Source organism: Agrobacterium sp. 719_389 (assembly GCF_900188475.1).
In the GTDB taxonomy this organism is placed as follows: domain Bacteria; phylum Pseudomonadota; class Alphaproteobacteria; order Rhizobiales; family Rhizobiaceae; genus Agrobacterium; species Agrobacterium radiobacter.
In genome coordinates this window covers 1-226,084 of record NZ_FYEM01000009.1, presented here as the reverse complement: position 1 = coordinate 226,084, position 226,084 = coordinate 1, and the positions used below count along the sequence as shown (strand labels likewise).

The following is a 226,084-nucleotide window of genomic DNA, read 5'->3' as shown; positions in this document are numbered from 1 at the left end:
GCCCGGCGTCTGGAAGAATGGGACGCGATCCGCGACGAGATCGGCGATGCGCTGGGCGGCGAGGGGAGTGACCGCTGGCTGACGATCGTGTTCACGACGGATGAGGAATGGGCGATCTGATTTCATCCGAGACGCCGCCGCCACGAAACGTCTGAAGGCGTCGCTTCCGAGGGAAGCAACGCGCTTAAACCACTCTCAGCGTCCGGCATCGATGATCATGCCGCCGTCGGGCGTCAGACTGTACCCCGTAATGAACTGTGCATCTTTGCTGGCAAGGAACAGCACCACGGGCGCGATGTCGTTCTCGGGGGAGCCGTGCCGGGCAAGGGCATTGGTCGGGGCTGGAATATTGGCTGCCGCCGCACCCCAGGTATCGGCAACCGGCAGGACGTTGTTGACGGTAATCTTGTCAGCACCCCATTCACGGGCTGCAACCCGCGTCAGGGCACGTATGGCCTCCTTTGCCATGTTGTACGGCGCATATGGCACCAGACCCGTGACGCCGGCCATCGATCCGAAGTTGATGATACGGCCTTCACCGCTCGCTTTCAGATGAGGATAGGCGGCCTGCATCATCCGCAGGTAGGCGATCGGGCCCGTATCGAAATTGCGCTGTAGCTGTTCAACCGATAAGTCGATAACCGACGATTGCACCACTGAGGGGTCAAAGGCGTTGTTCACGAGGATGTCAATGCCGCCCCAGGCCGCGACAACCGTGTCGATTGAAGGCTTGATCGCATCGGCATCGCTGACGTCAATCGCAATACCCAAAGCGGTCCCGCCTGCGGCTTCTATATCGGCCACGACGGCATCGACATTCGCGGGCGTTAGCGACAGCACCGCGACTTTTGCCCCTTCTGCTGCGAGGAGTTTGGCGGTGGCGCGGCCAATTCCCCGGCCAGCCCCGGTGACCATCGCAACCTTGCCTTCTAGTCTTTTCATGGGTGTTTCCTTTTTCAGATTTACCGGTGCGCCGCCGCTTCAAGAGCATAAGGCGAGGGAGTATCGCGAACGTGGTTCTGCGTCGCGAAGGATGTGGCCATCAGGATGAGGCCAATGGCGGCGGGCATTGCACCCTTGATGCTGCGGACGCCGAGATGCGCCATTCCCGACAGGATCAAGTGATAGAAAATGCCTGCATAAGCGAGATCGCTGAGCGGCAGGGAGAGACGGGTCAGGATCACAAGGGGCGCGAGTATCTTCACGACGATCATGAAAGGCACCAGATGGGCCGCATGATAGCCGAGATCGGCCTGGGCTTTTTCGACGAAGCCCCTCTTGGTCAGGTAAAGGGCCGCCGAAGACAGATATAGCGCCGACAAGAGAACGGTGCTGATCCAGTAAATGTAGGTCATGGTCATGGAATATCCCTCTCGCCGGGCGTCCCGGCGAAATTGAGCATTGATCTTGCGCTTTTCGGATGACGCGTTGCATCGGCTACGAAGAGCTTGTAGAGAATTTGTAGGCTATAATAAATTTTCGCAAGTAGGATGAATTCATGACACTAGGTATGGAAATTCGTACTAATGACTGAAGCGGGCTTTACGATGCAGGATGAGATGCGTCGCGCCTTTTCGATGCTCTCGGGGAAATGGAAGCTGGAAATCATGTGGCTGCTTCATCAGCGGGTCCACCGCTTTGGCGAATTGCGAAAAGCGATCCCTGGAATTACCCAGCACATGTTGTCGGCGCAGCTTCGCGAGTTGGAGGCGGATGGTCTCGTCTCGCGCACCGTCTTTGCTGAGGTACCGCCGCGCGTCGAATATGAGATGACAGAAAAGGCGAGGGGTCTGGGTCCGACGATGAAGGCATTGGCCGCCTGGTGGGAAGAGCATGGCAAGACCATTCCAGCAAAACCGAACCCGCGCGGCCGTAAGCCCAACAGCGGGGCTGCAGGAGTGTGAGACTTTACGTCTTTCTATGGGAGTAATGAGGTCCGCTTCTGGCGCGGCGCGGAATATCGGCCGCCGTTAAACTGTTACGGCCCTTGACGCCTAAATATGTCGTCTCTATTTTATATCTTACGTGCACGTAAAAGTAATAAAATAGTCATCAGGTTGTCTGACAATGAGGTGGCGTGCGACATGTTTTGCCGCTATAGAAGCTCGACAAAGCTGTTACGCTTTGCGAAGACAGGCAAGAGTGAATGTCCTGCTGCAGACGGGATTTTCATCGGTCGCGGACTATGCGGCGGACGGCGGAAAACGAATATAACAACAGCCGGATGGGACCGGCGATATGAGAGGACAAGATGACGGAAGCGATGGAACTGCCCGAACGCGAAGCGATGGAATTCGACGTTGTGATTGTCGGTGCGGGTCCTGCGGGTCTTGCCGCCGCGATCCGCCTGAAGCAGGTGGAGCCGGAGCTTTCGGTTGTCGTTCTGGAAAAGGGCGCTGAAGTCGGCGCGCATATCCTCTCGGGCGCGGTGGTCGATCCCATCGGCATCGACCGTCTTCTGCCCGGCTGGCGCGAAGAGGAGGGGCATCCCTTCAAGACCGAGGTCAAGGACGACCAGTTCATGTTCTTAGGCCCGGCAGGTTCCATCCGCCTGCCGAATTTCATGATGCCGCCGCTCATGAACAATCACGGCAATTATATCGTCTCGCTTGGGCTGGTCTGTCGATGGCTGGCGGAAAAGGCGGAGGCTCTCGGCGTCGAGATCTATCCCGGCTTTGCCGCCACGGAAGTGCTCTATAATGAGGAAGGCGCCGTCATAGGTGTCGCCACCGGCGACATGGGCATCGAGAAGAATGGCGAGCCGGGTCCGAACTTCACCCGCGGCATGGAACTGCACGGCAAATATGTGCTTGTTGGAGAGGGCGTGCGTGGCTCGCTCGCCAAGCAGCTGATTTCCAGATTCGACCTCTCGAAAGATCGCGAGCCGCAGAAATTCGGCATCGGCATCAAGGAGCTCTGGCAGGTCAAGCCGGAACACCACAAACAGGGCCTCGTGCAGCATTCCTTCGGCTGGCCGCTCGGTTTCAAGACCGGCGGCGGCTCGTTCCTTTATCATCTGGAAGATAACCTCGTCGCCGTCGGCTTCGTGGTCCATCTCAATTACAAGAACCCCTATCTCTATCCTTTCGAGGAATTCCAGCGCTTCAAGACGCATCCGGCGATCCGCGATACTTTCGAGGGCGGCAAGCGCATCTCCTATGGCGCGCGCGCCATCACCGAAGGCGGTTATCAGTCGGTGCCGAAGCTCACCTTCCCGGGCGGCGCGCTGATCGGCTGTTCGGCCGGTTTCGTCAACGTGCCGCGCATCAAGGGCAGCCATAACGCGGTACTCTCGGGCATGCTGGCGGCGGAAAAGATCGCTGCGGCGATTGCCGCCGGCCGCGCCCATGACGAGGTGGCCGAGATCGAGGCCGAATGGCGCGAAGGCGATATCGGCAAGGACCTGAAGCGGGTTCGCAACGTCAAGCCGCTGTGGTCGAAATTCGGCACGCTCATCGGTGTCGGCCTTGGCGGTCTCGATATGTGGACCAACCAGCTGTTCGGTTTCTCCTTCTTCGGCACGCTGAAGCACGGCAAGACGGATGCGCAGAGCCTGGAACCGGCCTCAAAGCACAAGCCGATCGCCTATCCGAAGCCTGATGGCGTCCTGACCTTCGACCGCCTGTCCTCGGTGTTCCTCTCCTCCACCAACCATGAAGAGGACCAGCCGGTGCATCTTCAGGTGAAGGACATGGAGCTGCAGAAGCGCTCCGAACACGATGTCTTTGCCGGTCCTTCGACGCGTTATTGTCCGGCCGGTGTTTACGAGTGGGTGGAGAAGGACGGCGAAGAGGTTTACGTCATCAACGCGCAGAACTGCGTGCACTGCAAGACCTGCGACATCAAGGACCCCAACCAGAACATCAACTGGGTGCCGCCGCAGGGTGGCGAAGGGCCGGTTTACGCCAATATGTGATGATGTGGGGTATCCCGCTTCGTTATTCTCGGGCTTGGCCCGTTGTTGTCGGGTTTTTAATTTTTGCGGGCCGTACTCAGGTTGAAGTGGTGGCATATTCGCTCAACGTCATCCTCTGCCTTGTGCCGAGGATGGCGTGGAGTTTGTTCTGACCGATCGCGACTATTTTTGATCGCAGACTATGCGCTCTAAAATGACGGCCTAAACAGCCTTTTCCCCGTCAGTATTTGTGGATTGCTCTTCGATTTCTTACATATAGGATGTTGGGGTGTTGTAACGTCATCCGGCTCGTGGATCGCGGGGCGATAATGGGGTAACGCCTTGAATGTGCATATGGTCCCGGTTCGGCTCAACAGCTGTTTCGTTTGCGCCGTCGCCCGGCGACAGGGAGTGAGAGAATGTCCGGCTTTGAAAGGCTGAATACCGTACGGAAAACAGGGCTTGTTGTCGGCGTGGCAGCGCTTTCGACGATTGCGGTTTCTTTCAGCAGTGGCCCGCTTGCGGCGGCAAGCTGCCGCAGTGATGCCATGGCCGGGATTGACTGGCGCGAATGCAACAAGCGCATGCTGATGCTGGGCGGCAGCAATCTGGATTCGGCGATGCTGTACGGCTCCGATTTCACCTATACCGACCTGCGCGGCTCTTCGCTGAAGGGCGCCAATCTTGAAAAGGCCAAGCTCATCCGCACGGCCCTTGGCGAGGCGAACCTTCAGGGCGCCAACCTGACCAAGGTGGAAGCCTATCGCAGCGATTTTTCCGCCGCCGACGCCACCAATGCCAAATTCGTCAATGCCGAAATGCAGCGAACCAAATTCGAGAAGACCAAGCTCGACGGCACGGATTTCACCAAGGCTGAACTCGGGCGCGCCGATTTCGAGGGCGCGTCGCTGAACGGCTCGAAATTCTCGCTGACAAACCTGTCGCGCGCCCGTTTCGGCGGCGCGAAGCTTGGCGGCCCGGTGGATTTCACCAGCGCCTTCCTGCTTCTGACCCGGATCGAAGGGGTCGATCTTTCCACCGCCACCGGGCTCGACCAGAAACAGATCGATATTGCCTGCGGTGACGCCAAGACCAAATTGCCGAACGGCCTCACCGCGCCGGCCTCCTGGCCGTGCCCGGAGGACCCGGACGACGATTGACGGGAATGGCCGCGCGGTTTTGCGCATGGCCCAAACACCTCCGCAAGCGGAGAGAAGCGCCCGCGATGCGGACGCCTCGTTGATGATCAGAAGCCCGAAAGCACGATCTTGCCCTTGGCCTTGTTGCTTTCGATCAGCGCGTGCGCCTTGATGAGATTTGCGGCATTGATGGTGCCGAAAACCTCCGTCAGCGTTGTCTTGATCTTGCCGGCATCAACAAGCTCGGCCACGTGGTTGAGCAGCCTGTGCTGCTCGATCATGTCAGGCGTCTCAAAAACCGCGCGGGCGAACATCATTTCCCAATGGATCGATACGCATTTGCGCTTGAAGGCCATGACATCGAAACCGCCGGCCGGATCGTCGATCAGCGCGAAACGGCCCTGTGGCGCGATGGTCGCCACGCTGTCGGCCGCATGAATGTCGCTATGGGTGGTGGAGAAGACGAAGCCCGGCGCACCGAGCCCGAGCGCCTCCACCTGCGGAGCGATCGGCTTGCTGTGATCGATGACGTGATGCGCGCCGAGTTCCTTCACCCAGGCAATCGTTTCCGGCCGCGAAGCGGTGGCGATGACGGTGAGGTCGGTCAGCGCCCGCAGAAGCTGGACGGCGATGGAGCCGACGCCACCCGCGCCGCCGATGACCAGAACGGCGTTGGCCGCGCCCGGAACCGGTTCCTTCACCCGCAACCGGTCGAACAGCGTCTCATAAGCGGTGATTGCGGTCAGCGGCAGGGCGGCCGCTTCCTCGAAATTCAGTGATTTGGGCTTTATGCCGACAATGCGTTCATCGACCAGGTGAAATTCACTGTTGGAGCCGGGCCGGTTGATGACGCCGGCGTAAAATACCTCGTCGCCGGGCTTGAAAAGCGAGACCTTGTCGCCGACGGCCTTCACCACGCCGGCAGCATCGAAGCCGAGCACGCGCGGTTCGCCGTTTTCCGGCGTCTGGTTGCGGCGCACCTTGGTGTCGACGGGGTTTACCGAAACGGCCTTCACTTCCACCAGAATGTCGTGCCCTTTCGCTTCCGGCTGGGGAAGGTCGATATCGACGAGGGCGTCTTTCGCAGTGATGGGCTGGCTGGTCCTGTAACCGATGGCGCGCATGAACAGTCTCCTTTGCTTGTTTGCGTGCCTCTTACTTGATACATATGAACGCTGATCGCAAGAATGCACATTTTGTGATGATACATACAAAAAGGATACTGTGATGTCGCGACCGCGCGCCAAACTCACCGGCAACTTTCCCGGCTGCCCGGTGGAATCGACCCTGAGTTTTCTCGACGGCAAATGGAAGGGCGTGATTCTTTATCACCTCATCAATGAGGGCACGCTGCGCTTCAACGAGCTGCGCCGCCATATTCCCAGCGTCACCCAGCGCATGCTGACAAAGCAGCTGCGGGAACTGGAGGAAGCGGGCTTGATCTCGCGCACCGTCTTCCCGGTGGTGCCGCCGCGGGTGGATTATGCGCTGACGCCGCTTGGCGAGACGATGCGGCCGGTCATCTCAGCGCTGAAAAGCTGGGGGGATGCCCATGTCGTGTGCAAGAACGGCGCGAAATACACCCAGCTTCCGCAGGCTGCGGAGAAGGCGGCCTGAGAGAAATCACGGGTAAAAGCACGCCCCGTGCAGGCCATTTTTCATGGTGCGATGCAACACGGATTTGCCCCGATTGATGCATAATGCTGCAAACTCGATTCGCAGCAGGGACATCAAAGCACATGAGCATGGGTTGGATGGAGGCCGGATTTCTCGGCCTTTTGCAAGGACTTACGGAATTTCTTCCGATTTCTTCAAGCGCGCATCTGAGGATTGCCGGGGAGTTCCTGCCCTCCGGCGCAGATCCCGGTGCCGCCTTCACCGCAATTACCCAGATCGGCACGGAAATGGCGGTGCTGGTCTATTTCTGGTCCGATATCATGCGGATTGCAGCCGCCTGGCTGCGTCAGAACCTGCGCCTTGGCGAATATAACAAGGCCGACGCCCGGCTTGGCTGGCTGATCATCGTCGGTTCGGTGCCGATCGTGTTTCTGGGCCTGTTCTTCAAGGATGCGATCGAGCATTCGCTGCGCAACCTTTATATCACCGCCGTGATGCTGATCGTCTTCGGCATCGTTCTCGGCCTTGCCGACAGGATCGGGGAGAAGCGTTACAAGCTCAACCAGCTGATCTGGCGCGATGGCATCCTCTTCGGTTTCGCACAGGCCATGGCGCTCATCCCCGGTGTCTCTCGCTCGGGCGGCACCATCAGCGCCGGCCTGCTCCTGGGTTACACCCGCGAGGCGGCCGCGCGTTATTCCTTCCTGCTCGCCGTTCCCGCCGTCTTCGGCTCCGGCTTCTACCAGCTCTTCAAGAGCATCGGTGAGGACAATCCGGTCGGCTGGGGGCAGACCGGGCTTGCCACCCTCATCGCCTTCGTGGTGGGTTACGCCGTGATCGTGGTCTTCCTCAAGCTGGTCTCGACCAAGAGCTATATGCCTTTCGTCTGGTACCGCGTGGTCATCGGCTTCATCCTGCTCGCCCTCTTGGGAACGGGCGTCATCAACGCCGGTGGCTGAGGGCAGGGCTTCTCGCTTTTCCCGGCACAAATGAAAAGGCCCGCTCTTTCGAGCGGGCCTTTTGTCTTTAGAGCAATGTGCCGCTGAGGATCGCCAGCGCCACCGAGAAGTAGATGACGAGGCCGGTGACATCCACCAGCGTGGCGACGAAGGGGGCAGAGGCGCTGGCGGGGTCGAGCCGCAGGCGCTGCAGGATGAAGGGCAGCATGGAACCGGCCAGCGAACCGAAGGTGACGATGCCGACAAGCGCCGCAAAGACGGTGGCGCCGACCAGCAGCCAGTGTTCGCCATAATCATAAAAGCCAGCCTGCTGCCAGACCGTCAGGCGCAGGAAGCCGATGGCGCCCAGAATGCAGCCGAGCGTCAGGCCTGTCGGGATTTCGCGCAGCAGCACGCGCCACCAGTCCGAAAGCTTCAGTTCGCCGAGCGCCAGCGCCCGGATGATGAGCGAAGTGGCCTGCGAACCGGAGTTGCCGCCCGACGACATGATGAGCGGAATGAACAGCGTCAGCACCACGGCCTTTTCCAGCTCGCCCTCGAAATGCTGCATGGCGCTGGCCGTCAGCATTTCACCGAGGAACAGGGCTGCGAGCCAGCCGGCGCGCTTGCGGATCATGTACGGAAAACCGATCGTCATATAGGGCTTTCCGAGCGCTTCCATACCACCGAATTTGTGGGCGTCTTCCGTGGTGTCTGCGATCATGGTGTCGATCACGTCGTCAACGGTGACGATGCCGAGGATATGCGAATGGTCATCGACGACAGGAAGCGCCAGAAGGTCGTGCTTGCGGATCAGCCGGGCGACATCCTCCTGCGACATCAGGGGGCTTGCATAGGCAATGCCCTCCTTGGAGGCGACAGAGAGGATGGAAGCGCCCGGTTCGCCGGTCAGCAGCCGACGCAGCGTCACGACCGTGGAAAGCGTCCCGTCCTGCGCCAGCACATAGATGGCATAGACCGTTTCACGCGACCGCTCGACGACGCGGATGTGCGAAAGGGTCTGTTCCACCGTCCAGCTGTCGGGCACGCTGACGAATTCCGTGGTCATGATGGAGCCGGCGGTGCGCGGCGGATAACCCATCAGATGTTTGATGGAGAGCGCGGTGGTGCGGTCCAGCCGGGAAAACAGCTTGGCGCGCGGCTCTTCTTCCATTTCCGCCATGACGTCGGCCACGCGGTCGTCAGACATGAGGTTGACGAAGCGGGCGGCCTGTTCGAGCGGAATGCCGGCAATGATGGCGGCCGCGTCATGCAGCTCCGGCCGGTCGAGAATGGCGACGGCCTTTGCCTGCGGCATGGCAAGCAGGGCGGCTACGGCTGCGTCGGTATCAAGCGTGTTGAGGTGCTCGACACGTTCTGCGATGGTGGTGGAACCGGCATTTCCGCTGCGGAGAAGACGTGCGGCCTTGCTGGCTCTCTGGGAGAGAGTGTGGAAGTTCATGATTGCTCACCTTTCCGTCGATTCGCCGATTACGGCGAACGCGGTGGTGAGCCGACAGAGGTCGGATCAGTTCCCGTTCGCCGCTTTCGGCAAAGGCAATCGACTACTACTGTCGCTAGACATCTAATGATGCTCCGTTGAAATCCGCACAGTTCCGGTCACGGCCCGTGCGTAACGCCGTGTTGCGCCTGAAACGAAAAAGAGTCAAGCGGGCCGATTGTGAAATTTCCGCAAGATTCCGAGCCGATGCCGGAAGGTATATTCAAGCGGCTGAAAAACCGGCTTTCATCCGGCTTTCGCGCGCCGCTCGACGGCGACGGAAACGAGGAAAACGCCAAGCCCGAGAAGGGAAAGAACCGCACCGACATAACCCGTCGAGGCGTAACCGAAACCCATGGCGATGACGAGGCCGCCAAGCCAGGCGCCAAGTGCGTTGGCGATGTTGAAGGCGGAATGGTTGGAGGCGGCGGCCAGCGTCTGCGCATCCTGCGCCACATCCATCAGCCGGGTCTGCACGGCCGGGCAGGCGGCGAAACCGCAGCCGATCAGGAACACGCAGAGGCACAGCATGAACGGATTGTCCGCCGTCATGCCGAACACGGTCATGACCAGCACGTTGAAGGCCAGCATGCCGCCAATCGTGCCATTGAGCGAGATATCGGCGAGCCGCGAGCCGACGACATTGCCGACATTCATGCCGATGCCGAACAGCGCCAGCACCATGGAAACGGTGGAAACCGGCATCATCGCCACATCGGTGGTGGTCTTGGCTATATAACTGAACACAGAGAACATGCCGCCGAAACCGACGGCGGCGATGGCAAGCGTCAGCCACACCTGCACGCGTCGGAAAGCGCCGAGTTCGCGCCACACGCTGGCGCCTTCTTCCACCCTGTCACGCGGCTGGAACAGCCAGAGAAGGGCGACCGTTAGCAGCCCGATGCCGCCGACCAGCATGAAGGCCGCTCGCCAGGAAAGCAGCTGGCCGAAGAAGGTGGCAAGCGGGGTGCCGAGCAGGGTGGCGATGGTGAGGCCGAGCATGACGCGGCCAACGGCGCGGGCGCGCTTGTGGATGGGCGCCATGGAGGCCGCCACCAGCGCCGCAACGCCGAAATAGGCGCCATGCGGCAAGCCGGTGATGAAGCGCAGGACGGTGAAGCTCAGGAAATCCGGGGCAAGGGCGCTCAGGATATTGCCGATCGCAAAAAGTCCCATCAGGCCGAGAAGCAGGGTACGACGCGTCATGCGCGCGGCAAGCACCGCAATGATCGGCGCGCCGATGACGACGCCGAGCGCATAGGCGGTGATCACGTAACCCGCCTGCGGAACGGTGACGCCATAGGTGGTGGCGACGTCAGGCAAAAGGCCCATGATCGCGAATTCACCGGTGCCGATGCCGAAGCCGCCGGCGGCAAGCGCCAGTTCGATAAGTGCTATGGCAAGCGGGGAGAGGGCCACGGCCGGCGCTGCCGTGTAAACGGTTTCATTCTCCGCGCCAGGGCGGGCTTCGGAAATATTCGACTGGCTCATCGTGACCTGAAAAACGGGAAGGGCCCACAGAAAAAAGGGCAAGACCGTATGGGAGCGGTCTGCCCTGACTGGAGATGCGCGGTCATGAAAATGACCTTAAGTGATCCCTAACATGAAATGATGCGTTGCGGTAGAGCGATTCTCGGCAAAAGAGCATCTTCACGCGATGGTGTTCGGAACTCTATATGACGATGGGCATTTACGCGCGGCTGCATTACTGGATCGGGTTGGAAACATGAAGCTCATTGCAATTTTCAATCGCGACGGCGGCACTTTTCGCACCACTGACATGGAGGCCTATTGCGACCATGCCCGCGACGTTTTCACCCGCGCCGGCCACGCGATCGATTGCCGTCTGGTCTCCGGGAAAGATATCGTCGAGGAAATGGAACGCGCCGCCGATGAGCCCGGCATTGAAGGCATCATCGCCGGCGGCGGCGACGGCACGATTTCCGCCGCAGCCGCCATCGCCTGGAAACACGGGATTGCGCTCGGCATCGTTCCGGCCGGCACCATGAACCTCTTCGCCCGCTCGCTGAAGCTGCCGCTCGATATTCGCCAGGCGCTGGAAACACTGGCGAATGGCGAGATTGCCAGTGTCGACATCGCCAGCGTCAATGGCCGCCTCTTCGTCCACCAGTTTTCCGCAGGCCTGCATTCGCGCATGGTGCGCTACCGCAACAATCTCGCTTTCGCCTCCCGTCTCGGCAAGATCAAGGCGAGCATCCGCGCCGCCATCAACGTCATCCTCAACCCGCCGGTGTTCGAGGTGCAATATACCGTCAATGGCAGGACGCAGCATCGCAAGGTCTCGGCGATTTCCGTCTCCAACAACGAGTTCGGCCAAAGCTCACTGATGGTGGCGGATAGTGTCTCGGGCGGCCATCTCGGCTTTTATCTTGCCGATCCGCTGCGTCCCTCCGGCGTTGCGAAACTCGCTTTCGATATTCTGCGCGGCAAGCTGAAGGAAAACGCCGCCGTCACCGCCATGACCGTGACGGAAGTGGAACTGCATTTCCCGAAGAAGCGCCATGACCTGCGCTGCGTCATCGATGGCGAGTTGCTGCCGATGGAACGGGATGTGGCGCTGAAAGTTCATGCGGGCGAGTTGAAGGTGCTGGTGGGGCGGGTGTTTTTTGCATAGCGCAACTGACTGCGAATTGGCGGTTGCCGCTTGTTTCTTCTCCCCGAGGAGGAGAAGTCCGCGGCAGCGGGATCAGGGGGCGAGCGTCGAGATATTCGGAGAGCTATCCCCCGCATCCAACCCTTCGGGCCACCTTCTCCCCGGCGGGGAGAAGAAACAAGGGGCGATGTCGCGCCCTCAATACCCCTAAAAAACGCCAGCCTTGCCAAATCGAAGCCGCCCGGCCATGTTCGGCGGGCGCGGTGGCGTGAGCGCCGTTGCCTTTATGGGAGTGCGATCTGTCATGAATGAAATCTCCAAGCCGCTGTCCAACCTCGCCGCCATCGATGCCGCCCATCACCTTCATCCCTTCTCCGATATGGGCAAGCTGAATGCCAGCGGAACCCGCATCATCGAGCGCGCGGAAGGGGTCTTCATCTATGACAGCACCGGCAAGAAATATCTCGACGCCTTTGCCGGCCTCTGGTGCGTGAATATCGGATATGGCCGCCGCGAGATCGCCGATGTCGTGCAGCGACAGATGAATGAGCTGCCCTATTACAACGCGTTTTTTGGCACCACCACGCCGCCGGCGACACTTCTGGCGCAGAAGATTGCGTCGCGCGCCGGTCCTGACATGAACCATGTGTTCTTCACCAATTCCGGTTCGGAGGCCACCGATACCTGGTTCCGCATGGCGCGGGTTTACTGGAAGGCGCTCGGCCATCCGACGAAGACCAAGGTGATTGCAAGGCGCAACGGCTATCACGGCTCGACGGTGGCCGGAGCCTCGCTCGGCGGCATGAAATGGATGCACGAGCAGGGCAACCTGCCGATCGAGGGTATCGCCCATATCGGCCAGCCCTATTGGTATGCCGAGGGTGGTGATCTTTCACCGGCCGAATTCGGCCTGAAGGTGGCCCGAGAACTGGACGCGAAGATCGACGAACTCGGCGAAGAGAATGTCGCCGCTTTTGTCGCCGAACCCATTCAGGGTGCGGGCGGCGTCATCGTGCCGCCGGAGACCTATTGGCCGGAAATCGCACGCATCTGCAAGGCGCGCAACATTCTCCTCGTATCCGACGAGGTGATCTGCGGTTTCGGCCGTCTCGGCTCCTGGTTCGGTTACCAGCATTTCGGCGTGAAGCCGGATTTTGCGCCCGTCGCCAAGGGCCTGTCATCGGGCTATCTGCCGATCGGCGGCGTTATCGTTTCCGACCGGGTGGCGGCGGTGATGCTGTCAGAAGTTGGCGATTTCAACCATGGCTTCACCTATTCCGGCCACCCCGTCTGCGCCGCTGCCGCGCTTGAAAATCTTCGCATCATCGAGGCTGAGGGGTTGGTGGAGCGGGTGCGCGACGATATCGGCCCGTATTTTTCGCAAGGCTGGAAAAGCCTTGAGGACCACGAACTGGTCGGCGAGGCTGTCAATGTCGGCCTGATGGGCGGCCTGCAGATAACGTCCGACAAGGCGACCCGCAGGCGTTTTGCCAAGCCCGACGACATCGGCACTGCGGTGCGCAACCATTGCCTGGCAAACGGCCTCGTCATGCGCGCCACGGGCGACCGCATGCTGGCCTCGCCGGCGCTGACGATCAGCCGTTCGGAAGTGGATGAGATCATCGAGACGCTGCGCAAGGGGCTCGACCACCTGCGTGATACGACAAGGGAGGACTAAAATGGCAGGACAGGAACATCATTACGCCGTTCAGGTGAAATGGACGGGCAATCGCGGCAAGGGCACGTCCGGCTACCGCGACTATGAACGCGACTATACGATTTCCACCTCGGGAAAAGCCGATATAGCCGGCTCCTCCGACCCCGCCTTCCGTGGCGATGCCTCGCGCTGGAACCCGGAAGACCTGCTGGTCGCCTCGCTCTCGGCCTGCCACAAGCTCTGGTACCTGCATTTCTGCTCCGTCAACGGCATCATCGTGGAAGACTATGTCGACAATGCCGAGGGCACGCTTGTCATGGAAAAGGACGGCGCCGGACAATTCAGCGAAGTGGTGCTGAAACCGCTCATCACCATCTCCAAGGGTGATCCTGCCCGGGCTGATGAGCTGCACCACGATGCCCACGACAAATGCTTCATCGCCCGATCGGTGAATTTTCCGGTGCGGGTGGAGGGGACGGTGAAGGTGGTTTGAAAGGTTCAGGCCAAGCGCAGCCCGAGATGATCGGCCATAGGCTGAAAGTCTCGGTCGTTGTGCAGCAGTTCGTATCCGTTTTCGATACAATAGGTGCCGATGATAAGATCGGCGGTTTTACGCACTGTTTTCCCGACGCTACGAAGTTTTCTATAATTGGCGGCGGCTTTAACGGTAAGTTCGGGTGTCAGCATCGATACGAACCCGAAGCGCCCTAGCCGACTATGTATCGTCGCCGCCAGTTTGTCATTCCGCTCTCCCTGCAGGATTTCGAGGAGAATAATATCGCCGATAATCACGTCGGTAAGATCGCTGATATCGCTGAGCGTTGTGACTTGAGGCGTGGATTTATTCTGAAACCAGTCGATCCAGACAGATGTATCGACAACAATCATTCTGCGGCGTCTCGCGACTTGATATCGTCCGCGCTCCAGCTATTGCGCACATCTTCCAGATCGCCACTCCAGCCGATGCCTCTCAGTTCTTGCAACGCTTTGCGTCGCCCGAGATTCTCCACAAGGTCGCGCAACGCCTTTTCCACCGTGGCCTTTTTGGTGGAAAGACCGGTGATTTCCATTGCCTCGGCGATCAAGGCGTCATCAAGTTCAATGTTGGTGCGCATGGAAAAACCCTTGGTGTATCGATTTTCGAAACAATACACCAAGGGGGCTTTGAGCGATATCTATTTTTACTGGAACGCCGTCTCGTAAAAGCTTCTGAGCTTGCGCGAATGCAGCGTTTCCGTCGGCATAGCCGCAAGCTTCTGTACGGCGCGGATGCCGATCTGCAGATGCTGGGCGACCTGCGTGCGGTAGAACTCCGTGGCCATGCCCGGCAGCTTCAATTCGCCATGCAGCGGCTTGTCGGAGACGCAGAGCAGGGTGCCATAGGGCACGCGGAAGCGGAAACCGTTGGCGGCGATGGTGGCCGATTCCATGTCGAGCGCGATGGCGCGCGATTGCGACAGGCGCTTGACGGGGCCGGCCTGGTCGCGAAGTTCCCAGTTGCGGTTGTCGATGGTGGCGACCGTGCCGGTGCGCATGATGCGCTTCAGCTCGAAGCCCTCGTAACCGGTGACTTCCGCAACCGCCCCTTCCAGCGCCAGCTGCACTTCGGCCAGCGCCGGGATCGGCACCCAGACCGGCAGGTCGTCGTCAAGAACGTGGTCCTCGCGCACATAGGCATGGGCCAGAACATAATCGCCCAGTCGCTGGCTGTTGCGCAGGCCGGCGCAATGGCCGACCATCAGCCAGGCATGCGGGCGCAGCACGGCGATATGGTCGGTGATCGTCTTGGCGTTGGAGGGGCCGACGCCGATATTGACGAGCGTGATGCCGGCATGGCCTTTTTTCTTCAGGTGATAGGCGGGCATCTGCGGCAGGCGGCCAAGAACGGCGTCCGTTTCCGGCCTGTCGGAGCCGGCGGGGGTGATGATGTTGCCCGGCTCCACGAAGGCCGTGTAGCCTTCGCCTCCATTCTTCATCATCTGCCGCGCCCACGCGGCGAATTCATCGATATAGAACTGGTAGTTGGTGAACAGCACGAAGTTCTGGAAATGGCTGGCGCTGGTCGCCGTATAGTGGCTGAGGCGCGCCAGCGAATAATCGATGCGCTGCGCCGTGAAGGGTGCGAGCGGCGCGGGTTCGCCGGGCACCTGATCATATTCGCCATTGGCGATGAGGTCGTCAGTATTGTTGAGGTCGGGCGTATCGAAAAGATCGCGCAACGGCACGTCGGAGAGCGAGGAGGCCGCCGCCGCTTCGACATAAGCGCCTTCGCCAAATGCGAAATGCAGCGGAATGGGCGTGGCCGATTCAGCAACCGTCACCGGAACGCCGTGGTTCTTCATCAGAAGCCCCAGCTGCTCTTTCAGGTAATGGCGGAACAGCTCCGGCCGGGTGATCGTCGTCGTATAGACGCCGGGAGCGGTGACATGGCCGTAGGAGAGACGCGAATCGACATGGCCGAAGGTTGCTGTCTCAAGACTGACCTGCGGATAGCAGGCGCGGTAACGGCCGGTGATCGGCGCGCCCTTGGCAAGCTCGGTGAAGGAGTTGATGAGGAACGCCGTATTGCGTTCATAAAGCGCGGTCAAAGCCGCCACAGCTTCTTTCGGGTCCGTGAATGTCTGCGGCGCGAAAGGCTCGGGGCTGATGAAGGTGAAGGGCGGAATCGTTCGTTTTGCTATTGTCATGGCTCATTATAAGAGGCCAAATTCGACAGGCAAGCGACAGAAATACGAAGAAACTGAAAAGAAACGGAAAAAGCGGCTGGAGCAATGTCGGGGCGGCGGAAACTCAGCCGAGCGCGCCGCGCTGCAGGCTCATCAGGAGCACGAAACCGGCGCCCTTGGAGGCGGGGCGGGGATCGGCCTTGTAAACCGCAAGTCCGGCCACCGGACCGAGAAAGATCGAAGCCATCAGCACCAGTCTCAGTGCGGAAAACAGGCCGTTGGAAAAACTGGTCGTCATCGGCCGGTCCTCAAAGTACGACGGGGCAATTGGCGGCGGGCGCCGGGTTGTGCTGGCAGGCAATTGCCGCACCGGCATTCACCCGCTGGAAACTGCGGTTCGGATTAACGACGAGCGAGGCGAAGGACATGGCGAAGATCGCCATGAGAAACGCGAAGATTGCCAGTCGGCTGATCAGCTTTGCCATGTCCATTCCCCTTTATTGGAGTTAATGGACAGAGTTTTGCCACACTCGGACTGAACGGACCCTGAGACCCCGGTTCATATGGTGTTCAGGGATGTTAACGGCTGGTGACATGGTGGGTCGGCGCGGCAATGGCGCTGGGCACCTCGCGGCCCCCCCCGCTTTTCGATCAGGACAGAGGGGCTTGCGCGCGTGCCGCAAGATCGGTCAGCAGGATTTCGAATGCCTGAGGCTGGGTCACATCGACAACCGGCACATGGTGTTCCCGCGCGGATGCCAGCATGTCGGTGTTTTCCCGCAACGAACGCTCGATGAAAGCGTCCATGATCCGCCGCTTGTCGGCCGTTGCATCTTCATAGCGCGCGAGGGAACGCATTCTCTCGAGAAGAAAATCATTGCCGGCATGGAGAAAGACACCGGCGACCGTGCTGCCGAGCAGGGGCGATATCAATTCCGGCCGCAGGGCCGCGCCCTCGAAGATTGCGGGCGTGCCGGTGCCTGACCTGCTGTCGATCATCGTGCGGATCAATGGCCAGATGTTCTGATGATGTATCTTCAGAAACCAGTGGATCGTTTCCGCTGATAGCTGCGAGTAATATTCCTCCACCGGTGCCGGAATGCCCGGCCATGGCCTTCCCGGATGGCGGGCGAGACTGTCGGTCGATATCGCCTCGCAGCGCAGTCTTTCGCTCAGCAGGCCGGCAAGGGTGCTTTTGCCGACATGGGAGGTGCCCGCGATCAGGATTGTCGAAAGGGTGGGGCGCATGCGTCGCTCTCGTTGGTGTTGGGCGCAACGATACCTCAACGGATATATGGCTTCCATGCGGCGTCTGTCCGCAGTTTCGGCGCGACCCCTTGGGCAGCGCACCGCGCCGTCAGGCGCGAGACCGCAGGCGGGAGGACAGAAAGCCCACCCGCCGCCTTGTCGATTATAGCCGCGTCCAGGTCTGCGATTTGCACAGAACTTTCAGAACGCAGCCCTTCATGCTCAGCGAGTTGCCGGAAACGGTGCCGGAGCCGCTATAGGTCTTGTCATTGGCGGGATCGGTGATTTCGCCCGAATAATTGTTGCCCTTGCCGGCAAGTTTGCCGATCTGTTTTCCGGCGTGTTTGCCGGTCTTCAGCGTCACGCAGAAGGCGCCGCCGCAGGGGCCGATCACGGCGGTTTCGCCGCTGGCCGTCTTCCAGTTACCTTCGATCGCCTCGCCCGCAAAGGCAAGGTTGCCGCTCAGCATGAGGGCGGCGGCAATCGTCATCATAAGCTTCATAAAATTCCTCCCGAAATTCGCGCAGGCTTTCCTCGGCCGGACCGGCCCGAAGAGGCGATGCGCAGATCAAACCCATTTGGCATGCGAATGCGCCATTGCTGGCCCAAAGCCGCCCTGCGGCGCAACGATTGCTCCTCACACCGCGCTATCCTCTGCCCGTTTCATCCTCATGACAGGCAGCGCGGATAATATTTTACGTTAACGTAAAAGGAAATAGAAATTTGCGGCTGCGGGCTGACATTTTCGGCGGTGGGAGGAACGGAAAAGCGGAAATTCGAAAATCGCTGTTTTGATCGTGGTGAAGGAAGGGTTTAAATCCAATTCTAAAGTTTTCGTAAAATTCGCCGCAAAGTCCTTAATTTCCGCGGCTCGCGATATTTAACAAAAACCCAATTTTACCAATCGTTTGCAGTTTGTTTGCCGGCCATTAATCATGCCTTTTAAGCGACCGTTGAAAGCCCCGTGGCATAGTGAACTCATCAAAAGCGCAGGGAAAACCTGCCGGACGAAAGGACAAAAAAGCCGCAAAAGACGGCGGGTCCGGACGGGTAGCCTCGACAAGAAGGCGAATGGTGAAACAGGTAGAAAGACAGGGATTAAAACAATGGCACGCTTTGACATCAGCGATATCGAAATGGCTGCCGGTGGCGAAACCCGCGCCGACACTCTTTGCAATCTCGGCCTGGTCTATGCGACCGGCCGGGGCTGCAAGGTGGACCTGATCGCAGCGCATAAATGGCTCAACATCGCCGCGATCCGCGGATCGGAAAGAGCCGCTTCACTGCGCGCTGATCTCGCCCGCAACATGACGAAATCGGAACTCGCCGAAGCGCTGCGCGCCGCCCGCGACTGGATGACGATGCACTGATTTACCCAAGCCACTATTGAGATTTCCGGTCCGGTTCCCTCCAGTCCCGACGACCGGTCAAAACGAAAGTAAACCCGAAGGGGAACGCGGCGAGGGCTTTGAAAAGGGCTTTTGCGCTGACACATCAAACCGCGACCGGCAGGAACAAGGCCGGCGCGGTTTTCTTATGTCTGGTGAGCTCTCGTTGCCGGAAAATGATTCCTGGGCAGGGGGTTGCGGGAGGATGTTGAATCGATGCGCGCAATGTGCGGACTTTCCAACCCTCATTCCTGTGACGAGCACAGGAATGAGGGTTGGTTGGGAGCTTACCCGATCGCCTTGAGAACCTTCGGCAGCGCCTGTTCGAAAAGATCAAGCTTGTCATCCGGCCCCACGCTCACGCGGATGCAGCGGTTGAGCGGTGCAACGCCCGGCATGCGGATGAATACGCCATGCTCCATCAGCCCATCGACGATGGCGCGGGCGTAAGCGCCGTCACGGTGGCAATCGATGGTGACGAAATTGGTGGCGGAGGGGAGCGGTGAAAGGCCGTTCTCGCGCGCAATCATGGAAATCCGTTCGCGGGCCTCGGAGATTTTTCCAACGACTTCATGCAGATAGGCCTGATCCTTCAGCGCTGCCAAGGCGCCTGCGATCGAAATGCGCGCCATGCCGAAATGGTTGCGGATCTTGTCGAAGGCTTCGACATTGCCGAGCGTGCCGATGGCGTAACCCACGCGCGCGCCGGCGAGCCCATAGGCTTTCGAGAAGGTGCGCATGCGCAGGATGTTCGGCTGGCCGATCAGCGCGTCGATGGCCGGAACGGCGCTTGCGGGCGCGGTCTCGCAATAGGCTTCATCCAGAATGAGCAGGCAGGTTTCCGGCAATGCGCGGGCAAAGGCAACGACTTCGCTCGCTTCCCACCAGCTTCCCATCGGATTATCAGGATTGGCGAAATAGACGAGCGGCGCATTTTCCCTGTTAACGAGGTCGAGAAGGCCGTCGAGGTCTTCGTGATCGTCAACATAAGGCGTGGTGACGAGTCTCCCGCCAAAACCGTTCACATGGTAATTGAAAGTGGGATAGCCGCCAAACGAGGTGACGACAGGCGTGCTCGGCTCGACGATCAGCCTGGCGATCTCGCCCAGCAATCCATCAACCCCGCTGCCGATGGCAATATTGCCGCGCGCAACGCCGTGGTGGATGGCAAGCGCTTCCTTCAGCTCGAAATTTTCCGGATCGCTATACATCCAGGTTTCCGCTGCCGCATCGCGCATGGCCAGCAGTACGGAAGGGGCGGGGCCGAAGCCGCTTTCGTTTGCGCCGATTCGCGCCTCCACCTTCAAGCCGCGGTTCCGCTCGATGGCCTCGGGGCCGACGAAGGGAACGGTGGAGGGAAGCGAGACGGCAAGTGGTGTAAGGCGTGAAAAAGCGGACATTGGCTTCAGAGTTCCGGTACCTGTGTTTAAAACCCGGCTCACAATAGGTGCAAAAAAACCGGACGCAAGGCGCGGCCGGTTGTGGCATGGCTGTTTTGGAACAGAATTTTCCATCGCTGAGAAGAGATGGAAAAAACCATAGGCCTATCGCGACAAGGTCAGACGCTGGTCTCGAAGCTCAGGCGCCGCACATGGTGCAGGAATTCCGCATCGATCAGCATGTTGAAGCCGATCGTGACCTTTTCTTCCTCGCGGCGGATCAGCGTGCAGCCGATCTCGTCGCGGATGCCAAGAATTTCCAGATAGAAATTGGCCGGCATTTCCAGATCGGGGCTGACATCCAGCTCGGCGCCGTAGAGGGAAATGGTCCGCACCAGGCAACGCATGGTGTCCTTGGCGCTGAGATGATGCCCGATGAAGGTGATCTTGCCGGGCCGGTCGATCTGAAATTTCTCGTACATCTCGTCCTGGGGGACGTTCTGACTGATATCCATATGTAAAGCCATGACAACCTCCCGGATTGCCTCTTTCGTGCCGATTTTAACGCCGCTTCCTTGCCAGGGCATGAAGGAAATGCGCGCAATTATCTCTAGTCTGTGTCGATCTCGACCAATCCCCTCGGGAAGCCGATGTTTCCACTATGGAAATGCGTTCGGTCCCATCAGGTTGCAGTCGTGCCGCAGCCTGTGCTGATAATGCGTCATGCTTGCACCGGGCTGGCGTTGCTGCGCGGTTGACTGGGGCCGTACTTGGCGTTACGCCTGATCCGGTAATATGGCTTCGCGAGGGTCGGCGGGATCGGCGCTTCGTGGTTGTTCTGGGAGTGAGCTGTGACGGGAAGGCTGGTAATCGTCGGGGCGGGGCAGGCCGCTTTCGCGCTGGCGTCGAAGCTGCGGGCGCTGAAGGATGAGCGCCCCATCACCATCATCGGTTCCGAGGACGCCTATCCTTACCAGCGGCCGCCGCTCTCCAAAAAATATCTTCTCGGCGAGATGAGTTTCGACCGGCTGATGTTTCGCCCGGAGGAATGGTACGCCGAAAACAATGTCGATATCCGGCTTTCCACCTGGGCGGAGGAGATAGACCGCGCTGAAAAAGCCGTGCGCATGCAGGACGGCAGCACGCTTTCTTATGACAGGCTGGTGCTGGCAACCGGGGCCGCACCCCGCCAGCTGCCCGCCAGCATCGGTGGTGATCTCGAAGGCGTCCTGACTGTTCGCGACAAGCGCGACGCCGACCGGCTGATGGAGGAGATGAAGCCCGGCCGCAGGCTGCTGGTGATCGGCGGCGGTTATATCGGCCTTGAAGCGGCCGCCGTCGCCCGCAAGCTCGGCCTCGAGGTGACCTTGATCGAGATGGCTGACCGCATTCTGCAGCGCGTGGCGGCGAAAGAAACCGCCGATATCATGCGCGGCATCCATCAGGCCCATGGCGTCTCCATCCGCGAAAAGACCGGCCTTGTGCGCCTTGTCGGCATGGAAGGCCGGGTGGCCGCTGCCGAGCTCTCCGACGGCTCGATGCTGGATGTCGATTTCGTCATCGTCGGCATCGGCGTGACGCCGAATGACCGCCTTGCCCGCGAATCGGGCCTCGATGTCGGCAATGGCATCGTGGTGGACGACCATACCCGCACATCCGACAGCGCCATTCATGCGGTGGGCGATTGCGCGCTGCTGCCGTGGCGAGGCCAGCATGTGCGTCTCGAATCGGTACAGAATGCAGTCGATCAGGCCGAGGCGGTCGCTGCCGTGCTCACCGGGGCTGAAACCGCCTATGATCCGAAACCGTGGTTCTGGTCGGATCAATATGACGCCAAGCTGCAGATCGCCGGTTTCAACCTGGGTTACGACGAGACGGTGCTCCGGCCCGGCGCGCGCGAAGGCAGCTGGTCCGTCTGGTATTTCCGCGATGGACGATTCGTGGCTGTCGATGCCGTCAACGATGCCAAGGCCTATGTCGCGGGCAAGAAACTGCTCGATACCGGTGCTGAGCCGGATCGCGCCATCCTGGCGGACTTCTCCGCCGATCTGAAATTACTGCTTTCCTGAGGATATCATGCCTGCTCCCGAAAACCGTTTCAAAACCGCCATCCATGCCGGAAAGCCGCAGATTGGCCTCTGGCTCGATATGGGCGAGGCCATCACGGCGGAAATCGCCGGTACGGCGGGGTTCGACTGGCTGGTGATCGACGGCGAGCATGGGCCGAACGATCTGCGCAGCATCATCGACCAGCTGCGCGCGCTTGCCACATCACCTGCCGAACCGGTGGTGCGCGTGCCGGTCGGCGAAAGCTGGATGATCAAGCAGCTTCTGGATGCGGGTGCGCGCACACTTCTCGTGCCGATGGTTGATTCGGCCGCCCAGGCCACGGATTTGGTCAGCGCCATGCATTATCCGCCGCGCGGCATTCGCGGCATGGGCGCTGCCGTTGCCCGCGCTTCCGCCTTCAACACAATAACCGATTATGCCGACAGCGCCTCTGACAGCGTCTGCCTGCTGGTGCAGGCCGAAACCCGCGCGGCAATCAACGATCTCGATAATATTCTGGCGGTGGAGGGTGTGGACGGCGTCTTCATCGGCCCGGCGGATCTAGCAGCGGATATGGGGTATCTCGGCCGGATAGACGAGCCGGAAGTGCAGGCGGTGATCGAGGCGGCCATCGTCAAGATCGTCAAGGCGGGCAAGGCCGCCGGCATTCTCACCTTTAATGAAACCTACAATCGCCGTTATCTCGAACTCGGCGCGTCCTTCGTCGCCGTCGGGGCGGATGTCACGGAATTTGCCAATACCCTGCGTGCGCTGTCGGCCCGTTACAAGGGCGGGGCAGCGCCTGCGCCATCCCGGTCTGGCTATTAATTCAGTCGTCGTTGCTGGCGTTCAGCTTTTCCGGCGGAATACCTTCTTCGCCGGAGGCGAGATAACCGCTATTGATAAGGGCGGCGCGAATGATGCGCTGGATGGCCTCATCCCTGTCTATGCCGTGATCCCTCGCAAAATCCGACAAAGCCGTTTCAAGATCGTCGCTGAACCGCATATCCGCCCCCATTCATCCATTTCAAACCCATACGGAAAGGCAAGGCAGGGTTGACCCGCCTTGCCTGAATTTTAGTTCCATGTAGCGATCAGCGCCAGCGATAAAGGCTGCTGTTCGACGAGTTCTGCTGTGTGCTTGTGCCGACGGCATAACCGATGGCAAAACCGAGTGCGCCAACGATCGTCAGCAGGGAGGTTGCCGTGCCGGGATTTTCCTTGACCGCTTCCACGACATTCTGGCCCTGGGCGCGCACATTACTCGCGGCCTTGCGGACGCGTCCGCGCGCCTCATCCAGAAATTCCGATGCATCCTCGCTTACTCCTTCCGCGCGGGCGGAAACGGATTTGGAGAGGGATGCGATCTGCGAGCGCAACTCCGAAATCTGGTTTTCGATCGTGTCTTCGACAACATTCAGTTTGGTCTGAGCCATTAGAACACCTCTTTTGTTACCGAAGCGAGAACGTACGGTCGGTCAAGAAGTTCCCGAAAGGCCTGCAAAGTTTCGCGGGGCCGATGTCCAGCCAACAGGTTTTTGTGCTTCTTGGCGAAAAAGCCTTGCAATCATTTTTTTTACGCAATAATCAGGCCGCACCGGAGAGGTGGCCGAGTGGTCGAAGGCGCTCCCCTGCTAAGGGAGTATACGTCAAAAGCGTATCGTGGGTTCGAATCCCATCCTCTCCGCCACTTCGGCACAGACCGGAAACGTCACCCCTACATATCCACCAGCTCCAAGTCATAGCCGACCCGCGCTTCGTGCATCGGTGCGCGACAGCCATGTCGACCCCGCACCATGAAGCCGCAGAGGTCCGCGCCCTCCATGTTTCGATTATGGAAGAAACGAGCGAATCAAGAGGCTTGGCGGTGTCGGCTTCAATTATCGTGCGGGCAGTATCGTAACCGGTGCTGGGCAAGCGCGTCGAATCGTTGCGCGAGGAATCGGCGGCAAACGGCATGGTTTTCTATCGTTTCTCCATGAGCGCCGTCGCGGCATGTCAGGTGCAGGGGTGTGACGAAGCAGAAGTTTCCATCATCCTTGCCGGGAGAGGCAAGGTTTGGCCGAAAAGGCCGGTAGTTTAGAAAGACCTTGTTAACCTCGCTAACTAACGGATTTTCAAGCAATTTCTTAACGCGAGGTAAAGCTGCCTGCCGGCCGGCTGCGCACTGTGTGTTGTTTCCGCAACAAACCGAAATGAAGCATATACGTAAATGCTATTTATCGGATGTTGGCGATTGCAAGCGGCGAAACCTTTTGTATTTTCACCACCAGAAGCGAGGCGGTGGATCGTTTGGCTTCTAAGAACACGGGAATGGGGCAGGGAATGCTGTCCTTCAGCGAAAGTACCCAGACCCACTTAAAAACTTTGACTGGAGGTCAACCATGAACATCAAGAGCCTTCTCATCGGCTCCGCTGCGGCTCTCGCAGCAGTATCCGGCGCTCACGCTGCCGACGCTATCGTCGCTGCTGAGCCTGAGCCCCTGGAATACGTTCGCGTTTGCGACGCTTTCGGAACCGGCTTCTTCTACATCCCCGGCACCGAAACTTGCCTGAAGTTCGACGGTTACATCCGTTTCCAGACCGACTTCGGCCGTAACAAGTCCGGTACGTCTGACTGGAACTCGTTCACGCGCGCCCAGTTCAACATCGACACCCGCACCGACACCGAGCTTGGCGCTCTGCGCGGTTACATCGGCTTCCGTGGCGACGCCAACAACGACTCGAGCCGCGGCGTCAACGTCGACCAGGCTTTCATCGAACTCGGCGGCCTGAAGGTCGGTTATTACTACAACTGGTGGGATGACGGTCTCTCTGGCGAAACCGATATCCTCTCTTCGAACAACACCCGCCTGAACGCTATCCGTTACACCTACGATGCCGGCTCCTTCTACGTTGGCGTTGCAGTTGAAGAACTGGAGCGCGTTGTTGCTGGTAACGGCGTAACGATCGATGGCGGTAACAACCTCTCTAACAACCTCGGTGTTTCGCAGCTGAACTGGACCGTAATCAACGGTCAGCGCGACAACAACGTTGGCATCAGTGCAATCGTTGGCGCCAAGTTTGGTGGCGTGAACCTCAACGTTCTCGGCGGTTACGACACCGACGCTGAAAACGGCGCTATCCGCGGTATCCTGACGGCTGATATCGGCCCGGGCACCTTTGGTCTCTCCGGCGTATGGGCTTCTGGCGCAAACGCTTACTACGAAGAGTCTGAGTGGGCAGTTGCTGCTGAATACGCCATCAAGGCAACCGACAAGCTGACCATCACCCCCGGCGCTCAGTACTTCGGTACTCTGGACATCGGTACGGATGGTGACTTCACCGGCGACCGCGACGCATGGCGCGCTGGCGTTACCGTGGACTACAAGATCACCCAGGGTCTCTCCACGAAGATCGCTGTTAACTACCAGGACGTCGATGGCACCGAAGGTGTTAACGGCGGTGGCGACAGCTGGACTGGTTTCGTTCGCCTTCAGCGCACGTTCTAATCTGATCTGACATCGTCAGTGATGGAAGCCCCGGCAGAAATGCCGGGGTTTTTCGTTTGAAGAAATCTGTAGCAGCGCGTGGATCGATGCTTCGATCGGCTTTTGCGAAGGTAGCTGTCGCGCTCTTTGTGATTCGCTATCAGGGGAACTTCAAACTGTAAGCTGCAAGAGCTGTTCCTCTCTCGCTTGGATAAAGAGTTGATTCTCGGACGCTGCAATCGTCTTTTGGACAATTTCTCATGGCCCGGTTGTGTCAGGATTTTGGAGGAAGGATTGGCTTCCGGCTGTTGGGGTGGACTTTTCGCTCGTTAAGCACTTGAAAATAATTGCTTATTAACGTTTTTTTAAGAAGTGAGGGGCGGTCGGTTAGAATTGTAGCTATTTCGCAACAATGGAAAACTAAGGACACCTTACTGTCTTCCTTCTGTCATGATTACGATTGCCTGAGCGACCGGTTTTGGCTCTAATCATCTCCATAAGCGGCACGCATTTCTGAAGTGCTTTCCCACCCGCTGCTTAGAAGATTAAGCGTTTGACTGGAGGTCAACCATGAACATCAAGAGCCTTCTCATCGGCTCCGCTGCGGCTCTCGCAGCAGTATCCGGCGCTCACGCTGCCGACGCTATCGTCGCTGCTGAGCCTGAGCCCCTGGAATACGTTCGCGTTTGCGACGCTTTCGGAACCGGCTTCTTCTACATCCCCGGCACCGAAACTTGCCTGAAGTTCGACGGTTACATCCGTTTCCAGACCGACTTCGGCCGTAACAAGTCCGGTACGTCTGACTGGAACTCGTTCACGCGCGCCCAGTTCAACATCGACACCCGCACCGACACCGAGCTTGGCGCTCTGCGCGGCTACATCGGTCTGCGCGGTCAGGCTGACAACGACAGCGACCGTGGCGTCAACGTCGACCAGGCTTTCATCGAACTCGGCGGCCTGAAGGTCGGTTACATGTACACCTGGTGGGATGACGATCTCTCCGGCGAAACCGATATCCTGTCTTCGAACACCACTCGTGGCAACGCTCTGCGTTACACCTACGACGCTGGTTCGTTCTACGCAGGTATCAGCGTTGAAGAGCTCGACTCCGTACGTGACGGCACGTCCAACCTCGGCGTTGCCAAGGGTGGCGTCTTCGAAGGCCCGAACAACGTCGGCGTCAGCGGTATCATCGGCGCCAAGTTCGGTGCGATCTCTGCAAACCTGCTCGGTTCTTACGACACGGACCAGGAAAACGGCGCAATCCGCGCTATCCTGTATGCTGACATCGGTCCCGGCACCTTCGGTCTCTCTGGCGTTTGGGCTTCTGGCGCAAACTACTACTACGAAGAGTCCGAGTGGGCAGTTGCTGCTGAATACGCAATCAAGGCAACTGACAAGCTGACCATTACGCCTGCTGCTCAGTACCTCGGCACGATCGACATCGCTCCGGACGGCGACTTCACCGGCGACAACGATGCATGGCGCGCTGGCCTGACGGTTGATTACAAGATCACCCAGGGTCTGGATGCCAAGGTTACCGCCAACTACCAGGACGTCGATGGACCGACTGGCGACAGCTGGACTGGCTTCGTCCGCCTTCAGCGCACGTTCTAATCTGATCTGACATTGTCAGTGATGGAAACCCCGGCAGAAATGCCGGGGTTTTTCGTTTGATGGCTTCCGGCGCTGAGAGGCGTTATTCAAACACGGAAAACAAAAAAGCACCGGACGAACCGATGCTTGAATGTTTTAGAACGATCAGCGATTGGCGGAGACTGCTGCCTTATCCCGCACGCCCATGGCGCAGGTCATCAACGATATCGGCCTGTTGCCCCAGCCGTGTCTTGTAGACCTGATAATTCTCCATCACCCGCTGCACGTAGTTGCGCGTTTCGGGGAAGGGGATGCGTTCGATCCAGTCGACCACCTCGTCGATCGGCTTGCCGCGCGGGTCGCCATATCGGGAGATCCATTCCGGCACGCGCTTCGGTCCGGCATTATAGGCGATGAAGGTGAGGATGTAGGATCCACCGAAACTGTCGATCTGCTCACCGAGATAATGCGCGCCGAGCGTGGCGTTATAGCCCGCATCGCTGGTCAGCATCGCCTGCGTGTAGGGCAGGCCATGGCGGCCGGCCACGCCCTTGGCGGTTCCCGGCAGCAGCTGCAGCAGGCCGCGGGCATTGGCGGCGGAGACGGCGGCGGGATTGAACGCGCTTTCCTGCCGGGCGATGGCATAGGCGAGCGCCTTGCCGGAGCCGGCAATATTGGCGCTGGCGGGAATGACGCCGAGCGGATAGGCGAGCGCCGCCGCATCGATGCCGCGGCTGAAGGCCGTCTTGCCGATCTGCAGCGAAACCTGATGATTGCCGTTGCCCTCCGCCCTTGCCGCCAGAATGGCAAGCTCACCGGGACTGTCGAGCTGTTCGGCAAGCGACCGGTAAAGGCTGTCGGCGCGCCAGCCGTAACCGGCGGCTTCCAGCCGGTCGATGGCGCGCACGGCTTCGCGGCCGGCGAAACGTTCCCGGTCGCTGCTGCTGGGGCTCGGATAGGTGACGTTTAATGTTTTGGCGCCGATTCGCGCTGCGGCGAGCTGCCCGTAAAACGTGCCGGGATGAGCGGCTGCCTTGGTGAAGAAGTCGCGGGCATCGCCCGGCCCGCCGGCTTCCGCCGCCCGACCTAGCCAATAATAGGCGCGCGACGCCGAGAGCGGCCGGTTGGAGGTCTGAAGCAGCGTGTTGAAGTGACGCGAAGCCGTCGCCGGGTCGTGCAGCGCTCTTAACGCATACCAGCCGGCATGGAACTCCGCATCGGCGGTATCGACCGCCGAGGTGGCAGAATGATTGGCGACAATGCGATAGGCCTCGGCGAAATCACCGAGATCGGCGACGCCGCGAGCGATGATACGGCGCTCATTCCACCATTCGCCGGGATTGACAAGCTTGGCCGCTTCCTTCGGCGCCTGTCGCAGAAGGGCCGCTGCTTCGGGGTATTTCTGCTGGTTGCGCAGGTTTTCCACCCGCGCGAAGAGATAAGCAGGGTCGCTACGCCAGGAGGCGTCGACCTTGCCGAGGAGCGCGGTTGCGGTTGCGGAGCGCTGCAGCACGGCCGCCCAGGCGTTGTAAAGCGACTGCGCCTTGCCGAGATCCCCAAAACGCTTCGCCTGGCTGATGCGACTGCGATACATCAGATAGTCCATGCGCGCCTTGTGATCGGCGGGCGTCAGATAGGTGGGAAACTCGTCAAGCACACGGTCTTCCATGTCCTTGTCCATGCCTTCGCTGACCCAGAGCTGGCGAATGAGACTTTGGGATTCGGCAGCTTTACCGGAGGAGGCGAGCGCCTTGGCGAACACCACGGTGCCTTCGGCGGTTTCCGGGCGGCTATTGCCGAAGGCGGCAAGCACCTGGGGCGTGGGCGGATCTTCGCGGTAAAGCGCCTTTTCGGAATTGGCGCGCAGCGTCGCTGCACCCGGCCAGCCGGAGAGCTCGCGCTGGGCGGCGGCGATTTCGGCGGAAGCGACGTCCTTCTGGCCGGAAACGGCAATAGCCCAGGTGAGGATATGGCGGTCAAGGCTGCCGGTCGGCATGGTGTTGCGCAGCGCAATCGCGCGGGCCGCATCACGGCTCGAAAGCGCGTCGAGACCCGCCTTCAACTGGCTTGTGTCATCGGGGCGGTTGAGGCGCGGTATGGCGCCGGTGATCTCGGGCGAGGCCGGCATGAAGGCCGGAACAGCAGGTGCATTCGGCTTGACATAGGGAAGCGGCGCCGCACCTTCCGGCAGCGGCCCGGCCAGTGCGTTCCAAACGGTTGCGGCAAGGCCCGCCGCCATCAATCCCCAGACTGTCTTTTTCATGCCGCTCTTCATCGTGTAACGGATTTGTCGACTTTCTTGTAATATCGCTTCATTGCAGCGGGATTGCCGAAAACGGTCTGATGCCCCGCACCGGAATCTTGGGATTTCAGCCTTAATGAAATCTTAATTCCCGCCCCGCAATTCAATCAACTTTTATTCACCGGCCCGCGAGCGACGTCTCTTTTCGGCGCCGGCCTTTTGCGCTTGCCGATCACGGTCGGGAGACTGTCACACTTCCGACAATTTCGGACAAAATACGCTGCCTTTGCGCTTGTCGGCGCCAAGGGCTGGCTCTAATGTGTGCCGGTTTTAACCATCGAATGCGGCCGAAGCATGAACCGGCTCGGCGCCAGGAGCTTTGCATGTTCAAGGGATCAATTCCCGCCCTCATTACCCCGTTCACGGACAATGGCGCCGTGGACGAACAGGCATTTGCCGCCCATGTGGAATGGCAGATCGCCGAAGGCAGCAGCGGACTTGTGCCTGTCGGCACGACGGGGGAATCTCCAACCCTCTCCCACGACGAACACAAACGTGTCGTCGAGCTGTGCATCGAGGTAGCGGCGAAACGGGTTCCGGTCATTGCGGGCGCTGGCTCCAACAATACGGATGAGGCGATCGAGCTTGCGCTGCACGCGCAGGAGGCCGGCGCGGATGCGCTGCTGGTGGTGACGCCCTATTACAACAAACCGACCCAGAAGGGCCTGTTCGCCCATTTTTCCGCCGTGGCAGAAGCGGTGAAGCTGCCGATCGTCATCTACAATATCCCGCCGCGCTCGGTGGTGGATATGTCGCCGGAAACCATGGGCGCACTGGTCAAGGCGCATAAGAACATCGTCGGTGTGAAGGATGCGACGGGCAAGATCGATCGCGTTTCCGAACAGCGTATTTCCTGCGGCAAGGATTTCATCCAGCTTTCGGGTGAAGATGGTACGGCGCTCGGTTTCAACGCCCATGGCGGCGTCGGCTGCATTTCGGTGTCCGCCAATGTCGCGCCGCGTCTCTGTTCGGAATTCCAGGCGGCGATGCTCGCGGGTGATTACGCCAAGGCGCTGGAATATCAGGATCGCCTGATGCCGCTGCACAAGGCCATCTTCATGGAGCCTGGCGTCTGCGGCACCAAATATGCGCTGTCGAAGACGCGCGGTGGCAACCGCCGGGTCCGTTCGCCCTTGATGAGCACGCTGGAACCGGCGACGGAAGCGGCCATCGATGCGGCGCTGAAGCACGCCGGCCTGATGAACTGAGACAGGCCCGAAAGCGTTTAAGGCGCGCCATGAACCGCTTCGCAACAGAAGCCGTTCGGCGCGCCTTTTCTTTTCGCGGCGACAACATTAAATAGGGGTTCGAAAACCGCTCTCGGCGGTAAGCCGAAGGCGCAATAAGAAAAACAAGGGATTGAAATATCATGGCCCCCAAAGGCAGCCAGCGCGTGGTGAACAAGATCGTTGCGGAAAACCGCAAGGCTCGTTTCAACTACGAAATCATCGACACCTATGAGGCAGGGCTCGTGCTGACCGGCACCGAGGTCAAGTCGCTGCGCGAAGGCAAGGCGAATATCGCCGAATCCTACGCCTCGGACGAGGGCGATGAAATCTGGCTCATCAATTCCCACCTGCCGGAATATCTGCAGGCCAACCGCTTCAACCACGAGCCGCGCCGCCGCCGCAAGCTGCTCCTGAGCAAGCGCGAGATCAACCGCCTGCGCGCCGGCATCAACCGTGAAGGCATGACGCTGGTACCCTTGAAGATCTATTTCAACGAAAAGGGCCGCGCGAAGCTGGAGCTGGCGCTCGCCAAGGGCAAGAAGTTGCACGACAAGCGCGAGACGGAGAAGGAACGCGACTGGAACCGGCAGAAGTCGCGCTTGTTGAAAGGTGGGGCGGCCTAAAGCCCACCTCCCTCATTCTTGTGCTTGTCACAGGAATCCAGCCAGCCCAAGTCCTTGGGCTGAAAGGACTCTCCCCACCAAGTAGACGCGTGTCGACTGGATTCCTGTGACAAGCACAGGAATGAGGAGAGGGAGGTGCCTGATGCCCCTCAAGCAGCCCGATATGTCCGCTCCACATGCGCCGTCGTTGCCGAGACGCTGAACCGGCTGACGAGCGCCGCCAGATTGGCGCTGACATCGCTCAGATTGTGCGTGGCCGCATTGGTTTCTTCCACCATGGCCGCATTCTTCTGGGTCAGATTATCCATGCTGTTGATAGCGGCGCTGATTTCCTGAATGCCGACGGACTGCTCCTGCGCCGCTTTGGTCAGAGACGTGATATGTTCCTGAATATGATCCACCTTGTTGCCGATCGTATTCAAGGATTCGCCCGTCTTGTTGACCAGCGAAACGCCCTGCATCACGTCCGCGGAGGATTTGGAGATCAGGGTCTTGATTTCCTTGGCGGCGTTGGCTGAACGCTGCGCCAGTTCGCGTACTTCCTGAGCAACGACGGCGAAACCCTTGCCCGCTTCGCCGGCGCGCGCGGCTTCCACGCCGGCATTCAGCGCCAGAAGATTGGTCTGGAACGAAATCTCGTCGATGACGGAGATGATCTGGGTGATCTTCTGCGATGAGTCCTCGATAGCCTCCATCGCCTTCACCGCTTCCGTCACCACATCGCGCGAGCGCGCGGCCTCAACGGCCGAGCTTTCGACGATGGCCTTGGCCTCTTCGGAACGCTGCGCCGACAATTTGGAAATGGTGGTGATTTCCTCAACAGCGGCGGCGGTTTCCTCAAGGGCCGCGGCCTGCTGCTCCGTCCGGCGGGCCATCTCGTCGGTCGCTGACGTCAGTTCGCGCGTATTGCCGGAAATCTTGTTCGCTTCCTCGACGATCTGCGCAAATGCGCCGGAGAGATTGCCGACAGCGGCGTTGAAATTGGCGATCAGTCCCTGGAATTGCGGTGCGGTCTTTTCACCGATGCTGGAGGTGAGGTCGCCATTGGCCAGCCTGTCGAGGGCGCTGTTGAGCAGTGCGAGAACATGCTCCTGCTCCTTCTTCATCTGCGCCTGTTCGGCCTCCACCTTGTGCCGCTCGGCGGCAAGCACGTCGAGATACACGGAGATCGAATAATCCATGTCGAGAAGCGCGGCCTTGATGGTGGCGGACAGGGCGTCCTTCACCTTCCGGGCCTTCTTTTCCATGAAGAGGCCCTTCAACTCGGACTCGACCAAGGCCTTCACGATGCCATCGAGCATCAGCGCATAACCACCGATGTACCACCGGGGCTCCAGCCCGAGCCTCGCATGGGTGCGGCCGATAGCGGTCACGGCATCGGTATAATCCGCATTGAATGTGCCGGAGGCGATCCTTGCCCAGTGTTTGAGCTGCATGGCCTTGGCGTGCTGTACATGCGCGTCGTTCGCGAAGAACTTCGCGGTCTCCGGCACCGAGCGGACCTTCGCATAAAAACGATCGAGAGAAGCATCGAGAGAGCCGGTGATGACGCCCTTCATGTCTGAAAGATTTTGCCGTTCACCGTGGCCAAGCCCCAGAAAATTCAGTCTCTCATCGAGTTGTCGGTCGGTTTTTTCTTGGCCATGCATGTCTAATCATCCTGATCTGACGCCCAAATCACGTCTCTGGCGCCGTTGCGTGATTTAGACACGTCTAAAATTAACCAAGATATAATTTCGACTGGCCCAATTTGATGTTTGTTAATTCCAAGAGGAATTTTGTCCTGCTGGAGACGCTTGAAACAAAAACGCGCCCGTCTTTTGGACGGACGCGTTTTGCAATATCAGCGGCACAAAAACCGAATCAGACGGTCTCTGGACCTTCAGCGTGACGAACGGGGCGCTCATTCGGGTCGCGCCCGATTTCGGCCTTCAGCGTCATCAGATCGATGAAGTGATCGGCCTGGCGGCGCAGATCGTCAGCGATCATGGCGGGCTGGGTGGCCATGGTGGAAACCACGGAAACCTTGCGGCCCTTGCGCTGCAGCGCATCCACCAGCGTGGTGAAATCGCCGTCGCCGGAAAACAGCACCAGGTGATCGACGGTCTCGGACTGCTCCATGGCGTCGACTGCCAGTTCGATGTCCATATTGCCCTTGATCTTGCGGCGGCCGAGTGCGTCGGTGAATTCCTTGGCGGGCTTGGTCACGACCTTGTAGCCGTTATAATCCAGCCAGTCGATCAGCGGGCGGATCGAGGAATATTCCTGATCTTCGATAAGCGCGGTGTAATAATAGGCGCGCAGCAGATAGCCACGCTTCTGAAACGCCTTCAGAAGCTTGCGATAGTCAATATCGAACCCCAGGCTTTTCGATGCTGCATAAAGATTGGCTCCGTCTATGAAGAGCGCAATTTTCTCCCGTGGATCGAACATTCCATCCCATTCCTTTTTTTGGAAAGGCCATTATCTGGCTTTTATTTCCGGTCGCTAACGCAAAAAATCATGTCGTATCAACGAATTTTGCGCATCGCCGTTGCGTTTTAAGTAAGCTACCTTCCCCCGTATTCCAAGACAATTCTTCTAGACATTTTGTTCATCAGACGCCAAACATGGCGGATAAGTTGCCAAAAGACGCCAAATACAGGAAAAACTTGAATTCCGCGGCCAATGGCTGTATCGGAAGCTGGAAAGCTTCGTCACGAGAAATATTGAGTGTTTTTCGCAAGGCGCGAGGCGCAGATTCAATAGGTTAGGGCACAGCCGGTGCATCGCTAATATCGCACCGCGCTCTGATCCACGACATTACGACCCACAAAGGACAGGCAATGGCCCGCGTCACAGTAGAAGATTGCATTGATAAAGTAGACAACCGTTTCGAGCTGGTGCTTCTCGCCAGCCACCGTGCGCGCCAGATTTCGCAGGGCTCTTCCATCACGGTTGACCGCGATAACGACAAGAACCCTGTCGTTGCGCTGCGCGAAATCGCTGATGAGACGCTGTCGCCCGACGATCTCAAGGAAGACCTCATCCATTCGCTGCAGAAGCATGTGGAAGTGGACGAGCCCGAGCCCGATCCGGTCACGCTCGCCGCCTCCGCTATTGCCGATGGCGAAGACGACGACCAGCCGGAAACCGTCACTTTCGACCAGATGTCGGAAGAAGAACTGCTGGCCGGTATCGAAGGCCTTGTGCCGCCGGAAAAAAATGACGATTATTGATCTGACTTTATGACGCCTTTGGCAGACGGTGGTTACCGTCTGTCAATAGTTGCCGTCATAATCTGATCCCTATTGATGCAGCATTGTGCGCCGACCCCAAGGTTGGCGCGCTTTCTTTTTGTGGAATATCGCATGATGCGGCAATACGAACTCGTCGAGCGGGTTCAAAAATACAAACCGGATGCGAATGAGGCCCTGCTGAACAAGGCCTATGTTTACGCCATGCAGAAACACGGCCAGCAGAAGCGGGCCAATGGCGACCCCTATATCTCCCATCCGCTGGAAGTTGCCGCGATCCTCACAGAAATGCATCTCGACGAATCGACCATCGCGGTGGCGCTGCTGCACGATACGATCGAGGACACCACCGCCACCCGCGCGGAAATCGACGAGCTGTTCGGCGAAGATATCGGCCGGCTTGTGGAAGGCCTCACCAAGCTCAAGAAGCTCGATCTCGTCACCCGCAAGGCGAAACAGGCGGAAAATCTGCGCAAGCTGCTGCTTGCCATTTCCGACGACGTGCGCGTCCTTCTGGTCAAGCTCGCCGACCGCCTGCACAATATGCGCACCATGGAATATATGCCGGCTGACAAGCGCAGCCGCATTTCCGAAGAGACCATGGAAATCTATGCGCCGCTCGCCGGCCGCATGGGTATGCAGGACATGCGCGACGAGCTGGAGGACCTGTCCTTCCGTTATCTCAACCCGGAAGCCTATGAGACGGTGACCAACCGCCTGCAGGAACTGGAAACGCGCAATGAAGGCCTGATCAAGAAGATCGAGGACGAATTGCGCGAGCTTCTCGTGGCGAACGGCCTGATCGGGGCCAACGTAAAAGGGCGGCAGAAAAAGCCCCATTCGGTTTTCCGCAAGATGCAGGCGAAGTCGCTTTCCTTCGAGCAGCTTTCGGATGTTTACGGTTTCCGCATTCTGGTAGACGATATTCCGGCCTGCTACCGGGCGCTGGGCATCGTGCACACCCGCTGGCGCGTGGTGCCGGGGCGCTTCAAGGATTACATTTCCACGCCGAAGCAGAACGACTATCGCTCCATTCACACCACCATCGTCGGACCCTCGCGCCAGCGTATCGAGCTGCAGATCCGCACCAAGCGCATGCACGAGATCGCCGAATTCGGCATTGCCGCCCATGCGCTCTATAAGGACGGGGAAAACGGGGAGGGCGACCTGCTCTCTCGGGAAAGCAACGCCTATTCCTGGCTGCGTCACACCATCGAATCGCTGGCCGAGGGCGACAGCCCGGAAGAATTCCTCGAACATACCAAACTGGAACTGTTCCAGGATCAGGTGTTCTGCTTCACGCCCAAAGGCAAGCTGATTGCGCTGCCGCGCGGTGCGACCCCCATCGATTTCGCCTATGCGGTGCACACCAATATCGGCGACACGACGGTTGGCGCCAAGATCAACGGGCGGATCATGCCGCTCGTGACCCGGCTCAACAATGGCGACGAGGTGGAGATCATCCGCTCGGGCGTGCAGGTGCCGCCAGCGGCATGGGAAGAGGTGGTGGTGACGGGCAAGGCCCGCTCGGCCATTCGTCGCGCCACCCGCATGGCGATCCGCAAGCAATATTCCGGTCTCGGTTATCGTATTCTGGAACGCACCTTCGAGCGCGCCGGCAAGGCCTTCTCGCGCGAAGCGCTGAAGCCCGTGCTGCATCGTCTGGCGCAGAAGGATGTGGAAGACGCGATCGCTGCCGTCGGGCGCGGCGAGGTTTCCTCGCTCGATGTGCTGCGAGCGGTCTATCCGGATTATCAGGATGAGCGCGTTACGGTGAAGATGACCGGCGACGACGGCTGGTTCAACATGCGCAGCGCCTCCGGCATGGTCTTCAAGATCCCCGGAAAGTCGCGCTCCGTTCTGGAAGATGACGGCGCGGCCGAAATGCTGGATGGACCCGACCCGCTGCCCATCCGCGGCCTTTCCGGCAATGTCGACGTGCATTTCGGAGCGGCGGGCGCCGTTCCGGGTGACCGCATCGTCGGCATCATGGAAAAAGGCAAGGGCATCACCATCTATCCCATTCAGGCGCCGGCGCTGCAGCGTTTCGACGATGAGCCGGAGCGCTGGATCGATGTCCGCTGGGATCTCGATGAGGCGAACAAGTCGCGCTTCATGGCGCGGGTGATGATCAATGCGCTGAACGAGCCGGGCACGCTCGCCTCCGTGGCGCAATCGATCGCTACGCTTGATGTCAATATCCGAGGGCTCAACATGGTCCGCATCGGCACGGATTTTTCCGAGCTGGCGCTGGATGTCGAAGTCTGGGATCTCAGGCAGTTGAACCAGCTTCTGTCGCAGCTCAAGGATCTCGACTGCGTCTCGACCGTGACGCGTGCCTTCGATTGAGGCATTTTTGATCCTTTTAAGATACCGGAAGGCCGTTGTTATGCACTCAACGCATGGCAGCGGCCTTTTCCTGTCTCTGGTCGTGAAGGTGGTTTGCGACTATTTTCTCCTCAGAAATTGAAGAGAAGGAAACGCGGCGTGCCGGTGGATAAACACCGATGAGAAACGCCAGTTCCAAACCGAAAGGACCGAAAATCATGTTTACTCCGCTTCGCAAGATCGCCCGCGCCGTCCGTGGCAAGACCACCCAGGAACGCGAATTTGAATATCTCAGCGGTTCGGTATCGAATGTCGATCTCGAATTCCGCCAGCGCGAAATCGACCGCGGCCTGTTCCGCCGGTAATGCGCTCAGCGCATGGCAGCCAACCGCCATGCGTATGGGATAAGCAGGTGCAGCCGTTATCGGCCAGCGCCTTCCTCCATGTCGCAAAACTATGTGAATGCGCGCTTCAAGCGGGCGTCCACCGCTGTCCGGTCTAAATGATAGGACACGCTGCCTTTGCAATGAAGTTGACGGCGAGAGGGTGCGTATTTCCTCGACGTCATCCTTGGGCTTGTCCCAAGGATCTAATCACGTTGAATTAAATCAGTCGGTTGCAGATCCTCGGGACAAGCCCGAGGATGACGTCGGAGTGTCCGGCAAGGTTCGTATTCATCTGGTGACGCTGCGCAGACGCGCGTCGGCTGGATTCCGGCTCAGGGCCGGAATGACGGAAGCAGAGAATACGCCTGCAAAAGAAATCCTCCCGTCGTCTACGATGCTCTTGGCTCCGCCGGGGTGATGAAATAGACTGCCTCCATGCCGTTTCGCCGCCGTGAACCCGTTGGTTTTTCAGAGAAGATTCGTGACCTGTTCTGGCCGCGCACGGGTTTTTCCCGTTCGCTGCGCTATATGAAGCTGCGCCTGCTCAGGCTTTCCGCCTCTCCGCATTCCGTTGCCGCCGGTGTCGCCATCGGTGTGGGCGTGGCGTGGACGCCGTTTCTCGGCGTTCACATCATCATCGCCATGGCGCTCGGTTTCCTCTTGCGCGTCAATCTCGTGGCGGCGGCGCTCGGCACCACCTTCGCCAATCCGCTGACATTTCCGTTCATCTGGGCATCCACCTGGGAGCTGGGACACTTCATTCTCGGCCGTCAGAGCGCGGAAAGTGCCGCGCATGTGGATTTCGTGGCGCTGTTCAGCCATCTTGAATTCCGGCAGATATGGACGCCGGTGCTGGAGCCCATGACCATCGGCGCGCTTCTTCCGGCCGGCATCAGCGCAATCATCGCCTATATCGCCGTTTATGGCCTCATCAGCGGTTTCCAGCGCCGCAAGATGGAAAATCTCGCGCATCGCGCCGCCAACAAGAATGCTTCTCTGGAGATGCTGAAATGATCATTGGATTGGGTAGCGACCTGATCGACATCCGCCGCGTTGAAAAGTCGATCGAACGTTTCGGCGAGCGCTTCACCCATCGCTGTTTCACCGATATCGAGCGCGCCAAATCCGATGGCCGCAAGAACCGCGCCGCTTCCTACGCCAAACGTTTTGCCGCCAAGGAAGCCTGTTCCAAGGCGCTGGGGACCGGCCTTGCGAATGGCGTCTTCTGGAAGGACATGGGTGTCATCAATCTGCCGGGCGGCAAGCCGACCATGAGGCTGACCAATGGGGCGGGGGAGAGGCTGGCGGCCATGCTGCCCGCCGGCCACCGCGCCAATATTCACCTGACGATCACGGACGATTTTCCCTATGCTCAGGCATTTGTGATCATAGAAGCCCTTCCCGTGATCGATTGAGGCCCCGGCCTTGCCGCATTGGCGCTCTATTTGCGGGCGTGTGACAGAAGCGCTTCCCTTCGGGCAGGAAAGGTTCTAGAGAAGTCGCAGAAATATGAAAGCCTTGCCGGCAGTGTGAAACCGCTCCACCGCCGCAGGCTCGACAAACAACGGCCCGGAAGCCTTCGTGAAGCCGAAGAAGCCGGGAAACAATCAGGCAGGTCTTTAAGTGTCGGAAAAAGCTGAAAAGAAGCAGAACGCCCTCTGGGAGAACGTCAAGGTCATCATTCAGGCGCTGCTGCTGGCCATGGTCATCCGCACCGTGCTGTTTCAGCCCTTCACGATCCCGTCAGGCTCGATGATGCCGACGCTTCTGGTTGGCGACTATCTTTTCGTCAACAAGTTCTCCTACGGCTATTCGAAATATTCGCTGCCCTTTTCGCCGAACCTGTTTTCGGGCCGCATTCTCGAATTCAGCAAGCCGAAGCGCGGCGATGTCGTAGTCTTCCGCCTGCCGCCCAATCCTGAAGTCGATTACATCAAGCGCCTCGTCGGCCTGCCGGGTGATCGCATCCAGGTGACGAACGGCGTGCTGTTCATCAACGGTCAGCCGGTTCCCAAGCAGCCCGACGGCACCTTCACATCAGATTATCGCGCCGATCCAGGCGCCAATGTGCCTGTCTTCCGCGAAACGCTTGATAATGGCGTCACCTACGACACGCTCGACCAGTCGCCTGATTCGCGTGGCGACAACACCCGCGAATTCGTGGTGCCGGAAGGCCATTATTTCATGATGGGCGACAACAGAGACAATTCGCTCGATAGCCGTTTCGATGTCGGTTTCGTACCGGAAGAAAACCTGATCGGCCGCGCCAGCGTCATCTTCTTCTCGTTGGGCAATGACACGCCGTTCAGCCGCATTTGGGAATGGCCGGCCAACATGCGTTGGGACCGCCTCTTCAAGGTTGTGGAATGAGCAAGACCAAGCCGCTTTCGGCGGACGAGATTTCCCGTCTGGAAGCGTTGATCGGATATGAGTTCAAGGAAAAGGCCCGGCTGGACCGGGCCTTGACCCATGCCAGCGCCCGCTCGGCGGCGGCCGGCAATTACGAGCGGCTGGAATTTCTAGGCGACCGTGTTCTCGGCCTCTGCGTCGCCGAATTGCTGTTCTCCACCTTCCGCAACGCCACCGAAGGCGAGCTTTCGGTCCGTCTGAACCAGCTCGTCAGCGCCGAATCCTGCGCCGCGATCGGCGACGAGATGGGCCTGCATAATTTCATCCGCACCGGCTCGGATGTGAAGAAGCTGACCGGCAAGGCGATGCTGAACGTGCGCGCCGATGTGGTCGAAAGCCTGATCGCCACCATCTATCTGGATGGCGGGCTGGAAGCATCGCGCAAATTCATTCTGAAATACTGGCAGGGCCGCGCAACCAGCGTGGATGCCGGTCGGCGCGACGCCAAGACCGAATTGCAGGAATGGGCGCATGCCAGATTTGCGACCACGCCCTCTTACCGGGTTGACGATCGCTCCGGACCGGATCACGATCCCCGCTTTACGGTGACTGTCGAAATTCCCGGCGTGAAGCCGGAAACCGGCGTCGAGCGCTCCAAGCGCGCGGCCGAACAGGTGGCGGCTACTAGATTGCTGGAACGCGAAGGCGTCTGGCAGAAGGGCTCCACCCAGAACTGAGCGCCCGCCATAGGGTGCTAAATCGAGCGCATGGCGGACCGAGAAGGCCGCATGTTGAATACCTCTGACCTTGATGGATATCATGACCGATCACGAAAACCCCGCCATTGCAGGCGAAGACAACAACCTTCCGACCCGTTCCGGCTTCGTCGCCCTCATCGGCCCGACCAATGCCGGCAAGTCGACGCTGGTCAACAGGCTGGTGGGCGCCAAGGTCTCGATCGTCAGCCACAAGGTGCAGACGACGCGTGCGGTGATGCGCGGCATCGCCATCCACAAGAATGCGCAGATCGTTTTCATGGACACGCCCGGCATCTTCAAGCCGCGCCGCAGGCTCGACCGCGCCATGGTCACTTCCGCTTGGGGCGGCGCGAAGGATGCCGATCTCATCCTGCTGCTGATCGACAGCGAGCGTGGTCTTAAAGGTGATGCGGAGGCCATTCTCGAAGGCCTGAAGGACGTTCCGCAGAAGAAGATCCTCTGCCTCAACAAGATCGACCAGGTGAAGCGCGAAGATCTTCTGAAGCTTGCCGCCGCCGCCAATGAGACGGTGGCGTTTGACCGCACCTTCATGATTTCGGCCACCAACGGTTCGGGCTGCGAAGACCTGATGGATTATCTGGTGGAGGCTCTGCCGGAAGGTCCGTGGTATTACCCGGAAGACCAGATTTCCGATCTGCCGATGCGCCAGCTCGCCGCCGAAATCACCCGCGAAAAACTGTTCCTGCGCCTGCATCAGGAACTTCCCTACGCCTCGCATGTCGAGACGGAGAAGTGGGAAGAGCGCAAGGACGGCTCGGTACGCATCGAGCAGGTGATCTATGTCGAGCGCGACAGCCAGAAGAAGATTGCGCTCGGCAAGAACGGCGATGCGATCAAGGCGATCTCCACCGCCTCGCGCAAGGAACTGTCTGAAATCCTCGAGCAGCCGGTGCATCTCTTCCTGTTCGTCAAGGTGCGCGAGAACTGGGGCGACGACCCCGAGCGTTTCCGCGAGATGGGCCTGGAATTCCCCCGAAACTAAGGCTTCCCGGCATCCTCACTCATCCCTGCGCCTGTCACAGGGATTCAGCCAGCCCAAGTCTTTGGGCTGGACGGGTTCTCTCGCCGCGCAGACGCGAGTCGGCTGGATTCCTGTGACAGGCACAGGGATGAGAGCGCTGGGGGATGGAACGACGCACAAAATAGCGAACTGAATATCTTCACCCACCATCGGGAACCGAATACGTTCGGGCGGGTTGTTCCAAAACAATTGGGCGCAACCTTTTTTCGATGACGGATATTCATGTCGCCAAAAAAACCGAACGGAATTTCCACCACCCCGTGCCAGCAATGTCCCCTGCGTGACCTGCCGCATTTCCGCGACTTTTCCTCCTCCGAGCTGGACTTCGTCTCTCGTTTCAAGACAGGGGAACTCGCGGTGGAGGGCGGCTCCGTCATCCTGATGGAAGGCTCGCACAGCGCCCATCTTTACACCGTTCTGCAGGGCTGGGCTTTCCGTTACAAGACGCTGGAAGACGGCAGGCGGCAGATATTGAACTATGTCATGCCGGGCGATCTCGTCGGCCTGCAGGGCACGGTGATGGGGGAGATGCAGCATTCGGTGGAGGCCCTGTCGCCGGTCACCCTATGCGTCTTCGAGCGCTCGCGCCTCAACAATCTCTTCACCGACCATCCGACGCTTGCCTATGACCTGACCTGGATCGCCGCGAGCGAGGAACGCATGCTCGATAGCCACCTCCTCAGCATCGGCCGGCGCACCGCGCTGGAACGTGCGGCCTATCTCATCGCGTTTCTTTATCGCAAGGCGAAAGCGGTCAATCTCATCCCCGGCGAAACACCGATCCCGGTCACCCAGCAACACGTTGCCGACACGCTCGGCCTGTCCATCGTTCACACCAACAAGACCTTGAGAAAGCTGGTCGATCGCGGCCTCATCCGCTGGACGGACAAGGGTTGTCTGGTGCTTGACGATACCGGGTTGAGCAACATTGCGGGTTGGGAAAGCGACGAAAAGCGGCAAAGACCCTTCATCTGATCTTCTTTCGATATGTCTTTTTTAAATGACGGTGGAGCCGTAATTTGCGACTCCTGTCGTGATATCTCATTGGAGAATCGTGACGGAAACCGCAGCTTCTAGCCTTGCGGCGATATTTTAGGAAGAAGAAAACATATGGTGCCACAACGGGTTATCATCGTTGAGGATGAATATCTGGTGGCGCTTGATGTCGAAGCGGTTCTCCAGTCCATGGGGGTGGAAGCTGTCGTCATCGCCACGACGCTGGCGCAGGCGAGGCAGGCCGTCGAAGAGGAAGGCGCCGATTGCGTGCTTCTCGATGTCAGCCTTACCGACGGCAAGAGCTATGATTTTGCGCGCGGTCTGCGCGATGGGGGAATTCCCTTTGGTTTCGTCAGCGGCTATGGCGACACGACGGGTTTTCCGGATGATCTCATGCATGCGCCATTGCTCGGCAAGCCCTTCGGCGAAAACGAAATTATCGATTTCGTCCTCAACCTCGTCGGCACGGACGACGATGCGGTAAAAGAATAACGTTTCGCCGCCAGATCGGGTATGATCGGCCTTGAATCGAAATTCGGACGCGTTTCATGCAGTGGCAGGAAGAGGCAATCATTCTCGGCGTAAAACGCCATGGCGAGACGAGTGTCATCGCCGAGGTGATGACCCCTTCGCGTGGCCGCCATCTGGGGCTGGTCCGTTCCGGCCGTTCCCGCAGCATGCAGCCGGTGCTTCAGGCCGGAAACCGGGTTGATGTCATCTGGCGGGCGCGCCTTCATGATCATCTCGGTGAATTCCGCATCGAGCCGCTGCAATTGCGCGCCGCGCAGCTGATGGAAACGGCGACAGCGGTTTATGGTGTACAGGCCATGGGCGCTCTTCTCAGGCTTCTGCCGGAGCGCGATCCGCACCCGCATCTCTATCAGGCGCTCGATATCATTCTCGACAACCTCCATAATCCGGTCGATGCCGGGGAATTGTTCGTGCGCTTCGAACTGGCGGTGCTGAACGAACTCGGTTTCGGGCTTGATCTTACCGAATGTGCGGCGACAGGGCTGCGCACCGACCTCATCTATGTATCGCCCAAAACCGGCAGGGCGGTTTGCCGCGCGGCAGGTGCGCCCTATGCGGAGCGCATGCTGTCGCTTCCGGCTTTCTTGAGTGAAGGCCAGTCGAAGGCCGCCGATCCTGACAGCCTTGCGGCGGCTTTCCGCCTCACCGCCCATTTCCTCAACCGGCATGTCTACGATCCTCGTGGCCTCAACGAAAACGCCGCCCGCGACGGTTTCGTGCAGGCGGCGCTGAAGGCGCTTGAGGGCAGGGCGAATGAAGGCGGGGCGATGCCGCCCGCGCTCGATAAGGCTGTCTGACTAGGCCATTGCAGGCCGCGGGGCCGGCCGCTCCTGGATGGGCCAATGCACGATGGCCGCAAAAATCCCCATGCCGACGCCCAGCCACCAGACGAGATCATAGGAACCGAGCCTGTCATAAAGGAAGCCGCCGAGCCAGACGCCGAGGAACGAGCCGATCTGGTGCGACAGGAACACGACGCCGCCGAGCATGCCGAGATGGCGTGTGCCGAACATGATCGCCACCAGCGCATTGGTGGGCGGCACGGTGGAAAGCCAGAGAACGCCCATGACGGCCGCAAAAATGATGACCGAAAGCGGCGATTGCGGCAGAAGCAGGAAGGCGGTGACGGCGACGGAGCGGGCGATATAGATATAGGCCAGCAGATAGGGTTTCGAATAACGCTGGGCAATGACGCCGGCGGCAAGCGACCCGATGATGTTGAAGAAGCCGATCAGCGCCATGGCGATGACGGCATAGCGCGGTTCGATGCCGATGTCCCCGAGATAGGCCGGGAAATGCGCGGTGATAAAGGCCACCTGAAAACCGCAGACAAAAAAGCCGGTGGTCAAAAGCAGGTAGCTTTTATGGCCGAGCGCCTCCTTCAGCGCTTCGCCCGCCGTCTGCTGGAACTGCGCCTGCGACTGGCTGCCGGAGGAGGAGTTGCCGCGCATGAAAAAGGCCAGCAGCGGCACGAGCATCATCATCGCGGCAAGCCAGACGAGGCTGTCCGACCAGCCATAGGTGGAAATCAGCCCCTGGCTGATCGGCGCAAACAGGAACATGCCGGCCGAACCCGCCGCCGTGCCGATACCGAAGGCGAGCGAACGCTGCTGCGGCGTGACATGGCGCGCAAAGGCCGAAAGGATGACGCTGAAGGAACCGGCGGCAATGCCGAGCCCGACAAGCACGCCGCCGCCGAAATGCAGCCAGAAGGGCGAGGTGCCGAAGGACATGCAGATGAGGCCGGCGGCATAAAGAAAGCCGGAGAGCACGAGCACGCGGCCCGTGCCGAATTTATCGGCGATGGCGCCGAAGAAGGGCTGGCCGAGACCCCAGAAGAGGTTCTGCAGCGCCATGGCGAGACCGAAGGTGGAACGGTCCCAGCCGGTATCGGCAAGCATCGGCAGCTGGAAAAAGCCCATGGCCGAACGCGGTCCGAAGGTCATGACGGCAATCAGTGACCCGGCGGCGATAATCACCCAGGGCATGGTCTGGCGCGTGGCTTGCAGCATGAATATTCCCCCATCGCGGCGCCTCGCCCCAAAAAAGGACGTGGCTTGCCGCGGATTCCGCTATGATGGGACGAATATTATCTTTTGTCAGCCGCTCCCACTAGCGACTTTTCTTGACGGCCACTATTCATGCGATTGATGGAATGCGGACGAAGAGACGACGATGAAACAGAATATCTACGACGATCCCGGGTTTTTCGAGCGCTACAGCGCCATGCCGCGCTCCGTGGAGGGGCTGCGCCAGGCCGGCGAGTGGCATGAATTGCGCGCCATGCTTCCGCCCCTGCAAGACAGGACCCTTCTTGATCTCGGTTGTGGTTTCGGCTGGCATTGCCGTTATGCCGCAGAACAGGGCGCGCGCCATGTTGTCGGCGTTGACCTCTCGGAAAACATGCTGCGTCGCGCCGCCGAGATAAACGGTGGGCCCGGCATCGAATACCGCCGCGCCGCCATCGAAGACATCGATTTTCCGCGGGAAAGTTTCGATGTGGCGCTGAGTTCTCTCGCCCTGCATTACGTTCGCGATCTCGACGTGGCATTCGCGAAGATTTTTGCCGCGCTGAAATCCGGCGGCGACTTCATCTTTTCCATCGAACATCCCGTTTTCACGGCGCTGGAAAAACAGGACTGGTTTTATGGCGAGGATGGCGAAATCCTGCATTGGCCGCTTGATAACTACCAAAGCGAGGGCGTGCGCCATTCCAACTGGATGGCGGACGACGTGGTCAAATATCACCGCACGGTGTCATCCATCCTGAACGCGCTCATGGCTGCCGGCTTTACGATCACGCGGCTGGCGGAGCCGCGGCCGGACCCCGCCCTGCTGGCGGAACGGCCGGAAATGAAACACGAAGACCGCCGCCCTATTTTCCTGATCGTCGGCGCGCGTAAGCCGTGACATAGCTCGTGCGTTGTATCGTCGGCGCGCACGAAGATTGAGATCGGTGCGTCAGGCTCGAAGCTTGCCGTTGTCCATAGTGCTCCGTCCTCTCCTCGTTTCCGTGCTTGTCACAGAGATCGAGCCAGCCCAAGTCCTTGGGCTGAAAAGGCACCTCTCGCCGCGCTAACGCGCGTCGGCCGGATTCCTGTGTCAAGCACAGGAATGAGGGAAGCGAGGGTTTGAAGGCAGGTTAAAACGCTGCCTGATGCACAGGGGATTCCGTTTGAACCGGCGCGGCTTAGCGCCGCTTGATCGACCAGCCTTCCGGCCGCTCCTCGACCACCTTTGCCACATCGCCGACGGACAGCTTGCCCTGGCTGCGCGGCGTCACGTTCCAGCCGAACAGCGGGCCGGGCACGCGCCGGTCGCCAGACATGCGGATGCGGCCCATGGCTTTCATGGGGGAGGGTACATCGCGCGAGCCGGTGGTCTGATCCTGCGTGGTCATGATGCAGCGGGCGCAGGGTTTGACGAGATCGAAGCGAATGCCGCCGATCTCGATGGCCGCCCAGCGGTCCTCAGCCCATGGCTCGTCCGTGTCAAGCACGATATTGGGCCGGAACCTCTCCATGCCGACAGCGTCCTCGCCATTGGCGCGCATATTGTCGTTCAGCGCGGCAAGCGAGGCCGTGGTGGTGACGAGGATCTGGTAGCCGTCCGCAAAGGTGACGGGCGTTTCGTTGCCCGTCCATTCGAGGCTCGCAATACGTTTCGACGCATCATCGAAAAAGGCGAGCTTCACCTCGCGCCCGAGCCATGCCGAGAGCGCGCCATTGGTCTCGTCATCGGCGATATTGGCGCTGACGATCGATTTCCACACCGCCACATCCATGCGCTGCCCGGATGGCCGTGCGAAAATCTCATCTTCCCTGTCGCGCGCCAGCACCATGCCGCCATCCTCATGCCGGGCCAGAACCGTGGCGATGGCAGGCAATTCGCGCTGGGTGATGAAATGGCCCGAGGGATCGGTGAGCATGGCGCGGCGGTCACCCGGCAGGCCTTCGGCCGAAACGGCGCTTTCGGAGAGGGGAATGCCGCGCCCGCTTTTCAGCGGATAGATGTTGAGTTCGGTCACACGCATCTCAGGTTTCCTCAGATCTCGTCGAGAAACAGGTCCAGCACCTGTCTCAGCCGCTCATCGCGGGCTTTGGCCATCTGCCGGCCTGTTTCGGTGCGAAAACCGTCGGCCAGCTTGAACAGCTTGGTTTCGAAATGGTCGATGGCAAAGGCGCGGTCGTCAAGCGGCCGGTTCTTTGCGAGCGGGTCTACCGGATCATAAAGTGCTGAGCCCATACGCCCGGCAATATAAAAGCAGCGCGCCGCCCCCACCATGCCGATGGCATCCAGCCGGTCGGCATCCTGAAGGATTTTTGCCTCCAGCGTCCGTGGCTCGATATTGGCGGAGAAACTGTGGGTGGTAATGGCGTGGGCGGCGGCGTCGACATCCGCCTGTTTCCAGCCGAGCCCCATCAGAATGCTGGATGCCTTTTCCGCTGCAAGCCGCGAGGCCTGCGCGCGCAGCGGCGAGTTTTTCTCCACCGCCACGCAATCATGCAGCAGCACGCTGGCGGCCAGCACGGTGCCATCGCCGCCTTCGCCCGCATGGATGCGCATGGCGTTGCGGAAGACGCGGTGAATATGGGCAAGATCATGCGAACCGTCGCCGCTGTCTGCGGCGTGCGGTATCAGCTCCTGCGCAAGCGCCGCATAGGGCGCGAAAGCCTCGGCCGCGATCATGCCTGCGGCTTCCGGGTGAGGATTTTCTGGTAGAACAGGCCGATGCCGATCAGCACCGCGCCGAGCCCGATGAAGGACAGCGCCCTCAGCACGCCTTCGAGATTGCTCATGTCGATCAGGAACGCCTTGGCAACAGAGATCAGCACGAAGGCGGCCGATGCGAGACGCAGGCTGCGGGCATTAAAGCGCGAGCCAAGCACGAGCAGCAGCACGCCGATCAGCAGCCAGACCACCGAATAGCTGTAGGTCTCGCCCTGCAGGAAACCCTTCCAGTCGGCAATATTTTCGCCCTGCCAGAAGCGGCGCACCGAAAGCGTTGCCCAGGCAAAACCGAGTGCGGCGCCGGCCACCGCCAGCATGCTGACATAGGGCGGCGGACGTTTTCCGCGCGCATAATAGGCAAGGCCGCCATAGGCGAGCGCCGGCAGGAGGTAACCGATCAGCAGCAGGTTGAGGAACGGGATGCGACCGGTATTTTCGCCGGTGAAATAGGGGTTGAGCGTGAAGAAATGCATCGTCAGCACGTTGATGACCGCAATCACGCCGGCAATCATCGAGCCGTAGCGGAAGATGGGGCTGGGGCTCTTCAGATCGAGCGTCATCAACACGCCCGAGAAGCCGATGGTGAGCAGCGTATAGATCGACTGTTCGCCAAGCGTCGGCACGCTGTTATCCAGCGTGCCGCCATTCATCGCGTGGCGGACGAGGATGGCGACGGCGAGAAGTCCCATGACGCTGGCAATAGCCTGCAGGAAGTTCTTCGCCCTGACCCCCGGCCAGTCACGCAGCAGCCATGCCGAGGCGACGGCCAGCAGTGCGGGAATGCCGTAACCCGGAAGAAGCGCGTTGAAGACCGGCGTAAGCCCAAGATTTTGCGGCCCGACGATGGTGGGTTCCCAGGCGATGCGGCCGAGAACGGCAACGCTTGCCACGGCCATCACCCAGGGCAGAACTTCCCAGTTGCGGTAACGGCTGCCCAGCACATAGATGAAGCCGATGACCGAAAGCAGAACGGTTGTCACCAGCCCCTCCGTCAGCGTGTGCAGGCTGAGCGCGAAGGCGGCGAAGGAGCCGAGCACGAGGATGTTGAGCGGCTTGCGATAGGCCTCGTTGTTCTGCCGGTGCAGCCATTCGGCACCTGCAATCAGCACGAAGCCGAGGCCGAGGCCATAGGCGGCGTGCAGCCAGTCGCGGCCGAGATTGCCGTATTCGACAAAGCTTGCGGTGGCGAGCCAGACCGGGAATAACGCGGCGATACCGGCCCAGAGCTGGGCGAAATCCCCATCGTCAGCACCCTTGCGCTTCAGGAAGGAGAAGGCGGACAGCACGAAGACGGCCCCGAGGCCGAGCGCCATGGCGATTTCCGCCGTGTAGCCAACCGAAACGGGCGGAAGCGATACGGCCGTATTGTTGATGACGCCGATGAAGTCGAGACCCTGACGGGACATCAGCGATACCGCAGCCTGCGCGCCAAGTGCTGCGATAATAGCGGGCCACACCGCATAGTGGCGGGCGGCGCCAAGGGCGGCAAGGGCGGCGATAAGCGCTGAAACGATCAGCGCCGGATGAGTATCGACGCCGCCATCGGCAAAAAGGAAGCCGATTGCCGGCAGGATCACGGCCATCGAGACGGTGAGATTGAGGGCGAGCGACGGGCGTAACAGAAGCCGCATGGCGCGGACAGCGCGGCGCTCGGGCGCTGCGGTTTCGGCAGTTTCGGCAGGCGGCGTGTCGAATGCCTTGCCGGGCCAGAGGAATATTGTTCCCGCCAGCATGACGAGCAGGGCAAGTGTTGGCGGTTCGGCGCTGATCGTCTCGGAAAAGCCGATATAGCCGAGCGCCCAGAGGCCGAGCCCGGCATTGGCGAGAGAGGGAACGACGGTCCAGCCCTGCCTGCGCGCTGCCGCCGCCGTTGCCAGCCAGGAGACGGTGAGGAACACGAAGAGCGCCCAGATATTCGGCGTTTCGGTGGAAATCAGTGCCGGCGTCAGCATCGAACCGAGAAGGCCGAGACCGGCCAGCGCTTGCCCGTGCAGCAGCGAAAGCCCGATGGTGGCGAAGGCGACGAGGCCAAGCAGGCCAAAAGCCGTGCCGGGGCCGATATAGTCGTAAATGCCATAGGCCGCATAAACCACGCCGAACAGCGTCAACGCGCCGGCCGCCGTCAGCACGCCCGGTATCATGGCGTTGGAATAGGTGGTGGCGATGCCCGGCACCGCCTTGCGGCGGATCGCTTCGCCGGCAAGCCCGAGGAAGAGGCCGAAAATGGCGGCGAGCGAAAGCCGCACAGCCGGGCTGAGCAGCCCCGATTCGATCGAATATTTGACGAGGAAAATACCGCCGAGCGCGAGCGCCAGCCCGCCGGCCCAGACCGCCCAGCGCGCGCCGAGCAGGCTTTCGAAGCTTTCCTTCGTCGCCGGAGCGGATGCCGCCTCGCTGACAGGAGCGGAAGGTGCTTCCTCGCGGACGGCGTCTTCCGCCTGCGCCATGGCGGCGGCTTCCTGGGGTTCGGAGGCGTATTCAGCCTGGAAGGCTGCGTCTTCCGCAGGCGTCCTGCTTGGCTCTTCCGCCTCGAAATCCGGTTTTACCGTGGATTCCGCGCTCTCCGTTTGCGCCGCCGCAGGAGGCGTCACGCCCGCAGCCATCAGCCGCTTGAGGCTGTGAACCTCCCGTTCGAGCGACTTGATTCGGCTTGAGTTGCGGATGCTCGCGACCAGCGTGTAGATGAAGGCCGCGACGAGGGCGAGGATAAACAGCGGGATTTCCAAACGGACTCTCCAATTACGAAGCTGTTTTTAAAGCCCTTTTGGTGAATTTATGCAAGGCCCGGTTGATGACGGATGCGGCTGGCGAGGGAGTAAGCCGCTTGTTTCTTCTCCTCGCCGGGGAGAAGTCCGCGGCAGCAGGATGAGGGGGCAAGCTCTCAGTTTATCGCTGACGTCGCCCCCTCATCCGACCCTTCGGGCCACCTTCTCCCCGACGGGGAGAAGAAATTGGCGGCACCGGCTCGGCTCATGCGTATCGCTCGAAAATCAGGAAACATCCGCCAGCCAGTGCCGTGCCGCTTCGATATCGGCAAGCCCTAGCTCATGCCCGTCCTCAACCGTTTCCATTTGCGCCCTTGCTCCGCTCGCCGCCAGTCTGCCCTGCAATTCGTGCGCCCTGTCGAGATATTTGTCGCGCTCTCCCGCAACAAGCAGGAAATTGCGGCCGGAAAGATCGGTCTGCGGCCATGTTTCGAGAACCGGCATCGGGCGATAGAGAAGGGCGTCGCCCGCAAGTTCGGGATAGAGCGCCGCAAAGGCCGCGTAGAAGTTCGCGCCATTGGAATGGCCGATAAACCGCAGTTTCGAGCGATCAAGACCATAAGCGCGGATTGCCCCCTCCACGAAGGCGGCAAAGGCTTCTGTTTCCGTGACGATATCCTGCTGGTCGAAGCTGAAATCGGGGAAACGGCGGAACCAGCGGGCGATCTCTTCTTCCGTGCTGCGGCCGCGCACGCCGAGAAGGGTGGCGCCCGGTGCTGCCCGGTGCGCCAGCGGCATCAGGCTCGTTTCGCTGCCGCCGGAACCGTGCAGCAGGATGATGGTGCTGCCATCCGGCTCCTCGGGCGTGTAGAAACGGTGCACGAAGGGCAGGTCGCGATAGATGATTCGTTCTTCGCCCGGCATTGCAAATTGCGGCAGGGCGACACGCACATCCGCCTCGTCCTTCATGAAGAGCGGCGGGATAAACAGTTTTTCCCCGAGCGATTCCAACGGTTCGTCCACTGTCATGCCCGGCCCGTCGGTCGCCATTTCGATCAGCACGCCGCCCGGTTCGCGGACATAGAGCGAGTGGAAATATTTGCGGTCATGGGCATTGGTGGTGCTGGAATTCAGCGATTTCAGCCCGGTTAGAACCGCGTTCAGCTCATCCATATCCTTCGCGCGGAAGGCGATGTGATCAACGGTGCCGGTGCCCGGCGCGCTGGACCAGAAGCCGGTGGCGTCGCGCACATCGATAATGTCGCCGCTGTCGGAAACGAGGCGGCGGATCGCGCCCGCCTGGCTTTCCTGCCGGTAACCGAAATGTTTCTCCAGAAACGCCACGGTTTCTTCCGGCACTTCGCTCAGCACCGTCGCGCCATAGATTCGGCGAATGGCGTCCTCGGCGGAAATATCGTCCGTCACATGCGGCGTGGCATCGGCAAAGGCGTGGGTGCCGACCAGCTTGACGATCAGGCCGTCAGGATCTTTCAGCCGGATCACCGGCGCGCCGAATTCGTCAGTCGGGCCTTCCGCGCGGATGCCGAATCTCAGCGCCCGCGTCAGCCAGAAGCCGATTGCAGCGGGATCGATCGCCACGGAAATTTCCAGCGTCTGGCCATAACCGACACGGCCCTGGCCGCCATCTTCCCAGACGAGAAATGTCAGGAGGGAGCCGGGCGAGGCGATGTCATCGCCATAAAGCAGGTGAAGCTGCATGGCGTCTTCGAAACCGGCCGTGCGCTTGGCCAGCCTCAAACCCAGAAAGCCGGCGTAAAAATCCACATTCGCCTGCACCTTCCGGGTAATCATGGTGATGTGGTGTATTCCCAGTGCAGAATTCATCTTGCCGTCCCGCCGTTTCGCCTGCTGTTCGTGGCCCTATTTGTCGCACGCTGCCCCTGATCCGCAACCCCGGCAAATGAGAACGCTGTGTTCTCTGCGTGAACGATATTGCTTTCGCTTCGTTGCATGCGCGATGGGCAGATTGCCGGCTTTTTGCCTGCCTTGTGACTGATTATGCATATAAAATAAGCATACAAAATAACGGCTATTTTGTATGCAATTTTATCTTGCCTTGAGAGTTGGAATTGGGTCTTATGCAACCAATCCAACAAAACCATCAGGGGGAACAGATGATTTTAACGCGCAGGTTGTTGACCAGAGCTCTGGCCATTACCGCCATCGGTGTAACCGCCGGATTTTCATTGCCGGCGGTAGAGGTACGGGCCGAAACGCCGGTGAAATTCACGCTCGACTGGAAGTTCGAAGGCCCCGCCGCCGGTTTCCTCCTGGCGCTCGACAAGGGTTACTTCAAGGCCGAAGGCCTCGATGTCACCATCGACAGCGGCAACGGCTCGGTGGAAGCCATTCCCCGCGTGGCGACGGGCGCCTATCAGATGGGTTTCGGTGACATCAACTCGGTAATGAAGTTCCTTGACGAGGATCCGAGCCAGAAGATCAAAGCCGTTTATATGGTCTATGAGCGCCCGACTTTCGCCGTGGTCGGCCGCAAGTCGCTGGGTGTCACCGGTGATCCGAAGTCGCTGGAAGGCAAGAAGCTCGGCGCGCCGCCGCCGGATGGCGCTTTCGCGCAATGGCCGGCCTTCAAGCAGGTCGCAGGTCTCGATGACAGCAAGATCAAGATCGAATCGATCGGGTTTCCGGTGCGTGAACCGATGCTTGCCAAGGGCGATGTCGACGCCGTTTTCGGCTTTGCCTTTTCGGTGATCCTCAATCTCAAGAAACAGGGCATCGCCGATGACGATATCTCGACTATCCTGATGGCCGAGCACGGCTTGAATCTTTATGGCAATGCGGTGCTGGTAAACACTGATTTCGCAGAGAAAAACCCGGATGCCGTGAAGGGCTTCCTGAAAGCGCTGGCCAGGGGCTTCGCCGATTCCGTCAAGAACCCCGAAGAGGGCGTGGCGGCCGTGCTCAAGCGCAACGAGACGCTCGACAGCGCCATCGAACTTGAACGCCTCAACATGGCCAACAGCATGAATATCAAGACGCCCTATGTGGTGGAAAACGGAATGGGCGGCGTTGATCCGGCCCGGCTTTCCGCCTCCGTCGAGACGCTGAAAGTTTCCCTCGGCCTGAAGGGCAACGTCAAGGCGGAGCAGGTATTCGACGCGACCTACCTGCCGGCCAAGGAAGAGCGCATGCTTCCGTAATGGGCGGAGTGAGCGGGTGCGGCATGCTTCTTCTCCCCGGTGGGGAGAAGAAACAAGCTGCAACGCTGCAGGGTTCAACCGCCCGATCAGCAACTTAAAACGGGGACAGCAATGTCACATCTCGTGGAAATAGACAGTGTCGACATGCGTTACGGCGGCTCTGCCGGCACGCTGGCCGTATCCGGCTTGAACCTGACGGTCGACAAGGGTGAATTCGCCGCAGTGGTCGGTCCCTCCGGCTGCGGCAAGTCGACCCTGATGAAGCTGGTGACCGGGCTGCATATTCCGCAGAAGGGCAATGTCATCGTTGCCGGGCGGCAGGTCACGGAGCCGGTTTCCATTGTCGGCATGGCGTTTCAGAACCCGACGATGCTGCCCTGGCGCACGACGCTCGAGAATATCCTGCTGCCGCTGGAAATCGTCGAGAAACATCGCCGACGCCTGCGCGCCCATAAGGCGGAATATGTCGCGAAAGCCGAACGGTTGCTGGAAATCGTCGGCCTGAAGGGCTTCGGTTCGAAGTATCCGTGGCAGCTTTCCGGCGGCATGCAGCAGCGCGCCAATCTTTGCCGGGCCTTGATCCACGAACCGGAACTGCTAATGCTGGACGAGCCTTTCGGCGCGCTCGATGCCTTCACCCGCGAGGAATTGTGGTGCGTCATCCGCGACCTGCACGCCGCACAGCGTGTCACCATCATCCTCGTGACCCATGATTTGCGAGAGGCGGCATTTCTGGCCGACAAGATTTTCGTGATGAGTGCAAGGCCGGGCCGGGTGCTCGCGGAACACCGCGTGCCGTTTGCCCGCCCGCGCCAGCTCGATATCATGTATGACAAGGGTTTCAACGACATGGTGCAGGAACTGCATGGCGAGATCGCCCAGGCGAGGGTGGCGGCATGAGCGCGATTGTGGACCGCACCGTAACGGCCGAGCCGCGCAAGCCGTTGATCGCCCGCGTCAACTGGGTGAAAGCCGCTCCCTGGCTTTATACGCTGGCGCTTTTCGTGCTGTGGGAACTGCTCGTCCATGCGCTGAAAATGCCGCCCACCATTTTGCCGTCACCCGTAAGGGTTGGACAGGCCATCATGCAATATTGGTCGCCGATCTGGAAAAATTCGTTGCAGACGCTTTATACGACGACACTGGGTTTTGCCATTGCTGTGGCCGCCGGTCTCGCCATCGGTCTGTTCATCGGCTGGTCGAAAACCATCTATGCCGGGCTTTATCCGCTGATGATCGGCTTTAACGCCATCCCGAAAGTGGCACTGGTGCCAATTCTCGTCATCTGGTTCGGCATCGGCACGGTTCCTGCCGTGTTGACCGCCTTCCTGATCTCTTTCTTCCCCATCGTCGTCAACGTCGCGACCGGGCTTGCCACCATAGAGCCGGAAACGGAGGATGTGCTGCGGGCGCTTGGCGCAAAGAAGATGGACATCATGCTGAAGGTCGGCATTCCGCGCTCCATGCCCTATTTTTTCGGCTCGCTGAAAATCGCCATCACGCTCGCCTTCGTCGGTTCGGTCGTGTCGGAAACCGTCGCTTCCAATTACGGCCTCGGCAACATGATGAGCTCGGCGCAGAGCCAGTTCAATGTGCCGCTCGTCTTTGCGGGCCTGCTGATGCTCGCGGTGGAAGGCATCGTCATGTATGCGATCATGGCCTGGCTTGAAAAGCGCATGACCGGCTGGGCGCATCGCTCCACCATGGGGCAATAAGGAATGCAGCACGGGCATGAAGAATATGCCCGTGCCGGAATGTCATGCGAAGTTAATGCGCCGCCATTTCTTCCACAATATCGCCGCCGTCCATCAGGAACGGGTAGTAGGTCGGCCAATTGGTCACCTCGTCCAGCAGCGCCTTGCGATCAGCTCCCCAGTAGAGATGGTAATGGCCCGCCTTGACCGGGGCGATGGAGTGATCGCTGAACTGGATGAATTGCGGTGCAGCCTCATCGCCGCCGGTTTTCTTGAAGATGTAGCGGACGCCGCGATTGCCCTTCTTGTAGGTCAGGATTTCATGGCCGTCGCTGACATAGGTGCCTTCAGCGGGCTTGCCGTCCTTATAAAACGCCACACTGTCGCTCTTGATGACGATGCGGTTCACATCGGTCTTGTAACCGATGTCGTAATAGGCGCGGTATTCGGCAGCGGTCTTGTCGCCGTGGGCCGCTTTTTCGGCCATGACGGGGTCCAGCGAGCCGTTCAGCAGGTAAGGATAGACCGACTGCCAGTCGCCTTCCCAGTCGGAAAGCGCGCGTGGTTTCACCTGCGCATCCTCGAAATAACCCTTGTAGATCTGCTTTTCCGCCTCGGTCATCTGGTGGTCGTGATCGTGTCCATGGTCGTGGCTATGGGCTGCGGATTTGTCGCCGCCGGCAGCCATTGCCGTGGTCGCCGCCAGCAGCATGGAACCAAGTGCGACAGCGCCGGTGACGCGGGTAAGTATCTTCTGCATTGTTTCGGCCCTCTCATATCCATAAAAGTAAGTTACGTAATAACATTACGTAACGAGCTATAGAGGCCACGTCAGCGGGATGCAAGTGTGTGCTCCAACGCAACGCAACGAAAAAGCGCGATGGCTCGTGCAGCCACCGCGCTTGAAAGAGGGGGAGTCGTGAGGTCTCAGGCAGGCTGCGCGTTTACTTCCGTCTTGCGCTCGTCGAAGGCGAGTTTCATGGCCTTCGTCACCTCGCGGGTCGTCGCGAAATAATTGTCGCTGCGCACCCAGTAGCGCAATTTGACGGTGGCGCTGTCGGCGCTGACCGAATCGACGAAGGTGATGGGGGCGGGGTCCAGCAAAACCCGGCTCTCAGAGCGCACGACTTTCATCAGCATGTCCTGTGCGGCCGTGAGATCCTCGTCAGTCTTGACCGTCAGGCTCAGTTCGTGACGGCGCGAGGGGAAGCGGCTGTAATTGGTGATCGGCACGTTCCAGAGGGTGGAGTTGGGCGCAAGACGATAGAGCCCGTCGCTGGTCTTGAGTTCGGTGGCAAAAAGCCCGATCTCGATCACCGTACCGTTGACCGTGCTGGTCTCGATATATTCGCCGACGCGGAAGGGCCGCAGCACCAGAAGCATGATACCGGCGGCAATGTTCTGCAGCGTGCCCTGCAGCGCCAGACCAATGGCCAGACCGGCGGCGCCGAGGGCTGCGAGAATGGAGGCGGTCTGCACGCCGAACTGGCCAAGCACCATGACCAGCACGAGAATGAGAACCACATAGCGGATGGCGCCTGCGAAGAAGCCGGCGAGCGTCGCATCGAAGCCACGAATGCGCGATAGGCCCTGAAAGGCCCAGCGCTGCAGGAAGGTGGCGGCCAGCCAGCCGATGATCAGCAGCAGAAGCGCACCAACGACCGAGAAGGAATATTGCACCGCAAGCGCGCTCGCCTGCTGCAACGCCGCCTGCGATGCGACGATGATATCCGTTGCCTGTTGTTCCATGAATTATCCTGTGATTTTCATTGCTCTTCAGGGTTGGTAACGACTGGACGCCATGAGGGTTCCGCCAAAATGGCGCTCAGGCGCCGAGCGGCAGCACGAAGGGCACGTTACCATCCGTATCCGCGCCCCTGCCGATTTTTTTGATCGCCGCCGCCAGCCTGCCGCCGCGTCCGAGCAGGCGGTCGCCGATGGCAATGATGCGGGCATTCGGCGTGGAATAGGGTGAGACGGCGCGCAGGCGCAGCGCAAGCTCCATCTCATCCTGGTCAGGATAAACGCTGAGCGCTGTAATGACGGCGGCGGCGGGCGAGCGCGAAACGCCCATCCAGCAATGGATGAGCAGCGGCGCGGACTGGTCCCATTCGCGGGCGAAATCGATCAGCTTCAGCACATGCGCATCATCAGGCGCGATGAGATCGGCGGTGCCCTTGAATGTGATGTCGTTCATGGCAAGCGTCAGGTGCCGTTCTGCGGCAATGACGGCGGGGCGATGAAAGGCCTGCTCTTTGGCGATCAGTGTCACCATTTCGCGGGCCTTGTGCTTCACGGCCATCTCCGCGATCTGCGACAGCGGCGATACGACAATGGCCGTCATGTCGCGCTCCCCGTCCTGACCGCACGCAGCGCCTCGATCGCTTCGAAACGTTCGATGAACAGCTTTTGCGCTTCGGTTGAGGGCAGGGGCGTAATGTCGAACATATCGCGGGTGATGCCGCGTGGCAGGCCGAAGAATTTCTGCGCCTCGGCGATGGAAAAACCGGCAAGCTCCGTCGCCTCGAAAAAGGCGGCGACCGTATCGGCCTTCTTGATGCGGTCCTTCAAGTCGCGCGACGCATGCGGCGGCAGGCCGAAACGCAGATGCACGGCGGCTTCCAGCCGTTTTTCCACGGTCTTGTAACCACCGCCGACCACGGATTTGAACGGCGAGATCATGTCGCCGATGACATATTCCGGCGCGTCATGCAGAAGCGCCATCTGCATGTCATCAGGCGTCGCGCTTGTGCACATGCGGCAGAAGATGGTCTCGACGATGAGGCAATGCTGGGCGACGGAAAAGGCGTGGTCGCCGCGCGTCTGGCCGTTCCAGCGGGCTACACGGGCAAGGCCGTGGGCGATATCGACGATTTCCACATCGAGCGGCGACGGGTCGAGCAGATCGAGCCGCCGGCCGGACAGCATGCGTTGCCAGGCACGCGGGCTTTCTGCGGGCGCCACTCTTAATCCTCCGCCCGAGCCGCGGGATCGGCCGCCGGGAAGGAAAGGCCGCTCCAGGCCGGCAGGGCCACGGTCACGGGAACAGTCTCGGCAAGAAGCGGCGTGCCCGACGCAAGCGCATCGGCAATGCGGTCGATTCGCACGATGGCAAGCGCCCTGTTGCCGCAAACGGTTCCAAGCGTGCCGACCGGTTTTCCATCGGCGGTAATCTCCGTCCCGCTGGCGGGCAACGCGCCTCCGGCCGAAACGGTAACGACGCGACGTCTTGCCGTGCCGCGGTGCTTCATGCGCGAGACGACTTCCTGGCCGACGAAGCAGCCCTTCCTGAAGGAAACGCCGTCATTCACATCCATCAGAACATCATGGGGAAAAGCATCCTGCAGCGCATAATCCTGGCCGGATTCGGCAATGCCATGGTCAACGCGCAGCGCGTCATAAGCCGCAACATCGTCCGACGCCGATGCGCCGGGAATACGCAAAAGATCAACACCCGCCTTGGCGAAACGGCCGTCCTTGATGCCTGCCGCCGGGGCGTTCCCGTTCCAGAAAACGCTCACGCCTTCGACCGTCTCGACTTTGAGGTCGACCGGTGCGCGCAGCTTGTACATGGTCAGGCGACGCAGCAGCGCGTCCTGTTCGGCGGCGTCCGTTTCGATCAGATAGTCCCCGCCGTCGCGCCAGATCAGGAAATCGAACAGGATCTTGCCCTGCGGCGTCAGAAGTGCTGCGGCCCGGGCCTCGCCTGCCGGCAGATTTTCGACATCTGCGGTGATGAGGTTGTTCAGAAACTCCTCGGCGCCGGTGCCGGAAACCCGGATCAGGCGGCGGTCGGCAAGAAAGGCGGAAGGCATGGCGTCACCGTTCGGTTCGTCGAGACTATGCGGATAGCAGGCAGGATGCAGATGCATTTGCCGGAATGCTCATTCCGCACAGTTAGGATTTTTGCCCGAGAACGGCAAGCGCTGCGATGCGATCAATCGCCGGCGGTGAAGAACTTCCACTTGCCGTCAGGCGAAATGCCGACGCGATAAAAGCTGTAATTGCCAAATTCCTGCATGTCCGCCAGATCGCCCGCCGTGATGATTCGCAGAAGCTCCACCTTTTCCGGCGCAGTCAGCGTATTCAGCGGTTTTCCGGCAAAATAGGGGAAAACATAGGCTTCGTCAGGCGTGCCGGCATCGATATGGGCATAACCGGTCGACAGGAGATCGATGATGATCGCCAGCACTTCCAGCCCGTCCGGATCGCCGGAATAGCTTTTTAGCGCTGCAATCGGGTCTTCGCTGTCACTGCCGTCGATGCGGAACTGGTTCTGCCCGGCGGCGATGAAGGGCCGCAGCTTTTCGATATCGCCTGACGCGGCGGCGTCGATGATCTGCTGGCGCAGCTTGCGCACGGGTTCCGGCGCCTTGGAAATGTCGTGCTCGATCACAACAGACATTTCAGGGGTGTTATCGGCGGGCTTGGAGGATTGCTGGTTTGCCTGGCCGGCGGAACGGTCCACCAAGGGGTCGGGCAGGGGAATGCCTTCCGAATCGCCTTCGATCTCGTCCGGCTCCGCAGGCTGGGCCTGCTGCGGCTCACCGCCATTCTCGGTCTTCGGCTCGCTTTCGGTGTTCTGCGCCGGCTTCAGCTCGGAAAGGGCAAAGGCGCGGCTCGGCACGCCAATCGGACCGGCGGTCAGGGCAAGCAGGATGGACAGCAGGGCGGAAGAGCGCAAAAGGCCCTTGCTCAGGCAAGACATGATAGACCCCGGCTTTACTGTATTACCCGCTGCGGCGAAAATTCGCCCTGAAGCATGCGCTGGCGCAGCGATTCCAGCATTGCTTCAGCGCCGGCCTCGCCATGGATACGGATGGTTTCGCGCATGGCCAGAGCGATGGCGGCATCGGCGATGATCTCCGGCTCGATGCCGTCGGCCATGCCGTCAGCCCATGCCTCGTTCTGGTGTTCCAGAGCGACCTGCATCTTTTCATGCACGATCATATCGTCGATTTCGTTACGGCTTGTCTGCATTTTTCATCCTCGACAGGGCGGGCAAGTCCTTACCACCCTGTTAACAACACTAGCAGCCTTTTATCAAAACGGCACGGCCTGCGGCGAAAAGAGGTTAACAATCCTCTAATTTCCGAACCGGGACGCGATTTCCTGCGCGAGTGTTGCCCCTTCGTTACGGTAGTTCTCTTCTGCCATGATGGCGGCGCGTGTGCAACTGGTGTGGATGGCCGCAAAGGAGCGGTATCCACGGTTGAATGCAGCCGTCATGCGCTGACGTCGTTCAGGTTCGTTGGCCGTGTCCGCAGCCAGAAGATCGCTCATTGACCTGCGCCATTCCTCCGGTCCGGAAGAGGGGCACAGGGTTCTCAGATATTGCACCGCGCCCAGTATTTCCGACAGCCGTGCCAGCTTGTCGTCATAAGGAGCGGGCTTGGGCGGTGTCGCTTCCGCCGGACGTGCCTCGGAAGCCGGTTTTGAAGGCTGCGCAAAAGCGATTCCTTCTTGCCCTGATGTGGCAAGCATTGTCAGAAAAAGAGACAGGAAGATGGTTGGCCGTATCAAAATTCTATTCTGCCCCACACATACTCGTGAACTGTTGGCTCGTGACCATCCGGCGGGCGGATCAGTCCTAGATAATAGCGATTCTGGCTGACTGGCAATCATGCAAGCACGCGCTCGGCGCATTCGACGACGCTTTCGGGCGCCGGCAGAAGGCGGATTTCCGCCAATGTGTACCACCCGGCATCTGCCGCATCGTCACCCACAGTCACGATGGGATCGGCATCCGTCTCCACGGTGAAGACGGAGAGGAAATAATGGCTTGTCAGCACCCCCTCGGCGTCGCGGGAAGGAAGATCGTATGTCGCGAAAAGCTGCGGCCTGCGCGCCACGATGCCGGTTTCCTCGTGCAATTCGCGCAGCGCCGTTTCGGCCGGCGTTTCGCCGTCTTCGCCGCGACCGCCCGGAAAGGCGAACATGTCCTTCGAGGGCGGGTTGATGCGGCGCACGAGAAGCAGCCGGTCTCCGTTCCTGACAATGGCGGAGGAGGCGGCACGGGGCTTGATACGAAGGGTCATGAACGGTTTCGCTTGTTTCGGCCGTCTGCGGCCTGTCTATACTGGTATCGTGGCTCGGAAAAATCGATTCCGGTTTCCGAAGCGGGCGTTATAGTCCGGAACTGGCGCGATTGTGCATGCTAAAGACGGTGGAATGAAGGTCTATCTTATCTATGTCCTGGCGGCTCTTGCCGAAATCGCTGGCTGTTTTTCCTTCTGGGCCTGGCTGAAACTGAGCAAGACGGGATGGATATTGCTGCCCGGCATGCTGGCGCTGGCCGCTTTCGCCTGGCTTCTGACGCTGGTTCCGACGGAGGCGGCGGGCAGGGCTTATGCCGCCTATGGCGGGATTTATATCGCTGCTTCGCTTTTCTGGCTCTGGGGCGTGGAAGGGCATGCGCCGGACAGGTGGGATATTGCCGGCGGCGCGGTCTGCCTTGCCGGCGCCGCCATCATCCTGTTCGGACCAAGGGGGTGAGGGAAAAAACATGTGTGGACGTTTCGTGCTGAAGGCGACGCCCGAGGAGATCGCCGACTATCTCGATCTCATCGGCCTTGAGGATTTTCCCGCCCGTTTCAACATCGCGCCCACGCAGCCCATATTGATCGTGATGGAGGGGGAGCGGCAGGAGCGCGGCAGCAACCTGCCCAATCGCCGCGCCGTGCTGGTGCGCTGGGGTTTCATGCCGGGCTGGGTGAAGGACCCGAAGGATTTTCCGCTGCTCATCAACGCCCGTTCGGAAACCGCCATCGGCAAGGCCTCCTTCCGCGCCGCCATGCGCCATCGCCGCGTGCTTGTACCTGCGACGGGCTTTTACGAATGGCGACGCCCGCCGAAGGAGGAGGGGGGCAAACCGCAGCCCTATTTCATCCGTCCGAAAAGCGGCGGCATTGTCGCTTTCGCCGGCCTCATGGAAACCTGGTCCTCTGCCGATGGTTCGGAGGTCGATACCGGCGCGATCCTCACCACCGCCGCCAATGCCGCGATCGGCCGTATTCACGACCGCATGCCTGTTGTCATTGCGCCCGAGGATTTCAGCCGCTGGCTGGATTGCAAGACCCAGGAACCGCGCGACGTCGCCGATCTGATGCGGCCGGTTCAGGATGATTTCTTCGAGATGATCCCGGTATCGGACAAGGTCAACAAGGTCGCCAATGTCGGTGCCGATCTCATCGAACCGGTGCCGGAAAGCGCGCCGCTGGCGAAGATCAAACCGGCGAAGGATGACGGGCAGATGTCATTGTTCTGAAGAATGGTCTGCGCATTTGCGCATAATAGTTTGAGCTGGAAGTCGCCGCATATTTCTTCTCCCCGCCGGGGAGAAGATGGCCCGAAGGGTCAGATGGGGGGCTAAGGAACAGACATGCGGAGAGCTTGCCCCCTCATCCCGCTGCCGCGACCTTCTCCCCGGCGGGGAGAAGAAACAAGCGGCACGCGCTCGATCCCACAGAAGACTATCTTGTTCAGAAAACTCAGCCGTTCAGCCCGATCTTCTGCAGGCCTTCCTGGATCATGATGTCGGAATAGACGCGGTTGCGGCCATTAGCCTTGGCGAGATAAAGGAGCTGGTCCGCCGCATTCAGCTGGTTGTCGAAGGGTTCGCCCTTTTCGATCTCCACGACTCCGAGCGAAATCGTCAGGGCGAGGCTGCTGCCGCTCAGCTGCCGGCCATTCTTTTCTACCTGTCCGCGCAGCTCTTCGCAGAACTGATAGGCGGCCTGCGCATCCAGCCCGCGCAGGAACACGGCAAACTCCTCGCCGCCGAGGCGGGCGGGAATATGACGGTGTTCGCCGCACATGTCGTGCAACAGATCGGCCAGCTTTTTCAACGCCCTGTCGCCGGCATCGTGCCCCAGCGTGTCGTTGATCTTCTTGAAATGGTCGATGTCGAGAATGGCGACTGCGCCGATCTCGTCATTGCCGTTGATGACATCCATCAGCGCCCGCGTGCGCTCGAAGAAGGAGCGGCGATTGGGCAGGCCGGTGAGGTGGTCACGTTCGGCCAGTTCACGCAGGCGTTTGAGCTGCTTCAACGTCTCGATATTGTTATCGATGCGACACTGCAATTCCTCCGGCACGAAGGGGCGGTAGACGAAATCCGAGGCGCCTGCCTTGAGGAAGCTTGCCGAAAGTAGCCGGTCGGTGGAGGACGATATGCCGATCACCCGCAAATCTTCGGATGAGCGGCTGTCGCGGATCCGGCGCGTCAGCTCATAACCGTCCATGTCGGGCATATGGTAGTCGGTGATGACAAGCTGGATCGCCGGGTCCTGCGACAGTATTTCCAGCGCCTGCTTGCCCGAATGGGCCTCGCTTACCCTGAAATTCTGCCGTTCCAGAATTTCCACGAGACCGGAGCGGGCCGTACGCACATCATCGACCACCAGAACGGAAAAAAGCTTGTTGCTCAAAATCCGCTGGACCGTTCTGACCACCGCATCGACGGTGCGATGGCCGTCCTTGACGATGTAGTCGATGATCTTCTTTTCGGCGTAGCGCTTGCGCGCCTCGTCATCCACCGTTGCGGTGAAAACGATCGCCGGCACCTTGTGCTCGGATAAAAGCGCGAGAATCTCGCCCTTCGGCGCATCGGGCAGATTGAGGCCCGTCAGCGCCAGCGTGAAACTATGGGCCTGCATGAGGGCGTCGGCTGCGGCCATGCTGTCGCAATGAACAACCTCGGCTTCCGTCTCTTCCGAAAGCCGCGTCTTCAGCAGCATGGAAAGAGCAACGGAATCTTCAATCAGAAGGATTTTATCCTGCATGGCCGTCCCAAGCCCCCCTGGCCTGTCTTCACAATCTTTCCCCAACGCCGAATATTCGTCATCCGCATTTCAGCGAATTCGAAAATTAGCTTATTCATTGTTGTGGAAAAAATGCGGAATAGAAAAGTTCTTTTGTATTCACTAATCTATACGTCGCTGTTCGTATAGCCTTCTTGTGGAAGGCGAGCTTTTTACTACACTTTCGTTGCGGCTTCGTTACAGAAGGCGGCCAGTTATCGTAAATAACTGACGAACCGCAGTTTCGCGGAGCGCCGTATACAAAAACGGCGCCCGGAAAAGGCGCCGCATGCTTGTTGATCTTCCGTCCGCAACTCTCCGTTTTCCGGGCAGTCCGCAAAAACCGGGAAAATCAAAAAATCGAATATTTTCAGGCGGTTTTGGCAGCGGGCTTGCGCTTCAGCATCAGGGCTGCGGCCGCAACGGCCTTCAGTCCGAGCGGGCGGTAGTGGCTGTTGAGGTCGGGCTTCGCCTGTGGCTGCGCCTTCGTCTCGTTCGTCATTTCTCTCTCTCCACAATTCACGCCAATCGCCGTTGCGATGCGTGTGAGCCACTTCTTTCGCGGCTAATCTTGACGGATTCGAGGCGAAAAAAACGAAGCCGGCTTTTCAAGCTGCGACATTTTGCGTCACATCCTGCGCCGGCTTGCAGTGAGAAAAATAAACCTGCGGTTTTAAATGCCGCGATCGAGGCCGTTGCCGCCGTTCGCGTCGTCATGCGCGTCTTCCTCAATGGTCAGCGTGCCGTAGCGGCGGTGCCAGAGGCGGGCGCTGATGGGAATGAAGACGAGATAGGCGGCGACGGTCAGAACCAGAACTTCCCAGGTGAAGCTCATCAGCATCGCCACATAGAGAACGACGACGAGGATCATCGGCAGCACCAGATCGCGGCGGATGCGGCTGGTGCCCGATTTTCCCGACCAGACCGGCAGGCGGCTGATGAGGAGATAACCGATCAGGACCGTATAGGCGGCGGCGACATAGGCAAAGGGCTTGTCCGGCTCGACGCCGAGGAAGCCGAGATAGACAGGCAGAAGCACCAGCATGGCGCCCATCGGGGCCGGCACGCCCACGAAAAATTCATTCTGCCAAGGCGCCTTTACCGGCCGCTCGATCATGACGTTGAAACGCGCCAGACGCAGGCCGGCGGCGATGACATAGATGAGGGCGGCGATCCAGCCGATGGAACGCGCCTGATCGAGAAGGTAGGCGTAGACCACGAGGGCAGGGGCGACACCAAAATTGACGATATCGGCCAGCGAATCCATCTGTTCGCCGAATTTCGACGTCGCTTTCATCATGCGGGCAATACGCCCGTCTATGCCGTCGAGAAAGGCTGCCAGCAACACCATGCCGACGGCCAGCTCGAAGCGGCCTTCAATGGCGAGACGCACGCCGCTGAGGCCCGCACAGATGGCCAGAACGGTGATGAGGTTGGGAACGACGAGGCGGAAGGGAATTTCCCTCAGCCGGGGTCCACGGCCGCTGTCGCTGCGGCCCTCGGGTTTGCCGTTCTGTTGCGGCTCGGCGATCGGCGTTTCCATGCGCATGCCCTTCCTGTTTCCATCAGCCGCGGCGGCTGACGACCGGACCCTTGGCCGAGCCGAATTCGGCAAGCACGGTTTCACCGGCAATCGCCGTCTGGCCGACCGATACACGCGGCTCGAAACCTGCGGGAAGGAAGATATCGAGACGCGAACCGAAACGGATAAGACCGAAACGCTCACCGGCATCAACCGGTTCATTCGGCTTTACCCAGCAGACGATGCGGCGTGCAACCATGCCGGCGATCTGCACCACGCCGACCTTGCCATGCGCGGTCTCGATGACGAGGCCGTTACGCTCATTGTCTTCGGAAGCCTTGTCCACTTCGGCGTTCAGGAAGAGGCCGGGACGGTAGGCGACATTGACGATGCGGCCGCGCACCGGCGAACGGTTCACATGGCAGTTGAACACGTTCATGAACACCGAGATGCGCACCAGCGGCTCCTTGCCGAGTTCCAGCTCCAGCGGCGGAACGACGCTCTGCACGGCGGAAACCTTGCCGTCGGCGGGGCTGATGATGAGGTCGTCATCCTGCGGCGTGACGCGCTCGGGGTCGCGGAAGAAATAGGCGCACCAGGCCGTCAGCACGAGGCCGACCCAGAACAGCGGTTCGGCGATCCAGCCGAGCACCAGCGATGCGACGAAGAAGGCCGCCACGAAGACATAACCTTCCTTGTGGATCGGTACGATGGTGTTGCGAATGGTGTCGAACAGATTCATGAGATTCCTTGCTCCGGTTTTCGTCTGTCACGTCTTCATGTGGTCGTGATACGACACGCTCCACACGGCAATGCGACAAATTTTGCCTAGCTGGTTACAGCCAAACGCCCCGCGCGGCAATGGTGGGGTGCGTCCGTCGGCCCAGTTACCCCGGGGTATAGCCATCAATGGGCGGGTTCGCCGCGGTCGATGACACCCAGATCGTCGGTTTCGCGAACATGGCGCAGCATTTCCTCCGCCCGGATCGCCTCGCGCTGGCGGCTCCACATCGAGGCATAGAGACCGTTCTGCGCCATCAGCGAGCTGTGCGTGCCGCGCTCGGCGATCATTCCTTCCTTCAGCACGATGATCTCATCCGCGCCGATGACGGTGGAAAGCCGGTGGGCGATAACCAGCGTCGTGCGGTTCTTCGAGACGATGTCGAGCGCACTCTGGATTTCCTGTTCGGTGTGGGTGTCGAGCGCCGAAGTCGCCTCATCGAGAATGAGGATCGGCGGCGCTTTGAGGATCGTGCGGGCAATCGCCACACGCTGCTTTTCACCACCGGAAAGCTTCAGGCCGCGTTCGCCGACCATGGTCGCGTAACCCTCCGGCAGCTTGCCGATGAAGGCGCTGATCTGCGCCGCATCCGCCGCTGCCGTTATTTCCTCGTCGGTGGCGGAGGGGCGGCCATAACGGATGTTGTAGGCAAGCGTGTCGTTGAACAGCACCGTATCCTGCGGCACCATGCCGATCACCGAGCGCAGGCTTTTTTGCGTCACGTCGCGAATGTCCTGCCCGTCGACGGTGACTGTGCCTTCCTGAATATCGTAGAACCGATAAAGCAGCCGCGAGATCGTCGATTTTCCCGCACCCGAAGGCCCGACGATCGCCACCGTCTTGCCCGCCGGCACGTCGAAGGAAACGCCCTTCAGGATCGGCCTTTCGGGGTCATAGGCGAAATGCACATCGCGGAAGGAGATAGCGCCCGGGCCGGCCGCGAGCGGTTTTGCATCCGGCCTGTCGGTGACTTCCGCCTCCACTTCCAGAAGGTCGAACATCTGTTCGATATCGGTCAGGCCCTGGCGGATTTCGCGGTAGACGAAACCGATGAAGTTGAGCGGCACGGAAAGCTGCAGCAGAAGCGCGTTGACGAAGACGAAATCGCCGATGGTCTGTTCGCCGCGCTGCACGGCAAGCGCCGACATCACCATCATGACGGTCGAACCAAGGCCGAAAATCACGCCCTGACCGAAGTTCAGCCAGCCGAGCGACGTCCAGATCGAGATCGCCGATTTCTCGTAGCGCTCCATGGCGACATCGAAACGCCGCGCCTCCATCTCCTCATTGCCGAAATATTTGACCGTCTCGAAATTCAGAAGCGAGTCGATCGCCTTGGTATTGGCGTCGGTGTCGCTGTCATTCATGGCGCGGCGAATGCCGATACGCCAGTTGCTGGCCCTGACGGTGAACCAGATATAGGCCCAGACGGTGATGACCGTGACCAGCACGTAGGAAAAGCCGTAGGAGGCCCAGAAGATGATCGCCGTCAGCAGGAATTCGATGAAGGTCGGCGCGGTGTTGAGAATGGTGAAACGGACAATGGTTTCGATGCCCTTGGTGCCACGCTCGATAACCCGCGAAAGCCCGCCGGTCTTGCGCTCCAGATGGAAACGCAGCGAAAGCCGGTGCATGTGCACGAAGGTTCTGTAGGCGAGCTGACGCACCGCATGCTGGCCGACGCTGGCAAAGAGGGAATCGCGCAGCTGATTGAGCCCGACCTGGATCAGCCGCGTCAGATTATAGGCGATGACAAGTGCGACGGCGCCGAGCAGGAAGGCCGGGACCAGTCCCGCCATATCGAGCTTGCCATTCAGCGCATCCGTCGCCCATTTGAAGAAATAGGGAACGGCGATCAGCACCAGCTTGGCGACAACGAGGAATATCGTCGCCCAGACCACCCGCATCTTCAGGTCCCAACGTCCCTCCGGCCACATATAGGGCCATAGATTGATCAGCGTCTGGGTCGGATTGCTGGAATCCGCCGAAATGGTTTTTTTGTTCGTGGCCATCATTCTCTCCGGTCACTGCCGGAAGCCGACAGCAGGACGGCGGCTCTGGTCAAGCCGCCGCGCGTGTCACAGATAGGGTCGTCACGGGTTCACCGCAACGTTTCAAATGCTCAGGAGCCGCTCTTCAGCCGCTTGCGGTGAAGTTCTTCCGCATTCGGAAGGGCTTCCTTCGGCACGCCGAAAATCTGGCCGGGCTCGATCAGGTCGGGGTTTTTGATCTGGTCCTCATTGGCGAGATAGATCGTCGTGTAACGCACGCCCTGACCGTAAACGCGGCGCGAAATCTGCCAGAGCGTATCGCCGCGGCGGATGATGACGCTGTTCTGGCTTTCGGCCAGCGGCGCCTGCTCGAAGGTCTGTGGGCCTGCAGGGGCCGGAGGCGCCGGTGCGGTGATGTGCAGTTCGGAGAGCCGGCTTGCCAGCGAGGCGATGCCCTTGCCGATTGCCGCCACGTCGTTCGGCCATGCCTCGACCGATGTCAGCAACTGACGTGCCTTGGCGGTGATATCGCCCGCAAAGGCGGTGAAGGCCGGTTCGGTCGCGGCCGCTGTACGGAATTCCGAAAGCGACTTGAGGCCGATGACGACGGCGGAGCGGCCGGCAATGGCCTGATCGAGCGCCGGCGTCGCCTGATCCTTGTAGAGATTGGAGAGAATGCCGAACGCCTTGGCGACATCGGTGCGCAGCTTTTCGAAAGCGGCGCGGTCACTTGCCGTGCTCTGGTTTTCAGCCGCTGTCGCGCTTGTTGTCGACGAGGACGAAGTGGACGGCGCCTGCATGGCGACGGTTGCCTGATCGGTCTGCGGCCGCTCGAAGGGAACGCGCACGCGCACTTTCGCGGAGCCGTCGGCATTCAGTTCCTCGACGGTGATGATATGGCTGCCGACGGCGAGATCAACATCGCCTTCGATGACAAAATGACCGGAGGCTTCCGTGGTGGTCTTGCCGATTTCCGTGTCGTCGACCAGCGCGCGCACCGTCGAACCGGCGGGTGCGGAACCCGCGACGAAAATCTTCGATCCTTCGAACTCGACGGCGGTGACCTGAACGCTCGACGTCAGCGGAGCCGTACCGGCGAGCGGCGCGGAGGCGGTGTTGGCGCTGGTTTCAGGTGTTGCGGCAGGCTGTTGCGATGGCGCGGCTTGCGGTTGAAGCGCCGGAGGCGCTGCCTCCGGCATGGCCAGCACGCGGCTCGCCTTGCCGGGTTTGGCAACCATGGCCAAAAGTTCGCCCGCCTTGCCATCAGGCACGGAAACGGTCGCCACTTCCTCGGACTGCGTCGCCTTGCCGTTCGCGTCGGTTGAACGCAGCACGAGCTCGTGATCGCCCGGGGGAAGGGGATTGTCGAAAACGGCGGCGAAATCGCCGGTGCCGTCAATGGTCGTCTGGGCGATCACCTTGCCGTTGCTGAGGATTTCGAGCTTTGCGCCGGGCTGCGCCTTGCCTGCGATCACGGCCGAACCATCGGGCTCTACGCGCAGCACGTCGAAAGTCGGCGCGGCGGAAGAAGACTGTGCCGCATCGGCGGGCGCTGCGGCCGGCTTTGCCGGTTCGGGCGCACCATCGTCGGTGCCGGCGAAGACGCCCGCCAGACGACGCACCTGCGCCGCCGCCGCCGCAGCATTGTCAGGCAGGCCGCGCAGGAACGCCGTGGTGCGTTCGGCGGCGGTGCGGGCCGTGGTGATGAGCCGCGACGTCGTTTCATCGAGCGACTCGGGAATTTCGATATTCGTCAGTTCCTTGAGCGAGGTCTCGACCTTCTTGCGCGCCGCCGCGAAATCGGCGTCGGAGGGAACCTTGCTATCGGCGAAAAGAGTGGTCAGATCCTTGATCGACTGGGTGGCGGACGCCGCCAGACGTCCCACCTTATCGGCGATGTTGGCCGTCTCCTCAGCCGCATCGGAGAGGATGTCGCCCGCCTTGTCACTGCCCATTTCAACGCTGTTCTTCACCGCGTTGCCGGCCTCGTTGATGGCGTCGCCGATCGGTTTGCCGTCATTGGAAATCCGCGGCAGGACGAAAAAGATCATGAGCAGGGACGCAATGCCCAGCACGATCAGCGCCAGCAAACCGGCTTTATTGTTTTTCATCCTGGAATCTCCGGGTATTTCAAGCTTTTCACACGAGTTGAGATTGCTAGCGTCTTACCTTGCGCCAGACAAGCGGCGAGTGGCCAAAAGGCCATATTTGCAAGGGATTTCCCAAATTTTCTTGACGTGCCGCATCGCACATAGTTCCTTCCCTTCATGACGGACAAAAATACACCGATTCGATCCATCTGCGTTTATTGCGGCTCCCAGCCCGGACGTGATCCCGCCCATATGGAAGCAGGCCGCGCGCTTGGGAAATCCATTGCCGAAAACGGCATTCGCCTCGTTTATGGCGGCGGCACCAAGGGCATCATGGGCGCGGTTGCCAGCGGCGTTCTTTCCAATGGCGGCGAAGTAACCGGCATCATACCGGAATTTCTGGTCGATATGGAGGCAACGCGCCATTCTCTCGGACAATTGAACGAGCTTGTCATCACCAAGGACATGCATGAGCGCAAACATATGATGTTCGAGCGCTCGGATGCCTTCGTGACGCTGCCGGGCGGTGTCGGTACGCTCGAGGAGATCGTCGAGATCATGACCTGGGCGCAGCTTGGCCGTCACGCCAAGCCGATGGTCTTCGCCAATATCAACGGTTTCTGGAACCCGATGCTGGAACTGGTGCAGCACATGCGCGACCAGGGCTTCATCCACCGCGCCCACCTTCTCAACCCGCTCGTTATCGACGAGGTGAAGGATATCGTGCCCGCCATCATCGACCGGGCGCTGGCGCAGCAGAACCCGGAAGGCGATCCCTCGGTGATTTCCCGCCTCTAGGCGTGACGATTGTTAACGGCCCCTTGGGGGTTCGTTACAATTTTAAATGTATATTAATACAGATTTAACGGCGGCATCGGTCCGCCCGCTCTTTCCATGGCCCCGCGAATGATCTTGTGCCAGCCTCAATAGGGCGTTGGTTGTCGCGGAATTCGTTTTCGCCGCCATGAGGGTGGGTGTCATCAGGAAATGATTGCTTTTGTGGTGCGGCTCAAAAGCCGGGCGCATTTCATTATCAGGAGAAGTCCCGGAGAGGGCAGTGAGGCGATCCTCGGCTCCGCCGCCCGTCGCAGGGGCGATGCGCGCATGAGGCTCGGCATCCTGATTGCCGCCTTTGTCGTCATCTATGGCGTTGTCGCCGCGCGTCTCGTCCAATATGGACTTGCCGAACCGGTGGCGACCGCATGGATCAACACCGGCGTCAATGCCGTCGCTTCCCGGCCGGATATTGTCGATCGCAACGGCATGCTTCTGGCGACCGATCTCAATATGGTCTCGCTTTATGCGGATCCGCGCAGGATCGTCGATCCGGACGAGGTGGTGGAAAAGCTCGCAACCGTCATTCCCAACATCGACTGGCGTGAAACGCACCGCAGATTGCGTTCGGATACCGGCTTCCAGTGGCTGAGACGCCAGCTGACGCCCCGGCAGCAGGCGGATATTCTCAATCTCGGCATACCGGGCATCGGTTTCCGGCCGGAAAAACGAAGGTTTTATCCGGGTGGCCCCACCGCCTCGCATATTATCGGCCATGTCAATGTCGACAATCAGGGGCTCGCCGGCATGGAGCGTTACCTCGACCAGCAGGGGCTGGCCGATCTGCGCGCCGTCGGTCTTGCCAGCGGGGCGCCGCTGGAGCCGGTGCGGCTCTCCATCGATCTCAGGGTACAGAACATCGTCCGCGAAGTGGTCGTGAAGGCGAAAAGCGCCTATCAGGCCGAAGCGGCGGGTTCAGTGATCCTCGATGTGGAGACGGGCGAAGTGCTGGCCATGGCCTCCGTGCCGGATTACGATCCGAACGAACCTTCCCGCACCCTTGCCGATGGCAGCATCGACAGGGAGTATGAAAAGGGCTGGTTCAACCGCATGAGCAACGCCACCTTCGAGATGGGCTCCACCTTCAAGAGCTTCACGCTGGCCATGGGGCTGGATGCGGGGGCGATCACGCTGGGTTCGGTGGTCGATGCGTCGCGGCCGATCCGCATGGGCGGCTTCACCATCAAGGATTTCAAGGGCCGGAACCGGCCGCTCTCCATTCCGGAGGTGTTTCAATATTCATCGAATATCGGCACGGCGGCGGTGGCCGACAAGGTCGGCGTCGAAGGACATCAGCAGTTCCTGACGAAACTCGGGCTCCTTACCAGAATGGACACGGAAATGCCTGGTGTGGCCACGCCCACCCAGCCGAGAACATGGAAGAAGATCAATTCCGTCACCATCTCCTTCGGCCATGGCGTCGCCACCACCCCGTTGCAGACGGCGGTGGCCGCTGCCGCGCTGATTAATGGCGGAAACCTGATTTCGCCGACCTTCCTGCCGCGTTCGAAAGAGGCTGCGGTATCGCTGGCGAGCACCGTCATCAAAGACAAGACCAGTGCGGATATGCGTTACCTGTTCAACTGGAACGGCATCAAGGGCTCCGGCCGTGGCGCGCAGGTGGAGGGATTTCATGTGGGCGGCAAGACCGGGACCGCCGACAAGGTGATCAACGGCCGTTACGCCAAGGATATCAATTTCAACGCCTTCGTGGCCGGTTTTCCCATGCACAAGCCGAAATATGTCGTGCTGACGATGATCGACGCCCCAAGAACCGGCGTGAATGGCGGGCGTACGGCGGCCTCGACAGCAGCCCCGATGACGCGTGAAATCATAGCCCAGACGGCAGGCCTTCTCGGCGTCAAACCGCGTTTCGGCTATGATGCGGACCCGCAATTGCTGGTGGATTACTGACTTCTACTTCCCTTATTCCTGTGACAGGGAACAGGAACAGGAACAGGAATGAGGAAAGATGGAAATCCCGGCGTCGTGGGTCCTAACGCTTGAGCCGCAGCAGGCTTGAGCCTGTATAGATCGCCAGTGCGACCCAGATCATCGCAAAGGCCGCCATCCGCACCATGTCGAAGGGTTCCTTGAAGACGAAGATGGCGATGAGGAAGATCATCGTCGGTGCGATATATTGCATGATGCCGATGGTCGATAGCCGCAGCAGTTTTGCGCCATTACCATAGAGGATGAGCGGAACGGCGGTGATGAGCCCGCTTGCCGCCAGAAGCCATGTATCGGCGGAGTTGCCGCCCATGAAATGCGCCTGTCCGCTGAAGGCAAGCCAGATCATGACCAGCACGGCGGGGATGGATAAAAGCATGACTTCCAGCAGGAAACCCTGTGTCGCGCCAATCGGCAATGTCTTGCGGAAAAAGGCGTAAAAACCCCAGGACACCGTGAGTGCGATGGACACCCACGGCAGGCTGCCCGCATGCCAGGTGAGGATGGCCACTGCCAGCGCCACAAGACCGATGGCGGCGATCTGCGCCGGATAGAGTTTTTCCTTCAGAAGCACTGCCCCGAGGAAGATGCTGAACAGCGGGTTGATGAAATAACCCAAAGCCGCATCGAGCGCGCGGCCGGCACCGATCGCCCAGATATAGACACCCCAGTTGATGCTGATCAGAGCGGCCGTAAGGCTCGCCATGGCTAGCATTTTCGGGTTTTTCAGCGCCGCCCGGATTTCCGTCGTCCGCCCGATTGCGATGAGGACGGCAGCGGCGATCGGCACCGACCAGACGACGCGGTGAACGATGACCTCGATCGGCGAAATGTGCGCAACCGCCTTCATGTAGAAGGGAAGGAACCCCCACAGCAGATAGGCGGAAAGCGCGAAAGCAAAACCGCGCGCGCTATCGCCGCCCTCTTGGGCCGGGAGCGTTTTATCGAGTGCCATGGGAGTACCGCCAATTATTAGGGATTGCCCTTCATACCGGATCGGCGTGGCGCGAGCCAATTCATTTCCGTGAAGCGTCCATGAGAAAAACTGCATGAATAAAAGGCGGTTTGCCCTTGAAACGGGCTGCGGTCGTAACCGGCCGGATGATTGCCGCTGGAAAACCAGCGTGAATCATTCTCTCATTCGGCCGGTCCAAGGCTCTGAAAGGAATGGCTATTTTCCAGAGAAACGGTCGTTGGCGCGGATCAGCTGATCAAGAATGCCCGGTTCGCTCATTGCATGTCCCGCCGCCTCGATGATGTGGAAATCCGCCTTCGGCCAGGCCTTGGCCAGCTGCCAGGCATATTTCAGCGGGCAGGGCATGTCATAACGCCCATGGACGATGACGCCGGGGATGTCCCTGAGTTTGCCGGCATCACGCAGCAATTGCCCTTCCTCCAGCCAGCCGCCATTGACGAAGAAATGGTTTTCGATGCGCGCGAAAGCGATGGCGTATTTATCCTCGCCGAAATCCTCGACACGGTCGGCGTCAGTGACGAGCGCGATGGTCGCCCCTTCCCATTGGCTCCATGCCTTGGCGCATTCGAGCTTCTTCGCCTCGTCGGTCCCCGTGAGATAGCGGTTATAGGCCTGCATCATCTCGCCGCGCTCGGCTTCGGGAATAGGCGCGATGAAATTTTCCCAGCGGTCGGGATACATTTCGGAAACGCCGAACTGGTAGTACCAGTCCAGTTCCGGTCTGGTGACGGTGTAGATGCCGCGCAGAACCAGTTCGCTGACGCGCTCGGGATGGGTTTCGGCATAAGCGAGCGCCAGCGTCGAGCCCCAGGAGCCGCCGAAAACCAGCCATTTCTCGAAACCGCAGAGCGCGCGCAGCCTTTCGATATCGGCAACCAGATGCCATGTGGTGTTGGCTTCAAGCTCCGCATGCGGCGTGGAGCGGCCGCAGCCGCGCTGATCGAACAGGATGACGTCGTAAAGTGCCGGATCAAAAACCCGTCGATGCGTCGGGTTCACCCCGCCGCCCGGGCCGCCATGCAGGAAAACCGCCGGTTTTGCACCGCGTGTGCCCACCCTTTCCCAATAGATCGTGTGGCCGTCGCCGACATCAAGCATGCCGGTCTCGAAAGGTTCGATCTCGGGGTAAAAACCGCGCAATTCTTCGGTCATGTCTTAGTTTCCTTCGGGTGGCCATTTGGCCGTGTCGTGATCCGGATGCTGATAGGAGGTGATTTCCGCCTCGTCGACGCCCTGTTCCACGGCCGGCTTGCCGAAGAGCTGCTCGATCCACGGCATGCGCTTGTGGAAATTGACCTGCACCTGCGGTTCGATGCGCTCCGGCTCGTCAAAAGCGCCGATGGCGATCTCCACGCCGCCGTGATAATGATAGGTCAGCGGCGTGCCGCATTTGTTGCAGAAACCGCGATGAATTTTTGCCGAGGAGCGGAAGAGGGCAGGCTGGCCGCGCGTCCAGGTCAGATGCGCCTGATCGGCGCTGACCAGCGCGCCGAAGAAATTGCCGAAATGTTTCTGGCACATGCGGCAATGGCAGATGGAAGCCCGGCCGAGCTTGCCCGCATGGAAACGCACGGCGCCGCACTGGCAACCGCCGGAAAATCCCGCTTCGCTCATTATCTGTTCTCCGGTGGCCAGTTTTCGGTGTCGTGGTCGGGGTGCTGATAGGAAACGAGATCGGCGAGATAGTCCACCTGCGTCAGGTCGTCCTCGGTGGCAACGGCGGGCAGCGTGTGAAGGCTGTCGACAAAATCGATCTTGCGTTCCACGCCCCACTGAATGGTGGGTGGCAGCGCGGCGGGATCGTCGAAGGCCCCGGCTGCCACCGCCACACCGTCAGGCGCTTCATAGGTGAGCGGGGTTCCGCATTCGGGGCAGAAACCGCGCTTGACGACACTGGAGGACTGGAAGCGTTTCGGCTCTCCCCGGGTCCATTCAAATTCCACGCCGCGCACCGAAACCAGCGGCGCGTAATAGGCCCCGAAAGCCTTCTGGCACATGCGGCAATGGCAGATGGAACTGTCTTTCAGCTCTCCGATGGCGCGAAAACGGATCGCGCCGCACTGGCATCCGCCGGTATATGTCGTCATGGTCGGTCCTCCTTCACCGTTCGGATAATGTGGAGACAGACATTGTCGATGTCTCTGAGGATATCCTCGTTCCAGAAACGGAGGACTGTCCAGCCGAGTTCCTCAAACGTCCGTGTTCTCTGCTGGTCGTAGGCTGCCGCAGCGGCTTCCGCATGTTGAAACCCATCCAATTCGACGATGATCTTATGCGAGGGGCAAGCGAAATCAACGATATATCCGGAGACTGGCAGCTGGCGTCTGAAAGACATGCGGTCAAGGCGGTGAGCGCGGACGGCGTTCCAGAACTTTAGTTCTGCGTCGGTCATGGCCTTTCGCATCTGCCGGGCATGTGACCGATGTTGAGGATTAACCTTGGCGTGGGGCACGGGATGCTCGCGGCTTGATGGGGTGCCGCGAGATTGGAGTATGGCGTGGGTGAAAGCAAGGGCGTGTCGTGGGGCTCGCCCCCCTCTGCCCTGCCGGGCATCTCCCCCTCAAGGGGGGAGATCGATCTGTGGCTCGGCCTTGCCCAACTCGACGCTTAAGAGTGAAGTTGAAGTCGTGCTTCTAGCTGATCTCCCCCCTTGAGGGGGAGATGCCCGGCAGGGCAGAGGGGGGTAAACCGCAAGCCGCAGCAGCAAATTACCGCTTCAACTCCCACGTCGTCGTCCGCTCCCCGGTCTCCTTGTCCTTGCCATCCTTCAGCTGAATGCCCTTCTCGGAAAGCTCGTCACGCAAACGGTCCGCTTCCGCAAAGTTCTTCGCCTTCAGCATTTCCAGCCGCAGCTCAACCAGAGCATTGACGGCGGCAACGATGGCCTCGTCCATTTCCGCCTTCTGCGGTAACACGCCGAGCAGGGCGGCACTTGCCGCAAAGGCGGGCAACCTGGATGGATCGGTATTGGCGGCGTGGGCCAGCGCATGCAGCGCCTGCACGGCGGCAACGGTATTGAGATCGTCGGCAAGCGCTTCGAGCACGGTGTCGTCCGGCGCGGCATCGGAGGCTTCCGCCGCCGGCCACTTGGCGAGCAGGCGTTCGGCCTCTTCCAGACGCTTCACCGAAAAATCGATCGGCTCGCGATAATGCGTCATCAGCATGGCAAGGCGCAGAACCTCGCCCGGCCATTTCCGGCCGCCGAATTTCTCCGTGTGCAGCAATTCGTAGATTGTCACGAAGTTGCCCTCGGACTTCGACATCTTGCGGCCTTCCACCTGCACGAAGCCGTTATGCATCCACACATTGGCCATGACATGCGTGCCGTTGGCGCAGCGTGATTGCGCAATTTCGTTCTCGTGGTGCGGGAAGATGAGGTCGAGCCCGCCGCCGTGAATATCGAAGACTTCACCGAGGTAGCGACCGGCCATGGCCGAGCATTCGATGTGCCAGCCCGGACGGCCACGACCCCAGGGGCTTTCCCAGCCCGGTTCATTATCCGAGGACAGTTTCCACAGCACGAAATCGCCGGGGGTCTTCTTGTGAGCTTCCACCGCCACGCGCGCGCCGGCCTGCTGCTCGTCCAGCGGCCGCTTGGAAAGCTGGCCGTAATCCGCCATCGAGCGGGTGTCGAACAGCACCTCGCCGCCTGCCGTATAGGCATGGCCGCGGGCGATCAGCTTCTCGATGAGGTCGATCATTTCCGCAATGTAGTCGGTGGCGCGCGGCTCGACGGTCGGCGGAAGGCAGCCGAGCGTGGCCACATCCTCATGGAACTGGTCGGCGGTCTTTTTTGTCACCGCATGGATGGCGTCGTTCAGCGGCAGATGCGGATAATCCCGCAGCGCCCGCGCGTTGATCTTGTCATCGAGATCGGTGATGTTGCGGGCATAGGTCACATGGTCTTCGCCAAAGACGTGGCGCAGCAGCCGGTAGAGAACATCGAACACGATGACCGGGCGCGCATTACCGATATGGGCAAAATCATAAACGGTCGGGCCGCAGACATACATGCGCACATTGTCAGCGTCGATCGGCGCAAATTCCGCTTTTTCGCGTGTGAGTGTATTGTGAAATTTCAGGCGCAAGGACATGCGGCAGTTCCCTAAAGGCAGAATATTATCCTGGCCGGAACGTTTATCTTTCTTGACCTTGCGGGAGACGAAAACGATCTGGCCGGTGGCGAACCAGCAAAAAAAATCTCAGCAGCAGGTGCAGATCATCGTTCTCATATCTTGCTTTATGGCGCGGCGGTGCGGCCCGGTCAAGAGCAACCGTGGTGACCAAATCGTCGCTCCGAGCGGAAAATATTCACTCTGGCTGGCGGTAGTCCACGAATTTTCCCTCGCGCACGAGGAAGAGTTTGCCTGTTTCGGTCAGGTCGGGCGAGGCGAGCGGAAGAATGGCCGCAGCCACCTCCGATGGATGCGGCACGGTGGCCGGATCCTCGCCGGGCATGGCCTGGGCGCGCATGGCGGTGCGGGTGGCGCCGGGATTGATGCTGTTGACGCGAAGGGCGCTCTTTTGCGTCTCCGCCGCCCAGGTGCGAGCCAGCGCTTCGACTGCCGCCTTGGAGGTGGAATAGACACCCCAGAAGGGGCGACAGCTATGGGCGGCGCCCGAGGACAGGATGAGTGCGCGGCCGGCATCCGACTTCAGAAGCAGCGGCTCGACCGAGCGGATCAGCCGCCAGGTGGCGGTGACGTTGATGTTCATGACCCTTTCGAAGACTTTCGCCTCGATATGGCCGACCGGCGAGATGACGCCGAGAACGCCTGCATTGGCGACGAGAATATCCAGTTTTCCCCAGCGCTCGAAAATATTCGCGCCCAGCGCATCGATGGCTTTCATGTCGGAGAGATCGAAGGGAACGAGCGTCGCCGTGCCGCCGACGGCCTTGATGGCGTCGTCCAGCTCCTCAAGGCCGCCCACCGTGCGGGCGCAGGCGATGACATGCGCGCCGGCCTTGGCAAGTTCCAGAGCCGTGAAATAGCCGATGCCGCGCGACGCGCCGGTAACGAGAGCGATGCGGCCCTTGAGATTGATGGTCATGGTCTCCCCCGAATTGAATTGCGCTTCCTTCTACGAACCGCCGCTGGCCTTTCGCAAGCGATCATATCGTCGCATGCGCTTGCCTGAACAAAAGGCAAGAAAAAAGCGGCCCCGGAAGCCGGCGGCCGCTTCTGATCTGGAAAATCAGCCGTTGCTGGCCAGCATGGAAATCTTGCTGCCCATGGCCTCGCCGTTCTGGTCGAGAAGGCGGGTGGGATAGTCGCCGGTGAAATAATGGTCCGTGAACTGCGGACGCGCCGGGTTGCGGTTTTCACCGCCAACGGCGCGATAAAGCCCGTCGATCGACAGGAAGGCGAGCGAATCGGCGCCAATGAACTTCGCCATCGCTTCGACATCGGCATATTGGTTGGCAAGCAGCTTGTCGGCGTCAGGCGTGTCGATGCCGTAGAAATCCGGATGGAAGATCATTGGGCTGGCGACGCGGATATGCACTTCCTTGGCGCCGGCCTCGCGGATCATCTGCACGATCTTTACCGAAGTCGTGCCGCGCACGATGGAATCGTCCACCAGCACGACGCGCTTGCCTTCGATCATCGCCCGGTTGGCGGAATGCTTAAGCTTGACGCCGAAAGCGCGGATCTGCTGGGTCGGCTCGATGAAGGTGCGGCCGACATAATGGTTGCGGATGATGCCGTATTCGAAGGGAATACCGCTTTCCTGCGCAAAGCCGAGGGCTGCCGGCGTGCCGCCATCGGGAACCGGAACCACGACATCGGCTTCCAGCGGCGCTTCCTTGGCAAGGTTCATGCCCATGTTCTTGCGCGTCGTATAGACGTTGCGGCCGCCGACGACGGAATCGGGACGGGCGAAATAGACATATTCGAACAGGCAGAGGCGCTCCGGCTGCGGCTTCGACGGCTTGCGCGCATCGATGGTGATCGAACCGTCAGGCTGGATTTCGCAGATGATGACTTCGCCGTTTTCAACATCGCGGACGAATTTCGCACCGATGATATCGAGAGCGCAGGTTTCCGAGCAGAAGATCGGCTTACCATCAAGCTCGCCCATGACCAGCGGGCGGATGCCGATCGGGTCACGCGCGGCAATCAGCTTGGTGCGCGTCATCGCCAGCATCGAATAACCGCCTTCCATCTGCCTGATAGCGTCGATGAAGCGATCAGCGGTGGAAGAGTGGCGCGAGCGGGCGATGAGGTGAAGGACGACTTCGGTATCGGAGGTAGACTGACAGATGGCGCCGGTGGCGATGATCTGGCGGCGCAGCGTCAGGCCGTTGGTGAAATTGCCGTTATGGGCAATGGAAATACCGCCTTCTTCCAGCTCGGCAAACAGCGGCTGCACGTTGCGCATCGCTACTTCACCCGTCGTGGAATAGCGGGTGTGGCCAATCGCGATGGAGCCGGGCAGGCGGGCAAGGGTTGCCGGATCGGTATAATGATCGCCGACGAGACCCATATGGCGTTCCTGATGGAAGCGCTTACCGTCGAAGGAAACGATACCGGCTGCTTCCTGGCCGCGATGCTGAAGCGCATGCAGGCCGAGAGCGGTCAGCGCCGAGGCATCGGCATGGCCGAGAATGCCGAACACGCCGCATTCTTCATGCAGCGTGTCGCCGTCGATCTCTTCCTTGAAAGTGGCCCCAGGGAACGGGGAATGCGAAAGCGGCTCAATCATCCGGCTTGCCCTTGCTCTCTACCGAGAAAAAAAGAAAGACCTCTCCGGTGAGTATTTCCCCCGGTCGGTCCGTCTGTGTCGTGCTTGATATTTAGCACAAATAGCGCGCCTTGCATGCATTGCAAGGCGCGACACTGTGTCAATTATTCGTTGCCGGCGGATTTGTTGCCGGCACATCTTCCGCAGGCGCCTGCGTGGTCGTCGGTTCCTGCGGCTTTCCGAGGATGCGGGCGCGGATCTGCGGCTCGATATCGTCAGGCAGCACCGCCTCCAGCTTGCCCACCAGCCCGTCGAGGAAAGGCTTGGACTTCGCCTGCGTCACCCATTCCGGCTGCGTCTTCACATCCACCAGCCAGTTCCAGAAGGCGACCGCGACGACCAAAAGCAGAATGCCGCGTGCTGCGCCGAACAGGAAACCAAGCGTGCGATCCAGCGCGCCGATGCGGCTGTCGATGATGAAATCGGCAATGCGCGAGGTGATGAAGGAAATCACGATCAGCGAAACGAGGAAGACCACACCAGCCGAACCGGCAATGGCGATCTTGTCGTCATCGGTATAGTTGCGCGCATAGGGCAGCAGGACCGGATAAAGATAATAGGCGGCGGCGACCGAACCGGCCCAGCTCGCGATCGACAGAATCTCGCGGGAAAAACCGCGTACCATCGCAAGAATGGCGGAGAAAAGAACAACGGCGATGACGATGCCGTCGAAAATTGTAATGGGCATATACCAACTCCGGAGGTGCGACGCCTTGTCAGACGCTGCCTTGCCAATTTTGCGATCCTCTTACACCACTGTTTCCCTTGGCGAAAGGATCAATATTCGTCGTCCTCAACCTGTTTGAACCGGTTGCCGGAGCCGGCGATGCGGGCCACGAGGTCCGGAAGGCTTTCGATTTCCGTCCAGCGCCCTTTGCCGCCTTTCGGCAATTCAGCCGAAGCAGAAGGCAGAAGTGCGGCGGAAAAGCCGAGTTTTTCAGCTTCTTTCAATCGCTGGCCCGTATGCGAGACCGGCCGCACCGCGCCCGACAGGCTGATTTCGCCGAAATAGACGCAATCGGCGGGCAGGGCAAGACCGGCAAGCGAGGAAACGAGCGCAGAGGCAATCGCCATATCGGCGGCCGGTTCGGAAATGCGGTAACCGCCGGCGACATTCAGATAGACGTCGTGCTGGCCGAGCTTCACGCCGCAATGGGCCTCCAGCACGGCAAGGATCATGGCGAGCCGCGAACTGTCCCAGCCGACCACGGCGCGGCGCGGCGTGCCGAGCGAGGTGGCGGCGACCAGCGCCTGTACTTCGACCAGGATCGGGCGTGTGCCCTCCATCCCGGCGAAGACGGCTGCGCCGGGCGATTTTTCGTTGCGCTCGCCCAGAAACAGTTCGGAAGGGTTGGAAACCTCGCGCAATCCCTTGTCCGACATTTCGAACACGCCGATCTCATCCGTCGGTCCGAAGCGATTCTTGACGGTGCGCAGGATGCGGTAGTGGTGGCCGCGGTCGCCTTCGAAATAAAGCACGGCATCGACCATGTGCTCCACCACGCGTGGACCGGCAATCTGGCCTTCCTTGGTGACATGGCCGACCAGCACCATGGTCGCTCCCGTCTGCTTGGCAAACCGGATCATCGCCTGCACGCCGGTGCGCACCTGCGTCACCGTGCCGGGGGCGGAATCGGCCGTGTCGCTCCAGAGCGTCTGGATGGAATCGATGATGATGAGATCGGGACGTTTGCCCTCGGAAACCGTCGCCAGAATATCCTCGACATTGGTTTCGGCGGCCAGCAGCACATCCGTCTCGGCCGCACCCAGCCGCTGGGCGCGCAGGCGCACCTGCGCCACAGCTTCTTCGCCCGAGACATAGACGATGCGATGCCCGCGACGCGAAAGGGCGGCGGCCGCCTGCATGAGCAGGGTCGATTTGCCGATGCCGGGATCGCCGCCGATCAACACCGCCGAACCGCGCACGAAACCGCCGCCGGTCGCACGGTCGAGTTCGCTGATGCCGGTCGGAATGCGCGGCGCTTCCTCGATCTCGCCGGAAAGCGAGGTGAGGGTCACAGGCCGACCCTTCTTGGGTGTCTTGCCCGGCCCGGAGCCGATGCCGCCCATCGGGTCTTCCTCGACGATGGTGTTCCATTCGCCGCAGCCTTCGCATTTTCCCGCCCAGCGGGTATGAACCGTGCCGCAGTTCTGGCACACGAATTGGGTCTTGGCTTTGGCCATCTTGTGTCAGTTTTCTTCTTGTTTGAAATGGTCGGCGGAGATGTCTTGATGGTCGTGAAGCACGGGCATGACGGTAAGCTCGCTATCGCTGACACGAAAGAAAATCACGCGCTCCCGGTACGCAATACTGCGAATCCCAACGCCGTATCCGCTTCTTGCAACGCCAGTCAACCAAGTGCCGCCGTCGATTCGATTTTATTGTAGATATCAAGAACGAGGCGATCCGCAGCAAGGGGATTTTCAGTCTCGATATAGGCATGATCATCAACGAGATCGCGCCTCGCCCTGGTGGTCCATACAGGGATCCGAATCTTAATGATCGATCCCCGTTTTTTGTTGCGCAGCAACGCGTTTGATATCGCTCAGAAAGTCGTCCTGGGAGGCATAACGGTGAACCCGTCCGGCTTCTGCATCATCAATGCCCTCCTGAATCAGCAATTTAAGGGCGGCTCTCTTGCCTTCGTCACTACTCAGAAATTGCAGGCTCGCATGAATAACGGCGTCCGCATCGCTGTAGATGCCCGCGGCCACCTGTTCTTCGATGAACTTCTCGTCCTGCTCGCTCAAATGGATTTCGGGCATTTCGATCTCCTTTTGTTCTCTTCTAGCACAGGTCGCCGCCGCTTTCCAAGGGCTAAAGGCGCGGCTCAGTCGTCGGCCATCAGATATTGCCGCTCGTAACGCAGGCCAAGCCCCGTCAGCATCTCGTATCCGATGGTGCCGGCCGCCCGTGCGGTCTCGTCTACCGGCACATTGGGGCCGAAAAGCTCGATGTAATCGCCGGCGCGGATGGCATTGGCCGGAACATCCGTCACATCGAAAATGGTGAGGTCCATGGTCACGCGGCCAGCTACCGGCACCTTGTGGCCGTTGACCACGCCATAGGCGCCGCCATGGCCCATTTCGCGCAGCGGAATGCCGGAGCCGGAAAGCGAACGCTGATATCCATCCGCATAACCGACGGATGCGATGGCGAGGCGGCTTGCCCGTTTCAGCAAGAAGGTGCCGCCATAACTCACGGTCTGGCCTTCGCCCGCTTCGCGAATCTGGATGATCCGCGCTTCGGCGATGGCGACGGGCCGCATCGGGTTTGCCATGCCGTTGACCGCTTCGCCGCCATAAAGGGCGATGCCGGGGCGGGTGAGGTCGAAATGATAGTCGGGACCGAGGAAGATACCGGCGGAAGCCGAGAGACTTGATTCAATACCTTCGAAGGCGTCGCTAACCCTGCGGAATGATTCGAGCTGGACTTTGTTCATCGGCGAGGAGGGGGTGTCGCCACAGGCGAGGTGCGACAGCACCAGAACCGGGTCGAAACTCGCCGGCCTTGTCACGTCGTCGGCCAGAAACAAGGCGTCGTCGAGCGGCAGTCCGAGACGGTTGAAGCCGGTATCCACATGCAGTGCGCAGGGGTGGTCACCACGCTCGGCAACCGTCGCCATCCAGAAGGAAAGTTGCTCCTCGGAGGCCAGAACCGGCACCAGGTCATTGTCGAAGACCTGGCGTTCCTGACCCTGCCATATGCCCGATAGTACGAAGATACGTGCCTCCGGGGCATAGGAACGCAGGGTCGCACCCTCGGCCACAGTCGCCACGAAGAAATCGCGGGCGCCGGCGTGGTAAAGCGTTGCGCCGCAATCCTCGATGCCGAGACCATAGGCATCGGCCTTGACGACAGCCGCCGTCCGCGCCTTGCCGGAACGCTTTTTCATGTCCCGCCAATTATCGGCGAGAGCGCCGAGATCGACGGTCAGCCTCAGCGGCGCGTGCTCGAAAGCATCGGTTTCGTTTTCGGGAAAGCTATCTTCGAAGTCGTCTGTCATGCCATGCGTCCGGTTGATCTTGAACCGGTTGGGACCCTAGCACTTTTGTTCAAGACGGTAAGGACGGAATGCTCTAAACTTCGCTCATGCACAATGTTTCGCAGGAACAGGCCCTCGATTTCATGCCCGTCGCCACGACGGAAACCACGCGTTTCTGGCGTGACCGGCGTTTTGGCGGCATGGAGTGCCTGAGCGCGACTTTTCTCACCCACGAATATTCGCCGCACGCGCATGACACGTTTTCCATAGGCGCGATCGAAAGCGGCTCGCAGATTTCCACCATCCAGGGCACCACCGAACAGACGGGGCCGGGGCATCTTTATCTCATCAATCCGGATGAGATTCACGATGGCGCACCGGGCGGCGGTGGTTATCGTTACCGGATGATCTATCCCGATACGGAACTGCTGCGCGACATCATCGAAGATGTGACGGGCAGGGTTTTCCACGGCACACCATCCTTCCCAAGATTCCTGCCGCGCGATCCGCAGATGGCGGCCGCCTTTCAGATGGCGCACCGGCGGCTGGAGGAGAAATCCGGCGCTCTTGAGGCGGATGAGGGCATGTTCTCTGTTCTGGCGGCCTTGTTCGGCAAGCACGGCAGCGCCATCCTTCTGCCGGTCGAGACCCGCGAGAAAACGGCGGTTTACACCGCCCGCGACTATCTTTCCGACAATTACGAGACCGATATCGGCCTTGAGGAACTCGCCTCCATCGCAGGCCTCAGCCGCGCCCATCTCATCCGCGCATTCCGGAAAGAGTTTCACATCACCCCGCATGCCTATCTGACGGATGTGCGCATCCGCAGGGCGCGTCGGCTTTTGCGCGCTGGTGAGATGCCGGCCGAGGTTGCGGCGCTGTGCGGTTTTGCCGATCAGGCGCATTTCACCCGGCATTTCAAGGCCCGCACCGGCGTCACGCCGGGGCAGTTTCGGGTCGCTTGAGTTTAAAGTGTTTCCAGGAAAAGCGGAGCCCGGTTTTCCGTTCGGAAATGCGACAAAACAAAAAGCGGAGTTTCAGCAGAAAACTGCATAACGTCACTTTCGTTCAAGACCGCAGGATGTCGCAAGCGTAATCCCTCTCTTTCGAAAGGGAGAATGCGATGTCCATATCGGGAAGAAGCGGCGAGTTCGGCGCGGGATTGAGGGCGGCTGCCCCATTGCTGGTCGCCATGGTGCCGATCGGCGTGGTGTTCGGTGCGGTCGCTATCGGCAAGGGCTTGTCGCCGCTCGAAGCTTCGCTGATGTCGCTGCTGGTCTTTGCCGGCGGCTCGCAATTCGTTGCGATGGATTTATGGACCCATCCGGCAAGCTGGAGCGCACTTGGTTTTGCGGCGCTGCTGGTCAATCTGCGCCATGTGCTGATGAGCGCTTCCATCGCCGGCAAGCTGGATGATTTCAGGGGCTGGCGGAAATATGCGGCAATGCTGGTGCTGACGGATGAATCCTGGGCGCTGTCGGAGTTCCGCGTCATTGCTGGCCGATTGACGGCGGGTTTCTTCACTGGAGCTGCATTGTCAATCTATCTCGTCTGGAACCTCGCAACCCTTGCCGGCGCGCTGCTGGGTTCGGTCATGGGGGACATGTCGGCCATCGGTCTGGATTTCGCCTTTCCGGCTGTCTTCATCGTGCTGCTCATGGGTTTCTGGAAGGGCAGGGAAACCGGCTTTGTGCTTCTGGCAAGTGCCTCCGCGGCCTGTCTCACCCATGCGTTCGTTCCTGGTGCCTGGTATATCGCCGCCGGCGCGCTGGCGGGACTTGCCGTTGCCGCCTTCGGTCATGAGGAAGCGGCGGAGCAGCCGGCATGACGCTCGATCCGAACACGTTGCTGACAATACTCGCCATGATGGCGGCAACCGTCGCCACGCGTCTTGGCGGCCTGCTGCTGGTCAGCCATTTTACCCTGACGCCGCGTCTTAAAAAGGCGCTCGGCGTGGTGCCTCCCGCCGTCCTGATGGCCGTGGTCACCCCGACGGCGCTTGCGAGCGGGCTGGCGGAAACCATTGCCTGCGCGCTAACCGCCATCGCGGCGCTGCGCCTCAGCCTCCTGCCAGCCGCCGCGCTTGGTGTTGCGGCCGTGGCGCTGCTGCGCGGAATCGGATTGTGAGACAATGCCGTCAACCCGTTGAAAATATTCCTCCCTCGGGAACGGAGCGCGCGGGATGGTGCGCAAACCTGCTCCACGCGGAATATTGAATGTGAACGGACGACCATAGCCCAGGCTTGAGCGAAGGCTTCCAAGCCGTTATCCAATGCCTGCCGTATCTTTCATGCAGCGCCGGGCGGGAGAGAGTGATGACGGGCAATCGTGAAGTTGCATTCGGACCGCTTTCCCGGATCTATTCCGAGGACCTGAAGACGTCATGGCCGTCTATCACTTTCTTGCTGCTGACGATCCTGCTCGGGTCTGTTCTCGCAACCGCCGGGCCCTATGTGTTTTCCCGTTTGATCGACGATCTGCCGGACGCGCCGCTGCAATGGATGCTCGGTTTTTCGCTCTATGCGGGCCTGACGGCGCTGGCGACGGGTATCCAGCGCTCCACGCAATATATGTCGGTGATCCATTCGGAGCGGCTGGAATATGTCGCGACAACGCGCTTCTTCGAGCGCATCGTCCATAAACATCCGTCGTTCTTCAACGATCACAATCCGGCGGAAATTCAGGCCGCGCAGACACGGGGCGCTTCGGCCGCCTCGGCGATCATGCAGATTGGCCTTATTTATTTCGTGCCGGGCATCGCCACGTTCCTGTTCAGCACCCTGTTGCTGGGAACGGTCCTCAGTGCGGATCTGGTCGCCATCGTCATTGTATATGGCGCGGCCTTCATCGCGCTTACGCCCGCCTCGAACCGCCTGACCACGCCGTTTCTGGAAAAGGCCATCGAAGCCGGGCAGGAGAATGCCGGTTTTGTCGGAAACGCCATCGGCATGATCGAGCCTTTGCGGCATACCGGCAGCACGGCATGGATGAAGCGTCGTTTTGCGGATAATGCGGGCTCGATCTATCATAACTGGCGGCTTTATTCCCTGCGCCGGATCGGCTTCGTCTTCACCATCTCGCTCGCACTCGCCATGCAGATGGTCATCGGCTTTTATCTGCTGTTGCCGCGTTACGAGGCGGGAGCCCTGTCGATAGGCGATATCGTTCTCTTCAACACCCTTCTGCTTCAGCTCAACATGCCTTTTGAACTGATCGGGCAATCGATCAGCGAGGCGGTCCGTTCCTTCGCCCATTTCGCGCCCTATGCCCGCATGTGGAATGCGCCGGAAGAGGAGGAACCGCCCGATGCCAACCCGCTGCGGCTATCGGGCAAAGCGATAGAATTCGACGATGTGGGTTTTCGCTACGAAAACGGTCGCGGCGTCGAAGGCGTTTCTTTCACCGCAGCGCCGGGGCGTCTGACCTTCATCACCGGCGAGACCGGTTCCGGCAAATCGACACTCTTCCGGCTCCTGCAGAAAACCATCGCGCCGCAATCGGGTCGCATCAGCGTCGATGGCACCGATCTGACTACAATCGGCCGCGACGACTGGTTTGCCGTTGCCGGCATCGTTCCGCAGGAGGTGCAGTTGCTGAATGACACGCTGCGCAGCAATGTCGTGCTCGGGCGGGTGCTGGATGAGGAAAAACTGCGCCGCTCGGCCGAGCGCGCCGCCATTCTTGACCGGATAGAGGCGATGCCGGAGGGTTTCGACACAATTGTCGGTGAAAGGGGCCTTAAGCTTTCCGGCGGCGAGCGCCAGCGGGTTGCGATTGCCCGTGCGCTTTATGGCGAACCATCCATCCTGTTGCTCGATGAGGCAAGCTCGGCTCTGGACGAGGAGACGGAGCGGGAAATCATGGACCAGTTAAGACGGGTCGACAGCGATATCACCATCATCGCCATTACCCACCGCCAGAGCAGCATCCGCGCCGGAGATCAGGTCATCGCCTTGCCGAGCGGGGCAATCAATGAATCGGACTCTGAGGCGTCAGTCCCAAGCCATTGAAAAGATTCCGCCCCATCCTGAAACAGGACGGGGCGGGGTTTTATCGATGGCCGGCGTGGCTACGCCTCAATGTTCTTCGTACTGGCTGAAGCTCGGATCGGCCAGATCCGTAAAGCGGGTGAACTCGGACTGGAAGGCGAGCTTCACCGTGCCGGTCGGTCCGTGACGCTGCTTGGCGATGATGACGTCGGCCGTGCCTTTCACCTTGTCGAACAGGGCTTCCCATTCAGTATATTTGGGATCGGAAATATCGCGCGGCTCCATGTTCTTGACGTAATATTCCTCGCGGAACACGAACAGCACCACGTCGGCGTCCTGCTCGATGGAGCCGGATTCACGAAGGTCGGAAAGCTGCGGGCGCTTGTCTTCGCGGCTTTCCACCGCACGGGAGAGCTGTGACAGCGCTATGATCGGAACATTGAGTTCTTTGCCCAGCGCCTTGAGGCCCGTGGTGATCTGGGTGATTTCCTGCACGCGGTTTTCGCCGCTCTTGCCGGAGCCGGTCATCAGCTGAACGTAGTCGACCACGAGAACATCGAGGCCGCGCTGGCGCTTCAGGCGGCGGGCGCGGGCGGAAAGCTGGGCGATCGAGATGCCACCGGTCTGGTCGATGTAAAGCGGCACCTTCTGCATCATCTGGGAGCAGGCGACGAGCTTTTCGAAATCGGCCTCGGTAATGTCACCGCGGCGGATTTTCGAGGAGGACACTTCGGTCTGCTCGGAAATGATACGGGTCGCCAGCTGTTCGGACGACATTTCGAGCGAGTAGAAACCGACGACGCCGCCGTTCTTGGCCTTGTACGACCCGTCCGGCTGCACTTCCTGCTCGTAAGATGCGGCGATATTGTAGGCGATGTTGGTCGCAAGCGAGGTCTTGCCCATACCCGGACGACCCGCAAGCACGATAAGGTCGGAACGCTGCAACCCGCCCATGCGGGCGTCGAGCGAATGAATGCCGGTGGAAATGCCCGAGAGATTGCCGTCGCGCTCGAAGGCCGCCCCCGCCATATCGATCGCCAGCGCCACGGCATCGTTGAACGACTGGAACCCGCCATCGTAACGGCCGGTTTCCGCCAGTTCGAACAGGCGGCGTTCGGTATCTTCGATCTGCGCCTGCGGCGGCATGTCGAGCGGGGCGTCGTAGGCGATGTTGACGACATCCTCGCCGATCTGGATCAGCGCACGGCGCAGCGCCAGATCATAGATCGCCCGGCCGTAATCTTCCGCGTTGATGATCGATACGGCTTCCGCCGCCAGACGTGCGAGGTACTGCGCCACGGTCAGATCGCCGATCTTGTCGTCGGCGGGCAGGAAGGTCTTGATCGTCACCGGATTGGCGGTCTTGCCCATGCGGATGATATCGCCCGCCACCTCGAAGATCTTTCGGTGCAGCGGCTCGTAAAGATGCACCGGCTTCAGGAAGTCCGACACGCGGTAATAGGCGTCGTTATTGACGAGGATGGCGCCGAGCAGCGCCTGTTCAGCCTCGATGTTGTTCGGCGCCTCGCGGTAATGCGGTTCCGCCGGCTGCGCGGGGGTGATCTTTCTCACAGCGTCGTTCATGGTTTGCGCGATCTCCCTTTGCCTTTGTCCTTAAACCTCGGGTTTGGCTTTCTGGGGCATGGCAGTCAATGATATTGTTGCAACACTCTATGGCAGGCTGACGTCCGCTCTACGAAGCTTGATCACATCTTCAGTTGTCCCCAGCAATCCACAGGCGGGTGGGGGACAAGGCGCCGGGTTCTTCCGGCAAGGTGATTCGCTGCCATGAGTTTATCGCATGGCAGACCCGGCGTGAAAGAAACTTGAAAATCGTCAGTCTAACGAATAAATAGGCAGAAAATAAGTAGTGTGCTAATTATAAGGCTTGCTGACATGTCTCGCGAGACCGACAAGGAACAGCTTCTCGATGAAGTCTCCGCTTTCACCCGGAAACTGCGCGCGTTTTTCGACGCGCGGGTGGGGGAGAGCGGGCTGACGCTTGCGCGGGCGCGAGCGCTTTTTGCGCTCTCGCGGCGTGGGCCGCTGACGCAGACCGAGCTTGCCGAGGAAATGGAAATCGAAACGCCGACGCTGGTGCGGGTGCTCGATGGCATGGAGAAACAGAACCTCATCGAGCGCCGTTCCGACGAAAACGACCGTCGCGCCAAACGCATACACATGACGCTGGAGGGCGAGAAGACCTCCGAAACGGTGCAGGCGATGGCAAAGTCGCTGCGCTCCGAGATTGCCGCCGACATTTCCTCGCAGGAACTGGCAATGGCGCTTGATGTCATGCGCCGGCTTTCCGCCAACCTGCAAAATCTTGCGGCCGGGAGGGTGCAATCGTGAGCACCCTCGTACCGCAAACCGCTGACAAGGCCGCGTCCCAGGATACCGAAGGAACCGCCAAATCCGCTGACCTTCCGGAAGAGGCCGTGACGCCGATGAGCGCTTCGGCTACGGGCGAAACCGTGCAGGAGCCTGCCGCTGCCGCCGCGCCGCAGCCGGTTGAGCGGCCGCTCTGGCTGCGGCTGTGCTTCATTTTTGCGGGCCTCTCCTTCTTCATCACGCAAGGCCTGGGCATGAACCTCGTCATGGCCAATATCTACCAGCTGCAGGGCGAGTTTTCCGCCACGGTGGCTGAGGTCGCGTGGCTTTCCGCCGCCTATATGGCGCCTTACGCCACGTTTTCCATCGCGCTGTTCAAGGTCCGGGCGCAATATGGCCTGCGACCCTTTGCCGAAGTCTCGATTATCGTGTTTGTCGTTGCTTCCTGCCTCAACCTGTTCGTGACCGACCTGCATTCGGCAATCGTCATCCGTTTTGTCAGCGGCATGGCCGCCGCGCCGATCTCGTCGCTCGGCTTTCTCTATATTCTGGAGGCCTTCCCGCCTGCGCGGAAATTCTCGCTCGGTTTCAGCATAGCGCTGACCGGCACGTTGCTGTCGGCGCCGCTCGCGCGCATCGTCTCGCCATCCCTCTTGGAAATCGACGGTTGGAATGCGCTCTATTCCATGGAAGTGGGATTCGCGCTGATCGCTTTCGCCATGATCTATGTGCTGAAAGTCACGCCGCCGCCGCGCGCGAAAGTCATCGAGCGCATGGATATTCTGAGCTATCTTCTGTTTGCGGGCGGTCTCGGTTGCCTTGCGGTCATGCTGACCCTCGGCCGGTTCTACTGGTGGTTCGAGACATGGTGGCTGGGCGTCCTTCTGGCGACGTCGATCGCACTTCTGACGCTGATGGCCTTCATCGAATTGCCACGCAAGAATCCGCTGCTCGACCTGCGCTGGATTTTCTCGAAAACCAACCTGCACATCATTGCGGTCCTGCTTGTCTACCGTGCGGTTTCCTCCGAGCAATCCTCAACGGCGGTCAGCTTTTACCAGCAGCTTGGCCTGTTGAACGAACAGACGACGACGCTTTATGCGCTGGTGCTTTTGGCGACCGTTCTCGGTGGTGCGGCCTGCGCCTGGCTGATGCTGACGAAATACGTCGATACCGCCCATGTGATTGCGCTGGCGCTGATCGCCGCCGGTTCGTTCATGGATAGCCAGTCCAACAACCTGACACGGCCGGGTGAGATGTATCTCAGCCAGATGATGATCGCCTTTGGTGCAGCCATGTTCCTGCCACCCGTCATGGCCAAGGGTTTCGCCGCAGCCCTTGCCCGGGGTGCGCCCTATCTGGTGAATTTCATTACCATCTTCCTGTTCACGCAGATCACGGGTTCGATGCTGATGACCGGCCTGCTCGGCAGTTTCGTAACGCTGCGGGAGAAGTTCCACTCCAATATTCTGGTGGAAAATATCCTGCTCACCAATCCCGTGGTCGCCCAGCGTGTCTCACAGCTTTCCGGCGCCTACAGCCACGTCATCACCGATCCGGCATTGCTGAAGGCAGAGGGGCTGTCGCTGCTTGGCCAGCAGGTCAGCAGGGAAGCCTATGTGCTTGCTTATAATGACACGTTCCTGCTGATTTCAGTCGTTTCCGCGCTGGCGCTGGCCGCGCTTTTGATCCACCTTGCATGGCTGCGCATCCGTCCTTTCCTTTTCCGGGAAGACATCGATGCCGCACCGGCACCACAGTCTTGAACATTCCAAGAGTGACAAAATGCTGAAGAAGTTTTTTACCCCCGTTTCCATTCTCGTGCTGCTCGGCGGTCTCGCCGGCGTGGCGCTGGTGCTTTACGCCTGGCGGCTGCCGCCGTTCCTTTCCACCGTCGAAATGACCGACAACGCCTTCGTGCGGGGTTATGTCACGACGATGAGCCCGCAGGTGAGCGGTTATGTCGTGGACGTGCCGGTGAAGGATTATCAGGAGGTCAGCCAGGGCGCGCTGCTCGCGAAGATCGATGACCGCATCTACCGCCAGAAGCAGGCGCAGGCGGAAGCAACGCTCGATACCCACAAGGCCGCACTCGACAATTCCCGCCAGCAGGAAAATGCCGCCAACGCCAATATCCGCTCCAGTGAAGCGGCGGTCGACAGCGCCGAGGCGTCGCTCAAACAGGCTCAGCTCGCCTCCGACCGACAGGATAATCTGATCAAGAGCGGCGTCGGAACCTCCAGCCTGCAGGAGGAAGCCCATGCCGCGCTTGAAAAGGCGCGGGCCTCGCTCTCGCAGGCCAAGGCGGCGCTTGAGGTTTCCCGGCAGGATCTGCAGACCATCATCGTCAACCGCAGCTCGCTGCAGGCGGCCGTCGCCAATGCAGAGGCCGCCGTCGAGCTCGCCCGGATCGATCTCGCCAATACCGAAATCCACGCTCCCGTGGATGGCAGGCTCGGCGAAGTCGGCGTGCGCACCGGCCAATATGTCACCGCCGGAACACAATTGATGGCCGTCGTGCCGCACGATGTCTGGGTCATCGCCAATTTCAAGGAAACCCAGCTTGCCGGCATGCAGGTGGGCCAGCCCGTAACGATCTCCGTGGATGCCCTGCATCGCCGCAAGCTGACCGGCCATGTGGAACGGTTTTCGCCCGCGACGGGTTCGGAATTCGCCGTCATCAAGCCTGACAATGCGACGGGTAATTTCGTGAAGATCGCCCAGCGCCTCGGCGTACGGATCGCGATCGATGCTGATCAGCCGCTGGCGGCGGAGCTTTCGCCGGGCATGTCGGTGGTGGTGCATGTGGATAAGAGCAAAGCGCCTGAGGGGGCGGAGACGGCGGCGAAGTAGTTGGGCGGTGGAGTTTGCCGAGAGGCACCCCCTCTGTCCTGCCGGACATCTCCCCCTCAAGGGGGGAGATCGACTCGCGGGCGGGTTTCGTCCATCTCAACGTTTGCGAATGAAGTGGCGGTAGCGCTTCCTGCCGATCTCCCCCCTTGAGGGGGAGATGCCCGGCAGGGCAGAGGGGGGTATTCCTCCGCGAATTCAACCCAACAAAAAACCCCGGATGTCGCCATCCGGGGTTTTCTTATGGCCGCAAGGCCAAAATATTATTCGTCGTCGCCGTCGCGATCAGCTTCCGGATCGAAGAAGTCTTCCGGACGCAGTGCGTCTTCGTCAACGCCGTAGATGGCGTCAGCGGAGGTGAGGCTTTCGCCCTTGGCCTGACGCTCTGCTTCTTCAGCCGAACGGGCAACGTTCAGCTCAACCTGCAGCTCGACTTCTGCATGCAGGTGCAGGGTGACGTTGTGCAGACCGATGGTCTTGATCGGCGTGTTCAGTTCAACCTGGTTGCGGCCGATGTTGAAGCCTTCGGCAGCCAGGATTTCAACGACGTCGCGAGCAGCGACAGAGCCGTAGAGCTGGCCGGTTTCGCCAGCCGAACGGACGACGATGAAGGACTTGCCTTCAAGTGCTTCGGCAACCTTCTGGGCTTCCGACTTGCGCTCGAGGTTACGGGCTTCGAGCGTTGCGCGCTCGGTTTCGAAACGTGCCTTGTTGGTGGCGTTGGCGCGCAGCGCCTTGCCCTGCGGCAGCAGGAAGTTACGGGCGTAGCCGTCGCGAACCTTGACGGTTTCGCCCATCTGGCCGAGCTTGTTGATGCGTTCGAGAAGAATGACGTCCATCTTCTTGATCCTTTCTATGGTTTGGTTTCGTTCGAATTGTCGGTTTTCCGCGCCGGTGTAAGAGAGATCGTGCTGCGCACGTCGCTCAGGCCGAACACGAGAATGATGAACAGCGGAAAGACAAAGACCGCCGAGAGATATGCGAGAATGAGAACCGGCAGCCGCCAGTCCTTGCCGCGGGCGCGCTTGTGCAACGAGGCGTAACCCGCCATCAGGAAGCCCGCACCGAAGGTGCCGCAGATAACTGCGCCGACCATGGCCGCAACGCCGCCGAGGAAGATGGCGACGATGCCGGCGAGGAAGATGAAGATGGCGTTGCGGTGCATGCGCAGCGCCGAAGCGATGTCCTCGCGCGGGCGCAGACCCTTGCCGAAAGTGCCGACCACTCGCGTCGCGAAATAATAGGCGGCAAACAGCAGGATGACCCAGAGACCGCCCTGAACGATCGGCAGCATCAGCACCAACAGGGTCTTTGTCTGCGCCAGCGCCTCGACATTGGGCTCGAACAGGGGTTCGCGGCTCTGAACCGAGGTCATCATCACATCGACCATGCGCGCGACGAGATCGGGACCGTAACCGATCATCCAGCCGAGAATGACGACGGCGACGGAAACCAGAATGCACAGATGCAGGACGATGCCGGAAAGCGGATACCAGGCAAGCAGATCATCCGGGCCGCCGAGTTCGGAGGCCGGGCGCGCCAGATTGGCGAGATGCGAAAGCCAGCCGGCCGGGATCAGCGTGAAGATTGCGATGGTCAGCGCAAAAAGCGGCGACATGACCAGCGCGCCGATGAGCGCCGTGGTGATGATCGCGATAATGGCGGCGCGGTTGCCCCAGCCCATGCCGGCGATGAAGATCGGCATGGCGGAACCGGCATAAAGCAGGAAGGACAGAGACGACTGCGCCGTTGCGCCAAGCGTCAGAAACGCGGCGCATATGCCGGCGAGAACGCCGGAGATCAGCACTGTCTGGTTCAACTTCTGCACTTCGCTGTCCTGCTGAAACTTAAGCAGTTAGAGGATCGCTCCTGAGAGCCTCATCCCCAACATGGGTTTTTTAGAGTATCGATCCGCGCCCAACGCGGAAGGACTATAATTTTCGACCCGCTGATCAAGAATCAGCTGATCGAGAAAAGCGAGGCCGCGATAAACCGCAGCCTCGCTTCAATTCATTACGCTACAACGTAGGGCAGCAGGCCGAGGAAGCGGGCGCGCTTGATCGCCTGGGCGAGTTCGCGCTGCTTCTTCTGGGAAACGGCCGTGATGCGGGACGGAACGATCTTGCCGCGCTCGGAAATGTAGCGCTGCAGGAGACGAACGTCCTTGTAGTCGATCTTCGGAGCGTTGGCGCCGGAGAAGGGGCACGTCTTGCGACGGCGGTGGAACGGGCGGCGTGCCTGGGAAGAGGATGCGTCAGCCATTGGTCAAAACTCCTTATGCACGGTCTTCGCGCGGACGGCGCGGACGGTCTTCACGGGGACCACGATCTTCACGCGGGCCACGGTCCGGACGGTCGCCATCGCGGCGCGGACGGTCGTCACGGTCGCGCTTCTGCATCATCGCGGACGGGCCTTCTTCGTGGGCTTCGACGGCGATGGTCATGTAGCGAAGAACGTCTTCGTTGATGCGCATCTGGCGCTCGACTTCATGGATGGCGGCCGCCGGAGCGTCGATGTCCATGAGAGCGTAGTGAGCCTTGCGGTTCTTCTTGATGCGGTAGGTGAGGGACTTCAGACCCCAGTTCTCGATGCGTCCGACTTTACCGCCGAACGATTCGATAACGCCCTTGTACTGCTCGACAAGTGCGTCGACCTGCTGGGCAGAAATATCCTGCCGGGCAAGGAAGATGTGTTCGTAAAGAGCCATTTAAGCTTTGCCTTTCTTGCGTTTCGTCCTTCACCCGGCAACGGCGCTAAGCCTCAACGACTGCTCCTGAAAAGGCTTGAAGGCCTTAAAGCAAGAAAAGCGTTGTTCGAGACGGTCGAGAGCGGAGACACGGGAGGCCGGAAAAACCTTATGGTTCCTGCTGTTCCGTTGCCGGAACCAGCCCTCCGTTCAGCCACCAGCCAATTGGACCGGGTGTTGTGAACAGCGCGCTTATACGGATTTTTCGCATTTTGGCAATGGGTTTGTCAGTGAAGCGCGTTTTTCTTCAAAACGACGAACCATTTATGCGTGGTATCGGCGATATGGCCGCTTTCGGTGAGCGGTATCGTTTTCTTCGTGACCGAGTCGAGAACGTTGAAACCAATGACGTCGATTTCTCCCGGTCGTCTGGCGACGACAATATCGGTATGCGACTTGTAAGTCCCGACTTTGTCATAGTAACCCTGGGCCTGCTGGAAGCTCACTTTTTCGTAAGTATAGCCGACGATATCGCCCACATCCGGTGTCGCGCCGGGCTCTTTAAGACGATACCCGTGATAAAGGGTGTTTGTCGCATTTTGCTGGCGCGCCTTTATGAAATGGCGGATCCACACGGAATGCGCTTGCGCGAAGGGGAACTCTTTCTTGCTGAACTGCGCGGCATGGAAGACATATGAAATTCCGACGGCAGACCAGAAATACTCGTCATTCATGATCTCGTCTTCAGTCGGTGCTCCGCCGCCTACAGCATTGTAGTTCTTGATGACGTGTTTCGCAAATACGGGGTCGTCATCCTTGTGCTGGATGTTCTTGGCGCCAGTAGAAAGGTTCCATGTGGACTTGCCCCAATGGTTCCACTCATTGCCAGCTACGTTGAGAATATCTGCGACCGTCTTCGCCATACAATTCTCCCAAATTATAATATGTTTTTGTCGTTGAAAAATATCTCTTTAATTCTAAATTATCATCTGAAGTTCACCGGCGTATATGAAAATATACGCCGGTGAAAACAATAATACAGAATTTAATCAGTATTGAAAGACGGTTTGTTTGATTTTTGTTTGACGATAGTTCAGATCGCCATCGGATATTGCCGATGGATCGCGGCAATACCCGTCAGCACCTCTTCCGACAGCGCCACATCCGCCGCTGCAATATCCACCTTCAATTGCTCCATCGTCGTCGCGCCGATGATTGCCGAGGCCATGAAGGGGCGTGTCAGGCAGAAGGCGATGGCGAGCTGGGCCGGGTCGATCCCATGCTCGGCGGCAAGCTCCAGATAGGCCTTGACCGGCGCTTCCTGCAGCGGCTGCAACCGGCCGCCGAGATCCCTGTTGATGGAAGCGCGTGATCCCGCCGGGCGCGCGCCGTTCTGGTATTTGCCGGTCAGCAGACCAGCCGCCAGCGGTGAATAGGCGAGCAGGCCGACATCTTCGTGATGGGCGACTTCCGCCATGTCGAGATCGAAGCTGCGGTACAGCAGGTTATATTCGTTCTGAATGGTGGCGACGCGCGGCAGGCCCTTTGCTTCCGCGATGTCGATGTATTTCTGCGTACCCCAGGCGCTTTCGTTGGAGAGGCCAATGGCGCGGATCTTGCCGGCCTTCACCAGTTCGCCGAGCGTCTCCAGCTTTTCGGTGATTTCGGCAAGCGTGCGCTGCTTGTCCTGACCGGAGGCGTCGAAGCCCCATGCGCCACGGAAATGGTAGGTGCCGCGATTCGGCCAGTGAACCTGGTAGAGGTCGATATAGTCGGTCTTCAGCCGCTTGAGGCTGGTATCCACCGCCTCGCGGATGGCGGCGGCGTCGATATCGCGACCGCCGCGAATGTAATCGCGCCCGGAGCCGGCGACTTTAGTGGCGAGCACGACCTGATCGCGCCTGCCGGTCTTTTCGAACCAGCTGCCGATATACTCCTCGGTCCGGCCCTGTGTTTCGGCGGAAACGGGGGTGGTGGGATAAAGCTCGGCCGTATCGAAGAAATTGACGCCGTTTTCGATGGCGTAGTCCATCTGCTGATGGGCTTCTGCTTCGGTGTTCTGCGTGCCCCACGTCATGGTGCCGAGGCAGATTTCGGACACGGAGATACCCGTGCGTCCCAGTAGATTCTGTTTCATGGAGAGGTCCCGGTGCTTTGGCGAGTTTTGGAAGGTGGGGTGAAAGTAATGGGGATTTGCCGCAGTGCAAGAAAAAATATGATGAAAAGAAAGGGGAAAACAGGTCGGCAAAACCCCTGGCAAAGGCCTGCCATAGGGCTTCAAGCCTTGACTTCGCTGGCGGGAATGTGAATGGAAGTCCGAAAGAATAAAGGCAAGGCCAGACAAGAAGGACGACATCCCATGGGTATTGCATTCACATTTCCCGGTCAGGGAAGCCAGGCCGTCGGCATGGGCAAGGAGCTGGCGGACACCTATCCGGAAGCACGCGCCGTGTTTCAGGAGGTCGATGAGGCGCTCGACCAGAAGCTCTCCGACATCATGTGGAATGGCCCGGAAGAGACGCTGACGCTGACGGCCAATGCCCAGCCGGCGCTGATGGCCGTGTCCATGGCGGTCATGCGCATTCTCGAAGCGCGCGGCTTCAAACTGTCCGATACGGTTTCTTATGTAGCCGGCCATTCGCTCGGCGAATATTCGGCGCTCTGTGCGGCCGGCACCTTCTCGATTGCCGATACCGCCCGTCTTCTGCGCATCCGCGGCAATGCCATGCAGGCCGCCGTGCCGGTCGGCGAGGGTGCGATGGCTGCGATCATCGGGCTGGAGCACGACGCGGTGTCCGCCATCTGCGAGGAAGCCGGAATCCTCGGCGTCTGCCAGATCGCCAATGACAATGGCGGCGGCCAGCTGGTTATCTCAGGCGGTAAGGCTGCCGTGGAAAAGGCGGCGGCGATCGCGTCCGAAAAAGGCGCAAAGCGCGCCATCATGCTGCCGGTCTCGGCCCCCTTCCACTCCGCGCTGATGGCTCCGGCGGCGGAAGCCATGCGCGAGGCGCTGGCCAAGGTCGAAAAACACAACCCGGTCGTGCCCGTTGTCGCCAATGTGCGCGCCGCACCCGTTTCCGACGCCAGTGAGATCGCGGCTTTGCTGGTCGAGCAGGTGACCGGACAGGTGCGCTGGCGCGAGACGGTTGAGTGGTTCGCCGCCAACAATGTCACGCAGCTGTACGAGATCGGTTCCGGCAAGGTGCTGACGGGCCTTGCCCGCCGCATCGACAAGACGGTGAACGGCGTTGCCGTCAACGGCGCGGCCGATATCGACCAGCTTCTTGCTACTCTTATCGGCTGAGAACGGGCTGCGCCCCGCAACGGCTTTTATTTTACGACAATTCCGGATGCAAAACCGCTAAAAGGCTTTGCGGAATTGCTCTAAAGAAGGAACGGAACATGTTAGATCTGACAGGCCGCAAGGCTCTCGTAACCGGCGCGACCGGCGGCATCGGCGAAGAAATCGCCCGCCTTCTCCACAGCCAGGGCGCAACCGTCGGCCTGCACGGCACCCGCGTTGAAAAGCTTGAAGCGCTGGCGGCGGAACTTGGCGACCGCGTCAAGATTTTCCCGGCCAACCTTGCCGACCGCGCCGAGGTAAAGGCGCTCGGCGAAAAGGCCGAAGCTGAGCTCGAAGGCGTGGATATTCTCGTCAACAATGCCGGCATCACCAAGGACGGCCTGTTCGTGCGCATGAGCGACGAGGACTGGGACAACGTTATCGAGGTGAACCTGACGGCGATGTTCCGCCTGACGCGTGAGCTGACACATCCGATGATGCGCCGCCGTTTCGGCCGCATCATCAACATCACCTCCATCGTCGGCGTCACCGGCAATCCCGGCCAGGCCAACTACTGCGCCTCCAAGGCCGGCATGATCGGTTTTTCGAAGTCGCTGGCGCAGGAAATCGCGACCCGCAACGTCACCGTCAACTGCGTGGCGCCGGGCTTCATCGAAAGCGCCATGACCGGCAAGCTCAACGACAAGCAGAAAGACGCCATCATGGGCGCCATTCCCATGAAGCGCATGGGAACCGGTGCGGAAGTCGCTTCGGCCGTTCTTTACCTGGCTTCCAATGAGGCAGGTTACATGACCGGCCAGACCCTGCATGTCAACGGCGGCATGGCGATGATCTGACGGCGCATGAGGCCGTCATGAAAAGGATTGCGGCGCTGTTTAAGCACCTTCTTGGGTAGCTGGCGCCGCAAGGCCCCGCCGACTGGTTTTCGGCGAAATAGCCTGTCACACGCTGTGCTTAGCGCGTTTTCAGGCTTTTCGACCGATTGAAACCATGTTAAGCGGGCCAAGACTGTGAACAGTCGTCCCGGAGAGACAGGAAGCCGTTGCGATTTTGCGTGACGATGTCTAGCTTGGACCGGGTTGAACGGGTTTGCCAGCAGTGCCGGATTTGAACGGCGCATGAGGGCTTCTAACAGGGCAGGGTGCCGTAAGGCATTCCCTTCAAAATAAAGGTCGAGGAAACCGACATGAGCGATATCGCAGAACGCGTAAAGAAAATTGTAATTGATCATCTTGGCGTTGACGCCGACAAGGTTGTTGAAGGCGCCAGCTTCATTGACGATCTGGGCGCTGATTCGCTCGATACCGTTGAACTGGTCATGGCTTTCGAAGAAGAATTCGGCGTCGAAATTCCCGACGACGCAGCTGACTCGATCCTGACCGTCGGCGACGCCGTAAAGTTCATCGAGAAGGCCCAGGCCTGATCGACCTTCATGGGGAGGTGCAATATCCTCCCGTCCTTGGCCCGGCTCGTCCGGGCCAATGTTTTATAGGCGGACGGTACATGCCCCCGGGCGGGGCGTGTTCCGGGCGATGCATGAGATCACGGGCCGGAAACAGCGCCCGCAGCCATCATGCGGACATTTGAAATACTGCAACATCGAATGGACATCCCTGATGTCCGGCGTTGCATGAAGACCGATGATTTGGATAAGGGCGGAGCGTTGGCGATGAGGCGTGTCGTTATCACCGGTACCGGCATGGTATCTCCTCTTGGATGTGGGACGGAAGTGACCTGGGAGCGGCTTTTGGCCGGCCAGAACGGCGCCCGTCTCGTGACTGAATTCGAAGTCGAAGACTTGCCCGCAAAGATCGCCTGCCGCATTCCCGTCGGCGATGGTTCCAACGGCACCTTCAATGCCGATGACTGGATGGAACCCAAGGAACAGCGCAAGATCGATCCTTTCATCCTGTACGGCATGGCTGCCGCCGACATGGCGCTTGCCGACGCGGACTGGCACCCGGAAACGGACGAGGACCAGATCGCCACCGGCGTCATGATCGGCTCCGGCATCGGCGGCCTGGAAGGTATTGTCGAGGCGGGCTATACCCTGCGAGACAAGGGTCCGCGGCGCATTTCTCCATTCTTCATTCCCGGCCGTCTGATCAACCTCGTATCCGGCCAGGTTTCCATTCGCCACAAGCTGCGCGGACCGAACCATGCGGTGGTCACGGCCTGCTCGACCGGCGCGCACGCCATTGGCGATGCCGCCCGTCTGATCGCGTTCGGTGACGCCGATGTCATGGTTGCCGGTGGCGCTGAATCGCCGGTCTGCCGCATCGCGCTTGCCGGCTTCGCCGCCTGCAAGGCGCTTTCGACCCAGCATAATGACGATCCGCAGAAGGCCTCTCGCCCCTATGACCGTGACCGCGATGGTTTCGTCATGGGTGAAGGTGCGGGCATCGTCGTTCTGGAAGAGCTGGAGCACGCCAAGGCGCGCGGCGCGAAGATTTATGCCGAAGTCGTCGGTTACGGCCTTTCCGGTGATGCCTATCACATCACCGCTCCGTCCGAGGATGGTGAAGGCGCCTATCGCTGCATGTCGATGGCGCTGAAGCGCGCCGGCCTGACGCCGGATGATATCGATTACATCAACGCCCATGGTACTTCCACCATGGCGGATACGATCGAGCTTGGCGCGGTCGAGCGCCTGGTCGGCGAATCGGCCGCGAAGATTTCGATGTCTTCCACCAAGTCGGCCACCGGCCATCTTCTTGGTGCGGCGGGCGCTATCGAGGCGATCTTCGCCACGCTTGCGATCCGCGACAACATCGTTCCGCCGACGCTCAACCTCGACAATCCCGATGTCGAGACGAAGATCGACCTGGTGCCGCACAAGGCGCGCAAGCGGCAGGTCAACGTGGCGCTTTCGAACTCCTTCGGTTTCGGCGGCACCAACGCTTCCCTCGTGCTGCGTCGTTACGAGGCATAATCGCGGCGGCGGCTCTGCCGCCGCGCTGGCGCCCTCCCACCGGGTGCTGACAAAGGCCGTTCTTTCCTTTGAAGAACGCATTGCGGCTTGCGAAAGCCATTCCGGTTTTCGCGCCGATATTGTAGTCGTTTATGGGAGGCGTTTGCCGGTTCGGGGTGATTTCCGGCCGCAGGCTGCTTCCTCCATCGGCTTTGTCCGAAACGATGTTCGTGAAGCGGAAAGATATGCTTCACGATATCTCCATGTGGTGCAGGAAGACATTCCGAACCTGTTTTTGCCGCATTACCTGCGCAAAAAGCGCTGACAACGCCGAACTGAAAAGGACCGACGGTGAGCGACACGAACCAGAACAGCCAGGGACCATACGGACAGAACGGCGCGGGCGAAGGCAATCGCGGCCCGATCATTCCGAAATCCCCGACGGAAGCCTTGCGGCCGGAAAAAGTACCCGCGCCGCCCAAGCGCTCCCGCAAGGCCCATGGCCAGCTTGTAATCTTTCTGAATTTTCTGATGACGCTTGCAGTCGCTGTCTGTGTCCTGGCCATTGCCGCTTTCTATTACATGATCAATGCGTTCCAGGAGCCCGGTCCGCTTCAGACGAACACCCATTTCACCGTGCGTAATGGTGCCGGCATCATCGAGATCGCCAATAATCTCGAGCGTAACGACGTCGTCTCCAACGCCCGTGTCTTCCGCCTGATGACCGGCAGCTACCTGCAAAAGGACCAGACGCTGAAGGCTGGCGAATACGAGATCAAGGCCGGCGCTTCGATGAAGGACATCATGATGTTGCTGGAGTCCGGCAAGTCGATCCTTTATTCCGTGTCGCTGCCGGAAGGCCTGACCGTGAAGCAGATGTTCGCGCGCCTTGGAGCAGACGAAGTGCTGGACGGCGAATTGCCCTCGGCCCTGCCGCCGGAAGGCAGCCTGCGCCCCGATACCTATCGCTTTACCCGAGGCACCAAGCGCGAAGAAATCATCAACCAGATGAGTGCGGCGCAGGACAAGCTGATCGACATGATCTGGGAACGGCGCGATCCCGACCTGCCGATCAAGACCATCGAGGAATTTGTGACGCTTGCCTCGATCGTCGAGAAGGAAACCGGCAAGGATGACGAGCGCGCTCATGTCGCTTCCGTTTTCTACAACCGTCTGAAGAAGGGCATGCGCCTGCAATCCGACCCGACGATCATCTACGGTCTGTTCGGCGGCGATGGCAAACCGTCCGATCGCCCGATCTACCAGTCCGACCTGCAGAAACAGACGCCGTTCAACACCTATGTCATCAAGGGCCTGCCGCCGTCTCCGATCGCCAATCCGGGCCGGGCGGCGCTTGAGGCCGTTGCCAATCCCTGGCGCACGGATGACCTTTATTTCGTTGCCGATGGCACCGGCGGCCACGTCTTTGCCAAGACGCTGGAAGAGCATAACGCCAATGTGCGCCGCTGGCGCAAGATCGAGGCTGAGAAGGCTGCTTCCGGCGCCAATCCCGATGTTGTCGTGGATGGCCAGCCGGGCGGGGCCGAGGCGGAAAAACCCGCCAACAACTGATAATCTCGACCGGGCCCTGTGATCCACAGGGCCCGGTTTTGTAAGGCATGACGGGGGGGATTCCAGATATGACATTGCAATCGATGACCGGCTTTGCGCGCAGCGAAGGAACCTCCGGCCGTTACCGCTGGGCGTGGGAATTGCGGTCCGTGAACGGCAAGGGGCTCGATGTGCGCCTGCGTCTGCCGACCGGTCTTGAAGCGCTGGAAACCGCCTTGCGGGAAGTCGCGGGCGAGCATCTTTCCCGCGGCAATATTCAGGCTGGCCTGACGCTCGCCATTGCGGAAAACCGGCTTGAGGCCGTGATCAACCGCGATGCGCTCGCGGCGGTTCTGGCGCTTAAGAAGGAGCTTGGTAATGTCGTTGAAGACAAGCCGCTGAGCTTCGATACGTTGCTTACACTGCGAGGTCTCGTCGATTTTCGCGAGGCGGAAGACGATGCGGAAGCGCAGGCCGCACGTAATAGCGATGTGCTGGCCGGTTTTGCGATTGCCGTCGAGAAGCTGAAGGACATGCGTGAGCGGGAAGGGGCGTCGCTGTTCGCCATCCTGTCCGGCCATATCGACCGCATAGAGCAGCTTGTGGACATCATCGAGAATGATCCGTCCCGTCAGCCGGAACAGATCGCGGCAAGACTTGCCCAGCAGATCGCGCTTATCGGCGATGGCCTGCACGGGCTCGACCGCGACCGTCTGCATGCCGAGGCGGCGCTGATTGCCACCAAGGCGGATCTGCGCGAAGAGATCGACCGGTTGCACGCCCATGTCCAGGCTTCCCGGGAACTGCTGACCAATGGCGGCCCTGTGGGGCGCAAGCTCGATTTTCTTGCACAGGAATTTAACCGCGAGTCGAATACAATCTGTTCCAAATCGAATGCGAGTGCGGTAACCGCAGCAGGCATAGAGCTGAAAGTGGTGATCGACCAGTTTCGCGAACAGGTCCAAAATCTGGAGTAGACCCCATGGTCCCGGTGAATAATTCTCCCGTCACGATTGCCCGCCGAGGGTTGATGCTGGTGATTTCTTCGCCATCGGGCGCGGGTAAATCCACGATTGCCCGCAACCTGCTCGACAAGGACAAGAATATCGGCCTGTCCGTTAGCGTCACGACCCGCCCGCGCCGCCAGAGCGAGATTGACGGCATCCACTACCATTTCATTTCCAAGCGCGATTTCGAGCGTCTGCGGGACAGCGACGCGCTGCTGGAATGGGCCGAAGTTCACGGCAATTTCTACGGCACGCCGCGCGGGCCGGTGGAAGATGCCATGGCTGCCGGTCGCGACATGCTGTTCGACATCGACTGGCAGGGCGCCGAACAGCTGCAGGACAAGATGAAGGCGGACGTCGTCTCGATCTTCATCCTGCCGCCGACCATGACCGAACTTCAATCGCGCCTGCACCGCCGCGCCGAAGACACCGAAGAGGTGATCAAGACCCGGCTCCTCAATTCCCGTGCCGAAATCGAGCACTGGCGCGATTATGACTATGTGATCCTCAATGACGACCTGCAGGCCGCCTTCGAGGCCGTCGAAGCAATCGTGAAGGCCGAACGCGTCCGCCGCGACCGCCGCCACGGCATGTTCGATTTCGTGCGGGCGTTGCTTGAGGAAGAGCCGGAACTCTGATCTACGCGATAAATCCGCGCGCAAGCCATTGGCGGGACAGTCGCTCATCATCGGCGTCTTCAGCCCAGCCATGACCAGTGTCAACCATCTCCAGAACGACCTCCGCTCCGGCTGACGCTAATTGGCTGGCCAAATGTGGCGCATCGGAGGGGTGACGCCGGTCGTCGCGGGCGCCGGCCAGTAGCAGTGCCGGATATCCTGCAAGGCTCGGAAGAGGCTGGTCCTTTCTTGGAGATAACGGGCGGAGCAGGATGGCGGCTTTCGACAGACGCCTATCCTGGCATACCGTTTCAGCCGCCATGATCGCGCCGTTCGAATATCCAACGAGAATGGGCTTTTGCCCCGTTTGCAGAGCCACAAAGGTGAGGAACCCGCAAAGCTTGGCAGCCTGATGTCTCAGATCATCGATATCGAGTTGTCTGTCGGGTTTCCTGCGAAAAAATGCGAAGCCATTCTCCCAGGAAACAGCGCCCCTCAGCGCGTATAAGACACCCTTGGGAAAGACGGTGCGGCCAAACGAAATGAGGTCATCTTCCGTTCGTCCCGATCCATGCAGCAGGACAATTGTGCAGTCGGGCGTTCCGGCGGGAATGTCGAGCTTGTAGTGAAAACCGGCACTCTCCATGCACTTGTTCCTCTATTCGCAGATGTCCACGATTCCGTGCCCTAACGTTTGGAGCGGCGCATTAGATGGCGAATTTACAGGCAGTTCGCCAACGCCACGAATTCTTCCACCGACAGCGTTTCTGCTCGCCGCGTGGGGTCGATACCGGCTTTTTCCAGCAGCGTTTCGCCGCCGAGGCTTTTCACGCTCTGGCGCAGCATCTTGCGGCGCTGGCCGAAGGCGGCTTCGGTGACTTTTTCAAGCTTGGCAACATCGCAGGGCAATGGCTTGTCCTTCGGCAGCAGGTGCACGACGGTGGAGGTCACTTTTGGCGGCGGGCTGAAGGCCTGTGGCGGGACGTCGAAGGCCATCTCCGCGACCGTGCGCCAGCCGGCGAGAACGCCCAGACGCCCGTAATGATTGTCGCCTTCTTCAGCCACGATGCGCTGGCCGACTTCCTTCTGGAACATCAGCGTCATGGAAAGCCAGAAGGGTGGCCATTGTTTCGGCAAAAGCCAGTTGACCAGCAATTGCGTGCCGACATTGTAGGGCAGGTTGGCGATGATGCGCACCGGTTCGCCGAAGGGAACCAAAGCCTCGAAATCGGTCTGGAGGGCGTCGCCCTCGATGACCTCGAGCCGTCCGGGATAGTGCGCCTCGATTTCCGCCAGCGCCGGCAGGCAGCGGCTGTCGCGTTCGACGGCGATGACCTTTTTCGCCCCGAGCGAGAGAATGGCGCGGGTGAGGCCGCCGGGACCGGGACCGACCTCGATCACCGTCACGCCGTCGAGCGGCCCTGCCGTTCTGGCAATCTTCTGGGTGAGGTTGAGGTCGAACAGGAAGTTCTGACCGAGCGATTTCTTCGCGTCGAGCCCGTGGCGCTGGATGACATCGCGCAGTGGCGGCAGTCCGTCGATGGCCGCCATTATGCGCCAACCCGGCTGCGGGCGGAAATCTCCGCCGCCATCTTCAGCGCCGCGACAAGGCTCGCCTCATTGGCAATGCCCTGGCCTGCAATGCCGAAGGCGGTGCCATGGTCCGGCGAGGTGCGGATGAAGGGCAGCCCAAGCGTGACATTGACGGAATCGTCAAAGCCGAGCGCCTTGGCCGGGATCAGCGCCTGATCGTGATACATGCACACCGCCACGTCATAACGCTTGCGGGCGGCATCGTGGAACATGGTGTCGGCGGGCAGGGGACCGAAGGCATCGATCCCGTCCTTCCGCAACCGCATGGTCGCCGGATGAACGATATCGCGATCCTCGGTGCCGAGTGCGCCATCTTCGCCCGCATGTGGGTTGAGGCCGGCAACCGCCAGACGTGGCGCCTCGATGCCGAATTTCTGTCTGAGATCGGCATCGATGATCCGGCAGGTCGTGACGATCAGCTCTTCCGTCAAGGCGGCCGGCACGTCTTTTACGGGGATGTGGATCGTTACCGGGACGACACGGACCTTGGGTCCGGCAATCATCATGACAGGCGTCACCTGTTCGCCGGTCTGGCGCAAGGCGAGATCGGCCAGAAATTCCGTATGACCGGGGAAGCCGAAGCCCGCCTCGTAAAGCACCGATTTCGCGATCGGATTGGTGACGACGGCTGCAGCCTTGCCCTCGGCCGTCAGGGAAACGGCGGTCTCGATGGCCTTGATTGTCGCGTGCGCCGCTCCGACATGCGGCTGGCCGGCCTGCACTTCGAAGCCGACAGGAAGCGGGAGGATGGGGAAAGCGCGTTCGAACAGGCCGACGGCATTCTCCACATCGCAGGTCTCGATATTGACCGGAATGCCGATCAGCGCTGCGCGGCTCGCCACCACATCGGGGTCGCCGATGAAGATGAAGGGCGGCACGCCGCTCTCCCGGCGCTTTGCCCAGGCGGTGATGGCGATGTCGGGGCCGATACCGGCTGGATCTCCCTGTGTCAGGGCAAGCGGCAGGGATGCATATGTCACGGAAAGACCCGGCTGTTGTATCAACATCAGGTGTTGACGATCTGCGCCTTCTTGCGCAGCTCATCCATATATTTCTTTTCGTTCGGGTTTTCGCCTTCCTTGGCCTTCATCAGGTCTTCGGACTTGAACACCATTTCCGCCGCATAGTCGTCGGAAACCTGACGCTGCTTGCAGATGGCCAGATATTCGACGCCCTTTTCGGTCACGCGCGTTCCGGTGGTGCCGCCTTCCTTGGTCTTTTCCACCAAAGCCTTCCAGTCTTCCGGCAGTTCAGGCGCCAGAATGCGGCCGAGGTCCTTGATCGCCACGTCGCGCATGGTCGCGGCGAAGCTCATGGCCTGGTCGCAGCCGGGGTAACGCTTGCGCGAGGCTTCAGCCTCAGCCTTGCGCTTGCCGGTGATGGCGTTGCGTTTCGATTCCGGGATAACGAAGATGACCTGCTGCAGGAAATATTCCGTTGTGACGGGCTTATCGCCGCGTTCCTTCAGGCGGGTCACGAGATCCTGCGTCGACATCTTGCCGCGGGCGCCGTAACGGGCGTTGACAAGACGCGGCCAGCTCATCTGAACGGCGATGAAGGACTTGAAATGGTCGGCGCCGACACCCGCCTGCGACAGCACCTTCGTCAGTTGCTGCGGGGACATCTTGTTGTTGCCGGCAAAGCGTGCGAAGGCCGCATCGACATCCTCGGTGCTGACCGACATTTTCACGCGGCCGATTTCCTCGCGCTTCAGGGCCTCATCGACAAGCTGCTCGCGCGCTTTTTCATTGAGGTTACCGGATTGGCGCTGCAGCTTCAGGAAGGCGACGCGCTTGGCGATATCGTCATTGGTGATGGGTGTCTTGTTGACGACAATCTTGACGGTGTTGTCGGCGAAGGCCTGGCCGGCATAGGGCACAATGGCCATGGGAACGGCGAATATCGCAAAGGCGAAAGCCGCGCCACGCAAAGCCGTCTTTCCGAAATTCATCATATCCTTCTCCCTTTCGTCGGGCAGGGTCCTGTTGCCCCGTCCCGCCAATCTGTTCTGCCTGATGAGGGGATTATTGCACTCTCCCGCTTTTCAGACCTGCACCTGTGCATCCGCACCGCGAATTTGCCACGTATATATCATCGCGATCCGCAAGACGGCAATGTGTCGGTTTGTTGAAAGAAAACCCGATAGGTTCCATGCGCGGCCGACATTGGCGTGTTGTTGCGGCGAAACCGTGGCTTTACTGGCCAAATGGTAAAAAGGCAGGCCACGATGCTGCGTAACCTGCCTCTAAACTCAGTAGTTGTTTGGCTTCCAGCCGATATCCATATCGTTCCAGTCATCGTTTGCTGAACCGATGCTGATATCGCCAAGCGTCCGGAAGGCCAGACGGGCATTGATTGACCAGTCATTGGCGGCCTGGCGGCTTGAATTGATATTGCCTTCGTCGGAATAGCTGACCGTCAAGATCGTGCATTCATCCTGATAGGCAATGCCGATGCGGCGCTCGGCGGCAAACTTCCCGTTCAGATCGTAATTGATCGAACCGAACAGCGACCAGTTGTCATCCATGCGCAGCGAACCGGAAGCCTGGATGATATCGCGGTCTTTATCATAGCCGTATTTCGGCTGCGCCTTGACCTGCGTATAGCTGAGCTTGCCGGTGAGGCGGCGGTCCGAATAGCTGATGCCGGTTTCCGACCGGTTGATGTCGAGATCGTCCTTGTCGAGACGCAGGCTGGAAGACAGAGAAAGACCGATCGGCGCATCGAATGCGGCCATGGCGACGTAATCCGAACGGTCGGATTCGAGGCCGGAATTGGCGCCTGCATTGACGAGATCGTAGGAGGCGAATGAATTGTCGCCCGCCAGATGGAAAGACTGGCCAGCAATGGCGCGAACGCCGTAGCCGTTGTCGAAGGTGCCGTTATAGCGGAAGCCGATGTTGGCGCGCGTGCCGCCTTCGATCCGGTCGAAGCCGGAGAATTTGTCGCGTTCGAACAGATTGGTCGCGTCGAATACGAACGCCTGTGCGTCCTCGTTCGGAAGGCGGCCGGCATATTGTTCGTTCGGGCGCACGAAAATCTGTGCAATGGGCTCAATCACGTGGCTGCTGTTGAGCGCCGTGAACAGCCAGGGATAACGCACTTCCAGGCCGCCGGTGACCATGCCGCGGAAAGCCGCACCGTCATTCATCATGCCCTCATAGGCATAGGAGGTGCCGCCCGAAGTGAAGGCCGCGGGAGACATGTCCGTCCAGAGCGCGTCACCGCGTGCAGCGAGAATCGGCGTGATCTGCAGGCCGCTGTCCGTCGTGAAGGTACGCTTCCACTCGGCTTCGGTGGAAAGGCGCGTATAGTCGCCCTCAAGCCCGCTGAAGCGCGGATAACCGCCAAGCGCGTAGGCATCCTGCTTCAGGCGCGTGATGCTCGTCAGGTTGGTGGTCAGCGAAAGCTCGCCGCCATAGACCGGATCCGGCACGAAGTAACGATAGTCGACAACAGGATGGACGATGGCCTGCTTGCGTTCCTTGGATTCGGTATTGTCCGTATCCTGAACGTTGAAATAATAACCGCGGGCTTCGAAGGTGTTACGCTCACCCGTACCGTTCAGATAAATCTGGTTGGTCTGGACGTCGTTTTTATAACCCTTCAGCCCATAGGTGCGCGAAAAGTTATTGTCGGTCTGCACCATGGCGTCCCAGCCGAACGCCCAGCGCGGATTGATTGAGAAATCACCCTTGCTCGCGATCATGCCACGATTGTCGTTGAGGGCGTCGCTTGTGCCAGCCGTGAAGGTATCGGACTTCTGCTGGCTGATGCCGGCGATCGTGACCGTATGCATGCCGGTTTCGAAGCGCTGGCGCAGCTCCGCCTGCAGCAGCAGACCCTGTGTGGTATAATAGGTCGGCGTGACGGTCACGTCCGAGGTGTCGGACAGAACGTGGAAATAGGGGACGCCGATGCCGAAACCGAGATTGTCGGTAATGCTCATCTGCGGGAACAGGAAGCCCGATTTGCGCTTTACCGTATTGTCCGGAACCGTGAGGAAAGGCAGATAGGCGATCGAATGGCCGAAAAGCTGCAGCCGGGCCTTTTCCAGCCGGATCGTATGGGTCTTGCCGTCCTGAACGACGCGTTCCGCCTTGACCTGCCACAGAGGCGCCTTTTCGGGCCGCTCGGCGCAGGGCAGACACGCGGTGTAGACGCCGTTGTTGAGGACCATCAGGTCACCTTCGAGACGCTCGGCGCTTTCACCCGCGATACGGGTATTGTCCGTGGTCTCGACGCGCAGGGCATTAACGAAGCCCTGACCGAAATCGTCGGTGACGTCCATCTCGTCGGCATAGATCTTGTTGCCGCCCGGCTCGATCAGCTCGATGTTGCCATGGGCAATCACGCGGCCGGTCTGCTGGTTATATTCCACTTGCTGGGCCACCATGCGGTAGCCCGAATATTTCATGCGAACGACGCCCTTCGCGATGACGCGCTGGGAATCGCGATTATAGGTCAGTTCATTTGCTGTAAGCAGGAGTTTCGAATCGTCTTGGCTTGCCGACGCAAGCAAACCATCCTGGCCGAAAGCGACCGGGCTGGATGCCAAATACGCGCACACAGCGGCACCTGTCAGAAGGGCCGTCCAAAGCCGCCTGATATTCCCGCGGTCATATACCGCCACTTAGCCGTCCTCCTGATGAAGCAGAATGGTTGCCCCCAAAGCCAACGCCACGATGACTGGAACCCAGACCGCGACGGTGGGAGGGACAACACCACCACTCCCGAATGCCCTTACGAGCACGGTTACTACATAAAGCACGAAGCCGGAAACGATTCCACCCAGAATCACGGAGCGCGACTGGGCGAAGCGGCTGAACTTTAATGAAACGGTCGCGGCGATCAAGGTCATCGCAACCAGAAGCAGGGGCGTCGATAGCAGGAAATGATACTGCGTCTCAAGCGCCTTTGAAGATAGTCCAAAGGACTTTGCAACTTCGATCTTGTGAGAAAGGTCAAAGAAAGCAACGGTTTCCGTCTGCGTCATGCGCTCCTGGACGAATTCCCGTCTCAGATTGGTACTGATCCGCGTGCTCTCTTGCCGAACTGGCACATGTCCTGCGCGCGTTTCTGAAACGCCGTTAAGAAGCCAGTAACCATCTTCCAATTTAGCCGACTTCGCATCCTGCCGGGAGACGATGTTTCCGTCCTTGTCGAGGTGGATCAGAACCACATCGAGAAGCATGGTTCCGTTGTCCTCGAAGCTCTTGGCGCCGATGATCGTATCCTGGCCGCCGCTTGTCTGGCGCATCCACGGAATGATCTCCTGCTGACGGCCGCCGCCTGCCTCATTGCGCAGACCGGCTTCCATCGCCAGCGACTTGTTCTGGCCCCATGCCGCGATGGGGTTCAGAATGATGACGGACAGGATGCCGATGAAAACCGCGCCGAGCACGAAGGGAAGGATGAATTGCCAGGCGGAAATGCCGGCAGCGCGCGTCACCACCAGCTCGTAGCGCCGGTTGAGCGAGATCAGCGTCGTCATGCCGACGAAGAGGGCGATGAAGGGAATGGTCTGCTGCAGGATCAGCGGCAGGCGAAGCGCCGTCAGGCCAAGGGCGGCCGGAACGGAATAGCCGGGCAGGCCGGACATGCGTCGTGCCGTCTCGCTGAAATCGGCAAGGTAAATGATCGAGGATACGCCGAGCACGAACCAGATGGCGGTGATCAGATATCGTTTCAGGAAATACCGGGAGAGCGTGTTGAAAATCATGCGTTGCCGCTCCCAGAGCTTTTCGCCATCCGGCTGGAGAAGAGACGGCGCAGACGACCCATCGCATCGGCGATGACTTTCGGCATTTTCGGCTTGCGGCCGGTCAGCAGAATGAAGGCGGCAGCGGCACCGCTAAGGCCCGGCACGGCATAGACCAGCGGAATGAAGGCCGCGCTCTGCTTGATCTGATTGGTGACATAAAAACCAAGCCACCGCAGTATGAAGGCCGTCACCAGTGCGGCGACCATCGGATGCATGCGGGCCTCGCGGTGCGAACGGGCGTCAGCGGCGATGACCAGTGAAATCAGCGCGAAGGAAAAAGCAAACATCCAGTCCGACAGGCGCTTGTGCAACTCGCTGCGGAAATTCTCGGGTGAGCGCTTGTAGCTCGCATTGTTCTCGTCGGGCGAGAGAAGGAAACCGAGGCTGGCGTCGCCGGGAGAGAGCGACGGCTCCGAATCCTGCTTTTCCGACATGGTCGAAAGGTCGAAGGCGTAGGACAGGAACTTGACGATAGAGACCTTGCCGTCGGGCGTCTTCTGCTGCACTTCGCCGTCACGCATGGTGAGCGAGGTGCCGCTTTCGTCGATCATGCCTTCCTTGGCATAATAGATGAGATCGAAATTCGGATCGCGGCGGTCAGCGACGAACAGGCCCCTGAGGATACGGCCCTGCCGCTGCGCAATCTGCACATAGAGACCATCCTGAATGGTGCGGAAGGTCTTTTCCTCTATCACCGAGGACAGAAGGTCGGCATAGGCGGCGGCCACCATCTGCCGGGCGGAGCTGCGGGCCGGCGGTTCGATGAAATTGGTGATGGTGAAGGAAAGCGCGCTCAGAACGGCGGCCAGAATGAGAACCGGGCGATACATCACCGAACGCGGCGATCCGGCCGCATCGATGATGGCAAGCTCGGAATCATTGTTCATCGTCGTGAAGATCTGGGTGATGCCGATGACAAGCGCGAAAGGCAGCACGACGGGAATGAGCGTCGGCAGGATCATCGTCGCGAGCGCCATGAAGGAACCCATCGACTGGCCCGTATCGGTCACGAGATTGATTCTCTGGAGAACCTGGATGGTCCAGATGATGGCCAGCACCGGCAGCAGCGCGACCAGAAACATCTGCGTTGTCCGCCGCAGGATATAGTTCTCAAGAAGCTTCATACGGCCCTGTTCGACATTGTTTTTCCGTGCGATCGCTCGCCGGATTTCCGCTTATCTAATCGCATCGTTTGCAATTGGCTATTCCGGCATGCTCACAAATATGTTTTGCGCGACGATTTTTCCGCCGCCTGTGTCTTTTTGTGGAACAAGCTGTCGGTTTCATGACGTGATTTCGCATTCCACAAAAATGCCTTTCCTTTAACGACTGTAGGCCTTTAAAGAATGCGGGGTTGCGCCCGGGGCCGAAAAGGCCATGATCATGCGCATCGTGCAAGTCGTAGAAGAAGAGCAGGAAAACATGTCCGCTAAATTCGATATATCTTTCGCCAATTCCGCCTCGCTGGAAAATGCCCTGGCCGTTGTGCTGCAGGCCTCGGGTGAGGCGCAGGCCGTCGCCGGTGCTTCCGAGGCCGATCCGGGCGGCGTGATCGAGAGGGCGGCGAATATCTCGGGCTTTTCCGCAAAATCTATGACGACGCTCGACGTGATCGCGCCGCAGGGTTCCACCGCCGACCGGCTGCTCGTCATCGGCCTGGGCAAGCCGTCGAAGCTGGTCGCCCATGACTGGCTGCGCGCCGGCGGCACCGCCGCCGCCAATTTCAAGAAGGCGGACAAGGTCGTCATCTATCTGGACGCGCCGGGCGTAGAGGTTGGCGGGCAGGCGGCTGCGGATTTCGCGCTTGGCGTTCTGCTGCGCGCTTACAGCTTCGATGCTTACAAGACCAAGAAAAAGTCCGATGACGAAAAGACCCCGAAAAAGGTCGGTATCGTCATTGTCACGGCTGCGCATCAGGAAGCGGAAAAGGCCTTTGCCGTGTCCGAAGCGGTTGCGGGCGGCGTTACTCTGGCGCGTGATCTCGTCAACCTGCCGCCGAACGCTCTCGGCCCGGTCGAATTCGCCGAAAAGGCGGAGGAACTGCGCAAACTCGGCGTCGAGGTGGAAGTCCTCGGCGAGAAAGAGCTGAAGAAGCTTGGCATGAATGCGCTTCTCGGCGTGGCGCAGGGTTCGGCGCGCCCCCCGAGGCTTGCGGTGATGCAGTGGAACGGCGGCAACAAGAAGGACGAGCCGATTGCCTTTGTCGGCAAGGGCGTCGTTTTCGATACCGGCGGCATTTCGCTAAAGCCCGGCCTCAATATGGAGGATATGAAGGGCGACATGGGCGGCGCGGCGGCCGTCACCGGTCTGATGCATGTGCTCGCGGCCCGCAAGGCCAAGGCGAATGTGATCGGCGTCATCGGCCTTGTGGAAAACATGCCTGACGGTAACGCCCAGCGCCCCGGCGATATCGTGACCTCCATGTCCGGCCAGACCATCGAGATCATCAATACCGATGCCGAAGGCCGGCTGGTTCTGGCCGATGCGCTCTGGTACACCAAGGATCGCTTCAACCCGAAATTCATGATCAATCTCGCCACGCTGACGGGCGCCATCACGGTTGCGCTCGGCAATCTGCAGGCCGGCCTTTTCTCCAATGACGACGAGCTTGCAGCGCGCCTTGCGCAGGCGGGTGACGTGACAGCCGAAAAACTGTGGCGCATGCCGCTTGGCAAGGATTACGACAAGATCATCGATTCCAAATTCGCCGACATGAAGAACAGTTCGGGACGTCTGGCGGGTTCCGTCACCGCCGCACAGTTCCTCAAGCGTTTTGTGGGGGAAACATCCTGGGCGCATCTCGATATCGCCGGCACCGCAATGGGGTCGCCGCTGACCGAGATCAACCAGTCCTGGGGCTCTGGCTACGGCGTCAGGCTGCTGAACGAACTCGTTCGCGCCCATTACGAAGATTGAAACGAGTGGGGCGGGACGTCTGCGGATGACTGAAATTCTGTTCTACCATCTGACGGAATCGAAGCTGGAGGATGCGTTGCCGCCTTTGCTCGAGAAATCGCTGGAACGCGGCTGGAAGGTCGCGATCCAGACGGCGGGTGAGGAACGCCGTGATTTCCTCGACACGCATCTGTGGACCTTTCGTGACGACAGCTTCCTGCCGCACGCCACCGACACTTCGCCCGCACCGCAAAGTCAGCCTATTCTCCTGACGGCGTCGGACGAAAATGCCAATGCGGCGAGTGTCCGCTTTGTCGTTGACGGCGCAGAGCCGCCAGCGGTGGAAGCCTATGAGCGTATCGTGTTCATGTTCGACGGATACGATGCCTACCAGCTTGAAATGGCGCGAAATCATTGGAAAAGGCTGAAAACAGAGGGGCATTCTCTGACTTACTGGCAGCAGTCCCCTGAAGGCCGCTGGCAGAAGAAGGCCTGATCGCACAGCAGGTTTGTAACCCCACGATTGGTTCCATACGCAAACAGACCGGCAAAATTTCGCATGTGGCGTCAATTGCCGGTTTTTGCATTATGCGCGGAGAGGAAAGCCCCGAAACAGATGTCGGCTTTCTCGGCGCGGGTTGCTTGCTCCGACCAGAGGCGGACGCCGCAGACGAAACAGCAGGGGGGCATGGCATGGGACAGGCAATTTCACGGCCGGACGGGGAAATGGAACGTCTGGTTGCGGTGCGCTCGATCATGTCTTTCAAGAATGCCGAAATGCCGGAACTGAAAGTGCTGTCGCAATTGGGACAGGACGTTTTCGGCGTGCCCCGGGCGGCCGTCCACATCGTTGACGAGGATTGGCTTCATATCGCGGAACAGGCGGGCATGGAGCTCTCGGAATGCCCGCGTGACATGTCGATCTGCAGCCGCGTCATCACCAGGCAGGATGTGGTGATCATTTCCGATCTGACAGAGCATCCGGATTTCCGTTTCATGCCCTATGTAAAGGGCGGCCCCGGATTGCGTTCCTATGCCGGTGCGCCGATCGAGCTGGAGCCCGGCCTCGTCATTGGCGCCTTTTGCCTGGTCGATACCGTGCCGCGAAAATTTTCCCGCACGGAAATGGATAGCTTGAGGCGTTTTGCTTTGCTGGCCGCCGCGCTTTTGCGGCTCCAGAAAGCCAACTTCACCATGAGTCTTGCCGAACGCGAGCTGCGCGACGCGGCGATGACCGATCCGTTGACCGGTTTTTATAATCGCAAGGCTCTGGAGGCGATTGTCGACAGCCAGCTCGGCGCGGCCCTCGGTGCAGATGAGGCCTTCGGTGTCCTCTATCTAGATCTTGATGGTTTCAAGACCATCAACGATACGTTCGGCCATCCGGCGGGAGATCGTGTTCTGATCGAGGCCGCCGGGCGCATCCGCAATGCGATCCGCAGTGAGGATATCGTGGTGCGCATGGGCGGTGACGAATTCGCGATTTTCATGCCCCGGCCGAGCTCCTCCGAGGTGCTGAACGGATTGGCGGACCAGTTGCTTGCCGCCTTCCGTAAGCCTTTCGACGTCGATGGGAACGAGGTGGGCGCCCGCCTCAGCATAGGCGGCGCACTGGCCCCGCAGGCGGGAGCAGATCGCGCGACGCTGCTGCAGAGCGTCGACGACGCGCTGTATCAGGCCAAAAAATCAGGGCGCGACCGTTTCGTCAGTCGCACCCTGTAAGGCATTGCTTTCGGGAAGCGTTTCGGCTTCTCAGTCGTAGAAGGAATCCACGAATTTGTGTCGGCCGAGCAGGAAGGCGTCGGCCACGTGGGTCAGCGGCGCGAGATCAACGTCGGAGCGGCCTGCCTTGATGATCTCGGAGAAACGCTCGTAAAGGGCGGGATATTCCCGCTCCGGCTGGGCGAGTTTTTCCTCGCCGTTGATCGAAAGCTTCGCACCGCCTTCCGAAAGCACCATCCGTCCCGCTGCCGTCTCCGCAACGATATCCCAGCTCTGCTTGCCGGTCTGACGCCAGTCGAATTCGGCATGGACGGGCGTTTTCGTCACGTCGGAAAAATGCAGGTCGGCCGCGATCGGGGCGTCGCGGTTTTCCGGGAATTCAAGCGTCGCCTTGGTCAGGAACAGCGCGTGCGGCAGGATGTGGGTGATGATCGAAAGCGCATTGATGCCGGGGTCGAACACACCGAGACCGCCCGCCTGCCAGATCCAGGCCTGGTTGGGGTGCCAGTGGCGCACGTCCTCTTTCCAGATGACGTGAACGCTGTCGATTTTCGTCGAGGCCAGAAACGCCTTCGCCGCCTCGACCGCCGGCGCATACCGCGAATGCCAGCTTGCAAACAGCGACAGGCCCTTGGAATCCGCAAGCCGTACGAGATCCTGCACTTCCGAAAGAGTGGCGCCGGGTGGCTTTTCGAGGAAGACGTGCTTGCCGGCATTCAGCGCCGCATAGGCCGCCTCGTAGCGATATTGAGGCGGCATGCACAGCGATACCGCATCGATATCAGGCACAGCCTCCAGCATGGCCTCGATGGTGCCGTAGGAAGCGACGCCGTCCACGGCGCCATGACGGCTCGCGGTGCAGATCAATTCAAAATCCGGATTACCTGCGATGGCGGGAAGATGCTGGTCACGAACGATTTTGCCGACGCCGACGATGGCAAGCTTGGTGGCTGACATGAAGTGGAACCCGTTTGAGTGCTGCATGGAATAAAGTGTGATTTTTACAAGTTTTTAGCAGAAACGCCCGCAGGAGCAAGGTGATCGTTTCCGCCCGGTGCGTCTTTTTTCAGGCCGTAACTTCATAACAAGTTTTCGACGCGGCTATTCTTCTATTGCGTAATATTTGGGAATTAAAAATATTATTTTGAATTTTTAAGTGTTATTTTTGTCGATCGGCGATTTTAATGTTGATTTTTTCATGTATATTTCATGGTTATTGATAGCAATTTTATATTTCACTTGAATGTATTTTTGAATAACAGGTGTATGGTGGTTTTAATTAGAGATGACCGTTTGTCTGGCTTCGTTCAGAAAGTCAACGAAAGCAGCCGGCAATTCAATACATATGGATTGATTTTCGGCGTCACCCTCTACAATCTATACGTGTTTGTGGACATAAGTCTGGTGCCGGAGATCATCTGGCTGGATCTCACAGTCCGCCTGTTTATCATTACGCCGCTTCTGTTTCTTTATTTTCCCGCCCGCTATTATGCGATCAGTGTGCGGCCGGATGCGGTGGCGCATGAGGTGCTTCACGGGCTGGGCTGCATGATGGTCGTCGCCTCGATCATGTTCATCTATGCCAATGCGCAGACCTCATCGGCCAGTGAATATTACATGGGGATCGTCACCGTCGTCCTCTATATGAATACGATACATCGCAAACCGTTTCCGCTTGCGGTCATGGGCACGGTCGGCTGCATGGCGGTTTTCATGATCGGCATGGAATATGTCACCGTGACGAGTGAGGTGGCCAAGCTGCCCGCGATCATGTGTTCCGTCGGAATCAGCGCCGTCTCACTGTTTGCGGCCTATCGTATCGAGCAGGTGGAAAGACGGGACTATCTGGCGTCGCTGCGCGAGAAGACGTTGCTGCAGCGGATTCAAAACGCAAATCAAGAGCTTCAGCAGCTTTCCAATACGGACCAGCTTACCGGCATCCGCAATCGCCGCAGTTTTGACGAGGCGGCGAGCGAGGCTTCGGACGGCAACGGCAGGCCGCGGGCGCTCATCCTTCTCGATGTCGATTATTTCAAGAACTACAATGACTCAGAGGGCCATGTGGCCGGCGATGATTGCCTGCGCAGGATCGCTGGCAGGCTGCGCAGCACCCTGCGCAGGGACGATGGCGACAGAAGTTTCGTCGCGCGTTATGGTGGCGAGGAATTTGTGGTTCTGCTCGACACTTGCGTTGTTTCCGCTGCACTCGCCATCGGTGAAAGACTGAGATTGGCTGTGATCGACGAGGCCATACCCCATCTCAACCGCCCCGACGGGCGGGAAATCGTCACCGTCAGCCTCGGCGTCGCAGTTTCCGGTGACGGCAGGGAAATCATATACGAGATGGTCAACCGGGCCGATATGGCGCTTTACGAGGCGAAGCGCCAGGGCCGCGACCGGCTGGTGCTGGCCTCGGGGCATATGGGAGCGATTGCCGGCCCAGCGGAACTTTACGGCGTCGAAGCCGCGATGTCGGCATAGGACACTGAAGGCTGAGCGATGTGTGATAAGTTCTGTCCTGCGCGAAGCAGGATCTGTGAAGGCCATGTGCCGGAATTCCGGCCCCAAGAACACATGATAACCGGGGAATGCAGATGATGGAATTGATCGCCGCACAAGCGGCAGCATCCGCTGCCGAACTTCCATTCCTGCTGCTTCAGGCGGCCGCGGTCATTGGCATGGTGTCCGTGTTGATCCTCCTGCGGCGAAACATCGCCCTCGAGGACCCACGCTATAAAATGTATTATGGCATCGTGTTCGGAATGACTGGCTTTCTGCTGACGCTGCTGGTTTCCGAATTCATCAAGCTGCCCTCCAAACCTTATATCCGCTCCGACCTGCTGTTTCTCGCCGGGGTGCTCGGCTCCTGGCAGGGCGGGCTGATCAGCCTCTTCCTCGTCGCGGCCGGGCGTTTTGTGTTCGGTGGTCCCGTGCTGTTTTTTGCGGCCCTGCAGGACATGGTCGTCATTTCGGCCTGCGGCATCATCATGTATGGCTGGATGCGCAAGCGCCGTCTCGCCGATCTTGGAATTCGGGATATTCTCACCGTCTTTGCGGTCAGGTTCATTGCCGTGCTGCTTGCCATCGCGGTCTCATTCGCGCTTGGTCTGGTCGATCAGGCGCTGTTTTTGAGTGCAGTCGGCCGCCGAACCCTCGGCGCGGTTGCCGTTGGCCTGCCGATGATCGTCTGCCTGTTCATCCTTTTGCGCAGCGAGGCGCGGGCAAGGGACGAGGCAAAGAAGCGCGACGTTGCGGCGCGGACCGATTCATTGACCGGCCTGCCCAACAGACGCGCCCTCAAAGACCACATAGAAACAACGATGCGGCAGGAGCCGGCCGTTCCGCACGCCCTCATTCTCATCGAAATCATCAATATTGCCGATGTCGCCGCCTGCGAGGGCGAGGACTGGAGCGATCTTTTCTGGCCCAGGCTGGCGCGGGAAATCTGCGATACCGAAGACGGTCTGCTGTGCAGTTCCAACACGCCGTGCAGCTTCATGTTCGGCGATATGACGCTTGCGGTCGTCATGCAGGGGATTTCGCTGGAGAAGTCGGAAAGTGCGAAGCTGATGATGCACCTGCATGACGGGTTGAGCACGTTTTGCCGCTCGGCGGAGGCGGGGCCGGTTCCGCATCTCAAAATCGGTGCGGCAAATCTGGACCGGCTTTCCCGGCAGAATGTCGCCTCCTTCCTCAGACACCTCAGCCTTGCGCTGAAGGGAAGCGATCATCCGGTGCAGATTTTCCCCTTCTCCTTTGCCGAGAAAGCGACACGGGACGAGGCGGTGCGGCAGATGCTGGTCAACTGGATCAAATCCGGCAGGCCGCCCATTTGTTATCAGCCGAAATTCGAAATGCGTGATCGCCGCATGATCGGCGCTGAAGCGCTGCTGCGCGCGGTCGATGCGCGCGGACAGGCGCTTTCGCCTTATTACGTGCTGGAAATTGCCGAACGCCATCGTCTGCTGGTGGAATTCGAATGGTCGACGATCGAAGCTGTTGTGCGCGACCTTCGTGACCTGCACGGCCTCGACGCGGATTTTCATCTGGCGGTGAATATCTCCGCGTCGTCTTTTGCGATTGCGCGTTTCGGAGAGCGGGTCGTGGCGCTGCTGCACGACATGGCGGTGCCGGCGCATCGCCTCTCGATCGAAGTGACGGAGATGAGCAGGATACCGACCACCGATGTCGTGCAGCAGAATTTCGATGCGCTGATCGCCGCAGGCGTCCGGCTGGCGCTCGATGATTTCGGCACCGGTTATGCCGCACTCACTTTGCTGGCGCGGTTCCCTTTCGAAGAGGTCAAGATCGATCACTGGATGACGTCGAGGCTCGACCAATCGCGGTTCAGGGACGCCATCGCGCTCGCTTTCGAGAGCGCCGAGCGCTACGGCGCAAAGCTGGTAACGGAAGGCATCGAAACGGAGGAGCAGAGCCGGCTTCTCATGCAGATGGGCATACGCTTCGGGCAGGGTTATCTTTATTCCCCGGCCGTGCCGCTCGCCCGGCTGCAGCCTCGCAGGGCCTGCGCCTGACGCGCGCAGACCGATCGGGGCCCTTGCTGCGGCCATTGGCCATCGAAGGGAATTCGGCGACTGCTGCATTGAATGTTTTCCCGGTCTGTGCTGAGAAACTTCTTTGATGAACGAATGTCATGATCCTTTTTAAAGGTCATGCGGGCGAGCCGATGCTTGAAAACAATGATGCATGGAACGACATGCCCGGAAAGCCGGCTCAGCACTTGCCGAATGAATCGGCCAAGGGCGAGGGTGGCGCCGGCCGCTCGCTTCGCGCGGCCGCCCATGCCGTATCAGGCGACCGGCCTACGGCGGACAATCCGCAGCCGCTGTCAGGATGGCCTTTTCTCAGGTTGTTTCTGGTCTGGGCACTGCTCATGGCGACCGTTATTTCCGCTTTGGCGGCTTATCAATATGTCAGCCTGCTCGGCGAACTGGGGAGAGAGAGCGACGCGTTGCAGGCCGAGGCATCCCGCCGCGCCGATCAGCATGATGCCCATGTGACGGCGCTTTCGGCGGTAGCGCAGGCGGAGCAGGGGGCGGATTACGGCCTGCTGCTGGATGTCGCCGCACCCATTCTGCAATTTTACCCGCGCATCGATGAGGTTCAGCTGGTTCCCCTCAGCGAGGCGGGGCCTGTTATCGGCACCCGACCGCTGGAAAACGAGCTGGCAGCGGCGATCCGAAAGGCGGCATTGGTCTTTACCGGCCGGCCAGCCCTGGTGGCGAGCGATCTCAGGCCCGGCCATTACATGATCGTCAAGCGCAGCCCCAATAGCGAGACGGCCTCGAAAGCGCTGGTGCTTGCCGTCGATGCCGCGCGGCTTCTGGCGTCCGATGCCCCGTTCTGGTCTGCGAAACAGGCGGTGATCCGCCTCAAAATGCCTGACGGTACAGTCCTGTTCGGCCCGCCCTTAATGCCGGAAGCGCCGCAATATGTCCGGCAGTTGAGCAGCGCCACCCAGCCGCTCATGCTCGAAGTCGCCCTCTCCATCACCTGGCGCGATCTTTTGCCCGGCCGCGCCGTGCTGGCGGGCATGGCTGGGTCGAGCATCGTTTTCCTGCTTGGCACTGTCATGGCAAGACAGAGGACGCGCATGCGCGCCGCCGAAAGACGGGCCGAACTGAGCGGCATGGAGGCGCGGCTCACCCACGCTTCGCGGGTCAATGCACTCGGAGAAATGGCAAGCGGCCTTGCCCATGAGCTGACCCAGCCTCTGACGGCGATATTGGCGCAGGCGCAGGCCGGGCGGCGGCTGCTTGCCCGTCAGGATGTCACGGCTCTTTCCGGTGCTCTCGACGATATGATCGATCAGGCGCGATGCGCCGCCAATATGCTCGACCGGTTTCGCAACTGGTCGCTGCCGCACCGCCAGCCGATGGCGGCGCATGATCTGCGCGCCGCTCTGCGCAATGTCGATGCGCTGCTTGCCGGAGAAGCGGCCCGGCACGAAGCCAGCATCGACATCGCCATGCCCGATACCCCGCTCTTGGTGCGGGTCGACCCCGTCGAAATAGAACAGGTCATGTTCAATCTGCTGCGCAACGCGCTTGATGCGCTCGCCGCCATCGAAGGCAGGCGCGCCATCACCGCCAGATTGAGCCGGAGCGATGATTTCGCCGTTCTCGACGTTGCCGATAACGGCCCCGGCGTCGCACCGGGCCTGCGCGACCGGCTGTTCACGCCTTTCGCCACCACGAAAACGAACGGCATGGGTCTGGGACTTGCCCTCAGCCAACGGCTGGTGGAGCGCGCCGACGGCGAAATCCTCTATGTCGAGAGTGAGAATGGTGCGCTTTTCCGGGTTGTCCTTCCGCTTGCAGCGGAGGCACAGACCCCATGACGCTGCCCGTTTATCTCGTGGATGATGATGACGCCGTACGCAAGGCGCTGATATTGCTCCTGTCCACCGTCGGCATCAAGGCGAAGGGCTTTGCCGATCCGGTGGTATTTCTCGGTCAGCTATCCGGGCTCGAACCGGGCTGCCTCATCTTCGATATCCGCATGCCCGCCATTACCGGATTGAAGCTGCAGGAGAAGCTGACGGAAGAGGGGATCGACTGGCCCGTCATCATCATTTCCGGTCACGGCAATATTGAAGCCTGCCGGCGGGCCTTTCACAATGGCGCGGTGGATTTTCTCTCCAAGCCCGTGGATGAGCAGGATCTCATCGACGCCATCCAGAAGGCGCACCGGATATTGGCCCGCACGCTCGATGCAAAAGCGCTGCAGGCGGAGACGATGGCGCTTTTATCGCTGCTGACCGCGCGGGAGCGGGAAATACTCGAACGCATCGCACTCGGTTTTACCACACGCCAGATCGCCGACGGGCTTGGCCTGTCGCCGCGCACGGTGGACAGCCATCGCGCCGCCATCGGCCTCAAGCTCGGCACCACCTCGCAGGCGGAAATGACGCGGCTATGGCTGGAAGCCAGCGTGGATCGGTAGAACTACCGAGCAGCCGGCAAGTCTTACGGATTCGCGGCTGAGCGCCATCCGCTTAAGCTGCAGTCCTCATCAAGCAAGAGGACTTTCCATGATCCGCACCCTTCTCATCGTTTCCGCCCTGATCGTTCCTTCTGCCGCATTGTCGCAGACGCTGCCGACCGCGCCCTATCTGCCGCTCGAAATGGCGGAAAAGGCAGCCAAGGCAGCGCTTCAGGCCTGCTCCGCCAAGGGCAGCGCCGTCACCGTCGCCATCGTCACCCGCGATGGCGCCACCAAGATGGTGCTGAAGGCGGATGGTTCCGGTCCGCATACGGTCTCCAGCGCAACCGGCAAGGCCTTTGCCGCCGCATCGCTTGGCCGCGATATCGGCGAGATCGCCGAATTCATCGCCTCCAAGCCGGCCAATGATGGCCTTCGCAACATGGATGAGCGCATGGTCATCCAGGCCGGCGGCCTGCCGATCAAGATCGGCGACGCCCTGGTGGGCGGTATCGGTGTCGGCGGCGCGCCATCGGGCGTGATCGATGCCGAATGCGCGCGTGAAGGTCTCAACACGATCGGCGCGAAATAAACTGCGTCAATGCGATACGGCGGCTTCGCAGGAGGCCGCCGGCTCTGCACTGTTGCGTATCAACCCGCCATTGCATCCTCGTATTCGCTCGAAAGCATCAGCCATTGCTCCTCCGCGTCCGAAAGCCTGGCAGCGGCTTCGCCGCGCTCTTTCACTTTCTGCGCGGCCTTGGCGGGGGCCTTCTCGTATAGCGCCGGGTCCGCCAGTTCGGTGTCGAGCGACTGAATCACTTTCTCAAGCTTTGCCGTCAGGGACTCGATTTCGTTGATCTTTTTCTTGAGCGGCGCAAGCTGGGCGCGCTTTTCTGCGTTGGCCTTGCGTTGATCCGCTTTCGACGCCTGATCGGCAGCGGCCTCGGTCTTGTCTTCCTTCTTCCTGCCGGAGGAAACGACGAGATCGCGATATTCCTCCATGTCTCCTTCGAAGGTCTTGACCGTGCCGTCGGCCACCAGCCACAGCCGGTCCACCGTCGCCTCGATGAGGTGGCGGTCGTGCGAAATGAGGATGACCGCGCCGTTATAATCATTCAGCGCCTCGATCAGCGCCCGGCGGCTGTCGATATCGAGGTGGTTGGTCGGCTCGTCGAGGATCAGCAGGTTCGGCGCATGGAAGGCCGCAAGCCCCATCAGCAGGCGAGCCTTTTCGCCACCGGACAGATCCTTCGCCGCCGTCGCCATCTTTTCCGTCGCAAGCCCCATTTGCGCCACGCGGGAGCGCACCTGCGCTTCGGGGGCCAGCGGCATCAACTTGCGCACATGTTCGACCGGCGTTTCATCCGGCACGAGGTCATCGAGCTGGTGCTGCGCGAAGAAGCCGATCTTGAGGCCGGGCGCGACACGCAGATCGCCGGCCTGCGGCGCAAGACGACCGGAAATGAATTTCGCAAAGGTCGATTTACCGTTGCCGTTCGAGCCGAGCAGCGCGATGCGATCGTCGTTGTCGATCCGCAGATTGAGCTGTTTCAGGATGGATTTTCCAGGCTCGTAACCCACAGCACCGCCATTGATGGCGACGATGGGCGAGGCGGGCTGCTTTTCCGGCTCGGGGAAGGTGATCGGCTGGACGTGATCCTCGATCACGGCGGCCACGGTGCCCATGCGCTCCAGCGCCTTGATGCGGCTTTGCGCCTGCCGCGCTTTTGTCGCCTTGGCGCGGAAACGGTCGATGAAGCTTTGCAGATGTTTGCGGGCGGCGTCGTTCTTTACCTTCGCCTTCATCTGCAATTCGTCGGCCTCGGCCTTCTGCCGCTCGAACTGGTCGTAACCACCGCGATAGAAGGTCAGCTTCTTCTGGTCCAGATGCACGATGGAATTGACGGCATTGTTGAGAAGATCGCGATCATGGCTGATGATGATGACTGTATGCGGATAACGCCTGATGTAATCTTCCAGCCAGAGTGTGCCTTCGAGGTCGAGATAGTTGGTCGGCTCGTCGAGCAGCAAAAGGTCGGGTTCGGCAAACAGCACCGACGCAAGCGCCACGCGCATGCGCCAACCGCCGGAGAAGGAGGAGGCGGGGCGAAGCTGCGCCTCGTGATCAAAACCGAGACCGGCAAGAATGCTTGACGCGCGCGCTTCGGCCGAATGGGCGTCGATGTCGACAAGCCGCATCTGGATTTCCGCGATACGATGCGGATCGGTTGCGGTTTCCGCCTCGGCGAGAAGCGCGCTGCGTTCCTTGTCGGCGGAAAGCACGATGGAAATCAGCGATTCCTCGGTGCCCGGCGCTTCCTGCGCGACCTGGCCGATGCGCGCCATCTTCGGGATCGTCACCGAACCGCTTTCAGCCGAAAAATCGCCGGTGATGACCCGGAACAGAGTGGATTTGCCGGCGCCGTTGCGGCCAACAAGGCCCGCCTTCACGCCGGCGGGAAGCGTCACGCTGGCATGGTCAAGAAGCAGACGCCCGGCGATGCGGGCGGAAAGATCGGTAATCGTAATCATGGCGCCGTTTTGGCCGAACTGTCTGGCCAAGGCAAGAGCGCCCGCGCCACACCATGAGAGAATGCTGTCTCAGGAGCCGAGTTGCGCCAGATAGCTGCTGCGGCTGTGTTGCGACACCTCCCGCGAATAACCGACGACGCAGTTGCGCGCGCGGCATCGGGCCGAGAGCAGGGCGAGTTCCGCATGGCCGAAAAACTCGGCTGGCGTGGCGGTGCCATCCACTTCCGCGACGCCGATCGAAACCGTCAGATGTTCGCCATCGCCGCCAGTGGTTGCGAAGCGCAATGCCTCCACGCTCTGCCGCAGCCGCTCGGCAATGGCCTCGGCCGTGTTTTGCGGCACGCCGGCAAACAGAAAGGCAAATTCATCGCCACCGATACGGGCGACGAAATCGTCCTTCTTGATGGTCTTGCGAAACAGGGCGGCGAGACGTCGCAACGCCTTGTTGCCTGCAGACGAGCCATATTTGCCGTTGATTTCGCGGAAATGGTCGATATCCAGCAGCACCAGCGAAGTGGCTGAGGCAGCCCGGTCCTTCGCGAAAAGAGTGCCGAGCTTTTCAAGAAAGGCGGCACGGTTTGGCAATGCCGTCAGCGCATCGCGCAGCGAGGCGGCCTGCAGCTCCGCGCGGTTCCTTTCAACCTCGCGAATTTTCACCAGCCCCATGGCGATGAAATGCCGAAGGCTCGTCTGTTCTTCGCGAATATCGCCCAGCAACTCGACGAAACGCTCCATTGCGGGCGGCTCGCAATCCTCGTCCTGCTCAAGGCTGCTCATGAAGATTTCAGTGCGGTGAAGGCTCGCATCCAGCCGCGCGGAAATCTGCGTCAGTGTATCGAAAGCCTCGCTTGCCATCTGCTCCGCCTCGATCCGCGAAAAACCGGGCAGATTGTGCCGCTGGCCGATGAGATCGATTTCATGCTGCTGCGGCGCGTTGCCGAGCGCGAGAATATCGCGGCCCATGGCCGGGTTGTGTCCAGACAATATTTCGTAGATCAATTCGTAGTTGCGCGGCAAAGGCGCAATGTTCATCTTGGCGATGAACTGCGTGATTTTGGTAACGACAAGTGAACTTCTTGCATGTTCGCGTTTTTTATCACCCGCCGATGTCGTCACTGACAGCCCCAATACCAATGGATTATTATGAATAGACCGGCGATAACCGATTGTTGAACGGCGCTATTCTTACAAGCAACGGTTTAAAATAGAATAAACCCAGAAGGGAATTTTGCCGTCACGAAGCATGAATCCGCATTGGCGCGCCTTGATGGATAATATGACAAATCCTGATTTGATTTCGGGTGGCGACCGTTTTTATATCGCTTCATCGATGTTGCAGAAGAGGGGCAGCCCATGACGACTTCCAGAACGCTCTATTCGCTATGCGGAAGCGACACTTCCCGGCCATTTTCTCCCCATTGCTGGAAAACCGTGCTTTCGCTGGCGCATAAGGGGCTGGATTTCGAGGAAAGGCCTTTGCCTTTTACGGTGATCCCCACGGTGGAGGATGGTTTTTCGAAGACCGTGCCCATCCTGCGCGATGGTGACGAACTGGTGAGCGACAGTTTCGAAATTGCGCTTTATCTTGACGAGACTTACCCGGAGCGCCCCTCGCTGTTTAACGGCGAGGGTGGCAAGGCAATGGCCCGTTTCGTCGAAAGCTGGTCGCAGACGGTGCTTCACCCCGCCATCGTCCGCATTGCCGTACTCGATATCCACAATATGCTGGATGAGCCGGATCGCCATTATTTTCGCGATAGCCGCACAAAAGCGCTCGGCCGTCCGCTTGAGGATGTGGTGGCGAACCGCGAGGCGGAGATCGCAGCATTTCCGGCATTGCTCGCACCGATCCGGCGTATGCTGAGCTTCCAGCCTTTCATCGGCGGTACGTCGCCGCTCTTTGCGGATTACATCGTGTTCGGCGCGCTGCAATGGGCGAGGATCACCACCGGGCTGGATCTGTTTGCCGATAACGATCCGGTGCGGGACTGGTTCGAAGGCTGCCTCGATCTCTATGATGCGAGAGGCCGCAGTGTGACAGCGGCGTGAAATGTCTGCGCCGACAGTCGCAATCTCGTTGATCCCCCTTGTTTTCGGGCCTTTGGGCGGGTAAAGACCGCCCACTTTCTCTGAAGGAAAAGGAAACGGACACATGGCGATTGAACGCACATTTTCGATGATCAAGCCGGACGCAACCAAGCGTAACCTCACGGGCGCGATCACCAAGGTATTTGAAGACAACGGTCTGCGCATCGTCGCCTCCAAGCGCGTCTGGATGAGCAAGCGCGAAGCTGAAGGCTTCTACGCCGTTCACAAGGAGCGTCCCTTCTTCGGCGAACTCGTTGAAGGCATGACCTCCGGCCCGACCATCGTTCAGGTTCTGGAAGGCGAAAACGCCATCCTCAAGAACCGCGAAATCATGGGCGCCACCAACCCGGCCCAGGCCGCTGAAGGCACCATCCGCAAGAGCTTCGCGCTCTCCATCGGCGAAAATTCCGTTCACGGTTCCGACGCTCCGGAAACCGCTGCACAGGAAATCGCCTACTGGTTCGCCGAAACCGAAATCGTCGGCTGATTCAAAATCTCAACGGCTTGAATCGCTATTGCAGGCGATTGCGTGAAGCTGCTGAAATGACTCGAAGAAGCGGGGCCGAGAGGCTCCGTTTTTTTGTTTTGATAGGGGTAAAGGGTTAGGTCGCAGCCATTCCCACCTTCCTCATTCCTGTGCTTGTCACAGAAATCCAGCCGACGCGCGTCTGCGCGGCGAAAGGAGTCCTTTCAGCCCAAGGACTTGGGCTGACTGGATCCCTGTGACGAGCACAGGAATGAGGGATGGGACGCCTTCACGTCATTCATTCCGTCAGTCCCTACGACGCCGGACAATCCTGAACCGGCCGCATATCCGTCGTGCCATCCGGTTTGAACACCTCCGGATTGGGCGTATAAAGCGGGCCGACCACCAGCGGCTTGGCGGGCAGAAGTGACTGGTCGGTGTCGGAACGGATCGTGGTTTCGATGCTCTGGAGAATGTCGCCTTCCGGCCCTTTGATATGGATGGTGACCTTATAGGGCCGGTCCTGCTTCACGCATTCCACCGGTGGGCTCTGAACCGTGATCTTTTCGTCTTTCGGAAAAATCTTCTCGCGGCTGGTGAGGTCTGGACCACCGCGAGGGTTTTCGAACGTCGCCTCGATGGTGCTGCCGTCACGAATGGGGGCGATGCGCTGAAGGGTCACCAGATAGGTGGCGATGGCCACGCGGTAGTTAAACACAAACATCCGGCCGGAGATCTTCGCCACCTCACGCGGTTCGTCCCGCTGGCAGCCGGAAAGGGCGAGCATCCCTGCAATCGCCAGCAATGGAAGGGCGATTCCTTTCATGTCTGCGCCTCCTTTTTCCGGTGATAGTGCCGGCTGGCTTTCTGCCGGTTGCCGCACACAGCCATATCGCACCAGATGCGGCTTCTGTTCCTGCTGCGGTCGATAAACAGCCAGCCGCAATTGCCGCAGATGCGCAGCCGTTCCTGCGTCTCGTCCGCAAGTAGCGAGAGGGCGGAATGGGCGGTGGCATTGCCGAGGCTTTCGGCAAGCGGAAACGTCCGCAGCGCCGTGCCGCAGGCGAAGAGAAGCCCGGCCAGTTTGCCGTCGCCATCTTCGCTGCCGGTGATGGACGTGCGGAAATAATCGTCGACAGCCTCGCGAAGCTCTAGAAAAACCGGCCGCCTTTCCGCTTCGGGTGCGATGAGCGTGGGAAACCTGTGGCGCTCCGCACCGAGCCTTGTCGCCGCTTCGGCAAAGGCGGCGATCTGCGCGGGCGCAGCAAAACGATCGACTGATTTTGCCACGTCTGCGCGCAGGATCACGCTATTGGCGACATCCAGCGCCAATGCGCCGCCTGCGAAACGATGTTCTGTCCAGCGAAAGGTCATGCCATTATTATAACTGTCAAAATGGGTTTTAACAGTTATAATAATGGCGGGAGGACGCGCTTGGCCTATTTCCTGCAACAATTGTTGAATGCGGTGCCGGTTGCCTCGCTCTATGCGGTTCTGGCCTTCGGGTATGCCATCGCCTTTTCGGTCACCAGACGCGCCGATGTCACCTATGGCGCCATATTTGCTTTTGCCGGCCAGACCTGCCTGCTGTTTGCCGATTTCGGCTGGAACCGGCTGTGGCTGGTTCTGCCGGCAACACTTGCGCTCGGGGCGGGGGCGGGCCTGTTCGGTGGGTTATGGGCGGCGGGTTTTGTCGGCAGGGCGGTGATGCGGCCGTTAGCGAAAGCCTCTCCCAATGCGGTGACCGTCGCCTCCGTCGGTGTATTGATAGCGCTTACGGAAAGTGCGAGGCTGGCCGCCGAGACAAGGCAATTATGGCTGCCGCCGCTTCTGTCCGAGCCGGTGCGTTTCTGGGCCGATGGCGGCTTTGCGGTGACCCTGACGCCGATGCAGATGCTGAACACGGCGGCGTTCTGCCTGCTCATTCTCGCGGGGTCGTTTTATCTCAGCCGTTCCGCTTTCGGCAGGCGTTGGAAGGCGGTGTCGGACGATGCTTTTGCCGCCGCTTTGTGCGGGGTGAATGCGGGCAGGATATTTCTGCTGTCCTATTGCGCGGCGGGTCTGGTCGCCGCCATCGCCGGTGTGCTGGCCACATTTTATTACGGCACCATGGATTTCGGGGCCGGTCTGGTTTTTGGGCTGAAGGTGGTGCTGATTTCAGCGGCGGGCGGTTATGCCAGCCCGCTCATCTGCGGCCTTGGGGCCGCCGCCATCGGTTTTGCGGAAACTTTCTGGGTCGGTTACGGCCCGGCCGCCTGGCGCGATGCGGTGGTTCTGGCGATGCTGGTCGGCTGGCTGATTGTCATGCGCAGCAGGGTTGAAACACCCTAGAGCATTTCCATGAAAAGTGGACGCCGGTTTTCCGTCCGGAAAAGCGAGAAAAGGACAAGCACTATCGCCACCTGTCCTTCGCCGCATCGTCGGTTGCCTTTGCTGCAACCCAGTCGCCCGTCGAGCCATCCCTGCCATGTTCCTTTTTCCAGAACGGGGCGGATGTCTTGAGATAGTCCATTACGAAATTGGCGCCATCAAAGGCCGCCTGTCGATGAGACGAGGCTGCAATGACGAGGACTATATTTTCGCCGGTGGCGATCTTGCCGTGGCGGTGGATGGCGGTGAGGCCAAGCAGGCCGAAACGCTCCATGGCAAGTTTGGCAATGCGGGTTATTTCCGCTTCCGCCATGCCGGGATAATGTTCTAGCTCCAGCGCCGCGAGCGTGCCGCCATCATCCCGGCAGAGCCCGGTGAAGGCCACCACCGCGCCGATGCTCCTGTCACTTTCCGTCAGCCGGCGCGTTTCTTCCGCAACGTCGAAATCCTCTGCCTGGACGCGGACTGTCGGCTGCATCCGCTCATCCCCCCGTCATCGGCGGGAAAATGCCGATCTCGCGTGCGGCGGCGATGCTTTCGTCATGCTCGACATGTTCCTGATTGACGGCAACACGGATCACATTGGGAAATTCGAAGGCGGCTTCGTAATTTTCACCGCGTGCCGAAAGCCAGGCGATCAGCTCACCGGCCGTGGTGACGGAGGAGGGGATATCCAGCTCCTCTTCATCCGTGCCTATCTTCTCGCGAACCCAGGCGAAATAAACGATCCGCGTCATCATTCTTCGTCCACGATGTGCTTGAGGCCGGCTTTGAAGTAATCATAGCCGGTATACATGGTGAGCGCTGCGGCGAGCCAGAGAAGCGTAATTCCCATCTCGGTCGTGTAGGGCAGAACCTTGTCGCCCGCAGGACCCGCAAGCAGAAAGGCGATGGCGACCATCTGGATGGTGGTCTTCCATTTGGCGATGCGGGTAACGGGAACGCTGACTTTCAGCGCCGCCAGATATTCGCGCAGGCCCGAAACCAGAATTTCGCGGCAGAGAATGGTGATGGCGGCCCAGAGCGACCAGCCGGCAATGGTGCCATCAGCCGCCATCAGGAGCAGCACGGAGGCGACCAGCAGCTTGTCGGCAATCGGATCCAGCATGCGGCCGATATTCGACGTCTGGTTCCAGATACGCGCCAGATAACCATCGAGGAAATCGGTCAGCGAGGCGATGATGAACAGCCACAGAGCCGTCCAGCGCGCGAAATCCGAGCTTTCCAGTTTCCCTTCGACGTAAAAGCACAGAACAATGACAGGAACCGCGAGGATGCGGCCATAGGTGAGAAGGTTGGGAATGCTGTATGCGCGCGAAGCCATGGGAAACCTGTCAGTCTAAGATCAGCTGCCTTGATGCCGCCGCTAGGGCACAGCGTCAACACGTCATTATGTTTTTTTAGCAGTTCGGTCTCACCGTTCTGCGTCAATCGCTGCCGCTCTCGTGGAAGTGATTGTAAATTTGCCGCGCCACCGTCTCGGAGATACCGCTGACAGCCATCAAATCGTTGAGGCCGGCGCGCGAAACGGCCTTGGCCGTGCCGAAATGCTGCAGCAGGGAGCGCTTGCGGCCCGGCCCGATTCCCGAAATTTCATCCAGCGGATTGCGCACCATTTCCTTCTTGCGCCGCGCCCGGTGCGAGCCGATGGCGAAACGGTGGGCCTCGTCGCGCATGCGCTGGATGAAATAAAGCACGGGATCACGCGGCGGCAGCGAGAAATCGCTGCGCCCGTCCGCGAAGAATCGTTCGCGGCCTGCCTCGCGGTCCACACCCTTGGCGACGCCGATGGCGGTGACACAGTCGCGAATGCCGAGCTCGTCGAGGATAGCCCGCACCGCCGTCATCTGACCCTGACCGCCGTCGATCAGGATCACATCCGGCCAGGCGGGGAAGGGCATGTCGGCCGCTTCCTCCGGTGTCGGGGTCCGTTCGCGGTCGGGCTTGCCTTCTTCCTTCAGGAGACGGGAGAAACGGCGGGTCATCACCTCGCGCATCATGCCGAAGTCATCGCCGGGGGTGATGTCGGTCGATTTGATGTTGAACTTGCGGTACTGGTTCTTCACGAAACCTTCCGGACCCGCCACCACCATGCCGCCCACGGCATTGGTGCCCATGATATGCGAGTTATCGTAAATCTCGATCCGCCGCGGCACATAGGAAAGGCCGAAGGTTTCCGCAAAACCCTTCAGCAGCCGCGCCTGGGACGAGGTTTCCGCCAGCTTGCGGCCATGCGCCTCGCGCGCATTGGCAAGCACATGGTCGGTAATGTCCTTTTTCTCGCCGCGTTGGGGCACGCTGATCGTGACCTTGTGTCCCGCCTTTTCACCGAGAGCGGCGGCCAGCAGTTCCTGCTCCTCCACCGTTTCGGAAAGCAGGATCTGTTTCGGCACGGGCTTGTCGTCGTAAAACTGCGCCAGAAATGCGTTGAGAATTTCCGAGCCGGGCAGGGAAGGATCGGCCTTCGGGAAATAGGCGCGGTTGCCCCAGTTCTGGCCGGTGCGGAAAAAGAATACCTGAATGCAGGAGATGCCGCCCTCATGGTGGATGGCGAAAACATCCGCTTCCTCGATGCCGGCGGGATTGATGCCCTGATGGCTCTGGACGTGCGAAAGCGCCGCCAGCCGGTCGCGATAGACCGCGGCGCGCTCGAAATCGAGATCTTCGGCCGCCTCGTTCATCTGCCGTGCAATCGCGGTCTTGACGCTCTGGCTCTTGCCGGACAGGAAATCCTTGGCTTCCTTGACGAGTTCCGCATACCCCTGATCGCTGACCTCATGCGTACAGGGGCCGGAACAGCGCTTGATCTGATAAAGAAGACAGGGGCGTGTGCGGGTCTCGAAAACGCTGTCGGTACAGGTGCGGATCAAAAAAGCGCGCTGCAGCGAATTGATCGTGCGCCCGACGGCGCCGGCCGATGCAAAGGGTCCGAAATAGTCGCCCTTGCGCGCCCGGGCGCCGCGGTGCTTGAAGATCGCCGGTGCGCGGTTGTCGGCGGTAATTAGAATATAGGGAAAGGACTTGTCGTCACGCAGAAGCACATTAAAGCGCGGCCGCAAGCGTTTGATCAGATTCGCTTCGAGCAGAAGCGCTTCCGTCTCCGTGCGGGTGGTGACGAACTCCATATGGGTGGTGAAACGCACCATCTGGGCGATGCGGTTGGAATGGACACGGCCCTGCGCATAGTTGCCGACGCGCTTCTTCAGCGAGCGCGCCTTGCCGACATAAAGCACGTCGCCCGCATCGTTGAACATGCGATAGACACCCGGCGAGTTCGGCAGGTGTTTGACGAATTCACCGATCAGATCCATGCCCTTCAGGCCGGATTCGTTCTTCCAGCCTGCATTCCAGTCCATGCCGGCAACGTCGCGCGGAGCCTCGGCCGCTTCCGGTGCGGCAAGGCTTGCATCGTCGTCTTCGTCGTCGGTTTCATCGAAGAGAATACCGCCATCAGGCAGCTTCTTTCCGTTCATTCATTAATCTCCGCCACGTCAGGGGTTTCCCAGCCAAGGTGCTGGCCGCCGTCGAGCGCGATCATTTGTCCGGTGATCGACGGCGTGTCGAAAAGAAAGCGAATCGTCCGCCCGAACTCGTCCGGTGCGGGACCTCGCTTTAATATAAGGCCGTCGATCTGCGCCTGAAAGTCCTCGGGCGCCTGTCTTTCGCTTTTGAAGGTCGGACCCGGACCGATGGCATTGACCCGCACGCGTGGTGCAAAGCTCTGCGCCATCGTCCGCGTGGCTGTCCACAGGGCGGATTTCGAAAGCGTGTAGGAATAAAACCGCGGCGTGAGCGCCAACACGCGCTGGTCGATGATATTGACGATCAGCCCGGATTTGTCGGCAGGCAATTGTTCGACAAAGGCGGCGGCGATGAGGGAAGGAGCCCGGACATGCACGGCGAAATGCGCGTCGAAGATCACGGGATCGGGTTTATCCGCCGAGTCGTCCAGAAAAATCGACGCATTGTTGATAACGAGGCCGATAGGTCCCAGCGCCGAAGAAGCCTGTCCGGTGAGCCCAGAGGCGGGCCCGGATTGTGTCAGGTCCGCCTGGACGGCAACGGCTTTGCCGCCTTTTTGCCTTATTTCGTTAGCGAATTCCTCGGCCTGCGCCATAGATTCATTGGCATGGACGGCGATCGCGAAGCCATGGGCGGCCAGATCGGTGGCGATTGCCCGCCCGAGCCGGCGGGCGGCCCCCGTTATCAAGACTGTCTTCGGTATATTTTCTTTCACGGCGGACCTGCATTTGCTCATCTCAGCCCTATTTGCTGGATATAAATGCAAATCGCAAGCTGTCCGTCAGCCCCAAAAGAATTGGGCGATTTTTTATTCACAATGCAATTTCGGTTTAATTTGAATATAACTAAGTTTAAAGGCGATCTATTGCTGATTAGGCTTCTGTTAGGGTTAATAAAACCCTTGTGGCAATTAGGCAACGTCTAATTCTAGTCACGTCTCTGCCCCAAACAATTCACATTTTGGCTCTTTGATCTCCGCATTCTCCCATCAAGTTCAGTTTCCAGAGGGGCGATTAACCCGACGATTTTACACCGCGTCTGAAAACAATGTTTTGAGTGCAGAGCGGTCCTGAAAGGAGAATAGCATGCGTATTTTCGTAGCAACCCTTATGGCTTCGACCATGGCAGCCGCCGGCTTTTCGGCTGCTCACGCCGCTGACGCCGTAAATGAAGTGCCGCAGGCACCGGTGTCCTACGACCAGCCCGCACCGGTCAAGGATTGGTCCGGCGCCTACCTCGGTGGTACGGTCAACTATGACTGGGGCCGTTTCAGCTCCAGCAATGACGGCCGTGACGCCAAGGGCTTCGGCGGCGGTCTCTACGGTGGTTACAACATGCAGAGCGGCCAGATCGTTTACGGTGCTGAAGCAGACGTAAACCTGGGCGACGAGAAGGGTTCTGCCGGCACGGTTGCCGGTAACGCCATCGAAGGCAAGCAGGGCGTCAACGGCTCGCTGCGTGGCCGCGTTGGTTACGACATGAACCCGTTCCTGCTTTACGGTACGGCTGGTCTTGCTGTCTCCGACAACAAGGTACGTGACGCGACCTCCAAGGACAGCGCCACCGCCCTCGGTTACACCGTTGGTGCCGGTGTAGAAGCCATGGTGACCGACAACATCACCGCCCGTCTGGAATATCGCTACAGCGACTACCAGAAGAAGGACTACGGTCTCGACTCCGGCGCGTTCTCGCGTGGTTTCGACGATCACTCCGTCAAGGCCGGTATCGGCGTCAAGTTCTGATCCTTTTCGGATCGGTTAAAGAAAAGCCGGGGTTTACGCCCCGGCTTTTTTGTTTCCGTGATTTGCCATGCTTAAACGCCCGGCCCAAAAAACCGGGCGTTTTGTTCGGCTGGCTCAGGCGGCGGCCTTCATTTCCGTGTAGGCTTCGAAACGCTTGCCGAAGGTTTCGGGCCAGGCGGCCAGCGCATCGCGCCCTTCGGCCCATTCACCGGCAAAACGCAGGTCGAGATAACCGATCATCGCTGCAAGGGCGAAATGGCCGCCATGCAACTTCTTGCCGGTTTTCGGCAGGTTGGCGTTGAGATAGTCAAGTCCGCGGGCCACCTTGCTCCACTGCTTGTCGATCCACGGCTGGTGGATCTTGTCTTCCGGGCGGAAACGGCGCTCGTAAACGATGGCTAACAGGCAATCCATGATGCCGTCGCACAGCGCTTCCAGAATTTCCACATCCGTGCGCTTGCCGTTCTTCTTCGGGTAGAGCTTGCCGCCTGAAAGACGGTCGAGATAATGCATGATCGCCACGCTATCATAGACCGAGCCGCCTCCATCCAGAAGCAGGACGGGAATCTTGCCGAGCGGATTGTTGTCCATCAGCGTTGCGGGCTCGGCATTGGTGTCGACGCGTACCGAGGTAATGTCGATGCCGAGATGGCGGGCGGCCATGCGCACCTTGGCGGAGTAGGGGGAGGCGGGCGAGTAAAGCAGTTCCATGGTCGGGTCCTGTGGGTTGTCGTCTGGGGACTGGAGTATTCAATAAAACTGGATAGCGGTTTTATGTCTGGAAAATGTGTAGAGACAGGAAATAGAGCGCACTCGACGCGCTCTAGCGAATGGGGATGATTTCTGCGGCGTTGGCGCGGCAGCCCTTGCGGTCAAGCTCGGGGCAATCGCGGAACGTCATGTCCCTGTTGAGGCAGATGCGCACTTCCTCAAGGCGCCTGCCGTCGCAGCTGATGGAGATACCGCGTTTCGACAGGCCCGGATTGGCGTCGGTGAAAGCGGTTTCTATGGCGTCGGCGGAAAGTGTGGAGGCCGCTGCGCCCGAGGCAATTGTTTCCGGCAGCCGGATGGCTTCGAAGGCGGCTCGCGTTGCCGAGAAATAATCCCTCTGCGACAGGCCGGAGCAGGAGCCATGCTTGCGCCACTGGTGGCCGATCAGGCCCATGGACGGCATGATATCGAACATGCTGCGGCCGATCGCGTCAGGAACACGGTCAGGCTCGCCGCTTTGGCAGAATTCGGGATAGCCGTTTTCGTTCTGCGGCCACAGCCCGTGCACGACGAAACCGTAACGCCTGTCGCTGCCGCATTGCTGGCGGTTACCCGAGCCTTCGGAACTGGCGCAGAAGGCCGGCGACCAGGACAGGGAAAGCACGTAGAAATCGAAACCCGTTCCGCGAGGCGCCGGATTATTGCCCGCATTTCTGCGCGGTCTTTCCGGTTGGGGGCGTCCTGCAGATTGCGTCGAGGCTTGCGTCTGCCGGTCGTTCGCCGGTCCCTTCGGGGCGGGGTTTTCCTGCGCAAACCACAGCGCCGCAAGCGACAGAAGACCCAAGGCGATGAAACCTGCGTAACGTTTCATTCCGTGCACGTTCCCCGGAAACTGGACCAGTTCGTATCGCCGTCGGGCGATGATCCGGTCTTACATAAATTTGTGAACGAGGCAAACAGGCAAAAAGGTTGAAAGCTTCGCCGCATAACGAATAGAGTCGAACGAATCTTCCGCGAAAGACGGAAACAGGGCTGGGGTGAAGTTGGAGGAAATAGGCGGCATGACCGCATGAAATTCAAGAAATACATCTGGCCCGTCGTTGGTTTTGCGACGATCGGTTTTTCCGCCTGGTTGCTCTTTCACGAACTGCGTGGCCTGTCGCTTGATGATCTCTGGGACAGCCTGAAAGCCATTCGCGTGCGGGACTGGCTGTGCTCGGGCCTTGCGACCCTGCTGGCCTATGCCGCGCTTGCCGGTTACGACCGCATCGCGCTGCAGCATCTTGGCCGCAAGGTGAACTGGTTCTTCATCACGCTCACCTCTTTCACCACCTATGCGCTGTCCCACAATGTCGGGGCCTCGGTGTTTTCGGGGGCGGTGGTGCGATATCGGGCCTATACGTCCAAGGGGCTGAGTGTCGCGGAAGTGGGCGTTCTCGTCGGTCTCTGCTCCTTCACCTTTCTCATCGGCACGATCATGCTCATCGGCCTGGTGCTGCTTTACGAGCCTGACATCACCGAACGGTTTACCGGAATCCTGCCCGTCGAGGCCTCCAGGACCACAGGCGTCCTGCTGCTTGTCGTCGTCGGGCTTTATGTTCTCGGCAGCCTGCTCAAGCTGAAGCCCCTGAAAATCGGCTCTTTCGTGCTGCCTTACCCTGCGCCCAAGCTTGTTGCGCAACAACTCGTCATCGGCCCGATCGAGCTGATCGGCGCGGCTGGCATCATCTATTTCGCGCTGCCGGAGGCCGGAAATCCCGGTTATATGGTTATTCTCGGCATATTTCTGGTTTCCTTCTCGGCGGCGCTCATCTCGCATGCGCCGGGCGGGCTGGGGGTGCTGGAGCTGGTCTTCGTCACCGGCCTGCCGGATATGAACCCCGCCGATGTCATCGCCGCGCTGCTGGTCTTTCGCCTGTTCTACCTCATCATCCCCTTCATCATGGCGCTGTTCGTGATCCTGTTCTTCGAACGGTCACAGCTTGCGGCGGCGCAGAAAAGGGAAGGGCTGAGGTAACCCTCAGCTTTCTTCCGGCTTTTCCTCGCCGCGCAGCCAGAAGGCGCGCTGCGAGGCGAACCTGTCCTGCGCCAGCGTTGTCTTCAGGTAAGGCAGCAGCGTGTGCAACTCATCCTTCAGCGTATAGGGCGGGTTGACGATGATGAGGCCGGAGCCGCTCAGGCCGTCCAGCCGGTCGCTTCTGACTGACAGTTCCGCGCACAGCATCTTCGGAATGTCGAAGGATTGCAGCCGCTCATGGAAGTCCTTGATCGGTGCGCCCTTCTTCAGGGGATACCACAGGCAATAGGTGCCGGTTGAAAAACGCCGATAGGCCTTGTTCAGGCCATCTGCCAGACGCTGATATTCATTCTCAAGCTCGAATGGCGGATCAACGAGGATGAGGCCGCGCTTTTCCTTGGGCGGCAGATGCGCGCCGAGCGACAGCCATCCATCCAGCTCAGTCACCCGTACCTGATAATCCCCCTCGAAGAGCCGTGCCAGAGCGCGGCTGTCATCCGGGTGCAGTTCCATTGCCGAAAGCCGGTCCTGCGGGCGAAACAGCATGCGTGCGAGTTTCGGTGAACCCGGATAAAATTTCACGCCGCCTTCCGGGTTGAGTTCCTTCACGGCGTCAAGATAGGGCTCCAGCAATTCGGCGATGGGGGCGGGCAGATCACCCTCCATCAGCTTGCCGATGCCGGTCTGCCATTCGCCCGTCTTCTGCGCCTCTTCCGAGGTCAGGTCGTAAAGACCGATGCCGGCATGGGTGTCCAGCACCCGAAAAGCCTTGTCCTTGTTCTGCAGGTAGCGCACGAGGCGGGCGAGAACGGCATGTTTGAGGACATCCGCGAAATTGCCGGCGTGATAGATGTGGCGGTAGTTCATGGATATGTCTCGCTTGCGGCTTGTCGGGGTGAATGGTCAGGATGAATATTCTTGATGGACGTCACTTCGGCCTTTTTGCCGCATCGTTGATGCAATATACAAAAGACATGAACGTTGCGACCCCGATTTCCGCTGAAAAAGCCGCCCCGAAGCCCGAAGTCCGTATCGGACACACGGTCTGCCCGCATGACTGTCCGAGCGCCTGCGCGCTGGAGGTCGACATCAATGCCGATGGCCGGATCGGCCGCGTGCGCGGGGCCAATGCCAATACTTACACCGCCGGCGTAATCTGCGCCAAGGTGGCGCGTTATTCCGAGCGCATTTATCACCCCGGCCGATTGCTGACCCCGAAGCGCCGCAAGGGCGTAAAGGGTGCGGGCGACTGGCAGGAAATTTCCTGGGAAGCGGCGCTGGACGAGGTGGCGGACGCTTTCCTCAAGGCTGAAGCGCGGCACGGCGCCGAAGCCATCTGGCCCTATTTCTACGCCGGCACCATGGGGCAGGTGCAGCGCGATTCCATCGAGCGGCTGCGCCACGCCAAGAAATATTCCGGCTTCTTCGGATCGATCTGCACCAACATGGCCTGGACCGGCTACGTGATGGGCACCGGCGCACTGCGTGGCCCTGATCCGCGCGAGATCGCCAGGGCCGATGTCGTCGTCATCTGGGGCACCAATGCTGTCGCCACGCAGGTCAATGTCATGACCCATGCGGTGAAAGCCCGCAAGGAGCGTGGCGCGAAGATCGTCGTGGTCGATATCTACGACAATCCGACTATGAAACAGGCGGATATGCGCCTTGTCGTCCGTCCCGGCACGGATGCGGCGCTCGCCTGCGCCGTGATGCACATCGCCTTCCGAGACGGTTATGCCGATCGTGATTATATGGCGCGCTTCGCAGATGATCCGGCCGGGCTTGAAGCGCATCTGAAGACGAAGACGCCGCAATGGGCATCGGAGATCACCGGTCTTTCGGTGGAAGAAATCGAGGATTTCGCCCGGCTGGTCGGCGCCACGAAGAAGACCTTCTTCCGGCTCGGATATGGTTTTGCCCGCCAGCGCAACGGCGCGGTCGCCATGCATGCGGCCCTCTCCATCGCCACGGTTCTCGGCTCCTGGCAATATGAGGGCGGTGGCGCTTTCCACAACAATGGCGATATCTTCCGGCTCAACAAGTCGGAGCTGATGGGCAGTTCTTACGCCGACCCCGAGGTGCGCCAGCTCGACCAATCGCAGATCGGACGTGTGCTGACGGGGGACGCGGAAGCGCTGCGCCACGGCGGCCCTGTGACGGCGCTGCTGATCCAGAACACCAATCCCGTCAATGTCGCGCCTGAGCAGCGGCTGGTGAAACAGGGGTTCCTGCGCGACGATCTCTTCGTCGCCGTGCATGAGCAGTTCATGACCGAAACGGCTGAGGTGGCCGATATCGTGCTGCCGGCGACCATGTTCCTAGAACATGACGACATCTACCGTGCCGGCGGCCAGAACCACATTCTGCTTGGTCCGAAACTGGTGGAGCCGCCGGAAACGGTGCGCACCAATCTCTTCGTCATCGAAGAACTGGCGAAACGTCTCGGTGTCGACCATATGCCGGGCTTCGGCATTTCGGCCCGTGATCATGTCGACCGTATGCTCAAAGTCAGCGGCTGGGGTGATTTCGACACGCTCGCGGAAGAAAAATGGATCGATGCGCAGCCCCCCTTCGAGGTGGCGCATTATCTCGAAGGTTTCGGTTACGGTGACGGCAAATTCCGTTTCAGCCCCGAATGGGCGACCGGACCGTCTCCGAACAAGCCGCCGAAAAACATCGGCGTGATGGGGCCGGTCTCGCAATTTCCGAAATTCCCGGATCAGGTCGATGTCATCGAAACCGTGGATGGCGTCCATCCGTTCCGGCTGGCGACATCGCCGGCGCGAAATTTCCTGAACTCCACCTTCGCGGAAACGAAGACCTCCGTGCAGAAGGAAGGCCGCCCGGAATTGATGATCTGTCCCGAAGATGCCGCCGGTAACGGTATCGCCGATGGCGACATCGTCCGCATCGGCAATGACCGCGGCGAAGTGCGGCTCCACGCGAAAATCGTGGAGGGGGCAAGGCCGGGTGTGCTGATTGCCGAAGGGCTGTGGCCCAACAAGGCGCATCTGGACGGCGAGGGCATCAATGTGCTGACCGGCGCCGATGCCGTTGCGCCTTATGGCGGCGCGGCATTCCACGACAACAAGGTATGGCTCCACCGCGACGATGAGAGCCGCGAGGCTTGATATTGCGCCGCAACAGGGGCAGGCTGAACTCCCACGACAGGCAAGGACATATCCGGTGACACAGACGCAGGCGAAAAACGTTCCGGCCGACACGGATGCGGGCAGAATCCGGTTGGTGGAAAAGGAAACCGTCTGGAAGGGCTTCGTGCACATGCAGAAGCTCATTTTCGACCAGCGCATGCCGGATGGTAAAACGATCCGCATTATCAGGGAAGTTCACGACCACGGCAGCGCGGCCGCCATTCTCCTTTACGACCCGAAGCGCGACAGCGTGGTGCTGGTGCGCCAGTTCCGCCCCGCCGCTTTCGTGAACGGCGATCCAAGCTTCATGATCGAAGTGCCGGCAGGGCTTCTCGATGATGACGATGCGGCGCATGCCATCCGCCGCGAGGCGATGGAAGAATCCGGCTACGCGGTCGAAAAGGTCGATTATCTGTTTGATATGTATGCCAGCCCCGGCACGCTGACGGAAAAGGTCAGCCTCTTCGTCGCCCGCATCGATCTCGACGTACAGGCCGGCAGCGGCGGCGGGCTGGAGGACGAAGGCGAGGATCTGGAGGTTTTGACCTACGGACTGGACGAGGCCTTCGCGATGATCGCATCGGGTGAAATTACCGATTCCAAGACGATCATTCTCCTGCAATGGGCGATGTTAAATCGCGCCCGGCTTTGAGGGCGGGGTTATCCGAGCGTATCTGGTAAACTTGTCCTTCGGGTGAAGCCGTCAATACTAGAAGCGACCTTTGACGCCCATCCCCACGAAAATCGACTGCAAGTCACCGCCGCCGGCATTCTTTTCCGATGATAGGCCTCCGGCACCTGCGCCACTATAGTGGGTGTCTCCGCGTCCGAGACTGGTATAGTCATACGCGCCATCGAGATAGATCGAGGCATTCTCGGTCAGGTCATAGGCGACGCCCGCCTTCACCCCGAACATGCCGGCAACGTCGAATTTGTCGGTGAAGCGCATATCGCGCAGCCAGTGATCGTCCGTCGCCTTGCCGTAGACCATGGCGCCACCTTCGAGGCCCAGATTGAGCGACCAGTTGCCGAACCTCTGACCGCCCGTCAGGTTACCGTAGAAGACAGGGATTTGCTGGCGATAGGTGATTCCCTTGAGGCCATCCTTGAATTTGCCCGAGAGATCACGGGGCGAAAAAACGCTGTAAACGGCGTTGCCGCCATAGGCTGACCATTGCACATCCGTGTAGCGAAAGCCGACGCCGGCGCTCAGATATTGCTGCGGATCGTCCAGCAACATGCGATTGAGTTCGAGGTTTCCCGAAAAATAATGGTCGAGCCGCGTATCGTCATGCTGGGAACGGTGGCTCCAATTGTCCTTGGAGCTGTCTCTGGAAAAAGGCCATACCCAGTCATAGTCGGTCATGTAGCCATCGCCTTCAAAGCCGACGCGGCCTTCCGCCTTGACGCGCCAGCCGGGCGCAAGTTCAAGCCCGAGCGAGCCGCGCAATGCCACGGCGTTTTTGGTTTCCCATTCGAGTTCGCTCAGCTTGCGGCCACCGATATGGACGGTTTCGGTCGCTCGAAGATTGAGAACGCCGGCATCCACCGAGGCCGTAATGCCGCTTTGCTCAGCCGCAACAGGCAGGCTGGCGCCCGCCAGCAGAACAACCGAAAGCGGCAGGGAAAATCTCGAAAATGGCATAATCGCTCCTGAATGGCCGGAGAGCCCGAAATAAGGGCCGCTGCGAGCATTAAAGGTGATTATGGTAAATGATCGGTTTATTTTTCCAAAAATACCATTTCAAGTATTTTTGTACTTTAGGAATAACTCTATCAGGAAGCGGAAATGAGGTTGGAATACTCAGCTTTACTTTCGCTGTCCGTGAAGACGGCCTTACCGTCTTCCATTTGCACCTTGCCTTCGGCAAGCCGCTTCAGGGTCAGCGGATAGAGCTGGTGCTCGACGGTCAGTATCCGTGCCGCGAGTGTGTCGGCCGTATCGCCGGAAATGACCGGCACCGCGCCCTGCGCGATGGTCGGGCCTTCATCCATGCCTTCGGTGACGAAATGCACGGTGCAGCCGGAAATCTTCATGCCGCTGTCGATAGCGCGCTGATGAGTGTGCAGGCCGGGGAAAAGGGGCAGAAGGGAAGGGTGGATATTGATGATGCGGCCTTCATAGGGGGCAATGAAATCCCCAGATATCAGCCGCATGTAACCGGCAAGGCAGATGATATCAGGCGCAATCTCGCCAAGTGCGGCCAGAATGGCGCCCTCGTGCTCCGCCTTGCTGGGATAGGTCTTGCGTTCGAAGACCAGCGTCGGAATACCGAGATCCCGTGCCTTTTCCAGCCCGCCCGCAGATGCCTTGTCCGAAATCACGCAGACGATTTCCGCTGGAAAATCCTCTGCCTGACAGGCCTTGGCCAGCGACACCATGTTGGAGCCGCTGCCGGAAATGAAAACGACGACGCGTTTGCGGCCGGACGAGAAGGCGGCGCTCATCATAGGCCGAGAGTGCCCTTGTAGATCGTACCGTGTGCACCTTCTTCACGGGTGACCATGCGGCCGAGCGGGAAAACGGTCTCGCCTTCCGCCGTCAGGGCGTCGGTGACCTTACCGGCATTTTCAGCCGAAACGACCACAATCATGCCGACGCCGCAATTGAAGGTGCGCAACATTTCCTTCGCTTCAACGCCGCCGGTTTTTGCGAGCCACGAGAAGACGGCCGGAACCTTGATCGCGTCGAGATCAATCTCGGCAGCGAGATGCTTGGGCAGAACGCGCGGAATATTCTCCGGGAAACCACCGCCGGTAATGTGCGCCAGCGCCTTCAGCGCGCCGGTTTCGCGGATCGCCTTCAAAAGCGGCTTCACATAGATGCGGGTCGGCGTCAGCAGCGCTTCGCCAAGCTTCTTGCCATCCGCGAAGGGGGCAGGGGCGTCCCAGCCAAGACCGGAAACCGAAACGATCTTGCGCACCAGCGAGAAGCCGTTCGAATGAACACCGGAGGAAGAGAGCCCGAGAATGACGTCGCCTTCGGAAATATCGCCAGCGGGCAGAAGCTGTCCGCGTTCGGCGGCACCCACGGCAAAGCCCGCGAGATCGTAGTCGCCATCGGAATACATGCCGGGCATTTCGGCGGTTTCGCCGCCGATCAGCGCGCAGCCGGATTCGCGGCAACCGGCGGCAATGCCGGAAACGATGGCGGCGCCCTGATCCGGGTCCAGCTTACCGGTCGCGAAATAATCGAGGAAGAACAGCGGTTCTGCGCCCTGGACAACGAGATCGTTGACGCACATGGCGACGAGGTCGATGCCGACGGTGTCATGGTAGTCAGCGTCGATGGCGATCTTCAGCTTGGTGCCGACGCCGTCATTGGCTGCCACCAGAACCGGATCGGTGAAGCCTGCGGCCTTGAGATCGAACAGGCCGCCGAAGCCGCCGATTTCGCCATCCGCACCGGGACGCCGCGTCGAACGCACCGCCGGTTTGATCTTTTCGACCATCAGGTTGCCGGCGTCGATATCCACACCTGCATCACTATAGGTAAGACCGTTCTTGCCCGACTGGCTCATGGCTCTCGTCTCCGCTGGTTCCTTTGGCGTCGCCATTCGCACGGGACGGGGCCTGATGCAAGGGTTTGAGTGGCAAAAGCTCCGGTTTTTAACGGCTTTGGCGGGGCTTGCCGGATTGAGTGCTCACGATGGCTGCGGAGTGGCGCGACAGACGAGATTGAGCAGGCCGTCATTGGAGGTATCGGAATTTTCCTCTATCGGCCGACCGTTTTCGCCGTAACGCGCGACGATCTCAAAGCCCGCCGCTTCCAGCTGCCGGGTCTGGGCGGCAAGGTCTATGAAATAAAACAGGCCGCTCCAGCGGTGCGCCTGATCCGCAAGAATTGCATATTCCGGCGTCTGCTTTGTCTGAGGCTGCAGGCGCAGATAGTTGACCCAGCTTTGCGGATGCAGCGAATTCACCACCTCGCGCGGGTGCCAGGAACGCCGATGCAGCGGCATGCCGCCGGCCCGCTTCCATTGCCGGTTATGGAACGAAAAGATGAAGTACCCGCCCGGTGACAGAATGCTTCGGACGGCATGGATGATGGCAAGCCGGTCCTCATGGCCGAAGGCGCTTAAGATAGCGAGCGCGCCGAGCACGCAATCGAAACGCTCCGCGCCGAATTGGCCGATCGCCCGTACATCCATGTCCAGAAACGTGGCGGCGGGAAAATTGCGCCGCGCAAGCGCAAGCATGGGCTGCGAGCGGTCAATACCGATATATTCGCCGACCAGCGGCAGAAGCGGTTTCGTCGTTCGGCCGGTGCCGACGCCGAGGTCAAGCAGCCGATTGCCCGCATAGGCATGGCGGAACTGATCGAGAATGATGCGTTCGGCGGGGTAAAGCTGCTGGTTGTCGTACCATTCGGCGACTTCGGGATTATCGAAGAGACCGGCATTATAGTCCGCGATGCCATTTTCACTGGTGCTCTGCATCGTGCCCCCGGTCGCCGGTCATGAAGGGCGACGCTGGCCCGTCCGGCAATATTTGATAGTTGTCTAATATTTTCCGCCGGTCAACCTGCCGTTGCGAGAGGTTGACTGGAAATGAAGGGTTTTGTCGCTGTGCGGGCAGTCTCCTTCCGCCGACGCGCCAAAGCGCCGGTCTTGACCATGTGCACATGCCCATCCTATCTCCATCATGGGCAGTGACGGTACGGCGAAAAAGGATGAACGGATGCAACCCCATGTGAGTGGTATGAACCTGCGCCGGCAGGTGTTTTTCTGGATCGGCGTGCTTGCCGTCTTTATCCTTTTCCTGATGGTCTTCAGCTCCATTCTCCTGCCCTTCGTGGCGGGCATGGCGCTTGCTTATTTTCTCGATCCGGTGGCCGACTGGCTGGAGCGGCGGGGCTTGAGCCGGTTGATGGCGACGGTCGTCATCCTCGTCTCCTTCGTGCTGATCTTCGCACTGTCGCTCATCATCATCATTCCGCTGATTGCCGCCCAGGCCTCGGAATTTATCACGCGCATTCCGCAATATATCTCGTCGCTGCAGCAATTGATCGCTGGCGCGGATACGAACCTCCTGCCGGACTGGGTGAGCAGCCAGATCAACTCGGTAAAGGAGAACTTTTCAAAGCTCCTGACGGAGGGCGCAGGCTTCATCGGGACGCTTTTGACGCAGATATGGAATTCCGGCAAATCGCTGGTCGATGTCATGTCGCTGCTGGTCGTCACGCCCGTGGTCGCCTTCTATCTGCTGCTCGACTGGGACCGGATGATCGACAAGGTCGACAGCTGGATACCGCGCGACTATGTCCATACCGTCCGCCAGATCGCCCGCGACATGGACAAGACCATTGCCGGTTTCGTGCGCGGGCAGGGGTCGCTCTGCATCATTCTCGGCGTTTATTACGCCGTCGGCCTGTCGCTGGTGGGCTTGAATTTCGGCCTGCTGATCGGCCTTTTTTCGGGTCTGATCAGCTTCGTTCCCTATATTGGATCCATGGTCGGCCTCATCCTCGCCGTCGGCGTCGCCATCGTGCAGTTCTGGCCGGACTATATTTATGTCTTTCTGACGCTCGTCGTGTTCTTTTCCGGCCAGTTCATCGAAGGCAACATCCTGCAGCCGAAGCTTGTCGGCAAAAGCGTCGGCCTGCATCCGGTCTGGCTGATGTTCGCCCTCTTTGCTTTCGGTGCGCTTTTCGGTTTCGTCGGGCTTCTCGTGGCGGTGCCGGCGGCGGCGGCGGTCGGCGTGCTTGTCCGCTTCGCCTTGTCGCGGTATCTTGAAAGCGATCTTTACCATGGGCATGTCGCCAACCTTCCCTGGGACACAAATGCGACCCTGGAAGAAGGGGAAACGTCCTCCGGCAAGGTTGACTCTCAGAGCTGACGATGACTGACCAAATCAAAACCGACAATGCCCGGTCGAAGGCCGAGCAGCTGCCGCTCGCATTCTCGCACCAGTCCGCTTCCGGCAGGGACGATCTCCTCGTCTCCGCCTCGCTTGCGGCTGCCGTCAGCCTCATCGATGAGTGGCCGAACTGGCGCTCGCCCGTGGTCGTGCTGGCCGGGCCGCCAGGCTCGGGAAAATCGCATCTCGCCAATATCTGGAAAAATATCAGCGACGCGCGCGACATTCACCCCGAAGCCGGCGCAGATGCCGCGCGTGCGGCCGAAACGGGACCGGTTCTTTTCGAAGATGCCGACCGGCGCGGTTTCGACGAGACCGAGCTTTTCCATGTCATCAACAGCGTGCGTCAGCACGGCACGACGCTTTTGATAACCAGCCGGCAATGGCCGGCGGCATGGCCGGTGACGCTGCCGGACCTGCGCTCGCGCCTCAAAGCCGTGACGGTGGTGGAAACCGGTGAACCGGACGAGGGGCTGCTCGCGCAGGTGCTGGTGAAACTCTTCGCCGACCGGCAGCTTTACATGGATGACAAACTCATAGGTTACATCGTCAATAGAATGGAGCGTTCGCTCGATACGGCGCAGACGATCGTGGACCAAATCGACCGGCTGGCGCTCGCGCGTGGAACGAGAATTACACGTCCGCTGGTAGCTGAGGTCCTCAATGCGATGGACAGCGCGAGAGCGGATAGCGGACTGGACGGCGATTGACTGTCACAGTTCCGTCGTCAAACTGTTATACGGGCAAGAAGGACGATCGCGCGATGCAGCAGGATCACGGGACGGAAATAAGTCAGGGGACGGAACAGGGAATGGACGCTATCGCGCAGGACGACTTCAACAAGGTTCAGCCGGTGACTGAGGGCGAAAGCCTTTGGGACAGCCCGGCGCGTTTCATCAACCGCGAATTTTCCTGGCTCCAGTTTAATCGCCGCGTTCTCGAGGAAACGCTGAACACGGATCACCCGCTTCTGGAGCGTCTGCGTTTCCTTTCCATCTCGGCCGCCAATCTCGATGAATTCTTCATGGTCCGCGTCGCCGGTCTTGAAGGCCAGGTACGTCAGAAGATCACCGTCAAGACGCCCGACGGCAAGACACCGGCCGAGCAGCTCGAAGATATTCTGAAGGAAATCGACAATCTGCAGATGGAGCAGCAGGCTTCGCTTGCCGTTCTGCAGCAATATCTCGCCAAGGAAGAAATCTTCATCGTGCGGCCTGCGGCACTTTCCGAAGCGGATCGGACCTGGCTGGGCACGGAATTCGAAGAGCGTATTTTCCCGGTGCTGACGCCGCTGTCCATCGACCCGGCGCATCCGTTCCCCTTCATTCCGAACCTCGGCTTCTCGATGGGCCTGCAGCTCGACAGCGTCAATGGCCGTGAGCCGATGACGGCGTTGTTGCGTCTTCCGACCGCGCTCGACCGCTTCGTTCGTTTGCCGGATGAGAAAAACGCCATCCGCTACATCACGCTTGAAGATGTGGTCGGCCTGTTCATTCACCGGCTTTACCCGGGCTATACCGTCAGAGGTTTCGGCACGTTCCGCATCATCCGCGACAGCGATATCGAGGTGGAAGAAGAGGCGGAAGATCTGGTCCGTTTCTTTGAAAGCGCGCTGAAGCGCCGCCGCCGCGGTTCCGTTATCCGCATCGAGACCGACAGCGAAATGCCGCAGTCGCTGCGCCAGTTCGTGGTGCACGAGCTTGGCGTTCCGGATAATCGCGTCGCCGTTCTGCCTGGCCTTCTGGCACTCAACACCATTTCGGAAATTGTCCGCGCGCCGCGCGATGACCTGAAGTTCGAGCCTTACAACGCCCGTTTCCCCGAGCGCGTGCGCGAACATGCCGGCGATTGCCTTGCCGCCATCCGCGAAAAGGACATGGTGGTTCACCACCCCTATGAAAGCTTCGACGTGGTCGTGCAGTTCCTGCTGCAGGCCGCGCGCGATCCCGAAGTGCTCGCCATCAAGCAGACGCTTTACCGCACCTCCAATGACAGCCCGATCGTTCGCGCGCTGATCGATGCGGCGGAAGCCGGTAAATCCGTCACCGCGCTGGTGGAGTTGAAGGCGCGTTTCGACGAAGAGGCGAACATCCGCTGGGCGCGCGACCTGGAGCGCGCCGGCGTGCAGGTCGTCTTCGGCTTCATCGAACTCAAGACCCATGCCAAGATGTCGATGGTGGTGCGCCGCGAGGACGGCAAGCTCCGGACCTATTGCCACCTAGGCACCGGCAACTATCACCCGATCACGGCCAAGATTTATACCGACCTTTCCTTCTTCACCTGCAACCCGAAGATCGCCCACGACATGGCGAATATCTTCAACTTCATCACGGGTTACGGCGAGCCGGAAGAGGGCATGAAGCTCGCCATTTCGCCCTATACGCTGCGCGCGCGCATCGTGAAGCACATTAATGAAGAGATCGAGCACGCCAAGCGCGGTGCGCCGGCGGCGATCTGGATGAAGATGAATTCGCTGGTCGATCCTGAAATCATCGATTCCCTTTACCGCGCAAGTGCTGCGGGCGTGGAGATCGATCTCGTCGTGCGCGGCATCTGCTGCCTGCGCCCGCAGGTGGCGGGACTGTCGGACAATATCCGCGTCAAATCCATCGTCGGCCGCTTCCTCGAACACAGCCGCATCTTCTGCTTCGGCAACGGTTTCGGCCTGCCGTCCGACAAGGCGCTGGTCTATATCGGCTCGGCCGACATGATGCCGCGCAACCTTGATCGGCGCGTGGAAACGCTTGTCCCGCTCACCAACCCCACGGTGCACGAGCAGGTTCTTTCACAGATTATGCTGGGCAATCTCATTGACAACCAGCAGAGCTACGAGATACTTGCGGACGGAACGTCGAGGCGCATTGAGGTGCGTAAAGGCGAAGAACCGTTCAACGCGCAGCACTATTTCATGACCAATCCCAGCCTTTCCGGACGTGGTGAAGCCCTGAAATCCAGTGCGCCCAAATTGATTGCCGGGTTGATTTCGTCCCGCAAGAAACAGGCTGAATGACTCGATCAGAAGCACAGGGGCGGCTGACCGGCCTTGCCCCCGTTTCCGTCATAGATATTGGTTCGAACTCCGTTCGTCTTGTTGTATATGAAGGTCTTTCCCGCGCGCCCGCGGTGCTGTTCAACGAAAAGGTCCTGTGCGGCCTTGGCAAGGGACTGGCGCTGACGGGCCGCATGCATGAGGAAGGTGTCAGCCGCGCGCTGATGGCGCTCAGGCGTTTTCATGTACTTTCCGAGCAGGCGCAGGCGCAGAAGCTCTATGTTCTGGCAACAGCCGCAGCGCGCGAGGCGGAAAACGGCCCGGATTTCATCCGTGAGGCCGAAGCCATTCTCGGCTGCGAGATCGAGGTGCTGTCAGGCGAAAAGGAAGCGCTTTATTCCGCCTATGGCGTAATCAGCGGTTTCCATGATCCAGACGGCATCGCGGGTGACCTCGGTGGCGGTTCGCTCGAACTCATCGATATCAAGGGTAAGAGCTGCGGGCAGGGCATCACCCTGCCGCTCGGCGGCCTGCGCCTGTCCGAACAGTCGGATGGCTCACTGGAAAAGGCGACGACTATCGCCAGAAAACACGTCAAATCCTTTGCGAAGCTGTTGGCGGCGGGCGAGGGGCGCACCTTCTATGCAGTCGGCGGCACCTGGCGAAACATTGCCAAACTGCACATGGAAATATCAGGCTATCCGCTGCATATGATGCAGGGTTATGAATTGCCGCTGGAGGAAATGCTGAATTTTCTCGAGGAGGTCATCGTCTCCCGGGATAGCAAGGACCCGGCCTGGCAGGCGGTTTCCAAGAACCGTCGTTCGCTTCTGCCGTTTGGCGCCATCGCCATGCGCGAAGTTCTAAAGGCGATGAAACCGGCAAAGATCGCCTTCTCGGCGCAAGGCGTGCGCGAAGGTTATCTCTATTCGCTGCTGACGGAAGCCGAGCGCGAATCCGATCCGCTTCTGGTTGCTGCCGATGAACTCGCCATTCTGCGCGCCCGCTCGCCGGAACATGCGCGCGAACTGGCGGACTGGAGCGGCCGCACCTTCCCTGTCTTCGGCATCGACGAGACGGAAGAGGAAAGCCGTTACCGACAGGCGGCCTGCCTTCTCGCCGATATCAGCTGGCGTGCACATCCGGATTATCGCGGCCTGCAGGCGCTCAACATCATCGCCCACTCCTCCTTCGTGGCGATCACCCATCCCGGCCGCGCCTATATTGCGCTTGCCAATTATTATCGTTTCGAAGGTCTGAACGACAACGGCACTACCGAGCCGCTCGCGGCGATGGCAGGCGACCGGTTGCAGGAGCTCGGCAAGCTGCTCGGCGGCTTGCTGCGCGTGGTTTATCTCTTCTCGGCGTCGATGCCCGGTGTCGTTGATCACCTGAAATTCCGCAAGTCCGACAATCCAGACCTCGATCTCGAATTCGTGGTGCCGCACGATTATTGCGATTTCGCCGGCGAGCGGCTGGATGGCCGCCTGCAGCAGCTGGCAAGGCTGACGGGCAAGCGGCTGGCATTCGTCTTCGAGTAACCGGTGAGAGAAGTCTGCTATGCGGCGCGGGTTAGGACCAGCGCTCGCAAAAGGCTTCGATATCGCTCGACTGAAAGTCGGAAAGCCGCGCCATGATCTTTTCGAATGGCCAGTCCCACCAGGCGATGGATGAAAGCTTTTCGGCGATGGATCGCGAAAATCGCTCGCGGATGATTTTCGCGGGCACGCCGCCGACAATGGTATAGGGCGGCACATCCCTGGTGACGACAGCGCCGGCGGCAAGCACTGCACCGTCTCCGACCGTCACGCCCGGCAAGACGATGACCCCGTGACCGATCCAGACATCGTGACCGATAATGGCGCGGTCCTGCTTGCGCTGGTCGAAAAAGGCGTCGTCGCGCACCGCATCGGCAGAATAATATTCCGGGCAGTAGCTGAAACGATGCATGGATGGCCGGTCCATCGGATGGTTCGGCGCGCCTATCCGGACCTCCGCAGCGATGGCGCAGAATTTTCCGACTATCGCGTCACCGACCATACAGCGGGGTCCAAGGTAGGAATAATTCCCGAGTTCGACATTGTGCAGGGATGTATCCGCGAGAATTTCGCAGCACTCGCCGACGTTTGAATCTCTTATGCTCGCCGTCGCATGGATGACGGTTTCTGCGATTTTCGGGCGCTTGATTTGCAAAGACGAATCCATTCCAGCCTCCAGATTTGCGCCTGCTTAACCGGGGATGATGAAAGGCCTGTGACGACGGCCAAAGCGGTTCAAGCGGGCCGGCCGTTCCCTCGCAAATGCGGGTCATGTGGTTTGCCCGAAAGAGCGAAATCCTGTTTTTACGGGCGCATGTCACTCATTGGAGATATTGGCGGCGGGATCTCGTTTCTTCCAGTAGTGCTCGGTGATGTTTTGAGCGTTCCGAATGATGTGACCGGCGATTTCAGGGTCTCCGCCCTCGAATGTTTCCGGATCGGCGCCGCATAACAGCAGGAAGAGCTGCTGATGGGCGACGGCGGCAAAATAATCGTGGGACGGTGGCTGCATGTCTGAATCGACGGCCTGGAATGCCTCGGCGACCTCTTTGCTGGCGCGCTCAAGCGCTGCGTGAATGGCGGCCATCATCGCTGCTTCCTTGCGCTGCAATATGTCATGAACCTGCCGCTCTGCCGGTGTCAGAACCGGACAACTCTCACTCATCGAATGTCTCTCCTGTAGGTGCGACCATTTTGCTGAGCGATATTATCGCATGGATTGTGTCGGCTTTGCGGGAAAGACTGAAATCGAGGTGCTGGAGCATGGCGCAATGCTTGGCCATCGTGCCGGAAAACGCGGATCGAAACGGCAGTGGACTGGTACTGTTTTGTAAAAGGCTCAGCCGTGCCCCAGCGCCTTCCGGATGCAGGCGCTGAGATAGGCATATTGCAGGGGCGTTATCGTCGCCATGGCTTCCGTCCGACTGGCAAGCCTGTCCTGATAGCCGACAGGAGTATCGAACTGGCTGAAGGTGAAATCCCAGCGCGTGCCTTCAACGATATTGTAAAAATGCTCAGCGCCGCTGACGGCGGTTTTGGCGAGTTCGCCGCCGAAAATATCCTGCACCACCAGCGCGGTGACGCTGCCTTGCCCCCTGGCGGGGTTTTCGCGCGACCAGAGGCTGCTGGTCTCACCCGACCAGCTTTTCTTCAGGGCGTAATAAAGTCTCTCTGAATTGTCCTGCATGAAATGTCTTCTTTTCCGCAAGCATGTTTCGGTTAGAATCTGAGAATCGGAACGGAGCGCCCGGCAGACCTTTGTGTCTATCGGGCGCTCCGTCCGGATCATTCGCCGCTGCAAAAGCGGTTGGCAGCGGCCGTAGTCTTACTTCGCGTCGAGCAGGTCCTTGACCTCAAGCAGGACGAATTCGTTATCATCAGCCTTGTCCAGCGCGCGGCCGGCCGAGAAGGGCAGGTTGTTGTCGTTGCCGACGATGATATGCGTGGCGTCGACGCGATCGACATTCTCGATGGTGACGAAAGGCATGTCGTAATAGCCGTTACCGCCGCCCTGACGCTTCTTGTTGTCGGGGTCGGAGATTTTCAGAAGATCGATATAACCGATCTTGCGCGCGGCCTTGCCGACATTGGCGTCATTGAATTCGATCTTGTAGATGCGCTTCACCTTGGAGGGCACGGCAAAGCAGTTTGCTTCCGGCTTCTTCGGGTCGGCGCAGGCCTTGTCGGCGGTGCCGGCGCCATTGTCACGCTCGATGACCAGCGCGGTGCTGTCATCCAGCATGTTGAAGTCACCGATGGCTTCGCCGCCCTGGGCCAGCGGATAGAGCCATGTGCTGCCGGTCCATTCCTTCTTGGTGGTGTCGAGCTCGATGATGCGCAGTGCGGTCGCGCCGTCTTCGGTCTTCTCCACCTGGCCGTCAGCCATGTAAAGCGGGCCTTCCAGAAGGCCGTAGAGCTTGGAGCCGTCCTTGGAGAGCGCCATGCCTTCATAACCGCCCGAGCGCTTCAGGTTGAAGGCCGCCATCTTCTGCGTGGGGTTGCCGGGCAGGGCGAGAGTGGGGTGATCGGGAGACTTCACCTCGATGTCGCCGGCCTTGGTGGAGATCACATCGGTCAGCTTGCCGTCACGGGTGAATTTCAGGATGTAAGGACCGAATTCCTCGCCGACCCAGAAACCATCGGCAACGGGCTGAATGGATTCGACGTCGAAATCGGCGCCGGTCAGGTAACGCTTGCTCGAACCTTCGAGAACGATGGGGAAAGGCGCCTTCATGTCGGGATCGGAGAGGAACACGGTTTCAAGCGCGTTGACCTTGCCGGCCTCCCAGTCGAATTTCAGATGGTGAAGCATCAGCATGGCGTCGCTGGAATTGAGCTTGGAACCGAAGCCATTGTCGGAAAGGCTCCAGAAGCTGCCGTCGGGCATGGCCTTGATGCCGGAAAAACCCTGCATCGGCTGGCCGTTGAACGGCATGGAAAGGCCGGTCAGGCGTACGCCATCCTTGCCGGGCACGGTGCCGAGACCTTCGGCGCGCTTGCGATCGGCGGTCGTGAACTTGGCGGAGGTCTTGAGATGTTCAGGCGCGTCAGCAGGTGCTGCGATGATGGTGTGGGCCGGCAGGATGGCGTGCGAGACCAGCTTTGCCGGAAACTCCTGTTCCGCCGCATAAGACGCGGAGGCGAGTGCAAGAATGGCGCAGGATGCAAAAAGAATGTGTTTCATGATGGAGACCCCTCTCAATACCTGTTGAAGACAGAATTGAGGCGATAGGGTCGTCGCATGACAGGCAGGTGATTGCCGTTTGAAGCTTTGATGAATTTTGATGACGGGCGTTGGGTTAAACGAAACGGCGCGGCATTTTGCAGCCGTTTACCCCTCAAGCCACGGGGGGCTGGTATTGGCTGAGTGTGCAGACGCCCAGCGTCTGGCCACGGCCTTTCACGGCATGTTCACCCAGATATTCGCTGCGAACGCCTTTCGGAAGCACCAGCTGATGAGCGAGGTCTGCGGATATGAGCACCGGATGACCGAGCATCTTGCTGAGCGATTCGAGACGTGACGTGGTGTTCACCGTATCGCCGAAATAGGTGATCTTGTGATGGTCGACGCCGATTTCCGCCGTGATGACCGGCCCGCCGTGGATGGCGAAGCGCAGGCGCGGCACTTCGCCGAAGCGGGAGAGCCACATGTCCCGGTTGCTTTCAACGGTCGCCTGAATATCGAATACGCAACGCACGCAGGCCGCCCGCCTTATCGCCATGTGATAGGGCCAAGTGATGATGGCGGCGTCGCCAATATAATCGTCGATGACACCGCCGTGTTTTCTGACCGGCGCGGCATAACTTGCGAAAATTTCACCCAGAAACTCCTGAGCCTTCAGGTCGCCGTGGGTTTCCGCAAAGGAGGTGGAGCCGACGAGATCGATGAAGATGAAAACGCGGTCTTCGCTGACGGGGCGGCGATAGCGCCCGAGAATGAGATCGATGAAGATATCGCGGCCGAGAAGCTCGCGCACGCGCATGATGAAGACGATGATGCCGCAGACAATGAGGGTGAAAATCAGCGTCTGCAATTCGGCGTGCACCGCCCGTTTCCAGGTGCCGGGAAATATTCCGCTCAACCACAGGATGGTGCCGCCAAGCCCGAAACCGCAAAAGACGAGGATGGCGTAGATGATGAGGCCGACGGCGATATAGGCGGGTGTCGGCAAAGCGCTGACCTGCCGCGACAGGCCGGGCATGATGTAACCGCGTTCAAAAGCGAGAATGGGTGCGCAGGCGAAGAGCGCATAGGTCGCGCCGATCAGCGCGCCGCCGCCATATTCCAGAAAGGCGTAGGCCACGCCGCTGCCGGCCACGGCAACGAACAGCACCACGTAATCCAGAATGGGCAGCAATTTTCTCATGTCGGTTCTTGATCTCGGGAAGGGGAGGCCCCGCGCTCCCTTCGGGCGAAGCTTCTGTTCAGGTCATATGCGACATTAGTGTGGAAAAAGCGCTGCAAAAAGTGAGCAATCGGTAAGGTTGCATGAAGGATTGGTAAGGCTGTTGCGCTGTTGCCGCAAAATCGGCGTCGCCGTCGCGCTACGTCTAATAGGATGTTCTGTAATAGACGGTTTCAAGCGGGGATTGCGGCCGGTCGTCCGGCGAGCGGTTCGACCATTTGACGGGAAAGGCGGCAAAACGCAGCTTGTTACCGTCGATCCATGCCCGGTCAAACAGGGTCTCGCCCTTGCGGGCGAAGGTGATGGCGGCGCAGGTGCGGCCGTCGACATCGAAGGAAATGTTTTCCTTCCAGCCGCTCAAGCCGCAGCCCATGCCTTTCGGGTCGCGATTATAGTGGTCAACGACGTCGCCGTCATTCGGCGTCATGGTGATGGCGGTGACGGTATGGGCAAAGAGCAGGCTAGCCTGATCTTTCAGGCCGCCATCCAGCGTACCTTCATAACGCACCTGCACGGTGGGCTGTTGGCAGCCGCTGCGGGCATAGATCTGCGAGACCGCGTGCATGCGATTGTCGCGAATGGTGATGCGCGTGACGATGCCGTGTCGGTCGTTCTTGCCGATCTTCAGGCAGTCGGTCGTCCATTCGCCCTGAAGGTCGATCCTCTCTTCGGCGGCCCGGGCGGGAAGAGAGGGAAGAATGCCGGCCGCCGTTAAAAGGGCGGCGAGCAGCAGAGTGTGGGCAGGTTTCATGGCAATACCCTCGAATCGCGCGACCATCGGTAAAGAGATGAGACGCGATGCGGGCAAAATTGCGGAAAAGCAGAGGGCGGTTACGCCTCGCTTGCCGCAACCTCCACCGCCTCGACCTTCTTGCCGGCGAAACGCAATGCCACTTCGCCATTGATGAGCTTCAAGGCCACATCGCCGAAGAGTTCTCGCCGCCAGCCGGTCAGCGCCGCAACGGTCGCCTTCTCGCCTTCGGAGGCGATCTTGTCCAGATCGTCGCTGTTGGCGATGACCTTGGCGGCGACGCCGTGCTTGTCCGCCGTCAGCTTCAGGAGAACCTTGAGCAGCTCCACGGCAGCGCCGGAACCTTCCGGTGCGTGGCTGTGGCGCGGCGCCTTGGGCATTTCCTCTTTCGGAAGCGCCAGCGCCGCATTCACGGTCTCGATGATGGCGGTGCCGGAGGCGGATCGTTCCCAGCCCTTGGGAATGGTGCGCAGGCGCGACAGCGCCTCGGCATCCTTCGGCTGCTGCTGGGCGATTTCAAAGATCGCATCGTCCTTCAGGACGCGCGAACGCGGCACGTTGCGCGAACGCGCTTCCCGTTCGCGCCAGGCGGCGACGAATTTGAGGATGGCAAGTTCCGTCGGCTTGCGCAGACGCGATTTCAGCCGCAGCCACGCATCGTCGGGATGCATGTCATAGGTGTCGCGGGATTCCAGAATGTCCATCTCTTCGGTCAGCCACAGCGAGCGGCCTTCGCGCTCCAGCTGCGCCTTCAGCGCCAGATAGACATCGCGCAGATGGGTCACGTCGGCCAGCGCGTAATCCAGCTGCTTTTCGGTCAGAGGACGGCGGCTCCAGTCGGTGAAACGCGAGGATTTGTCGATCTGCACGTTTTTGATCTTCTGCACCAGCTGATCGTAGGAGATCGAGTCGCCAAAACCGCAGACCATGGCGGCGACCTGCGTATCGAAGATCGGATGGGGAATAAGCCCGCCGAGATGGTAGATGATTTCGATGTCCTGTCGCGCGGCATGGAAAACCTTCACGACATCAGGATTGGCCATCAGTTCGAACAGCGGGGTGAGATCGATACCCTTGGCGAGCGGATCGACCAGCACTTCAAGCGTCGGGCTTGCCATCTGCACGAGACAAAGCTCCGGCCAGAAGGTGGTTTCCCGCAGAAATTCGGTGTCGATGGTGATGAATTCCGATTTCGCCAGTTCCGTGCAGGCTTCGGCGAGGGCGGCAGTCGTTTCAATCATTGCAAATGGCCACTCGTGAAAATTATCCGTCTTACTTTCCCTTTGCCGGGCGCATGTCAATACAAAGCCCGCTTTTGAAGGCTCAAGGATCGTTTTTCTCGGGCGGATTTGGCTCCGGCCCATCGTTTTTGGGCGGCGGGGGGGCGGCGAGCTTCTGGAAATAGGCGGATGTGCGCAAGAGCGAGCGGAACCGCCAGTTTCTTTCCTCCACCGGAACGCCCTCGCGCACCTGCAGCCGGTAGATGGTGTAGGCGATGAAAACGATCTGGATCGCGGCCGTATAGCTGAACAACGCCTTCGGCCCGAACTGGTCGATCAGCACGGAAGCGAGCAGCGGCCCGACGGTTGCGCCCACCGACCAGAAGAACAAAAGCCCGGCGGACACCATCGCATGTTCGCCCTCTTTCGCATGGTCGTTGCCGTGCGCGGAGCTGAGGGAATAGAGCGGCAACGCAAAGGCGCCGAAGATAAAGACGCCGATGATGTTGCTCCATTCGTCCGTGCCGGCGAAGAAGGCGAGGAACAGGCCGACGAGAACAGAACCGGCGGTAGTGGCGAGAATGATGATGCGGCGATCATAACGGTCGGAATAGACGCCGAGCGGATACTGCAGCACCACGCCGCCGATGATGCCCGCACTCATGAAGGTGGCGATGGCGGTAACGGACAAGCCGATCTGTTCGGCATAGATCGGGCCGATATTACGGAACGCCGCCATGCTGAGGCCGACGGCCACGCAGCCGACGACGGCGAGCGGCGAGATGCGCCAGACCGCGAAAAGATTGAAGGGAATCTGTTTCGGCGGCGCGGGATTGGATTTGTCGGCAATCGAGATCGGCACCAGCGACAGGGTGAGCGCCATGGCGATCAGTGAGAATACGATGGGCCCGTCGATGCCGGCGACGGGAATGATATATTGGGCGAGCGTTACGGAGCCGAGATCGACGAAACGATAGATGGAGAGCGTGCGGGCGCGATTGGAATTCGTCACCTGCGCGTTGATCCAGCTTTCGATCGCGGCGAAAAGACAGGCGACCGCGATGCCGATCACAAAACGCATTGCCAGCCAGAAGAGCGGATGGGTGATGAGCGGCATGGCGATCGATGCGGCTGATGCAACGGCCGCCATGGTGGCGAAAGTGCGGATGTGGCCGATCTTGCGCAGCAGGCGCGTCACCGAAATGCAGCCAAGCGCGAAACCGAGGCTGTAGGCCGCGCTGATGAGGCCGATGGTGCTGGCCGAAAATCCTTCGGAGAGGCCGCGCAGCGCGATATAGGTTCCCTGCAGGCCGTTGCCGCCGATCAGAATCCCGGCGGTGACGAGAAGTGGGATAAGAGGTCTGATCTGGCTCATTGCGGGCCGACTCGGTTTGGCGGGCTGGATTAGCTCTATCTAAAGCGAAGGCAGGGGAAAGGACAGGCTGAAGGCGACATTGTTGCGCTTTGCCTTGACAAATCAGGCTGGCCATGCGCTTTTCCGGCAAATTTCGACAGTGCCGCCCATCTGGCCTCCAACGGGCCCACGACACGTTCCAGGATATAAAAATGCATCGTTACCGCAGCCACACCTGTGCCGCTCTCCGCAAGTCCGACGTCGGCGAAACCGTTCGCCTTTCCGGTTGGGTTCACCGCGTGCGAGATCATGGCGGCGTTCTCTTCATCGACCTTCGCGACCATTACGGCATCACCCAGGTGGTTGCCGATCCTGACAGCCCGGCCTTCAAGATTGCCGAAACGGTGCGCGGCGAATGGGTCATCCGCATCGACGGCCTCGTCAAGGCGCGCTCGGAGGACACCGTCAACAAGGGCATGGCGACCGGCGAGATCGAGCTTTACGCGCAGGAGATCGAGGTTCTGGGCGTTGCCAAGGAACTGCCGCTGCCGATCTTTGGCGAGCCGGAATATCCGGAAGATGTTCGCCTGAAGTACCGCTTCCTCGATCTTCGTCGCGAAACGCTGCACAAGAACATCGTCAAGCGCACGCAGATCATCTCCGCCATGCGTACCGGCATGGGCGAAATGGGCTTTGCCGAATATACGACGCCGATCCTCACCGCCTCCTCGCCGGAAGGCGCGCGCGACTTCCTCGTGCCCTCGCGTATTCATGAAGGCAAGTTCTTCGCGCTGCCGCAGGCGCCGCAGCAGTATAAGCAGCTTCTGATGGTGGCCGGTTTCGACCGCTACTTCCAGATCGCGCCGTGCTTCCGTGATGAAGATCCGCGCGCGGACCGTCTGCCGGGCGAATTCTACCAGCTCGACGTTGAAATGAGCTTCGTGACCCAGGAAGACGTCTGGACCACGATGGAGCCGATGATGACGGCCGTGTTCGAGAAGTTCGCCGAAGGCAAGCCTGTCACCAAGCAGTGGCCACGCATTCCCTATGACGAGGCGATCCGCAAATACGGCTCCGACAAGCCTGATCTGCGCAACCCGATCGTCATGGAAGCCGTGACCGAACATTTCGACGGTTCGGGCTTCAAGGTTTTCGCCAACATGATCGCTTCCAACCCCAAGGTTCAGGTCTGGGCGATCCCGGCCAAGACCGGTGGTTCGCGCGCTTTCTGCGATCGCATGAACGCCTGGGCGCAGAGCCAGGGCCAGCCGGGCCTCGGCTACATCTTCTGGAAGGAAGAAGACGGCAAGATCGCCGGCTCCGGCCCGCTCGCCAAGAACATCGGCGAGGAACGTACCGAAGCGCTGCGCACGCAGCTCGGCCTGGAAGCGGGCGATGCCTGCTTCTTCGTCGCCGGTGATCCCGCAAAGTTCTACAAGTTCGCCGGTGAGGCGCGCACGCGTGCAGCCGACGAGCTGAACCTGATCGACCGCGACCGTTTCGAAATGTGCTGGATCGTCGATTTCCCCTTCTTCGAATACAACGAGGAAGAAAAGAAGATCGACTTTGCCCACAACCCCTTCTCCATGCCGCAGGGCGGTCTGGAAGCGCTGGAAGGCGACGATCCGCTTTCCATCAAGGCCTTCCAGTATGACGCGGTCTGCAACGGCTTTGAAATCGCCTCGGGTTCGATCCGTAACCAGTCGCCCGAGCTGATGGTCAAGGCTTTCGAAAAGGTTGGCCTGTCGCAGAGCGACGTGGAAGAGCGCTTCGGCGGTCTTTACCGCGCCTTCCAGTATGGCGCGCCTCCGCATGGCGGCTGCGCCTTCGGTATCGACCGTGTGGTCATGCTTTTGGTCGGCGCCAAGAACCTGCGCGAAATCACCCTGTTCCCGATGAACCAGCAGGCGCAGGACCTCCTGATGAACGCGCCGTCGCCGGCAACGCCGACCCAGCTTCGCGAACTGGCGCTGCGCGTCGTTCCGTCCAAGAAGGACTGATATGTTGAAGACGCTGCTCGACCGTGTTCGCGCAGCCTTCACCCGTGCATTGGCGGCCGCACTTGCGGCCGCTTTTGCGTTCTGGGTCGCGCATCGCTGGCTGGGCCATCCGCAACCCGTCTTTGCCGCAATCAGCGCGCTGATCTGTCTCTCCCCCGGCATCCCAAGCCATGTCCGTCAGGGACTTGGGCTGATGGTCGGCGTCACCATCGGCATTCTCGTCGGGGAAGTCGCTCTTCTCGTCCCGCATGACTTCGCCGAAATCCGGCTCGCCTCGGCGACCTTCATCGCCATGATCCTCGCCACCATGTTCGGCCTGCCGGCGGTCGTGCCGATACAGGCCGGGGCTTCGGCCATGCTCGTTCTTTTGATGGGACCGCAGGTTGCCGGTTTTGTCCGTTTTGTCGATGTAATCGTGGGCGTGGCGACGGGTGTGGTCGTTGCGCTGGTCTTCTTTCGCGAGCGGCTGAAGCTCTAGCGATCTTGTCATAAAACCTTAATTAAACTGACAAATCCGGTAGAGGAGTTCTTAAGCCTTCTCGATCATTCATCCCATCGTGAAATCTGCAAACGAGGGTTGAATGTTTTCGCTGGTCTCGACGTTCAAAATTGCGCATCGCGTATCCATGCTGGCCCTGGCTGCGCTGTGCGGGATCGCCGTCATCGCAGGCATGCTGCTCTGGCAAAGACAAATGGAGGCGCGTTATCGCGTCGCTGAAGAGACGCTGATCGAGCGCGACGGAGTGCTGGCGGCGCTGGAAGACGGTTTGCATGAAAGCCGTCTTCACCAGAGAGACTTCCTGCTGACCCGTGATATGAAATCCGTCGGGCAGTTTGACCAGACGATGGATCAGGTCCGGCAGTCGTTGAGCCATCTTGAAGGCGGCGCGACCTCGCGGACCCGCGCGCGGCTCGAAGCGCTCACTGAGGGCGCGATAGTCTATTCCGATAGCATAAAGGCCCTTGTTGCCAAGAACAGGGAGCTGGGCCTAACTCCCGCGGAAGGTCTTGAAGGCGCCATGCGCAATGGCGTGCATTCCATCGAGAAACTCATCGACGTCGTCGCCAATGCCGAAATCCGCGCCAGCATGCTGATGATGCGACGGCACGAGAAGGATTTCATCCTGCGGCGCGAAGCGGCCTATGTGACGAAACATGCGGCGGAAGTGGAAACCTTCAAGGCGCTGGTGAAGCTGGAATACCGGCCGGGCGCCGAGCGTCAGCGCATCATGGATGCACTGGAAATATATACCGCCTCGTTCCGCTTTTACGCTGCGGCCGTGCTGGAGGAGGAGAAGGCGCGCGAAACTGTCGCCTCCGCTTATAATGCCCTCTTGCCTGTCGTCGCCGAAATTTCCGCCACTTACCGGCAGGAGCGGGATGCAAGCGCTCTCGCGAACAGCGCTGCGGCGGAAAGAGCGGTTTCGATCGTCGTCGCTCTTATCGCCCTGACCGTGGTAAGTCTTTTTGCCGGGGTCTACCTCATCGGCCGCTCGATCACCCGCCCGGCAACCGCGATCACGGGGGCGATGCGTCGTCTGGCCGATGGTGAAACCAAATTTGCCGTTCCCGGTCTCCAGCGTAGGGATGAGTTCGGCGCCATGGCGCATGCGCTGGAAATCTTCCGGCAGGCCGCCATCGCAAAGATCGAACTGGAGGCGCAGGCGCTCGCAGCCCGGCAGCAGGCCGAGGCCGAAAAGGCGCGTTTCCAGCTTGAGGCGGAAGCCGAAGCACAGGCGCGGTTGATGCAGGCGACCACCGGGCTTGCGGCGGCGCTTCGCCGCCTCGCAGACGGCGATCTCTCCTTCGAGCTGAACGAGCCTCTTGCCCCGGATTTCGAGGCGTTGCGCCGTGATCTCAACCAGACGATCCGCCAGCTGGATGCCGCCATGTCCGGTGTCGTGCAGTCGAGCGTGGCCATCAATGGCGGCAGCCAGGAAATCAGCGAGAGCGCTGCCGATCTCGCCCGTCGTACCGAGCAGCAGGCCGCCTCGCTGGAGGAAACCGCCGCCGCGCTGGATGAATTGACGGCGAATATCCGCATCTCGGCGGAGCGCGCCGTGGAAGCCCGCGCAATCGCCCATTCGGCCGACAAGGATGCCAACCGCACGGCCAATCTCGTCGTTGACACCGTAAGCGCGATGGAGAAGATCGAACAATCCTCCGGCAAGATCGGCAATATCATCAGCGTTATCGACGAGATCGCTTTCCAGACAAACCTTCTCGCCCTCAATGCCGGCGTGGAGGCTGCGCGCGCGGGTGAGGCGGGACGCGGTTTCGCCGTCGTCGCGCAGGAGGTGCGGGAACTCGCGCAGCGCTCGGCAAGGGCCGCTGCCGAAATCAAGGCGCTTATCCAGACCTCCGGTAAGGAGGTGAAGGAGGGCGCGCGGTTCGTGCGGGAAACGGGCGCTGCGCTGTCGCGCATCGGCGGCTCGGTGAAGACGATCAACGGCCATATCGAAGCCATTGCCGCTGCCACGCATGAGCAGTCACTGGGCCTTGCCGAAATCAACACCGCCGTCAATCATCTGGATCAGGGCACGCAGCAGAACGCCGCCATGGTCGAGGAAAACAATGCCGCGAGCGCCATGCTGGCGGGCGAGACCGCGCGTCTCAAGGAACTGGTTCATCAGTTCCGGCTGAGCGACGTGGAGGCGAGGGGGTATGGCGGGCGCGAAGCGGCCTGAGACCCGACATCAGTCATCGAAAAGCGGGCGCGTAACTTGCGGCCCGCTTTTTTGCCGTTTATAGCTGGGCCACTCACCACGGACCCGGTGAAATCCCGGGTGGCTCTTCTGGCCGCCGATCCGCCAGACAACGCAAAGCACCGACATTCCTTTTCAATCTACCGGACATGGCTCCGGCCGGTGCGTCATTCTTTGCGAAAAAATCAGATGAACAGATTTCAGACTTACAGACGCGAGTGGTTTTCCAATATTCGCGGCGATCTCCTTTCCGGTATTGTCGTGGCGCTCGCCCTCATTCCGGAAGCCATCGGCTTTTCCGTCATCGCCGGCGTCGATCCCAAGGTGGGGTTGTTCGCCTCCTTCGCCATTGCCTGCGTTTCCGCCTTCACCGGTGGTCGTCCGGGCATGATCTCAGCGGCAACCGCCGCGACAGCCGTCTTGATGGTCACGCTCGTCAAGGAGCACGGGCTGCAATATCTCTTCGCCGCCACCATCCTCATGGGCGTACTGCAAATTCTGGCGGGTCTTGTGAAACTCGGCCGGGTGATGCGCTTCGTCTCGCGCTCCGTTATGACCGGTTTCGTCAATGCGCTGGCGATCCTGATTTTCATGGCGCAATTGCCCGAGCTGATCGGCGTGCCGGTCGAAACCTATGTCATGATCGCCGCAGGACTTGCGATCATCTATCTTTTCCCGCTGGTTACGAAGATTATCCCGTCGCCGCTGGTCGCCATCATCACTCTCACCTGTGTTGCCGTCTTCTCCGGCATGGATATCCGCACGGTCGGCGATCTCGGTGAGTTGCCCTCGACGCTGCCGATATTCGCCCTGCCGCAAGTGCCGCTGACCTTCGAGACGTTACAGATCATCTTTCCCTATTCCGTCGCGCTTGCCGCCGTCGGCCTGCTGGAATCGCTGCTGACGGCGCAGATCGTCGACGACATGACGGATACGGGCAGCAACAAGAGCCAGGAATGCGTCGGGCAGGGGACGAGCAACATCGCCTCCGCCCTCATCGGCGGCATGGGCGGCTGCGCCATGATCGGCCAGTCCGTCATCAATGTCAGTTCCGGCGGTCGTGGCCGCTTGTCCACCTTCGTCGCGGGCGCGTTTCTGCTGTTCCTCATACTGGTGCTGGATGATCTTGTGCGCATCATTCCCATGGCAGCCCTGGTGGCTGTCATGATCATGGTCTCCATCGGCACATTCTCGTGGCGCTCCATCCTTGATCTGCGCCGCAACCCGCCATCATCAAGCATCGTCATGCTGGTCACGGTCGGCACGGTGCTTGCGACCCATGATCTTGCAAAGGGCGTGCTGGCCGGCGTCCTTCTCTCCGGCGTGTTTTTCGCGGGCAAGGTGTCGAAACTTTTCCATGTCCGGCCGGAGCTTTCGGCCGATGGCCGGGAGCGGGTCTATCGCGTGGATGGCCAGATTTTCTTTGCCTCGACGGAAAGCTTCATTGCCGCCTTCGATTTTGCCGAGGAGGTTGAGACGGTGACAATCGATGTCACGCAGGCGCATCTGTGGGACATTTCCGCGGTCGGCGCTCTGGACAAGGTGGTCCTGAAATTCCGCAAGGTCGGCAGGCGGGTCGAGGTGATCGGCGTCAACGAGGCGAGCGCCCACATGATCGACCGCTTCGCCCTGCACGATAAACAGGATGGCGCTGCCGCGCCGCTGCACTGAGTGCAAAAGAAAAGCCCCGGCATGACCGGGGCTTTTTTAGTTTTATTCGTTTGCCGTCACCGTGACGCCGAGCATTTTCGGCAGGGTGTTCGGCGCGCCCATCGCGGCGCCCATGATCATCGGGAAGGGAACCGGCTTTTCCGGCTCTGCCGTGATCGAGAGGTTCTTCGGATTGTCGATATAGGCGTTGATGGCCGCCGACACCATGTTCTGCAGCTCCGGAACGTTGAGCGAGGCCATCATGATCGGCGCCATGCCCTTGATGGTCTGGGCAAGCTGGTCGCTCGTCATGCCCTGCTGGCTTGCCGCATAGTCGATGGCGCGCTTGGTGATGCTGGCGTCTTCGAAGCTGATTTCGGCGTTGATGAAGGAAAGCTGCTGCATCAGGCCGAGCATGGCGAGGCTTGCTGCCTGATCCGCCTGTTCCTTGTTCGGATTGGCGGCCTGCGCCTTCACCGTCTCCTGCATCGACTTGATGAAGGCGAGCGTGTAGCCGGAGAAACCGAACGACATGTTCAGGCGGCCGACATCATCGAGGTCGATGGCGTATTCTTCAACATCGATAGTACCGGAGGCCACTTCCCAGCTGCCGCTCATGGTCATGTCGCCGGAGAGCGCCTGCAGCTTCAGCTTTTCGATCGCGTCCTTGGTCGCAGGATCAGTGACTTCGCTGAGATCGGCCTTGAAACCGGATGCGTCGAGTTCGAAGCCGATAGAGTTCTTGTCATCGCTGACGGACATCGTCGCGCTGGTTTCCTCAAGCGAGAAAGCCGGCTTGCCGTCGACAGAAACGGAAATCGGACCGCTATGGGCTTCATCGTAGAACATCAGGGCGTCGACGGTGCCGGTGGTCGCATCGCCCGGAATGACGAGGCCGGACATGTAGATGTCGCTCGCCTTGATCTCAACCTTGTCCTGCTTGTAGTCGATATTATCGAAACGGGCGTTCTTGATCTTGTAGCCGCCGTTGTTTTCCTCGACGCCTTCGAGCGTGATGTTGCCGACCGGGATCTTCTTGGCCGGATCGGCGGCCGCGTTGAAGGTCACGCTGTTCAGGGTCACCGTAGAGCCGTTGACGGCCACGGAACCGGCAGCGATCTCGCCGCCCTGCGCGGCATAGGCCGCATTGATCTTCTTCAGCACATCCCCGCCATCCAGCGCGAAAGCCGGCGCCGAAAGCGTAAGAAGCGCGGCGCTCGCGAAAAGAACCTGCCGGGTGGATTTCAGTCTCATGATGTTTCTTCCCTCAACGTACGGCTGTACACCGTGTCCGAATTCGAATGTTGATACTTATATTCGCGATTATTCAAAGGTCTATAGGATTTAGATCGATTCCCATGACGGCGGCATTGCGGCATTTGCAACGCGGTTAACAAAAAATCGCATGAAAGGGGTGCTTTCATCCACAGGGCACACCCCTGAATTTCTTGCCGGGAATCGGCATTTCCGCTAGTCAAGCACCATGGGAAAAAATCTTGTACCTCCGTCCGGCGGAGACGATAACATTCATCCGGTCGATTTGAAGGCGGCGCTTGAAGAGCGTTACCTTGCTTACGCCTTGTCCACGATCATGCATCGTGCGCTGCCGGATGTGCGCGACGGCCTGAAGCCGGTTCACCGCCGCATCATCCACGCCATGAGCGAGATGGGCATCCGCCCCAACTCGGCCTTCAAGAAATGCGCCCGTATCGTCGGCGACGTGATCGGTAAATTCCACCCGCATGGCGACCAGTCGGTCTATGATGCGCTGGTGCGTCTGGCGCAGGATTTCTCCCAGCGTTATCCGATCGTGGACGGGCAGGGCAATTTCGGCAACATCGATGGCGACGGCGCCGCTGCCTATCGTTACACCGAAGCGCGCATGACCGATGTGGCGGCGCTGTTGCTTGAGGGCATTGGCGAGGACGCGGTGGATTTCCGCGCCACCTATAACGAGGAAGACGAAGAACCCGTCGTCCTGCCGGGCGCCTTCCCCAATCTGCTGGCCAACGGTGCCTCCGGCATCGCCGTCGGCATGGCGACATCGATCCCGCCGCACAACGCCCATGAACTCTGCGACGCGGCCCTCCATCTCATCAAGCATCCTGACGCGACGGTTGAAAAGCTGGTGGAGTTCATTCCCGGCCCCGACCTGCCCACCGGCGGCGTGATCATCGAAAGCCGCGAGAATATTCTCGATGCCTATAAGACGGGACGCGGCGGTTTCCGCGTGCGCGCCAAATGGGAAACGGAAGATCTCGGACGCGGCGGTTATCAGATCGTCATCACCGAAATTCCGTTTCAGGTGCAGAAATCGCGCCTGATCGAAAAGATTGCCGAGTTGCTGCTCGCCCGCAAACTGCCGCTGCTCGAAGATGTCAGAGACGAATCCGCCGAAGACGTGCGCATCGTGCTGGTGCCGAAGAGCCGCACCGTCGATGCGACGCTGCTGATGGAATCGCTCTTCCGCTTGTCTGACCTCGAAAGCCGCCTGCCGCTCAACATGAACGTGCTGTCGCTTGGCAAAGTGCCGAAGGTGATGGCGCTGAACGAGGTGCTGAGCGAGTGGCTGGCGCACCGCAAGGACGTGCTGGTCCGCCGTTCCCGCCACCGTCTCGCGGCCATCGACCGCAGGCTCGAGATTTTGGGCGGCCTGCTTGTCGCTTACCTCAATCTCGACGAGGTGATCCGCATCATCCGCGAGGAGGACGAGCCGAAACAGGTGATGATGGCGAAATGGTCTCTGACGGACAATCAGGCCGAAGCCATCCTCAACATGCGGCTGCGCAATCTGCGCAAGCTCGAGGAATTCGAAATCCGCAAGGAATTCGACGAACTCAGCAATGAGAAGGCTGAAATCGAGGGGCTGATCGCTTCCGATGACAAGCAGTGGCAGACCGTCGCCTGGGAAATCGGCGAGGTCAAAAAGAAATATGCCAAGGCAACCGAGATCGGCCGCCGTCGCACGCAGTTCGCGGACGCACCGGATGCCGACATAGAGGCCATCCAGCAGGCGATGATCGAAAAGGAACCGGTCACCATCGTCATTTCGCAGAAGGGCTGGATCAGGGCGCTGAAGGGGCACATGTCCGATACGTCGGCCTTGACCTTCAAGGAGGGCGATGGCCCGAAGCTCGCCTTCCCGGCGCAGACCACCGACAAGCTGTTGCTGCTTACGACGGGCGGCAAGGCCTATACGCTCGGCGCAGACAAGCTGCCGGGCGGTCGCGGCCATGGCGAGCCGATCCGCATCATGGTCGATATGGAGAACGATCAGGATATCCTGACGGCCTTCGTCCACGATCCGTCACGCAAGTTGCTGCTGGTCTCCACCGCCGGCAATGGCTTCATCGTGGCCGAAAACGAGATGGTCGCCAATACCCGCAAGGGCAAGCAGATCATGAATGTCTCGATGCCTGATGAAGCCAAGCTCGCGGTGCCGGTGACGGGCGATCATGTCGCCGTGGTCGGCGAGAACCGCAAGCTTCTGGCCTTCCCGCTGTCGCAGGTGCCGGAAATGTCACGCGGCAAGGGCGTGCGCCTGCAGCGTTACAAGGATGGCGGCGTTGTCGATGTGAAATGTTTCGCGCTCGCCGAGGGCTTGAGCTGGTCCGACACGGCCGGGCGTCTGTTCACCAAGGTCGGTGAGGAACTGCGCGAATGGCTGGCCGACCGCGCCACCGTTGGCCGCACCGTGCCGAAGGGTTTTCCGCGTAGCGGGAAGTTTGGTGGGTAATATCTGAAAGACGTCCTCGGAGATTGTCTGGGGGCGTCTTTCCCGCCTTTGTTTCGCTGTCCAAGCCGAACATGTGCTTCAGGACTTGGCGAACCCATTATTCTCCTTCGGGATGGTAAACCTCCCACCCGCGCGGCGTCAGATGCTCCTGCGGATGATAGCGGGTCTTGTATCCCATCTTTTCCGAACCATCGACCCAATAGCCGAGATAGACATGCGGCAGGCCGAGCGCGCGCGTGCGGGTGATGTGGTCGATGATCATGAAAGTGCCCAGCGAGCGCTTTTCGAGATCGGGGTTGAAGAAGGAATAGACCATAGACAGGCCGTCGCTCATCACGTCGCTCAGCGCCACGGCCAGAAGTTCGCCGCGCTTGCTGGAATCGATGCCGGAGCCGGGTTCGCGCACGCGATATTCAATGATGCGGGTGTTCACATGCGTGTCTTCCACCATGATCGCATAGTCGAGCGCCGACATGTCGGACATGCCGCCGGACTGGTGCCGGTGGTCGAGATAACGGCGAAACAGCGCGAATTGTTCGGTGGAGGGCTCGGCGGCGTGCACCGTAGCCACGACATCCCGATTTGCGGCCAGTACACGCCGCATCGATTTCGTCGGCTGGAACTGTTCGGTGAGGATGCGCACGGAGACGCAGGCGCGGCAGTTTTCGCAGGCCGGTCGATAGGCGATATTCTGCGAGCGCCTGAAACCGCCCTGGGTCAGAAGATCGTTCATTTCAGAAGCGCGCGGGCCGACCAGATGGGTGAAGACCTTCCGCTCCATCTGGTTCGGCAGATAGGGGCAGGTGGCCGGCGCCGTAAGATAGAATTGAGGAGAGGGCGTCGCCTGCGTGTTCATCGAACCGTGATCGCCTCCTGCGTCTGTTATGAAAGCGCGCCGCGATTTCACGGGGTTGGCGGCGACGCTTCAAGCGACATGCATAATGCCACAGAATGGCAAAATGACGGAAAACGTCAACTGCGGGATGAGGTATTTGACGCGATGAAAGCCACGTTTCCGTGGCTTTCACCGATATCAGCGCGTTCTGACGATAACGGTGCCGAGCAGGAAGTCGTGAACGAGGCGCGAGCGCTCGGTAAACAGGCCTGCAAGCAGGATCAGCGGCGTCAAAACCGAGTTGATGACCCAGAAAAGCACGATATGCACGGTCGAAAGCAGGAAATCGATTCGCCGCCCGTCCATGCGCGCCATCGCGATCCCCATCGCCCGCATGCCGGGAGTGGCCTGCGACGGACCGCCAAGCGTCATGCCGAAATAAAGCACGGCAACGATGACGAACAGCGCCGGGTAAAGGAAGAAGCCCAGGCCAAGCGTGATCACGCCGAGAAAGAAGACGATGACCGCGGCCGGGATGCACAGAAGCAGAACGATCGCGTAATCGATCACGAAGGCGAAGACCCGCCGGCTCAGGACGCCGCTATAGGCGCGCCAGTCGTCCGGTGCGATATAGGTGGGGTTCTGGTCGAGGTTCATCGGTCGTTTTCTCCTGAGAGGGTATGACAGCGCGGCATGAATGCCGTGTCAGCAGACAATATGGGAAGAAAACGACCGAATACAATAAGCGTCGGCTGTCAGCCCTTTGCCAGTTTGCGTGCGGCCTCGATGGCGAAATAGGTGAGAACGCCATCGCAGCCCGCGCGCTTGAAACAGAGAAGCGTTTCCATCATCACCCGCTCGCCGTCGATCCAGCCATTCATGGCCGCAGCCTTGATCTGGGTATATTCGCCGGACACCTGATAAGCGAAGGTCGGCAGGCCGAAATTCTCCTTCAGCCGCCAGCAGATGTCGAGATAGGGCAGGCCGGGTTTGACCATCAGCATGTCGGCGCCTTCCTCCACGTCGAGTGCTGCGTCGCGGATCGCCTCCATGCCATTGGCTGGGCTGATGTAATAGCTCGCCTTGTCGCCCTTCAGCAGGCCGGCGGTGGAGATGGCCTCGCGATAGGGGCCATAATAGCCGGAGGAAAATTTCGTCGCATAGGACATGATGCCGACATTCTGGTGTCCGGCGGCATCGAGCCCCCGGCGGATGGCGCCGATGCGGCCATCCATCATCTCCGACGGTGAGATAATGTCGGAACCGGCATCCGCCTGCAGGATGGCCGCCTTCACAACCTGTTCGACCGTTTCGTCATTGACGATCTCGTCGCCACGCAGAATGCCGTCATGCCCATGGCTGGTGAAGGGATCGAGCGCGACATCGGTGATCAAGCCGATATTTGGCACGGCTTTTTTGACTGAGGCGGTCGCCTGATTGATGAGATTGTTTGCTTCGAGCGCGTTCGAGCCTGTCTCGTCCCGCAGTTCCATCTCGATATTCGGGAAGGTCGCGATGGCGGGAATGCCGAGATCGGCGGCTTCCTTCGCCGCTTCGACCAGCCTGTCGACGCTCATGCGGTTGACGCCGGGCATGGCGGGGATGGGTTCGAGAATATTGCTGCCCGGCACGATGAAGACCGGCCAGATGAGATCGTCAACGGTCAGGCGATTTTCCTGAACCAGACGCCGCGTCCAATCCGCCTTTCGGTTGCGGCGCATGCGACGATGGCCGGTGATCTCGTCGACCAGATGCGTTTTGTCCTGCATGTCAGAATGTCCTTCGGTCAAATTTCGAAAGCTGCATATCATGAAGCGTGGCCCGTGCGAATGCGACAATCTCCCTCATTGCGACACCGCGCCGGCGATCATGCTTTGACAAGGCAGATGGTGGAATTCAATATGGACTGGTCGCCCGCCAATCGAGACCGTATCTTCCGGCCATGGAACCTGATTCTCAACCTCTGCCGAAGCGTCCGCTTGCCGAAATCCTCTTTCTGGTCTTCATGAGACTGGTCGCGGTTTCCTGTTTCTGGTTCGGCCTGCAATATTGGGCGATGCTGACGGGCTACTCGCTTGGCGGCCATGGGCGCTTCGATATGCTGAACCTGCCCTGGCGGGTGGCGGGCAGCGCGCTTGCGGTAATTTTCCCGGTCGCGGCGCTCGGTCTCTGGCTCGGCGCCTCCTGGGGTGCCGTCATGTGGGTCATGGGGGCGGGCGCTCAGATCGCCATGTATAAAGTGTGGCCGCATATCTTCGGCGCCAACACGCTCGTACCCGTGATGCACGGCCTGGTGGCAACCATTTATATACTATTTCTGGTCGCTTTCTGGCTGGATCAGCGCCAAAATGAAGAGCGCGCAAGAATTGATTTACCATAAGAATAAAGCAATTCGGCCCGATTTCGGGCCTGATTTTATCGCTAAGTCATTGATTTATAATGATTGGCTGTGAGCCGTTCCCGCTTCGCCACAAGTTGGGCCCTCCGGGGAAAATGCAGGTAACCATTTGTTAATCGTAGCTTTTAAGTAGAATTTTATGCGCATTGATTAGGTTCTCACTCAAGGCGGGAGACAAACAAACACACCGCCAAACAAAACAGTGAGGCAGTCATGATCAATAGCAAAGTTAAGCCCCAGGCCGTTGTTGCCGATGCACATGAAGATACCATCCGCTCGCTCTACATGGAGTCGCTGCACCTGGTGGAACGTCTCCACCGCCGTCTCCTCGATGTCATCAAGGACGAGTTCGACCGTCAGGGTCGTGATGACGTCAACGCCGTTCAGGCCCTGCTGCTGTTCAACATCGGCAATTCCGAACTGACGGCCGGCGAGCTTCGTTCGCGTGGTTATTACCTCGGCTCGAATGTCTCCTATAACGTCAAGAAACTGGTCGACCTCGGTCTCATCAACCACCAGCGTTCGCGTGTCGACCGCCGCTCGGTCCGCATCAGCCTGACTGAAAAGGGCCAGGAAATCGCCGAAACGGTTGCCCGCCTTTATGAGCGCCACGTCGGCTCGATCGAAAAGGTCGGCGGCATCGGCACCGGCGAGTTCTCCGAAATGAACAAGCTGCTGCAGCGTCTGGACCGTTTCTGGAACGACTCGATCGCTTACCGCCTGTAATAACCGCGACGACCACTGATCGGTCACTGTTTAAGCCGGGGGCATCCTTTTGCTCCCGGCTTGCGGATTCCGCGCCAGGTCACCGCGCATTTTTGCCTGTTAAGTCCGACCCTCAGGCAAGCCTTTCCCCTGTTTTGCAGGCGAACACAGCTTCGTGAGAAGAGGGCCGTGACACGAATCGGCCATATTGATATGGGAGGCGCAAAGGCATAGGAGCCGGCGGTTTCTCCTGCTGTCGTGGCAAGCCTCGACTGCTGTGCCAGACACCAGCGCCAAGATCATGGCGTATCGAGCATTACCGGCCGGCAGACACGTTGTACGTGTTTGTTAATCATATTGATTTAGGCATCGTTGAGGATGCCGAAGAGAGTGGCTGGTAGGTAGAATGACAAAGAAATCCGTTTCCGATTCCGTATCGCGCCGCGCGCTTCTGCGTTCGGCCGTTTCCGTTGGTGCTGCAGCACTTGCCGCGCCGGCCTTTGCGCAGAATGCGCTCAACGATCTCATGGGCTCTTCGCGCCGCGGCAACTGGGATGACCAGTTCGACGCCAATTCATCGCGTTCGGCCGTGGGTGTCGTTTCCAATAATCCGGTTCTCGGACGCGAAGCCCCTGTCTATATGCAGCAGGCGATCATGCAATATCAGCAGATCGTGCAGAATGGCGGCTGGCCGGAAGTACCCGCGTCCCAGCAGCGCCTCCAGATCGGCGTCTCCGATCCTTCCGTCCAGGCGTTGCGCCAGCGACTGATGGTATCCGGCGACCTGCCGCGCGAAGCCGGCATTTCCAGCGCTTTCGATTCCTATGTGGATGGCGCTCTGAAGCGTTTCCAGGCCCGTCATGGCCTTCCGGCTGATGGTGTCAGCGGCGAATATACCACGAAGGCGCTCAATGTTTCCGCGCAGATTCGCCTGGCGCAGCTGCAGACCAACCTCGTGCGCATCCAGTCCATGTCGGGCGATCTCGGCCAGCGTCACCTGATGGTGAATATTCCGGCCGCCGCCATCGAGGCGGTTGAGAATGAACGCGTCGTCCTGCGCAACACGGCCGTTGTCGGCCGCGCCAGCCGCCCGACCCACGTCATCAATTCCAAGATCTATGAGGTCATCCTCAATCCTTACTGGACAGCGCCGCGTTCGATCGTCGAAAAGGACATCGTGCCGCTGATGCAGAAGGACCCGACCTATCTGGAGCGGAACAACATCCGCCTCATCGACGGCAAGGGGCAGGAAGTTTCGCCGACAGCGGTCGACTGGTTCGCGCCGAAGGCCCCGAACCTGATGTTCCGCCAGGACCCCGGCAAGATCAACGCCATGTCCTCGACGAAGATCAACTTCCACAATCCGAACAACGAATACATGCACGACACGCCGCAGCAGGGCCTGTTCAACAAGCTGATGCGGTTCGAATCATCCGGTTGCGTGCGCGTGCAGAACGTGCGCGACCTCACGAGCTGGCTGCTGCGCGACACGCCCGGCTGGTCGCGTCAGGAAATGGAACGCGTCATCGCAACCCGCGTCAACACGCCGATCAAGCTGGCGCAGGAAGTTCCTGTTTATTTCGTCTACATCACCGCATGGTCGGCGAAGGACGGCGTTGTTCAGTTCCGTGACGACATCTACGGCAAGGACGGCAATGCCGAACTGGCGCTCAACACCACGGCAGGCATGGAACAGCCGGCCGGCGCGGTGGACGACGATCTCCTGCCGCGCAACTGATCGTCCTTTTCGCCGTCAGCTTGGAATTGTGAGCCAGGGGAGAGGTGGTCGCCGGGAAGCGGCCAACCCCTCCGCCGTCATCCCCGGGCTTGTCCCGAGGATCTAATCACCTAGCGTAAAATGGAAGCGTTGCAGATCCTCGGGACAAGCCCGAGGATGACGCGAGTGTGTAGCTCGGCCGCAAATCATCGCAGTGCCGCCTTCATTTTCTGTCGCATCCTGTTTTTCATAAAAACAACTGTCGTTTTTTGCCGCAACGTCGCAGTTTGACGGGCAAATCTCGCTGCCCGTATTGCTCTTGTCCGGGCAGGGCGCTAAGACGCCATCGCATTACTGTTTCAGGAGCCTTCACCATGTCGAACACAGATGCTTTCTTCTCCCGTCCGCTTGCCGAAGTCGATCCGGATATTTTCGGCGCGATCGAGAAGGAACTGGGTCGCCAGCGCCACGAGATCGAACTGATCGCCTCGGAAAACATCGTTTCCCGCGCCGTGCTCGAAGCGCAGGGTTCGATCATGACCAACAAATATGCGGAAGGTTATCCGGGTAAGCGTTATTATGGCGGCTGCCAGTTCGTCGATATCGCTGAAGAGCTTGCCATCGAGCGCGCCAAGAAGCTGTTCGGCGTCAACTTCGCCAACGTCCAGCCGAATTCCGGCTCGCAGATGAACCAGGCCGTGTTCCTCGCGCTCTTGCAGCCGGGCGACACCTTCATGGGTCTCGACCTCAACTCGGGAGGCCATCTGACGCACGGTTCGCCGGTCAACATGTCCGGCAAGTGGTTCAACGTCGTGTCCTACGGCGTGCGTGAAGGCGACAACCTGCTCGACATGGACGAAGTGGAGCGCAAGGCCAAGGAAACCCGGCCGAAGCTTATCCTTGCCGGCGGCACCGCCTATTCGCGTATCTGGGACTGGAAGCGCTTCCGCGAGATCGCCGATGAAGTCGGCGCTTATCTCATGGTCGACATGGCCCACATTGCGGGTCTCGTTGCCGGTGGCCAGCATCCGTCGCCGTTCCCGCATTGCCACGTTGCCACGACGACGACGCACAAGTCGCTGCGCGGCCCGCGTGGCGGCATGATCCTCACCAATGACGAGGATCTGGCCAAGAAGTTCAACTCCGCCGTCTTCCCCGGCCTTCAGGGCGGCCCGCTGATGCACGTCATCGCCGCCAAGGCGGTTGCCTTCGGTGAAGCGCTGCAGCCGGAATTCAAGGATTATGCCGCACAGGTCGTCAAGAACGCCAAGACATTGGCCGAAACGCTGGTCGAAGGCGGTCTTGATGTCGTCTCCGGCGGCACCGACAACCACCTGATGCTGGTCGACCTTCGCAAGAAGAACGCCACCGGCAAGCGGGCGGAAGCAGCGCTCGGCCGCGCCTACATCACCTGCAACAAGAACGGTATTCCTTTCGATCCGGAAAAGCCTTTCGTTACCTCTGGCGTCCGTCTCGGTACGCCGGCCGGCACGACGCGCGGTTTCAAGGAAGCGGAATTCCGCGAAATCGGCAAGCTGATCGTCGAAGTTCTCGATGGTCTGAAGGTCGCCAATTCGGATGAAGGCAACGCTGCCGTTGAAGCTGCGGTGCGTGAAAAGGTCGTCGGCCTGACGGACCGTTTCCCGATGTATCCGTACATGTAAGGAAAAGAGACGATGCGCTGCCCATTCTGCGGTTCCGAAGACACACAGGTCAAGGACTCGCGTCCGGCGGAGGACAATACCTCCATCCGTCGGCGGCGCATCTGCCCGGATTGCGGCGGCCGCTTCACGACCTATGAGCGCGTGCAACTGCGCGAGCTGATGGTCATCAAGAAAAGCGGCCGCAAGCTGCCTTTCGACCGGGAAAAGCTGGTGCGATCCTTCGAGATCGCGCTGCGCAAGCGCCCGGTTGACCGGGACCGGATCGAGCGGGCCGTCTCAGGCATCGCCCGCCGTCTGGAAAGTTCCGGCGAGACGGAAATTCCCTCGGAAGAAATCGGCCTGCAGGTTCTGGAAGCGCTGAAAAGCCTCGATGATGTGGCTTTCGTGCGTTACGCCTCGGTTTATCGCGATTTCAGCCATGCCGAAGACTTCGAGAACGTGATCGCCGAAATCAACGCCAAGATTGCCCGTGATACGGACGGTGGAGCATAGACGTGACGAGCCGTGCCGATGACGAAAGATTCATGGCGCGGGCCATCGAGATTTCGCTTCGCCACCAGGGGCAGACGCTGACCAACCCCTCGGTCGGCTGCGTTCTCGTAAAAGACGGAAAAATCATCGCTGAAGCGGTCACCGCCGTGGGCGGTCGCCCCCATGCCGAGCGGCAGGCGCTGGAGATGGCCGGCGAAGCCGCGCGCGGTGCCACCGCCTATGTAACGCTCGAACCCTGTTCCCATTGGGGCAAGACCCCGCCCTGCGCCAATGCGCTGGTGGAATACGGCGTCGCCCGTGTCGTGGTGGCGGTGGATGATCCGGATGAACGCGTTTCCGGGCGTGGTTATGCGATATTGCGCGATGCGGGCATTGTCGTGGAAACCGGCCTGCTCCGCGACGAAGGCAAGAGAGCGCTTGCCGGTTATCTCACACGTCAGATGAAAAAACGCCCACATGTGATTCTGAAGCTTGCCATTTCTGCCGATGGCATGATCGGCAGAAGAGGCGAGGGGCAGGTGGCCATTACAGGGCATGAGGCTCGCCACGCCGTGCATGAACTCCGGGCGCGCTGTGATTGCATCCTTGTGGGTATCGGGACTGCGATTGCGGATGATCCGGAACTGACAGTGCGCGTTGCCGGTTTGGAGGAGCGTTCGCCGGTGCGCATCGTGCTAGACCGACATTTTGAATTGCCGCTGACATCGAAGCTGGTGAAGACGGCGCGCGAAGTTCCGGTGGTGATTGCGGCGTTACCCCCCTCTGCCCTGCCGGGCATCTCCCCCTCAAGGGGGGAGATCGGCAAGGGGCCGGCCGCTCGCTCACATTTTGACCCCGTTTCTCGGTCTCTGACAGTCGATGTCGGGCAAGACAGCGCCCCATCGATCTCCCCCCTTGAGGGGGAGATGCCCGGCAGGGCAGAGGGGGGTAACCCAGAGCTCAAACGCCAACTCCTAACAGACGCCGGCGTCCAAATCCTGCAAGCCCCAACCCTCGAAAACCTCCTCCATATCCTCGCCGAAAGCGGCATGTCGGAACTTCTGGTCGAAGGCGGCGCTTTTGCCGCAAAATCATTCCTTGAAGCTGATCTGGTGGACCGTATCATGCTGTTCGAAAGCCCTGTTGTGATCGGTGAGGGCGGCATTGAAACGCCGCTCGGCCGTGCCGATATCACGGGCGATTATGCTCTGATCAGCGAAACCGCCTATGGGCCGGATCGCTGCTTCGATTATGAAAGGCCGATTTGATGTTTACCGGAATTGTCACCGACGTCGGAACCGTTTCTGAGCTTGAAGCTCTTGCCGAAGGCATTCGTCTGCGGGTGGCGACCAACTATGATCCCAAGACCATCGATATGGGCGCGTCCATCTCCCATGGCGGCATCTGCTTGACGGTGACGAGGCTGCCTGATGATGGCAGCAACGAGCGTTGGTATGAGGTCGAGGCATGGGAGGAGGCGCTGCGCCTGACGACGATCGCCAGATGGCAGAAGGGTACTCACGTCAATCTCGAGCGGGCGCTCAAGATTGGCGACGAGCTTGGCGGCCACATCGTCTCCGGCCATGTCGATGGCAAGGCGGAAATATTGGCTGTCGAACCGGAAGGTGAGGCGGTGCGTATCCGCCTGCGCGCGCCTGCGCATCTGGCGAAATTTGTGGCGCCCAAGGGTTCCGTGGCGCTGGACGGCACCTCGCTGACTGTCAATGCCGTCGAAGGCACGGATTTCGACGTGCTGTTGATCCGCCATACGCTGACCGTCACCACATGGGGCGAACGGCAGCCGGGCGATTTCGTCAATTTCGAAGTCGACACCATGGCCCGCTACGCCGCAAGGCTTGCGGAATTTCCGTCGGCGTAAACCGAAAAAGGTGGCTTGGCGGGTTATCATGCTCGCTGACGCCTCCTCCTCCCGTCATTGCGGCCATGAGCCGAAATCCAGCCAGCCCAAGTCCTTGGGCTGAAAGGGATCGTCGCCGCGCAGACGCGCATCGACTGGATACCGGCTCAAGGCCGGCATGACGGAACCGAAGCGACGAGTAGGCCAAATCGCATATTGGTCGCTGCCTTGCTTCCGATGAAGCTCAAAACACTATAAGACGTCTCTTCAACCGTTTCATTCAAACGGGGGTAGGGGACATACATCATGCCGTCTTTTGAACTGCTGACAGCCTTTTTCGTAACCACCGCTTTGTTTGCCTATATCCCCGGTCCGGCCATGCTTTATGCGGCGGCGCAGACCATGGCGCGCGGCCGGTTTGCCGGGTTGATGGCGGTGCTTGGCATCCATGTCGGCTGTTATTTCCACATTGTTGCCTCTGCGGCGGGGCTTTCGGTGCTGTTTCAGGCCGTTCCCTGGCTTTATCTCGCCGTGAAGCTCTGCGGCGCGCTTTATCTCGTGTGGCTCGGTTTCTCGATGCTGCGCAGCAAGCTTGAAGGTGAGGCGGTCAATCTGACCATCGAGCCGAAGTCGGCGCGCCGCGCCTTTATCGACAGCATCATCGTCGATGTGCTCAATCCGAAGACCGCGCTGTTCTTTCTGGCCTTTCTGCCGCAATTCGTTGATCCGGCAGCAGCCTTTCCGGTCTGGCTGCAATTGCTGATCCTCGGCATCGCCGTCAATTTCATTTTTTCCTCGGCCGATCTGGTCGGCGTGCTTCTGGCCGGGGCGATGGTCGGGCGTTTGAAGCGTTCCAGCGCGGTGCAGGTGCTTGCCCGCCGCGCTGCCGGAACGGTGCTGATGGGGCTCGGCGTCCATCTGGCCTTCCAGAAAACCTGATTCTCGGGAAGCTGCGCCGGGAGGTTAAAAACCCGGCCAAATGCCCTGCAAACGCGGCCCCTTGCGCCGCTGATATATGAAATTACTTGCCAAAAACAGCCAGCCGTGGTTTGACCGCCGCAAAAGCCGGTATGATCCGGCGTTAAGCTTTTCGGGAAAATCCCCAGGAACCCTCAGATGTCCAAACCTCATCTTCTTATCGTGGAAGCACGTTTTTACGACGATATGGCCGATGCTCTTCTCGAAGGCGCGAAGTTTGCGCTTGATGAAGCCGGCGCCACCTATGACGTCATTACCGTTCCCGGCGCGCTGGAAATCCCTGCCGCCATCGCCATGGCGCTTGACGGCGCCGACAATGACGGCACCGAATATGATGGTTTTGTTGCGCTTGGCATGGTCATTCGCGGCGAGACTTACCATTTCGACATCGTTTCCAACGAATCCTCCCGCGCGCTGATGGATCTCGCCGTCAGCGAATCGCTGCCTATCGGCAACGGCATCCTCACCGTCGAAAATGACGAACAGGCCTGGGCGCGTGTGCGCCGCTCCGACAAGGACAAGGGCGGTTTCGCCGCCCGCGCGGCGCTGACCATGATCAAGCTCAAGAAAAAACTGGGTGGCTGAACGCATGTCGAATGTTGATAATGGCGGCGAACCGCGCCAGCCTTCGGTAAAGCCCGCCAACCAGCGCGGCGCGGCCCGCCTTGCGGCCGTGCAGGCGCTTTACCAGATGGATGTCGGCGGAACCGGCGTGATGGAAGTCGTTGCTGAATATGAGGCGCATCGTCTCGGCCAGGAAGTCGACGGCGATACCTACCTGAAGGCGGACCCTTCGTGGTTCCGTTCGATCGTCTCCGGCGTCGTGCGCGATCAGACGAAGATCGACCCGCTTGTGCGCTCCGCACTTCTGGAAGACTGGCCGCTGTCGCGTCTCGATGCCACCGTGCGCGCCATCCTGCGTGCCGGCGCCTTCGAAATCCTTGAGCGCAAGGACGTGCCGGTCGCCGTCATCGTTACGGAATATGTTGAAATTGCCCGTGCTTTCTTCGAGCATGACGAGCCCAAGCTGGTGAATGCGGTTCTGGACCGCATTGCCAAGCAGGTGCGCGGCGAGGCAAAACGCTGAAGTAAAACAGGTGAGGAAGAGATGAGCGCAGTTTCCGTCCCCGGACTTGAAGTTCAACTGGACGAAGCGAAGCGCAACGTCTTCCTTCTCACCATGGCGCAGGCGATCATGGGATCGGCCGCGCCCTTGAGCTTTTCGGTCGGCGCGCTTGCCGGTTATCAGCTGCTCGGTGCGGACAAGTCACTGGCAACCGCGCCGCTCACCGGCTTTAATATCGGTGTCGCGCTCGGTGCGATCTGCGTGGCGGCCGCGTCCCGCTTTCTAGGCCGCAAGGCAGGCTTCATGGTCGGCGCGCTGATGTGCTCCATCGGCGGCGGCATTGCTGCGGCGGCGCTCTTCCGGTCGGATTTCTGGCTGTTTGCCGTCGGCCTGCTGCTGATCGGCATTTCCGGCGGTTTCACGCAAAAAATCCGCTTCGCCGCGGCCGATGCCTCTCCTTCCTTCTACAAGCCGAAGGCGATCTCCTGGATTCTGGCCGGCGGCATCATTTCCGCCATCGTCGGCCCCCAGCTTGCCATCTTCGGCAAGGATTTGCTTGCGCCGGTCACCTTTGCCGGCGCTTTTCTGGCCCTCGTTCCGCTCGGCCTCGTTTCGATCGTCATTCTGGCATTTCTGAAATTGCCTGACCCCAAGGCTGCCGCCGCCCATGCCGACCCGGTAAGGCCGCTTTCGGAGATTGTCCGCACGCAGCGTTTCGCCACCGGCATGATCTGCGGCATCGGCTCTTATGCCTTGATGACCTTCATGATGACAGGCGCACCGCTTGCCATGGTGGTCGGCTGCGGTTTCCCGACCGAACTCGCCACGCTCGGCATTCAGTGGCACGTTCTCGCCATGTTCGCCCCGAGTTTCTTCACCGGCATGCTGATTTCCCGATTCGGTGCGGAAAAAATCGTCGCTTCCGGCCTCATTGTGCTGATGGCCTGCGCCATTGTCGCGCATATGGGCATAGAGCTGTGGAATTTCTGGGCGGCGCTTATCCTGCTCGGCCTCGGCTGGAATTTCGGCTTCATCGGCGCAACCGCCATCATCACGTCAAGTTACCGCCCGCATGAGGCGGACAAGGTGCAGGGCTTCCACGATATCGTGCTGTTCGGCACGGTGGCGCTGTCGTCCTTCTCTTCCGGCAAGGTGTTTACGGCCTGGGGCTGGTCGGTGATGAACCTCGTCATCTGGCCGGTTGCCGGGCTTTGCCTTCTGCTTGTCCTGTCGCTCATCCTCACGAAGCAAAAAAAAGCCGCCTGAGTTCTGCGCCGCTCTCTACGCCTTTCAAGTTTCAGGCAAATTTGTGGGCTTGACGCGGCACCTTGCGCCAACGCAATCTCCGCTCCGAGGACATTTTTCCTTGGGAGGGGAACAAATGCCCAAGACGGGATTTGGGACAGGCCGTCCGCATCTCCCTGCACAAGGTTTCGCCGCGCCGGGGAGGGAGTGAGACCCGGCCTTTTGGGAGGTAAGTGCGCATGACCGTAATACCCATAGTAATTTTATGCGGTGTCCTGTCCGTGGTTTACGCGGTATGGGCCACCAAAAGCGTTCTCGATGCCGATCAGGGCAACGAGCGTATGCGTGAAATAGCAGGTTTTATCCGTGAAGGTGCGCAGGCTTATCTCACCCGTCAATATCTCACCATCGCCGTCGTCGGACTGATCGTCGCTGTTCTTGCCTGGTATCTGCTGTCATCCATGGCGGCCATCGGCTTCCTCATCGGCGCGGTGCTTTCGGGTGCGGCCGGTTTTGTCGGCATGCATGTCTCGGTGCGCGCCAATCTGCGCACCGCGCAGGCGGCGTCCCACAGCCTTTCCGCCGGTCTCGATATCGCCTTCAAGTCGGGCGCCATCACCGGCATGCTGGTCGCAGGCCTCGCGCTGCTCGGCGTCTCCATCTATTATTTCGTCCTGACGTCGGTGATGGGTCATCCGGCCGGATCGCGTGAGGTGATCGATGCTTTGGTGTCGCTCGGCTTCGGCGCATCGCTGATCTCCATCTTCGCCCGTCTCGGCGGCGGCATCTTCACCAAAGGTGCGGATGTCGGCGGCGATCTCGTCGGCAAGGTCGAGGCCGGCATTCCCGAGGACGATCCACGCAACCCGGCAACGATCGCTGACAATGTCGGCGACAATGTCGGCGATTGCGCCGGCATGGCGGCCGACCTCTTCGAGACCTATGCCGTCTCTGTCGTTGCGACCATGGTTCTGGCCGCGATCTTCTTTGCGGGAACGCCGATACTGGAAAGCGCCATGGTCTATCCGCTGGCGATTTGCGGCGCCTGCATCCTGACCTCGATTGCCGGAACCTTCTTCGTCAAGCTCGGCACCAACAACTCCATCATGGGCGCGCTCTACAAAGGGCTCATCGCCACCGGCGTTTTCTCGGTTGCCGGTCTTGCGGTCGCTACTCATGCGACGGTCGGCTGGGGAGTGGTGGGCACGGTGGCCGGAATGGAGATCACCGGCACCAACCTCTTCTTCTGCGGATTGGTCGGTCTCGTCGTGACAGCGCTTATCGTCGTCATCACCGAATATTATACCGGCACCAACAAGCGGCCGGTCAACTCCATCGCCCAGGCGTCGGTCACCGGTCACGGCACCAACGTCATCCAGGGCCTTGCGGTCTCGCTGGAATCGACGGCGCTGCCCGCCATCGTCATCGTTGGCGGCATCATCGGAACCTATCAGTTGGCCGGCCTGTTCGGCACCGGCATCGCGGTCACCGCCATGCTTGGTCTCGCGGGCATGATCGTGGCGCTCGACGCCTTCGGCCCGGTGACTGATAATGCCGGCGGCATTGCCGAAATGGCCGGTCTTGACCCCGATGTGCGCAAGGCGACGGATGCGCTGGACGCCGTCGGCAACACCACCAAGGCCGTCACCAAGGGTTACGCGATCGGTTCGGCCGGTCTCGGCGCGCTGGTGCTGTTTGCGGCCTATTCCAACGACCTGTCCTATTTCGCCGCCAATGGCGATACCTATCCCTACTTCAAGGACATTGGCGAAATATCGTTCAGCCTCGCCAATCCTTACGTCGTTGCCGGTCTGCTGTTCGGTGGCCTCATCCCCTATCTCTTTGGCGGCATCGCCATGACGGCGGTGGGCAAGGCGGCAAGCTCGATCGTGGAGGAAGTGCGCCGCCAGTTCCGCGAAAAGCCGGGCATCATGGCCGGAACGGAAAAGCCTGATTATGGCAGGGCCGTGGACCTGCTGACACGCGCGGCGATCAAGGAAATGGTGATCCCGTCGCTCCTGCCGGTTCTGGCGCCGCTCGTCGTTTATTTCGGTGTGCTGCTGATTTCGGGCTCCAAGGCCTCGGCCTTTGCTGCACTTGGTGCATCGCTGCTCGGTGTCATCATCAACGGCCTTTTCGTGGCGATTTCCATGACCTCGGGTGGCGGTGCATGGGACAACGCCAAGAAGAGCTTCGAAGACGGTTTCATCGACAAGGACGGCGTGCGCCACGTCAAGGGTTCGGACGCCCACAAGGCGTCTGTGACCGGTGACACGGTCGGCGACCCCTACAAGGACACCGCCGGTCCCGCCGTCAACCCGGCGATCAAGATCACCAATATCGTGGCGCTGCTGCTGCTTGCTGTTCTTGCCCACTGAGAGCTAAGGTTCCGACAAATGAAAAGGCCCGGGGAGCGATCCCCGGGCCTTTGATTTTTCCGTTCCTGCCGAGGTCAGGGGGTGTTGTTGCCCTGACCGAGAATGCTCTTGGCGATGTTCGCGCCGGAGGTGCCGCCGGAGAGCAGCTGCTGCAGGAAGGTGAGGTCCTTGCCGCCGGTCGGCGTGGTGCGCGAAATCGTGTCGAAGACCTTGCCGTCCTGCAGCGTGTAGTTGGCCTTGCGCTCGATGACGCCGTCCTTGTTGAAATAGATCGCCAGAATGTTCTGTTCGACCAGCGCCGGCTTCATGAAGGCCGCGCGGCGCACGCGCTTCTGCGAGATGTAGTAGAAAACCTCGTTGCCGAAGGTCGCCGTCGTGGAGGGCGTGCCCATGGTCAGCAGAACCTGCTCACGGCTGGAACCCTCAGGGATCAGCTGGAGCGACTGCTCGTCCATGACATAGCCGTTATGGAACACATCGGTTGTGCTGCTGCAGGCGGAAAGCAGGCCGGATGCGAGCACGATTGCGATGGCGGTCTTGCTCAGAATTTTGCCGTGACTTGCGGATTTCTGCTTGCTCAACTGCTTTTCCCCGACTGCGATCATGAATGGCACCTTCCGGCATTGCGTGGTGCACAGTGTCTGTGCACATGATTGTGTCAATCCGGGGACGGAAAATCCCGATCACCCCCCAAATTCAATGCTTTCCCGGCCTTTTGGAACTCCCCCGGTTCTCTTCGACTGTTTCAGCCCAAAGACGAACGTGACCGTGACAGCATTGCAATTCGTGGATGCTTCGGTAAACCAGCTTTGACAATCATGCAACAAGTGCGATGGGCGGTAAGCGAATTCACCCGTCCGGTTCGGAAAAAAAAGATGATATTCGGGCTGTTCAAGAAGAAAAACAACAATCGCGCCATAGTTGACCGGCAATATGCGACCTTGACGGCTACCGCCCGCACGCCCGGATTTTATCTCGACCTCGGTGTGCCCGACACGGTCATGGGCCGTTTCGAGATGCTCTCGGCGATCATGATTCTCTATTTCCGCCGCACCAAATCATCCGGTGTCAGCGGTCAGGAAATCGCCCAGGAGATCGTCGACGCCTTTTTTCAGGATATCGACCATTCCATCCGTGAGCTGGGAATCGGTGACCAGGGCGTGCCGAAACGCATGAAGAAATTCGCCGGCATGTTTTATGGGCGGCTCGAATCCTACGCGGCGGCGCTGGATGCTTCCGACCGCCCCGCTCTTGCCGCAGCGCTCCGGCGCAATATATATCCGCAGGTAGACGACAAGGCCCCCGATATGGAGGGGTTGGCGGGCTGGATGATGGAAGCATCCGCAGCCCTTGCCGCCCAGTCCGAAGAGACAATAGCAACCGGAAGCCTGACGCTGCCCTTGCCTGTACGATGAGGTTCACGATGAACGCGCGACACGCCGCAAATGACGACCTGCCTTTTTCCTATCCCGTAAAGGTAGGCCATATTTCCGCCAATCCCGTCAGGATTGGTCTCGAAGCCAGTGCCGAGGAACTGAAGGCGCTGGCGAAATTCTGGGATGTGGTTTCCGTCGAATATCTGAAGGCGGAGCTGCAGGTTTCCCGCTGGAAGAAGGATGGCGTGAAGATCAAGGGTGAGGTGCATGCGGCTGTGACCCAATCCTGCATCGTTACGCTGGAGCCGGTCTCGAGCAAGATCGACGAGACCGTCGAGCAGATTTTCGTTCCGGAAGGATCGAAACTGGCGCGGATGGTCACCAACGAGGAAGGCGAGATCGTGCTTGATCCTGATGGCCCCGATATTCCCGACCAGTTCACCGGCGACAGCATCGATGTCGGCGCCGTGGTTGCCGAATTTGCCGCCCTTGCGATCGATCCCTATCCGCGCAAAGCGGATGCGGAATTTGCCGAAGCGACCGAAAAAGAGCCCGAAGAAGAAAAGCGCCCATCGCCCTTTGCCGTGCTGAAAGATTGGAAAAAAGACTGAATGGCCCCGCCGGGCTGAAATAATTTTATTGTAACAAAGGCCGGAAAAGGTATTTTCGCGCAAAACCGCCTGAGTGGCGGCAAGAAGGATAAGGGACGAGTGATCAGAATTGCAATTGACGTCATGGGTGGCGATTTCGGCCCAGATGTTGCCATACCCGGTGCCGCCAAGGCGCTTGAACGGCACAACGATGTAACTTTTCTGCTCTACGGGCAGAAGAGCAAATGCGACCCCATTCTGGCACAATATCCCGCACTTCGGGAAAAGTCGGTCTTTCACGATTGTGAAGTCTCGGTCAGCATGGACGAGAAGCCGAGCCAGGCGCTGCGCCGCGGCCGCTACGTCTCCAGCATGTGGCGCGCCATCGAGGCGGTGAAGCTCGGCGAAGCGGATGTCGCCGTTTCCGCCGGCAATACCGGCGCGCTGATGGCCATGGCCAAATTCTGTTTGCGCACCATGGCGCGGGTGGAACGACCGGCGATTGCCGGCATCTGGCCGACGCTGAAGGGCGAAAGCATCGTGCTCGACATTGGTGCGACGATCGGCGCCGATTCCCAGCAGCTTCTGGATTTTGCCCTGATGGGCGGCGCCATGGCGCGCGCGCTTTTCGATATCGACCGCCCCACCGTCGGCCTGCTCAATGTCGGCGTAGAGGAAGTCAAGGGTCAGGAAGAGGTGCGCGAGGCCGGACGGCTTATCCGCGAGGCCGATCTCGGCACCATCGACTATCGCGGTTTCGTTGAAGGCGACGATATCGGCAAGGGTACGGTGGATGTTGTGGTGACCGAAGGTTTTACCGGCAACATTGCGCTCAAAGCCGCAGAAGGCACCGCACGCCAGATCACCACGCTCCTGCGTGAGGCGATCTCCCGCAGCTTCTTCGCCAAGATCGGTTATGTCCTGGCGAAAAGCGCCTTTGATGTACTTCGCGAAAAAATGGACCCGCGCAAGGTCAATGGCGGCGTATTTCTGGGCCTGAACGGCATTGTCATCAAGAGCCACGGGGGTACGGACGCCGTTGGTTTTGCGTCGGCTGTCGATGTCGGCTACGACATGGTTCACAACGGCCTGACGGCCAAGATTGAAAATGATCTGAAGATTTACCACGCAAGACGGCTTCCGCCCCCGGCGCCCGAAGCTCTCGTGGCTGACGAGGAATAAGGGAATGATCCGCTCTATAGTCCGTGGTTTCGGGGCAGCGCTTCCGAAGCGTGTCATGACCAACAGCGAAATTGAAGGTGTCGTCGAAACATCAGACGAATGGATCGTGCAGCGCACGGGCATCAGGCAGCGCTATATCGCCGGCGAAGGTGAAACGACCGCGTCCCTCGGCGAAGCTGCCGCGCGTGCCGCGCTCGACAATGCCGGCCTGACACCTGATGATATCGACCTCATCATTCTGGCCACCTCGACCCCTGATAACACCTTTCCGGCAACGGCCGTGAACATCCAGAACCGTCTTGGCATGACCCATGGTTTCGCCTTCGACATGCAGGCGGTCTGCTCCGGTTTCGTTTATGCCGTATCGACCGCCGATCTCTATATTCGCGGCGGCATGGCCAAGCGTGTCCTGGTGATCGGTTCCGAAACCTTCTCGCGTATCCTCGACTGGAAGGACCGCACAACCTGCGTTCTCTTCGGTGATGGCGCCGGCGCGCTGATTCTGGAAGCCGGCGAAGGCGAGGGGACGTCCGACGATCGCGGCATCCTTACCGCGCAGCTGCGCTCCGACGGTTCGCACAAGGAAAAGCTCTATGTCGATGGCGGACCTTCCACGACAGGCACGGTCGGTCACCTGCGCATGGAAGGCCGGGAGGTGTTCAAGCACGCCGTCGGCATGATCACCGACGTGATCGAACAGGCCTTCGAGGCCACGGGCACGACGTCCGATGACCTCGACTGGCTGGTTCCGCATCAGGCCAACAAGCGTATCATCGACGGATCGGCGAAGAAGCTCAACATCGACCCGGAAAAGGTCGTCATCACCGTCGATCAGCACGGCAATACCTCGGCCGCCTCCATTCCGCTGGCGCTTGCCGTTGCGGCCGGCGACGGACGCATCAAGAAGGGCGATCTTGTCATGCTGGAGGCCATGGGCGGCGGCTTCACCTGGGGTGCGGTGCTGCTGCGCTGGTAAGGGCGTGATTTGCGCGTTTGCCGGGGCGCCGGTGCGAAATCGGTTGTGATTTTCGCGCTCACGCCCCGGTCAGAAGCGCCCGGGCGACCCGAGCCTGTGTCAAAACCGTATCAGTCAGTCTAAGCCCTTGCACTGATTGCCGAAAGCCTCAAATGAATCTGGAACAATCCCTTGACCGGTCGCCACAAGGGAAATAATCTCGGCGGCTCCTAGAGAAAAATTCAGACACGGTTTGTGGGGAAAAATGGCCGGGAAGACAGTGACACGCGCAGATCTTGCAGAATCTGTGTTTCGTAAAGTCGGGCTGTCCCGCACCGAATCCGCCGAACTGGTCGAAACGATCATCGACGAGATTTGCAACGCGATCACCCGCGGCGAGGTCGTCAAGCTTTCGTCCTTCGCAACTTTCCAGATCAGGGAAAAGAACGAGCGCATCGGCCGCAACCCGAAAACGGGTGAGGAAGTTCCGATTTCGCCGCGCCGCGTCATGACCTTCAAGGCCTCGAATGTGTTGAAGCAGCGCATTCTGAAGGCCCATACGGCTCGCAAGGCCAAGCAGAAGGGCCAGAAGGCGGGGGCGTAATCCCTCACTCAAGGTCGCAGAGACACGCCTTTTTTGCCATATAGCAAGCCTTTTTCCCCATTCTTCTTGTGAACATACTTGAATTTCAACGTGCAAGCCGTTGAAATCCGGTCGACTCACATCATAATCAATTTTAGTGATTTGTATCTCGCCGCAACGGCGTCGGCGCGGGATCGTAACCGATTTCGCGTGGTGTTTGATCGGTGGGTGAAAAGCGTTCTCGTTCAGTGTCCGGCCGGATGCATGATTCTCCGGTTCGGATGGGAGTGGAAATTTGGATAAAAGCCCCGACGCGTTTCGGACGATCAGTGAAGTGGCGGATGAGCTAAACCTGCCGCAGCATGTGCTGCGTTTCTGGGAAACACGCTTTCCGCAGATCAAGCCGATGAAACGGGGTGGGGGCCGCCGTTATTACCGCCCTGACGATATCGATCTTCTGAAGGGTATCCGCCATCTTCTTTATGACCATGGCTACACCATCAAGGGCGTGCAAAAACTCCTGAAGGCCAACGGCAACCGCTTCGTTGCGGCGATCGCCTCCGGTGATCTCGCGACCATGGAAGCCATCATGGCGGCGAGCGGGGAAAAGGAAATCGCCGAGCCGCGCGTCGTTGATACCGATGGGGACGAGGTGGTCGGCCGTCCGAAGGCCAAGCCGAGCGGCCGGTTTTTCGGCTTCGGCGGCGGCAACAGCGATGCCGAAATATCGGTCGGCAAGTCGAGCATCGGCAAGGACGATCAGGCGCTTTTGCAGGAAGCCCTGTTCGATCTCCTCGAATGCAAACGCCTTCTCGATCAGGTTCGCTAACAATTTATCCACAGCTCTTTTAAGCGTTTCCCATGTGGGAATTCGAGAAAACAAAGAGTTAGGGCGTTTCACCGTTTCTCTGAAAAACGAAAACGCTCGGGAATGCCAACTTTTCGGAAACTCCTTTGGCCGATAATGCGGCTCCGTTGAAAGGAGTCCGATCGTGAGCAACCGAAAACCGACAGCGCGACGCCGCACGGCGAAGAAATCGAGCGGCGGCAGCGTTTGGCCATGGGTGTTGATGCTGGGCGTCGTTGCCGGCGGCATTCAGGCTTACGAACATCGCGACAGCCTTCTGCCGCAGCGCCATGTTGCGAAGGCGACATCTCCGGCCACGAATTCCCCGAAAGTCGCGACAACCGCCAAGCGCGATATGGTCACGGCCGAGAAAGTCGCATCCATTCGCCCCGCATCGCCGGCTCTGCCCGGCAACGGACCGGTACCGCCGCGCCCGATCGCCATGCCTTCCGCCTCGCAGCCGAGCCAGGTCGCAGCTATTCTGCCGGAAACGCGTCCTTCGGTCGAAAAAATCTCGCTCGGCGAAAAAAGCGGCGCCTTTGCCTTCTGCGGCCGCTCAGGCCTCAATAATTGCGTGGCCGACGGCAACACTTTCTGGATGAAGGGCGTGAAGATGCAGCTCGCCGGCATCGAGGTTCCGCAGATCGACCGGGCGCGCTGCATGGAAGAGCGCCAGCGCGGTTTCGTTGCAAAGGTCAGGCTTCGCGACATGCTGAATGCCGGCGCCTTCGATGTGAGCTCTTCCGGGACCGCGGGCGGGCAAGCCACGGAACGGAAACGGCTTTCGCGTTCGGGCGTATCCTTCGCCGATCAACTCGTGCGGGAAGGGCTCGCCCACCCGGCATCGGCAAAAAATCAGTCCTGGTGTGGCTAAGGCCCAATTGACCGAAACGGTCCGGCCTGTGTAGATGAGGCTCAGTCGCGTTTGGGATCGAGGCCTCGTGCCGGACACCCGAAGGATGACGACTTTTTGCAGCGACTTGACCGCAATGGTGCAAGGCGCGGCAATGCGGACGTGGCGAAATCGGTAGACGCAGCAGACTTAAAATCTGCCGACCATTGGTCTTGCGGGTTCAAGTCCCGCCGTCCGCACCATCAACGCTCCTTGATCTTCCATCTCTGCCAATAAAAAACGCCCGTTCACGGGTGCGTCGTCTCTTCTTGAAAATCATCAACAAGACCCTATTGACCTTGCCACGATGGGAAGCCCTATCTTTTTTTTAACACAAGAAAAGAGGGGTCATACGCATGTCACAAATGGAGATCCGGGCGAGTCATCAGATTGCGATCGATGGCATGACATGCGCCTCCTGTGTCGGCCGCGTGGAAAAGGCGATCGCCAAGGTGCCGGGTGTTTTGAAGGCCTCGGTCAATCTCGCGACGGAACGCGCTGACGTCTCCTTTTCCGGACCGCCCGACGTGCCGGCCGTGATCGCGGCGGTCCGGAATGCGGGTTATGGCGTCGAAGAAAAAACCATCGAGCTCGATATCGAAGGCATGACCTGTGCCTCCTGCGTCGGTCGTGTTGAAAAGGCGCTGAAGGCTGTTTCCGGTGTTTCCGGTGCGACCGTCAATCTGGCGACCGAGCGCGCCACCATCCGCGTGGCCGGCAATGCCGCCTCCGCCGCCACCTTGGCGGAGGCGATCAAGCGGGCGGGCTATACGGCGAAGGAAAGCATCGCCGACAAGGCCGGTGATGTCGAGCAGGATAGACGCGCCACGGAACTGCGCAGCCTGAAAATCAGCCTTGCCGTGGCCGCTGCGCTGACGTTGCCAGTCTTCGTGCTGGAGATGGGTTCGCATCTGGTGCCCGCCATCCATGAGTTCGTGATGGAAACGGTTGGCATGCAGGAAAGCTGGTATCTGCAATTCGTGTTGACGACACTGGTCCTGTTCGGGCCCGGCCTGCGCTTCTTTAAAAAAGGTATTCCTGCACTGCTGCGGCTGGCGCCGGACATGAATTCGCTCGTCGTATTGGGCACCGCCGCCGCCTGGGGATTTTCGGTGGCGGCAACTTTCCTGCCCGAAATCCTGCCGCGTGGCACGGCCAATGTCTATTATGAGGCGGCGGCGGTCATCGTCACGCTCATCCTTCTCGGCCGATTCCTCGAAGCGCGCGCCAAAGGCCGCACCAGCGAGGCGATAAAGCGGCTCGTCGGCCTGCAGGCGAAGTCCGCCCGCGTGCTGCGCGATGGTGAAACCGTCGATGTGCCGTTGCAGGATGTGCGCACCGGCGATGTGATCGTGGTTCGCCCCGGCGAGAAAGTGCCGGTCGATGGGCTGGTTCTCAGCGGTTCTTCTTATGTCGATGAATCGATGATCACTGGCGAGCCGGTCCCGGTCACCAAGACGGCGGGTTCCGAGGTTGTCGGCGGCACGGTGAACCGCAATGGCTCCTTCACCTTCCGCGCAACCAAGGTGGGCGCCGATACGCTGATCGCCCAAATTATCCGCATGGTGGAGGAAGCGCAGGCCGACAAGCTGCCCATTCAGGCGCTGGTCGACAAGGTCACCAACTGGTTCGTGCCGGCTGTCATGCTGGCCGCACTCGCCACTTTCACGGTCTGGTTCATCTTTGGGCCTGATCCGGCCTTGACCTTCGCGCTCGTCAACGCGGTTGCAGTTCTCATCATCGCCTGTCCCTGCGCCATGGGCCTTGCCACGCCGACCTCGATCATGGTCGGCACCGGCCGCGCCGCCGAGATGGGCGTGCTGTTCCGCCGGGGCGATGCGCTTCAGACGCTGCGCGATGCAGACGTGATCGCCGTTGACAAGACCGGCACCCTGACGCTCGGCAAGCCGAAGCTGGTGCATTTCACCACGACGCAGGGCTTCGATGCGGATGAGGTGCTTCGCCTCGTCGCCTCGCTGGAGAACCATTCCGAACATCCGATTGCGGAGGCGATCGTCGAGGCGGCGAAACATGGCGGCCTGACGCTTGCCGATGCGGAAGGTTTCGAAGCGACCCCCGGTTTTGGTGTTGCAGCCATGGTTGACGGCCGCAGGGTCGAAGCGGGCGCAGACCGGTTCATGACGAAGCTCGGTTATGACGTTGCGATGTTTGCCGATGATGCCGAAAGGCTGGGCAGGGAAGGGCAGTCGCCGCTTTATGCCGCCGTCGATGGCAGGCTGGCCGCGATCATCGCCGTTGCCGATCCGATCAAGCAGACGACCCCGGAGGCGATTGCGGCGCTGCATGCGCTGGGCCTCAAGGTCACGATGATCACCGGTGACAATCGCCGCACTGCCGAAGCTATAGCCCGCCGTCTCGGTATTGATGAGGTGGTGGCGGAAGTGCTGCCCGACGGCAAGGTCGAGGCCGTCAAAAGGCTCGCTGCCGGCGGGCGACGTGTCGCCTTTGTCGGGGATGGGATCAATGATGCACCGGCGCTTGCTGCGGCCGATGTCGGGCTTGCCATCGGCACGGGTACGGATGTCGCGATTGAAAGCGCCGACGTTGTGCTGATGTCGGGCGATCTGCGCGGCGTCGCCAACGCCATCGCGCTCTCCAAGGCGACCATCCGCAATATCGGCCAGAATCTGTTCTGGGCCTTCGCTTACAACGCTGCTCTCGTTCCCGTGGCGGCCGGAATATTGTATCCTGTCAACGGCGTTCTGCTGTCGCCTGTCCTTGCTGCCGGAGCCATGGCGCTTTCCAGCGTCTTCGTATTGACGAACGCGCTGCGCCTGAAAAGCTTCCGTGCACCGCTGGTGGACAGACCGGCGGGCATGCAGCTCGCAGCGGCCGAATAGGAGGCGGATGTGATGACGCCTGGCAACACAATTTATCTGCCGCAGATCGGGCGCAGCATCATGGCGGCGCAGGGTGAAACCGTGCTTCAGGCCGCATTGGCCGCTGGCGTCACCTATCCGCATGGCTGTCGCATGGGCCGCTGCGGGGCCTGCAAATCGCATCTCATTTCCGGCGAGATCGATCTTCTCAAGCACACGCCCTTCTCCTTGACAGAAGAGGAAAAGGCCGACGGCCTGACGCTCGCCTGCCGGGCCGTGCCGTTAAGCGACATGACGATCAGCTGGCTCGATGGGGCGGATGAGATCGCCGATATTCCGACCGGCCGCTTTGAGGGCGTGGTTGCGGAAGCGGTGGATGCCACGCATGATATCAAGCTCATCCGCATCCGGCTCGACGAGCGCGGGCAGTTTGCCTTCAAGCCTGGGCAATATGTGCGCCTGCTTTATGCGGACTGTTCGCCGCGTGACTACTCCATCGCCAGCCGGGTGGATGAGGAACTGATCGAATTTCACATCCGGCACGTTCCCGGCGGCACGACGAGCGGCCGTATCTTTTCGCTCACCAGGGCGGGTGATCCCGTGACGATCGTGGGGCCTTTCGGTTCTTCGTTCCTGCGGGAGAAACATTGTGGGCCCATCCTCGGCATCGCCGGCGGGTCGGGGCTTGCCCCCGTCAAGGCGGTTGTCGAGGCAGCGCTTGCAACGGGCCGTGAACGCCCGGTTCATGTCTATTTCGGCGCGCGCGCGCAGCGTGATCTCTATATGCTCGACCGCTTCGGGGACCTCGCATCGCAGCATGGCAATCTGAGCTTCGTTCCGGTTCTCTCGCATGAAGACCATGCCGATATCAGGTGCGGTTATGTCGGTGCCGCCGTGGCGAGTGATTTCGACGATCTCGATGGCTGGAAAGCCTATATTGCCGGACCGCCGGCCATGATCGAGGCGACGGTGCCGCAGCTTCTGGCGCGCGGCATGCGCGCCACAGACATTCATGCAGATGTATTTTTCACCCCGGAAAGATAGGAGCAGGATCGATGAACATTGGCACAGCCGCCACCGCCTCCGGCGTTTCTGCAAAGATGATCAGGCACTACGAGATGATCGGTCTGATCAAATCGGCAAACCGCACGGATTCCGGGTATAGGGTCTACACGGCCAATGATCTGGAAACGCTGCGCTTCATTCGCCGCGGACGTGATCTCGGTTTTTCCATCGAAAAGATCAGGCAGCTCATGACCCTGTGGCGCGATCCGGGTGGCGCCTCCTGTGATGTCAAACGCATCGTCATGGAACATGTCATCGATCTGGAAGCGAAGATGCATACGCTTCGGGAGATGGCGGACACGCTTCGAAACCTTGCAACCTATTGCCCCGACAATGGCGAGCCGGAGTGCCCGATCATTCATGATCTGGCCCATTCCGAAGATGTCGATTTTGCACCGGTGGCTGTCGTGCCCAAACGGTCCGGCATGCTGAAGGGTACGTCCGGGCCGGTGATGGATTTACAGCGCCTGGCGAAATAAGCGGCCGCCTCCTTCGGGGGCGAGCGTTGATTGCAGTGGAAATGCCAATTGCGGTGAAGGAGACAAGGCCATGTGGATACAGATAATACAGCGCTTCCTTATTCTGTGCCTGATGCTGGCGATCGTTTCCGTCATCGCGTTTCTTTTGCCCTATATGGCGGGCGGTGATCCGGCCCGCACTATCCTGTTTTCACGCATGCGCGACACCGCGCTCGATCCACATGCGGTGGAGGCGCTCCGGGCCAGTCTCGGGCTCGACCGGCCGCTTTATGTGCAATATTTCGCATGGCTGTCGAATGCGTTGCGTGGCGACCTTGGGTTTTCTTTTACCAGCAGCCAGCCTGTGGCTGCCGAGCTTATGCGGTCGCTCTGGGTGTCGGTGACACTGGCGCTGACGGCGCTGGCGTTCGCGATCGCCGTCGCCCTGCCGCTCGGCACGCTGGCGGCGATGCGTCCGGGTGGGCGGCTGGACAATTTCGCGACGCTGATGATCCAGACTTTCGTCGCAACGCCGGAATACTGGTTCGCGCCCATGTCGGCACTGGTCTTTGCGCTCTATCTCGGCTGGTTGCCGTCGGCGGGATGGGATAGCTGGCGTTCCCTCGTGCTTCCGGCGCTGACCCTGACATTGCGGCCGCTCGCCTATTTCACGCAGGTGACACGCGCCGCCATGGCCGAGGTTTTACGCGCGCCCTATATCACGGCGGCGCGCAGCCGCGGCCTTGGCATGCATGGCACGGTGATGCGCCACGGCATCCGCAACGGTTCGCTGCCGGTGGTTACTTTCTTCGCCCTGTGGCTTGCGGGCCTGCTTGGCGGATCGGTGGTCGTGGAAGTGATCTTCGCCATTCCCGGCATGGGCCGGCTTCTCTACGACGCCGTCGTCAATCGCGACATCCCGATGCTGCAGGGCGGTTTCATCTGCATCGTGGCCCTGTCCATTCTGGTCAATACCCTGGCCGACAGCTTCTATGTCCTGATCAATCCAGCAATGCGAGGTCACCATGACCATTAGCCACTTTCCGAGCGCGCCAGTCGCCGCCATGCCGATGACCATGCCCAAGCGCCCCTCGAACCTGTCCCGGTTCACGGATTTCATCCGCTGCCGTCACTGGACCTTCTATGCGGGCGCGGCGATCTTTCTCGTCATCATCCTGCTGCTGGTCATCGCGCCGTGGATTTCGCCCTATGATCCTGCAAAGCAGAACCTGCGTCTGCGGTTGAACGCGCCAAGCGCCCTCTACTGGCTGGGAACGGACCACCTGGGCCGCGATGTGCTCAGCCGGCTGCTGATCGGCGGCCGCTTCACGGTCACCATTGCCGCCATCACCGTCATTCTGTCGGTTGTGATCGGAACCTTCATCGGCATTATCAGCGGCCGCAGCCGCGGCATCCTCGACGAGGTGCTGATGCGCATCGTGGACCTGCTCATCGCCATACCTGATGTGGTAATCGCGATTTTCCTCGTGGCCATCTTCGGCCCGGGATATGGAACGCTGATCGCGTCGCTGACGATCGTCGGCTGGACACCTTTTGCACGGCTGGCGCGGGGACTGACGCTCTCGATCAATTCACGCGAATATATCCGCGCAGCCGAGGTGCTAGGCTGTACACGGCGCTTCATCATCTTCCGGCATATTATTCCGAACACGATCTGGCCGATTGCGGCGGTGGCGTTCCTGCGCTTTGGCCACAAGCTGATCACGGTTGGCGGGTTGTCGTTTCTGGGCCTTGGCGTACAGCCGCCGGCCGCCGACTGGGCGCTGATGCTGGCCGACGCGCAGGCCTATGCGGAGCGGATGCCCGTTCTCGTTATCGCACCGGGTCTGGCGATCTTCCTTGCAGCGCTCAGCGTGACATGGATCGGCCATGGCCTCAATCTGGAAACAAAGAAAACCAACGGTCATTGACGCCTGCGGGCGGGCAATGACGGATTTGACGATTGTCAAACATAGATGACGCAACGGAGCTGGAAGGAGAGTAATATCGTCTGAAGCCGCATGAAAATACGTAATGCCTCCGATTCAATAAAAATAAGGGGAACTCTTATGAATATCGAAGGACAAACGCTTGCCAGGACGGCCATGTCTCCCGAATGCGCACCGCTTCTGGAGATCGAGGACCTGCACGTTTCTGTGCCGGCGCAAAACGGCCGCAAGTTTGTTATTTCGGGCCTGACGCTTTCCGTCAACGCCGGCGAAGTCGTCGCTCTCGTCGGCGAATCCGGGTCAGGCAAGAGCATGACGGCGCTGTCGCTGATGCGACTTTTGCCGCAGGGCGCGGAAATCAATTCCGGCCGCATTTCCTTTGCCGGGCGCGATATTCTCGCTCTTTCATCCTCAGAACTCGACGCGCTGCGCGGTGCCGATATCAGCATGCTGTTCCAGCAGCCGCAGGCCATGCTCGACCCGACCAGCCGGGTGAGGACGCAGGTTGCCGAGCCGCTCTGGATACACCGTAAAATGAGCCGGCACGCGGCTCTCGACCGGGTCGTCGGCCTCCTGTCCGATGTCGGCATTCCCGATCCGTCGGCGCGGGCGCAATGCTTTGCGCACGAGCTTTCCGGCGGCATGGCGCAACGTGTCATGATTGCCGCCGCACTGTCAGGCAATCCGCAGCTTCTGATCGCCGACGAACCGACGACGGCGCTTGATGTCACCGTTCAGGCGCAGATACTCCGCCTGCTTGATGACGAACGCCGCAAACGCCGGCTTGCCACGCTGCTGATTACCCATGATCTCTCGGTCGTCGCCGCTTTCGCGGACCGGATCGCGGTGATGTATGCCGGCCGCATCGTCGAGGAGGGGCCGACCCAGGCGATCCTCAAGTCGCCGCAGCACCCCTATACCAAGGCGCTTATCAGCTGTTCGCTTTTGACCACCGACAGCGAGGGTCAATTGCTGACGATCCCCGGTTCGAGCGCGCAGGCCCATGACATGTCCTGCGGCTGCCGGTTTCATCCGCGCTGCACGCTTGCCAACTCGGCAGGCATGGGCGGCCGCTGCATGGCGTCGGAACCGGATCTGAATGCCTTGCCCGAAGGGCGCAAGGCGCGATGCTGGGCGGTCGGTCACGATCATGCCGCTCATGATCATGCCAGCCACACGGTCTGCTGAGGGAGGGCGACAATGTTATCGACAGCGACGACACAGATCCCGCCACCGGCGGAAAACAGGAGCCGGCCCTTTGTGGTCGCGAAGAACCTCTGCAAATATTATCCCATATCCGGCTTTGGTCACCGTGTGGTGAAATCCGTCGACGATGTTTCCCTGACGATCGGCGAGGGGGAAGTGCTGGGCCTCGTTGGTGAATCCGGATGCGGCAAAAGCACGGTTGCCGGGCTGATCACGCGGCTGACCCACGCAACGAAAGGCGAGGTCAGCATCGGGCAGAACGATATGCTGCACATGCAGGGCGAGGCGCTCCGGCGTATGCGCCGGGTCGTGCAGCTGGTGTTTCAGGACCCTTATTCCGCACTCGATCCGCGCATGCGCATCGGCCAGAGCATGGAAGCGCCGCTTGCCCAGCATGGCATCGGCACGCGCGAGGAGCGCACGGCCCGGGTTTTCCGGATGCTGGAAGAGGTCGGTCTCGACGGCTCTTTTTTTGATCGTTATCCGAGCCAGTGTTCCGGCGGCCAGTTGCAGCGCGTCGTCATCGGCCGTGCGCTGCTTCTCAATCCGAGCTTCCTCGTCTGCGATGAACCGACATCAGCTCTCGACGCCTCGATGCGCACACAGATCCTGAACCTTCTGATGGACATGAAGCGCCGTCACGGTTTGACGGTTCTGATGATTTCTCATGACCTGCGCGTGGTGCGTTATCTCTGCGATCGCATCGCCGTGATGTATCTCGGGCGCGTCGTTGAAATCGCTGACCGTGAGGAGCTTTTCCGGGCGCCGAAACATCCCTACACCAAGGCGCTCATAGCATCGTCAATGCTGGACGAGACCGGGCTATATGCACCGGAAATGCTTCTGGACGGTGATTTGCCGAGCCCTCTCAATCCTCCTGATGGATGCAAATTCCACACCCGCTGCAAATATGCGACCGAGATATGCGGTGAGGTAGAACCTGTTCTGGAAGGCGTTTCCGGCGAACATTTTGCCCGCTGCCACCGCTGGCGGGAATTGGGCTGACGGATAACGCAGTTACAGTTTTCTGTTGCTGTAAAAACAGATGAATTGTGTGTTTGCGAACTAATATCGGAATAAAATTCCGAGTACAAAACGTAAAATGAATAATATTCGAATGGATAATCGCGAGATATCCATAGGGTATTATTGTTGTCTTCGTATTTGTTTGAGTGAAGTTTCGAGAAAATTTACGAACTGTGAGCGTTGTCATCAAAAATAAAAGGGGAATCTTCTATGATGAAGCACGCACTTTTGGCGACGTGCGCCGTTGTGGTCTCGTTTGGGACGCAGGCGGCGACAGCCGGAACGATTACCTATGACGATTATACCGGCGTCAAGACCGGCTGGCAGATGGCTTCCGACGACGCCTATCTCGGTTCGCGCGCAGGGTGTTTCGAAAGCCTGGTCCGCGTCGGTTATGACACCGCACTGGAGCCGGGGCTGGCCGAATCCTGGACGCAAACCTCACCGAAGGTTTGGGAATTCAAGCTGCGCAAGGGCGTGAAGTTCCAGAACGGCGAGCCGCTTAATGCTGCGGCCGCGGTCAATGCACTTACCAATCTTCTCAAGGCGCCCGTTCCGGCCCGCGCCTTTTCCCCCAAGCTGATCGCTGCCGTCGATGCTGGTGGCGACGATATCGTGAAGATCACGACCATCGAGCCATCGGTGCTGCTGCCGGCGCAAATGGCAAGCCCGGCGACTTCGATCCTCGCGCCATCCGCCTATAAGGATGGCAAGGTGGATCCGATCGGAACCTGCACCGGCCCCTTCAAGATCACCAAGGTTGATGCCAACCAATATATGGAACTGACCGCGAACCATGACTATTGGAACGGCATGCCGAAGCTTTCGGGCGGCCGCGTGAACTTTATTCCGGATGCCGATACGCGCGCCACTCAGATCAGAAGCGGTGAAGTGCAGATTTCGCGCGTGATACCACCCTGGGCGGTAAAGACCATTGAAGCCACGAAGGGTGTCAAGGTTGCGCCAATTACCGTGCCCCGGATTACGGAAATGCTTCTCAATAATTCGAAGCCGCCGTTCAAGGATATCAAGGTTCGGCAGGCGATCCGGGCTGCCATCGACACCGCCGGCATTGCCGACAGCATCTATGAAGGCGTGGTAAAACCCGCAACGATGCCCTTCGCACCGGGAGAGCCGTGGGCGCCGAAAGATGTCACACCCGCTTATGACGTAGAGAAGGCGAAGGCTCTGCTGAAAGAGGCGGGAATTGCTCCCGGCAGCCTGAAGCTGACGCTTCTGGCCTACACTGAAAGAACCGAACTCAAGGATGTTGCCGCCGTTATCCAGGCCCAGTTGCAGGAAATCGGCATCAAGGTGGATGTGCGCGTTGCCGATTACACTGCGATCGAGCCCGATCTCCTGGCCGGCAATTTCGATATGGTTCTTCTGTCACGCGGTTACGCCACGGATGTTGCCGAACCGATCGGGTTCCTCAATGCCGACTACACCTGCGGAGGCGGCTACAACATCTCGCATTATTGCAGTGAGGAGACGGACAAGCTGATCAAATCGGCCTATGCGACGGCTGAGCCGACCAAGCGTTACGCCATCTATGCCGAGGCGGCGAAGAGGGTTTACGATGAAGCCGTCACCGTCTACCTCATCCACGAGACCGCTTTCGACGCCTATTCGGACAAGGTCGAAAACTTCAAGCCGCATCCGATCAACTACTTCATCATGACCAAGGATCTGGCGGTGAAATAAGCCGATATGACATTGCCGACGAGGTATGGCCCGGCTCGCAAGAGCCGGGCCATATTTCTATGGTGCCGCAACGCCGTGGCTGGATGCCGGATCAGTCGCACTGCCGTGCGTGCCAAATTTCGGGACAATGTGGGTGATATTGATTTGGAATGACGAGCTACGCAAAACACTCCGCGTCATCCTCGGGACGAGCCCGGGGATGACGCGAGAGGCGTGAAGCCTTCACCACCGGCTTCGGGAGAGATATCTGCTCGGGGAGGTTTGAAAGGACAAAACGCGATGTCGTCCAACGGCTGTCACGCAGGTTCAGCGCGAAGCGGGGCAGGCGGGGCGACCCGGCGGCGTCAGGATGAAAGCGCCGCCGGCATCTCTTCGGATCAGGCGCGCGCTTCCGGTGTATAGCCAGCGGCGGTGATGATTTCGGCAATACGCGCTGCATCGGAGACGCCGCCAACCACGACCGTACGGCTTGCCGGATCGGCATGCACGGCAGCGCCGGGAACGGTCTTTTCGATCGCGCCCTTGATCACACCGGCGCAGTGACCGCAGGTCATGTCTTCAACGTGGAAAGAAAGGTCGGCATCGACGGGTGCGGCAGTGGTTTCCGGGTGATGCTGATGGGCGGTGCACATAGGCGGTTCTCCATGGTTTGGAATTCGTAACAGGAGGAGCCTGGACTATTCCAACGTGGGAAGGTCAAGCGCTTTATTCGCGCATTCGCAACATGTATGTCGCCGGATCAGCTGCGCCAGAAGATCGGCATCAGCAGCACCAGAACCGTCAGGATTTCCAGACGCCCGAGCAGCATCAGGACCGACAGGAGATAAAGCGCGGGATCGCTGATCGTGGAGAAATTGCCCGCCGGTCCGACGATCGGGCCGATGCCGGGTCCGACATTGCCGAGTGAGGTCGCAACGGCCGAGGTGGCGGTGAGGAAATCGTAACCCATCAGGCTCATGGCGAGGCTGCCGGCGATCCACAGCGCGATGAAACAGCTGACGAACAGAAAGATCGTCCGGATCGTATCGGGATCGACCACCTGCTGGCCGTAACGCACCGAATAGACCGCGTTCGGATAGATCAGCTTCTTCAGCCCGGCGCGCGCCACGTTGAACATGATGAGAAAACGATAGGCCTTGATGCCGCCCGCCGTCGAGCCGGAGCAGCCGCCCATGAAGGTTGCGAAAAAAGCGACGACAACGACGAAGGGACCCCAGAGCGTATAGTCGTCACTGGCAAAGCCGCCGGTCGAAAGGATCGAGGTCATGTTGAAGAAGGAGTGACTGAGCGCGTCATCCAGCGGCACGCCGTTTCTAAGATGGTGATAAACGCCCACGGCAATCGAGATCGCGCAGAGATAACCGAGGAAGACGGCAATCTGCGGGTCACGCAGCGTCTCCAGCCGGCGGCGCACGGCAAGCAGGATCATCACCGAGAAGGGCAGGCTGCCGAAGATCAGGAAGATGGTGGCGATCCACAGCAGCGCAGTATTGTTGAAATAGGCGAAAGAGGCGTCATGGGTGGAAAAGCCGCCGGTGGCGACCGTCGACATGGCATGGTTCAGCGCGTCGAAATGCGACATGCCGGCAAAATCGTAAGCGATCGTACAGGCAAGCGTCATGATGATGTAAATGGCCACGAAAGCCCGGGTGAAGCTCGCCAGCCGCGCGAAGGGCCGGTCATTGCCGGTATCGGAGGATTCCATTCGGAAGAAGGTCATGCCCCCGACGCGCAGCAGCGGCAGGATGAAGAGGCCGAGGGCGACGATACCGATGCCGCCTAGCCAGCACAGCAGCGAGCGCCAGAGCAGGATCCCCTGCGGCGCGTTGTCGAGCCCGGATATGGCCGTCGATCCTGTTGTGGTGATGGCTGAAACGGATTCGAAGATCGCCTGACCGAGCGTCAGGTTGAGTTCCGACAGATAAAGCGGAACCGCGCCGACGATGGAAAAGACCAGCCAGAGCAGGTTGACGAGCAGAAAGCCGAAACGTTTGTTGAAGGAGGCGATCGGCCCGCGCGTCGCCAGCGCGCAGGCTAGAGCAAAGCCTCCGCACATGAAACCCGACAGCGCAAACACCATCCAGTCGTCATTGCCGTAATAAAGATCGGTGAGCGCCGGCAGAAACATGGCCGTCGCCATGTAAAGCCCGAAGATGGACGCAACATATATGACCGAGCGCAGAAGGTTACTGTTCAAGAAATGAAACCCGGAGTTCGTTGCCGCGCTGAAATGAGTCTTTGTCTCGGACGCCTTCCTATGGCATAGCGGGTGCCATTATGAATTTCAATGGATTGACAATCGTGGACAAGCAGCTTGTGGAAGCAGCGCGGCGGGAAGTGCGGGAAATATTCCCGGAAACGCCGCTGCAGTTGAATGAACATCTCAGCCGTCGGTATGGCGCGTCGATTTGGCTGAAGCGTGAGGATCTGTCCCCGGTTCGTTCCTACAAGATTAGAGGCGCATTCAACTTTCTGCGCAAGGCGGTGGCCAAGGCCGGCAAGGGCAAGGTTTTCGTCTGTGCTTCCGCCGGCAACCATGCCCAGGGCTTTGCTTTCGCCTGCCGCCATTTCGGCGTTCACGGCGTTGTTTTCATGCCGGTGACGACACCGCAGCAGAAGATCGAGAAGACCCGCATCTTCGGCGGCGAATTCATCAGCATCCGTCTGGTGGGTGACATATTCGACCAGTGTTACGCCGCTGCCCGCCAGCATGTGCAGGATAGTGACGGATACATGGTGCCGCCCTTCGATCATGAGGACATCATCGAGGGGCAGGCGACGGTTGCCGCCGAGATCATGGACCAGCTTCCGGAAGGCACTAAGCCTGACATCGTTGTCATGCCGGTCGGCGGCGGCGGTCTTTCGGCCGGCCTCACCGGCTTTCTGGCCGGCACCGTCCGCAAGGAGAACTTCGTATTCTGCGAGCCCGAGGGTGCGCCGAGCCTGAAGAAGAGCCTGGAACGCGGCGAGCCGGTGACGCTGAACAAGATCGACAATTTTGTCGATGGCGCAGCCGTCGCCCGCATCGGTGACCTGAACTTCAAGGCGCTGAAGGATTTCCCGGCCGAGCAGGTCATGCTCATTCCGGAAAACGCCATCTGCGTGACGATCATCGAGATGCTGAACCTCGAAGGCGTGGTGCTGGAGCCTGCGGGTGCGCTCTCCATCGCCGCGCTGGAGAAGCTCGGTCGTGAGAGGCTGGAAGGCAAGACGGTCATCGCCGTGGTCTCCGGCGGCAATTTCGATTTCGAACGTCTGCCGGATGTGAAGGAACGCGCCATGCGTTACACCGGCGTGAAGAAATATTTCATCCTGCGCCTGCCGCAGCGCCCCGGCGCGCTGCGCGATTTCCTCAATCTGCTCGGCCCGGACGACGATATCGCCCGTTTCGAATATCTGAAGAAATCGGCCCGCAATTTCGGTTCGATCCTGATCGGTATTGAAACCAACGCGCAGGAAAACTTCGGAGGCCTGCTGGAGCGCTTCGAGGCCGCCGGTCTCGGTTATGAGGACATCACCGAAAACGACATCCTGTCGAACCTGATCATCTAATCGGGGCGTTAAGGACAGGGAAGGGCGGCGGATCGCCTCCGCCCTTCAAACGTGACATAGATTGAGGGAGTGAAAGCCATGGCATCGTTTTTTTCCAAAATCCTCTCGGCCTTCGGCTCCGGCCAGCCGTCCTCCGACGCGCCGCAGAAGGTGTCGCAGGCCGAGCCGCATGCGCATGGCGACTATCTGATCTATGCGACGCCGATCAAGGAAGGCGGTCAGTTCCGCCTGGCCGGCCGCATCGAGAAAAAGGCCGGCGACGAAGTGCTGGTGCATGAATTCGTGCGCGCCGACGTCTTCACCAGCATGGACGATGCGGTGGAGTTCACGATCCGCAAGGCGAAGCTCATCATCGACCAGAACGGCGCATCGCTTTTCCCAGGAAAATGATGACGTTTTCTTGCCTCTCACATTAAGATTCCGTTGTTTGCTTCGGCCTATCGTCTCTGAAGGGCATGGAGTCGCGCCAATCAACCCGCGCGACGTGGATCGATAAGGCATGTGCCGATGCAGTGGGCAAATCTGGCCCTCTTTTTGACGGAGGCCATCGTCTATTTTTCGGTAATGACGGCCTTCCTTCATTACCGGCATATTCTCGGCATCGGTGTTTTTCTCACCGCGCTGGGGGTCATGCATTTTCTGGAAACCTATCTGGCGGCCGTCTTTTACGTGCAGCTGCCTTTCGGCGTGGCGTCGCCCGGTTCCTCGATCCTTTTTGCCGGCAAGCTGATGATGATCCTCATGCTCTATATGCGCGAGGATGCTGCGGTGGTGCGCCAGCCGATCTATGGCCTTTTTCTCGGCAACATATTGACCGTCATCATGGCCCAGATCATCCGCTTTCATCAGACGGTGGCGATCGTGCCCGGACAGTCTGTCAGTACCGGCTTTCTGGACGAGATGGGTGTGCTGATGGTCTGGGGCACCAGCCTGCTTTACATCGACGCCATCGCCATCATCCTGTTTTATGAAAAACTGGGGCGGTATCTGCAGCGCCATATCGTCCTGCGTTTCGGCATCTGCGGTGTCGTCATCCTCAGTCTCGATCAGGCGGGTTTTTACGGTGCGCTGCGGCTTCTGTTCAACGCGCCGGTCGATGTGTTTTATGATGGCTGGAAGGCGAAGATGGCGGCCGTCGCGGTCTATTCGCTTCTCTTCGCCCTCTATCTGTGGCTGACATCGGCCAAGGGCCGTTTCCTGATACGCCGCAACATTGCGGATGTCTTCAACGATCTGACCTTCCGCGAACGTTACGAAGAGCTGTTATCCCGCTCCGGACGCGACATGCTGACGGGTGTTTCGGACCGCGCCCGCATGGAGCTCGACGCGCCCTCTATCGTGCTTGACTGCGCCGAGAAGAGACGGGCGATCAGCGTCCTCATCGTCGATATCGACCATTTCAAGACCGTCAACGATACGTTCGGCCATCTGCGGGGCGATGAAATTCTCCGGGAATTCGCAGCCGTCATGAAGCGGTCGGTTCAACCACATGGCCATCTCTACCGTTTTGGCGGCGAGGAATTTGTGGCCCTGCTTCCGGCGATGACGCACGAGGCCGCACTTGCCTTTTCCGAAGGTCTTCGTGCCGCCGTGCTGACGGGTCTGCGCCGGCCCGACGGAACGCCCCTGACTGTCAGCATCGGTGTCGCGACCGGTCTGGAGGATGGGCGGGTATTCCTCGAACTTCTTTCCGAAGCCGACTCGCGGCTCTATGCGGCAAAAAATAACGGCCGGGATCAGGTCCACGGCCGTTACGGAATGTGGGTCGGCTGATACCTTTTCGGTATCAGCCTCCATTCAATTGTCTCAGGCGGCCTGGGCCAGCTCTTCAACCTTGGCTTCGGCGGCGGCCACAGCCTTTTCGACGGCTTCCGGACCAAATGCCAAGCCTTCGACATAGATGACTTCCACATCCGTCATACCCATGAAGCCGAGAACGGTCTTGAGGTAGGGAACGGCATGGTTCATCGATACGGCCGGGCCTTCGGAATAAACGCCGGCGGCGGCCAGCACGATGTAGACCTTCTTGCCGGTGGCAAGGCCAACCGGGCCGGTTTCGGTGTATTTGAAGGTCTGGCCGGCGCGGGCGACGTTGTCGATCCACGACTTCAGGCCGGAATAGATGTTGAAGTTGATGAGGCCGGTGCCGATGACGACCGTGTCGGCTGCCAGAAGCTCTGTAACCAGCTTGTCGGAATAATCGGCGGCAACCGCTTCTTCGGCGGTGCGCTGGTCGGCCGGCTTGCGGATCGCTGCGGTCTTGACGGTGTCGAGGTGCGGGATCGGGTCAGCGGCGAGATCGCGGTGGACAAGGGTGTTGGAAGCCGACTTGGCCTTCAGCTTGTTTGCGAGCTCACCCGAAAACTTGTTGGAAACCGATTCGTCGCCACGCGGGCTGGAGGTGATGAGCAGAATGTTGGACATGGTCTTTCCTTGCATAAGCGATGAATTGACGGGCGCCTTGGGAGGGCGGGAGAGCACGATGCCCTTCCTTTGCGCTCTATATGAAAAATTACTGCCATCAAGAAAACTGTGATAATATGGAAGCAATCTATCGATGAAATGGATGGGACATGGACGCGAACCCGACACTCGATCAATTGCAGGTGTTTTTGACGGTGGCCGAGACCGGCAGCTTTTCCGCCGCGTCACGGGCGCTCAATCGTGCCCAGTCGGTGGTCAGCTACACCATCGCCAATCTCGAGGCGCAGCTTGAAGTGACGCTTTTTGAGCGCAGCGGCGTGCGCCAGCCGAGGCTGACGGATGAGGGCCGCGCCATGCTTGAGGATGCAAGGCGCATCGTCGCCGGCCTGCAGGAGATGCGCGCCCGCGCCAAGGGGCTGAAGCAGGGGCTTGAGGCGGAACTCTCGGTCGCCATCAGCACCATGGTGCCGGCGGAGGCCATGGTGGCCGTGCTGAGGGATTTTCGCCAGCAGTTCTCAACCGTCACCCTCAGCCTCAATGTCGGCGAATTGGGCATGGTCATGGATATGGTGCTCTCCCGTAAGGCAGGCATCGGCATTGGCGGGGCGATGCTGCGCCAGGATGATGAGCTCGTTGTCGAAAAGGTCGGCCATTCCTTCATGTTGCCGGTCGTCGCGTCGGATCACCCGCTGGCGCAGATCGAGCGGCCGCTGGTTCTCGCCGACGTGCGCGAGGAGGTTCAGCTTGTCGTCACCGATGCATCGGGCCTCACCAAGGGCCGCGATTTCAATGTTCTCTCTTACAAGACATGGCGGGTCAGCGACATCGCCACGAAATACCAGCTCATTAAGGGTGGCCTCGGCTGGGGCGGTCTGCCCGCATCGATCGTGCGCAATGATCTGACCAATGGCAGCCTGAAAGCGCTTGAACTTGAGGCCTATGAGCAGGGCGAATATCCGCTCTTTGCGCTTCGGCGGGTGGATTCACCGGCAGGCCCCGCAGGCCAGTGGCTTGCCGAAGCATTTCAGCAGCGCCTCTCTGCCTGTCCGAACCATAAGGATTTCAACGGGATGCTTGCGGCCAGCAAGCAGAGGACCATTGCTGTCGCCGCTGAGTGACAGTCTCGCCCTCCCGGCCGGTTTCAGCCGGGAGGGCGAAGTTTTTAGAGAACCAGGCGGAACTTCGCGAAACCTTCAGCCCCGTCACCGGCATCCTCGATCTTCGCGCCCTTGATCTCAGCCGCATAGTGACGGCCCTTCGGGCCGGTTTCGAAGATCGCCGTGGTATTGGCGACAGGCGCGAAGGACCAGTTGGCATCCGCAGACGGGTTGATGGTGCCCTGGTCGATGATATAGCGCACGATCACGTCGCGGTTGGTATCGGGCGCCACGAAGATCACCTTGTCGCCGGCGATATCGGGGAATTTGCCGCCGCCGCTTGCCCGGTAATTATTGGTGGCCACCACGAATTTCTGCTCGGGATCGATCGGCTTGCCTTCAAATTGCAGGTTGACGATGCGGTTGCTATCAGGGTTGACCGCCTTGCCGTCCTTGTCGAATTTCGCGGGTTTGGAAATGTCGATCTGATAGGTCACGCCGTCGATGACATCGAAATTATAGGACGGGAAATCCGCGTTCAGCAGCGGCGCGTCCTTTGCACCGGCCTCAACCGTGTTGAACATGCCGGCCGACATTTCCAGCCAGTTCTTCACCTGCGCGCCGTTGATCAGCACCGCCTGCACCGTGTTGGGGTAGAGATAGAGATCAGCGACGTTCTTGATGGCGATGTCACCGGCGGGGACATCGGTGTAATAATCCGCACCGCCGCGACCGCCCGACTTGAAGGGTGCTGCTGCCGAAAGCACGGGCAGATCCTTGTATTGCCCTTCCTTCAGCATGTCCTTGATATACCAGGTCTGGGCATTGGAAACGATCTGCACGGATGGATCGTCCGCTACCAGTGCGAAATAGGAATAGAGCGGCGCGGAGGTTTTACCGACCGGACGGCGCACATAGGCAAGTGCCGCCTCATGATCGGCCTTGGCGGCGGCGAGGACTTCCGCTTTATCCGTGAAATCGGCGACGACCTTGCGGTTTTCGTCGCGGTGATAGATCGGCCGGGCCTCGGAGGTGAAGTCGACGATCTTCCAGCTCTTGCCGTCCTTTTCAAGCAGCAGGTCGATGAGGCCCATATGCGAGCCCCAGAAACCGGCCATGACAGCCGGCTTGCCCATCAGCGTGCCCTTGACCGCATCCGCACCCTCAATGCCGTCCCAGGTCTTCGGACCGGGGAAAACGAGATGCTGGTGGCCGGTGAAGATGGCGTCGATGCCTTCGACGGCAGCGAGATAAAGCGAGGCGTTTTCCATGCGCTCGGTCTGGCCCTTGCCGTCGATGCCGGAATGGGAAAGGGCGATGATGATATCGGCGCCTTCTTCCTTCATGACAGGCACCCAGGCTTTCGCAGCCTCGACGATGTCACGCGTCTGCGCCTTGCCCTCGAGGTTCTTGGAATCCCACATCATGATCTGCGGCGGCACGAAGCCGATGATGCCGACCTTGACCGGGCTCGTCACGCCGCCGCCATCGCGGATCTGCTTTTCCAGAATGACATAGGGCTTGAAGAACAGCTCGTCGTTTTTCGGATCGGAAGCGAGCTGGCCCTTGGTGAGGTTGGCGCAGACATAAGGGAAACCCGCGCCGGCCAGCGTGTTCGACATATAGTCGAGGCCGTAATTGAACTCGTGGTTGCCGAGGGTGCCGCAATCATAACCCAGCACATTCATGGCGTTGATCACGGGGTGCTTGTCGCCGGCCTTCATGCCGCGCTCATAGGCAATATAGTCGCCGAGCGGATTGCCCTGCAGGAAGTCGCCATTATCCACCAGCATCGAGTTACCAGCTTCGGCACGGATGGTGTCGATGATCGAGGCGGTGCGGGCCAGCCCCATCGTGTCGTTCGGCTTGTCGGCGTAATAATCATAGGGAAAGACATGAACATGGATGTCAGTCGTTTCCATGATGCGCAGATGCGCCTGGTTGGTCGCTGCGCGCGCAGCAAAAGGGTGCAGCATTACCAGCGCCGAGGAGGCTGCGATGCCGCCCAGAAGCGAACGCCGGGTGATGGGGTGGAGAGCGAGAAGCGACGACATGGGAACTCCTTCGAATGAAGCTTGCTCTGTCATGAAAAAACGACAGGGTAGAAGCAATCGCAGAGGAGTCCATCACCAAAATGACAGGCCCGTGACGGATGGGCCTGTTTTCAACCGTTTGATAAATTTTTTGTCACGGCAGCGCGGCGCGGGTGTCGCCGTACCGGAGAATGCGCATCGTCCGTCCTGCGCAATCGTCTTTGTTGGACCAGCGGATTAGCGGGCGAGGGTCGGTTTCACTTCTTCGTGGAAGAAGCGGAAATAGGAGGAGAGCTGCGCCAGCGTGTTGGTGGAAAGCTTGAGCTGCAGGCCGAGGCGGTTCATGTGCTGCCACTGCACGACGCCTTCGATGAAGCCCAGATCTTCACTCTGCACCTTGACCCGGCTGCCCTTGGCGGCGGCGAAAGGGCCGTCCAGTTCGAGCGCCATCCCCGTCGCCGAAAGATCGACCACGCGTCCCCGGGTCGACTGGCTGAAATAATGCACAGTCGCAAAAATTCTGGTTTTGCTGCGGGGCGCGGTCCGGGTCGCCATATTGAGGTTGTTTGTCATGTTGCTGCTCAAATCAATTGTTTCCGATACCATGCATCATGACGCGGAAAGCTTGAGAGCCGTTTAGTTCTTCTCTTAAAATTGCAGGTAATTGCCGATTATGCTGTGTCGATACGGCACTGATAGCAATTATTACGGGCGGATCGCACATGGACATAAGCGACATCAGCGCGCTCCAGAAGGTGGCGTGCGCGCGACACGATCTCACCCGTCGCCGTCACCGCGCCGGTGCCGTAGACGATGCGGTCATCGGCTCCATAGCCGCGCACGATGTAGTCCGGGCTGTCCAGCATTGGCGGGACATCCTGCGTCTTGGGATAGCGCTCACAGGCGTCGGCATGCAGAAAAACCGGTCCCGTTTCCGCATAGGGCTGCAGCGAGGGGAAAGGCCTGTAAGCGAGGACCAGCATCCCGTCGCCTTCGCCGATCTGGCGAAGGCAGTGGCGGCAGGGCATGCCGCCCGGAGAGACGGCCTTCTCCGGCGGATTGCCATAGGCGTCGGCGTCTCCCGCGCGGAAGGCCTCGGCTTCCTTAGCCGGCATTGCGGTGAAAACGAGATCGGTCATGACGGGGCCTCCTGGGTTGGGATCGGCGTTGCTTCTTTGCAGCTATGGTCCCGAAACGGATCACTATCCACCCGATTCTTGACAGGCGATGCAACCAGCCCATTGCGTGACTCGTTAGCTTCGGGAATCAGTGACGCTCCTCGTTCCCGGAAGGTCTGATTTTATGTTCCGTCGTTTTCTGGCCGCCGTTCCGCTGGCTTTCGTATCGTTGACGGCTCCGATGCAGGCCGACGCGCAGGTCGCCTCCGGTCTTGACGGTCTGTCCGACGATCAGCTGCAGCAGGCGGTCAATTTCGTCATCGGCAACGCGATCTTCTCGCTTTATCACGAGGGCGCACGCATGCTGATCTCGGATTTCGGGACAGCGGACACGGCAAGTGTTCAGGCGCCTGCCGATCAACTGGCCGGCACGCTCATCCTTCAGGCCAATGAGGAATGGCTCGACACCGCGCTCGTCAACGCCACCGACAGCTGGTATCTGGCGCGTGAGGCGGAGACCCTGCCGGAGCACGAGGCTCCCGTCTTTTCCGCGCTGGTGCCCGACAGGAGCCGGGACCGCAACATGGCCTGCCTGATGGTCGGCCGTGACAAGGATGGTTATGGCGATCTGGCCGCCATGATGGGGCTCAACAATGCCGAGTTCGACAAATGCGCTGCCGCTTATCCCGGCGTTGCTTCGGCCTGGGAGAATTTTCTAAGCCCGCACCGCAGCCAGACGCCATCCAGATTTGCCGTCAGCTATGTGCCGCCGCGCGATCCGGAACTGGAGCCCTATGCCATCATGGTCAAGGAATCGAAGGTTCTCGATCTCATCAGCCGCAGCTTTGGCGGTTATGGCTTGAAGGGAGACGTCAAGCTGACGGCCAAGTCCTGCGGCCGTCCGGATGTCTACTGGTCAGCCGAAAAGCGCGAAATCACCTATTGTTACGAGCTTGGTAAATTCCAGGCGGAGCTGATTGCCGATCATCTGCTGAACACGGTCACGGAAGACAAGGGGGCCGCCGGCGGCCATATTCCGACGGCGGTCAATCTCGAACGGGAAATCTGAGGCGGATTGCCGGACGCTGGTGATCTGGCCTCCTGAACGGGGAGGAGAGTGCCATGCCAAAGGTTGTCGTTCGCAATTTCGCCATTTCGCTTGACGGATATGGCGCAGGAACGGACCAGAGCCTGCAGAACCCGCTGGGCAGCAAGGGCGAAGAACTGCATCACTGGGCCGTCAAGACGCGCACCTTTCATCGGATGTTCGGTAAAGACGGCGGCTCGACCGGCACGGACGAGGATTTTACCGAAAAGAGCTTCGAGAATATCGGCGCCTGGATATTAGGGCGTAACATGTTCGGCCCGGTGCGCGGCGCCTGGCCGGATGAAAGCTGGAAGGGCTGGTGGGGCGAAGAGCCGCCTTATCACGTTCCGGTCTTCGTCCTGACGCATCATGCGCGCCCGTCCTTCACGATGAAGGGCGGCACCGTATTTCATTTCGTAACCGACGGCATCGAGGCGGCGCTCGACAGGGCGCTCACGGCGGCGAACGGCAAGGATGTCCGCATCGGCGGCGGCGTTTCCACCATCCGTCAGTATATGGCGGCTGGCATGATCGATGAACTGCATCTGGCGCTTGCGCCGGTTTTTCTCGGCAGGGGCGAACACTTGTTTGAAGGGATGGATTTGCCGGCGCTCGGTTATCACTGCACCGGAACCGTGGCGGGTGAGGGCGCCACACATCTGATTATTGACAGGGCGTGAGTGCTGCGCCGTTTGGGGCTTCGCACCAGTATTACGCAGCGGTTTTCTGCGCACACTCGTCCCCACCCTCATTCCTGTGACGAGCACGGGAATGAGGAGAATGGGGCGGACGCGCCGCTATGGTCGGTAATGGCATATACGGCCCCTACTGCCGGCCACCCTCAATTACGCATCGAGATTTCCAGAAGTTCCGTATCGGCGAGCGGCTCCACCCAGGCCTCATAGGTGCCAACGGGCGAAAAGCCCATCATCTGGTAAAGCTGCAACGCGCGTGGGTGGTCGAGCGTATTGGTGGTCACCGTCACCCGCTGCGGATTGTCCTGCCAGGCGGCATAAAGCGCCTGCAGGAGAAACCACTTGCCGACGCCGGCACCGATCGCCTCTTCGAGCAGGCCGAAATAGGACAGCTCTGTCACCTCGTCGCTCGCCTTGTTCAGTTCGAAGAAACCGGCGGGCGCACCATTCATGTAAAGAACCGTGACGCTGTTTTTCGGATCACGCAGGACGGCGGAAAGCTCCGCATCGCTCATGCGCATGCGCTTTTGCCAGTGCCAGCGCTTCCCTACCCGCCAGTAGAGATAGCGGTAGAAATGCAGGGGAATATTGTTGACGCGCATCAGCGCCGTCTGAATATTGACGGGGATCGGCAGGCTGACCTTCGGTGGTGCGGTCATTTCCAGCTGTGTCACATGCGCCTTCAAAGGCCCATGCGACACCACGGGAACAGGCTCGGCGGGGCCGGTAACAATAGGCGTATCTTCCAGTCCGCCCCATTCCGACCACGAGCCATCATAGAGCGAATTGTCCTGATGGCCGAGTGACTCCAGCGCCAGCGTGATGACGGCGGCGGTAACGCCCGAGCCGCAGCTGGTGACGACGGGCTTGCCGAGATCGATGCCGGCGTCGGTCACCATCTTGCGGATGGCGGTGAGATCCTTGAAATGGCCGTTCTCGGAGAAGGCGGTGGCGGGCAGGCTGCGTGCGCCGGGCATGTGGCCGGCGCGCATGCCGGCGCGCGGTTCGGCCTCATCGCCGGTGAAACGTCCCGCGCCGCGAGCATCGGCGATCTGTTTTTCACCGCTGTCGACGATTCCACGCATCGTTGACAGCGACGTCACGCGCTTTTCATTAAAATCGGGCGTGAAGGTTGCGGGTTCGATTTCCGGCGCGCCGGTTTCGAGCGGCCGGCCCTCGCGCTTCCAGCCATCAAGACCGCCATCCAGCACATAGGCCTTGCGCACGCCCATCACCCGCAGCATCCACCACACGCGCGGTGCGGAGAAGAAGCCGGGGCCGTCATAAACGACGATCGTATCCGTGTCGCTGAGGCCTAGCGCGCCGGCCTGTTCGGCAAAGAATTCCGGCGAGGGCAGGGAGTGCGGCAATCCGGTCGTATGATCGGCGATCTTGTCCTGATCGAAGAACACGGCGCCGGGCAGGTGACCGGCCGCAAATTCTTCCGCGCCGTTTCGTTTATGCGCCGGCAGATACCACGAGGCATCAACGAGACGAAACCCGGCCGTGCCGAGCTGTTTTTCTACCCAGTCCGCCGAAACGACGAAACGGCTCTTATCCGTGCTCACGATGTCTCTCCTGATTTCAGGCAGCAGCTTCAGGCGCGCCGAAACGAATGCGGAACCGCCTGTTCTCCTTGCCCTTCTTTTCTATCTTGGCAATGTGAATATCGCCCACTTCCTGCGTTTCGGAAACATGGGTGCCGCCGCAGGGCTGGCTGTCGATGGCAGAATTTTCGCCGATGCAGACGAGGCTGACCCGGCCGAGGCCCATTGGCGGGCGAACATTCTTGGATTTGACGATGCCCGGATTGGCCTGAAGCTCCTCATCGGTGATCCATTGCAGGAAGACGGGATGGTTGGCTTTCACGAGTTCCATCAGCTTTGCCGTCACTTCGTCCTTGTCGATGGTCTCAGACATATCGAAATCGACACGCGATTCGTCTTCGCCGACGGCAGCGCCCGTGATCGGCCACTGGCAGACAACGGACAGAAGGTGGCAGGCGGTGTGCATGCGCATCAGCTTGTAACGGCGCGGCCAGTCCACATGCAGGGTCAGCTTTTCACCGATCTCGGGCGAAGGCTGGCCTTCGAGCGGCACATGGACGATCACGCTCTTGTCGGCGCCGTTTTTGGTAATGCCGAGTTCGATGCGCGAACCATCGGCCCGCTCGAGAAAGCCGCTATCGCCCGGCTGGCCGCCGGAAGTGGCGTAAAAGCAGGTCTGATCCAGCTCTATGCCGCCATCCTCATGCACCGCCGTGACGATCGCTTCTGCGGTGGAAAGATAAAAATCGTCACGGAACAGGGCATTCACAGGCATTTCGGCATGTCCTCAAACGGTTTCGTACGGAACCGCAATCTCGCTTTTCGTCGCCAGCCACTGTGGAACCGGAAGTCCCTTGGAACGCAGGAAATCCGGATTGAAGAGCTTCGACTGATAACGGTTACCGTAGTCGCAAAGTATCGTTACGATGGTATGCCCCGGACCAAGCTCGCGGGCAAGGCGGATTGCGCCGGCGATGTTGATGCCGGAGGAGCCGCCGAGGCAAAGCCCTTCTTTCGTCACCAGATCGAACAGAACCGGCAGCGCCTCCGCATCGGAAACGCGATAGGAAAAGTCAGGCGTAAAACCTTCCAGATTGGCGGTGATGCGGCCCTGTCCAATACCTTCGGTGATGGAGGACCCTTCCGACTTCAGGACGCCGTGCTTGTAAAACTCGTAAAGGGCAGCCCCTTCGGGATCGGCAAGGCCGATCTTGATGTCGGGATTGAAATCGCGCAGGCCGTCGGCCACGCCCGCAAGCGTTCCGCCGGAACCGACCGAGCATATGAAGCCGTCCACCTTGCCATCCGTCTGGTCCCAGATCTCAGGGGCGGTGGTTTCGATATGGGCCTGACGGTTGGCGATATTGTCGAACTGGTTGGCCCAGATCGCGCCGTTCTCATCCGTCGCGGCAAGCTGTTTCGCAAGCCGGCCGGAGACCTTCACGTAATTGTTCGGGTTGGAATAGGGGGCCGCCGGAACCTCGACCAGCTTTGCGCCGAGAAGTTTCAGCGCATCCTTCTTTTCCTGGCTCTGCGTCTCGGGAATGACGATGACTGTCTTGTAGCCGAGTGCATTGGCGACCAGCGACAGGCCGATGCCGGTATTGCCCGCCGTGCCTTCCACGATGGTGCCGCCCGGCCGCAATTGCCCGCGCCGTTCGGCGTCGCGAATGATGTAGAGTGCGGCGCGATCCTTCACCGACTGGCCGGGATTAAGGAACTCCGCCTTGCCGAGGATTTCACACCCCGTCGCTTCAGAGGCGGCCTTCAGACGGATGAGCGGCGTATTGCCGATAGCACTGAGCGCAGAGGAGTGAATGGTCATGATTGAGCCTTCTTGTCTGAGCGGAAATTAGGTGCCGTTATGTCCCGTTACAACCGCTTCAAGGCAAGAAATTATCTTCCCGGCTTTGGCTTAGCCACGCAAAATTTTGCCGATACCCAATTTTATGCGTTCTTCTTGACCTCGGCATAGGCGGCAAGCGCTCTTTCCCGCGCCTTTCCATGGTCAACGATCGGCAGCGGATAGGTCTTGCCAAGCTCGATGCCCGCTTTCTTCAAGGCCTCTTTGGGCGCTTCGAACGGCTTGTGGATATATTTCCGGTCGAGCTTTTTAAGCTCCGGCACGAAATGACGCACATAGTCGCCATCGGCGTCGAATTTCTCGCCCTGCAGGATGGGGTTGAAAATGCGGAAAAACGGCGAGGCGTCCGCGCCTGAACCCGCCACCCATTGCCAGTTGGCGGCATTTGAGGCCGGGTCGGCATCGACAAGCGTGTCGCGGAACCATTTCTCACCCTTGCGCCAATCGATCAGCAGATGCTTGATCAAGAAGGACGCTACGATCATGCGCACCCGGTTATGCATGGTGCCATGTCGCCACAATTGCCGCATGCCGGCATCCACGATCGGATAACCCGTCATGCCGCGCGTCCAGGCCTTGAAGGATGTCTCGTCGTTCCGCCAGCCGAAAGCGTCGAAACTGTCGTTCCAGTTCTTCTCGTCCAACTCAGGAAAATGGAACAGCAGATGATAGCAGAATTCCCGCCAGACGATTTCCTTGCGGAAACGGCTGATATCGTTTGAGGCGATGTGGTGGGAAAGCCCCTTCGTCGCGTGCCAGACGGTGGCGGGTGATATTTCGCCCAAGGCCAGATGCGGCGAGAGCATGGATGTTGCGTCCTTTGCCGGAAAATCGCGACCTTCCTCGTAACCCTTCAAAGCGCCGTCGATGAAATCGTCGAGTTTTTCCCGGGCCGCATTTTCGCCGGGGGTCCATATCTCGCTGAAATCCTTCGCCCAATCCGGTCTGACCGGCAGAAGCTTCCAATCGGCCAGTTTTTCGGATTCCGGCCATGCCTTCGGCGCTCTCAGGCTCTTCGGTGAATCCGCCGGCGCGTGCGGTTCCTCGCCACCCTCCAGCGCCCTCCAGAAGGGGGTATAGACCCGGTAGGGGCCGCCCGATTTCGTCTGCAGCCGCGATGGCTCATGCAGCAGGTGCCCGGAAAAACTGCGAACCGTCAGGCCGTCGTCCCGGAGCCTCTGCTTCAGCGCCTTGTCCGTGGCCATGCCCGCCGGATCATACCGACGGTTCCAGAAAACCGCATCAGCGCCGGTTTCCGATATCAGATGTCGAAGCGTCTTTTCGGCCTCGCCGCTTAAAAGCAGAAGGTTGCTACCGGCTTTTTCCAGCACCGCGGAAAGGCAGGAGAGGGAGTGGTGAAGCCACCATTCCTGCGCGCCGCCGAGCGGGCCGCAGGATTTTTCCCTGACATAGACGGGGATGACGGGGCCACCATGCTCAACGGCGGCAAGCAGGGCAAGATTGTCCGAAAGGCGCAGGTCCTTGCGGAACCAGACGATGGCGGGGGAGGCTGTTGTCGGCATGAAAGGTTCCGGTTCACTTCCGCTTGAACGAGTGTTGAAACGCTTTGTTCCGCAAATCGGCTAGAATGGAAAGATGGAGGTGCATGGTTTCTCGAGGGTTATTTTTTTGCCCTTGAAACCGCTGATGAAGGGAACCAACTGGAGGGGCCGGCGTTTTTCGCGGGTTAATAGAGCATGGAAGTGCAATCAATGTTGCTGAACGACGTTAAGTGGGAAAAGCCCGTTACCATCTCCCTTGAAAACGGTGCGCCCCGAATTTTCAATGGCGTTTACGAGGCCTTCGATTTTCTTCAGCACGAATGGCCCGAACGTGGCGACAAGGCACATGAACAGGCCCTGCGTCTGTGCCGCGCCTCGCTGATGGGCGATGTGGCGGGAGAAATCGCCCGCACGGCCTTCGTTGCCGCCAGCCGGCAGGCGCAATGCCTTGTTGAGGAGCAGGGCAAAATCGCATCCTGAGCGGATTTTTCACGACTGACGCGTAAAAGGCCACCCGCCAGAAACGGGTGGCCTTGTTTGTTGAGAGGCAGGAAACGGGTTGTTTCGAATGCGGGATATGGCATCGTGCATGCGAAAAGGCGAATGAGTGACGGCAATGAGCAACCACTACGGCTATATTGTTTTTCCGACGGCCCTTGGCCATTGCGGTCTTGCGTGGGCGGGGGGCGGTATCGCGCGTCTGCAATTGCCCAGCCCTGACGCCGGTGAGACCGAAAAACTTCTCCAGAAGCGCCTGCCATCCGCCTCCATTGCCGTTCCGGAAACACGCACGCGTGAGGTGATTGCAATGATCACCCGTTATTTCGGGGGCGAGCAGATCGATTTTACGACCGTCGAACTCGATCTCGCCGGACAGGAGCGATTTTTCCTCGATGTTTACGCCGTTGCGCGGCAGATCGGCTGGGGCCATACCACGACCTATGGCGGCATCGTAAAGACGCTAGGTCTCGGCATGGAAAAGGCCCGCGATGTCGGTCAGGCCATGGCGAAAAATCCGGTGCCGCTGATCATTCCCTGCCACCGGGTTCTCGCTGCCGGCGGCAGGCTTGGCGGCTTCTCCGCACCGGGCGGAACCACCACCAAATTGCGCATGCTGGATCTCGAAAATGCCGGCCGCAGCCGCGCCGATGAGGCGCAGGGCAGCCTGTTTTGAAGCAATGACAGATCAGCGCATATGAATAGGCGTCTGATTTCTGCCCATTTCTCGTCAAATTGTCGCTAAATTGTCACAATACACGGGCGCCCTCTAACATAAGGGCGAGACGTTTGAGAGTATCCGCGTTAATTCTATCCGTTGCCTTGTCTTTTACAGTCGTTGCATCGGCCTCGGCCGGCATGCTGAACCAGGCAGAGAAATACACCGGGCTGCATGAGTCCAAGAACAACAAGAGCCTCAAGAATATTCTTGGCGCAAATCCCCGCAGCACCCCATGGTGTGGCCTTTTCCTGCATGCGGTCGCCAGCAAGGCCGGCCGGCAGTCTCCCAAATCCTATGGGTTTGCGAAGTCCTGGACATCCTTCGGTTATGCCGTTCCGGTGGGTCAGGCCAAGCCGGGCGATGTCGTTGTCATTCGCAACGGCCGCGGTTATCACGCCGGCATTTTGAAAAGCATGAGCGGCAAGACGGCCCAGATCCTCGGCGGCAATCAGTCCGGCCGGGTGCAGGTGTCGAACTTCAATCGCAAGGCCATCGTGTCGGTTCGGCGATAAAATCTCCAGACATTCCTTTGATTAAGGCGGGCTTTGACCCGCCTTTTCCATTTTCGGCCTATGGCTGCTCTCTGGTGCCCGGCGCCGCCTCGCGCTGGTCGTCGTCCTCAAGGTCCGTGGCGACGATGAAGGCATCCTCATGCTGCCTTGCCGCCTGCCGGCGCGCACGAAGGCTCATGCTCTCGTCCGGGTAAATCTCGCCATCCTTTGCTTTGAGCTCGCTGTCGGTTTCGAAACGCGCGACATCCTCGTCGCGAATATCAAGTGGTTCGGTTTTCGGCTTTTGCGGGGTGTTCATGAAATGGTCTCCTGCGGGTTTCTGCAGGGCAAACGATCCCCGATCGATAACGGTTCCCTTTCACGCGGAAATGCTCACCCGCGACGAAACCGCGCGGAACAAACTCTGGCTTTTTTTGTTTTTTCAGTGGCACAATCAAAACCGGTGCAACACGACGAGGGAGGTCCGTTATGAGCCATGACCGCGAAGCCGCAATCCGTGAAAAAGCGCGCGCAATATGGGAAAGGGAAGGAAGACCCGACGGGCATCATGAAAGACACTGGATCGAAGCGGAACGGGAACTTTCCGCAAATGCGGAAGCGGCAAAGTCCAAAAGCGGAAATGGCCTGAAGAAGCCGGCTGCCACGAAGGCGTCAGCGGAGAAGGCGGCCACGAAGAAGACGCCAGCGAAAAAGGCAGCCTCGGCAAAGGCCAAATCCCCAGCGGTAAAATCGCTTGAGAAGGAGCAGAAATCTGCGGTCAAGAACAAGGACGACGATTTGACCGAGAGCCTTGAGGAGAGTTTTCCGGCAAGTGATCCGCCGGCACTGACCAACGCCACAAGGGCGACGAAACGGGTGGTCAAGAAGACCTGACCGTTTGACGGCTGAATAACCGGGAATTCAGGAAAATCCCCGATCCAAATCGGGCGAATTGCAGCGGCACTTCGCTCTTCAAAACATGTTTTTGAGAGAGATGGCTCCCCGGGCCGGAGAGGTTTGAGAAAATCAAACTGCTCGGGCAGCCAATTTTATTATTTAAAATCAAGCGCGTGTAGATAGTTCGCGTCGTCGTCCTCATTTCACGGTGTACCCGTCAGGTATCGCGCTGGTGTACCTATGTCAATGAGTAGAATATCATCTCTCACTGCTTGTACCATCGCGCGTCGCATCCGTGACTGCCAGATTTGTGAGAGAACCATGACGTTGGCCGCTGACCATATCGCACTCTATACGCAGCTAATGCATGAAATAAAACGCAGGCACTTCAGTGTGGTAAGTTCAGTGGCTGAGCCTCACCGGCTGTTCTTTAAAGCTACCATCGTTGATCATTGCTACCTGCAATTTCGCAAAATCCTTGAGCTTATTGCTTTCAGTGTCTTGAGTGCGAACCAAGCAGTTCTCAGTGAAATTCATGGCAGTATTTCACGTGATTATCACGCAGAAAAAATACTGAGGGCCGTGGAAAAAAGGTTTGGAAAAGTCTATCCAAGGCCAATTGTGCAATTACTCAACCCGTCACCCGGCGTGAAAGCAAAATTTGAAAACATTGAAACAGGATATTTAACTCGATCAGATTTTAGTGTTCTTTATGCTCAATGCGGCGACGTGCTCCATGGTCGAAATCCATTTAGGAAGCCCATGGATTTTGACGGTGCTTATGAAAAAATTGATCAGTGGTCTAAAAAAATTACTGTTCTACTGAACAGTCACATTGCGACGATAGTGGATGATCCGAATCTGTATCTCATTCAGATGAATGGGGACATTGACCGCGCCCCCACTTGCACCGTTTTCGGGCGCAAATAGTTCTTGAATGAAAAAAAACCGACACGCCAGCAGCCTGAACTGGTGACATGTCGGTTAAGTATTGTGCAGCGTTTGGCGTCACGATAATGTTCGGGAGTTCGGATTGCCGAACACCGCCCCTTCGCTAGAGGCTCAAGAATGAAGGTCACGGTGAGTGAGGCCGTGGCCTTCTCTTGATTAGCGACTGTCCTTCTCAGGAAGCCCCCTTACAACCGTGTTGGCGAACCAAAGCATGGGCAGCGTGTTCTGAAACGGGAGCGTGCCGAACATTGCCCTAGCGTCCTTTTGGGAAAACGGGTCTCCGTGGGCCATGCCCGCAACACCGCGAACTGAGTTCATGGCATTGTCAATCATGCCCAGCGCGGGGAACGAAGTAAGACCCTGAGACGGCTGGCCTGTAACGCGGGTATCAAACAGCGGGTCAAACCCGGCCAGATAAGCCGAGTTATCGATGATCGCCGGGAAGACGGAGTAGAACCCCGCCCGCTGGAATGCCGCCGTGGCGACCTTCTGGGGTGACAGGCGATAGTCCAAGAACTTGTCACGGTCGCTCCTGCCGATTGCCTGAAGGTGTGTCTGCCCCACGTAAGCGAGGCTACCAAAGGTCATCGTCGCAAGGATCATGGACATGCTCTCCCAGTCCCGCATGTGGACGTTATGGAGGGTGTTCTTCGTCCATGCGCCAAGCATGAAGCCACGGAACTGGAAGAACAGTTTGCCGAGTGTGTGGCCCAGCATCGTGTTCGTCTGCCCCAAGTCATTCTCTTGGATTATCTTGCGGGTCCACCTGAAGATGGCGTGTTCGAATGCGCCGCGTACTTCGGGGTTCCACTTCTCCAGATTAAGGCGCTTCAGCTTTGAGCCTTCACGCTCGCCTGCGGTCTCACCCATGTTCTTCCGGACTTCGGCAAAGATGCGGTCCTGCATTTCGTCACTGAGACCAAGAACCCGCATCCGCTTCCGGTTTACCCGTGCGCCTTCTTCGCTCATGTCGATGAACTTCTGGAGGACGCCCTTTGCTGCCCACCGCTGGAGATAGGCGTTGATGGGTGCCATACCGCTTGCAAAGGTCATAGCCCTAGCGCCACGGCTCATCGCCCCTTCAGCGCGTAGCATCAATGACGATTTACCGGCGTTCGTGATCGGCGCGCCAAAGTCATCCGTCACGATATGGCTCATACCACGTAGCGTGTCGGTGCCAGCCGTGCTGATCCACTCCAGAGCTTCGGCGTCAACGTCAGCCAGCTTCCCGGTCTTGGCGTCACGCATGAAAGTGCGCAGCGAGGGAATGGAGCGGATGGCGGTCTTCAGTCCCAGAGAGCCGGTAATCATTCCGATTTCTGCCACCTGAGCGAAACCCACCTGACCCATTACACGGAGGAAGTTGTAGTCACGGATCATGCGAACAGCCGAAGCCATGTTGGACTGGTCGAACTTCGACGGCGTGCCGGTGATATGAATAGCCCCTAGATTTGTAGACACCTTCTTTCCTAATTTTGAGGCAAGAAGAGCATCATGAGCAAATCGAATTTCAGCGAAGAGTTTAAGCGTGACGCGGTGCGGCAGATCACGGAGCGGGGCTATCCGGTTGCTGAGGTTTCGCAGCGTCTCGGCGTCAGCCAGCATTCGCTGTATGAATGGAAGAAGAAGTTTGCTGGGTCGGACTCCAAGGGTAACGACGAGGCCGAGGAGATCAGGCGGCTGAAGAAGGAACTGGCTCGCGTCACTGAGGAACGCGATATC

Annotated in this window: 219 protein-coding genes, 2 tRNA genes and 1 other annotated feature (1 of these 222 cut by a window edge); of the genes, 114 read left to right on the top strand and 107 right to left on the bottom strand. The window is 59.7% G+C overall.

Annotated features, from left to right (window positions below; all coding sequences use genetic code 11):
• Positions 1-120, top strand: the 3' portion of a protein-coding gene (locus tag CFB10_RS17860) for a cation diffusion facilitator family transporter (protein ID WP_026363511.1). Its footprint begins 801 nt before the window's first position; the window shows 120 of its 921 coding nt (coding positions 802-921); its start codon lies beyond the left edge, outside the window; it ends in the stop codon at positions 118-120.
• A 75-nt stretch (positions 121-195) separates the two neighbouring features.
• Here the strand turns inward: CFB10_RS17860 and CFB10_RS17855 are convergent, their stop codons facing one another.
• Both CFB10_RS17855 and CFB10_RS23810 read right to left on the bottom strand, forming a co-directional pair.
• Positions 196-942, bottom strand: a complete 747-nt coding sequence (locus tag CFB10_RS17855; protein ID WP_020009735.1) for an SDR family NAD(P)-dependent oxidoreductase — start codon at positions 940-942, stop codon at positions 196-198.
• 20 nt (positions 943-962) lie between these two features.
• Positions 963-1,361, bottom strand: coding sequence for a hypothetical protein (locus CFB10_RS23810; RefSeq protein WP_020009736.1), 399 nt, complete (start codon positions 1,359-1,361; stop codon positions 963-965).
• Positions 1,362-1,526: 165 nt separating this feature from the next.
• On the opposite strand from CFB10_RS23810, the gene CFB10_RS17845 reads away from it, so the two are divergent.
• The 3 genes from CFB10_RS17845 to CFB10_RS17835 all read left to right on the top strand — a co-directional run bounded on the left by CFB10_RS17845 (position 1,527) and on the right by CFB10_RS17835 (position 5,055).
• On the top strand, positions 1,527-1,904 hold the full coding sequence (locus CFB10_RS17845; protein ID WP_020009737.1) for a helix-turn-helix domain-containing protein: 378 nt from the start codon (positions 1,527-1,529) through the stop codon (positions 1,902-1,904).
• A 347-nt stretch (positions 1,905-2,251) separates the two neighbouring features.
• Positions 2,252-3,916 carry an electron transfer flavoprotein-ubiquinone oxidoreductase gene (locus tag CFB10_RS17840; protein WP_020009738.1) on the top strand — a complete coding sequence of 555 codons (1,665 nt, stop codon included), beginning with the start codon at positions 2,252-2,254 and terminating at the stop codon, positions 3,914-3,916.
• Between the two features lie 398 nt (positions 3,917-4,314).
• On the top strand, positions 4,315-5,055 hold the full coding sequence (locus CFB10_RS17835) for a pentapeptide repeat-containing protein (protein ID WP_020009739.1): 741 nt from the start codon (positions 4,315-4,317) through the stop codon (positions 5,053-5,055).
• A gap of 86 nt (positions 5,056-5,141) precedes the next feature.
• Here CFB10_RS17835 and CFB10_RS17830 read toward each other — a convergent pair whose 3' ends face one another.
• Positions 5,142-6,158: a zinc-binding alcohol dehydrogenase family protein gene (locus CFB10_RS17830; RefSeq protein WP_020009740.1), complete on the bottom strand. Its 1,017-nt coding sequence runs from the start codon at positions 6,156-6,158 to the stop codon at positions 5,142-5,144.
• Positions 6,159-6,261: 103 nt separating this feature from the next.
• Here CFB10_RS17830 and CFB10_RS17825 point away from each other — a divergent pair, with 103 nt between their 5' ends.
• Together CFB10_RS17825 and CFB10_RS17820 are read left to right on the top strand one after the other, a co-directional pair.
• Positions 6,262-6,651, top strand: coding sequence for a helix-turn-helix domain-containing protein (locus tag CFB10_RS17825; protein ID WP_003509998.1), 390 nt, complete (start codon positions 6,262-6,264; stop codon positions 6,649-6,651).
• 122 nt (positions 6,652-6,773) lie between these two features.
• Entirely contained in the window at positions 6,774-7,610 is an 837-nt protein-coding gene (locus CFB10_RS17820) for an undecaprenyl-diphosphate phosphatase (protein WP_003509996.1), read from the top strand.
• A 67-nt stretch (positions 7,611-7,677) separates the two neighbouring features.
• Here CFB10_RS17820 and mgtE read toward each other — a convergent pair whose 3' ends face one another.
• Positions 7,678-9,051, bottom strand: a complete 1,374-nt coding sequence (gene mgtE, locus CFB10_RS17815; RefSeq protein ID WP_020009742.1) for a magnesium transporter — start codon at positions 9,049-9,051, stop codon at positions 7,678-7,680.
• A 285-nt stretch (positions 9,052-9,336) separates the two neighbouring features.
• Positions 9,337-10,581 (bottom strand): MFS transporter, encoded by a 1,245-nt coding sequence (locus CFB10_RS17810; protein WP_051091637.1) that lies wholly within the window; start codon positions 10,579-10,581, stop codon positions 9,337-9,339.
• Positions 10,582-10,816: 235 nt separating this feature from the next.
• Here CFB10_RS17810 and CFB10_RS17805 point away from each other — a divergent pair, with 235 nt between their 5' ends.
• The 3 genes from CFB10_RS17805 (at position 10,817) to CFB10_RS17795 (ending at position 13,854) form a co-directional block, all read left to right on the top strand.
• Entirely contained in the window at positions 10,817-11,725 is a 909-nt protein-coding gene (locus CFB10_RS17805; protein WP_020009744.1) for a diacylglycerol kinase family protein, read from the top strand.
• Positions 11,726-12,008: 283 nt separating this feature from the next.
• Positions 12,009-13,382, top strand: coding sequence for an aspartate aminotransferase family protein (locus CFB10_RS17800; protein ID WP_026363512.1), 1,374 nt, complete (start codon positions 12,009-12,011; stop codon positions 13,380-13,382).
• Position 13,383: 1 nt separating this feature from the next.
• Entirely contained in the window at positions 13,384-13,854 is a 471-nt protein-coding gene (locus CFB10_RS17795) for an OsmC family protein (protein ID WP_020009746.1), read from the top strand.
• 5 nt (positions 13,855-13,859) lie between these two features.
• Here the strand turns inward: CFB10_RS17795 and CFB10_RS17790 are convergent, their stop codons facing one another.
• The 7 genes from CFB10_RS17790 to CFB10_RS17765 all read right to left on the bottom strand — a co-directional run bounded on the left by CFB10_RS17790 (position 13,860) and on the right by CFB10_RS17765 (position 17,777).
• Positions 13,860-14,249: a PIN domain nuclease gene (locus CFB10_RS17790; RefSeq protein ID WP_020009747.1), complete on the bottom strand. Its 390-nt coding sequence runs from the start codon at positions 14,247-14,249 to the stop codon at positions 13,860-13,862.
• Positions 14,246-14,476: a type II toxin-antitoxin system VapB family antitoxin gene (locus tag CFB10_RS17785; RefSeq protein ID WP_026363513.1), complete on the bottom strand. Its 231-nt coding sequence runs from the start codon at positions 14,474-14,476 to the stop codon at positions 14,246-14,248. Before CFB10_RS17785 ends, CFB10_RS17790 begins: the two co-directional genes overlap by 4 nt.
• A gap of 66 nt (positions 14,477-14,542) precedes the next feature.
• Positions 14,543-16,048 carry an AMP nucleosidase gene (gene amn / locus CFB10_RS17780; protein WP_020009749.1) on the bottom strand — a complete coding sequence of 502 codons (1,506 nt, stop codon included), beginning with the start codon at positions 16,046-16,048 and terminating at the stop codon, positions 14,543-14,545.
• A gap of 103 nt (positions 16,049-16,151) precedes the next feature.
• A complete protein-coding gene (locus tag CFB10_RS24075) occupies positions 16,152-16,325 on the bottom strand; it encodes a hypothetical protein (RefSeq protein ID WP_003509979.1) in 174 nt (57 codons plus the stop codon).
• Positions 16,326-16,335: 10 nt separating this feature from the next.
• Positions 16,336-16,518: a hypothetical protein gene (locus CFB10_RS24070; RefSeq protein ID WP_020009750.1), complete on the bottom strand. Its 183-nt coding sequence runs from the start codon at positions 16,516-16,518 to the stop codon at positions 16,336-16,338.
• Between the two features lie 160 nt (positions 16,519-16,678).
• Entirely contained in the window at positions 16,679-17,275 is a 597-nt protein-coding gene (locus CFB10_RS17770) for a hypothetical protein (RefSeq protein WP_020009751.1), read from the bottom strand.
• Between the two features lie 163 nt (positions 17,276-17,438).
• A complete protein-coding gene (locus tag CFB10_RS17765) occupies positions 17,439-17,777 on the bottom strand; it encodes a DUF2147 domain-containing protein (RefSeq protein WP_020009752.1) in 339 nt (112 codons plus the stop codon).
• Between the two features lie 604 nt (positions 17,778-18,381).
• Between CFB10_RS17765 and CFB10_RS17760 the strand changes: the two genes are divergently transcribed.
• Positions 18,382-18,645: a sel1 repeat family protein gene (locus CFB10_RS17760; RefSeq protein ID WP_003509974.1), complete on the top strand. Its 264-nt coding sequence runs from the start codon at positions 18,382-18,384 to the stop codon at positions 18,643-18,645.
• 305 nt (positions 18,646-18,950) lie between these two features.
• On the opposite strand, the gene CFB10_RS17755 is transcribed toward CFB10_RS17760, so the two are convergent.
• Positions 18,951-20,063 (bottom strand): pyridoxal phosphate-dependent aminotransferase, encoded by a 1,113-nt coding sequence (locus tag CFB10_RS17755; RefSeq protein WP_020009753.1) that lies wholly within the window; start codon positions 20,061-20,063, stop codon positions 18,951-18,953.
• 158 nt (positions 20,064-20,221) lie between these two features.
• Complete coding sequence (locus CFB10_RS17750) at positions 20,222-20,569, bottom strand: hypothetical protein (protein ID WP_026363515.1); 348 nt, start codon at positions 20,567-20,569, stop codon at positions 20,222-20,224.
• Between the two features lie 324 nt (positions 20,570-20,893).
• Here CFB10_RS17750 and CFB10_RS17745 point away from each other — a divergent pair, with 324 nt between their 5' ends.
• Both CFB10_RS17745 and CFB10_RS17740 read left to right on the top strand, forming a co-directional pair.
• Positions 20,894-22,111, top strand: a complete 1,218-nt coding sequence (locus tag CFB10_RS17745) for an NAD(P)/FAD-dependent oxidoreductase (RefSeq protein WP_020009755.1) — start codon at positions 20,894-20,896, stop codon at positions 22,109-22,111.
• Between the two features lie 7 nt (positions 22,112-22,118).
• A complete protein-coding gene (locus tag CFB10_RS17740; protein ID WP_020009756.1) occupies positions 22,119-22,919 on the top strand; it encodes an aldolase/citrate lyase family protein in 801 nt (266 codons plus the stop codon).
• Position 22,920: 1 nt separating this feature from the next.
• On the opposite strand, the gene CFB10_RS24065 is transcribed toward CFB10_RS17740, so the two are convergent.
• Positions 22,921-23,097, bottom strand: a complete 177-nt coding sequence (locus tag CFB10_RS24065; protein WP_162993007.1) for a hypothetical protein — start codon at positions 23,095-23,097, stop codon at positions 22,921-22,923.
• A gap of 88 nt (positions 23,098-23,185) precedes the next feature.
• Positions 23,186-23,527 carry a hypothetical protein gene (locus tag CFB10_RS17730; RefSeq protein WP_020009757.1) on the bottom strand — a complete coding sequence of 114 codons (342 nt, stop codon included), beginning with the start codon at positions 23,525-23,527 and terminating at the stop codon, positions 23,186-23,188.
• A gap of 163 nt (positions 23,528-23,690) precedes the next feature.
• Here CFB10_RS17730 and CFB10_RS17725 point away from each other — a divergent pair.
• The 3 genes from CFB10_RS17725 (at position 23,691) to CFB10_RS17710 (ending at position 27,178) form a co-directional block, all read left to right on the top strand.
• Positions 23,691-23,781 (top strand) — tRNA-Ser (locus CFB10_RS17725).
• Between the two features lie 694 nt (positions 23,782-24,475).
• Positions 24,476-25,582, top strand: coding sequence for a porin (locus CFB10_RS17715; protein ID WP_088567168.1), 1,107 nt, complete (start codon positions 24,476-24,478; stop codon positions 25,580-25,582).
• A gap of 549 nt (positions 25,583-26,131) precedes the next feature.
• Entirely contained in the window at positions 26,132-27,178 is a 1,047-nt protein-coding gene (locus tag CFB10_RS17710; protein ID WP_088567167.1) for a porin, read from the top strand.
• A gap of 169 nt (positions 27,179-27,347) precedes the next feature.
• Here the strand turns inward: CFB10_RS17710 and CFB10_RS17705 are convergent, their stop codons facing one another.
• Positions 27,348-29,420, bottom strand: a complete 2,073-nt coding sequence (locus tag CFB10_RS17705) for a lytic transglycosylase domain-containing protein (protein WP_026363478.1) — start codon at positions 29,418-29,420, stop codon at positions 27,348-27,350.
• Positions 29,421-29,782: 362 nt separating this feature from the next.
• Here CFB10_RS17705 and dapA point away from each other — a divergent pair, with 362 nt between their 5' ends.
• Positions 29,783-30,667: a 4-hydroxy-tetrahydrodipicolinate synthase gene (gene dapA, locus CFB10_RS17695; RefSeq protein WP_026363477.1), complete on the top strand. Its 885-nt coding sequence runs from the start codon at positions 29,783-29,785 to the stop codon at positions 30,665-30,667.
• A gap of 161 nt (positions 30,668-30,828) precedes the next feature.
• On the top strand, positions 30,829-31,311 hold the full coding sequence (gene smpB / locus CFB10_RS17690; RefSeq protein ID WP_020009556.1) for an SsrA-binding protein SmpB: 483 nt from the start codon (positions 30,829-30,831) through the stop codon (positions 31,309-31,311).
• Positions 31,312-31,460: 149 nt separating this feature from the next.
• On the opposite strand, the gene CFB10_RS17680 is transcribed toward smpB, so the two are convergent.
• Both CFB10_RS17680 and CFB10_RS17675 read right to left on the bottom strand, forming a co-directional pair.
• The gene (locus CFB10_RS17680) at positions 31,461-32,960 is read right to left on the bottom strand and encodes a methyl-accepting chemotaxis protein (protein WP_020009555.1); all 1,500 of its coding nucleotides are present in this window, start codon (positions 32,958-32,960) and stop codon (positions 31,461-31,463) included.
• Positions 32,961-33,174: 214 nt separating this feature from the next.
• Entirely contained in the window at positions 33,175-33,744 is a 570-nt protein-coding gene (locus CFB10_RS17675; protein ID WP_003509957.1) for an NYN domain-containing protein, read from the bottom strand.
• Between the two features lie 392 nt (positions 33,745-34,136).
• Here CFB10_RS17675 and rpoZ point away from each other — a divergent pair, with 392 nt between their 5' ends.
• From rpoZ to recO, 11 genes are all read left to right on the top strand, one after another.
• On the top strand, positions 34,137-34,529 hold the full coding sequence (gene rpoZ, locus CFB10_RS17670) for a DNA-directed RNA polymerase subunit omega (RefSeq protein WP_020009554.1): 393 nt from the start codon (positions 34,137-34,139) through the stop codon (positions 34,527-34,529).
• A gap of 132 nt (positions 34,530-34,661) precedes the next feature.
• Positions 34,662-36,896: a bifunctional (p)ppGpp synthetase/guanosine-3',5'-bis(diphosphate) 3'-pyrophosphohydrolase gene (locus CFB10_RS17665; RefSeq protein ID WP_026363476.1), complete on the top strand. Its 2,235-nt coding sequence runs from the start codon at positions 34,662-34,664 to the stop codon at positions 36,894-36,896.
• Positions 36,897-37,093: 197 nt separating this feature from the next.
• A complete protein-coding gene (locus CFB10_RS17660) occupies positions 37,094-37,240 on the top strand; it encodes a hypothetical protein (RefSeq protein ID WP_003496944.1) in 147 nt (48 codons plus the stop codon).
• A gap of 456 nt (positions 37,241-37,696) precedes the next feature.
• Positions 37,697-38,275 (top strand): DUF2062 domain-containing protein, encoded by a 579-nt coding sequence (locus CFB10_RS17655; RefSeq protein WP_020009551.1) that lies wholly within the window; start codon positions 37,697-37,699, stop codon positions 38,273-38,275.
• Entirely contained in the window at positions 38,272-38,676 is a 405-nt protein-coding gene (gene acpS / locus CFB10_RS17650; protein WP_020009550.1) for a holo-ACP synthase, read from the top strand. Before CFB10_RS17655 ends, acpS begins: the two co-directional genes overlap by 4 nt.
• A gap of 208 nt (positions 38,677-38,884) precedes the next feature.
• Positions 38,885-39,631, top strand: a complete 747-nt coding sequence (lepB, locus tag CFB10_RS17645) for a signal peptidase I (protein WP_003496938.1) — start codon at positions 38,885-38,887, stop codon at positions 39,629-39,631.
• A complete protein-coding gene (gene rnc / locus CFB10_RS17640; RefSeq protein ID WP_020009548.1) occupies positions 39,628-40,347 on the top strand; it encodes a ribonuclease III in 720 nt (239 codons plus the stop codon). Before lepB ends, rnc begins: the two co-directional genes overlap by 4 nt.
• Before the next feature lie 73 nt (positions 40,348-40,420).
• On the top strand, positions 40,421-41,371 hold the full coding sequence (era, locus tag CFB10_RS17635; RefSeq protein ID WP_020009547.1) for a GTPase Era: 951 nt from the start codon (positions 40,421-40,423) through the stop codon (positions 41,369-41,371).
• Between the two features lie 261 nt (positions 41,372-41,632).
• Positions 41,633-42,385: a Crp/Fnr family transcriptional regulator gene (locus tag CFB10_RS17625; protein ID WP_020009546.1), complete on the top strand. Its 753-nt coding sequence runs from the start codon at positions 41,633-41,635 to the stop codon at positions 42,383-42,385.
• Positions 42,386-42,520: 135 nt separating this feature from the next.
• On the top strand, positions 42,521-42,898 hold the full coding sequence (locus tag CFB10_RS17620; protein ID WP_020009545.1) for a response regulator: 378 nt from the start codon (positions 42,521-42,523) through the stop codon (positions 42,896-42,898).
• Positions 42,899-42,954: 56 nt separating this feature from the next.
• Positions 42,955-43,734, top strand: coding sequence for a DNA repair protein RecO (gene recO / locus CFB10_RS17615; RefSeq protein ID WP_020009544.1), 780 nt, complete (start codon positions 42,955-42,957; stop codon positions 43,732-43,734).
• On the opposite strand, the gene CFB10_RS17610 is transcribed toward recO, so the two are convergent.
• Entirely contained in the window at positions 43,735-44,949 is a 1,215-nt protein-coding gene (locus tag CFB10_RS17610; protein WP_020009543.1) for an MFS transporter, read from the bottom strand. It abuts the gene before it with no gap.
• Between the two features lie 163 nt (positions 44,950-45,112).
• On the opposite strand from CFB10_RS17610, the gene CFB10_RS17605 reads away from it, so the two are divergent.
• Entirely contained in the window at positions 45,113-45,847 is a 735-nt protein-coding gene (locus CFB10_RS17605; protein ID WP_020009542.1) for a bifunctional 2-polyprenyl-6-hydroxyphenol methylase/3-demethylubiquinol 3-O-methyltransferase UbiG, read from the top strand.
• Between the two features lie 280 nt (positions 45,848-46,127).
• Here CFB10_RS17605 and CFB10_RS17600 read toward each other — a convergent pair whose 3' ends face one another.
• The 4 genes from CFB10_RS17600 to CFB10_RS17585 all read right to left on the bottom strand — a co-directional run bounded on the left by CFB10_RS17600 (position 46,128) and on the right by CFB10_RS17585 (position 52,218).
• The gene (locus tag CFB10_RS17600; RefSeq protein ID WP_020009541.1) at positions 46,128-46,970 is read right to left on the bottom strand and encodes an MOSC domain-containing protein; all 843 of its coding nucleotides are present in this window, start codon (positions 46,968-46,970) and stop codon (positions 46,128-46,130) included.
• Between the two features lie 11 nt (positions 46,971-46,981).
• The gene (locus tag CFB10_RS17595) at positions 46,982-47,626 is read right to left on the bottom strand and encodes an HD domain-containing protein (RefSeq protein WP_020009540.1); all 645 of its coding nucleotides are present in this window, start codon (positions 47,624-47,626) and stop codon (positions 46,982-46,984) included.
• Positions 47,623-50,394, bottom strand: a complete 2,772-nt coding sequence (locus tag CFB10_RS17590; protein WP_020009539.1) for a DUF2339 domain-containing protein — start codon at positions 50,392-50,394, stop codon at positions 47,623-47,625. The genes CFB10_RS17595 and CFB10_RS17590 overlap by 4 nt, the downstream gene beginning before the upstream one ends.
• A 264-nt stretch (positions 50,395-50,658) precedes the next feature.
• The gene (locus tag CFB10_RS17585) at positions 50,659-52,218 is read right to left on the bottom strand and encodes a VOC family protein (protein WP_026363474.1); all 1,560 of its coding nucleotides are present in this window, start codon (positions 52,216-52,218) and stop codon (positions 50,659-50,661) included.
• Between the two features lie 290 nt (positions 52,219-52,508).
• Between CFB10_RS17585 and CFB10_RS17580 the strand changes: the two genes are divergently transcribed.
• The 3 genes from CFB10_RS17580 (at position 52,509) to CFB10_RS17570 (ending at position 55,267) form a co-directional block, all read left to right on the top strand.
• Positions 52,509-53,552: an ABC transporter substrate-binding protein gene (locus CFB10_RS17580; protein WP_026363473.1), complete on the top strand. Its 1,044-nt coding sequence runs from the start codon at positions 52,509-52,511 to the stop codon at positions 53,550-53,552.
• 111 nt (positions 53,553-53,663) lie between these two features.
• Entirely contained in the window at positions 53,664-54,452 is a 789-nt protein-coding gene (locus CFB10_RS17575; RefSeq protein WP_026363472.1) for an ABC transporter ATP-binding protein, read from the top strand.
• Positions 54,449-55,267, top strand: coding sequence for an ABC transporter permease (locus CFB10_RS17570; protein WP_020009535.1), 819 nt, complete (start codon positions 54,449-54,451; stop codon positions 55,265-55,267). The genes CFB10_RS17575 and CFB10_RS17570 overlap by 4 nt, the downstream gene beginning before the upstream one ends.
• Positions 55,268-55,319: 52 nt before the next feature.
• On the opposite strand, the gene CFB10_RS17565 is transcribed toward CFB10_RS17570, so the two are convergent.
• From CFB10_RS17565 to CFB10_RS17525, 9 genes are all read right to left on the bottom strand, one after another.
• Positions 55,320-56,006: a metal-binding protein ZinT gene (locus CFB10_RS17565; protein WP_020009534.1), complete on the bottom strand. Its 687-nt coding sequence runs from the start codon at positions 56,004-56,006 to the stop codon at positions 55,320-55,322.
• A 167-nt stretch (positions 56,007-56,173) separates the two neighbouring features.
• A complete protein-coding gene (locus tag CFB10_RS17560; protein ID WP_020009533.1) occupies positions 56,174-56,995 on the bottom strand; it encodes a mechanosensitive ion channel family protein in 822 nt (273 codons plus the stop codon).
• A 76-nt stretch (positions 56,996-57,071) separates the two neighbouring features.
• Positions 57,072-57,590, bottom strand: a complete 519-nt coding sequence (locus CFB10_RS17555) for a tyrosine phosphatase family protein (RefSeq protein ID WP_020009532.1) — start codon at positions 57,588-57,590, stop codon at positions 57,072-57,074.
• Complete coding sequence (locus tag CFB10_RS17550; protein WP_020009531.1) at positions 57,587-58,210, bottom strand: YfbR-like 5'-deoxynucleotidase; 624 nt, start codon at positions 58,208-58,210, stop codon at positions 57,587-57,589. The genes CFB10_RS17555 and CFB10_RS17550 overlap by 4 nt, the downstream gene beginning before the upstream one ends.
• A 2-nt stretch (positions 58,211-58,212) precedes the next feature.
• On the bottom strand, positions 58,213-59,061 hold the full coding sequence (locus tag CFB10_RS17545) for a folate-binding protein YgfZ (RefSeq protein WP_026363471.1): 849 nt from the start codon (positions 59,059-59,061) through the stop codon (positions 58,213-58,215).
• A gap of 122 nt (positions 59,062-59,183) precedes the next feature.
• The gene (locus tag CFB10_RS17540) at positions 59,184-59,954 is read right to left on the bottom strand and encodes a hypothetical protein (protein WP_020009529.1); all 771 of its coding nucleotides are present in this window, start codon (positions 59,952-59,954) and stop codon (positions 59,184-59,186) included.
• Positions 59,955-59,968: 14 nt separating this feature from the next.
• The gene (locus CFB10_RS17535) at positions 59,969-60,226 is read right to left on the bottom strand and encodes a hypothetical protein (RefSeq protein ID WP_003501987.1); all 258 of its coding nucleotides are present in this window, start codon (positions 60,224-60,226) and stop codon (positions 59,969-59,971) included.
• 105 nt (positions 60,227-60,331) lie between these two features.
• Positions 60,332-60,769 carry a TIGR02301 family protein gene (locus CFB10_RS17530; protein WP_026363470.1) on the bottom strand — a complete coding sequence of 146 codons (438 nt, stop codon included), beginning with the start codon at positions 60,767-60,769 and terminating at the stop codon, positions 60,332-60,334.
• 98 nt (positions 60,770-60,867) lie between these two features.
• On the bottom strand, positions 60,868-61,284 hold the full coding sequence (locus CFB10_RS17525) for an NUDIX hydrolase (RefSeq protein WP_020009527.1): 417 nt from the start codon (positions 61,282-61,284) through the stop codon (positions 60,868-60,870).
• 133 nt (positions 61,285-61,417) lie between these two features.
• Here CFB10_RS17525 and CFB10_RS17520 point away from each other — a divergent pair, with 133 nt between their 5' ends.
• On the top strand, positions 61,418-61,741 hold the full coding sequence (locus tag CFB10_RS17520) for a YnfA family protein (protein WP_020009526.1): 324 nt from the start codon (positions 61,418-61,420) through the stop codon (positions 61,739-61,741).
• Between the two features lie 10 nt (positions 61,742-61,751).
• Complete coding sequence (locus CFB10_RS17515) at positions 61,752-62,513, top strand: SOS response-associated peptidase (protein WP_020009525.1); 762 nt, start codon at positions 61,752-61,754, stop codon at positions 62,511-62,513.
• A 223-nt stretch (positions 62,514-62,736) separates the two neighbouring features.
• On the opposite strand, the gene CFB10_RS17510 is transcribed toward CFB10_RS17515, so the two are convergent.
• The 6 genes from CFB10_RS17510 to CFB10_RS17490 all read right to left on the bottom strand — a co-directional run bounded on the left by CFB10_RS17510 (position 62,737) and on the right by CFB10_RS17490 (position 70,452).
• Complete coding sequence (locus tag CFB10_RS17510; RefSeq protein WP_020009524.1) at positions 62,737-64,029, bottom strand: PleD family two-component system response regulator; 1,293 nt, start codon at positions 64,027-64,029, stop codon at positions 62,737-62,739.
• A gap of 388 nt (positions 64,030-64,417) precedes the next feature.
• Positions 64,418-64,549, bottom strand: a complete 132-nt coding sequence (locus tag CFB10_RS24270) for a hypothetical protein (RefSeq protein ID WP_003496883.1) — start codon at positions 64,547-64,549, stop codon at positions 64,418-64,420.
• Positions 64,550-64,720: 171 nt separating this feature from the next.
• The gene (pssA, locus tag CFB10_RS17505) at positions 64,721-65,590 is read right to left on the bottom strand and encodes a CDP-diacylglycerol--serine O-phosphatidyltransferase (protein WP_020009523.1); all 870 of its coding nucleotides are present in this window, start codon (positions 65,588-65,590) and stop codon (positions 64,721-64,723) included.
• A 22-nt stretch (positions 65,591-65,612) separates the two neighbouring features.
• Entirely contained in the window at positions 65,613-66,311 is a 699-nt protein-coding gene (locus CFB10_RS17500) for a phosphatidylserine decarboxylase (protein WP_020009522.1), read from the bottom strand.
• A gap of 164 nt (positions 66,312-66,475) precedes the next feature.
• Positions 66,476-68,362: an ABC transporter ATP-binding protein/permease gene (locus CFB10_RS17495; RefSeq protein ID WP_026363469.1), complete on the bottom strand. Its 1,887-nt coding sequence runs from the start codon at positions 68,360-68,362 to the stop codon at positions 66,476-66,478.
• Between the two features lie 110 nt (positions 68,363-68,472).
• Positions 68,473-70,452, bottom strand: a complete 1,980-nt coding sequence (locus CFB10_RS17490; RefSeq protein WP_020009520.1) for a LysM peptidoglycan-binding domain-containing protein — start codon at positions 70,450-70,452, stop codon at positions 68,473-68,475.
• Between the two features lie 156 nt (positions 70,453-70,608).
• Between CFB10_RS17490 and CFB10_RS17485 the strand changes: the two genes are divergently transcribed.
• Both CFB10_RS17485 and CFB10_RS17480 read left to right on the top strand, forming a co-directional pair.
• Positions 70,609-71,229 carry a TIGR00730 family Rossman fold protein gene (locus tag CFB10_RS17485; protein ID WP_003502006.1) on the top strand — a complete coding sequence of 207 codons (621 nt, stop codon included), beginning with the start codon at positions 70,609-70,611 and terminating at the stop codon, positions 71,227-71,229.
• A 189-nt stretch (positions 71,230-71,418) separates the two neighbouring features.
• Positions 71,419-73,179: a penicillin-binding protein 2 gene (locus CFB10_RS17480; protein ID WP_020009518.1), complete on the top strand. Its 1,761-nt coding sequence runs from the start codon at positions 71,419-71,421 to the stop codon at positions 73,177-73,179.
• A gap of 82 nt (positions 73,180-73,261) precedes the next feature.
• Here the strand turns inward: CFB10_RS17480 and rarD are convergent, their stop codons facing one another.
• The 12 genes from rarD to alr all read right to left on the bottom strand — a co-directional run bounded on the left by rarD (position 73,262) and on the right by alr (position 84,942).
• The gene (gene rarD, locus CFB10_RS17475; protein ID WP_020009517.1) at positions 73,262-74,170 is read right to left on the bottom strand and encodes an EamA family transporter RarD; all 909 of its coding nucleotides are present in this window, start codon (positions 74,168-74,170) and stop codon (positions 73,262-73,264) included.
• A gap of 216 nt (positions 74,171-74,386) precedes the next feature.
• Positions 74,387-75,343: a prolyl aminopeptidase gene (pip, locus tag CFB10_RS17470; RefSeq protein ID WP_020009516.1), complete on the bottom strand. Its 957-nt coding sequence runs from the start codon at positions 75,341-75,343 to the stop codon at positions 74,387-74,389.
• Between the two features lie 3 nt (positions 75,344-75,346).
• Complete coding sequence (locus CFB10_RS17465) at positions 75,347-75,805, bottom strand: GFA family protein (RefSeq protein ID WP_026363468.1); 459 nt, start codon at positions 75,803-75,805, stop codon at positions 75,347-75,349.
• Positions 75,805-76,278, bottom strand: a complete 474-nt coding sequence (locus tag CFB10_RS17460; RefSeq protein WP_020009514.1) for a GFA family protein — start codon at positions 76,276-76,278, stop codon at positions 75,805-75,807. Before CFB10_RS17460 ends, CFB10_RS17465 begins: the two co-directional genes overlap by 1 nt.
• Positions 76,275-76,583, bottom strand: a complete 309-nt coding sequence (locus CFB10_RS17455; RefSeq protein ID WP_026372540.1) for an endonuclease domain-containing protein — start codon at positions 76,581-76,583, stop codon at positions 76,275-76,277. Before CFB10_RS17455 ends, CFB10_RS17460 begins: the two co-directional genes overlap by 4 nt.
• Positions 76,584-76,899: 316 nt before the next feature.
• Positions 76,900-78,285: a cysteine--tRNA ligase gene (cysS, locus tag CFB10_RS17450; protein ID WP_020009512.1), complete on the bottom strand. Its 1,386-nt coding sequence runs from the start codon at positions 78,283-78,285 to the stop codon at positions 76,900-76,902.
• 217 nt (positions 78,286-78,502) lie between these two features.
• Positions 78,503-79,243, bottom strand: a complete 741-nt coding sequence (locus tag CFB10_RS17445; RefSeq protein WP_020009511.1) for an SDR family NAD(P)-dependent oxidoreductase — start codon at positions 79,241-79,243, stop codon at positions 78,503-78,505.
• A gap of 144 nt (positions 79,244-79,387) precedes the next feature.
• Positions 79,388-80,896: an amidophosphoribosyltransferase gene (purF, locus tag CFB10_RS17440; protein ID WP_020009510.1), complete on the bottom strand. Its 1,509-nt coding sequence runs from the start codon at positions 80,894-80,896 to the stop codon at positions 79,388-79,390.
• A gap of 139 nt (positions 80,897-81,035) precedes the next feature.
• Entirely contained in the window at positions 81,036-81,623 is a 588-nt protein-coding gene (locus tag CFB10_RS17435; RefSeq protein ID WP_003502039.1) for a CvpA family protein, read from the bottom strand.
• An 89-nt stretch (positions 81,624-81,712) separates the two neighbouring features.
• Complete coding sequence (radA, locus tag CFB10_RS17430; RefSeq protein WP_003502040.1) at positions 81,713-83,119, bottom strand: DNA repair protein RadA; 1,407 nt, start codon at positions 83,117-83,119, stop codon at positions 81,713-81,715.
• Positions 83,120-83,431: 312 nt separating this feature from the next.
• Positions 83,432-83,701, bottom strand: coding sequence for a type II toxin-antitoxin system ParD family antitoxin (locus CFB10_RS17425; protein WP_020009508.1), 270 nt, complete (start codon positions 83,699-83,701; stop codon positions 83,432-83,434).
• A 65-nt stretch (positions 83,702-83,766) separates the two neighbouring features.
• Positions 83,767-84,942, bottom strand: coding sequence for an alanine racemase (alr, locus tag CFB10_RS17420; RefSeq protein WP_020009507.1), 1,176 nt, complete (start codon positions 84,940-84,942; stop codon positions 83,767-83,769).
• A gap of 86 nt (positions 84,943-85,028) precedes the next feature.
• On the opposite strand from alr, the gene CFB10_RS17415 reads away from it, so the two are divergent.
• From CFB10_RS17415 to CFB10_RS17400, 4 genes are all read left to right on the top strand, one after another.
• Positions 85,029-85,886: an AraC family transcriptional regulator gene (locus CFB10_RS17415; RefSeq protein WP_020009506.1), complete on the top strand. Its 858-nt coding sequence runs from the start codon at positions 85,029-85,031 to the stop codon at positions 85,884-85,886.
• 158 nt (positions 85,887-86,044) lie between these two features.
• Positions 86,045-86,749, top strand: a complete 705-nt coding sequence (locus tag CFB10_RS17410; protein WP_026363466.1) for an AzlC family ABC transporter permease — start codon at positions 86,045-86,047, stop codon at positions 86,747-86,749.
• Positions 86,746-87,048, top strand: a complete 303-nt coding sequence (locus tag CFB10_RS17405; RefSeq protein WP_020009504.1) for an AzlD family protein — start codon at positions 86,746-86,748, stop codon at positions 87,046-87,048. The genes CFB10_RS17410 and CFB10_RS17405 overlap by 4 nt, the downstream gene beginning before the upstream one ends.
• A gap of 188 nt (positions 87,049-87,236) precedes the next feature.
• A complete protein-coding gene (locus tag CFB10_RS17400; protein WP_020009503.1) occupies positions 87,237-88,931 on the top strand; it encodes an ABC transporter ATP-binding protein in 1,695 nt (564 codons plus the stop codon).
• Positions 88,932-88,997: 66 nt separating this feature from the next.
• Here the strand turns inward: CFB10_RS17400 and CFB10_RS17395 are convergent, their stop codons facing one another.
• Positions 88,998-90,494, bottom strand: coding sequence for a replicative DNA helicase (locus CFB10_RS17395; RefSeq protein WP_003502052.1), 1,497 nt, complete (start codon positions 90,492-90,494; stop codon positions 88,998-89,000).
• 312 nt (positions 90,495-90,806) lie between these two features.
• Between CFB10_RS17395 and CFB10_RS17390 the strand changes: the two genes are divergently transcribed.
• From CFB10_RS17390 to CFB10_RS17380, 3 genes are read left to right on the top strand one after another with little or no spacing between them, the layout of a single operon-like run.
• Positions 90,807-91,262 carry a MarR family winged helix-turn-helix transcriptional regulator gene (locus CFB10_RS17390; RefSeq protein WP_020009502.1) on the top strand — a complete coding sequence of 152 codons (456 nt, stop codon included), beginning with the start codon at positions 90,807-90,809 and terminating at the stop codon, positions 91,260-91,262.
• A complete protein-coding gene (locus CFB10_RS17385; RefSeq protein WP_020009501.1) occupies positions 91,259-93,007 on the top strand; it encodes an MFS transporter in 1,749 nt (582 codons plus the stop codon). Before CFB10_RS17390 ends, CFB10_RS17385 begins: the two co-directional genes overlap by 4 nt.
• A 19-nt stretch (positions 93,008-93,026) precedes the next feature.
• Positions 93,027-94,094 carry an HlyD family secretion protein gene (locus CFB10_RS17380; RefSeq protein WP_026363465.1) on the top strand — a complete coding sequence of 356 codons (1,068 nt, stop codon included), beginning with the start codon at positions 93,027-93,029 and terminating at the stop codon, positions 94,092-94,094.
• A gap of 260 nt (positions 94,095-94,354) precedes the next feature.
• On the opposite strand, the gene rplI is transcribed toward CFB10_RS17380, so the two are convergent.
• From rplI to CFB10_RS17345, 6 genes are all read right to left on the bottom strand, one after another.
• The gene (gene rplI / locus CFB10_RS17375) at positions 94,355-94,930 is read right to left on the bottom strand and encodes a 50S ribosomal protein L9 (protein ID WP_003502059.1); all 576 of its coding nucleotides are present in this window, start codon (positions 94,928-94,930) and stop codon (positions 94,355-94,357) included.
• Positions 94,931-94,944: 14 nt separating this feature from the next.
• Positions 94,945-95,919 carry a membrane protein gene (locus tag CFB10_RS17370; protein WP_020009499.1) on the bottom strand — a complete coding sequence of 325 codons (975 nt, stop codon included), beginning with the start codon at positions 95,917-95,919 and terminating at the stop codon, positions 94,945-94,947.
• A 185-nt stretch (positions 95,920-96,104) separates the two neighbouring features.
• A complete protein-coding gene (rpsR, locus tag CFB10_RS17365) occupies positions 96,105-96,353 on the bottom strand; it encodes a 30S ribosomal protein S18 (RefSeq protein ID WP_003502063.1) in 249 nt (82 codons plus the stop codon).
• A gap of 13 nt (positions 96,354-96,366) precedes the next feature.
• The gene (rpsF, locus tag CFB10_RS17360) at positions 96,367-96,798 is read right to left on the bottom strand and encodes a 30S ribosomal protein S6 (RefSeq protein WP_004441041.1); all 432 of its coding nucleotides are present in this window, start codon (positions 96,796-96,798) and stop codon (positions 96,367-96,369) included.
• Positions 96,799-97,064: 266 nt separating this feature from the next.
• The gene (locus CFB10_RS17350; RefSeq protein WP_020009498.1) at positions 97,065-97,700 is read right to left on the bottom strand and encodes a DUF2272 domain-containing protein; all 636 of its coding nucleotides are present in this window, start codon (positions 97,698-97,700) and stop codon (positions 97,065-97,067) included.
• Positions 97,701-97,870: 170 nt separating this feature from the next.
• Positions 97,871-98,914, bottom strand: a complete 1,044-nt coding sequence (locus tag CFB10_RS17345) for an aldo/keto reductase (protein WP_020009497.1) — start codon at positions 98,912-98,914, stop codon at positions 97,871-97,873.
• Positions 98,915-99,136: 222 nt separating this feature from the next.
• Between CFB10_RS17345 and fabD the strand changes: the two genes are divergently transcribed.
• From fabD to gmk, 7 genes are all read left to right on the top strand, one after another.
• Entirely contained in the window at positions 99,137-100,081 is a 945-nt protein-coding gene (gene fabD, locus CFB10_RS17340; RefSeq protein WP_020009496.1) for an ACP S-malonyltransferase, read from the top strand.
• A 98-nt stretch (positions 100,082-100,179) separates the two neighbouring features.
• Positions 100,180-100,917: a 3-oxoacyl-[acyl-carrier-protein] reductase gene (gene fabG / locus CFB10_RS17335; RefSeq protein WP_003502072.1), complete on the top strand. Its 738-nt coding sequence runs from the start codon at positions 100,180-100,182 to the stop codon at positions 100,915-100,917.
• 350 nt (positions 100,918-101,267) lie between these two features.
• The gene (locus CFB10_RS17330; RefSeq protein ID WP_003502080.1) at positions 101,268-101,504 is read left to right on the top strand and encodes an acyl carrier protein; all 237 of its coding nucleotides are present in this window, start codon (positions 101,268-101,270) and stop codon (positions 101,502-101,504) included.
• Between the two features lie 246 nt (positions 101,505-101,750).
• Complete coding sequence (gene fabF, locus CFB10_RS17325) at positions 101,751-103,013, top strand: beta-ketoacyl-ACP synthase II (protein WP_026363464.1); 1,263 nt, start codon at positions 101,751-101,753, stop codon at positions 103,011-103,013.
• A 330-nt stretch (positions 103,014-103,343) separates the two neighbouring features.
• Positions 103,344-104,564 (top strand): endolytic transglycosylase MltG, encoded by a 1,221-nt coding sequence (mltG, locus tag CFB10_RS17315; protein ID WP_003502086.1) that lies wholly within the window; start codon positions 103,344-103,346, stop codon positions 104,562-104,564.
• Between the two features lie 68 nt (positions 104,565-104,632).
• Positions 104,633-105,520, top strand: a complete 888-nt coding sequence (locus CFB10_RS17310; RefSeq protein WP_026363463.1) for a YicC/YloC family endoribonuclease — start codon at positions 104,633-104,635, stop codon at positions 105,518-105,520.
• Between the two features lie 5 nt (positions 105,521-105,525).
• Positions 105,526-106,188 carry a guanylate kinase gene (gmk, locus tag CFB10_RS17305; protein WP_026363462.1) on the top strand — a complete coding sequence of 221 codons (663 nt, stop codon included), beginning with the start codon at positions 105,526-105,528 and terminating at the stop codon, positions 106,186-106,188.
• Between the two features lies 1 nt (position 106,189).
• On the opposite strand, the gene CFB10_RS17300 is transcribed toward gmk, so the two are convergent.
• From CFB10_RS17300 to CFB10_RS17270, 7 genes are all read right to left on the bottom strand, one after another.
• Positions 106,190-106,813 carry an alpha/beta hydrolase gene (locus tag CFB10_RS17300; protein ID WP_020009491.1) on the bottom strand — a complete coding sequence of 208 codons (624 nt, stop codon included), beginning with the start codon at positions 106,811-106,813 and terminating at the stop codon, positions 106,190-106,192.
• Positions 106,814-106,887: 74 nt separating this feature from the next.
• Positions 106,888-107,718, bottom strand: coding sequence for a 16S rRNA (adenine(1518)-N(6)/adenine(1519)-N(6))-dimethyltransferase RsmA (gene rsmA / locus CFB10_RS17295; RefSeq protein WP_020009490.1), 831 nt, complete (start codon positions 107,716-107,718; stop codon positions 106,888-106,890).
• Positions 107,718-108,740: a 4-hydroxythreonine-4-phosphate dehydrogenase PdxA gene (gene pdxA / locus CFB10_RS17290; protein ID WP_026363461.1), complete on the bottom strand. Its 1,023-nt coding sequence runs from the start codon at positions 108,738-108,740 to the stop codon at positions 107,718-107,720. Before pdxA ends, rsmA begins: the two co-directional genes overlap by 1 nt.
• Before the next feature lie 26 nt (positions 108,741-108,766).
• Positions 108,767-109,714 (bottom strand): peptidylprolyl isomerase, encoded by a 948-nt coding sequence (locus tag CFB10_RS17285; protein ID WP_026363460.1) that lies wholly within the window; start codon positions 109,712-109,714, stop codon positions 108,767-108,769.
• Positions 109,715-110,011: 297 nt separating this feature from the next.
• Positions 110,012-112,393: an LPS-assembly protein LptD gene (locus CFB10_RS17280; RefSeq protein ID WP_020009487.1), complete on the bottom strand. Its 2,382-nt coding sequence runs from the start codon at positions 112,391-112,393 to the stop codon at positions 110,012-110,014.
• A complete protein-coding gene (gene lptG / locus CFB10_RS17275; protein ID WP_020009486.1) occupies positions 112,394-113,482 on the bottom strand; it encodes an LPS export ABC transporter permease LptG in 1,089 nt (362 codons plus the stop codon).
• Positions 113,479-114,648, bottom strand: coding sequence for an LptF/LptG family permease (locus CFB10_RS17270; protein ID WP_020009485.1), 1,170 nt, complete (start codon positions 114,646-114,648; stop codon positions 113,479-113,481). The genes lptG and CFB10_RS17270 overlap by 4 nt, the downstream gene beginning before the upstream one ends.
• A 298-nt stretch (positions 114,649-114,946) precedes the next feature.
• On the opposite strand from CFB10_RS17270, the gene CFB10_RS17265 reads away from it, so the two are divergent.
• The 3 genes from CFB10_RS17265 to CFB10_RS17255 all read left to right on the top strand — a co-directional run bounded on the left by CFB10_RS17265 (position 114,947) and on the right by CFB10_RS17255 (position 118,141).
• On the top strand, positions 114,947-116,440 hold the full coding sequence (locus CFB10_RS17265) for a leucyl aminopeptidase (protein WP_026363459.1): 1,494 nt from the start codon (positions 114,947-114,949) through the stop codon (positions 116,438-116,440).
• A 25-nt stretch (positions 116,441-116,465) separates the two neighbouring features.
• A complete protein-coding gene (locus CFB10_RS17260; RefSeq protein WP_003502102.1) occupies positions 116,466-116,915 on the top strand; it encodes a DNA polymerase III subunit chi in 450 nt (149 codons plus the stop codon).
• A gap of 197 nt (positions 116,916-117,112) precedes the next feature.
• Positions 117,113-118,141: a sensor domain-containing diguanylate cyclase gene (locus tag CFB10_RS17255; RefSeq protein WP_026363458.1), complete on the top strand. Its 1,029-nt coding sequence runs from the start codon at positions 117,113-117,115 to the stop codon at positions 118,139-118,141.
• A 30-nt stretch (positions 118,142-118,171) separates the two neighbouring features.
• On the opposite strand, the gene CFB10_RS17250 is transcribed toward CFB10_RS17255, so the two are convergent.
• The gene (locus CFB10_RS17250; protein ID WP_020009481.1) at positions 118,172-119,098 is read right to left on the bottom strand and encodes a Gfo/Idh/MocA family protein; all 927 of its coding nucleotides are present in this window, start codon (positions 119,096-119,098) and stop codon (positions 118,172-118,174) included.
• Between the two features lie 336 nt (positions 119,099-119,434).
• Here CFB10_RS17250 and CFB10_RS17245 point away from each other — a divergent pair, with 336 nt between their 5' ends.
• The 5 genes from CFB10_RS17245 (at position 119,435) to CFB10_RS17225 (ending at position 125,678) form a co-directional block, all read left to right on the top strand.
• The gene (locus CFB10_RS17245; protein ID WP_020009480.1) at positions 119,435-120,622 is read left to right on the top strand and encodes a GGDEF domain-containing protein; all 1,188 of its coding nucleotides are present in this window, start codon (positions 119,435-119,437) and stop codon (positions 120,620-120,622) included.
• Between the two features lie 113 nt (positions 120,623-120,735).
• On the top strand, positions 120,736-122,676 hold the full coding sequence (locus CFB10_RS17240; protein ID WP_026363457.1) for a GGDEF domain-containing phosphodiesterase: 1,941 nt from the start codon (positions 120,736-120,738) through the stop codon (positions 122,674-122,676).
• Between the two features lie 119 nt (positions 122,677-122,795).
• Positions 122,796-124,502 carry a sensor histidine kinase gene (locus tag CFB10_RS17235; protein ID WP_020009478.1) on the top strand — a complete coding sequence of 569 codons (1,707 nt, stop codon included), beginning with the start codon at positions 122,796-122,798 and terminating at the stop codon, positions 124,500-124,502.
• The gene (locus tag CFB10_RS17230; protein ID WP_020009477.1) at positions 124,499-125,107 is read left to right on the top strand and encodes a response regulator transcription factor; all 609 of its coding nucleotides are present in this window, start codon (positions 124,499-124,501) and stop codon (positions 125,105-125,107) included. The genes CFB10_RS17235 and CFB10_RS17230 overlap by 4 nt, the downstream gene beginning before the upstream one ends.
• An 88-nt stretch (positions 125,108-125,195) precedes the next feature.
• Positions 125,196-125,678 carry a heme-binding protein gene (locus tag CFB10_RS17225; protein ID WP_020009476.1) on the top strand — a complete coding sequence of 161 codons (483 nt, stop codon included), beginning with the start codon at positions 125,196-125,198 and terminating at the stop codon, positions 125,676-125,678.
• A gap of 59 nt (positions 125,679-125,737) precedes the next feature.
• On the opposite strand, the gene abc-f is transcribed toward CFB10_RS17225, so the two are convergent.
• Positions 125,738-127,621, bottom strand: coding sequence for a ribosomal protection-like ABC-F family protein (gene abc-f / locus CFB10_RS17220; RefSeq protein ID WP_026363456.1), 1,884 nt, complete (start codon positions 127,619-127,621; stop codon positions 125,738-125,740).
• Positions 127,622-127,690: 69 nt separating this feature from the next.
• Positions 127,691-128,737 (bottom strand): GGDEF domain-containing protein, encoded by a 1,047-nt coding sequence (locus tag CFB10_RS17215; protein WP_020009474.1) that lies wholly within the window; start codon positions 128,735-128,737, stop codon positions 127,691-127,693.
• A gap of 237 nt (positions 128,738-128,974) precedes the next feature.
• Here CFB10_RS17215 and CFB10_RS17210 point away from each other — a divergent pair, with 237 nt between their 5' ends.
• Positions 128,975-129,670, top strand: coding sequence for a glutathione S-transferase family protein (locus tag CFB10_RS17210; protein ID WP_026363455.1), 696 nt, complete (start codon positions 128,975-128,977; stop codon positions 129,668-129,670).
• 103 nt (positions 129,671-129,773) lie between these two features.
• Positions 129,774-130,196 carry a nucleoside-diphosphate kinase gene (gene ndk, locus CFB10_RS17205; RefSeq protein ID WP_003502118.1) on the top strand — a complete coding sequence of 141 codons (423 nt, stop codon included), beginning with the start codon at positions 129,774-129,776 and terminating at the stop codon, positions 130,194-130,196.
• 292 nt (positions 130,197-130,488) lie between these two features.
• On the opposite strand, the gene CFB10_RS17200 is transcribed toward ndk, so the two are convergent.
• Together CFB10_RS17200 and CFB10_RS17195 are read right to left on the bottom strand one after the other, a co-directional pair.
• Positions 130,489-131,001: a hypothetical protein gene (locus tag CFB10_RS17200; RefSeq protein ID WP_003502119.1), complete on the bottom strand. Its 513-nt coding sequence runs from the start codon at positions 130,999-131,001 to the stop codon at positions 130,489-130,491.
• Positions 130,998-131,549, bottom strand: coding sequence for a CGNR zinc finger domain-containing protein (locus CFB10_RS17195; protein ID WP_020009473.1), 552 nt, complete (start codon positions 131,547-131,549; stop codon positions 130,998-131,000). Before CFB10_RS17195 ends, CFB10_RS17200 begins: the two co-directional genes overlap by 4 nt.
• Positions 131,550-131,609: 60 nt before the next feature.
• On the opposite strand from CFB10_RS17195, the gene CFB10_RS17190 reads away from it, so the two are divergent.
• Entirely contained in the window at positions 131,610-132,506 is an 897-nt protein-coding gene (locus tag CFB10_RS17190; protein WP_020009472.1) for a branched-chain amino acid ABC transporter permease, read from the top strand.
• Positions 132,507-132,567: 61 nt separating this feature from the next.
• Here CFB10_RS17190 and CFB10_RS17185 read toward each other — a convergent pair whose 3' ends face one another.
• From CFB10_RS17185 to CFB10_RS17165, 5 genes are all read right to left on the bottom strand, one after another.
• On the bottom strand, positions 132,568-133,023 hold the full coding sequence (locus tag CFB10_RS17185) for a molybdenum cofactor biosynthesis protein MoaE (protein ID WP_020009471.1): 456 nt from the start codon (positions 133,021-133,023) through the stop codon (positions 132,568-132,570).
• Positions 133,024-133,027: 4 nt separating this feature from the next.
• Positions 133,028-133,282: a molybdopterin converting factor subunit 1 gene (gene moaD / locus CFB10_RS17180; protein ID WP_026363454.1), complete on the bottom strand. Its 255-nt coding sequence runs from the start codon at positions 133,280-133,282 to the stop codon at positions 133,028-133,030.
• Entirely contained in the window at positions 133,282-133,869 is a 588-nt protein-coding gene (gene pgsA / locus CFB10_RS17175) for a CDP-diacylglycerol--glycerol-3-phosphate 3-phosphatidyltransferase (RefSeq protein ID WP_004441114.1), read from the bottom strand. The genes moaD and pgsA overlap by 1 nt, the downstream gene beginning before the upstream one ends.
• Before the next feature lie 103 nt (positions 133,870-133,972).
• Positions 133,973-136,018: an excinuclease ABC subunit UvrC gene (gene uvrC, locus CFB10_RS17170; RefSeq protein WP_020009469.1), complete on the bottom strand. Its 2,046-nt coding sequence runs from the start codon at positions 136,016-136,018 to the stop codon at positions 133,973-133,975.
• Positions 136,015-136,803 carry an SDR family oxidoreductase gene (locus CFB10_RS17165; RefSeq protein ID WP_020009468.1) on the bottom strand — a complete coding sequence of 263 codons (789 nt, stop codon included), beginning with the start codon at positions 136,801-136,803 and terminating at the stop codon, positions 136,015-136,017. Before CFB10_RS17165 ends, uvrC begins: the two co-directional genes overlap by 4 nt.
• Positions 136,804-137,152: 349 nt before the next feature.
• On the opposite strand from CFB10_RS17165, the gene CFB10_RS17160 reads away from it, so the two are divergent.
• Positions 137,153-137,809 carry an outer membrane protein gene (locus CFB10_RS17160; RefSeq protein ID WP_003502127.1) on the top strand — a complete coding sequence of 219 codons (657 nt, stop codon included), beginning with the start codon at positions 137,153-137,155 and terminating at the stop codon, positions 137,807-137,809.
• Positions 137,810-137,923: 114 nt separating this feature from the next.
• Here CFB10_RS17160 and CFB10_RS17155 read toward each other — a convergent pair whose 3' ends face one another.
• Positions 137,924-138,520 carry a glutathione S-transferase gene (locus CFB10_RS17155; RefSeq protein ID WP_003502128.1) on the bottom strand — a complete coding sequence of 199 codons (597 nt, stop codon included), beginning with the start codon at positions 138,518-138,520 and terminating at the stop codon, positions 137,924-137,926.
• Positions 138,521-138,632: 112 nt separating this feature from the next.
• Positions 138,633-139,391 (bottom strand): ribonuclease, encoded by a 759-nt coding sequence (locus CFB10_RS17150; RefSeq protein WP_020009466.1) that lies wholly within the window; start codon positions 139,389-139,391, stop codon positions 138,633-138,635.
• A gap of 198 nt (positions 139,392-139,589) precedes the next feature.
• Here CFB10_RS17150 and CFB10_RS17145 point away from each other — a divergent pair, with 198 nt between their 5' ends.
• Entirely contained in the window at positions 139,590-140,537 is a 948-nt protein-coding gene (locus tag CFB10_RS17145) for a lysylphosphatidylglycerol synthase domain-containing protein (RefSeq protein WP_020009465.1), read from the top strand.
• A 3-nt stretch (positions 140,538-140,540) separates the two neighbouring features.
• On the opposite strand, the gene CFB10_RS17140 is transcribed toward CFB10_RS17145, so the two are convergent.
• On the bottom strand, positions 140,541-141,404 hold the full coding sequence (locus CFB10_RS17140; protein WP_003502135.1) for a 23S rRNA (adenine(2030)-N(6))-methyltransferase RlmJ: 864 nt from the start codon (positions 141,402-141,404) through the stop codon (positions 140,541-140,543).
• A gap of 41 nt (positions 141,405-141,445) precedes the next feature.
• Between CFB10_RS17140 and CFB10_RS17135 the strand changes: the two genes are divergently transcribed.
• Together CFB10_RS17135 and CFB10_RS17130 are read left to right on the top strand one after the other, a co-directional pair.
• The gene (locus CFB10_RS17135) at positions 141,446-143,668 is read left to right on the top strand and encodes a molybdopterin-dependent oxidoreductase (RefSeq protein WP_020009464.1); all 2,223 of its coding nucleotides are present in this window, start codon (positions 141,446-141,448) and stop codon (positions 143,666-143,668) included.
• Positions 143,669-143,723: 55 nt separating this feature from the next.
• Entirely contained in the window at positions 143,724-144,341 is a 618-nt protein-coding gene (locus CFB10_RS17130) for an NUDIX domain-containing protein (protein WP_020009463.1), read from the top strand.
• A 57-nt stretch (positions 144,342-144,398) separates the two neighbouring features.
• Here CFB10_RS17130 and CFB10_RS17125 read toward each other — a convergent pair whose 3' ends face one another.
• The 4 genes from CFB10_RS17125 to CFB10_RS17110 form a co-directional block, all read right to left on the bottom strand.
• Positions 144,399-145,334: an omptin family outer membrane protease gene (locus tag CFB10_RS17125; RefSeq protein WP_020009462.1), complete on the bottom strand. Its 936-nt coding sequence runs from the start codon at positions 145,332-145,334 to the stop codon at positions 144,399-144,401.
• 131 nt (positions 145,335-145,465) lie between these two features.
• Positions 145,466-146,140, bottom strand: a complete 675-nt coding sequence (gene purN, locus CFB10_RS17120; RefSeq protein WP_026363453.1) for a phosphoribosylglycinamide formyltransferase — start codon at positions 146,138-146,140, stop codon at positions 145,466-145,468.
• Complete coding sequence (purM, locus tag CFB10_RS17115; protein ID WP_020009460.1) at positions 146,137-147,210, bottom strand: phosphoribosylformylglycinamidine cyclo-ligase; 1,074 nt, start codon at positions 147,208-147,210, stop codon at positions 146,137-146,139. Before purM ends, purN begins: the two co-directional genes overlap by 4 nt.
• A gap of 123 nt (positions 147,211-147,333) precedes the next feature.
• Positions 147,334-148,128, bottom strand: coding sequence for a class I SAM-dependent methyltransferase (locus CFB10_RS17110; protein WP_020009459.1), 795 nt, complete (start codon positions 148,126-148,128; stop codon positions 147,334-147,336).
• A gap of 241 nt (positions 148,129-148,369) precedes the next feature.
• On the opposite strand from CFB10_RS17110, the gene CFB10_RS17105 reads away from it, so the two are divergent.
• From CFB10_RS17105 to ppx, 4 genes are read left to right on the top strand one after another with little or no spacing between them, the layout of a single operon-like run.
• Positions 148,370-149,527, top strand: a complete 1,158-nt coding sequence (locus tag CFB10_RS17105; protein WP_026363452.1) for an AI-2E family transporter — start codon at positions 148,370-148,372, stop codon at positions 149,525-149,527.
• A gap of 2 nt (positions 149,528-149,529) precedes the next feature.
• A complete protein-coding gene (gene hdaA / locus CFB10_RS17100) occupies positions 149,530-150,258 on the top strand; it encodes a DnaA regulatory inactivator HdaA (RefSeq protein ID WP_020009457.1) in 729 nt (242 codons plus the stop codon).
• Positions 150,255-152,558 carry an RNA degradosome polyphosphate kinase gene (locus CFB10_RS17095; RefSeq protein ID WP_371258489.1) on the top strand — a complete coding sequence of 768 codons (2,304 nt, stop codon included), beginning with the start codon at positions 150,255-150,257 and terminating at the stop codon, positions 152,556-152,558. Before hdaA ends, CFB10_RS17095 begins: the two co-directional genes overlap by 4 nt.
• Positions 152,555-154,078, top strand: coding sequence for an exopolyphosphatase (gene ppx, locus CFB10_RS17090; protein WP_020009455.1), 1,524 nt, complete (start codon positions 152,555-152,557; stop codon positions 154,076-154,078). The genes CFB10_RS17095 and ppx overlap by 4 nt, the downstream gene beginning before the upstream one ends.
• 31 nt (positions 154,079-154,109) lie before the next feature.
• Here the strand turns inward: ppx and CFB10_RS17085 are convergent, their stop codons facing one another.
• From CFB10_RS17085 to CFB10_RS17050, 8 genes are all read right to left on the bottom strand, one after another.
• Entirely contained in the window at positions 154,110-154,742 is a 633-nt protein-coding gene (locus tag CFB10_RS17085) for a DapH/DapD/GlmU-related protein (RefSeq protein WP_020009454.1), read from the bottom strand.
• A gap of 150 nt (positions 154,743-154,892) precedes the next feature.
• Complete coding sequence (locus CFB10_RS17080; RefSeq protein WP_026363450.1) at positions 154,893-155,240, bottom strand: hypothetical protein; 348 nt, start codon at positions 155,238-155,240, stop codon at positions 154,893-154,895.
• Positions 155,241-155,414: 174 nt separating this feature from the next.
• On the bottom strand, positions 155,415-155,762 hold the full coding sequence (locus CFB10_RS17075) for a hypothetical protein (RefSeq protein ID WP_020009451.1): 348 nt from the start codon (positions 155,760-155,762) through the stop codon (positions 155,415-155,417).
• Between the two features lie 138 nt (positions 155,763-155,900).
• A complete protein-coding gene (locus CFB10_RS17070; protein ID WP_020009450.1) occupies positions 155,901-157,259 on the bottom strand; it encodes an esterase-like activity of phytase family protein in 1,359 nt (452 codons plus the stop codon).
• A 154-nt stretch (positions 157,260-157,413) separates the two neighbouring features.
• Positions 157,414-158,442 (bottom strand): adenylate/guanylate cyclase domain-containing protein, encoded by a 1,029-nt coding sequence (locus CFB10_RS17065; RefSeq protein WP_020009449.1) that lies wholly within the window; start codon positions 158,440-158,442, stop codon positions 157,414-157,416.
• Between the two features lie 184 nt (positions 158,443-158,626).
• Complete coding sequence (locus tag CFB10_RS17060) at positions 158,627-159,232, bottom strand: hypothetical protein (protein WP_026363449.1); 606 nt, start codon at positions 159,230-159,232, stop codon at positions 158,627-158,629.
• An 80-nt stretch (positions 159,233-159,312) separates the two neighbouring features.
• Positions 159,313-160,473, bottom strand: a complete 1,161-nt coding sequence (gene rnd, locus CFB10_RS17055; RefSeq protein WP_003502177.1) for a ribonuclease D — start codon at positions 160,471-160,473, stop codon at positions 159,313-159,315.
• Positions 160,474-160,555: 82 nt separating this feature from the next.
• The gene (locus tag CFB10_RS17050; RefSeq protein WP_020009447.1) at positions 160,556-161,827 is read right to left on the bottom strand and encodes an MFS transporter; all 1,272 of its coding nucleotides are present in this window, start codon (positions 161,825-161,827) and stop codon (positions 160,556-160,558) included.
• 191 nt (positions 161,828-162,018) lie between these two features.
• Here CFB10_RS17050 and aspS point away from each other — a divergent pair, with 191 nt between their 5' ends.
• The 4 genes from aspS to CFB10_RS17030 all read left to right on the top strand — a co-directional run bounded on the left by aspS (position 162,019) and on the right by CFB10_RS17030 (position 168,182).
• Positions 162,019-163,806, top strand: coding sequence for an aspartate--tRNA ligase (gene aspS / locus CFB10_RS17045; RefSeq protein WP_020009446.1), 1,788 nt, complete (start codon positions 162,019-162,021; stop codon positions 163,804-163,806).
• Position 163,807: 1 nt separating this feature from the next.
• Positions 163,808-164,284, top strand: a complete 477-nt coding sequence (locus tag CFB10_RS17040) for an FUSC family protein (RefSeq protein WP_003502188.1) — start codon at positions 163,808-163,810, stop codon at positions 164,282-164,284.
• Positions 164,285-164,387: 103 nt separating this feature from the next.
• Entirely contained in the window at positions 164,388-166,493 is a 2,106-nt protein-coding gene (locus CFB10_RS17035; protein ID WP_020009445.1) for a methyl-accepting chemotaxis protein, read from the top strand.
• A gap of 77 nt (positions 166,494-166,570) precedes the next feature.
• Positions 166,571-166,626: a sequence feature (sul1 is cis-regulatory element that is thought to sense ions involved in sulfur or methionine metabolism; They are found in Alphaproteobacteria), on the top strand.
• Positions 166,627-166,700: 74 nt separating this feature from the next.
• Complete coding sequence (locus CFB10_RS17030) at positions 166,701-168,182, top strand: SulP family inorganic anion transporter (protein ID WP_020009444.1); 1,482 nt, start codon at positions 166,701-166,703, stop codon at positions 168,180-168,182.
• A 42-nt stretch (positions 168,183-168,224) separates the two neighbouring features.
• On the opposite strand, the gene CFB10_RS17025 is transcribed toward CFB10_RS17030, so the two are convergent.
• Positions 168,225-169,415: a hypothetical protein gene (locus CFB10_RS17025; RefSeq protein ID WP_020009443.1), complete on the bottom strand. Its 1,191-nt coding sequence runs from the start codon at positions 169,413-169,415 to the stop codon at positions 168,225-168,227.
• 229 nt (positions 169,416-169,644) lie between these two features.
• On the opposite strand from CFB10_RS17025, the gene parC reads away from it, so the two are divergent.
• Entirely contained in the window at positions 169,645-171,897 is a 2,253-nt protein-coding gene (parC, locus tag CFB10_RS17020; protein ID WP_020009442.1) for a DNA topoisomerase IV subunit A, read from the top strand.
• Positions 171,898-171,994: 97 nt separating this feature from the next.
• Here the strand turns inward: parC and CFB10_RS17015 are convergent, their stop codons facing one another.
• The 3 genes from CFB10_RS17015 to hemB all read right to left on the bottom strand — a co-directional run bounded on the left by CFB10_RS17015 (position 171,995) and on the right by hemB (position 174,501).
• The gene (locus CFB10_RS17015) at positions 171,995-172,753 is read right to left on the bottom strand and encodes an arginyltransferase (protein WP_003502198.1); all 759 of its coding nucleotides are present in this window, start codon (positions 172,751-172,753) and stop codon (positions 171,995-171,997) included.
• Positions 172,754-172,930: 177 nt separating this feature from the next.
• Complete coding sequence (locus CFB10_RS17010) at positions 172,931-173,389, bottom strand: RDD family protein (protein WP_020009441.1); 459 nt, start codon at positions 173,387-173,389, stop codon at positions 172,931-172,933.
• Positions 173,390-173,487: 98 nt separating this feature from the next.
• A complete protein-coding gene (gene hemB, locus CFB10_RS17005; RefSeq protein WP_020009440.1) occupies positions 173,488-174,501 on the bottom strand; it encodes a porphobilinogen synthase in 1,014 nt (337 codons plus the stop codon).
• Between the two features lie 173 nt (positions 174,502-174,674).
• Between hemB and CFB10_RS17000 the strand changes: the two genes are divergently transcribed.
• The 12 genes from CFB10_RS17000 (at position 174,675) to CFB10_RS16945 (ending at position 187,212) form a co-directional block, all read left to right on the top strand.
• Positions 174,675-175,112, top strand: a complete 438-nt coding sequence (locus CFB10_RS17000) for a DUF6163 family protein (RefSeq protein ID WP_003502204.1) — start codon at positions 174,675-174,677, stop codon at positions 175,110-175,112.
• Positions 175,113-175,346: 234 nt separating this feature from the next.
• The gene (gene ldtR / locus CFB10_RS16995) at positions 175,347-175,856 is read left to right on the top strand and encodes a transcriptional regulator LdtR (RefSeq protein ID WP_026363448.1); all 510 of its coding nucleotides are present in this window, start codon (positions 175,347-175,349) and stop codon (positions 175,854-175,856) included.
• 385 nt (positions 175,857-176,241) lie between these two features.
• Positions 176,242-177,573: a murein L,D-transpeptidase gene (locus CFB10_RS16990; RefSeq protein WP_020009439.1), complete on the top strand. Its 1,332-nt coding sequence runs from the start codon at positions 176,242-176,244 to the stop codon at positions 177,571-177,573.
• 353 nt (positions 177,574-177,926) lie between these two features.
• A complete protein-coding gene (glyA, locus tag CFB10_RS16985; RefSeq protein WP_020009438.1) occupies positions 177,927-179,216 on the top strand; it encodes a serine hydroxymethyltransferase in 1,290 nt (429 codons plus the stop codon).
• 12 nt (positions 179,217-179,228) lie between these two features.
• Positions 179,229-179,708, top strand: a complete 480-nt coding sequence (gene nrdR, locus CFB10_RS16980) for a transcriptional regulator NrdR (protein ID WP_003502218.1) — start codon at positions 179,229-179,231, stop codon at positions 179,706-179,708.
• A 2-nt stretch (positions 179,709-179,710) separates the two neighbouring features.
• Positions 179,711-180,955: a bifunctional diaminohydroxyphosphoribosylaminopyrimidine deaminase/5-amino-6-(5-phosphoribosylamino)uracil reductase RibD gene (gene ribD / locus CFB10_RS16975; RefSeq protein ID WP_020009437.1), complete on the top strand. Its 1,245-nt coding sequence runs from the start codon at positions 179,711-179,713 to the stop codon at positions 180,953-180,955.
• Entirely contained in the window at positions 180,955-181,566 is a 612-nt protein-coding gene (locus CFB10_RS16970) for a riboflavin synthase (RefSeq protein WP_020009436.1), read from the top strand. The genes ribD and CFB10_RS16970 overlap by 1 nt, the downstream gene beginning before the upstream one ends.
• 285 nt (positions 181,567-181,851) lie before the next feature.
• A complete protein-coding gene (locus CFB10_RS16965) occupies positions 181,852-182,484 on the top strand; it encodes a LysE family translocator (protein ID WP_020009434.1) in 633 nt (210 codons plus the stop codon).
• Positions 182,485-182,661: 177 nt separating this feature from the next.
• Entirely contained in the window at positions 182,662-183,108 is a 447-nt protein-coding gene (gene ribH / locus CFB10_RS16960) for a 6,7-dimethyl-8-ribityllumazine synthase (protein ID WP_020009433.1), read from the top strand.
• A gap of 4 nt (positions 183,109-183,112) precedes the next feature.
• On the top strand, positions 183,113-183,610 hold the full coding sequence (gene nusB / locus CFB10_RS16955; RefSeq protein WP_020009432.1) for a transcription antitermination factor NusB: 498 nt from the start codon (positions 183,113-183,115) through the stop codon (positions 183,608-183,610).
• 21 nt (positions 183,611-183,631) lie between these two features.
• Positions 183,632-184,855, top strand: a complete 1,224-nt coding sequence (locus CFB10_RS16950; protein WP_020009431.1) for an MFS transporter — start codon at positions 183,632-183,634, stop codon at positions 184,853-184,855.
• 218 nt (positions 184,856-185,073) lie between these two features.
• Positions 185,074-187,212, top strand: a complete 2,139-nt coding sequence (locus CFB10_RS16945) for a sodium-translocating pyrophosphatase (protein ID WP_026363447.1) — start codon at positions 185,074-185,076, stop codon at positions 187,210-187,212.
• 74 nt (positions 187,213-187,286) lie between these two features.
• On the opposite strand, the gene CFB10_RS16940 is transcribed toward CFB10_RS16945, so the two are convergent.
• Entirely contained in the window at positions 187,287-187,817 is a 531-nt protein-coding gene (locus tag CFB10_RS16940) for an outer membrane protein assembly factor BamE (protein ID WP_003502231.1), read from the bottom strand.
• Between the two features lie 270 nt (positions 187,818-188,087).
• Between CFB10_RS16940 and CFB10_RS16935 the strand changes: the two genes are divergently transcribed.
• The 16 genes from CFB10_RS16935 (at position 188,088) to CFB10_RS16860 (ending at position 203,885) form a co-directional block, all read left to right on the top strand.
• A complete protein-coding gene (locus CFB10_RS16935; protein ID WP_020009429.1) occupies positions 188,088-188,627 on the top strand; it encodes a ubiquinol-cytochrome C chaperone family protein in 540 nt (179 codons plus the stop codon).
• An 8-nt stretch (positions 188,628-188,635) separates the two neighbouring features.
• Positions 188,636-189,199 carry a DUF177 domain-containing protein gene (locus tag CFB10_RS16930; RefSeq protein WP_026363446.1) on the top strand — a complete coding sequence of 188 codons (564 nt, stop codon included), beginning with the start codon at positions 188,636-188,638 and terminating at the stop codon, positions 189,197-189,199.
• A gap of 99 nt (positions 189,200-189,298) precedes the next feature.
• Positions 189,299-190,360: a phosphate acyltransferase PlsX gene (plsX, locus tag CFB10_RS16925; protein WP_026363445.1), complete on the top strand. Its 1,062-nt coding sequence runs from the start codon at positions 189,299-189,301 to the stop codon at positions 190,358-190,360.
• A 4-nt stretch (positions 190,361-190,364) separates the two neighbouring features.
• Positions 190,365-191,336: a beta-ketoacyl-ACP synthase III gene (locus tag CFB10_RS16920; RefSeq protein ID WP_026363444.1), complete on the top strand. Its 972-nt coding sequence runs from the start codon at positions 190,365-190,367 to the stop codon at positions 191,334-191,336.
• Between the two features lie 244 nt (positions 191,337-191,580).
• Positions 191,581-191,919 carry an integration host factor subunit alpha gene (locus CFB10_RS16915; RefSeq protein WP_003502236.1) on the top strand — a complete coding sequence of 113 codons (339 nt, stop codon included), beginning with the start codon at positions 191,581-191,583 and terminating at the stop codon, positions 191,917-191,919.
• Positions 191,920-192,193: 274 nt separating this feature from the next.
• Complete coding sequence (locus CFB10_RS16910; protein WP_026363443.1) at positions 192,194-192,727, top strand: MerR family transcriptional regulator; 534 nt, start codon at positions 192,194-192,196, stop codon at positions 192,725-192,727.
• Positions 192,728-192,890: 163 nt separating this feature from the next.
• On the top strand, positions 192,891-193,619 hold the full coding sequence (locus CFB10_RS16905) for a thermonuclease family protein (protein WP_026363442.1): 729 nt from the start codon (positions 192,891-192,893) through the stop codon (positions 193,617-193,619).
• 135 nt (positions 193,620-193,754) lie between these two features.
• Positions 193,755-193,840: transfer RNA gene (locus CFB10_RS16900), tRNA-Leu, on the top strand.
• A 153-nt stretch (positions 193,841-193,993) separates the two neighbouring features.
• Complete coding sequence (locus tag CFB10_RS16895; RefSeq protein WP_020009423.1) at positions 193,994-196,498, top strand: heavy metal translocating P-type ATPase; 2,505 nt, start codon at positions 193,994-193,996, stop codon at positions 196,496-196,498.
• A gap of 12 nt (positions 196,499-196,510) precedes the next feature.
• A complete protein-coding gene (locus CFB10_RS16890; RefSeq protein WP_020009422.1) occupies positions 196,511-197,521 on the top strand; it encodes a 2Fe-2S iron-sulfur cluster-binding protein in 1,011 nt (336 codons plus the stop codon).
• Between the two features lie 11 nt (positions 197,522-197,532).
• A complete protein-coding gene (gene cueR / locus CFB10_RS16885) occupies positions 197,533-198,021 on the top strand; it encodes a Cu(I)-responsive transcriptional regulator (protein ID WP_020009421.1) in 489 nt (162 codons plus the stop codon).
• A 70-nt stretch (positions 198,022-198,091) separates the two neighbouring features.
• Complete coding sequence (locus tag CFB10_RS16880; protein WP_026363441.1) at positions 198,092-199,036, top strand: ABC transporter permease; 945 nt, start codon at positions 198,092-198,094, stop codon at positions 199,034-199,036.
• Positions 199,026-199,931 (top strand): ABC transporter permease, encoded by a 906-nt coding sequence (locus CFB10_RS16875; protein WP_026363440.1) that lies wholly within the window; start codon positions 199,026-199,028, stop codon positions 199,929-199,931. The genes CFB10_RS16880 and CFB10_RS16875 overlap by 11 nt, the downstream gene beginning before the upstream one ends.
• Before the next feature lie 138 nt (positions 199,932-200,069).
• Positions 200,070-201,137: an ABC transporter ATP-binding protein gene (locus CFB10_RS16870; RefSeq protein ID WP_020009418.1), complete on the top strand. Its 1,068-nt coding sequence runs from the start codon at positions 200,070-200,072 to the stop codon at positions 201,135-201,137.
• 12 nt (positions 201,138-201,149) lie between these two features.
• Complete coding sequence (locus tag CFB10_RS16865) at positions 201,150-202,160, top strand: ABC transporter ATP-binding protein (RefSeq protein WP_026363439.1); 1,011 nt, start codon at positions 201,150-201,152, stop codon at positions 202,158-202,160.
• 231 nt (positions 202,161-202,391) lie between these two features.
• Positions 202,392-203,885 (top strand): ABC transporter substrate-binding protein, encoded by a 1,494-nt coding sequence (locus CFB10_RS16860; RefSeq protein WP_020009416.1) that lies wholly within the window; start codon positions 202,392-202,394, stop codon positions 203,883-203,885.
• 377 nt (positions 203,886-204,262) lie between these two features.
• Here the strand turns inward: CFB10_RS16860 and CFB10_RS16855 are convergent, their stop codons facing one another.
• Together CFB10_RS16855 and CFB10_RS16850 are read right to left on the bottom strand one after the other, a co-directional pair.
• Positions 204,263-204,517 carry a heavy-metal-associated domain-containing protein gene (locus tag CFB10_RS16855; protein WP_003502257.1) on the bottom strand — a complete coding sequence of 85 codons (255 nt, stop codon included), beginning with the start codon at positions 204,515-204,517 and terminating at the stop codon, positions 204,263-204,265.
• A 107-nt stretch (positions 204,518-204,624) separates the two neighbouring features.
• Positions 204,625-206,082: a TrkH family potassium uptake protein gene (locus CFB10_RS16850; protein WP_020009415.1), complete on the bottom strand. Its 1,458-nt coding sequence runs from the start codon at positions 206,080-206,082 to the stop codon at positions 204,625-204,627.
• 80 nt (positions 206,083-206,162) lie between these two features.
• Between CFB10_RS16850 and ilvA the strand changes: the two genes are divergently transcribed.
• The 3 genes from ilvA to CFB10_RS16835 all read left to right on the top strand — a co-directional run bounded on the left by ilvA (position 206,163) and on the right by CFB10_RS16835 (position 209,210).
• Complete coding sequence (gene ilvA, locus CFB10_RS16845; RefSeq protein WP_020009414.1) at positions 206,163-207,437, top strand: threonine ammonia-lyase; 1,275 nt, start codon at positions 206,163-206,165, stop codon at positions 207,435-207,437.
• Positions 207,438-207,515: 78 nt separating this feature from the next.
• Positions 207,516-207,827: an HlyU family transcriptional regulator gene (locus CFB10_RS16840; protein WP_020009413.1), complete on the top strand. Its 312-nt coding sequence runs from the start codon at positions 207,516-207,518 to the stop codon at positions 207,825-207,827.
• Between the two features lie 117 nt (positions 207,828-207,944).
• Positions 207,945-209,210 (top strand): diguanylate cyclase, encoded by a 1,266-nt coding sequence (locus CFB10_RS16835; RefSeq protein WP_003502263.1) that lies wholly within the window; start codon positions 207,945-207,947, stop codon positions 209,208-209,210.
• Positions 209,211-209,243: 33 nt separating this feature from the next.
• Here CFB10_RS16835 and CFB10_RS16830 read toward each other — a convergent pair whose 3' ends face one another.
• On the bottom strand, positions 209,244-209,861 hold the full coding sequence (locus CFB10_RS16830; protein ID WP_026363437.1) for an FMN-dependent NADH-azoreductase: 618 nt from the start codon (positions 209,859-209,861) through the stop codon (positions 209,244-209,246).
• Positions 209,862-210,010: 149 nt separating this feature from the next.
• Between CFB10_RS16830 and CFB10_RS16825 the strand changes: the two genes are divergently transcribed.
• Entirely contained in the window at positions 210,011-210,979 is a 969-nt protein-coding gene (locus CFB10_RS16825; protein WP_020009411.1) for a LysR family transcriptional regulator, read from the top strand.
• Between the two features lie 44 nt (positions 210,980-211,023).
• On the opposite strand, the gene CFB10_RS16820 is transcribed toward CFB10_RS16825, so the two are convergent.
• From CFB10_RS16820 to CFB10_RS16810, 3 genes are all read right to left on the bottom strand, one after another.
• Positions 211,024-213,012, bottom strand: a complete 1,989-nt coding sequence (locus CFB10_RS16820; RefSeq protein WP_020009410.1) for a bifunctional 2',3'-cyclic-nucleotide 2'-phosphodiesterase/3'-nucleotidase — start codon at positions 213,010-213,012, stop codon at positions 211,024-211,026.
• A 216-nt stretch (positions 213,013-213,228) separates the two neighbouring features.
• Positions 213,229-213,564, bottom strand: a complete 336-nt coding sequence (locus CFB10_RS16815) for a PilZ domain-containing protein (RefSeq protein ID WP_003502271.1) — start codon at positions 213,562-213,564, stop codon at positions 213,229-213,231.
• Between the two features lie 98 nt (positions 213,565-213,662).
• Positions 213,663-214,130 (bottom strand): DUF1203 domain-containing protein, encoded by a 468-nt coding sequence (locus CFB10_RS16810; RefSeq protein ID WP_020009408.1) that lies wholly within the window; start codon positions 214,128-214,130, stop codon positions 213,663-213,665.
• A gap of 163 nt (positions 214,131-214,293) precedes the next feature.
• Here CFB10_RS16810 and CFB10_RS16805 point away from each other — a divergent pair, with 163 nt between their 5' ends.
• Positions 214,294-215,178 carry a DUF4344 domain-containing metallopeptidase gene (locus tag CFB10_RS16805; RefSeq protein ID WP_020009407.1) on the top strand — a complete coding sequence of 295 codons (885 nt, stop codon included), beginning with the start codon at positions 214,294-214,296 and terminating at the stop codon, positions 215,176-215,178.
• A gap of 53 nt (positions 215,179-215,231) precedes the next feature.
• Complete coding sequence (locus tag CFB10_RS16800) at positions 215,232-215,876, top strand: dihydrofolate reductase family protein (RefSeq protein WP_020009406.1); 645 nt, start codon at positions 215,232-215,234, stop codon at positions 215,874-215,876.
• 161 nt (positions 215,877-216,037) lie between these two features.
• Here CFB10_RS16800 and sseA read toward each other — a convergent pair whose 3' ends face one another.
• The 4 genes from sseA to CFB10_RS16780 form a co-directional block, all read right to left on the bottom strand.
• Positions 216,038-217,459: a 3-mercaptopyruvate sulfurtransferase gene (gene sseA, locus CFB10_RS16795; protein WP_020009405.1), complete on the bottom strand. Its 1,422-nt coding sequence runs from the start codon at positions 217,457-217,459 to the stop codon at positions 216,038-216,040.
• Between the two features lie 16 nt (positions 217,460-217,475).
• The gene (locus tag CFB10_RS16790; protein ID WP_020009404.1) at positions 217,476-218,213 is read right to left on the bottom strand and encodes an alanyl-tRNA editing protein; all 738 of its coding nucleotides are present in this window, start codon (positions 218,211-218,213) and stop codon (positions 217,476-217,478) included.
• A gap of 12 nt (positions 218,214-218,225) precedes the next feature.
• Positions 218,226-219,263 carry a cysteine synthase A gene (locus tag CFB10_RS16785; RefSeq protein WP_020009403.1) on the bottom strand — a complete coding sequence of 346 codons (1,038 nt, stop codon included), beginning with the start codon at positions 219,261-219,263 and terminating at the stop codon, positions 218,226-218,228.
• Between the two features lie 122 nt (positions 219,264-219,385).
• On the bottom strand, positions 219,386-220,825 hold the full coding sequence (locus CFB10_RS16780; RefSeq protein WP_020009402.1) for a deoxyribodipyrimidine photo-lyase: 1,440 nt from the start codon (positions 220,823-220,825) through the stop codon (positions 219,386-219,388).
• A 189-nt stretch (positions 220,826-221,014) separates the two neighbouring features.
• Here CFB10_RS16780 and CFB10_RS16775 point away from each other — a divergent pair, with 189 nt between their 5' ends.
• The 3 genes from CFB10_RS16775 to CFB10_RS16765 all read left to right on the top strand — a co-directional run bounded on the left by CFB10_RS16775 (position 221,015) and on the right by CFB10_RS16765 (position 222,535).
• Entirely contained in the window at positions 221,015-221,284 is a 270-nt protein-coding gene (locus CFB10_RS16775; protein WP_003502285.1) for a DUF982 domain-containing protein, read from the top strand.
• 136 nt (positions 221,285-221,420) lie between these two features.
• Complete coding sequence (locus CFB10_RS16770; protein ID WP_020009401.1) at positions 221,421-221,978, top strand: methylated-DNA--[protein]-cysteine S-methyltransferase; 558 nt, start codon at positions 221,421-221,423, stop codon at positions 221,976-221,978.
• Positions 221,979-222,091: 113 nt separating this feature from the next.
• The gene (locus CFB10_RS16765; protein WP_020810805.1) at positions 222,092-222,535 is read left to right on the top strand and encodes a TIGR02594 family protein; all 444 of its coding nucleotides are present in this window, start codon (positions 222,092-222,094) and stop codon (positions 222,533-222,535) included.
• Between the two features lie 58 nt (positions 222,536-222,593).
• Here CFB10_RS16765 and CFB10_RS16760 read toward each other — a convergent pair whose 3' ends face one another.
• A complete protein-coding gene (locus CFB10_RS16760; protein WP_003502291.1) occupies positions 222,594-222,833 on the bottom strand; it encodes a hypothetical protein in 240 nt (79 codons plus the stop codon).
• 170 nt (positions 222,834-223,003) lie between these two features.
• On the opposite strand from CFB10_RS16760, the gene CFB10_RS16755 reads away from it, so the two are divergent.
• Positions 223,004-223,408: a DUF2934 domain-containing protein gene (locus tag CFB10_RS16755; protein ID WP_020009399.1), complete on the top strand. Its 405-nt coding sequence runs from the start codon at positions 223,004-223,006 to the stop codon at positions 223,406-223,408.
• A 324-nt stretch (positions 223,409-223,732) separates the two neighbouring features.
• Positions 223,733-224,341 carry a hypothetical protein gene (locus tag CFB10_RS16750; protein WP_026363436.1) on the top strand — a complete coding sequence of 203 codons (609 nt, stop codon included), beginning with the start codon at positions 223,733-223,735 and terminating at the stop codon, positions 224,339-224,341.
• A 177-nt stretch (positions 224,342-224,518) separates the two neighbouring features.
• Here CFB10_RS16750 and CFB10_RS16745 read toward each other — a convergent pair whose 3' ends face one another.
• Positions 224,519-225,823 (bottom strand): hypothetical protein, encoded by a 1,305-nt coding sequence (locus CFB10_RS16745; RefSeq protein WP_026363435.1) that lies wholly within the window; start codon positions 225,821-225,823, stop codon positions 224,519-224,521.
• 33 nt (positions 225,824-225,856) lie between these two features.
• On the opposite strand from CFB10_RS16745, the gene CFB10_RS16740 reads away from it, so the two are divergent.
• On the top strand, positions 225,857-226,084 hold a 228-nt coding region (locus CFB10_RS16740; RefSeq protein WP_020008882.1), incomplete at its 3' end, for a transposase.

Excerpts from the sequence above, each read along its gene's own strand:
- CFB10_RS17395 (WP_003502052.1), bottom strand. The coding sequence starts at position 90,494 with ATGAACGACGCTGTGAGAAAGATCACCCCCGCGCAGCCGGCGGAACCG.
- CFB10_RS17165 (WP_020009468.1), bottom strand. The coding sequence starts at position 136,803 with ATGAGCAAATGCAGGTCCGCCGTGAAAGAAAATATACCGAAGACAGTC.
- CFB10_RS24075 (WP_003509979.1), bottom strand. The coding sequence starts at position 16,325 with ATGACGACCAGTTTTTCCAACGGCCTGTTTTCCGCACTGAGACTGGTG.
- CFB10_RS17800 (WP_026363512.1), top strand. The coding sequence starts at position 12,009 with ATGAATGAAATCTCCAAGCCGCTGTCCAACCTCGCCGCCATCGATGCC.
- CFB10_RS17575 (WP_026363472.1), top strand. The coding sequence starts at position 53,664 with ATGTCACATCTCGTGGAAATAGACAGTGTCGACATGCGTTACGGCGGC.
- CFB10_RS16895 (WP_020009423.1), top strand. The coding sequence starts at position 193,994 with ATGTCACAAATGGAGATCCGGGCGAGTCATCAGATTGCGATCGATGGC.
- CFB10_RS17030 (WP_020009444.1), top strand. The coding sequence starts at position 166,701 with ATGAACAGATTTCAGACTTACAGACGCGAGTGGTTTTCCAATATTCGC.
- aspS (WP_020009446.1), top strand. The coding sequence starts at position 162,019 with ATGCATCGTTACCGCAGCCACACCTGTGCCGCTCTCCGCAAGTCCGAC.
- CFB10_RS23810 (WP_020009736.1), bottom strand. The coding sequence starts at position 1,361 with ATGACCATGACCTACATTTACTGGATCAGCACCGTTCTCTTGTCGGCG.
- CFB10_RS17435 (WP_003502039.1), bottom strand. The coding sequence starts at position 81,623 with ATGCCCATTACAATTTTCGACGGCATCGTCATCGCCGTTGTTCTTTTC.
- CFB10_RS17405 (WP_020009504.1), top strand. The coding sequence starts at position 86,746 with ATGACGCTCGATCCGAACACGTTGCTGACAATACTCGCCATGATGGCG.
- CFB10_RS16875 (WP_026363440.1), top strand. The coding sequence starts at position 199,026 with ATGACCATTAGCCACTTTCCGAGCGCGCCAGTCGCCGCCATGCCGATG.
- CFB10_RS17065 (WP_020009449.1), bottom strand. The coding sequence starts at position 158,442 with ATGAGAAAATTGCTGCCCATTCTGGATTACGTGGTGCTGTTCGTTGCC.
- CFB10_RS17515 (WP_020009525.1), top strand. The coding sequence starts at position 61,752 with ATGTGTGGACGTTTCGTGCTGAAGGCGACGCCCGAGGAGATCGCCGAC.
- CFB10_RS17015 (WP_003502198.1), bottom strand. The coding sequence starts at position 172,753 with ATGAACACGCAGGCGACGCCCTCTCCTCAATTCTATCTTACGGCGCCG.
- CFB10_RS17000 (WP_003502204.1), top strand. The coding sequence starts at position 174,675 with ATGGAACCTGATTCTCAACCTCTGCCGAAGCGTCCGCTTGCCGAAATC.
- CFB10_RS17785 (WP_026363513.1), bottom strand. The coding sequence starts at position 14,476 with ATGCGCACCAACATTGAACTTGATGACGCCTTGATCGCCGAGGCAATG.
- CFB10_RS17070 (WP_020009450.1), bottom strand. The coding sequence starts at position 157,259 with ATGAAACACATTCTTTTTGCATCCTGCGCCATTCTTGCACTCGCCTCC.
- pip (WP_020009516.1), bottom strand. The coding sequence starts at position 75,343 with ATGACCGAAGAATTGCGCGGTTTTTACCCCGAGATCGAACCTTTCGAG.
- CFB10_RS17135 (WP_020009464.1), top strand. The coding sequence starts at position 141,446 with ATGAATATTCTTGATGGACGTCACTTCGGCCTTTTTGCCGCATCGTTG.
- CFB10_RS17705 (WP_026363478.1), bottom strand. The coding sequence starts at position 29,420 with ATGAAAAAGACAGTCTGGGGATTGATGGCGGCGGGCCTTGCCGCAACC.
- CFB10_RS17510 (WP_020009524.1), bottom strand. The coding sequence starts at position 64,029 with ATGCAGGATAAAATCCTTCTGATTGAAGATTCCGTTGCTCTTTCCATG.
- alr (WP_020009507.1), bottom strand. The coding sequence starts at position 84,942 with ATGACAGACGACTTCGAAGATAGCTTTCCCGAAAACGAAACCGATGCT.
- uvrC (WP_020009469.1), bottom strand. The coding sequence starts at position 136,018 with ATGAACGGAAAGAAGCTGCCTGATGGCGGTATTCTCTTCGATGAAACC.
- CFB10_RS17625 (WP_020009546.1), top strand. The coding sequence starts at position 41,633 with ATGTCGCCAAAAAAACCGAACGGAATTTCCACCACCCCGTGCCAGCAA.
- CFB10_RS17250 (WP_020009481.1), bottom strand. The coding sequence starts at position 119,098 with ATGTCAGCCACCAAGCTTGCCATCGTCGGCGTCGGCAAAATCGTTCGT.
- CFB10_RS17410 (WP_026363466.1), top strand. The coding sequence starts at position 86,045 with ATGTCCATATCGGGAAGAAGCGGCGAGTTCGGCGCGGGATTGAGGGCG.
- CFB10_RS17560 (WP_020009533.1), bottom strand. The coding sequence starts at position 56,995 with ATGGAACAACAGGCAACGGATATCATCGTCGCATCGCAGGCGGCGTTG.
- CFB10_RS17265 (WP_026363459.1), top strand. The coding sequence starts at position 114,947 with ATGTCCGCTAAATTCGATATATCTTTCGCCAATTCCGCCTCGCTGGAA.
- CFB10_RS16940 (WP_003502231.1), bottom strand. The coding sequence starts at position 187,817 with ATGATCGCAGTCGGGGAAAAGCAGTTGAGCAAGCAGAAATCCGCAAGT.
- CFB10_RS17425 (WP_020009508.1), bottom strand. The coding sequence starts at position 83,701 with ATGCCCGAAATCCATTTGAGCGAGCAGGACGAGAAGTTCATCGAAGAA.
- mgtE (WP_020009742.1), bottom strand. The coding sequence starts at position 9,051 with ATGAACTTCCACACTCTCTCCCAGAGAGCCAGCAAGGCCGCACGTCTT.
- CFB10_RS17110 (WP_020009459.1), bottom strand. The coding sequence starts at position 148,128 with ATGCAGAGCACCAGTGAAAATGGCATCGCGGACTATAATGCCGGTCTC.
- CFB10_RS16990 (WP_020009439.1), top strand. The coding sequence starts at position 176,242 with ATGACAAAGAAATCCGTTTCCGATTCCGTATCGCGCCGCGCGCTTCTG.
- CFB10_RS17300 (WP_020009491.1), bottom strand. The coding sequence starts at position 106,813 with ATGGAGAGTGCCGGTTTTCACTACAAGCTCGACATTCCCGCCGGAACG.
- CFB10_RS17235 (WP_020009478.1), top strand. The coding sequence starts at position 122,796 with ATGATCCTTTTTAAAGGTCATGCGGGCGAGCCGATGCTTGAAAACAAT.
- abc-f (WP_026363456.1), bottom strand. The coding sequence starts at position 127,621 with ATGATTACGATTACCGATCTTTCCGCCCGCATCGCCGGGCGTCTGCTT.
- CFB10_RS17465 (WP_026363468.1), bottom strand. The coding sequence starts at position 75,805 with ATGAGCGAAGCGGGATTTTCCGGCGGTTGCCAGTGCGGCGCCGTGCGT.
- CFB10_RS17565 (WP_020009534.1), bottom strand. The coding sequence starts at position 56,006 with ATGCAGAAGATACTTACCCGCGTCACCGGCGCTGTCGCACTTGGTTCC.
- CFB10_RS17570 (WP_020009535.1), top strand. The coding sequence starts at position 54,449 with ATGAGCGCGATTGTGGACCGCACCGTAACGGCCGAGCCGCGCAAGCCG.
- CFB10_RS17835 (WP_020009739.1), top strand. The coding sequence starts at position 4,315 with ATGTCCGGCTTTGAAAGGCTGAATACCGTACGGAAAACAGGGCTTGTT.
- fabD (WP_020009496.1), top strand. The coding sequence starts at position 99,137 with ATGGGTATTGCATTCACATTTCCCGGTCAGGGAAGCCAGGCCGTCGGC.
- CFB10_RS16920 (WP_026363444.1), top strand. The coding sequence starts at position 190,365 with ATGATCCGCTCTATAGTCCGTGGTTTCGGGGCAGCGCTTCCGAAGCGT.
- CFB10_RS17760 (WP_003509974.1), top strand. The coding sequence starts at position 18,382 with ATGGCACGCTTTGACATCAGCGATATCGAAATGGCTGCCGGTGGCGAA.
- CFB10_RS16915 (WP_003502236.1), top strand. The coding sequence starts at position 191,581 with ATGGCCGGGAAGACAGTGACACGCGCAGATCTTGCAGAATCTGTGTTT.
- smpB (WP_020009556.1), top strand. The coding sequence starts at position 30,829 with ATGGCCCCCAAAGGCAGCCAGCGCGTGGTGAACAAGATCGTTGCGGAA.
- CFB10_RS17710 (WP_088567167.1), top strand. The coding sequence starts at position 26,132 with ATGAACATCAAGAGCCTTCTCATCGGCTCCGCTGCGGCTCTCGCAGCA.
- CFB10_RS16825 (WP_020009411.1), top strand. The coding sequence starts at position 210,011 with ATGGACGCGAACCCGACACTCGATCAATTGCAGGTGTTTTTGACGGTG.
- CFB10_RS16935 (WP_020009429.1), top strand. The coding sequence starts at position 188,088 with ATGATATTCGGGCTGTTCAAGAAGAAAAACAACAATCGCGCCATAGTT.
- pssA (WP_020009523.1), bottom strand. The coding sequence starts at position 65,590 with ATGGAAACGCCGATCGCCGAGCCGCAACAGAACGGCAAACCCGAGGGC.
- CFB10_RS17075 (WP_020009451.1), bottom strand. The coding sequence starts at position 155,762 with ATGCAGGACAATTCAGAGAGACTTTATTACGCCCTGAAGAAAAGCTGG.
- CFB10_RS17840 (WP_020009738.1), top strand. The coding sequence starts at position 2,252 with ATGACGGAAGCGATGGAACTGCCCGAACGCGAAGCGATGGAATTCGAC.
- CFB10_RS16810 (WP_020009408.1), bottom strand. The coding sequence starts at position 214,130 with ATGACCGATCTCGTTTTCACCGCAATGCCGGCTAAGGAAGCCGAGGCC.
- CFB10_RS16800 (WP_020009406.1), top strand. The coding sequence starts at position 215,232 with ATGCCAAAGGTTGTCGTTCGCAATTTCGCCATTTCGCTTGACGGATAT.
- nrdR (WP_003502218.1), top strand. The coding sequence starts at position 179,229 with ATGCGCTGCCCATTCTGCGGTTCCGAAGACACACAGGTCAAGGACTCG.
- pgsA (WP_004441114.1), bottom strand. The coding sequence starts at position 133,869 with ATGGCTTCGCGCGCATACAGCATTCCCAACCTTCTCACCTATGGCCGC.
- CFB10_RS17050 (WP_020009447.1), bottom strand. The coding sequence starts at position 161,827 with ATGAGCCAGATCAGACCTCTTATCCCACTTCTCGTCACCGCCGGGATT.
- CFB10_RS17585 (WP_026363474.1), bottom strand. The coding sequence starts at position 52,218 with ATGAATTCTGCACTGGGAATACACCACATCACCATGATTACCCGGAAG.
- fabF (WP_026363464.1), top strand. The coding sequence starts at position 101,751 with ATGAGGCGTGTCGTTATCACCGGTACCGGCATGGTATCTCCTCTTGGA.
- CFB10_RS17060 (WP_026363449.1), bottom strand. The coding sequence starts at position 159,232 with ATGAAACCTGCCCACACTCTGCTGCTCGCCGCCCTTTTAACGGCGGCC.
- CFB10_RS16950 (WP_020009431.1), top strand. The coding sequence starts at position 183,632 with ATGAGCGCAGTTTCCGTCCCCGGACTTGAAGTTCAACTGGACGAAGCG.
- parC (WP_020009442.1), top strand. The coding sequence starts at position 169,645 with ATGGGAAAAAATCTTGTACCTCCGTCCGGCGGAGACGATAACATTCAT.
- CFB10_RS17490 (WP_020009520.1), bottom strand. The coding sequence starts at position 70,452 with ATGAAAAACAATAAAGCCGGTTTGCTGGCGCTGATCGTGCTGGGCATT.
- ndk (WP_003502118.1), top strand. The coding sequence starts at position 129,774 with ATGGCGATTGAACGCACATTTTCGATGATCAAGCCGGACGCAACCAAG.
- CFB10_RS17010 (WP_020009441.1), bottom strand. The coding sequence starts at position 173,389 with ATGAACCTCGACCAGAACCCCACCTATATCGCACCGGACGACTGGCGC.
- CFB10_RS17740 (WP_020009756.1), top strand. The coding sequence starts at position 22,119 with ATGCCTGCTCCCGAAAACCGTTTCAAAACCGCCATCCATGCCGGAAAG.
- CFB10_RS17240 (WP_026363457.1), top strand. The coding sequence starts at position 120,736 with ATGATGGAATTGATCGCCGCACAAGCGGCAGCATCCGCTGCCGAACTT.
- CFB10_RS17610 (WP_020009543.1), bottom strand. The coding sequence starts at position 44,949 with ATGCTGCAAGCCACGCGCCAGACCATGCCCTGGGTGATTATCGCCGCC.
- CFB10_RS17555 (WP_020009532.1), bottom strand. The coding sequence starts at position 57,590 with ATGACGGCCATTGTCGTATCGCCGCTGTCGCAGATCGCGGAGATGGCC.
- CFB10_RS17105 (WP_026363452.1), top strand. The coding sequence starts at position 148,370 with ATGCAACCCCATGTGAGTGGTATGAACCTGCGCCGGCAGGTGTTTTTC.
- CFB10_RS17260 (WP_003502102.1), top strand. The coding sequence starts at position 116,466 with ATGACTGAAATTCTGTTCTACCATCTGACGGAATCGAAGCTGGAGGAT.
- CFB10_RS17380 (WP_026363465.1), top strand. The coding sequence starts at position 93,027 with ATGCTGAAGAAGTTTTTTACCCCCGTTTCCATTCTCGTGCTGCTCGGC.
- purM (WP_020009460.1), bottom strand. The coding sequence starts at position 147,210 with ATGAGCCAGTCGGGCAAGAACGGTCTTACCTATAGTGATGCAGGTGTG.
- CFB10_RS16965 (WP_020009434.1), top strand. The coding sequence starts at position 181,852 with ATGCCGTCTTTTGAACTGCTGACAGCCTTTTTCGTAACCACCGCTTTG.
- CFB10_RS17790 (WP_020009747.1), bottom strand. The coding sequence starts at position 14,249 with ATGATTGTTGTCGATACATCTGTCTGGATCGACTGGTTTCAGAATAAA.
- CFB10_RS17200 (WP_003502119.1), bottom strand. The coding sequence starts at position 131,001 with ATGAAAGGAATCGCCCTTCCATTGCTGGCGATTGCAGGGATGCTCGCC.
- acpS (WP_020009550.1), top strand. The coding sequence starts at position 38,272 with ATGATCATTGGATTGGGTAGCGACCTGATCGACATCCGCCGCGTTGAA.
- CFB10_RS16805 (WP_020009407.1), top strand. The coding sequence starts at position 214,294 with ATGTTCCGTCGTTTTCTGGCCGCCGTTCCGCTGGCTTTCGTATCGTTG.
- CFB10_RS17480 (WP_020009518.1), top strand. The coding sequence starts at position 71,419 with ATGATTGCTTTTGTGGTGCGGCTCAAAAGCCGGGCGCATTTCATTATC.
- CFB10_RS17755 (WP_020009753.1), bottom strand. The coding sequence starts at position 20,063 with ATGTCCGCTTTTTCACGCCTTACACCACTTGCCGTCTCGCTTCCCTCC.
- CFB10_RS16865 (WP_026363439.1), top strand. The coding sequence starts at position 201,150 with ATGTTATCGACAGCGACGACACAGATCCCGCCACCGGCGGAAAACAGG.
- CFB10_RS16890 (WP_020009422.1), top strand. The coding sequence starts at position 196,511 with ATGACGCCTGGCAACACAATTTATCTGCCGCAGATCGGGCGCAGCATC.
- ribH (WP_020009433.1), top strand. The coding sequence starts at position 182,662 with ATGTCCAAACCTCATCTTCTTATCGTGGAAGCACGTTTTTACGACGAT.
- CFB10_RS16880 (WP_026363441.1), top strand. The coding sequence starts at position 198,092 with ATGTGGATACAGATAATACAGCGCTTCCTTATTCTGTGCCTGATGCTG.
- CFB10_RS16820 (WP_020009410.1), bottom strand. The coding sequence starts at position 213,012 with ATGTCGTCGCTTCTCGCTCTCCACCCCATCACCCGGCGTTCGCTTCTG.
- CFB10_RS17600 (WP_020009541.1), bottom strand. The coding sequence starts at position 46,970 with ATGCGTGTGACCGAACTCAACATCTATCCGCTGAAAAGCGGGCGCGGC.
- CFB10_RS17660 (WP_003496944.1), top strand. The coding sequence starts at position 37,094 with ATGTTTACTCCGCTTCGCAAGATCGCCCGCGCCGTCCGTGGCAAGACC.
- CFB10_RS16870 (WP_020009418.1), top strand. The coding sequence starts at position 200,070 with ATGAATATCGAAGGACAAACGCTTGCCAGGACGGCCATGTCTCCCGAA.
- CFB10_RS17080 (WP_026363450.1), bottom strand. The coding sequence starts at position 155,240 with ATGAGTGAGAGTTGTCCGGTTCTGACACCGGCAGAGCGGCAGGTTCAT.
- rnd (WP_003502177.1), bottom strand. The coding sequence starts at position 160,473 with ATGATTGAAACGACTGCCGCCCTCGCCGAAGCCTGCACGGAACTGGCG.
- glyA (WP_020009438.1), top strand. The coding sequence starts at position 177,927 with ATGTCGAACACAGATGCTTTCTTCTCCCGTCCGCTTGCCGAAGTCGAT.
- CFB10_RS17025 (WP_020009443.1), bottom strand. The coding sequence starts at position 169,415 with ATGAGACTGAAATCCACCCGGCAGGTTCTTTTCGCGAGCGCCGCGCTT.
- CFB10_RS17255 (WP_026363458.1), top strand. The coding sequence starts at position 117,113 with ATGGGACAGGCAATTTCACGGCCGGACGGGGAAATGGAACGTCTGGTT.
- recO (WP_020009544.1), top strand. The coding sequence starts at position 42,955 with ATGCAGTGGCAGGAAGAGGCAATCATTCTCGGCGTAAAACGCCATGGC.
- rarD (WP_020009517.1), bottom strand. The coding sequence starts at position 74,170 with ATGGCACTCGATAAAACGCTCCCGGCCCAAGAGGGCGGCGATAGCGCG.
- CFB10_RS16770 (WP_020009401.1), top strand. The coding sequence starts at position 221,421 with ATGAGCAACCACTACGGCTATATTGTTTTTCCGACGGCCCTTGGCCAT.
- rpsF (WP_004441041.1), bottom strand. The coding sequence starts at position 96,798 with ATGGCTCTTTACGAACACATCTTCCTTGCCCGGCAGGATATTTCTGCC.
- CFB10_RS17825 (WP_003509998.1), top strand. The coding sequence starts at position 6,262 with ATGTCGCGACCGCGCGCCAAACTCACCGGCAACTTTCCCGGCTGCCCG.
- CFB10_RS17160 (WP_003502127.1), top strand. The coding sequence starts at position 137,153 with ATGCGTATTTTCGTAGCAACCCTTATGGCTTCGACCATGGCAGCCGCC.
- CFB10_RS17715 (WP_088567168.1), top strand. The coding sequence starts at position 24,476 with ATGAACATCAAGAGCCTTCTCATCGGCTCCGCTGCGGCTCTCGCAGCA.
- CFB10_RS17795 (WP_020009746.1), top strand. The coding sequence starts at position 13,384 with ATGGCAGGACAGGAACATCATTACGCCGTTCAGGTGAAATGGACGGGC.
- hdaA (WP_020009457.1), top strand. The coding sequence starts at position 149,530 with ATGACTGACCAAATCAAAACCGACAATGCCCGGTCGAAGGCCGAGCAG.
- cysS (WP_020009512.1), bottom strand. The coding sequence starts at position 78,285 with ATGTCCTTGCGCCTGAAATTTCACAATACACTCACACGCGAAAAAGCG.
- CFB10_RS17525 (WP_020009527.1), bottom strand. The coding sequence starts at position 61,284 with ATGACCCTTCGTATCAAGCCCCGTGCCGCCTCCTCCGCCATTGTCAGG.
- CFB10_RS17415 (WP_020009506.1), top strand. The coding sequence starts at position 85,029 with ATGCACAATGTTTCGCAGGAACAGGCCCTCGATTTCATGCCCGTCGCC.
- CFB10_RS16755 (WP_020009399.1), top strand. The coding sequence starts at position 223,004 with ATGAGCCATGACCGCGAAGCCGCAATCCGTGAAAAAGCGCGCGCAATA.
- CFB10_RS16780 (WP_020009402.1), bottom strand. The coding sequence starts at position 220,825 with ATGCCGACAACAGCCTCCCCCGCCATCGTCTGGTTCCGCAAGGACCTG.
- rpoZ (WP_020009554.1), top strand. The coding sequence starts at position 34,137 with ATGGCCCGCGTCACAGTAGAAGATTGCATTGATAAAGTAGACAACCGT.
- cueR (WP_020009421.1), top strand. The coding sequence starts at position 197,533 with ATGAACATTGGCACAGCCGCCACCGCCTCCGGCGTTTCTGCAAAGATG.
- CFB10_RS17500 (WP_020009522.1), bottom strand. The coding sequence starts at position 66,311 with ATGAATCTGTTCGACACCATTCGCAACACCATCGTACCGATCCACAAG.
- CFB10_RS17445 (WP_020009511.1), bottom strand. The coding sequence starts at position 79,243 with ATGACCATCAATCTCAAGGGCCGCATCGCTCTCGTTACCGGCGCGTCG.
- CFB10_RS17665 (WP_026363476.1), top strand. The coding sequence starts at position 34,662 with ATGATGCGGCAATACGAACTCGTCGAGCGGGTTCAAAAATACAAACCG.
- CFB10_RS17140 (WP_003502135.1), bottom strand. The coding sequence starts at position 141,404 with ATGAACTACCGCCACATCTATCACGCCGGCAATTTCGCGGATGTCCTC.
- CFB10_RS17185 (WP_020009471.1), bottom strand. The coding sequence starts at position 133,023 with ATGCAGCCGACAGTCCGCGTCCAGGCAGAGGATTTCGACGTTGCGGAA.
- CFB10_RS17040 (WP_003502188.1), top strand. The coding sequence starts at position 163,808 with ATGTTGAAGACGCTGCTCGACCGTGTTCGCGCAGCCTTCACCCGTGCA.
- CFB10_RS17805 (WP_020009744.1), top strand. The coding sequence starts at position 10,817 with ATGAAGCTCATTGCAATTTTCAATCGCGACGGCGGCACTTTTCGCACC.
- rpsR (WP_003502063.1), bottom strand. The coding sequence starts at position 96,353 with ATGGCTGACGCATCCTCTTCCCAGGCACGCCGCCCGTTCCACCGCCGT.
- CFB10_RS17520 (WP_020009526.1), top strand. The coding sequence starts at position 61,418 with ATGAAGGTCTATCTTATCTATGTCCTGGCGGCTCTTGCCGAAATCGCT.
- ilvA (WP_020009414.1), top strand. The coding sequence starts at position 206,163 with ATGAATTTCAATGGATTGACAATCGTGGACAAGCAGCTTGTGGAAGCA.
- CFB10_RS17350 (WP_020009498.1), bottom strand. The coding sequence starts at position 97,700 with ATGGCGAAGACGGTCGCAGATATTCTCAACGTAGCTGGCAATGAGTGG.
- CFB10_RS17750 (WP_026363515.1), bottom strand. The coding sequence starts at position 20,569 with ATGGCTTTACATATGGATATCAGTCAGAACGTCCCCCAGGACGAGATG.
- CFB10_RS16815 (WP_003502271.1), bottom strand. The coding sequence starts at position 213,564 with ATGACAAACAACCTCAATATGGCGACCCGGACCGCGCCCCGCAGCAAA.
- CFB10_RS17330 (WP_003502080.1), top strand. The coding sequence starts at position 101,268 with ATGAGCGATATCGCAGAACGCGTAAAGAAAATTGTAATTGATCATCTT.
- CFB10_RS16775 (WP_003502285.1), top strand. The coding sequence starts at position 221,015 with ATGTTGCTGAACGACGTTAAGTGGGAAAAGCCCGTTACCATCTCCCTT.
- CFB10_RS17210 (WP_026363455.1), top strand. The coding sequence starts at position 128,975 with ATGACGACTTCCAGAACGCTCTATTCGCTATGCGGAAGCGACACTTCC.
- CFB10_RS17400 (WP_020009503.1), top strand. The coding sequence starts at position 87,237 with ATGACGGGCAATCGTGAAGTTGCATTCGGACCGCTTTCCCGGATCTAT.
- CFB10_RS17270 (WP_020009485.1), bottom strand. The coding sequence starts at position 114,648 with ATGAAGCTTCTTGAGAACTATATCCTGCGGCGGACAACGCAGATGTTT.
- amn (WP_020009749.1), bottom strand. The coding sequence starts at position 16,048 with ATGACAATAGCAAAACGAACGATTCCGCCCTTCACCTTCATCAGCCCC.
- CFB10_RS17150 (WP_020009466.1), bottom strand. The coding sequence starts at position 139,391 with ATGAAACGTTACGCAGGTTTCATCGCCTTGGGTCTTCTGTCGCTTGCG.
- radA (WP_003502040.1), bottom strand. The coding sequence starts at position 83,119 with ATGGCCAAAGCCAAGACCCAATTCGTGTGCCAGAACTGCGGCACGGTT.
- CFB10_RS17730 (WP_020009757.1), bottom strand. The coding sequence starts at position 23,527 with ATGGCTCAGACCAAACTGAATGTTGTCGAAGACACGATCGAAAACCAG.
- CFB10_RS17855 (WP_020009735.1), bottom strand. The coding sequence starts at position 942 with ATGAAAAGACTAGAAGGCAAGGTTGCGATGGTCACCGGGGCTGGCCGG.
- CFB10_RS16970 (WP_020009436.1), top strand. The coding sequence starts at position 180,955 with ATGTTTACCGGAATTGTCACCGACGTCGGAACCGTTTCTGAGCTTGAA.
- CFB10_RS16835 (WP_003502263.1), top strand. The coding sequence starts at position 207,945 with ATGCAGTGGGCAAATCTGGCCCTCTTTTTGACGGAGGCCATCGTCTAT.
- CFB10_RS16785 (WP_020009403.1), bottom strand. The coding sequence starts at position 219,263 with ATGACCATTCACTCCTCTGCGCTCAGTGCTATCGGCAATACGCCGCTC.
- CFB10_RS16790 (WP_020009404.1), bottom strand. The coding sequence starts at position 218,213 with ATGCCTGTGAATGCCCTGTTCCGTGACGATTTTTATCTTTCCACCGCA.
- CFB10_RS17460 (WP_020009514.1), bottom strand. The coding sequence starts at position 76,278 with ATGACGACATATACCGGCGGATGCCAGTGCGGCGCGATCCGTTTTCGC.
- CFB10_RS16855 (WP_003502257.1), bottom strand. The coding sequence starts at position 204,517 with ATGTGCACCGCCCATCAGCATCACCCGGAAACCACTGCCGCACCCGTC.
- CFB10_RS16860 (WP_020009416.1), top strand. The coding sequence starts at position 202,392 with ATGATGAAGCACGCACTTTTGGCGACGTGCGCCGTTGTGGTCTCGTTT.
- CFB10_RS17230 (WP_020009477.1), top strand. The coding sequence starts at position 124,499 with ATGACGCTGCCCGTTTATCTCGTGGATGATGATGACGCCGTACGCAAG.
- CFB10_RS17845 (WP_020009737.1), top strand. The coding sequence starts at position 1,527 with ATGACTGAAGCGGGCTTTACGATGCAGGATGAGATGCGTCGCGCCTTT.
- CFB10_RS17680 (WP_020009555.1), bottom strand. The coding sequence starts at position 32,960 with ATGCATGGCCAAGAAAAAACCGACCGACAACTCGATGAGAGACTGAAT.
- rnc (WP_020009548.1), top strand. The coding sequence starts at position 39,628 with ATGAGCAAGACCAAGCCGCTTTCGGCGGACGAGATTTCCCGTCTGGAA.
- CFB10_RS17820 (WP_003509996.1), top strand. The coding sequence starts at position 6,774 with ATGAGCATGGGTTGGATGGAGGCCGGATTTCTCGGCCTTTTGCAAGGA.
- CFB10_RS17545 (WP_026363471.1), bottom strand. The coding sequence starts at position 59,061 with ATGCCTTCCGCCTTTCTTGCCGACCGCCGCCTGATCCGGGTTTCCGGC.
- lptG (WP_020009486.1), bottom strand. The coding sequence starts at position 113,482 with ATGATTTTCAACACGCTCTCCCGGTATTTCCTGAAACGATATCTGATC.
- CFB10_RS17675 (WP_003509957.1), bottom strand. The coding sequence starts at position 33,744 with ATGTTCGATCCACGGGAGAAAATTGCGCTCTTCATAGACGGAGCCAAT.
- CFB10_RS17770 (WP_020009751.1), bottom strand. The coding sequence starts at position 17,275 with ATGCGCCCCACCCTTTCGACAATCCTGATCGCGGGCACCTCCCATGTC.
- CFB10_RS17655 (WP_020009551.1), top strand. The coding sequence starts at position 37,697 with ATGCCGTTTCGCCGCCGTGAACCCGTTGGTTTTTCAGAGAAGATTCGT.
- hemB (WP_020009440.1), bottom strand. The coding sequence starts at position 174,501 with ATGCAGGACAAAACGCATCTGGTCGACGAGATCACCGGCCATCGTCGC.
- CFB10_RS24270 (WP_003496883.1), bottom strand. The coding sequence starts at position 64,549 with ATGACGAACGAGACGAAGGCGCAGCCACAGGCGAAGCCCGACCTCAAC.
- CFB10_RS16840 (WP_020009413.1), top strand. The coding sequence starts at position 207,516 with ATGGCATCGTTTTTTTCCAAAATCCTCTCGGCCTTCGGCTCCGGCCAG.
- CFB10_RS17830 (WP_020009740.1), bottom strand. The coding sequence starts at position 6,158 with ATGCGCGCCATCGGTTACAGGACCAGCCAGCCCATCACTGCGAAAGAC.
- gmk (WP_026363462.1), top strand. The coding sequence starts at position 105,526 with ATGGTCCCGGTGAATAATTCTCCCGTCACGATTGCCCGCCGAGGGTTG.
- era (WP_020009547.1), top strand. The coding sequence starts at position 40,421 with ATGGATATCATGACCGATCACGAAAACCCCGCCATTGCAGGCGAAGAC.
- CFB10_RS17535 (WP_003501987.1), bottom strand. The coding sequence starts at position 60,226 with ATGCAGACAAGCCGTAACGAAATCGACGATATGATCGTGCATGAAAAG.
- CFB10_RS17225 (WP_020009476.1), top strand. The coding sequence starts at position 125,196 with ATGATCCGCACCCTTCTCATCGTTTCCGCCCTGATCGTTCCTTCTGCC.
- purF (WP_020009510.1), bottom strand. The coding sequence starts at position 80,896 with ATGATTGAGCCGCTTTCGCATTCCCCGTTCCCTGGGGCCACTTTCAAG.
- CFB10_RS16830 (WP_026363437.1), bottom strand. The coding sequence starts at position 209,861 with ATGTCCAACATTCTGCTCATCACCTCCAGCCCGCGTGGCGACGAATCG.
- CFB10_RS17285 (WP_026363460.1), bottom strand. The coding sequence starts at position 109,714 with ATGATGAATTTCGGAAAGACGGCTTTGCGTGGCGCGGCTTTCGCCTTT.
- CFB10_RS17455 (WP_026372540.1), bottom strand. The coding sequence starts at position 76,583 with ATGACCGACGCAGAACTAAAGTTCTGGAACGCCGTCCGCGCTCACCGC.
- purN (WP_026363453.1), bottom strand. The coding sequence starts at position 146,140 with ATGATGAGCGCCGCCTTCTCGTCCGGCCGCAAACGCGTCGTCGTTTTC.
- CFB10_RS17145 (WP_020009465.1), top strand. The coding sequence starts at position 139,590 with ATGAAATTCAAGAAATACATCTGGCCCGTCGTTGGTTTTGCGACGATC.
- fabG (WP_003502072.1), top strand. The coding sequence starts at position 100,180 with ATGTTAGATCTGACAGGCCGCAAGGCTCTCGTAACCGGCGCGACCGGC.
- CFB10_RS17495 (WP_026363469.1), bottom strand. The coding sequence starts at position 68,362 with ATGGCCACGAACAAAAAAACCATTTCGGCGGATTCCAGCAATCCGACC.
- CFB10_RS17765 (WP_020009752.1), bottom strand. The coding sequence starts at position 17,777 with ATGAAGCTTATGATGACGATTGCCGCCGCCCTCATGCTGAGCGGCAAC.
- CFB10_RS17195 (WP_020009473.1), bottom strand. The coding sequence starts at position 131,549 with ATGACCTTTCGCTGGACAGAACATCGTTTCGCAGGCGGCGCATTGGCG.
- CFB10_RS24070 (WP_020009750.1), bottom strand. The coding sequence starts at position 16,518 with ATGGACATGGCAAAGCTGATCAGCCGACTGGCAATCTTCGCGTTTCTC.
- CFB10_RS17540 (WP_020009529.1), bottom strand. The coding sequence starts at position 59,954 with ATGTCTTGCCTGAGCAAGGGCCTTTTGCGCTCTTCCGCCCTGCTGTCC.
- rplI (WP_003502059.1), bottom strand. The coding sequence starts at position 94,930 with ATGGACGTCATTCTTCTCGAACGCATCAACAAGCTCGGCCAGATGGGC.
- dapA (WP_026363477.1), top strand. The coding sequence starts at position 29,783 with ATGTTCAAGGGATCAATTCCCGCCCTCATTACCCCGTTCACGGACAAT.
- CFB10_RS17155 (WP_003502128.1), bottom strand. The coding sequence starts at position 138,520 with ATGGAACTGCTTTACTCGCCCGCCTCCCCCTACTCCGCCAAGGTGCGC.
- CFB10_RS17605 (WP_020009542.1), top strand. The coding sequence starts at position 45,113 with ATGAAACAGAATATCTACGACGATCCCGGGTTTTTCGAGCGCTACAGC.
- CFB10_RS17085 (WP_020009454.1), bottom strand. The coding sequence starts at position 154,742 with ATGGATTCGTCTTTGCAAATCAAGCGCCCGAAAATCGCAGAAACCGTC.
- CFB10_RS17580 (WP_026363473.1), top strand. The coding sequence starts at position 52,509 with ATGATTTTAACGCGCAGGTTGTTGACCAGAGCTCTGGCCATTACCGCC.
- CFB10_RS17345 (WP_020009497.1), bottom strand. The coding sequence starts at position 98,914 with ATGAAACAGAATCTACTGGGACGCACGGGTATCTCCGTGTCCGAAATC.
- CFB10_RS17620 (WP_020009545.1), top strand. The coding sequence starts at position 42,521 with ATGGTGCCACAACGGGTTATCATCGTTGAGGATGAATATCTGGTGGCG.
- CFB10_RS16930 (WP_026363446.1), top strand. The coding sequence starts at position 188,636 with ATGAACGCGCGACACGCCGCAAATGACGACCTGCCTTTTTCCTATCCC.
- rsmA (WP_020009490.1), bottom strand. The coding sequence starts at position 107,718 with ATGGCGGCCATCGACGGACTGCCGCCACTGCGCGATGTCATCCAGCGC.
- CFB10_RS17390 (WP_020009502.1), top strand. The coding sequence starts at position 90,807 with ATGTCTCGCGAGACCGACAAGGAACAGCTTCTCGATGAAGTCTCCGCT.
- CFB10_RS17035 (WP_020009445.1), top strand. The coding sequence starts at position 164,388 with ATGTTTTCGCTGGTCTCGACGTTCAAAATTGCGCATCGCGTATCCATG.
- CFB10_RS16760 (WP_003502291.1), bottom strand. The coding sequence starts at position 222,833 with ATGAACACCCCGCAAAAGCCGAAAACCGAACCACTTGATATTCGCGAC.
- ppx (WP_020009455.1), top strand. The coding sequence starts at position 152,555 with ATGACTCGATCAGAAGCACAGGGGCGGCTGACCGGCCTTGCCCCCGTT.
- CFB10_RS17310 (WP_026363463.1), top strand. The coding sequence starts at position 104,633 with ATGACATTGCAATCGATGACCGGCTTTGCGCGCAGCGAAGGAACCTCC.
- moaD (WP_026363454.1), bottom strand. The coding sequence starts at position 133,282 with ATGACGCGGATCGTTTATTTCGCCTGGGTTCGCGAGAAGATAGGCACG.
- CFB10_RS17125 (WP_020009462.1), bottom strand. The coding sequence starts at position 145,334 with ATGCCATTTTCGAGATTTTCCCTGCCGCTTTCGGTTGTTCTGCTGGCG.
- CFB10_RS17595 (WP_020009540.1), bottom strand. The coding sequence starts at position 47,626 with ATGATCGCGGCCGAGGCTTTCGCGCCCTATGCGGCGCTTGCGCAGGAG.
- CFB10_RS24065 (WP_162993007.1), bottom strand. The coding sequence starts at position 23,097 with ATGCGGTTCAGCGACGATCTTGAAACGGCTTTGTCGGATTTTGCGAGG.
- nusB (WP_020009432.1), top strand. The coding sequence starts at position 183,113 with ATGTCGAATGTTGATAATGGCGGCGAACCGCGCCAGCCTTCGGTAAAG.
- CFB10_RS16945 (WP_026363447.1), top strand. The coding sequence starts at position 185,074 with ATGACCGTAATACCCATAGTAATTTTATGCGGTGTCCTGTCCGTGGTT.
- CFB10_RS17485 (WP_003502006.1), top strand. The coding sequence starts at position 70,609 with ATGACGGACAAAAATACACCGATTCGATCCATCTGCGTTTATTGCGGC.
- CFB10_RS16750 (WP_026363436.1), top strand. The coding sequence starts at position 223,733 with ATGACGTTGGCCGCTGACCATATCGCACTCTATACGCAGCTAATGCAT.
- CFB10_RS17810 (WP_051091637.1), bottom strand. The coding sequence starts at position 10,581 with ATGAGCCAGTCGAATATTTCCGAAGCCCGCCCTGGCGCGGAGAATGAA.